Below are 226,309 nucleotides of genomic sequence, written 5' to 3'. Positions count from 1 at the left end.
CCATGCCGGGCAGCTCTACCCATGCGCTGGCCTCCATGGGGAATTACCTTTTCAATGCAGATGTGCTGCTGGACGCCCTTCACAAGGCGCATGCCGCGGGGCACAGCGATTTTGGGCGCGACATTCTTCCGCGCATGCTGCAGTCGCACCGCCTGATGGCTTATGACTTTCACACCAACAGCATCCCGGGCGTCGCCCCGTATGAGGAACATGGTTACTGGCGCGACGTGGGCACCATAGACGCCTATTACCAGGCCCACTTTGACACCCTGGGTGCTGCGCCGCGCTTTCGCATGACCAACCGGCAGTGGCCTATTTATGCCAGCCCCGACCAGGCCGAGTCGGCACAGATCGAAAACGGGGTGCTGCACCGCTCGGTGGTCGGGTCAGGCAGCATCGTGGATGGCGCATCACTGGACCACGCCATGCTGCGGCGCTCGGTACTGGTGGAGCGGGGGGCCCAGCTGGAGCACTGCATCGTGATGGAGCGGTCCCGCATCGGCGCCGGGGCACGGGTGCGCAGGGCCATCGTGGACCAGGATAACGACATTCCGGGAGACGAGCGCATCGGCTTCGACCTCATGGCCGACCGCAAGCGTTTCCACGTCACGCCCAGCGGAATCGTTGTGGTGCCGCGCGGCTATTTTCCGGCTCGCACGGCCGCAAGCCGCTTGCCCAGTGCCAGGCCGCGTCTTGCGTTGCAGGCAGGGAGTCCGGCAGAGTTGTACCCGAGCGAGTTGCAGGCCGCCGCATGAATGTTGCTGTGCAGACATCACAGGCGCCTGGCTTACCCCCCAAGCGTTCGCGTACCGTTCGCCACCGTGTGAGTGAAGGGCGGTCTCTTCCGTTGGGTGCCGTTTATGAAAACCGGGGCATCAACTTTGCAGTGCATTCACGCATTGCCGAGCGTGTGGAGGTGTGCCTTTTCGACGCCGACGGCAGGGAAACGGCGCGCATCGCCTTGCCAGGCTTTACCGACGATATCTGGCACGGCTTTGTGCATGGCCTGCGACCCGGTCAGCGTTACGGGCTCAGGGTGCATGGCCCCTACGAGCCGACTGCGGGTTTGCGTTGCAACCCGGCGCTGTTGTTGCTCGACCCCTATGCACGTGCGCTGGCTGCGCCGGTGAAGGGGGCTCCAGACCAGTTTGCCTATGTGCTGGGAGCACCCGAAGAAGACCTGCAACTCACGGACCGCGACAACGGTCACTCGGCACCACAGTGCCGGGTGGTCCGGTCGCAGTTTGACTGGGGTGACGACAAGCCACCTCGTGTGTCAGCCGCAGAGACCGTGTTTTACGAGGTCCACGTCAAGGGCTTTACCCAGGCCATGGACGCGGTACCCGAGGCGCTGCGTGGCACTTACGCAGGGCTGGCCAGCGCGCCGGCAATCGGGCACCTGTTGCGCCTGGGCGTTACCAGTGTCGAGCTGCTGCCCGTGCAGGCCTTCATGGACGACCTGCGGCTGGTGGAGCAGGGCCTGAGCAACTACTGGGGGTACAACACGATCGCCTTCTTCGCGCCAGAGCCGCGCTATGCCACCCGCGCATCCCAGGCCCAGGATGGCGGTGTGGACGAGTTCAAGGCCATGGTCAAGGCACTGCACGAAGCGGGGCTGGAAGTCATTCTGGACGTGGTCTACAACCACACCGGAGAAGGCAATCACCTCGGTCCCACCCTCAGCCTCAAGGGGATAGACCATGCCGCCTATTACCGGCTGGCCGACGACGTGCGGTATTGCAGCGACGTGACCGGGACCGGCAACACGCTCGACACCAGCAGCCCGCCCGCGTTGCGCTTGGTGCTGGACAGTCTGCGTTACTGGGTGCAGGAAATGCATGTGGATGGGTTTCGCTTTGATCTGGCATCAGCCCTGGGGCGCGATGCGGCAGGAGACTTTTCGTGGCGCTCCCCCTTTTTTGCAGCCATTGCGCAGGACCCGGTGCTCTCGCGTGTGAAGCTGATTGCCGAGCCCTGGGATCTGGGCCACAACGGTTACCAACTGGGTGGGTTCCCGGCGGGCTGGATGGAATGGAATGGCCGCTACCGGGATACCGTGCGTGACTACTGGGCCAATGCAGACGGCAGTCTGTCTGGCTTTGCCGCCAGCCTGTGTGGTTCTGCAGACCTGCTGGAGCCTCGGCGGCGCAGGCCTACAGCCAGCGTCAACCTCGTCACGGTGCATGACGGGTTCACTCTGGCGGATCTGGTCAGCTACAACCATAAGCACAACGAGGCCAACGGCGAAGACAACCGCGATGGAGAAAACCACAACCGTGGCTGGAACTGCGGCGCAGAGGGCGACACGGATGACCCGGCCATCCTGGCATTGCGCGAGCGACAGGTGTGCAACCTGCTGGCGACGCTTTTCCTTTCTCACGGTACTCCGCTGCTTTTGGGCGGGGATGAACTGGGGCGCACCCAGCGGGGCAACAACAACGGTTACTGCCAGGACAACGAGATTTCCTGGTTTGACTGGGAGCGTGCTGCCCGGCACCAGCCGTTGCAGGACTTTGTGCGAGACCTGATTGCCCTGCGCTGCCATCTGCCCGTAGTGCGCCCCATAGCCTGGCAGCGGCATCCTGCGGGCACCACTGCGCAGGTCACTGTGCACTGGTACAGCGTGTGGGGCCTGGCCATGAATGTGGACGAGTGGAACGACCCTGCTGTACGGTGCGTGGCCGCATGGATGCAAAGTGCCAGCCCCACGGATGCTTCGGTGCTGCTGCTGTTCAACAGCTCTGCGGACGAAGTAACGTTCACGCTACCTACTGACGCAACGGAAAACTGGGTGTTGCGGCTGGATACCCGCGACTGGCAGGTGTGGCTTACCGGGGACAGCCCCTTCGAGGCCACGCCAACGGATGGGGCAGCGAATGCTGAGGGCGACGACGCTGAAGGCCCACCCGCTGTGGAAGGTGAAATCGAAGGCCGGACCTACACCTTGCTTGCGCATTCCATGGCCATGTTCACTTCACAGGGGCCTCGGGCACAAGAAGGTCAGCCATGAGCACCACCCCGGTAGCAGCCCTTACGGAGCATTCATCGCCCCTGCGGGGACACTGCATGCCTTTTGGCGCCCAGTTGCTCGCGCAAGGCGGCGTGGAATTCCGGCTGTGGGCTCCCGCAGCGCAAAAGGCAGGTTTACGCCTGGTCGATGCAAGGATGGATTCCGGCGAACAAACGCTTGCAGCGCAGCAGACGCCCGGGGGCTGGTGGCAGCTGCAGGTTGCGCAGGCCACGCCAGACACTCTCTACCAGTGGGTGGTGGACGTGAAGGGTCAGCACCAGCATGTTCCCGACCCCGCAGCCCGTCATGCCCCAGAAGGCCCGCACGGGCTGTGCGCAGTGGGAGACCCGGCCCGCTACAGCTGGCATCGCAAGGACTGGCAGGGGCGGTCCTGGTGCGAGCTGGTGTTCTATGAATTGCATGTAGGCACCTTCACTTCGGCAGGCACGTACACCGCAGCGGCGGCGGAGTTGCCGCGCCTGGCAGCACTGGGCTTCACCGCCATTGAACTGATGCCGCTGGCCACCTTCGGCGGCGCGTGGGGGTGGGGCTACGACGGAGTATTGCCTTTTGCTCCGCATCCTCGCTACGGAACGCCCGAGGAACTGAAATATCTGGTGGATGCCGCGCACGCACTGGGGCTGTGCGTATTTCTGGATGTGGTCTACAACCACTTTGGGCCAGATGGCAATTACCTGCCCCTGTATGCCCCCTCGTTTTTTTCAACCCGCCACGACAGTCCCTGGGGGCCAGCCATCAACTTCGACCGAGAAGGGTGCGAGGTGGTGCGCGAGTTCTTCATACACAACGCTCTGTACTGGCTGGAGGAGTTTCACATGGATGGGCTGCGTCTGGACGCGGTGCACGCGATTGCAGACGAAAGCCAGCCGGACATATTGCAGGAGCTGCACAGCCGCGTGAGCCAATGGGCGCAGGCGGCGGGTCGGCGCGTCCATCTGGTGCTGGAGAACGAAAAGAACCAGACTACCCGGCTACTGCCCGACGAAGCTGCTGCCTCTCCTTCGCAGGTGGGGCGTTATGACGCGCAGTGGAATGATGACTTTCACCACGCCCTGCACGTGGCCCTGACGGGGGAATCACAGACCTATTACGCGAGGTTTTCTGCAGACCCTGTCGGGCTGCTGGCCCGGGTCTTTACCCACGGATTTGCGTTTCCCGAGGGCCAGGCGGCAGACATTGCACAGCGGCCGGTACCGCTGACTTCGCTGGTGCATTTTGTGGGCAACCATGACCAGATTGGCAACCGCGCACAGGGCGAGCGGCTATCGGCCCTGGTGGATGAGCCTGTGGCAGAGCTGGCCCTGCTGCTGGCTCTTTTGACACCGGCGACACCGCTTGTCTTCATGGGCGATGAGTTTGGTGCCACCACCCCATTTCTGTACTTTGCAGGCTGGGAAGGTGAACTGCGCGAAGCGGTCCGGGCCGGGCGGCAGCGGGAGTTCGGGCTCGTGGCCGCAGACGGGCAATCCCTGCCTGACCCCTGCAGTGAATCCACGCTGCTGACCAGCCGCCTCGACTGGGTACAGGCGGAGCTACCCGAAGGCCGCCGCCGCAGCGAGTTGTTGCGTCAGGCCCTGGACGTGCGCAGGCAGTGCCTGCAGCCCTATGCCCATCGGCTGCAAACCCATGGTCACATGGCAGAGCGCGTGGGAGAGCGCGGCCTGCGGGTGGGGTGGCGCTACCAGCAGGGCAGATGCTGGTGGCTGGAGATGAACCTGGGGCCTGTGCCCATCGCATTGGTGCCTCCGCAACCCGAAGGAACCACCGTCTTCCAGCACGGCTGGGCTTCTTTGCCGGACGGCGCCCCGGCGGTCTGGCAACCCTGGTCAGCCCGTTGGACATGCACAGAAGGAACTCCATGAGTGTTGGTGACGACAAGGAAGCAGGTTTGCCTGTAGATGGGCCACAGCGTGCCCGTCGCGCAGGTATTGCGGACCACTACGCAGGCTTCTGGGGCGAAAGGGTCGAGGTCAGCCCGCAGGTCATGGATATGGCCCTTCAGGCCATGGGCCAGCATGCCGACGCCTCGCAGCATGCTGCCATGCATATCGTGACCCAAGGTGAGGAGTACAGCCAGCCTTTGCTGGCGGCAGGATCTTGGGCGCTGTACGACCTGGAGCAGGCTGATGCGCCCCCTGCACTATCAGGCCACGGCGATGCGGCCTTGCTGCCGTCCACTGTGCGCGCGGGCTATTACCGGCTGCGTGCTGCATCCATGAACAGGCTGGTGCTGGTGGCACCGGCCCAGTGCTGGCTTCCTGCCGAACTGCAGCAGGGCCAGCGCTGGTGGGGCATCACCACGCAGATGTATGCGCTGCGGTCTGAACACAGCTGGGGCATTGGCGACTTTAGCGACCTGAGGCAGTGCATCGTTTTGGCCGCCGCGCAAGGCGCCGCATTTGTGGGCGTGAGCCCGCTCCATGCGCTGCGCCCGTGGCAGCCTGAGGCGGCCAGCCCCTACAGCCCCAGCAGTCGTCTGGCGCTCAATGTGCTGCATATTGATGTGACGGCCGTGCCGGAATACCTTCAATGCCCTGACACGGCACAGCTGCGTGAGGAGCCAGGCTTTCGCGCCCAGCTGCAGGCGGTCCAGGCCAGTGCTGCGGTGGATTACGCGGCGGTTGCCCACCTCAAGAAGGCGGTGCTGGAGCGGCTCTGGAAGACCTTCCGGCGCACAGCATGGCAAGGGGAAGGCCTGCGTGGCACCGCGTTTGATGCCTTTTGTGCGATGCATGAGAAAACGCTTGCGGGGCACGCACGCTTTGAAGCCATTCAGGGCGTCCTGCACGCGGCGGACCCGTCTGTGTGGGGCTGGCCAGCGTGGCCCCCCGAACTGCAGGACCCGCACGGCGCTGCCACCAAGGCCTTTGTGCGTGAACATGCCGACAGCGTGGCATTTCAGTTCTGGCTTCAGTGGATCGCGCATGAGCAGCTCGCTCAGGCTGCAGCAAAAGCCCGTGAGCTCATGCCTATCGGTCTCTACTGCGACCTGGCGGTAGGGGCTGCAGATGGTGGTGCCGACACATGGGTGGAGCCTTCGCTCTATGCCCGGGGCATGAACATCGGTGCGCCCCCGGATCCGCTCAGCCCGCAGGGGCAGGACTGGGGATTGCCTCCGCTCAACCCCGTCGCCCTGGCTGCGGCAGACTTTCTTCCGTTCCAGCAGCTGCTGTCCGCCGTGATGGCCCCGGCGGGCGCCTTGCGCATGGACCATGTGATGGCGCTCATGCGCCTGTTCTGGACGGGACCACAGGGGGGCACCTATGTGGACTACCCCCTGCAGGCCCTGCTGGCCGTCATGACCATAGAGAGCCACCGACACCAGTGCATGGTCATTGGTGAAGACCTGGGTAATGTGGCCCCTGCCATGCGCGAGGCCATGGGCGCGCGGTCCATGCTCTCTTACCGTCCCCTCATTTTTGAGCGCCAGGACGGCGGCGCCTTTCGTCCTCCAGAGCAATGGCCGCCTCTCGCACTGGCCGTGGTCAGCACGCATGACTTGCCCACCCTGACCGGCTACTGGGCTGGGGCGGACTTGGCCGTGCACGTCGCGCTGGGCTGGCTGAAGGGTGATGCCCATCTGCAGGCCCAGCTGGCGCGGGCGCACGACAGAACCCACCTGCTGGCCGCGCTGGACGCCCAAGGGCTTTTGCCGCAGGGCATGGCCCTGGATGCGCACTCCGTGCCCGAGATGACCCCTGCGCTGGCCGCCGCAGTGCACCGCTTGCTGGCCCGCACCCCCTGCATGCTGATGGGCGTGCAACTGGAAGACCTGCTGGGTCAGCGCGAGCAGGCCAACGTGCCCGGAACCACCGAAGCCATTCACCCCAACTGGCGACATCGCATGGGCTGTACGCTGGAGGTATTGGCTGCCAACCCCTTCTTTGCGGAGATCACTTCCGCCATACGCCAGGAGCGGGAGCTGGCTCCACGCCAAGGGCCCGCAGGCGGGCTGCCAGACCTTGCGACGGCCAATGTCCCGTGGGCTACCTACCGTGTGCAGTTCAACAGGCAGTTCACTTTTGATCAGGCGCGGGCTGCCGTGCCGTACCTGCATGCTTTGGGCATCAGCCATCTGTACGCATCGCCCTATCTGAAAGCCGTGCCCGGCAGCAACCATGGCTACGACGGTATTGACCCCACGAGTCTGAACCCCGAAATCGGCACAGCCGAGCAGCACGCAGCCTTGTGCGAGGCCCTGCAGCGCCATGGCATGGGCCAATTGCTGGATACCGTGCCCAACCACCTGGGCATTGACGATGCAGGAAACCGCTGGTGGTTTGACGTGCTGGAGCACGGCATGTCGTCCCCGCACGCGCAGACCTTCGATATCGAATGGCATCCCGCCAGCGCGCAGACAGGGACGCGGGTGTTGCTGCCGGTGCTGGGCGACCACTACGGCCGGGTGCTGGAATCTGGCGAACTGCAGGTGCGCTTTGCCCATGAAACCGGACGCTTTGAGGTCAATTACTGGCAGAGGGCGTTCCCGCTGGATCCGCGCAGTTATGCGCAGATGCTCAGTGCAGTGCCTTTGCCCGCGGTGGCGGCAGGTGGGGTGGAGCCTGCCGACCTCGCGGGGCTGCAGTCGCTCACCAACGCTTTTGCAAGCCTGCCCCGGCACGATGACCCTGACACGGAGGCTCGTGCCACGCGCCTCAGGGACGCCGCAGTGCACCAGCAGCGGCTGGGTGAATATGCCGCGCGGCTGGCCTGGGTGCAGGACTGGATCGCCTCTGTGCTGCGGGTGGTCAACGGCAATCCACAGGACGCGGCGAGCTTCGCGTTGCTGGACGGACTGCTGCAGTCCCAGGCGTACCGCTTGGCTGACTGGCGTGTGGCGGGGGATGACATCAACTACCGCCGTTTTTTTGATGTGAATGGCCTGGCCGCCATCCGCACCGACAGGCCTGAGGTGTTTGACGCGGTGCATGCCCTCCCGTTCCGCTGGCTGGCGGAAGGCAAGATCTCGGGTCTGCGCATCGACCACCCTGACGGGCTTGCCGACCCTGCGCAGTACTTTGAGCGGCTTCAGCAGCGCTATGCCACATTGCAGCAGGCACAGGGGATAGAACCCCGCGCCTTGTACTTGGTGGTGGAGAAGATCATGGCCGAGCATGAGCCGCTGCCTGCGGGCTGGCAGGTGCATGGCGGCACGGGCTACCGGTTTGCGCGCCTGGTGAATGCGGTGCTGATCGATTCGGAGGCCCAGGATGCATTCGATGCGGTGTACTCCGGCTTCACGGGCGATGCGTTGCCTTTTGAAGAAGCCGCCCGGGAATGCAAGCGGCTCATCATTGAAACCTCGCTGTATAGCGACCTGGCGTGGCTGGTGAATACGCTTGGCCAGATCAGTCAGGCAGATCGGCGGGTGTGCGACTTCACCCGCAACCAGTTGCGCATTGCGCTGGTGGAAATTGCCACGCAGTTCCCCGTGTACCGCACCTATGTGGTTGCCGGCAGTGCTCCCGGCGCGCTGGATGTGCAGCACATTGACTGGGCCATTGCTGCCGCGCGCAGGCGGCTGGGCAGTGCAGAGGGCGGTGTGCTGGCCTTTGTGCGCGGGGTGCTGCTGGGCGAGCCGGGGCCTGCGCCAGAACTGCGGGCGCGCTTTGTCTGCCGGTGGCAGCAGTTCACCGCACCGGTCATGGCCAAGGCCGTGGAAGACACGCTGTTCTACCGCTATGTGCGCCTGGTCTCGCTGAACGATGTGGGCGCGGAGCCGCGGCGTTTTGGCATGACGGTTGCCGCGTTTCACCATGCCAATGCCCAGCGGGCGCGCCATGCGCCCCATGGCCTGCTGGCCACTTCCACGCACGACAGCAAGCGCTCGGAAGACGTGCGAGCGCGGCTCAATGTGCTGTCTGAAATGGTGGACGATTGGGCAGCCACGGTGCAGGTGCTCGAATACACCGCCAGACCCTTTCAGCTGGTGGTGGACGACATGCCTGCGCCCAGCGCGCACGACCAGTGGGCCTTTTTCCAGGCGCTGGTGGGCATCTGGCCTGCGCAGGGTTGCGAGGGCGAGGCCTTGCAGTCCATTCGCGAGCGGGTGCTGCGCTACATGGTCAAGGCCATGCGCGAGGCCAAGCTGCAGACGCACTGGCTGTTTCCCAACGAAACCTACGAAAGCGCTGTTTTGCGTTATGTCGGGCAGTCGCTGGACAGCGACCGGTTTCGCCAGGTGCTGCACTACTGGGTGCAGCGGATTGCGCCTTATGGCTTTCGCAACAGCCTCTGTCAGGTCGCCATCAAGCTCACGGCACCTGGCGTGCCTGACATCTATCAAGGGTACGAGCAGTGGAATTTCACGCTGGTGGACCCGGACAACCGCAATCCGGTGGACTTTGAAGCACTGCATGCCGCGTTGAAACCCTTGCAGTCCTTGTACGCAGAAGGGCGATATCCCGGCGAGGAAGATTGGAAACGCGTGCTGGGCTCCACTGGGGCCATGCCCGATGCCGCCAAGCAGCTGGTGACCTGGCGGCTGTTGCAGCTCAGGGCCCAGTGTGCAGAGTGGCTGCGCGATGCCATGTACCTGCCCCTGGCGGTGGAGGGCAGCGCGGCCCGCCATGTGCTGGCCTATGCCCGTATCCAGGGAGGGCAAGCGGTGGTGCTGGTGTGTGCCAGGCTGCTGGCGGAGTGGGACGAGCGTTGCAAGGGTGAATGGGGTGATACCCAGGTGTCGTTGGCCGAAGCGCACCCGGCCTTGGCCAAGGCCGAGGGCTGGAGTGACTGGATGACAGGTGCCAGGTTGCCCAGCGCACCCCGCCTGTTGCTGGACGAAGTGCTGGGCCCGGTGGGGCTGATGGGGCCAATGGGGCAGTGCGGTGGTCGCCTGCCCTTTGCGTTGCTGGTGATGCAGTCCTCGTTATGAAAATTCTGTTTGTGACGCCCGAGTGCGCGCCCTTGGTCAAGACGGGTGGTTTGGGGGACGTGAGTGCGGCCCTGCCCGCTGCCCTTGCCTCGCTGGGGTGCGATGTGATGACCCTGATGCCTGCCTACGCAGGGATGCAGGTGCATGGGGTGCTGGAGCGCACTGTGGATGTGCCACCGCAGGGGCCTTGGCCCGCGGCGCAGTTGCTGCAGGTAAGGCGCTCTGGCGGGGTTCTGTTGCTGCTGTCCTGCCCTGCGCTGTACAGCCGGGCGACGACCCCTTACGCCCATCCTGCCGGAGCCAGCCCGCATGTCCAGGCGCAGCAGTTTGGGTTGCTGGCGCATGCGGCAGCGCTGCTAGGTTCTGCGGCATCACCGCTGGGCTGGCAGGCAGATATCGTGCACGCCAATGACTGGCCCGGCGGCCTGGCGCCGCTGTACCTCCATCAACGCCGCGAGGCTGATGCATCGTGCGCGCGAAGTGTCATCACCATTCACAACCTGGCTTTCCAGGGCGTGTTTCCCATGGATGTGGCCGATGCGGTGGATGTGTTGCCACCCCACCGGTCCATGCATGGGGCGGAGTTCTGGGGACGCATTTCCATGCTGAAGGCGGGCCTGCAGTATGCCGATGCCATCACCACCGTCAGCCCGACCTACGCCCGCGAAATCCTGGAGCCTGCGCATGGCTGCGGGCTGGAGGGGGTGCTGCATGAGCGTCGCGGCCAGTTGCTCGGCATCCTCAATGGCATCGATACGCAGGTATGGAACCCGTCCACAGACCCGTTCATTGTGGCGCATTACAGCGCAGACCATCTGACCCCCAAGGCCCTGAACAAGGCTGCGCTGCGCGAGCGCTGTGGCCTGCAGTCGGCCCCCGGGCCCCTGCTGGGGCTGGTGGGGCGATTGACCGAGCAAAAGGGCGTGGACCTGGTGCTGGCAGGCGCAGAGGGCTGTCTGAGCCGTGGTGCGCAACTGGTGGTGCTGGGGCAGGGGGATGCAGCGCTGGAGCAGGCATTGGCAGCGTTGGCGGCGGCGCATCCAGGCCAGGTGCATTGCACTGCGGGCTTTGATGAGGGCCTTGCGCACCAGATCGAGGCGGGGGCGGACTGCTTTCTCATGCCGTCCCGGTTTGAACCCTGCGGCCTGAACCAGATGTACAGCCAGACGTATGGAACCCCTCCTGTCGTCACCCGCACAGGGGGCTTGGCGGACACGGTGCAGGACGTGAATGCGCGGCTCACGGTCGGCACGGGTTTTGTCATGCCGCAGGCTACGCAGCAGGACTTTGATGCTGCGATGGACCGGGTGCTGACGGCCTGGCGCAAGCCGCTGCAGTGGGCCGCATTGCAAAAGCGCTGCATGGTGCAGGACTTTGGCTGGATGCACGCAGCGCAGCCCTATGTGCGGCTCTACGCGGATGTGCTGGCCGGGCAGTGCCGTGCGCCCGTGCGTGGGTAAGCAAATGTCTCATCGCTGCTGTCCTACCCGGTGTCCTGGACGCAGACCCTAGCTTCAAAGGGTGGCCATGTGGCCATGCCATTCAGGAGGAAACCATGCACATGAAGACACCCCCTTTCCTGCGTTCCAGAATCTGGACCGTACCTTTGCTGGCCGGGTCTTTGCTGGCGCTTGCGGCGTGTGACCGCATGGGCAACAAGCCCCCGCCGGTCGGTTCGTCACCCACGCCTTCCGTTGAAAGCGGATCGCCCAATTCCACAGGGGCTGGCAGCTCTAGCAGCGGAACGTCGTCCGGCAGCAGCACGATGGGCGGTGGCACAACGGGCAGTGGCACCGGCTCCGGAGGCACCGGGACAGGCTCGGGAATGAGCGGATCGGGAACCGGCAGCGGAAGCAGCGGTGCAGGCATGGGCTCCGGCGCTGGCGGCACGGGGAGCGGCGGCACAGGCAGCGGAACGGGTAGTGGCACAAGTAGTGGTACAGGCAGCAGTGGCTCGGGCAGCTCCACGTCGGGCAGCTCGTCTACAGGCACTGCTCCGAGCAGTGGCTCTCCCGCTGCGGGCAGTGGCAGTACTTCTGGGTCCACCAACACCACGCCCAACAGCAGCACCGGCAATGCCACCAAGTGATCACAGTGCCAGGGGCACAACCGGGCCTGAAGTGGCCGAACGCTTCGAGGCCCGAAGTGCTGCAGGGCGCGTGGTGGTGATTGAGCAATTGGCCACCCAGGCCCTGGAAGATGGCATGGGGGGCCTGCATTGGGATGGGGGCGGTGCGCGCTACCGCCTCGCATCTGGAGAGCCGGTGGAGCGACTGGGCGAATCAGTGTTCCAGCTGGCGATCACCGGCGAAACCTTTCGACGCGAGGAAGGGCACGACGGCGGGCACGGTGGGCAGCTGCCGGGGTAGCGCGGCTTACCGCCAGCATTTGCTTTTATAGTCGGCAGGCCCGCGCTTTGCGGGCGTTTTTGAATGCTGCTTTGCCGTGAACCTTCTTCCCCTGCAACCTGATGCTTTCGATGCGGTGATCGTGGACCTGGACGGAACCATGGTGGACACCATGGGTGATTTCAACGAGGCGCTGAACCGCATGCTGCAGGAGCTTGAGCTGCCTGGCATTGCCGCCGCGCAGATCGAAAACATGGTGGGCAAGGGTTCGGAGCACCTCTTGCGGTCCGTGCTCAGTTTTGTGCTGCAGCCCATGGATAAAGCGCAGGCAGCTATCAAAATAGAAGCGCTATTTCCTTCCGCATGGGAGAGCTACCAGCGCCACTATCTGGCCATCAATGGGGGTTACTCTGCCGTGTACCCCGGCGTGGTGGAAGGCTTGCAGAAATTGCAACGTGCGGGATGGCCCATGGCCTGCCTCACCAACAAACCCTTGTCGTTTGCCTTGCCGCTGCTCAAGGCCAAGGGGCTGGACGGGTACTTTGCCAAGGTGTTTGGTGGGGACAGCTTTGAGCGCAAGAAGCCCGATCCGCTTCCGTTGCTCAAGACCTGTGAGGCCCTGGGCACGGCCCCCGCGCGGACCTTGATGCTGGGTGATTCCAGCAATGACGCGCAGGCTGCACGCGCTGCAGGTTGCCCGGTGGTACTGGTCACCTACGGCTACAACCATGGGCAGCCGGTGCAGAGCGTGGACGCCAACGGTTATGTGGATTCTCTGGCTGAGCTTGTCTGACCCAGTCCGAGAGACTGACATTGCCAGGCACCGCGCCCGGTATAGACGCAGTCAGGCAGGCTTGCCCAGCAGGGCTTCCTTGAGCTTCCAATCCGCAGGCTGATTGCCCAGCCAGATGCCCATCAAGGCGTTGAAGAATTCCGGCTCCTTGAAGGGCTCGCCCTGCGGCTTGCCCTTGACGGTGATGACCGTGCCTGTGCCAGGAATCCAGTCGATGGTGAACTGATCGCCCGCCTGCAGTTTTTTGTGGTCAGAGAAGATCTGGCTCATGCGCAGCACCCCCGGGGCCACGCGGGAGAAGGCGGCGCGGTCCATGTTGTCTTCCATGCCGCGCGAGAACAGCTTGCCAAGTTCGGTGGAATCGATTTCGCGCAGCATGGTGATGCTCATGCGCTTGGGGCCCCGCAGCGCCGTCACTTCCTGGGGCGTAGCAGCCTTCTTCTCCAGGTACAGCCCAGCGGTGTAGACCTTGAACACAGCCTTGTAGCGCACGCCTGCGCCATTGAGTTGCAAGGGGGTGTCGCCCAGTGTGCTGGTGGGCTCGTACTTCACATCGGCCACCGTCACGGTCTGGCTCCATACGCTGCCTGCCAAGACGCAGGCGCACACACCCAGAGCCCATCGCTCCCACAGTTTCATGTACAGCTCCCTGAAAAAAAGAACGGTCGTTCGTTTCAAATTGTTGCCGTTTGCGCATGGCTCTGGCAACAGGGTTTTCGATGGGTTGATGCGTGTACGAAGCGGCATCCAAAAACTGCGATGGGCTTTTTGCGTCCGGGGCGTCGGCGCCTTTGCTACACTTTGGCCCATGTTCATTCACCACGTGTTCATCACAGGTTGCAGCGACCGGGGAGCCTGGCCCTGGCGCAAGCCTGCATTTCTGAACGCCTGATGGCACCGGGGCTTGCAGCCCTTGCGTGCACCCCTCTCGTGGCTTCCCTCTTCCCTTGCGGAAGCCTTTTGAATGAACCGCAGCGCACACCCCCTGGCAGAAGATTGCACAGGCCTGCAGCGCTGCCCTACGTTGGGAGCCCTCCCCCGTGATCACTGAACTTGAATTCAAGAGCCTGGCCAGCGAAGGCTACAACCGCATCCCGCTCATGGTTGAGGCCTTTGCGGACCTGGAAACCCCGCTCTCGCTCTATTTGAAGCTGGCGCACACCAAGGACGGCGGCAAGCACAGCTTCCTGCTCGAATCGGTGGTGGGTGGCGAGCGCTTCGGGCGCTACAGCTTTATCGGCCTGCCCGCGCGCACCCTGCTGCGCGCCAGTGGCTTTGGGGCCGATGCGCGCACCGAGGTCGTGACCGACGGCCAGGTGGTGGAGACCGCTGCGGGCAATCCGCTGGACTTCATCGCGGAGTACCAGAAGCGCTTCAAGGTGGCTCTGCGGCCCGGCCTGCCGCGCTTTTGCGGTGGTCTGGCGGGCTACTTTGGCTATGACGCGGTGCGCTACATCGAGAAAAAGCTCGAATCCACCTGCCCCCCCGACACCCTGGGCTGCCCTGACATCCTGCTGCTGCAGTGCGAAGAGCTGGCCGTTATCGACAACCTCTCGGGCAAGCTCTACCTCATCGTCTACGCCGACCCCGCCCAGCCCGAGGCCTACACCCGTGCCAAGAAGCGCCTGCGTGACCTGAAGGAGCAACTCAAGTACTCGGTGAGCGCGCCGGTCGTGAAGGCCACCGAGAGCCATCCAGCCCAGCGCGACTTTGCCAAGGCCGATTACTTGGCCGCCGTAGAGCGCGCCAAGGAGCTGATCGCTGCGGGCGACTTCATGCAAGTGCAGGTGGGCCAGCGCATTCACAAGCGTTACACCGAAAGTCCTCTGTCTCTGTACCGTGCACTGCGTTCGCTGAACCCGTCACCGTACATGTACTTCTACGACTTTGGCGACTTCCATGTGGTGGGCGCCAGCCCCGAAATCCTGGTGCGTCAGGAGAAGACGGAAGAGGGCACCAAGGTCACGATCCGCCCCCTGGCGGGAACCCGCCCACGCGGCGCGACGCCTGAGAAAGACAAGGCCGCCGAGGTGGAACTCATCAACGACCCCAAGGAACGTGCCGAGCACGTGATGCTGATCGACCTGGCGCGCAACGACATCGGTCGCATCGCCAAGACGGGCAGCGTGAAGGTGACGGAAGCCTTTGTGGTGGAGCGCTACAGCCATGTGATGCACATCGTGAGCAACGTGGAAGGCATCCTGCACGACGGCATGACCAGCATGGACGTGCTCAAGGCCACCTTCCCTGCGGGCACGCTGACCGGCGCGCCCAAGGTGCACGCCATGGAGTTGATTGACCAGCTGGAACCCACCAAGCGCGGCCTGTACGGCGGCGCCTGCGGGTACCTGAGCTACGCGGGCGACATGGATGTGGCCATTGCCATCCGCACGGGCATCATCAAGAACGGCACGCTGTATGTGCAGGCGGCTGCTGGTGTGGTGGCTGACTCGGTGCCCGAGCTGGAGTGGAAGGAAACCGAGCACAAGGCTCGCGCGCTGTTGCGCGCCGCCGAGCTGGTGGAGGAGGGCCTCGAATGACGACCCGCACCCCCCAGGCCATCGACAAAGTCAAACCCTGCACCACCATGCAGGACGTGCGCCGCGAAGTGAATGCGCTGGACGACGTACTCGTGCCCCTGCTGGTGGAACGCGTGGGCTACATGACCCAGGCCGCGCGCATCAAGCAAGGTGTGGAGCAGGTGCGCGACGAAGCCCGCATCGAAGCCATCGTGGCCCGCGTACGCGAACGCGCCTTGGCCGAGGGCGGCGATGCCGATGTCATGGAAACCATCTACCGCAGCCTCATGGAGGCCTGCATTGCCTATGAACACCGCGAGTTCGCCCGTCTGCGCGAACCCGCCACAGCCGGGAGCGCCGCATGAAACTCTTGATGGTCGACAACTACGACAGCTTCACCTACAACATCGTCCAGTACTTTGGTGAGCTGGGTGCTGAGGTGGAGGTGTTCCGCAACGACGAGATCACCGTGGCCGAGATCGAGGCGCGGCTGAACGCGGGCCAGCTGGATCGGCTGGTCATCTCGCCCGGCCCTTGCTCGCCGGCCGAGGCGGGCATCTCGGTGGCTGCGATCCGGCACTTTGCGGGCAAGCTGCCCATTCTGGGTGTGTGCCTGGGGCACCAGAGCATCGGCGCAGCCTTTGGCGGCAACATCATCCGCGCACAGGAGCTGATGCATGGCAAGACCAGCGTCATCACCACCACGCAAAAGGGTGTGTTTGCCGGGCTGCCCGAGAAGTTCACCGTCAACCGCTACCACTCGCTCGCCATCGAGCGCGCCACCTGCCCCGACGTGCTGGAGGTAACAGCCTGGACGGAAGATGGCGAAATCATGGGCGTGCGCCACAAGACACTGCCGATTGAAGGCGTGCAGTTCCATCCTGAAAGCATCCTCACCGAACACGGCCACGCCATGCTCAAGAACTTTCTGGAGCAACGCACATGATCATCGACAGCCACCAACTGGTGATGTTCATCGCCGCAGGCTGGCTGCTGAACCTGACCCCTGGCCCCGATGTGCTCTACATCGTGACCAACGCGCTGCGCTCAGGCACCCGCGCAGGCATCGTGGCGGGGTTGGGCATTACGGCCGGTTGCTTCGTGCACATCTTTGCGGCCGCCGTGGGCGTGGGCGCATTGCTGGCGGCATCCGCCACCGCGTTTACCGTGCTCAAGTGGATCGGTGCTGCGTATCTGATGTGGATGGGGGGGCGCATGCTGCTGGCCAAACCTTCCGCTGACGGTGGCAACAGCTCCGCTCTGGCGGCGGCGCAAGCGGCCCCTGCCCAGCACATGCCGCTCTCCAAGGTGTTCCTCGGTGGCTTCTGGACCAATGTGCTCAACCCCAAGGTGGCCATCTTCTTCCTGGCCTTTGTGCCGCAGTTCATCGCTCCAGGCACCGACAACAAGGCGCTGGCCTTTGTGCTGCTGGGTGTGCTGTTCAACGTGAATGCCATCCCGGTCAACGTAGGCTGGGCGCTGGCTGCATCGTGGATGGCGCGCCGCGCCACGGCTATCCAGCGCAGCATGCACTGGCTGGACCGCGTGGCAGGTGCCATGTTCATTGGCTTCGGGCTCAAGCTGGCCCTCACAGACCAACCCTCAGCTTAAAACGCCGGGAGATATTTCATGCCTATTACCCCCCAGGAAGCGCTGCAGCGCACCATTGAGCATCGCGAAATCTTCCACGACGAGATGCTGCACCTGATGCGGCTCATCATGAGTGGCGAGCTCTCGCCGGTCATGACAGCGGCCATCGTCACCGGCCTGCGCGTGAAGAAGGAAACCATTGGCGAGATCACTGCCGCTGCCCAGGTGATGCGGGAGTTCAGCACCAAGGTTCACGTCAAGGACACCACGCACATGGTGGACATTGTGGGCACGGGTGGTGACGGAGCCAACACCTTCAACATCTCCACCTGCTCCATGTTTGTGGCAGCAGCGGCTGGGGCCAAGGTCAGCAAGCACGGTGGGCGCAGCGTCTCCAGCAAAAGCGGCAGTGCCGATGTGATGGAAGCGCTGGGCATCCACATCAACCTCAAGCCCGAGCAGATCGCGCAGTGCATTGCTGAAGTCGGCATTGGCTTCATGTTTGCGCCCAACCACCACCCGGCCATGAAGAACGTGGCCCCGGTGCGCAAGGAACTGGGCGTGCGCACCATCTTCAACATCCTGGGTCCGCTCACCAACCCGGCAGGGGCCCCGAACATCCTCATGGGGGTGTTCCACCCGGATCTGGTCGGTATCCAGGTGCGTGCCCTGCAGCGCCTGGGGGCCGAACATGCCGTGGTGGTCTATGGTCGCGATGGCATGGATGAGGTGAGTCTGGGCGCATCCACCCTGGTGGGTGAGCTGAAAAACGGCCAGATCACCGAATACGAAATCCACCCCGAAGACTTTGGCCTGCCCATGGTGAGCAACCGCGCGCTCAAGGTGGAGACCCCAGAACAGTCACGCCAGATGCTGCTGGATGTGCTGGCAGGTACCCCGGGGCCTGCGCACGATATCGTGTGCCTGAACGCAGGTGCAGCCTTGTACGCAGGCAATGTGGTTGCGTCGATCCAGGAAGGGATTGCCCAGGCCCGGGCAGCCATCGCCAGCGGTGCCGCCAAGGCCAAGCTGGAGGCGCTGGTCACCCGCACGCACGCGCCGGCGGGCTGAGGCAGCCATGTGGCGCGACCCCGGTACCTGGATTGCCTTGGGCGTCTCGGCGCTGTTCATCGTGGCGGGCGTGGTCATGCTCCGCGTCTTCACCAAAATACTCAAACAGGGATCGGAAGACCCCGACAAGAAGGCTGCAAACCATGAGTGACATCCTGAACAAAATCGTCGCCGTCAAACACGAAGAAGTGGCGGCTGCCAAAAAGCGCCTGCCATTTGACGTGATTCGTGCCGATGCTGAGAGCCGCGTGCTCACGCGGGACTTTGAAGGCGCGCTGCGCGCCAAGATCGCCAAGGGGCAGGCGGCGGTGATTGCCGAGATCAAGAAGGCCAGCCCCAGCAAGGGCGTGTTGCGCGCCGACTTCATTCCTGCAGACATTGCCCAGAGCTATGCCGATGGGGATGGCAAGGTGAGTGCGGCCTGCCTGTCGGTGCTGACGGACAAGCAGTTCTTCCAGGGCGGTGTGGACTACCTCAAGCAGGCGCGCGCCAGCTGCCAGCTGCCCGTACTGCGCAAGGACTTTCTGGTGGACCCGTACCAGGTCTACGAAGCCCGGGCCATGGGGGCGGACGCCATCTTGCTGATTGCGGCCTGCCTGGATGATGTGCAGATGGCTGACTTTGAAGCCATTGCCCGCAGCCTGGACATGGCGGTACTGGTGGAGGTGCACGACCGCCCCGAGCTGGAGCGCGCACTGAAGCTCAAGACGCCGCTGGTCGGCATCAACAACCGCAACCTGCGCACGTTTGAAGTCACGCTGGACACGACCCTGGGCATGCTCAAAGACGTGCCGCAAGACCGCCTGCTGGTGACCGAGTCAGGCATCCTGACCCCTGCCGATGTGAAGACCATGCGCGACGCTGGCGTACATGCTTTCCTGGTGGGTGAGGCTTTCATGCGGGCTGATGACCCGGGGCTGGCGCTGGCCAAACTCTTTCGGTCCTGATTTTGCTATTTAATTGATAGCTGCTTGCGCTTGATTGAAAAGCGCTGGAGGCAGATTTGACTATGAGTTTCAACGCCCAGGGCGCAGATCCCACCCAGCTGCAGGATGCCAATCCCGCCCATTGGCCTGTCGCTGCTGGCTGGCAACCGCTGGTGGATGAATTCTTCGCCGGATCTATCGGTCAGAAGCTGCTGGCCTTTCTGCAAGCCCGCATCGATGCGGGTGCCAGCATCTTCCCTCCGCGTCCGCTGCGGGCGCTGGAGCTGACACCGCCCGAAGCCGTGCGTGTGGTGATCCTCGGGCAGGACCCGTACCACGGGCGTGGGCAGGCCGAAGGACTGGCGTTTTCAGTCGCGCCGGGCGTGCGCCTGCCGCCCTCGCTGCAAAACATCTTCAAGGAAATGCAGCGCGATCTGGGCGTGCCTTTTCCGCCCTTTCCGAACCCCGGCGGCAGCCTGGTGAAATGGGCTACGAGCGGGGTGCTGCTGCTCAACACCTGCCTCACGGTAGAAGAGGGCCAGGCCGCAAGCCATGCAGGCAAGGGATGGGAGCAACTGACCGACGCGGTCATCCGCCACGTCGCCGAGGGCGACCGCCCCGTGGTCTTCATGCTGTGGGGCAGCCATGCCCAGTCCAAGCGCGCCTTCATTCCGCAGGATCGGGGGCATCTGGTGCTGACCTCCAATCACCCCTCCCCCTTGTCCGCCCTGCGGCCACCGGTGCCTTTCATTGGCAATGGTCATTTCGGCAAGGCGCGGGAATTCAGGGATGCACAGATAGCTCGCGGTAACTAGCCCCCGCAGCCTCAGCAGAGACCAGACATCTCGTCGCCGTATTTTGGCCATTTTTGGTCACATGCAGTGACCTACATTTGCCGAAATACTGGCTGGACATGTCAGGGATCAATCAACTGCACAGAGGCTGTTGCTTGTCCGCCTTTGCCATCGCTAATGGTGTAGGTGAACGAGTCATTGAAGAAGGGGCCTCTGGGTGTGTACAGCACTTGCGTTCCCTCTATCTTTAAAGTCCCTGTGTTTTTGACCAGCGGGCTCACGCTAATGATGCTTAACGTATCTCCGTCAGGATCTGAGTCGTTGGACAAGACGGACAACAAGACAGGCTCACGCCCGCTAACCCAGAAACTATCTCCATTCGCAATCGGAGGCTTGTTGGATGAGCTTCCCCCTGTCACCGTCACAGTCACGCGGGCAGATGCCGTCAGACCTTGCAGGTCTTTCGCTGTGTACGTGAACTGATCGGTGCCGTTGAAATTGGCTGGTGCTGTATAGCTGATTTGCTGCCCATCAATCCGTACAGAGCCTTTAAGTGGCTGACCTACGGACGCAATAGCTAAAACGTCACCCGCATCTGGATCTGTGTCGTTGGCCAATACGGCCATGCTCAACGTTGAGCCTGCTGTGACTTGGTACGCGTCATCGTTAGCGACAGGAGCTCTGTTTGCCGTAGTGTTGCCAGTGACCGTGACGGAAACTTGTGCTGTCGAAGTCAAACCTTGGCGGTCGCGGATGGAGTACGTAAATCGGTCGATCCCCACAAAATTGGCAGGCGCGGCGTACACTATTCGCGCCCCTTCTAGGCGGACCCTACCTTGGGCTGGCTGTCCAACAGAAACCAAGGTCAGTTGATCGCCTTCGTCTGGATCCGTGTCGTTAGCGAGCACGGCCAGGCTGGTGCTTGTTCCTTGCGCTACTTGATACGCATCGTCGTTCGCGGTAGGTGCTCGGTTGACCCACGTACGTGTCCTGCTTTCCGTCTGTGTCTCTTCCTTTGTACGGTACACATCTACTGTGCGCTTGTGCAGCGCTGGCGTACGCAGCGCCTGACGAACCCAAGCTGGTGGTTGGTCCACCAGTTCGCGCTCGTAGGTGACTGCGGGGGGCTGAGGGGCGGCAGTAGCGGTTGTCGTGGATGCAGGGGGGGGTGCAGGGGCCACCTCTTGCTCTTCGTCCACAAAGCTGTAGAACTCCAATTCCACGCGGCGGTTCTTCTCGCGGGTGGCTGGCTCCGCAGGGTACTTGGGGTCGCGCTTGCCGCGACCTTCGGCCAGAGCCTCGGTCGCACCAAACGCACCAGCTGCAACCAGGTAGTCACGCACGGCCGTGGCGCGCTGCAAGGAAAGCTTATCGTTTGCGGCGTCGCTGCCCAGGTCGCAGGTGTGACCAATAATGAGTACGTTGCCTTCGTGCCCTTGGGTTTTGAGCTGCTGGGCCACGCGGTCCAACTCAGCTTTGGCTGAAGGGGTCAGGCGTGCGCTGTTGAACGCGAAGAACGCCTCGGCCATCATGTTGGCCTTGGTTTTCACCCACTGTTTCACGGGCTCTTGCGGTGCTTGGTGTGCCACAGCCGGCTCTGCAGAGGTGGGTATCGCTGCGGGCGTCGTAACGGGGGTGACGCGGAACAGGCGCTCTGGTTGGCTGTTGTTGCCCCCCAGGGCATAGCGGTACACCACCATCGCTCGGGTTTCATTGCGGGTGGTGTCCAGGTCTCCGCTTTTGAAGATGCGATCCACCTGCAGTGCGACGCTGTGAGGGGTTCCCGCAAACGCCTTTTCCGCCATCAGCGATACCGTGTGCTGATGGGCATTGCTGCGGCCCCATTCGTAGTCGTACCCCGCAGTGATGCGGACCTGGCGGTTGTCAAAGGTGCGACCAGCTCGAACTCCCACGCCGTAGTCATAGGCTTTTTCGTAAAACCGGGTGTTCAGCGTGCGGGTGATGCTGTCGATATAAGGGCGCCCATCCGCGACTCCTGCTTCTTCCTGTGTCGTCGTGCTCGACGTCGTACCCATAAGTCGGCGTCCTGTGGTGGCCCTGCTCAGGTTCAGATTACCAAACCAGTCGCTTTCTTCGCGGCCATATCCCAGCGTGATTTTTCGGTCGCGGGTCTGGTTCTGGTCATGGGCCAGGAAGTACTTGTGGACCGTAGCGCCTTGCAGCCGGTGATAGCTGAGCTTGAGGCCTCCTGAAGACTGGGCCACCCAGCCTTCGCCAAGCCAAGTGCTGTCTGCCTGTTCATACAACACGCTGGAAAGTTCTCCCTGGAACTTGCCACCCTTGGCGTAACCAATAGAGAAGCGGGCAGAATCGCCTGAATACAGCAAACTTCCGTCAGGCTGGAGTGTGACCGCGCCTTGGGCGTGCGCTGGTTGCACACAAAAAGGTGCAATCAATGACAGCAATAGCAAGGAAGTGCGTGATGGGCGATGCTTGCGTGGCATAGATCAGCTTTAAAAGTGTCGGGTCAACTCAGATTGACTTAGTCCCATTGGCATAGGCAGCTCAAGCCGCAAAAGGTCCGTGCGCAACAGGCAAAATGAAGCACAGCCCATTCCACGGGCTGTGCTTCTGAGTTGGTTGATGCTGGATTCTAAAAGCCTAGTGCACAAACCCTGTCCCGGGGCTTGAAGTGTTGTGAATGCACCATACCTCTGCCCCGGGCCCCGGGGGCACTGAGCCCTGCCCTACTCCGGCTCGCCTTACTCCGCGACTTGTTGCCGCGGTGCCGCAGGCGTCTCGCACCCCGCAGCCTGACCTAACCCTTTGAGGTAACTGCGCCGGATGGTGCCTGCCGTGATGGAGGCCTCGACCTCGCGGCTGTACTTTTCTGCGCCGGTGAGCTTGCGCACCCAGCTGCGCATGGGCACCACGCCTTCTGCAGCACCTCTGACGGCCCCGATGGCACCCTTCTTTGCAGCACCTGCCCCGCGCTCTATCAGGCTGGGGTTGGCATCGGTGGATGGTGTGTCCAAGTCTGCGCCCAATACGGCATCCAGCGCCTGAACCTGTTCAGCCAGTGCAGGGCAGCTGCGATCGGCGGGCAGAGCGTAGGGGGCCTGCCGGGCGGCGGCGAGCAGCGGGGGAATGTCTGCCTTGACCAGGTTCAGGTCTGACAAAGGCGATGTGATGGCACGACCGACTTCGGTTGCGGTGTCGGGCGACTGTGATGCCGTCTGGGTGCTACCTGAAGCCGCCTTGGTGTTCCTGTCGGCAGGAGCCGCGGCGCAACCGCCAAGCAGCAGAACGCAGGAGAGGGCAACGGGGTGGAGGGACAGTGCTTTTCTCATGAACTTTTCTCGAAACAAGGACATGGCAGCGCGCAGCCCTTCAGGGGGCGCGCTGCGTGCAAGCTGGGCTTGCGGTCATTTGTAACGAGTGTAGGGCGGGGTCATGCCGCGCAGACCTCTACCCTGCATCCATTGGTAAGCAGGTGTGACGTTTTGCTGCTTTTGCCGTGGATTTGCGCCCCCTTCAGGGGGCGGGGCGTGCGCGCTCTAGCAGCATGGCGTCGCCGTAGCTGAAGAAGCGGTATCCCTCGGCGATGGCGTGTCGGTACAGCCCCATGATGTGGGCATATCCCGCGAAGGCGCTCACCAGCATCATCAGCGTGCTCTTGGGCAGGTGGAAATTGGTGATGAGCACATCCACCACGGCGAACTCAAAGCCCGGGGTGATGAAGATATTGGTGTCTCCGGTGGCCTGCCCTGTGCGTGCCCAGGATTCCAGTGTGCGCACGGTGGTGGTGCCCACCGCCACCACCCGCCCGCCGCGCTGGCGGCAGCGCTCCAGTGCGGCCAAGGTGGCGAGCGGTATTTCATACCACTCGCTATGCATCTGGTGCTCTGCCAGGTTTTCGGTCTTGCAGGGCTGGAAGGTGCCCGCGCCTACGTGCAGTGTGACGTTGGCGCGCTCGATGCCCTGGGCGCTCAGGCCTTGCAGCACCGTCTCATCAAAGTGCAGGGCGGCAGTGGGAGCGGCCACGGCACCGGGCGCGCGTGCAAACACGGTTTGATAGCGCTGGCTGTCTTCGGCTTCGTCGGGGTCGTGTTCTGCGTTTTGCTGGCGCTCGATGTAGGGGGGCAGGGGCAGGTGGCCGTGCTGCTCCATCAGTTCCCACGGGGATTCGCCGCGGGGACCGTGCAGCGCAAACCGGAACAGTGGGCCATCTTCCGTGGGCCAGCGGCCCAGCAGCGTGGCATCAAAGCCGCCAGCATGGCGGCCACCGGCCATGTGCACGGTGCTGCCCGGCAGGGGCTTTTTGCTGACCTTCATATGGGCCACGACTTCGTTGCCGGGGTTCCCGGCTTCTGCGGGCAGTACCCGCTCAATCAGCAGTTCCAGCTTTCCGCCGCTGGCCTTTTCGCCAAAGATGCGGGCCTTGACCACGCGGGTGTCGTTGAAGACCAGCAGATCGCCCGCTCGCAGCAGTCCGGGTAACTCCCGGAAGATGCGGTCTATCGGTTGCATGGCCCGGCCGTCCAGCAGGCGCGATGCGCTGCGTTCTGCGGCGGGATGCTGTGCGATCAGTTCAGGGGGCAGCGCAAAGTCAAAGTCGCTGAGGGTGTAGGTGCGGCTGGCGCTGGGAGAGGGGGAGGAAACAGTCATGTGCTTGAGGGCTGAACGGGCCCGTACCAAGGGTGAAACAAGGGGCGCGATTGTGACATGCCCCTGACGAGGAAGTCTGGGTGGGGTGTTTTGCCTTCAACCTGTGCAGGGCGCGCGATTCAGCCGGCAGTGATGATGAGGGTTGGCACCGGCGCGGACGCATGCAGGCGATGGATGTCTTCGGCCTGCGCCAGCGTGGTGCCAGGGGCCAGCAGCGCAGCAGCCCCTGCGGCCACACCCCAGCGCAATGCTTCTGGCGCAGGTTGGCCAGAGTCCAGCGCCCACAGCAAAGTGGCCAGAAAGCAGTCCCCGGCTCCCGTGGTGCCTGTGCTTGCAGGCACCTGCAGCGCCGGGGCATGCCAGGCACCCAGGCGGGTGGCCAGCACGGCACCTTGCTCTCCCATCGACAGGGCCACGGTCTCAGCCTGCCCATGGAGGACCAGCGAGCGCGCTGCAGTGCAGGCGGCCGTGATGTCTTCCAGGGGTTGCTGCAGCAGTTCGCGCAACTCGCGCAGGCTGGGTTTGACCACCTGCACCCCCGTGCGGAGTGCGGCCGCAAGGGCTTTTCCCGAAGTGTCCAGTGCCATGCCCACGCCATGCTGGCGGGCGATGGTGGCGGCCTGCGCGTAGAAATCATCCGGCACCCCAGGCGGCAGGCTGCCGCTGCCTACCAGCCAGCGCAGGCCAGACCGTGCTTCGCGCAGGTGCTGACCCAGTTGGGTCAATGCCGTAGTCCATTCGTCATGTGTCCAGGTGGGGCCAGGCAGCACAAAACGGAATTCGCGACCCGTCTCAGTCTCCAGCACCGCAATGTTTTCCCGGGTGTCTCCATGCACGGGGTAGGCCTGGGTGGGAACACCCTCTGCTTGCAGTAAAGCCACCAATTGCGCACCTGCAGGGCCGCCGGTCGCTGCCCAGGCCTGCACGTCTGCACCCAGCCGGTGCAACACCCGCGCCACGTTGACCCCACCTCCACCGGGAAACCGCTGCACGGTATCGCAGCGCAGTTTGTGCGTGGGCTCCACCCGTTCGGTACGGGTGGCTATGTCGAGTGCAGGATTGGGGGTGAGCGTCAGAAATGCAGTCATGCGAGCGGCACCCCGCAGGGCACAAAGGTCAGCGGTCACCCGCCGTGGTCAACGGCTGCGGATTACCAGGGCCGCTCCGAGAGGCCGGACCAAAGTTCGTTGAGGTCTGGAAAGCGCCACTTGTCGGGGTCCTCGCGGGCCACGATTTTTTCGGTGCAGCCGGGTTCGGCCAGGTCCACAACCTCGGGCGGAATGCGCAGGTCGGACTTGGTAGAGAAGAACACCTTGACCTTGGGCGTGGTCAGCGTCTGGCCGCCTTGTTCTGTCACCACACCGATGCGTCCTGAGGTGAGGCGCACCAGCGAGCCCACCGGATAGATGCCAATGCTTTTGACGAATGCCTGAAAGAGGCGGGGATCGAAGTGGCCCTTGGTCCACTCGGCCATGCGCCGCAGCGATTCGGACGGGTCCCAGCCGCGCTTGTAGGGGCGGTCGGAGGTGATGGCGTCGTACACATCACAGATGGCAGTCATGCGGGCGATGAGGCTGATCTCTTCGCCCTTGAGCTTGTCCGGGTAGCCGGTGCCGTCCATTTTTTCGTGGTGGTGCAGGCAGGCGTCCATCACGGAGCCTTCCACGCTGCCGCCTTCCTTGAGCATGTTGTAGCCCTCTACAGGGTGGCTCTGGATCACCACAAACTCTGCGTCGGTGAGCTTGCCCGGCTTGTTCAGCACCGCCAGCGGAATGGCGGCTTTGCCCAAGTCGTGCAGCAGCCCGGCCATGCCTGCGCTGCGTGTGTGTTCTTCACTCAGCCCGATCTGCTTGGCCAAGGCCACCATCATGGCGCACACGGCGACCGAATGCATGTATGTGTAGTCGTCCGCCGTTTTCAGGCGTGCCAGGCTGATGAGGGCACCCGGATTGCGTGTGACGGAATCCGAGATCTCCTCCACCAGGCTTTGGGCGTTGGCTGAATCCACAGCCTTGCCCAGGCGCGCTTCGTTGAACATGGAGACCACGGCGCGCTTGGATTCGTTGCAGATGGAGGCCGCCACTTTCAGCTCGTTCTGGAAGCTGGCTGGTGCACGACCCCGCGGCGCAGGCGGGGGCGGCGGGGGTGGAGGAGGCATCTCGATCACCAGTGGCGGCATGTCCTCCAGCAGGGCGAAGTCGGAGTCGATCTGGGAATCCGCCTCTTCGCGGGAGACAGACGAGACCCCCACGGCCACATCCAGTCCCTTGGATGTGTCAATCCATACCTCGTGAATGGCGGTGGACTTGATCCGCTCCAGATCCTTGGGGTCTTTCAGGACGAATTTGGCCCGCCAGAAGGGATGGTCCATCCACGAGCCGCAAAATTCGTGCAGGTACATGCCCAGGGTAAGGTGTTCGGTACTGATTCGCTTGAGCATGACAACTATTCTCGACACAAGCCCACGCAAAGCGCGGACTCACAAACACTAACCATGTTAGCCTTTTTAGACCATAGTTTGCTCACGATATTTTCCCTTGCCGAAAAGCCCTGAATCTGCGAAGGCGTCTTCGCCCGCAACCCAGAGTCCTGCGCAAAAAGCGCTTCAGAAACTCGGCTTGCGCCGCGACATTGATCTGGCTTTGCATCTGCCCCTGCGTTACGAGGATGAAACGCGTATCACTCCGCTTGCAAACGCCCGGGACGGTCAGACCGTGCAGATCGAGGCCACGGTGACGGCGTGTGAGGTGCAGTTGCGCCCCCGCCGCCAGTTGCTGGTGCAGGTGGAAGATGACACGGGCAGTTGTGAGCTGCGGTTTTTCAGCTTCTACCCCTCCCACCAGAAGACCCTGGCCGTGGGCAACCGGCTGCGCATTCGCGGGGAGGTCAAAGGGGGCTTCTGGGGGCGGCAGATGATGCATCCCGCGTTTCGGCAGGCTGGTGGTGAGTTGCCCGCGGCCCTCACACCGGTTTACCCCACTACGGCGGGATTGCCCCAGCCTTACCTGCGCCGGGCCGTCGTCAGCGCCTTGGCGCGGGTGGACCTGACGGATACTCTGCCGCCGGGCGCAGCGCCGCCGTATGCCATTTACAGAGATCAAAATGGCCTGCAGCGCTCGTGGAATCTGCGCGAGGCGCTCACTTTTTTGCACCACCCCACGCCCGATGTCGCGCTGTCCACACTGGAGGACCACAGCCACCCCGCATGGCAGTGCCTGAAAGCGGAGGAGTTGCTGGCGCAGCAGCTGTCCCAATACCAGTCGCGGCGTGAACGCGACCGGTTGCGCGCCCCCGTGCTGCGCCCGCAGCGGGGCGGCGATGGGGCGCTGCCCTTGCACGAACAGCTGCTGGCGACCCTACCGTTTGACCTGACAGCGGCCCAGCGCCGGGTGGGAGAAGAAATTGCCGCCGACCTGGCCCGCCGCGTGCCCATGCACCGCCTGCTGCAGGGCGATGTGGGGTCGGGCAAAACCGTGGTGTCGGCCCTGGCTGCCTGTGTGGCCATGGATGCAGGCTGGCAGTGCGCGCTGATGGCCCCCACCGAAATCCTGGCCGAGCAGCACTTCGCCAAGATGATTGGCTGGCTGGAGCCCCTGCTGGCCCAGCGCGGCCGCAAGGTCGCCTGGCTGGTGGGCGGGCAGAAAAAGAAGGACCGCGCGGCCATGCTGGAGCTGATTGCCAGTGGCGAGGCGGCCCTGGTGGTGGGCACCCATGCAGTCATCCAGGAGCAGGTGCAGTTCAAGAACCTGGCGCTCGCCATCATCGACGAGCAGCACCGCTTTGGCGTGGCCCAGCGGCTGGAATTGCGCCGCAAGCTGGCCCATCAGGGCATGGAGCCGCACATGCTCATGATGAGCGCCACGCCCATTCCACGCACCCTGGCCATGAGCTACTACGCCGACCTCGATGTCTCGGTGATTGACGAGCTGCCGCCGGGGCGCACGCCCATCGTGACCAAGCTGATCGCCGACAGCCGCAAGGACGAGGTCATCGAACGCATTGGCGCGCAGGTGGCTGCCGGGCGGCAGGTGTACTGGGTGTGCCCGCTGATTGAGGAGAGCGAGGCACTGGACCTGAGCAACGCCACGGCCACCCACGCCGACCTGAGCGAAGCCTTGCCCGGTGTGATGGTGGGCCTGCTGCATTCGCGCATGCCAGCGGCGGAGAAAAAGGCGGTGATGCAGCTCTTCTCCAGCGGGCAGATGGGCGTGCTGGTCAGCACCACCGTCATCGAGGTGGGCGTGGATGTGCCCAACGCTTCACTCATGGTCATTGAGCACGCCGAGCGTTTTGGCCTGTCGCAGTTGCACCAGCTGCGTGGCCGCGTGGGGCGGGGGGCGGCGGCATCGGCCTGTGTGCTGCTGTACTCCACCAACGAAAGCGGCCGCGTGGGCGAGACCGCCAAGGAGCGCCTGCGCGCCATGGCCGAAACCAATGACGGCTTTGAAATTGCCCGGCGCGACCTGGAAATCCGCGGCCCGGGCGAGTTCCTGGGGGCTCGCCAGTCGGGCGATGCGCTGCTGCGCTTTGCCGATCTGGCCACCGACACCCATCTGCTGGAATGGGCCCGGGAGATGGCTCCCCTGATGCTTGACCGCCACCCTGAACTGGCCGCCCGACACATTACCCGCTGGTTGGGTGGAAAATCCGACTATCTCAAGGCGTGACGCACCATGACCCTCACCGAACTCAAATACATCGTCGCCGTGGCCCGCGAAAAGCACTTTGGCCATGCGGCCGATGCCTGCTATGTCTCGCAGCCCACTTTGTCGGTAGCCATCAAGAAGCTGGAAGAAGAACTGGATGTAAAGCTGTTCGAGCGCAGCGCGGGCGAAGTCACGGTCACGCCGCTGGGTGAGGAAATCGTGCGGCAGGCGCAGAGCGTGCTGGAGCAGGCCGCCGCCATCAAAGAGATTGCCAAGCGCGGGAAGGACCCATTGGCGGGGCCTCTCACTCTGGGTGTGATCTACACCATCGGCCCCTATCTTCTGCCCGAGCTGGTGCGCCAGTCCATCAGTCGCACGCCGCAGATGCCACTCATGCTGCAGGAGAACTTCACCGTGAAGCTGCTGGAGATGCTGCGCACCGGAGAGATCGATTGCGCCATCCTGGCAGAGCCCTTCCCCGATACCGGGCTGGCCATGGCCCCTCTGTACGACGAGCCTTTCATGGCAGCCGTGCCCAGCACCCACCCCTTGGCTGAAAGCAAATCCATCACTGCGGCAGAACTCAAAAGCGAAACCATGCTGTTGCTGGGAGCGGGCCACTGCTTCCGCGACCATGTGCTGGAGGTATGCCCCGAGTTCGCCCGCTTTGCCTCCAATGCCGAAGGCATCCGCAAGTCGTTCGAGGGCTCGTCGCTGGAGACCATCAAGCACATGGTGGCTGCAGGCATGGGCGTCACGCTGGTGCCCAGGCTTTCCGTGCCGCGCGATGCGCTGGCCGTCACGGCACGCCGTCGCAAGAGTGATGAGAGCTACATCCGCTACCTGCCCATCCAGGAAAAAGACGGCAGCCCACCGCCCATGCGCCGTGTGGTGCTGGCCTGGCGCCGCAGCTTTACGCGCTATGAAGCCATTGCTGCCTTGCGCAATGCCATCTACGCTTGCGAACTGCCCGGCGTGACGCGTCTGTCCTGAGAACCTGTTCCAAGTCTTTTTGGAGATTGAATTGGAGTGCAATCGGGATGAGTGGATGCTTCGGATGCGCTGCATGGGCTCATGCCCATGCAAGCAGCCGGGGCGTCCAATCGCCCGATTTCACTCCAACCCTTCGGGCAAGTGTCTTGCCGGGCGGTCTGCGTTGTTGCACCGCTTGCCAATAGCACGAGCTATTGGCCGCGCGCTGCGCCTAGCAGCCCATCCCGGCAAGACACTTGTGCAACTCCAAAAAGACTTGGAACAGGTTCTGACCCAGGGCAAACCAGCGCGGTCGGATACCTTTCGTTTCCTTCCGCATGTCATGCCCCACAGCTACACTGCCGCAGCGCGGGTTCTGAGCCGGGAGCAACTGATCTTGCGCCCTCTCTGCGTCCCGTCTGCGTATATCCCCCCGCTGCTGCATTGCCGGCCACATGGCAAGCACAGCCATTGAATCCATCAAGAGAGAGGTTCCCATGAAGAAGCTTTGGCTGACGGCAACGCTGGTTGCCGCCCTGACGGCCTGTTCCACCGTCCCTACCGTGCCGCAGGCCGCAGGTCCCATCAAAAAGACGGAACTGGACCGCATTGCTGCGTCGCCAGCGGCCATGTCGGCCACTGCAGCTACTGGCAGTTTTGGTCAGTTCCTGGCGCTGTCTGTGCAGATGCAGCCTGAACTGGCGCCTGCCGTGGCTGCCTACGAAAGCAAAGCCGTGCTGCAGGGCGAAGACCTGGTGAACATCAGCCGTCTGCTGGGCCTGTACAACCGCCTGAAGAACCAGGCCGCCGTGATCGATGCGACCGCCAAGATGGTGGCCATTCCTACCGTGCGCTCGGCCCAGGTGCCCCCGCATGAAGACCCCGCCATCATTGCCTTTGGCAAGCTGGTCGAGGGCATGGCCCGGGACTTTGGCCTGGAATACCGCAACGTGGACAACCGCGTTTTTGAGGTGAAGCTGCCAGGCAGCGGCACACAGGAGTTCGGCATCCTCACCCATGCCGATGTGGTGCCTGTGGTGGCGGATGAATGGGTGCTGGACGACGGCACCAAGCTCGACCCCTTCAAGCTCACGCGCGTCGGCGGCAATCTGTATGGTCGGGGCTCCATTGACGACAAGGGCTCCATCGCCACCGTGCTGTACGCCATGAAGGCCGTGAAGGAAAGCGGTCTGCCCTTGGCGCGCACCATCCGCCTCATGATCGAGACGACGGAAGAAACGGGCGGCGATGCAATGAAGTACTACCGCACCAAGACCACGCTGCCCGAATACAACGTGGTGCTGGACAGCAAGTACCCCGCCGTGGTGGCCGAGAAGGGATCGGGTGCGTTGCGCACCACCTTCGCCACCGGCACGGCTGCTGCAGGCCAGACGGCGATCGTCGCCATGGCAGGTGCAGCATCGGCCAATGCCGTGCCCCAAACCGCTACTGCCCGCCTGCGCGGTGGCAATGCTGATGCCGTGGCAAGCCAGCTCAGCGCTGCCAAGGACGCTTTTGTCGGCAAGTACGCCAGCCAGGGCGGCAAGTTCAGCGTGGATGTGACGCGTGAAGGAGCGGACGTGCTGGTCAAGGTGACAGGCGTCTCGGCCCACGGCTCGCGCCCCGAAGAGGGCGTCAACCCACTGCCGCGTCTGGCCCTGTTCCTGCAGCAGTCGGGCGTGCCACTGGCCTCCAACGGGTTTGCCCATGCCGTGCGCTATATCGCTGACCTGTATGGCGTGGACTATCTGGGGCGCACCATGGGCCTGGCCTACAGTGACGACTTCATGGGCCCGCTGACCATGTCGCCCAACCTCATCCGCGAAAAGGATGGCAAGGTGGATGTGCTGGTGAACGTGCGCATGCCCCGCGGCAACACGCCCGAGGCGCTGGCGCAGGCCACCTCCGAACGCATCAAGGACTGGGGTAGCAAGGCGGGCGTGGCGGTGGAAGTGGACCACCAGCAAGGCAACTGGATGGCGCGTGACCCCAAGGGAGCCTGGCTGTCCACCCTGCTCAACATCTTTGGCGACACCACCGGCCTGCCCGCGCAGCCCGTGCCCACGGCTGGCAGCACCACTGCCAAGCTGATGCCCAATGCCATCAACTTTGGCCCTGCCATGCCGGGCAAGAAGTACACCGCCCACAACGCTAAGGAGTTCAAGGAAGTGGTGGACTTGGACGCGGATATGCAGATGTTCACCGAAATGCTGGTGCGCATCGGCAATCTGCAGCAGATGCAGTAAGCCTGCGGGTAGCGTCCGCCCGCGTGTTTTCTTGACCCAAGTACAAGGCATCGGCTCTGACTGACAGTCACCGCCGATGCCTTGCGCTACAGTGTTTGTGGCTTCCGTAGGGTGCGCAGGCGAGGCCGGCGCCCTGCGGGTCGTTTCAAGTGTTCAGCACGGAAGGAAAATCCCATGGCCAAAGCCCCCGGTAAAGCCGCTAGCGGCAAATCCGCAGCTCCCTCCATCAACATCGGCATCAGCGAAAAAGACCGCGCAGCCATTGCCCAGGGCCTGTCGCGCCTGTTGGCCGATACGTACACGCTCTATCTCACCACCCACAACTTCCACTGGAATGTGACGGGCCCCATGTTCAACACGCTGCACACCATGTTCATGGCGCAGTACACCGAGCTGTGGAACGCGGTGGACCCGATTGCCGAGCGTATCCGCTCGCTGGGCCATGTGGCCCCCGGCTCGTATGCCGAGTTTGGGAAGCTGGCCACCGTGGCCGACGCCCCCGCCAAGCCCCCCAAGGCACTGGACATGGTGCGCGTGCTGGTGGAAGGCCACGAGGCCGTGGCCCGCACGGCCCGCAGCCTGTTCCCCCTGGCCGACAAGGCCAGCGATGAGCCTACGGCAGATCTGCTGACCCAGCGCCTCACGGTGCACGAGCAGACGGCATGGATGCTGCGTTCGCTGCTGGAAGAATAAAAAGAAAAGGCCAGTTGCACCCGCCTGCGTCGCCCGAAGTCTGACGCGGCCAACGCTGGCGCAGGGGGGGCCGGGATGCAAAAGGGCGTCTTGTCCTACAAGGCGCGGCACGGCCGCCTGCACATGATGCGGGTTTGGGCTATGTCCTCTCTTCGCTGGGTGGCATGGCGGATCAACCCCCCTCTGATGTATGCGAATCCTGTACGTTGAAGACCATCCGGAGCTGCGCGAGACGATTGGCATGCTCATGGAATGTGAAGGCCGGACGGTCATGCCCTGCGCCTCTGCCGAGGAGGCGCTGGCTTTGGATGCTGGCGATCCCTTTGACGTGCTGGTGACCGATGTCAGTCTGCCCGGCCTCTCGGGCACGGACCTGGCCCGCCAGCTGCTGGCGGACGACCCGCAGCGCTGGGTGGTGCTGTGCTCCGGCTACGAACTGGGCAGCCATCCAACCCAATGGGGTCCGAATGTGCGCGTCTTGCTTAAGCCTTTCGAGTTGGAAGAGCTCGAACAGCTCCTGACTTCCATTCATACCGCGCTGGCTGCAGCCGCCGGTTAAGAGCGGCTCACAAAACTCTTCTGGCGTCTTCTCTGTGTCTTGTCGTACTGCTCGTACTGCCTGCGGCACAGCGCCTGGCCAGAATCGCTTCGCTGAGTTTTGTTAGCCGCTATGAATCTGACGGGCGGCCACCGCTCGCGTTTCCTGCCGTCCTCTTTCCTTCTGCCCCCACCGCGCCTCCCTAGACCCTGAGGGGCTGGGGCGTGGGATGGGGCTGCGCTGTGTCAGCTGCGGGGGCTGCGTGCGGGCGCGTGGCGTGGCGTGGCAACGTTACCCGAAAGCTCGTCACATCGTTGTGTGACCGGGCCTCGATGGTTCCATGGTGGGCCCGCACGATCTGGTGCGCAATGAACAACCCTAGCCCCAGCCCCTGGTGGCGGCCCGGCTCGCGCTCACCGCCCCGGAACGGGTCAAACAGATGTGGCAGCAGCCCCGGGGGAATGGTGCCACCGTTGGACACCGTGATGCTCACCTCCTCGGGGCGGGTGCCGTCCACCGCAATGCGTACTGGGTGGTCGGCGCTGCCGTGGTGCAGGGCGTTGCCCACCAGGTTGGTGACCACCTGACACAGGCGCTCAGCGTCCCAGGTGCCGTCCAGGTCCCCGGCGAGCGTGGAATCGATGGGGCGCTCCGGGTGGCTGGTCGCCACCTCGTCCAGCGTGCGCTGCACCAGCGTTTGCATGTGGGCGGGGCCTAGTTGCAGGGCCAGCCCGCCCGCCTGGCGGATGCGGGTCACGTCCAGCAGGTCTTCGATCATGTGGCCCATGCGTTGGCTGGCGCCCAGCACCCGGTCGGCCATCAGTACGGCTTTGTCGGGGGGCGGCAGGCGCTTGAGCACGGTGGCTGCTGCGACGATGGACTGCAGGGGGGTGCGCAGGTCATGGCTCAGCACGGCCATGAACATCTCGTTGATGCGCAACGCCTCGGTGCGGGCGCGCAGCTCGTGCGCCAGCGCCTGCTTGCGCCGGTGCAGTTCAAAGAACACGCTCGCCTTGTTGGTGAGCATGTGCGGGTCAATGGGCTTGTACAGAAAGTCCACCGCCCCGCTCTCGTACCCCCGGAACTGCCAGTTCTGCTCGCGCGAGCCCGCCGTCATGAAGATGAGCGGAATGTGCCGGGTGCGTTCGCTGCCCCGGATTAGCTCCGCCAGCTCAAAGCCGTTCATCTCGGGCATCTGCACGTCCAGCAAGGCCAGGGCCACATCGTCGTGGGCCAGCAGCAGTTCCAGGGCCTCGGGGCCCGACTGGGCCTTGAGGATGTCCACCCCGTCACGCTGCAGCAGCGCCTCCAGGGCGATGAGGTTTTCCTCGACATCGTCAACGAGCAGGCATTTGGTGCGGTCGGTCTGGGGCATGGGCGGTGGGGAGGGTGGGTGGGGTTCTCAAAAAGGGACGCATGCGCCCGGATCAAAGCTGCTGGCGCTGGTGCAGGTCCGCCAGCAGCCTTGCAATGCCTTCAGGGGGCAGGACGTGGTCCACCGCCAGGGCCGCGATGGCCGCCTGCGGCATGGTGGGCATGCTGGCGCTGACAGGGTGTTGCACGATGGTGAGGCCGCCCGCTGCCTGAATGGCCTGCAGGCCGTGCACGCCGTCTTCGTTGGCGCCCGACAGCAGAATGCCCACCAGCCGGGGTCCGTAGTGGTCTGCCGCCGACTCGAACAGCACGTCGATAGACGGGCGCGAAAAATGCACGGGCGCGTCCAGCGACAGCCCTACATGCGGGCCCTGGGCCCCGGTATCGACCAGCAGGTGGTAATCCGGTGGCGCAAAGCTCACCGATCCTGGCGTGATGCCGTCCTTGTCCTGCGCCTCGCGCAGCGGCAGGGCGCAGCGGGGTTGAAAAATCTCCACCAGCAGGCTGCGCCGGTCCCGGGGCAGATGCAGCACCACCAGCACCGCCGCCTGGAGCGTGGCGGGCAGTGCTGGCAGCAGCTCCAGCAAGGCATCGATACCGCCCGAGGACCCGCCCACCACGATGGCGGCGTAGCCCCCGGGGGGAATCGGTCTGGGTGCTTGATCGGCACTGGTCACAGCCCGGCCTTCTTGCGGTAGATGCGGTCCTCCAGGACGAAGTCGTCGAACGCATCGGTGTGCGCCGAAAACCGCAGCGACTCCTTGGAGCCCAGGCCCAGAAATCCCCGGTGGCACAGCGACTCGCGGAACAGCCCCAGGGCGCGGTCCTGCAGGTCGCGCTCGAAGTAGATGAGCACATTGCGGCACGACACCAGATGGACTTCGGCGAACACGCTGTCGGTGGCCAGGCTGTGGTCGGAGAACACCATGTGCTCACGCAGCCCCTTGTCGAACACCACGCGGCCATAGGCGGCCGCGTAGTAGTCCGACAACGAGCTGCGGGCGCCGGAGCGCGCATGGTTCTCGGTAAAAGCCGCCACCCGCGACACGTCGAACACGCCCGACTCGGCGGCGCGCAGCGCGTGCGGGTTGATGTCGGTGGCGTAGATCAGCGTGCGGTCCAGCAGGCCTTCTTCCTGCAGCAGGATGGCCAGCGAATACACCTCCTCCCCCGCGCTGCACCCGGCCACCCAGACCTTGAGCGACGGGTAGGTGCGTAGCAGCGGCACCACCTCCTGGCGCAGCGCCTGGAAGTAACTCGGGTCGCGGAACATGTCGCTCACCTGCACGGTGAGGTATTCGAGCAGTGCAGGGAACACGGCGGGTTCGTGCAGCACGCGGTCCTGCAGCTGCGACAGCGTCTTGCAGTCAAACTGCACCAGCGCCGATGCCAGCCGCCGCTTGAGCGACGCCTGCGCGTAGCCCCGGAAGTCGTAGTGGTAGCGGTGGTAGATCGCGTCGATCAGCAGGCGCTGCTCGATGTCTGCGGTGCGGGCCTTGCGGTGCGGCATGGCGGGGCCTACTTGGGCATCCACACCCGCACCAGGGACAGCAGCTTCTCCACGTCCAGCGGCTTGGCGATGTAGTCGTTGGCCCCGGCGGCCAGGCATTTTTCCTGGTCGTCTTTCATGGCCTTGGCGGTCAGCGCGATGATGGGCAGGCGGCGCCATTCGGGGCGGCTGCGGATCTCGCGCATGGCGGTGTAGCCGTCCATCTCCGGCATCATGATGTCCATCAGCACCAGGTCGATGGCGGGCTGGCCGCCGCTGCCGGCGCGCTCCAGCGCCTGCAGGGCCTCCAGGCCGTTGCGCGCAATCTCCACGCGGATGCCGGTGGGCTCCAGGATGCTGGAGAGCGCAAACACGTTGCGCACATCGTCTTCCACCACCAGCACGTTGCGGCCTTCCAGGGCGGTCTCGCGGTTGCGGGCCACCTGCAGCATCTGGCGGTGCTCGGCCGACAGCTCCGACTCCACCTGGTGCAGAAACAGTGTGACTTCATCCAGCAGCCGCTCGGGGGAGCGCGCGTCCTTGATGATGATGGACTTGGAGAACCGGCGCAGTTGCTGCTCCTCGTCGCGCGACAGGGCACGGCCCGTGTACACGATGACGGGCGGGAAGGAGACGCCGTCCTGCTCGGTCATCTGCTGCAGCAGCTCGTAGCCGCTCAGGTCGGGCAGGTTCAGGTCCATCACCATGCAGTCGAAGGTGGAGCCGCGCAGGTGCGCCAGCGCCTCGGCCGCCGTGCCGGCACCCACGATCTCCACATCGTCGTTGGTGAGCAGGTGGCGCACGCTCTCGCGCTGGCGCTCGTCGTCTTCCACCACCAGCACGCGCCGCAGGTTCTGGGTGAACTTGGCCTCCAGCCGCTGCAGGGCATGCACCAGCTCGTCGCGCTTGACGGGTTTGAGGGCGTAGCCCACGGCGCCCCGGCCCAGGGCCTCTTGGGAGTAGTCGGCCACCGAGACCACGTGCACAGGGATGTGGCGCGTGGCCGGGTTGCGCTTGAGTTGGTCGAGCACGCCCAGGCCCGAGAAGTCGGGCAGGTTCACGTCCAGCACGATGGCGCTGGGCAGGCTGTGCATTGCATAGGCCAGGCCGTCGGCCGCGTTGTGGGCCAGGTGGCAGTCAAAGTCCATCTCCCGCGCCAGGTCGCTCAGGATCTGCGCAAAGCGCACGTCGTCCTCGATCACCAGGATGCTGCGCGCGCCCGCACGGCGGGGGGCTGCGGGTGCAACTGGTACAGCCACAGGCGGCAAAGCCGGGGCCGAAGGAGCCGGTGCGACGACCGGTGCCGCCGCGTGGGCTGGAGCAGGCGCCGCTTCCGGCGACGGTGGCACCAGCTTCTGGGGCAGCACCAGGGTGAAGACGCTGCCTTCGCCCGGCGTGCTGTGCACGTGGATCGATCCGCCCAGCAGCTGCGCCAGGTCGCGCGAGATCGACAGGCCTAAGCCTGTGCCCCCGTATTTGCGGTGCGTGCTGCCATCGGCCTGGTGGAAGGCCTCGAAGATCAGTTCCTGCTGGTGCGCCGGGATGCCGATGCCCGTGTCCTTCACGGCAAACGACAGGGTGTCGTCCGGGTTGTGCGACACATGCAGCGCCACCGAGCCCTTTTCGGTGAACTTGAGCGCGTTGGACAGCAGGTTCTTCAGCACCTGCCCCAGGCGCTGCGGGTCGGTGTCCAGCGTAGCGGGGGCGTCGGGCGCAACGGTGGCCGTGAGCGTCAGTCCCTTCTCCTGCGCCAGCGGGCGCAGCGGGTCGATCAGGGTTTGCAGCGCCTTGGACAGCGTCACCGTTTCCACCGACACGGTGGCCTGGCCGGCCTCGATCTTGGCCAGATCCAGAATGTCGTTGATCAGGGCCAGCAGGTCATTGCCCGCAGCGTAAATGGTCTGCGCGTACTTCACCTGCTCGGCGCTCAGGTTGCCCGGCTTGTTGTCAGACAGCAGCTTGGCGAGGATCAGGGTGGAGTTGAGCGGTGTGCGCAGCTCGTGGCTCATGTTGGCCAGGAACTCGCTCTTGTACTGGCTGGCCAGCTCCAGCTCGCGGGCCTTGTCCGTCATGGCGCTTTGGGCACGCAACAGTTGCTCGCGCTGGTATTCCAGTTGCTGTGTCTGCGCCTCCAGGTGGGCGTTGGTCTGCTCCAGCTCGGTCTGCTGCACCTCCATCTGGGCCTGCGACTCTTGCAGGATGCGGCTTTGCTGCTCCAGCTCCTCGTTGCTCACGCGCAGCTCCTCTTGCTGGGTCTGCAGCTCTTCGGACTGGCGCTGGGTTTCTTCCAGCAAGGCCTCCAGGCGGTTGCGGTCAATACCCGCGCGGATCGCCACCGCCAGGATGCCCGAGGCACGTTCCATCAGGGTGCGCTCGGGCTCCGTCAGCGGGCGATGAAAGCCCAGCTCGATCACCGCAAAGACTTCGCCGTTCTCGATGGCGGGTGCCAGCAGCAGCTCGGTGGGTGCGGACTGGCCGGTGCTGGACGACACCATCAGGTGCCCGGCGGGCACATCGCGCACATGCAGCATCTGGCGCGAGCGTGCCGCCTGGCCCACCAGACCCTCGCCGGGCAGCAGGCGCTGCTCCAGCCGCTCGCGGGGCAGGGCGTAGCCCCCAAACAGGGTGAGTGCGCCATTGCAGTCGGCCACGTAGCCCGCCCCCACGGCGGCGCGCAGGTACTGCGCCAGGTATTCGAGTGTGAGCTGGCCCAGGTCTTCCAGCCGGTGGTCGCCCTGGATGCGCTGGCTCAGTCCGTTGAGGCCGGCCGCCACCCAGGACTGCTGCGCCTTGAGACGGTACTCCCGCGCATTGGCGGCGGCCGACAGGCAGATGAGCACCAGCAGCACGAACGAGCCGCCCCAGGAGTAGTAGGTGGACATGGCCGCAGCCTCCACCCATTGCTTGCGGTCGTTCTCCAGCTGCTGGTTCAGCAGCGTGGACAGGTCCGACGCCAGGTCGCGGATGCGGTCCATCATCACCCGCCCCGAGTCGTTGCGCGTCACGGCTACTGCTGCTTCCTGGCCCTTCGAGCGGCGCAGTTCAATGGTTTCGCCCAGCTCGCGCAGCTTTTCGTGGCGCAGGTCATCGATCTGCAGTACTAGGCGGCGCTGCACGGCGTTATCGTCCGTCAGCTCTTTGAGGCGCACCATGTTGCGCTCCATGGCGCTCAGCGACAGGTTGTAGGGCTGCAGGTAGGTGTCGTCCCCCGTCAGGAGGTAGCCGCGCTGCCCGGTCTCGGCGTCCTTTAGCGAGGACAAGAACAGGTTGAGGTGGCGCATGGTCACCGTGGTTTCGTCCATGGCTTCCACAGCGTGCGCACGCACCTGGGCGGTGCGGAAATTCACCAGCGCGATCAGTACCGTGGCGAGGGCAGCAATCAGGAAGCCCGCCAGCACTCCGCGAGGGACGGTAAAGCGCGTAGAGGACTGAGAGGTCAAGGTGTGCGGCATGCATAGAGGCCGCCAGGGGCGGGCGCTGCAGAGGGAGGACGGCAGACTGTACCGGGTTTTGTGCTGGCGCAGGGGGTGTTACTTAGCCTGCGCGACACACGCCAACGATTGCGGTGCTGCTGCTACATTCGGGTCGCCCGTGGTTCGCTACTCTCCGAAGCCATCGACGGCCAAGCCAGCCCTCCGTCGTTCCATCATGTCGCCGCACACTGTCTCTACACGCAGCCGTTTTTCGCTCTACCTCGATCTGATCCGCTGGGACCGCCCCGCAGGCTGGCTGGTGTGCCTGTGGCCCACGCTCAGCGCGCTGTGGATTGCGGCCGATGGCTTTCCAGGCTGGCACCTGCTCATCGTGTTTGTGCTGGGCACCATCCTCATGCGCAGCGCGGGCTGCTGCGTGAACGACGTGGCCGACCGTGACTTTGACAAACACGTCAAGCGCACGGCGCAGCGGCCGGTGACCACCGGCGCCGTGAGCGTGAAGGAGGCGCTGGGCCTCGGCGCGGTGCTCGCGCTGGTGTCGTTTGGCCTGGTGCTCACCACCAACACGGCCGCCATCCTCTGGTCGGTGCCTGCCGTGCTGGTGGCCATTGCCTACCCGTTCACCAAGCGCATCATTGCCATGCCGCAGGCGGTGCTGGGCATTGCATTCAACTTTGGCATCGTCATCGCGTTTGCCGCCGTGCAGGGCACCGTGCCTGCCGTGGCGTGGTGGATGTGGCTGGGCAACCTGTTCTGGGTGCTGGCCTATGACACCGAATACGCCATGGTGGACCGCGACGACGACCTCAAGATCGGCATCAAGACCTCGGCCATCACCCTGGGGCGTTTTGATGTGGCAGGCATCGTGCTGTTCTACCTGCTTTTCATAGGTATTTGGGCTGTAGCGCTTGCTGATAAAGCGCTGGGTGCTATTTTTTATATAGCAATAGCTGCGGCGCTGGCCCAGGCCGCGTGGCACTTCACATTGATCCGTACCCGCACCCGTGAAGGCTGTTTCAAAGCATTCCGTATCAACCACTGGCTGGGTGCGACGGTGTTTGCCGGCATTACGGGCAGCTACCTGCTGCGCCAGTAAACTGGCAGGCCCTTCTTCGAACCTGGGACACGCATGACGACCCCATCCCCCCGGACCGTGACCGTGATTGGCGGCAGCGCTGTAGCGCCCCAATCCTTTGTCGTGGATGCGGCTGTACCGCAATCCGCACCGCAGACCCTGGCCACGGTCCCGACTGTGGCGACCTTGCCTGCGGGCTTTCCTGCCACGCTCAATGCTGAGCAACAGCAGTTGGTGCAGCAAAACCTGGCGCAGGTGGATTTTCTGACCCTGCCTACGCGCGAGATCGTCACCCTGGGTGGTGATGTGGAAACGGCCCTGCACCGCACGCTCGATGGCTTTCTCTCGCGCATCGACCAGAGCAACGACCCCAAAATTTTCAGGCTGATCGCAAACCTGAAAGAGGCGGTGGACAAGGAAGACCTGCCCGCACTGGCCCAGCGCATCCTGAACCCCGAACCCACCTTGCTCTCGCGCATTGGTGGCCTGTTCAACAAGGCGGCGGCTGCCAAGGCACTGGCGGCCGTGTGGGAGGAAACCCGCCGCATTGCCCTGGGCAAGACCAAGACGCTGGTCGATGTGGTGCAGAAGATGGATGGCGAGCTGCGCCAGGAGCAGCACAAGCTGGACACCGAAATCCGTGCGCTGGAGCAGCTCAAGGAGTCGTACCGCGACCGCTACAGCGACTTTGTGGTGGTGGTGGCCTTCCTGTCGCTGTTTCTGGCGCGGGCGCGGGAGCAGGTGGCGCAGGCCGAGTTGAGCGCCCAGCCTGGCAACCCGCAAGACACGGCCCATGTCACTGAACTCAAGGACAAGCTGCAGGCGCTGGAATCGCGTGCCCTGGCGCTCGAAGGCACGCTCAGCCGCCTGCCCGCTGATCAGCTGGTGATCCGTCAACTGCAAAACGCGGCCATTGCCACGCTGCAAGAGACTACCACCACCGCCTCCAGCCGCTTTGCCAGCATCAAGATGACGCTGCTCACGCTGCACGGCGCGCTGGTCACCCAGTCGGTGCAGCAACTGGCCGACCAGGGCGCTGCGCTGGACCAGAACCTGGCGGGCGTGCGCTCGGTGCTGATGAAAGACGTGGTGACCAAGGCCGCCAACGCGCCGGGCGACAACCGCCTGGCCCAGGCGCAGCAACTGCAGGCCATCGTGGCCGACACTGCGCAGCTGGTGGGCGTGGTGGAGCAGGCCCGCGCTGCCAATCAGCAAAAGTTTGCCCAGGCGCGTGAGATGTTTGCCCAGGCACGTCAAGACATGCTGGCCGTGGGCCAACAGTTGCGCCCCGACCAAGCCCTGAAATACTGACCCCCTTGCTGCGCCCTGCAATGGCTGTGCGTGTACGCATGGCGGCGCGGGGCGGTGCAGATATTCCCCTGACATTGCTTCGAAGGAACCTGACATGGCCCTGGAACTCAAGCTCTCCAAGCCCGGCGATGCCGCCCCCAAACTGTCGCTGAACCTGGCCAAGCCTGCGCGCTTCACGGTGGAGCTGTCCTGGGATTCGGCGCACGACCTGGACACCCACGCGCTGCTGGCCACCAACGGCGGCAGTGGTGCCAAGGTCACCAGTTTTGACCAGGTGCTGAGCACCTACAACGCCAAAAAGACCAATCCCCAAGGCGTGTTGACCACCAACGCCGACGGCTCGTTCTCGACGCCTGAGGGCGGCATCACCCACTCGGGCGATGCGCGCACTGGCGTGAACCTGGATGTGGACGAAACCCTGTCGATTGACGGCAGCAAGATCCCTGCAGGGGTGAACGAGATTCCGATCTTTGTGACCATCCACGCGGCGGGTGCGGCCAATTTTTCGTCGGTGAAAAATGCCGGAATCCGCATCAAGAACGACCAGGGCCTGGTGCTGGGCGAGTACCTGCTGTCCAACGAATTTGGTCCCTTCAATGCCGTGCAGATGGGCAGCCTGCTGCTGGATGGCAGCGGCTGGCATTACCTGGCCGCAGGCAGCGGCTTCAATGGCGATTTCAACTTCATCCTGTCGCACTTTTCCTGAGCCGCAAGGCGGGGCTCGGCACAGGTTCTGCCTTCGTGTTCTGCGCCGCCGCTTGTGAATCCCTGTCCCTTGCCGGATGAAGCCCAAAGTCATCACCCAAGCCCCTGCCAGCCCGCAGGCGGATGCTGCCCCAGCCACGGGGGCTGCCACCGCAGGTGGTGCCGGTCTGCGGGCCACCGTCATTGCGCCGGGTATGGCGCCCGCTGCTGCGCCAGCAGCCCCGCGCCCAGCACCCACCACGGTGGTCGCGCAGTCGGGGGGCGCACCCATGGCCTCGCCCAGTGCGTCTTCAGGTGGGCTCAAAGCACCGCCTTCGGTGGTACCAGGCACGATTCGCCGGGGGGTGGAGGTCAGCCTGCCTGCGCTGGCCCAGCGTTTTCCTGCCGCGATGCCCGAGGCACTGCAGCAAGCCCAGCGCCTGCTGCAGGCCACCATTGTGGACACCCTGAGCGCCTCGCAGGCCGCCCGCTGGGGCGAAGAGGCGCAGCAGCGCTATGGCGTGCTGGTCGATGCCTCGCTGCAGATCACCCAGGCCACCACCGTGCAAACCAGCCTGCGCCATGTGGCGCGGCTGCATGCGCTGCTGCAAGGCATTGCCGATGAATGGGTGGCGCCCGCCAAGTCGCCGCTGCTGTTCTGGAAGAGCAACGCCGGGCCTGCCGCACAGTTGCAGGCCAGTCAGGGCGAGCTGGCGCAGTTGCGCCAGCACCTGGCCGAGGCCTTGCCCGCCCTGCGCGGCCTGCAGGCCGATCTGCAAGGCATTGGCAGCGAGCTGGCGCCCCTGGCCGTGCAGCTGGAGGCGCTGAGCCTGGCCGCACACTACTTGGCAGATACCCTGGACTCTGCTGCCGACCCGCGTGCCCATGCCCTGATGCAGCGCGCCAGTGCGCTGGCGCAGACCGTGCTGCACATCCAGGGGGGGCTGCAGTTGCGCCAGGGCAGCCAGCACAGCCTGGACGGGTTGATCCACCGCATCCAGGACACCGTGTTGCTGGCCCTGCCCGCGTGGATGGAAAAAGTGGCCCTGGTCACCCAGGCACGGCAGCTGAACGACACCGAACGCTACGCCCTGGCGCAGCAACTGCAAGGCCTGCTGGGCCTGCTCCACCTCTCTTAACTTGACGGACAACCGAACATGGCGCTCACCCTGGACCTGAACAAATCACAACAAGCCCTGGTGCTCAACCTGACCAAGGCGGGCGTCACTGAACTGCCCAAAGTGGACGTGGCGTTTGTGATGGATGTGTCGGGATCGTTTGACGACGAGCACCGCCAAGGCGTGACCAACGACCTGCTCACGCGCTTGATTCCCTGGGCTGCGCTGTTTGACCCGGACCAGAAGATGGAGGTCTACACCTTCTCCAACGGCCCGCGCAACGTGCACCACGCCGCCGATGTGAGCGCCAAGAACTACGCGGGCTACGTGCAGCGCGAAATCATTGGCTGCCCCGGCTACATGGGCGCGACCGACTACTCCTACGTGCTGGAGCGGGTGTTGACCGACTTCGGGTGGATGACGGAAAAGCCCAAGAGCTTTCTGAGCCGCTTGTTCGGCGGCGGCGGTGAAACCCCGGCACCTGCCGCCAAGCCCCGCCAGACGCTGATTTTCTTTGTGACCGACGGCGAAAGCGCTGACGAGGCCCGAACCACCGCGCTGCTGTCTGCATCGCAGGCGCGGGGGGACGGGGTGTACTTCCACTTCCTGGGGGTGAGCAACCAGTCCGCCCAGTTCCCCTACATCCAGGGCCTGGGGGACAAGTTCAGCAACGTGGGTTTCACGGCGGTGAACAAGGTGCGCCAGTGGGTGCAGCAATCGGACGATGCCATCAACCAGTCGCTCATCAGCGATGAACTGGTGGCCTGGCTGAAGGCCGGGCGGTGAGGGGTTGGGCTTCTCTTGTTTGATTTGCTATTGAAAATATAGCTGCCTGCGCTTTATTTACGGGCGCAGGCGGCTTATTGGAAGCATATTTTTGCTGGCTTATTTGCCAAACTCGTTGCCCAGTTCGTCGGCGCGTTGGCAGGCGGCCTGCATGGCGCGCTCGAATGCGGTTGCCACGCCATCCCCCTCCATGGACTGCAGCGCCGCATAGGTGGTGCCGCCCTTGGACGTGACACGCTGGCGCAGCACGGCTGGGGGCTCGTCGGAGCGGCGGGCCAGTTCGGAGGCCCCCACGAACGTGCCCACGGCCAGTTGGTGCGCCTGCTGCTCGCTCAGGCCCAGGCCCACGCCTGCGCGGGTCATGGCTTCCAGGAAGTAAAAGACATAGGCCGGGCCGGAGCCGGAGAGGGCCGTCACTGCGTCGAGCTGTTTCTCCTCTTCCACCCACAAAAACTCGCCTGTGGACGCCATGATGGCTTCCACGCTTTGGCGCTCAGCCGGTGTGACGGCAGGGCGGGCGTAGAGCGCGCTCATGCCCTTGCCCACCAGGGCGGGCGTGTTGGGCATGGTGCGCACGATGCGCTCGGTGGCCAGCCACTGTGCGATGCTGTCAGAGCGGATGCCTGCGGCTACGCTCAGGTGCAGCGCTTGCTGCGTGTGCGCTTTGGCCTGGGCAGCAGCGTCCTTGAAGGTTTGGGGCTTGACGGCCCAGACCACGATGCCTGCGCGCTGCAGGGCGGGGCCCGCCTCGGCTTGGGCTTCAATGCCGTAGTGCTTGCGCAGCGCCTCGCGTGCTTCGGCCCAAGGCTCTACCACCTCAATCTGGCTGGCAGGCAGCCCTTGGTGGATCAGCCCACCAATGATGGCGCTGGCCATGTTGCCGCCGCCGATGAAGGCGATGACGGGCAGGGTGGATGCAGAAGCGGGTGCAGAAGCGGGTGCAGAGGTGGTGCTCATGGTCGGTCAACAGTCTGGAAGGGCCATGATGGTAGCGCGAGCGGTGCAGGCACATGCGCTGCAAACCTGGTCATGCGTGCAGCCTTCATGGCGGTGAAGCGCGGCTACTGCTACGCGCTTCCCGCCTCGCCCACGCTCAGCTTGCCGTGGTTTGTCTCACCGCGTGTTCCCAGTTCGCCATCAGTTCCTGCGCGCGGCCGTTGCTGAGGGTGGGCACAAAGCGCCGGTCGGCGCGCCACAGGTGGGAGAGTTCGCTGGTGCTGGCGTACACGCCGCTCGACAGGCCCGCCAGATAGGCCGCGCCCAGGGCGGTGGTTTCGATCACGGCGGGGCGCACCACCGGGATGCCCAGCAGGTCGGCCTGGAACTGCATCAGCAAATCGTTCACGCAGGCACCGCCGTCCACGCGCAGTTCGCTCACCGGGGCGCCACCGGCGGCCACGGCGTCGCGACTCATGGCTTGCAGCAGGGCTGCGCTTTGGTAGGCAATGCTTTCGAGTGCCGCGCGGGCAATGTGGGCAATGGTGGTGCCGCGTGTCAGGCCGGTGATGGTGCCGCGTGCGTCGGGTTTCCAGTAGGGGGCGCCCAGGCCGGTGAAGGCGGGCACCATCATCACTCCACCCGAGTCGGGCACGCTTTGCGCCAGCGACTCGACCTCGCTGCTGTTGGTGATGGCGCGCAGGCCATCGCGCAGCCACTGCACCACCGCGCCGCCCACAAACACGCTGCCTTCCATGGCGAATTCGGGTTGGGTCGATGCTTGTGCCGCGCTGGTGGTGAGCAGGCCGTTCTGGCTGGTCTGGAAGGTGTTGCCCGTGTGCATCAGCATGAAGCAACCCGTGCCATAGGTGTTCTTGGCCATGCCCGCCGTGAAGCAGGCCTGGCCGAACAGTGCGCTTTGCTGGTCGCCCGCCACGCCACCGATGCGGATGGAATGGCCCAGCAGGTCGGCGGCTGTGTCCCCAAAGTGGGCGGCTGACGGCAGCACCTCAGGCAGCAGTGCCTTGGGGATGCGCAGCAGCGCCAGCAGTTCGTCGTCCCACTGATTGGTGTGCACATTGAACAGCATGGTGCGTGCGGCATTGCTCACGTCCGTCACATGCACCTGGCCGTGGGTCAGCTTCCACATCAGCCAGCTGTCCACCGTGCCAAAGGCCAGCTCGCCGCGCTCGGCTGCTTCGCGGGCACCGGGCACGTTGTCCAGCATCCATTGCAGCTTGGTGCCGGAGAAGTAGGCGTCTACCAGCAGGCCTGTTTTGGCCTGGATGGTGGCGGCGTGGCCCTGTTCGCGCAGCTGGGCGCAGGCGGGCTCGGCGCGGCGGTCTTGCCACACGATGGCGTGGTGCACGGGCTGGCCGGTCTCGCGGTTCCACAGCACCGTGGTTTCGCGCTGGTTGGTGATGCCCACGGCGCGTACAGCATTGGCGGCAATGCCCGCCTTGGCCAGCGCATCGCGCGCGGTGGCCAGTTGGGTTCGCCAGATTTCCAGCGGGTCATGCTCCACCCAGCCGGGCTGGGGGTAGATCTGCGGCAGTTCCAGCTGCGCCTGCGCCACGATGTGGCCGCGTTCGTCAAAGACGATGCTGCGGGAGCTGGAGGTGCCTTGGTCGAGTGCGAGCAGGTAGGTCATGGTCAAAGAATCCAGAGGGTCAGGCGGCTACGGTGCAGATGACGCCAGCATCTTGCAACAGGGCAGGGAAGGGCTCAGGCGGCGGCGCATCCGTGAACAGCCGCCCGATCTGATTGAGTGTTGCCAATTGCACCATGGCCGGGCGGTTGAACTTGCTGTGGTCCGCGGCCAGCCAGACCTCACGGGCCTGTTCGATGATGGTTTGCGCCACCTTCACCTCGCGGTAGTCAAAGTCGCGCAGCGATCCATCGGGCTCGATGCCCGAGATGCCGATGAGAGCGATGTCCACCTTGAACTGGCGGATGAAGTCCACCGCCGCCTCGCCCACGATGCCCCGGTCGCGCCCACGCACCACGCCCCCGGCCACGATGACTTCGCACTCGGGGTTGCTGCTGAGGATGGCGGCCACGTTCAGGTTGTTGGTGATGACGCGCAGGCCCCGGTGGTGCAGCAGCGCCTTGGCAATGGCTTCGGTGGTGGTGCCGATGTTCAGGATGAGCGAGCAGTTGTGCGGGACCTCGGCCGCAACGGCCCGGGCAATGCGCGCCTTGCCTTCGGCGTGCAGCGTTTCGCGCTGGGTGTGGCCCAGGTTCTCCACCGTAGAGCTGGGCACGCGCACGCCCCCATGAAAGCGGGTGAGCAGGCCGGACTCCGCCAGACGCTGCACATCGCGGCGCACGGTCTGCAAGGTGACGCCCAAGGTCTCGGCGAGCTGTTCCACCGTGGCGGACTTGCGCGTGCGCACTTCTTCAAGCAGTTGGAGTTGGCGGGGATTGGTGTTCACGGTGGGGTGTTCTGCACGAGGTTTGTCACCGAATCGTAACGAATCTGAAATATTCGCTTTGACGCGCCGATGGTGCGATAAGGACTGTAAATCGAACAAAAACGAATTGTTTAAGGGTAAACCTTGATTCGAATCGAACAAAAAGGAACAAAAATGAAAAAGTTCGAAAGTTATGGGCTGCCACCTCTGTGCGCAGCCCTTTCACACAGGCCCCAGGGCCGGAAGAGGATGCTTCATGCAGCTGGCGTTGGACAGCATCAGCAAGAAAGTCGGGGCGCAAACCTGGCTGTATGACATGAGCCTGGCGCTGCAAAGCAATGCCGTGACGGTGTTGTTGGGCGCAACCCAGGCGGGCAAGACGAGCCTGATGCGCATCATGGCGGGGCTGGACGTGCCCACCCACGGGCGCGTGCTGGTGGATGGCAAGGACGTGACGGGCACCCCCGTGCGCGACCGCAATGTGGCCATGGTGTACCAGCAGTTCATCAACTACCCTTCGATGAAGGTGTTTGACAACATCGCCTCGCCCCTGAAGCTGCGCGGCGAGAAAAACATCGACGCCCGTGTGCGCGAGCTGGCCAGCCGCCTGCACATCGAGATGTTTCTGGACCGCCTGCCCGCCGAGCTGTCGGGCGGCCAGCAGCAGCGCGTGGCACTGGCCCGTGCGCTGGCCAAGGGCGCGCCGCTGATGCTGCTGGACGAACCCCTGGTGAACCTGGACTACAAGCTGCGCGAGGAACTGCGCGAAGAGCTGACCCAGCTGTTTGCCGCCGGGCAATCCACCGTGGTGTATGCCACCACCGAGCCGGGCGAGGCCCTGCTGCTGGGTGGCTACACCGCTGTGATGGATGAAGGCCGCCTGCTGCAATACGGCCCCACGGCCGAGGTGTTCCACGCGCCCAATTCGCTGAGCGTGGCACGCGCCTTCAGCGACCCGCCGATGAATCTGATGACCGCTACCCGGCAGGACGGCGGCGTGCGGCTGAGCGACGGCACGGTGCTGCCACTGCCTTTGCCCCCCACGGCCAGCGCCTCGCTCACCGTGGGCGTGCGCGCCAGTGCGCTGCGGGTGCAGGCCCGCCCGGGCGATGTGGAAGTGCAGGGCGTGGTGGAGCTGGCCGAGATTTCGGGCTCCGACACCTTTGTGCATGTGGACACGCCTTGGGGCGAACTGGTGGCCCAGCTCACCGGTGTGCATTACTTTGAACTGGGCGCACAGGTTCGCCTGCACCTGAACCCGGCCCAGGCCTATGTGTTCGGTGCGGACGAGGCTCTGGTGCTGGCCCCCCAGCGCGCGGGAGGACGCTGAACCATGGCACATATCCAGCTGGATCTGGCCCATTCCTACCGGCCCAACCCGCAGCAGGACAGCGACTACGCGCTGCTGCCGCTCAAGATGGACTTTGAAGACGGTGGTGCCTACGCGCTGCTCGGCCCCTCGGGCTGCGGCAAGACCACCATGCTCAACATCATGTCGGGCCTGCTGGTGCCTTCGCACGGCAAGGTGCTGTTCGATGGCCGCGATGTGACGCGCGCCACGCCGCAGGACCGCAACATTGCCCAGGTGTTCCAGTTCCCGGTGATCTACGACACCATGACGGTAGCCGAGAACCTGGCCTTCCCGCTCAAGAACCGCAAGGTGCCCGAGGCGCAGATCAAGCAGCGCGTGGGCCAGATTGCCGAAATGCTGGAGATGAGCCACCAGCTCGACATGCGTGCGGCGGGCCTGTCGGCCGACCAGAAGCAGAAGATCTCGCTGGGCCGTGGCCTGGTGCGCTCGGACGTGGCAGCGGTGCTGTTTGACGAGCCGCTCACCGTGATCGATCCGCACCTCAAGTGGCAGCTGCGCCGCAAGCTCAAGCAGATTCACCACGAGCTCAAGCTCACGCTGATTTACGTGACGCACGACCAGGTGGAAGCGCTGACCTTCGCCGACAAGGTGGTGGTGATGAGTCGTGGCCGCGTGATGCAGCTGGGCACGCCCGATGCGCTGTTTGAAAAGCCCGCGCACACCTTTGTGGGCCACTTCATCGGTTCACCCGGCATGAACTTTTTGCCCGCCGTGGTGGAAGGCACTGCGCTGCAGGTGGCGGGCCAGCGCATGGCATTGCCCGCCCGCAGCCTGCCCGCAGGCTCTTTGCAAGTGGGGGTGCGGCCTGAATACCTGGCGCTGGTTGCGGCGGAGGCCGCAGGCGCATTGCAGTGCCGCGTAGCGCAGGTGCAGGACATTGGCACCTACCAGATGCTCACCGCCCAGGTGGGTGATCACACCCTCAAGGCCCGCGTGGCCCCCGAAGTGGCCTTGCCCGCGGTGGGCAACAACGTCTGGCTGCAGGTGCTGGGTGAGCACACCTGCTTCTACCAAAACGAGGAGTTGTTGGCATGAGTACAACGACCAAACCCGTCAACCAGAAAGCCTGGTTCCTGATCCTTCCCGTCATCCTGTGCGTGGCCTTCTCAGCCATCCTGCCGCTGATGACGGTGGTGAACTACTCGGTGCAGGACATCATCAGCCCCGAGCGCCGCGTGTTTGTGGGCACCGAGTGGTTCGTGCAGATCATGCGCGACGAGGAGCTGCACGCTGCGCTCTTGCGGCAGATCACCTTCTCGCTGGCGGTGCTGGCGGTGGAGATTCCGCTGGGCATCCTGCTGGCGCTGTCCATGCCTGCGCAAGGCTGGAAGTCGTCCGCCGTGCTGGTGGTGGTGGCGCTGTCGCTGCTGATTCCGTGGAACGTGGTGGGCACCATCTGGCAGATCTATGGCCGTGCCGACATCGGCCTGATGGGTCGCCTGCTGCAGGAGATGGGCATTGATTACAGCTACACCGGCAACGCCACGCAGGCGTGGCTCACGGTGCTGCTGATGGACGTGTGGCATTGGACGCCGCTGGTGGCGCTGCTGGCGTTTGCCGGGCTGCGGTCCATTCCGGATGCGTACTACCAGGCCGCCCGCATTGACGGTGCCAGCAAGCTGGCGGTGTTCCGCTACATCCAGCTGCCCAAGATGCGTGGCGTGCTGATGATTGCCGTGCTGCTGCGCTTCATGGACAGCTTCATGATCTACACCGAGCCCTTCGTGCTGACGGGCGGCGGGCCGGGCAACGCCACTACGTTCCTGAGCCAATACCTCACGACCAAGGCCGTGGGCCAGTTTGACCTAGGGCCTGCGGCGGCGTTCTCGCTGATCTATTTCTTCATCATCCTGCTGCTGTGCTTCATCCTCTACAACTGGATGCAGCGCGTGGGCACCGTCAGCGACGAAGGGGCTGGCCATGAATGAAAAGCGCTTCCAGAAGCGGACGCTGTTCCTGTTCGCGTACCTGCTGTTTGCCGTGTTGCCCATCTACTGGATGGTGAACATGAGCTTCAAGACGAACGAGGAGATCCTCTCGACCTTCACGTTCTTCCCGCAGCACTTCACCTGGGCCAACTACAAGACCATCTTCACCGATGCGAGCTGGTACTCGGGTTACATCAACAGCCTGATCTACGTGAGCATCAACATGGTGATTACGCTCACCGTGGCACTGCCTGCGGCCTATGCGTTCTCGCGCTACAGCTTTCTGGGTGACAAACATGTGTTCTTCTGGCTGCTGACCAACCGCATGACGCCGCCTGCCGTGTTCCTGCTGCCGTTCTTCCAGCTCTACACCACCGTGGGGCTCATGGACACACACATTGCCGTGGCGCTGGCGCACTTGCTGTTCAGCGTGCCACTGGCGGTATGGATTCTGGAAGGCTTCATGAGCGGCATCCCGCGTGAGATTGACGAGACGGCGTACATCGACGGCTACAGCTTTCCGCGCTTCTTCCTCACCATCTTCCTGCCGCTCATCAAGGCGGGCGTGGGGGTGGCCGCGTTCTTCTGCTTCATGTTCAGTTGGGTGGAGTTGCTCCTGGCCCGCACGCTGACCAGCGTGAACGCCAAGCCCATCGTCGCCACGATGACGCGCACGGTGAGTGCCAGCGGCATGGACTGGGCCACGCTGGCCGCCGCCGGGGTGCTGACCATCGTGCCCGGCGCGATCGTGATCTGGTTTGTGCGCCACTACATCGCAAAAGGCTTTGCGATGGGCAGAGTGTGATGCTCCCCCTGAGTCGCCTGCGGCGCCTTCCCCCTCCAGGGGGACGACGCCCTCGCTGCGGGGCGGCCCTTGCTAGGCGTCCCTGGCTTGGGTCGCGCTCGTGCAGACGGGCTATGGCGGTATCTGACGCCACGCTAATGGAAAGGAATGCTTCAAATGTTTGACTGGATGGCCTGGACCACGCCCGTGGCCGTGTTCTTCACCTGCATCGTGCTCATGCTCATCGGCATGACGGTGTGGGAAATCAAGTCGCCCACCGTGATGCGCAAAGGCTTCCTGCCCATCGCCACCACGCGGGGAGACCGTCTCTTCATCGGTCTGCTCACAGCCGCCTATGTGAACCTGATTTTTGTGGGCATGAGCGGGCGCATGGTCCAGTGGTTCAGCCTGGAGAGCGAGCCCTCGGTGTGGATCAGCTTTGTGGTGTCCATGGCCCTGCTGGCGCTGATCATGCGCAAGGGGTGAGGCTGCTATGAAAAAGTGAGCTGCTTGCGCTGATCTTGCAAATGTTCTGCGGCTGAATGACTTGCAGACGCAGCCAATAAAGCGCAGGCAGCTATGGTTTTGAGAGCGAAGTTTTGAACATTCAAGTGCCGGTCTGACTCCCCCCGGACCGGTGTCGTTCTACCCAAGGGGGTTCCATCTGAGGAGACAGCAATGAAGGTGCAGTTCAAGGCGATTGCGTTCGCCGCCGCAACCCTGGTCCTGGGGCACGCAGCCTGGGCCGGCGAGGCAGAGGCCAAGAAGTGGATCGACAGTGAGTTTCAGCCATCCACGCTGAGCAAAGACCAGCAGATGGCCGAGATGAAGTGGTTCATCGAAGCCGCCAAGAAGCTGCAGGCCAAGGGCGTGAAGGAAATCTCCGTGGTGTCCGAGACCATCACCACCCACGAGTACGAATCCAAGACCCTGGCCAAGGCGTTCTCCGAAATTACCGGCATCACCGTCAAGCACGACCTGATCCAGGAAGGCGACGTGGTCGAGAAGCTGCAGACCTCCATGCAGTCCGGCAAGTCCATCTATGACGGCTGGATTTCCGACTCCGACCTGATCGGCACCCACTACCGCTACGGCAAGATCCTGAACCTGACCGACTACATGAGCGGCGCGGGCAAGGAATGGACCAACCCCGGCATCGACCTGAAGGACTACATCGGCACCAAGTTCACCACGGCGCCCGATGGCAAGCTGTACCAGCTGCCCGACCAGCAGTTCGCCAACCTGTACTGGTTCCGCGCCGACCTGTTCGAGCGCAAGGACCTGAAGGACAAGTTCAAGGCCAAATACGGCTACGACCTGGGCGTGCCACTGAACTGGTCCGCCTACGAAGACATCGCCGAGTTCTTCACCAACGACGTCAAGCAAATCGACGGCAAGCCCATCTATGGCCACATGGACTACGGCAAGAAGGACCCATCGCTGGGCTGGCGCTTCACCGACGCATGGCTGTCCATGGCCGGTTCTGCTGATATCGGTACGCCCAACGGCCTGCCCATCGATGAGTGGGGTATCCGCGTGGCTGACGACAAGTGCACCCCTGTGGGCGCCAGCGTGGCCCGTGGCGGCGCCACCAACTCGCCTGCCGCCGTCTACGCCCTGACCAAGTACGTGGACTGGATGAAGAAGTACGCGCCCAAGGAAGCCATGGGTATGACCTTCGGCGAAGCCGGCCCCGTGCCCGCGCAAGGCCAGATCGCCCAGCAGATCTTCTGGTACACCGCGTTCACCGCTGACATGACCAAGCCTGGCCTGCCTGTGGTGAATGCCGACGGCACACCCAAGTGGCGCATGGCCCCTGGCCCCAATGGCCCCTACTGGAAGCAAGGCATGCAAAACGGCTACCAGGACGTGGGCAGCTGGACCTTCTTCAAGGACCACGACGCCAACAAGACGGCTGCCGCCTGGCTGTATGCACAGTTCGTGACGGCCAAGACCACTTCGCTCAAGAAGACATTGACTGGCCTGACGCCTATCCGCGAATCGGATATCCAGAGCAAGGCCATGACCGATGCAGCGCCCAAGCTCGGTGGTCTGGTGGAGTTCTACCGCAGCCCCGCCCGCGTGGCCTGGTCGCCCACTGGTACCAACGTGCCTGACTACCCCAAGCTGGCCCAGCTGTGGTGGAAGAACGTAGCCCAGGCGGTGACGGGTGAAAAGACGCCCCAAGGCGCCATGGACACCCTGGCCGACGAAATGGACCAGGTGATGGCCCGCCTGGAGCGCGCTGGCATGGCCAAGTGCGCGCCCAAGCTCAACCCCAAGAGCGATCCCTCGAAGTGGCTGAGCGACAAGCAAGCGCCATGGGCCAAGCTGGCCAACGAGAAGCCAAAGGGTGAAACCATCGACTACAACAAGCTGCTGCAAGCTTGGAAGGATGGCAAGGTGCGCTGACACCTGCACGGTAGATCCGATGGGGTTGCACCCCTTGGGTCTGCCAACGGCTGGTGGCCCAGGGATTGGTTTCCTGGCCGCCAGCCTTTGAGATTGGAGAAGGCCGGGGTCTTTTGCTGCAAACGCGGCATGCCATCAAAAGCCCCGTCCGTGGCATCGCCAGCCGGTGTCGGAGAAAATTAAGGGTTTACCCGTATTAATGGGCCGCGCCCCATGGACAATCAGCTCCCATGACCAACGTTTCTGCACCTTTACCCACCCGGCGTTCTGAACTTCTGGATCGTCTGGCCCAGCCGCATTTGTATGACCTCGCCGTGATCGGCGGCGGCGCGACCGGGCTGGGGGTGGCTCTGGACGCCGCGGCCCGCGGGTTCAGTGTGGTGCTGGTGGATTCGCACGACTTTGCGAAGGGCACGTCCTCCCGCGCCACCAAGCTGGTGCACGGCGGCGTGCGTTATCTTGCGCAAGGCAATATTTCCCTGGTGCGCGAGGCGCTGCACGAGCGCACCACGCTGCTCAGCAATGCCCCCCATCTGGCACAGCCTCTGGCGTTTGTCATGCCCTCGTACCGGTTCTGGGAAATGCCGTTTTATGGCATGGGCCTGATGATGTACGACGCTCTTGCTGGCAAGGCTGGCCTGGGGGCTACCAAGTTTCTGGGGCGTGACCGCACCCTGGAGTGCCTGCCCACAGCGCGGCAGGAAGGGCTCAAGGGGGGCGTCAAATATTGGGACGGCCAGTTTGATGATGCGCGTCTGGCTCTGGCGCTGGCGCGCACTGCAGCCAGCCGAGGCGCGCTGCTGGTGAACTACTGCCCAGCCAAGGCCTTGATCCACGAAAACGGCAAGGTGGCTGGATTTGAATGTGAAGACACCGAAACGGGTCGCACGTTTGCCGTCAAAGCCCGCTGTGTCGTCAATGCCACAGGGGTGTGGGTGGACGGCTTGCGGCAAATGGACGGCGAGGCCATTGGCAAACCCGTCAAACCCATCGTAGCGCCCAGCCAGGGGGTGCACATCGTGGTGGACCGCGACTTTTTGCCGTCTGACCATGCCCTGATGGTGCCCAAGACGGCCGATGGCCGCGTACTTTTTGCGGTGCCGTGGCTCGGCAAGCTTATTCTGGGCACCACGGACAGCCCGCGCCAGGATGTGGTGCGCGAGCCTCTTCCTTTCAAGGAAGAGGTGGCCTTCATATTGAGTGAGTCTGCCCGCTATCTCACCCGCGCGCCCAAAGAGGAAGACATTCGCAGCATATGGGTCGGTTTGCGCCCTTTGGTCAAGCCGCAGGACGACGATGGCGATAACACCAAGAGCCTGAGCCGCGAACACACGGTGCTCGCCAGCCGCAGCGGCTTGATCACCGTGACCGGGGGCAAGTGGACCACCTACCGTGCCATGGCGGAAGATGTGCTCCAGAAGTGCTTTGATGCCGGGGTGCTTCCGGCCAAACCGGCAGGCGCGACCAACGCCCTGCCTGTCGTGGGCACACCGGTCGAAGCGGTGCGCCACAGCATCAGCGATGCCCCCGGTATGCACTCCTATGGCTGCGAAGCGGCTGTGGTGACCAGTCTGCCCGGCGCAACGCACGAACTTGGCGGCGGCCTGACGGAGGCCATGGTGCGGTTCGCTGCCCGGTACGAATACGCCCGTACGGTGGAAGACGTTCTGGCGCGCCGCAGCCGCCTGCTGTTCCTGGATGCACGCCAGGCTCTGGCTTTGGCCCCTGCGGTGGCTGCATTGCTGCAGGAAGAGCTGGGCGCAGACCCCCAACTGCCCGCTTTCTTGGCACTGGCACAACAGTATCTGCATCCAAAAGTGTGATAGGCGCTTGACGCGCCTTGTTGGATTTGCAATAATCAAAGGCTTCGCGTTCAAAGCGTGAAGTTTCTGCCCAGCGGGAAGTGCTGCAAATGGTTTGCGGTGCGGACGACGGGCCCAAGACTGACTGGCTGATTTGCAGCCCTTGAGAAGTTCTCTGGGGCTGTTGTCTTCTGGTGCAAGTTGGGAATATTGAAATGATCCAGACAGAATCTCGGTTAGAGGTTGCCGACAACACCGGCGCTAAGTCCGTCCTTTGCATTAAGGTGCTGGGTGGTTCCAAGCGCCGTTATGCAAGCGTTGGCGACATCATCAAGGTGAGCGTTAAAGAAGCCGCCCCCCGTGGCCGCGTCAAAAAAGGCGAGGTGTACAGCGCTGTGGTGGTGCGTACGGCAAAGGGTATCCGCCGTGGCGACGGTTCGCTCGTCAAATTCGATGGCAACGCAGCAGTGTTGCTCAACTCCAAGCTGGAGCCTATTGGCACCCGCATCTTCGGCCCCGTGACGCGTGAACTGCGTACCGAGCGCTTTATGAAGATCGTGTCTCTGGCTCCTGAAGTTCTCTGAGGACGCGCCATGAACAAGATTCGCAAAGGCGACGAAGTCATCGTGCTGACAGGGCGCGATAAGGGCAAGCGCGGCACTGTGACGCTGCGCAAGGATGACTCCTATCTGGTCATCGAGGGCATCAACCTGGTCAAGAAGCACGCCAAGCCAAACCCCATGAAGGGTACGACTGGCGGCATCGTTGAAAAGGCTATGCCAATCCATCAGTCCAACGTGGCCATCTTCAATGCGGCTACCGGCAAGGCTGATCGCGTGGGTATCAAGGTGCAGGCTGATGGTTCGCGCGTTCGCGTGTTCAAGTCCAGCGGCGCTGAAATCAAGGCGGCCTAAGGGGTAAACATGGCACGACTGCAAGAAATCTACCGCGACAAGATCGCACCCGAGCTGACCAAGCAGTTCGGTTACACATCGCCCATGGAAGTCCCTCGCCTGACCAAGATCACACTGAACATGGGTGTGAGCGAGGCAGTTTCGGACAAGAAGGTGATGGACAACGCCGTGGCTGACCTGACCAAGATTGCTGGTCAAAAGCCTGTGGTGACCAAGGCCAAGAAGGCTATCGCCGGGTTCAAGATCCGTGAAGGCCAAGCCATTGGCTGCATGGTGACCCTGCGTGGCGTTCAGATGTATGAATTCCTGGATCGCTTCGTGACGATCGCACTGCCCCGCGTGCGTGACTTCCGTGGTATCTCCGGTCGTGCATTTGACGGCCGTGGCAACTACAACATCGGTGTCAAAGAACAGATCATCTTCCCCGAAATCGAATACGACAAGGTGGATGCTCTGCGTGGTTTGAACATCAGCATCACAACGACTGCCAAGACCGACGAAGAAGCCAAGGCTCTTCTGGCTGGCTTCCGTTTCCCCTTCAAGAACTGAGGTGGCGCATGGCTAAAGTAGCATTGATCCAGCGCGAACTGAAGCGCGAAAAACTGGTGGCCAAGTACGCTGCAAAGTATGCAGAACTGAAGGCCATCGCTGGTGACGCCAAGCGCACCGACGAAGAGCGTGATGCGGCCCGTCTGGCGCTGCAAAAGCTGCCTCGCAACGCGAACCCCACGCGTCAGCGCAACCGTTGCGAAATCACCGGTCGCCCACGTGGCACGTTCCGTCAATTCGGTCTGGCTCGCGCCAAGATCCGTGAACTGGCTTTCAACGGCGACATCCCTGGTGTCACCAAGGCCAGCTGGTAAGCAGGCAGGAGAGATTAAACATGAGCATGAGTGATCCCATCGCTGACTTGCTGACCCGCATCCGTAATGCACAGATGGTGTCCAAGGCTACGGTTCAAGTGCCTTCTTCCAAAGTGAAGGTGGCCATTGCCCAAGTGCTGAAGGACGAGGGTTATATCGACGGCTTCCAGGTCAAGACTGAAGCTGGCAAGTCCGAACTCGAAATCGCCCTGAAGTACTACGCAGGACGTCCAGTGATTGAGCGCATTGAGCGCGTCAGCCGCCCTGGTCTGCGTGTGTACAAAGGCCGTGATTCCATTCCACAAGTCATGAACGGCCTGGGTGTGGCAATTGTCACAACTCCAAAGGGCGTGATGACCGACCGCAAGGCGCGCGCAACCGGTGTTGGTGGCGAAGTGCTGTGCTACGTGGCCTAACCGCGGCATTTGAGGAGAAACTGAAATGTCCCGAGTAGGAAAAATGCCCGTGACCATCCCCGCAGGCGTGGATGTGTCCGTCAAAGCCGACCAGATCTCTGTCAAGGGCTCTGGTGGCACATTGTCTCTGGCCCAGCATGCGCTGGTGAAGGTGTCCAGCAACGATGGCAAGCTGAGCTTCGAACCCGTGAACGACTCGCGTGAAGCCAACGCCATGAGCGGTACCCTGCGTCAGCTGGTTAACAACATGGTTGTTGGCGTGAGCAAGGGCTTCGAGAAGAAGCTGAGCCTGGTCGGCGTGGGTTACAAGGCCACTGCCTCCGGTTCCAAGCTGAACCTGGCCGTGGGTTACTCTCACCCCGTCAACTTTGAAATGCCTGCTGGCATCACCGTCGCAACCCCTACGCCCACTGAAGTGATCGTCAAGGGTGCAGACCGTCAGCGCGTGGGTCAAATTGCTGCTGAGATTCGTGCTGTTCGTCCTCCCGAGCCTTACAAGGGCAAGGGCATCCGCTATGCGGATGAGAAGATCACGATCAAAGAGACCAAGAAGAAATAAGGAGCTGCAACATGTTGACAAAGAAAGAGCAGCGTCTTCGTCGTGCACGTCAAACGCGTATCCGCATTGCCCAGCAAGGCGTGGCACGTTTGACCGTGAACCGTACGAACCTCCATATCTACGCCAGTGTGATCTCCGGCGACGGCAGCAAGGTGCTTGCAAGTGCTTCCACAGCGGAAGCCGATGTGCGCAAGTCCTTGGGTGGTGCTGGCAAGGGCGGCAACGCCGCTGCAGCCCAGCTGATCGGCAAGCGCATCGCTGAAAAGGCGAAGGCAGCAGGTGTCGAGAAGGTTGCATTTGATCGCGCAGGCTTTGCTTACCACGGTCGCGTCAAGGCATTGGCCGATGCAGCTCGCGAAGCTGGTCTGCAGTTCTAAGCGGAGCGGAATACAAAATGGCTAAATTTCAACCCAAAGTGCAAGACGAAGGTCGTGACGACGGTCTGCGCGAAAAAATGATCGCGGTGAACCGCGTGACCAAAGTCGTGAAGGGCGGCCGTATCCTCGGTTTCGCAGCACTGACTGTGGTTGGCGACGGTGATGGCCGCGTTGGCATGGGTAAGGGCAAGTCTAAGGAAGTGCCTGCAGCTGTGCAAAAGGCAATGGAAGAAGCTCGTCGCAACATGGTGAAGGTGTCGCTGAAGGATGGCACGATCCATCACAACGTGACAGGTCACCACGGTGCCGCTGTCGTGATGATGGCTCCCGCCCCCAAGGGTACGGGCATCATCGCTGGCGGTCCTATGCGTGCCGTCTTCGAAGTGTTGGGCGTGACGGACATCGTGGCCAAGAGCCATGGATCGTCCAACCCCTACAACATGGTCCGCGCTACCTTTGATGCTCTGGTGAACTCCACCACTCCATCTCAGGTTGCTGCAAAGCGTGGCAAGACAGTTGAAGACATCTTCGCCTGATTGGAAGCACGTATATGACTACGCAACAAACCGTCAAGATTCAACTGGTGCGCAGCCCGATTGGCACCAAGGAATCGCACCGCGCCACCGTTCGTGGCCTGGGTCTGCGCAAGCTGAACAGCATCAGCGAGCTGAAAGACACGCCTGAAGTGCGCGGCATGATTAACAAGATCAGCTATCTGGTCAAAATCGTCTGAGAGATCGATCATGGAACTCAATAGCATCAAGCCCGCAGACGGTGCCAAGCATGCCAAGCGCCGCGTAGGCCGTGGTATCGGCTCCGGTCTGGGCAAGACCGCTGGCCGTGGTCACAAGGGTCAGAAATCCCGTTCCGGTGGCTATCACAAGGTAGGCTTCGAAGGCGGTCAAATGCCTTTGCAACGTCGCCTGCCAAAGCGTGGCTTCAAGTCTCACCTGCTGAAGTTCAATGCAGAAGTCACACTGACTGCCTTGGATCAGCTCGGTCTGGCTGAAGTGGACGTCTTGGCATTGAAGCAAGCTGGTCTGATCAGCGAGCTGGCCAAGGTGGTCAAGGTCATCAAGAGTGGTTCGCTGAGCAAGGCAGTCAAGCTGTCGGGTATTGGCGCAACGGCTGGTGCCAAGGCAGCTATCGAAGCTGCTGGTGGCTCCGTGGCCTGATAGCCCCCAAGGAAGGCATCTGTGGCAACTAGCGCAGCTCAAATTGCAAAAACCGGCAAGTTTGGCGACTTGCGTCGTCGGCTGGTTTTTCTGTTGCTTGCGCTGGTCGTGTATCGCATTGGGGCGCATATCCCAGTGCCAGGCATCGATCCAGCCCAACTTCAGCAGTTGTTCAGCGGGCAAAAGGGCGGCATCCTGAACTTGTTCAACATGTTCTCGGGTGGTGCGCTGTCTCGGTTCACCGTGTTTGCCTTGGGAATCATGCCGTACATCTCGGCATCGATCATTTTGCAACTGATGACCTATGTCATTCCTACCTTTGAGCAATTGAAGAAGGAAGGCGAGTCTGGCCGTCGCAAGATTACCCAATACACGCGAGCTGGAACCTTGGGGTTGGCGCTTTTCCAGTCCTTTGGGATTGCAGTGGCGCTTGAAAGCTCCGCAGGTCTGGTACTGAGCCCTGGCTTTGGTTTCCGTCTCACCGCTGTTGTCAGTCTGACAGCAGGCACCATGTTCCTGATGTGGCTGGGCGAGCAGATTACTGAACGTGGACTTGGCAACGGTATTTCCATCCTGATCTTTGCAGGTATTGCTGCGGGACTTCCCAGTTCCATCGGCGGCTTGCTGGAGCTGGTGAGTACAGGTGCCATGTCACCCCCTGCAGCAATTTTTATCGTTCTGGTGGTTGCTCTGGTAACATACTTTGTTGTCTTTGTTGAGCGTGGACAGCGCAAGATTCTTGTGAACTACGCGCGGCGCCAGGTTGGCAACAAGGTGTATGGCGGCCAAGCCTCGCATTTGCCTCTGAAGCTGAATATGGCTGGTGTGATTCCGCCGATCTTTGCATCGTCGATCATTCTGCTTCCAGCAACGGTAGTGAATTGGTTCAGTGCTGGTGATTCAATGCGCTGGCTGAAGGACATCTCGGGTGCGCTGACTCCTGGTCAACCTATCTATGTGATGTTGTATGCAGCTGCCATTGTCTTCTTCTGCTTTTTCTACACGGCTCTGGTTTTCAATAGCCGCGAAACAGCAGATAACTTGAAGAAGAGCGGTGCTTTCATCCCTGGCATTCGTCCTGGTGAGCAGACGGCACGTTACATCGACAAGATTCTCGTTCGGTTGACTCTTGCTGGCGCTGCTTACATCACTTTCGTGTGTTTGCTGCCTGAGTTTTTGATCCTGAAGTACAACGTTCCGTTTTACTTTGGTGGCACGTCTCTGTTGATCATCGTAGTGGTCACCATGGACTTCATGGCCCAGGTTCAGAACTACATGATGTCGCAGCAATACGAGTCACTGCTGAAGAAGGCCAACTTCAAAGGCGGTAACGGCGGTTGAAAAGGTGCCGACGCGAGTAGCGTCGGTGTCTTGAATAGATTGAGTAGGCGCCCCACGAGTTTTCGCGGGCACAAACTGTGTTCCGTGCGAAACAGCCGGGACGGATGGAAAAGTTTTAGGAGAATGCAATGAGAGTTTCGGCTTCGGTCAAAAAAATCTGCCGCAACTGCAAGATCATCCGCCGCAAAGGTGTGGTGCGCGTGATCTGCACGGATCTGCGTCACAAGCAGCGCCAGGGTTGATTGGAAAGTATTAGAGGACGCATATGGCACGTATCGCTGGCATCAACATTCCGCCTCACAAGCATGCGGAAATCGGTTTGACCTCCATCTATGGCATTGGTCGCACCCGCGCTCGCAAGATTTGCGAAGCAACTGGCATCGAATATTCCAAGAAGATCAAGGACCTGACGGACGCTGATCTGGAAAAAATTCGCGAGCAGATCGAACAGTTCACCATTGAAGGTGACCTGCGCCGCGAAACAACCATGAACATCAAGCGCTTGATGGACATCGGTTGCTACCGTGGTTTCCGCCACCGTCGTGGTCTGCCGATGCGTGGTCAGCGTACGCGTACCAATGCCCGCACTCGCAAGGGTCCGCGCAAGGGTGCAGCTGCACTGAAGAAATAAAGAGATTGAAAGATCAATATGGCTAAATCTCCTGCCAACAACGCTGCACAACGCGTTCGCAAGAAGGTTCGCAAGAACGTTTCTGACGGCATCGCCCACGTGCACGCATCGTTCAACAACACGATCATCACCATCACCGATCGCCAAGGCAACGCTCTGTCTTGGGCATCGTCTGGTGGCCAAGGTTTCAAGGGCTCGCGTAAGTCCACTCCCTTCGCTGCTCAGGTGGCTTCGGAAGTTGCTGGTCGCGCTGCTATCGACCAAGGTATCAAGAACCTGGACGTTGAAATCAAGGGCCCCGGCCCAGGCCGTGAGTCGTCTGTGCGTGCCTTGGGTGCTCTGGGCATCCGTATCACATCGATCTCTGATGTGACACCTGTGCCGCACAATGGCTGCCGTCCTCAAAAGCGCCGTCGTATCTGATTTTTTCAAGCCCACCGCCGCCTGCAGACGTGAAAACGCTCCAGGCGGCTCCCGCAATGGTTTGCGGTAGATGACATAAAAGGAAGCTCAAGTGGCACGTTATCTCGGCCCCAAGGCCAAACTCTCCCGCCGTGAAGGCACCGATCTGTTCCTGAAGAGCGCCCGTCGCTCCATCGCGGACAAGTCCAAGTTCGATTCCAAGCCTGGTCAGCACGGCCGCACCTCCGGTGCCCGTACTTCTGATTACGGCCTGCAACTGCGCGAAAAGCAAAAAGTCAAGCGCATGTATGGCATTCTGGAAAAGCAATTCCGCCGCTACTTCGAAGCTGCTGACAGCAAGAAGGGCAACACCGGCGCGAACCTGCTGTTCCTCCTGGAGTCCCGTCTGGACAACGTGGTGTATCGCATGGGCTTCGGTTCCACCCGCGCAGAAGCACGTCAGCTGGTATCCCACAAGGCCATCACTGTGAATGGTCAATCGGTGAACATCCCCTCCTACCTCGTGAAGGCTGGTGATGTGGTTGCTGTGCGCGAAAAGTCCAAGAAGCAAGCCCGTATCACTGAAGCGCTGCAACTGGCTGCTCAAGTGGGCATGCCAGCTTGGGTTGAAGTGAATGCCGACAAGGCCGAAGGCGTCTTCAAGAAGGTGCCTGATCGTGATGAGTTCGGTGCAGACATCAACGAATCTCTGATCGTTGAGTTGTACTCGCGCTAATCACTCGATCTAGTTTTCGAGTAAACCGTTCCTAAACCGCGAGGCATCGCGGTTTAGGCGCTTCACCAGCCTTACCGGTGTAACGAGCTGGGGGTATTGAGAGGAAGTCTGAATGCAAACCAATTTGCTGAAACCCAAGGCGATCAATGTCGAGCAGCTCGGCCACAACCGTGCCAAGGTTGCTCTGGAGCCTTTTGAGCGAGGCTATGGCCATACGCTGGGCAACGCCATCCGGCGCGTTCTGCTCTCGTCCATGGTGGGTTACGCAGCGACCGAAGTGACCATCGCTGGTGTGCTTCATGAATACTCGTCGATTGACGGCGTTCAAGAAGATGTGGTGAACATTCTCCTGAACCTCAAGGGCGTGGTCTTCAAACTCCATAACCGTGACGAAGTCACCCTGAGCCTGCGCAAAGATGGCGAAGGTGTGGTGACCGCACGTGATATCCAGACACCTCACGACGTTGAAATCGTCAATCCTGATCATGTGATTGCTCACCTGTCGCAAGGCGGCAAGCTGGACATGCAGATCAAGGTGGAAAAAGGCCGTGGTTATGTGCCAGGCAGCATGCGTCGCTATGCAGATGAAGCCACCAAGTCCATTGGTCGTATCGTTCTGGATGCTTCGTTCTCTCCTGTCAAGCGCGTGAGCTACACGGTGGAAAGCGCTCGCGTGGAGCAGCGTACAGACCTGGACAAGCTGGTGGTGGAGATCGAAACCAACGGCGCGATCACTGCTGAAGATGCAGTTCGTGCATCGGCGAAGATTCTGGTCGAACAACTGGCTGTGTTTGCGCAACTGGAGGGTGGTGAGCTGACCGCCTTCGAGACGCCTTCTGGTCCACGCGGTGGCGCTACTTTTGATCCGATCCTGCTGCGTCCTGTGGACGAGCTGGAATTGACGGTGCGTTCTGCCAACTGCCTGAAGGCGGAGAACATCTACTACATCGGTGACCTCATCCAGCGCACCGAAAACGAGCTGCTCAAGACGCCAAATCTGGGCCGCAAGTCGCTCAACGAAATCAAGGAAGTTTTGGCTTCTCGCGGTCTCACTTTGGGCATGAAGCTGGAAAACTGGCCACCAGCCGGTTTGGATAAGCGTTAAGTTATAATCTCGGGTTCCGCTGAGGAACCAGTGCGCTGGGCAGTACCTGATACGGCTGCCTGGTTTAATCAAGTAAAAAGGAAAGCACCATGCGCCACGGACACGGACTCCGTAAACTGAATCGCACCAGCTCGCACCGTCTTGCGATGCTGCAAAACATGATGAACTCGCTCATCGAGCATGAGGCCATCAAGACCACCGTACCCAAGGCCAAAGAATTGCGCCGCGTGATCGAGCCCATGATCACTTTGGCCAAGGAAGACTCCGTGGCTAACCGCCGTCTGGCTTTCAACCGTCTGCGTGACCGCGACAGCGTGACCAAGCTGTTCAACGAACTGGGTCCACGTTTCAAGGCACGTCCCGGTGGTTACACACGTATCCTGAAGATGGGTTTCCGTGTGGGAGACAACGCACCTATGGCCTATGTGGAACTGGTGGATCGCGCTGCAGAAACTGAAAATTCTTCGGCAGCCGCTGAATAATAGGGTATAATTTAAATCTACCGCGCGATGGAGCAGTCTGGTAGCTCGTTGGGCTCATAACCCAAAGGTCGGAGGTTCAAATCCTTCTCGCGCAACCAAAAAATCATCAAAGCCCCGACTTGTCGGGGCTTTTTTGTTTTTGTCTCAACAAAAGCTGTTTTGGGTAGCTGCAAGCACAGAGACCTGACTGCGCTTGGAACGGCACGGTGATTGCACCGCTAGATTCGTTCAAGCATGGCTCCCAAAGACCAAAAGAGTCGCCTCGCAGTTGTCCGGGGTGTTTTTTGAGTCGCCCTCTGGGATTCCTTCCAGATCATCAGACAGTGCTGCTTTTTGCAGAAGCCGTTCCATCGGAATGAGTCCATGCCTTCAGCGTTTACTGACCAAAAAGATCGGATCGCGCTGCTTCCGTGATGGCCACTACGCAGGGGTGGCTGATGCGCCGCTCTACCGAAATGGCAAAGAACTCCTCGACCAGCTCGATCGAGCGACCGATCACCTCCACGCCAAATTGAGACTGCGTTTCTTCTTCCAGTACGGTGGGCGATGTGAAGATGCCGCGCCCTTCGCGTCCAAAGGCGTTCATCAGCGCGCTGTCATCAAACTCCCCCACGATGCGGGGCTGCAGATGGTGCTTGTTCAACCAATGATCGAGCTGCTGCCGCACGGAAGACAAAGGTCCCTGGATCAGCATGGGTGCGCCATGCAGACACTGCGGAAAGGGCCCCTGGAGTTGGCTTTTGAGCGCTGGTGAGCAAAAGAAGCTCATGCTGGAGGATCCCAACGCGTGGTTGAACGCCTTCACGCCTATCTTTTTGGAAGCAGGCTCGTCGGCCAGCAGCAGGTCCAGACGGTGGATGCTCAGTTGTGCCAGCAACTCCGGAAATTTGCCTTCGTGACAGGTCATGTGTACCTGCTGCTGCATGCCAAGAGCAGGCTCCAGCAAGTGGTACGCCACCGATTTGGCCACCGAATCTGCGACACCCACCTTGAACTCCAGCGGCTTGGACTGCCCCCGGGGCAAACGGATGGCTTTTTCCAGTTCATCGCTCAGGGCAAAGATCTGCTCCGCATAGCCCAGTGCCACACGTCCTTCATTGGTGAGTTCCAGGCCTCTACCGCTTTTGCGGAAGAGGTCATGCCCCAGCCACTCCTCCAGCTGATTGATCTGTCCGGACAGAGTCTGCGGAGTGGTGTGCAACTGCTCACCCGCCCGCATCACACCGCCCGCCTTGGCAGCTGTCCAGAAGTAACGCAGATGCTTAAAGTTCATGGCGCGGCCTTATTCATCGAGAAAATCGAAGTGTTTTGAACAATAAAACGAATATACGCGAAGTGTCAAAACTCCTACATTCTGGATTGGCAAGGCGTTTGGAGTCTTGTCAGTGGTTTCGCTCAATGCGTTCACAAGGAGGTTGCCATGCGTATTACGACCCGAGGAAAAGTCGCTGTTTCGGCCATGACGGATCTGGCTCTGCACCAGAGGATGAAGCCTGTGTCGCTCACCAGCATCAGCCAGAGGCAGGGGACTTCGCTGTCTTATCTGGAGCAGCTGTTCAGTGCCCTGCGTCGTGCCGGTCTGGTAGAGAGCACGCGCGGCCCCGGTGGGGGTTACACGTTGGCGCGTCGGCCGGAGCAGATCGCGGTGGCTGAAATCATCCTGGCGGTGGAGAACATGGAGGTGGATGATTACCAGCCTCTGACCCCTCCCCAGGTGGCGCAGCTCAAGGCCATGACGGGCGAGCTGTGGGTGTCTTTCAACGCACGGGTGCTGGAGTACCTGCAGTCGGTATCGCTGAAGGAACTGGTGACTCAGGCCCAGGCCCAAGGGGTGGAGCCAGCACCTGAGCGACAGTCTGCCAGCCCCCGCAAGGCCGTGGGCATCACCAAGCCCGCACCGCGGCCTTTGATGTCGCGTCTGCAGATACCGAACTCGGTCTTTGCACTGGGCGCGATGCCGCTGGCCCCCCGCCGTTGAGGTGTCCTGCATCACCCTTCTCAGGCGGTGATGCAGGTGGATAAAAAAAGCGCTCAACCCAAGGGCTGGGTGGAGCGCTCAACGCTGATGGCGAGCAACACCCGCTCTCAGCACAAGGAACCTGTTCAAAAGCTCATGCCACGGACGGATCCGCCGCCATGTTGTCGAATTTCTTGAAATACTGGCGCGCCATGGCCACTAGCTGCGCGTCGGTAGGGTGATCTGCGGGCATTGAATCCACCACGCTGTGGGCCACCGCGGTGGCGCTCTTGTGGCACCAGTCCCTGAACTCGTTGCGCGCCAACCCCGGCCCGCACAGCAGCACTTCATGCGTGCCTTGCAGGGCCTGAGCGATGTCTCCAAAGAAGCCGGATGCATCACCAGATTTGCCCTGGTGTTTGTGATGGCTGCGGGATTTGATGCGCTGGGCTTGCACATGCTCGCGGTCAAACATCACCACATGGGCTTCGGAATGGTCCATCCAGACAACAGCGTGAAAAGTGCTCATGGTTCAGGTCTCGTGAGTGAAAGAAAAAGTGTGGTTTGGAAAGCTCCAAGACTTGCGATGACTGCACAGGCCTTTGAGCAGACGGCTGAATAGCGCGCCGGTTGAACGCCCACAGGCGTTTCTGTGGGCAACTCGGTGAGCAGCTCTGGGCATCAGTGGTGTGGCGACGAATGGCTCTCCGCTGCCTGCTGGCAATGCACGCAGCGCGCCGCCTCGGGGGTAGCTTTGAGGCGTGCTTCGGCAATCTCCTCGCCACAGTCAATGCACTCGCCGTAGGTGCCAGCCTCCATGCGCTCCAGCGCTGCGGCAATGGCATTGAGGTGTTCATGCTCCCGGTCTTCGATGGCGAACTCCAGGACGCGCTCGGTGGCGGCCTGGGCGCGCGAGTCTTCACCGGGGTGGAAATGCTCTGCCGCCGCTTCCACGCGGCCCATCGCGCCTCCACGCTGCTCGGCCAGCTGGGCCAGGATGGCAGCCCGCTGTTCGAGCAACTGCTGTTGAAACGGTGTCATCTGTGCGGGTGTCATTCAGTCAACTCCAGGGAAGTGAGGGAACGTCTTCATGGTGCGCCGTCTGCGCCCGCTGCGGTTTGATGGATATCAAGCTCCCGATGTGCTTGCTCTGGTGGGTGACGCTGCGGTTTGTGGCGCATCAGACCGCGTGAAAAAAGCGCTGATGCCCACACCCACCAAGCACCCCGCCGCGGTGCGCGTGCTCCTACAATGGCCGGATATGCAAACCATTCGCCGCCTTCGCTGGCTCGCCCGCTGTGTGCTGGCGTGGTTTGTCATGTCTCTGGCGGTGGCTGTGGCAGCCCCGGTGGTCAGCCCGCAGTCCATGGAGCTGGTGTGTACCGGTTCTGGTGCGATCAAGTTGCTGGTGCAGACCGATGACGGCGCGCAAGAGCTGTCGTCCCACACGCTGGATTGCCCCTTGTGCGTGCACGTGGGCGCCCCTCCACCGGCCATGCAGGCCCGTTTGCCCCAACCCCACCCGCTGGCGCATGCCCTGCTGCCCATTCCGGCAGCGCATATTGCGTCGCGCACTGCTGCACCGCTGCCGCCACGCGGCCCTCCGTTGTTCTCCTGATTTGCTACTGAATTGATAGCTGTCTGCGCTTGTTGGATAAGCGCAAGCGGCCTGTTTGGCTTGTTATCAGGAGTTTCCATGCGCAAGAGCCGCATGGCGCTGGCGTTGGCCAGTGCCTTTCCGTGTGTTTTCGTTTCATCGTTGGGCGTGCTCGCCCACGCCCAGACTGCCCCGCCCGTTGTTCCTGTGGCGACCGTTGCGCAGGATGTGCCTGCGTCTGCTGCCAAAGCTACCAGCGCATCACCTGCCCAGACCACCGCGCCCGTCAAGGAACTGGGCGTGGTCACCATCAGCGGTGGTCAGCCCACCTCGCTGCCCACGCAGATCCCCACCACCATCGAGGGCGTGACGCGCGAGCAGATCGAGCATGCGATCAACGCCACCGACAGCGAAGACGCCCTCAAGTACCTGCCCAGCCTGCTGGTGCGCAAGCGCTACATCGGCGACTACAACCACGCTGTGCTGTCCACCCGCGCCTCGGGCACGGGCAACCCGGCGCGGTCCATGGTGTTTGCCGACGGGATTCTGCTGAGCAACTACCTGGGCAACGGCCCCACCAACGCGCCGCGCTGGATGCTGGTCACGCCCGAGGAGATCGAGCGCGTGGACGTGCTCTACGGCCCGTTTTCGGCCGCCTACGCCGGCAACTCAGTGGGTGCAGTGGTGGACTACGTCACGCGCATGCCCACAAAGTTTGAGGCGCACGGTAAGGTCAGTTACCAGCATCAGCCGTTTGACTTGTACGGCACCAGCACCAGCTACGCGGGCAAACAGGTCAGCGCCTCAGTGGGCAACAAGAACGGCGACTGGTCCTGGTTCCTGAACTTCAACAAGACCGATAGCGAAGGCCAGCCGCTCACCTTCCCCACGCGCCTCGTGTCTGCAGGCGCCGTGGGCAGCGCGGGCACACCCGTGACGGGCGCTGTGCTGGGCAATAACCGCAGCAACCAGCCCTGGTACCTGCTGGGCACCGCCACGCAGTACCACACGCAGCAAGACCACATCAAGGCCAAGATCGCCTACGACTTCTCGCCCACCGTGCGGGCTGCCTACACCTTTGGCTGGTGGCACAACGAGTCCGAAGGGCGACCCACCAGCTACTTGCGCGACGCCAATGGCAACGCGGTCTACAGCGGCACCGTGAACATCAACGGCCGCTCTTTTGCGCTCACGCCGACGGATTTCAACGTTTCCAACGAAGACCTCACGCATTTCATGCACGGCCTGTCGGTCAAGAGCCGCACGCAGGGCACGTTCGACTGGGAAGTGGCCGCCAGCGTGTACGACTACCAGACCGACACCTTGCGCGCCGCCACCGTGGCGCTGCCTGCGGCGCTGAACGGCGGGGCAGGGCGTATCGTCAACAGCAAGGGCACGGGCTGGAATACGCTGGCTGCCAAGGGCACTTGGCGGCCCGATGGAATGCAGGGCGCGCACATTGTGGACTTTGGTCTGCAGCGCGACAGCTACCAGTTGCGCACGGTGGAGAACGCTACGACGAACTGGGTCAGCGGTGACGCAGGCGCCCGCAACCAGGCCTTCAACGGAGACACCCAACTGCTGGGCCTGTGGGCGCAAGACACCTGGAAGATCGCACCCCAGTGGAAGGCCGTGCTGGGGGCGCGCGCCGAGCGCTGGAGCGCCAGCAATGGTCAGACGGGCAACGCCACCACGATCGTGGGCCACCCTGAGCGCAACGAAACCTATGTCTCGCCCAAGGCGGCCGTGGCCTACCAGGCCAGCGACCTGTGGGTGCTCAAGGCATCGACCGGCCGCGCCGTGCGCATGCCCACCGTAGCCGAGCTGTACCAGGGTGGCATCAGCGGCAGCGGCACGCTCATCAACAACGACCCCAACCTCAAGCCCGAAAAGAGCTGGACCACCGAGCTGACGGCCGAGCGGGACCTAGGCAACGGGCTGCTGCGCCTGACAGCATTCTTTGAGCGCACCAAGGACGCGCTGTACTCGCAGACCAATGTGCTCGTCACGCCCAACGTGACCAATGTGCAGAACGTGGACGCCATCCGTACCAAGGGCCTGGAGCTGTCGTACCAGGCCGCCAACGTCTTCGTGCGCGGGCTGGAGCTGGGCAGCAGCCTGACTTGGACAGACTCCAAGATCACGCGCAACGACAAGTTCCCCGCCAGCGTCGGCAAATGGCAACCACGCATCCCCGAGTGGCGCGCTACCGCCGTGGCCACCTACCGGCCGGACGATAAATGGTCATACACCCTGGGCGCGCGCTACAGCGGCAAACAGTACAGCACGCTCGACAACACCGACCCCAACGGCTTTGCCTACCAGGGCGCAAGCCGCTACTTCACCACCGACGTGCGCGTGCGCTACCAGGTCACCAAGCAGGTCAGCGCCGCGGTGGGCATCGACAACCTGAACAACTACAAGTTCTGGAACTTCCACCCCTACCCGCAGCGCAGCTACATGGCGGAGCTGAAAGTAGATCTGTAACCCCCTGAGTGGCTGCGCCGTATCCCAGATGGGGCGCACCAAGGCAATGAGTCGTTTCAACGTAAAGGTCGAAAGATGAAAAAAAACACTATGAAAAAGATAGCTGCTTGCGCTTGTTTAGTAAGCGCTACAGCCCTGTTTGGCACTGCATCCGCCCATGTGGTGCTGGAATACCAGGTCGCCCCGGCGGGCGCCAGCTACAAGGCCACTTTCAAGGTCGGCCACGGTTGTGGGGCATCGCCCACGCGCCAGGTGGTGGTGGATATTCCCGAGGGCTTCAAGGGCGCGCGCCCCCAGCCCAAGCCGGGCTGGACGCTGGATGTGCAGCGCAGCAAGCTCGCCACGCCCTACACCAGCCATGGCCGCAGCGTGACGGAAGACACCACACGCATCACCTGGACAGCCAAGACCCCTGAGGACGCGCTGCCCAGTGCCTACTATGATGAATTCGTGCTGGTCGGCCAGACGCCTGACAAGGCCGGAGCCCTCTACTGGCCCGTGCGCCAGGTGTGCACCGAGGGCAGCAGCGACTGGATCGAAATCCCCAAGGCGGGCCAGAAACTGCACGATCTCAAGTCGCCTGCAGCGCTGCTGGAAGTGCTGCCCCAGGCGGGTGGCGGAGGCCATCAGCACTGAGCTGCTGCCCCGCCCGTCTGGCCCAAGGGCTCGCGGGCGGTGGGGGCAGCCCGGCACCAGCCCGCGGCCCTCAGCCAGCCATTCCGTTTTTTTGCTGTTTCCGTGTTTCCGTGTTTCTGTTGTGAAGGAGTGAATCCATGTTTTTGATCCGTACGTCCGCGGCCCTGGCCTGTTTGCTGGCTGGCGCAGCCTTTGCCCAGACCGCCAACGTCAAGGTGGAAGGCGCCTGGGCCCGGGCCACAGTGCAAGGCCAAAAGGGCACCGGCGCGTTCATGAAGCTCACCGCCCCCGAGGGCGCAAAGCTGGTGGGCGCCACATCGCCCGCCGCAGGTGTGGCCGAGGTGCATGAAATGAAGATGGAGGGCGATGTGATGAAGATGCGCGCCCTGCCTGTGCTGGATCTGCCTGCAGGCAAGACCGTGGAGCTCAAGCCCGGCGGCTACCACATCATGCTGCTGGACCTGAAGGCTCCTCTGGCACCCAACACGTCGGTGCCGGTCACCCTGACCTTCAAGGACGCCAAGGGCGCTGAAGTGAAGCAGGAACTCAACCTGCCCGTGGCCACCAGCGCACCTGGCACCGCACCCGGGGCCGCCCCAGGCGCAGCCACCGATGCGGGGCACCAGCACGGCGCGCACAAGCACTGAGGTCCAGCGACCGCTGGGCTGCCCTGGAGAGGGGCCATGGCGAGGGATTGCACCCTCGCCATGGCCTGCTGCGTGGAGTAAGCTGCCTGCATCTTTCACCCACCCACAGCGGCCATGAGCGACACCTCCTCTTTCGGTTTTGGCAAATTCGTCCCCGGCTTTGATTTTCTGCAAAGCCTCGCCAAGGGCGCAGCCAGCGGCATTCCGCAAATGCCCCAGCTCTCCAGCTGGGTGGCTCCCACCCTCAGCGTGGAAGAGCTGGAAAAACGCATCGACGAACTCAAGGCCGTGCAGTTCTGGCTGGACCAGAACAGCCGCGCACTCACCGCCACCATCCAGGCGCTGGAAGTGCAGAAGATGACGCTGGCCACCCTCAAGGGCATGAACATGAGCATGGGCGACGTCGCCCAGGCGTTCAAGTTCCAGGGGGCCGAGACGGTGATGCAGAACATGCAAAAGGCCGCAGAGACCTTTGCGGGCGCTGCCCGTGGTGCGGCTGCCGCCCCCGCCGCCAGTGCGGCGTCTGCGCCCACCCCTGAGCCCTCGGCGCCCCCCGCGCCTGCTGCGGCCCCAGCGGCCAAGCCGGAAGAACCCGCGGGGCAGGAGGCCCCCCAGGCCAGCACGCAGGACGCCGCTGCACCGGGCGTGGTGGACCCTCTGCACTGGTGGAATGCCCTGACCACCCAGTTCCAGCACATTGCGTCCACCGCCCTGAAGGACGTAGCCCACCACAGCAGTGCCATGGACAGCACCCAGCACTTTGCCCAGGATGCCCTGAAAAAAGCCACCGACATGGCCAGCCACCTGGCCACCCAGGCTGCACAGGGCGTGCAACACCTGACGGAAGCAGCCCGCGCAGCACAAGCGGAAATGGCCGCCACGGCCACCGCCGCCGGTCGCAGCGCCCAGACCAAGGCCGCCAAAGCCCCTGCACGCAAGACATCCACCGCCAAGGCAGCCTCCAGCAAGGCTGCTGCGGGCAAGGCCAAGACAGCCCCCAAAACAGCCGCCAAGGCCGCATCCAAAGCCAAGCCCACCCGCAACACCGCCGCCAAGGCACCGGCGCGCAAGCCTGCCCGCTGAGGGGGCTCCAGGATTACGCTGGCAACACCCGCCGACGCACGGGGTCAAGCGATTCATGGGCCAGGGTCATCATCCACCGCGCTAAAGTTGCACCATGACCCTCTTTCCTACCGGCCACGCCACCCACCCCCAGTGGCGCATGGCAGCAGCCCTGGTGGTAGCCCAGTTGCGCGCGCAGATGGCTTTGCCCATGTATGCCGCCGCGCCCACGCTGGGCTTGCTCTACATCACCGACCATTACGCCAACGACGCCCGCGAACTGCTGGAGTACCTGGCCGCAGAACTGCCCGAGGTGACCGACTGGAGCGGCACCGTGGGGGTGGGCGTGTCGGCCCACAATGCCGAGTACTTTGACGAGCCCGCCCTCACGCTGATGCTGCTGGACCTGCCATCAGACCAGTACCGCGTGTTCTCGGGCGTGGCTCCGCTGCCTCGCCATCCGGCCAGCGGTTTTGTGGCCCACACAGCCCTGGTACATGCCGATGGGCACACCCCTGAACTGGCCGAGCTGCTGCAGGAGATGGCAGGCCGCACCGACACCGGTTACCTTTTTGGCGGCCTGAGTGCCAGCCGCACGGCCCCGGTGCAGTTTGCCGTGGGTGGCAATGGCAACATGGCCGGGCAGGGCGCCGCCAGCGGGGTGTTTGGCGGCGGGCTTTCGGGTGTGGCCTTTGGTTCCCAGGTGCCTTTGCTGTCGCGCGTGACGCAAGGATGCCAGCCCGTGGGGCCGCTGCACACCATCACCGCATCGGCTGACAACGTGGTGCTGGAGCTGGACCATGAGCCTGCACTGGATGTGCTGCTCGATACCCTGCAAGTCAGCCTGGAAGGGGACGACCCCCAGCCCGCGCTGCGCAGAGTGCGCGCCACGCTGGCCGGGCTGGTGGATGCAGGCGAGCAGCCCATGGGCCGGCAGCGCACGGGCCACTTTGGCACCGACACCCGCGTGCGCCACATCATCGGGCTGGACGGATCGCGTCGGGGCGTAGCCCTGGCTGAGCATGTGCAGTCAGGCATGCACCTGGCGTTTTGCCAGCGCAACGTGGCAGCGGCCCGCGCTGACCTGATGCGCATCTGCGCCGAAATCCGCGAAGAACTCTCGCCCGAGGAGCTGGAGCACACCCCTCTCGATGCGGCTCCCACCGCGGCAGGCGTGGCCCCCGCGCCGGGCTCTGCTGGGGGCCTGGGTACGCCTGGGCCAGCCACCGGGCGCACCATCCGTGGGGCCATTTACGTGAGCTGTTCCGGCCGCGGCGGCCCGCACTTTGGCGGCCCCAGTGCAGAGCTGCACATTGTGCGCCACGCGCTGGGCGACGTGCCGCTGGTGGGTTTTTTTGCAGGGGGCGAAATTGCCCACCACCACCTGTATGGCTACACCGGTGTGCTGACGGTCTTTACCGACTGAGGCCCCGCTTTTGCCATGGCCATGGGCGCAGTCCTCCGTGCTGGCTGACTGCGCATTTCACGCAGAGATTGTGGGGCTCAGCCGCCTTCGGTGGGCAGGCCTTCGGCGTCCCACTCCGGCAGGCCGCCGCGCAACCAGTACACGTTCGCAAAGCCTTTGTCTGCCGCCACCTTGGCGGCCTTGTAGGACTTCCAGCACTCCGCGCCGTTGCACGAAAAGATCAGGGGCTTGCTGCGGTCCAGCGTCTCCAGCGCCTTGAAGTCGTCCTGCTCGGGGTTGAACGCCACATCTTTCAGACTTTTTTCACCGTAGGCCGCCCACACCGCGCCGCGAATGCGTTTGGTGCGGTATTCCTTCTCCGTGCGGGTGTCGATCACCAGGGCCCCCTGGGTTTGCAGCTGCAACGCGTCCTTGGCAGACACGCGCTTGACTCCAGGCAGCGCGTTGGGCGTGAACAGGCCCAGCTCAGCCACCTTCTGGTATTCGTGCACGGCAGGGCGCATGGCTACGGGGGCCAGTCCTGTGTCTGCCGATGCCGTGCTCAGCCACTGCATGAGCTTGCCCCGCACCTCTGTGGGCAAATCCTTGCGCACCACGGCGCTGAAGCCACCCGGCACCGGGCGGGAGCTGGCCAGTTCCTTGGCCACCCCCGGAAAGGTGGCCGACCACTTGGCCCATTCCTCTGCGCGCACCACGGTGGCATCTGCAGTGCCCAGCGTGAGGGCGCTCAGCCCTGCCTGCGGATATTTCTCATGCCGCACGGCCTTGAGATCCTTGAAGGACAGGCCCGCCTCGTTCAACATGCCGCGGGCCATGTAGGTGTAGACCGAGTCCTGCTGCGGCAGGTACAGCCGCTTGCCTTTCATGTCCGCAACCGATGCGATCTGGCTCAGCCCCACCAGCACAAAATGGTCTGATTTCTGATTGCACCCCACCAGTTCATAGCCCCGTTGCAGGGCCGATGCCGCCACCCTGTGGCGGGCCGATGAAAATGTCGAACCCCGCGCTGCGGGTGGCGCGCATCACATCCGCCAGGTCTTCGCTGGTGGTCACCGTGACGGGCTGCCCCGCCGCTTTGGACAGGCCCGCCTCCAACGCGCTGCGCAATATGGAATGCCCGGCCTTCTTCTCGGTGGGCTCCACCGCCACGATGGCGGTGAGCTGGGCCTGCGCGGCGGTGCCCAGCAGAGTGCCCCACAGCAGGGCCCACCCTGCAACATGGTTTCGGATCCTTTGCTGCACGGTCTTCCTCCTTGACGAACACATTGCGTTCTTTGAACAGGTTCTTGTGGCTTGCTTTAGGGGGTTCCGGGTGCTGCCAGTCACGACCCGGATTCGGCGCAAATTTTGTTACGCAGGTGTTAAATATGCATCGGTGGATGGCGGTGTCAACAAGCGTTGTGCAGTGTTGCCACTGGTTACAAGCAGGTGCTGTCCGGCAGACCAAAACGGGGTGCAGCCCTCCAGAATGTGATGCCACTTTGCAGTCATGACAAAGCTTTCTGGCTTGCTGCCTTCCCGGCTCCGCACGGCTGTCCGGGTGCGGGCCGCGTCGAATTCGCCACATCTTTTTCTGAGGAGGAGTTCACCCATGAGTCAACCCGCTACATTGCCCCGCCGCCATGTGTTGGCTGCCAGTGCCGCAGCCCTGAGCGCTGCCGGCCTTGCCAGCTGGACAGGCGCTGCCCAGGCCCAGACGGCAGCCGCAGCACCCAAGGCGCTGCCCGGCTACGCAGGGTGGAAGAGCAGCAATGCCCTCATCGTGCACAGCAGCAGCACACTGGAGACCCGGCGCGCCGTGTTTGGCACCAGCGTCATCACCCCGGCCAGCCAGCTGTATGTGCGCAACAACCTGCCGGCACCCGACGCGGCCATTCTCGACAACCGTGAGAGCTGGGCCGTCAGCGTGGAAGGCGTCAAGAACCCCCGCTCGCTCACGTTGGCAGAGCTCAAGACCCTGGGCATTGAAACCGTGGCCACGGTGCTGCAGTGTTCTGGCAATGGGCGCGGTTTCTTCCCCAGCAAACCCAGCGGCACACCCTGGACGGTGGGGGCCGCAGGCTGCGTGGTGTGGAGTGGCGTGCCCGTGCGCAACGTGGTGGCTGCCCTGGGCGGGCTGGCCAGCGGGGCCGCCTATGTGACCGGGACCGGGGGCGAAAAACTGCCCGAAGGCGTAGACCCGCTGACCGTGCTGGTGGAGCGTTCGGTGCCCATCAAGGCCATGGACGATGCCATCCTGGCGTGGGAGATGAATGGCGAGCCGCTGTCTCTGGCCCATGGCGGACCGCTGCGCCTGATCGTGCCCGGCTACCAGGGGGTGAACAACATCAAATACATCAAGCGGCTGGCCTTCACCGAGGCGCAATCGCAGGCGCGCATCATGCAGCACGGCTACCGCATGACGCCGCCCGGCTCCAAGGCCAGCCCCGACCAGCCCTCGGTGTGGGAGATGTCGGTCAAATCCTGGATCAATGGCCCGCTGCCCGAGCAAGGCCAGCTCAAGGCCGGTGTGGTGCAGGTGCATGGGGTGGCTTTTGGTGGCACCCGCGGCATCAAGGGGGTGGAGGTTTCGGTGGACGGTGGCAAAACCTGGCAACCCGCACAGCTCATCGGGCCCGACCTGGGCCGCTTCGCGTGGCGGCAGTTTGTGCTGCCCGTGCGCCTGGGGGCGGGCACGCATGTGCTGGCCAGCCGCGCCACCGATACGGCGGGCAATGTGCAGCCTGCTCAGCGTGAGGAAAACGAAGGTGGCTACAACAATGCCAGCTGGGTAGACCACGCAGTCACCGTGCAGGTGGCTTGAGTGGCAGGTACCTTGCACGCACGTCCAGGCGCCGTGTCCGTCCGCAAAGCGTCTGGTGCGCTGGCCGTGTGGAGCGCGCTGGGCTGCGCGCTCTGGGGTGTGGTGCCTTTGGCACTGGCGGCAGACCCGGCGGAGCTGGCCCGGGGCAAGCAGCTGTTTGGCAGTGTGCAACCGGCCTGTGCCACCTGCCACACCTTGCAGGCTGCGGGGGCTGAGGGGCAGGTGGGCCCCGTGCTCGATGAGATCAAGCCCGATGCCCAGCGGGTGCTGCGCGCCCTGCGCAATGGCATCGGTGCCATGCCCTCGTTTGCAGAGAAAATAAGTGAGAGTGACATGCAGGCCCTGGCCCGTTTTGTGGCGGAGTCCACCGGGGCCAGTCGCTGACATTCCTGCTTTTGCAGTTTCTGTTGCAGGTTCATCGACCGGCGGAGCGTTGTGTGAGCAGCCCCGTCGGTTTTTCATTCCCCTTGCCAATCCGATATGACCATGGCCTCTGCCTTTGATCCCCTTGCCGCAGCCCAGTTGCTGACCCAATCGCGTCTGGGCCAGATTCCCCGGCCACTGGATTTGCCACCGGCCCTGTGCCCGAAGGATGCCCCCCAGGCCTATGCGGTGCAGGATGCAGTGGTGCGCTCGCGCGGCCCCGTGGCTGGCTGGAAGGTGGGCGCCTCCGGCCCCGAGGCTCTGCCCTCGCGCTCTGCCATCACTGCAGACAGCATCTGGACCAGCGATGAAGGACGGCCTTTGCCGCTGGACACGGTCCGCAATGTCGTGATCGGTGTGGAGGCCGAGCTGGTGTACGAGTTGGGGCAGGACTTGCCCGCGCGCGCCACCCCGTACACGCCCGCCGAAGTGCTTGCGGCCATGCGTTCGGTGCGGGCGGCGATTGAAGTGTGTGACACGCGCTATGCCGCCTGGGGCACGCAAAGCGCGTGGTGCCGCATGGCCGACCAGGCGTGCCATGGGGCGCTGCTGGTGGGGTCGGGGCGGCAGGATGTGTCTGCTGTGGAGCCGCTGCAGTTGCCTGTAACGCTTTCAGTCAATGGCTCGGTGGCCGTGCAGCGCAGTGCCTGGGGCAACCCTGCGGGCGATCCGCTGCGCCTGCTGGTGTGGCTGGCCAACGAGGGGGCGCGCAGCCTGGGCGGGTTGCGCGCAGGCCAGTGGGTCACCACCGGCTCCTGCACCGGCACCGTGCTGGTGGCGCGGGGCGCCACCGTGGTGGCAGAACTGGGCGGCGTGGGCCGGGTGGAGTTGCTTTGCCAATAAAGCGCTGACCGGGCAAATCCCACCGCCCCTATGCCCGGCGTTAATTCGTTGAAGGGGGGGGAGTTCACCCAAGGGGGCATCCCGCGGGCCTATCAGGGGCGCCGTGGATTGTCTGGGTGCCGGTCGTAGCGATTGGGCACTCCATCTCCGTCCCGGTCGCGGTCATACCGGTTGGGAACACCGTCCCCGTCACGGTCCCATCCACCGGGCTGCATGTACCAGCGGCCTTCGCGTTCGTGCCATTGGGCAGGACGGTAGTGGTAGCCGGGGCGCATCTTCGTCCAATAACCGCTCATCCAGACGTGCCGGTGGCCTCGCCATTCCCAGTGGCCGGGCACCCACACCATGCCGCGTCGTGGGGCGGGCACCACTTCGTAGCGAGGCGGTGGTGGGGCTTGCACATATTGCACCTGCACAGGGCCGCTTTGCACCACCACAGCCGTGGTCGGCCCTGCATGGGCTGCCGGGGTGATCGCCAGGGTGCCCACTGCCAGGAAGGCACTGCACAGCGTGGTTGAGAGTGATTTGGAAATGACGGGAAGCGTCAGACGCATCATGGTGGTCTCCTTGTGGCAGCCGGCTGGGTTCAGCCCATGTCTGCATCTTGGACCTGCCATGTCAACCGTTGTGCGTGGTTGTGCGAAGTGTTGTGACGCAATGTAGCCAGATTCCGGCGTTGGCGTTTCATGAAGAAAATGCCTCTGGCGCCCGTTGATTAAGCGCAGCAAGCTATTGATTTGATAGCGTTGAGGCTGCCTGGGGTTGCGCCATCCGCCGCATGCTGGCAAACACTTCAAACTCCCAGCTGCGCAAAGCCAGCAGCAGGGTGTAGCCCTCCAGTTCCCTGGGGGGCAGCTTCTGGTCGGCCAGGTGCTGCTGCGCAAAATCCTGTGCCACGCGCTGCATCCGTTCCATGAAGGCAGGCGCCAGTGCGCGGCTGATGGTGCCGTGCACCAGCAGCACCCCTTCGCCCGGGCCATCAAAGCCGCCCGCAAAGTAGTCGAGCAGGGCGTGATCGCGGAAGTAATGCATCACCGGCCCGTGGGGCCGCCAGCGGAAGGTCTTGGCCAGCTTGAGGCGGTAGCGGTTGAGCGGGCGCAACTCAATGATGCCAATGCGGTCAAGCTGGGCCAGGTACTTGATGCCTTCCGCCTCCGTCAGGCGGTAGGTGGCCACCACCTGCTCCAGCGTCCACTGACTGAGTACGCAGATCGCCATGAGCAGCAGCTTCTTGTCGGCCACCACGGCTTTTTCCTGCTCGTGCGTCAGTTCCTTGAGCAGCGGCTGGCTCTCTGCCACGCGGCGGGCGAGGTCGGCAAAGTCCAGCGCCAGGGCTCGGCAAATGGCGTCGATGCGCGACAGCGGCATGTCTCCCTTGGCCAGCATGCGCTTGACGCTGGACTCGGCCATGCCCAGCGCCTGCGCCAGGTCGGCGTAGGTCATCTGCGCGGTTTTCAGCTCCTTCTTCAGGGCGGTCACCAGATCTGCGGTCGTGCTCATGGGGCCTCTTGCATGGTGGCGTAGGTATCAAATAAGGATACCTGAAGTGCTTTGGGTAGCCCTGTGAGCGACTTTTTGCGGCCAAATCCGGGCACCGTTTGCACACTGCGCTCCATCTTGTGTTGCCGCCCTGGGAGGGGCTCTCGCCATGAACGCTGTGCATTCCTTGCCTACATCCACACGCCGCTGGCCCGCGCTGCAGCGCGCTGAGTGGGGGCTTCTCATCGCTGCAGTGGTGCTGCTGTGCGCTGCCGTGTGGGGGCCACACCTGCCAGCCAGCGCCCACCAGCACGACTTTGCGGACCAGCGCGGCTGGTGGGGCCTGCCCTGCGCGCTGGATGTGCTCAGCAACCTGCCGTTTGCTGTGGGGGGCGTCTGGGGGCTGGTGTGGCTGCGCCGCCTGGGGGCCGTGCGCCTGTGCATGGCCACCCGCGCCACGGCAGCGCTGTTCTTTGTGGGGCTGGTGCTGATCACCGCAGGCTCCAGCTGGTACCACTGGCAGCCCGACGATGCAGGCCTGCTGTGGGACCGCCTGGGCATGTCCGTCGCCTTTGCTGGCCTGCTGGGCCTGGCGATGGTGGGGCGCATCAGCCCCCGCGCAGGTGGGGCTACGGCGCTGGGCCTGCTGGTGGCGGCCCCCGCTGCTGTGCTGGTCTGGGCCCACACCGGCAACCTGATGCCTTGGGCCGTGGTGCAGTTTGGCGGCATGCTGGCGGTGCTGGCCCTGGCCTGCCTGCCCCACCGCCACGGCGCGTTGGTGTTGCAGCTGGGTGTCGTGATTGCCTGGTATGCCGCCGCCAAGGTCATGGAGCTGGCCGACCACGCTGTGTATGAGGCCACCGCAGGCTGGGTGTCGGGCCACACCCTCAAGCACCTGCTGGCTGCTGGCGCTGCCTTGCCCGTGCTGTTTGCCATGGCGCGTCTGCACCACAGCCGCTATATCGCCGTGCCGCTGCCACGCCGCGCCATGCAGAATGGCGGGCAACGTGGGCAGTGACGCTGCGCGCACAACTCACCACCCCACAAAAAGCCTTGAGGAGAACCGCATGAACCCCCAGCCCGGGCAGCCCGCCGCGCACCCAGCGCACCCTGCCCACGATGAGCCCAACCAGTTTGCCCTGCTACGCCAGCGGCGCTTTGCTCCGTTTTTCTGGACGCAGTTTTCCGGCGCTGCCAACGACAACCTGTTCAAGTTTGCCTTCACTGTGATGGTGACCTACCAGCTCAGCGTGTCATGGCTGCCCGCCACGATGGCGGGGTTGGTGATTGGTGCGCTGTTCATCCTGCCGTTTTTGCTGTTCTCGGCCACCTCTGGGCAGCTCACCGACAAGCATGACAAGACGAGCATGATCCGGTTCGTGAAGAACCTGGAGATCGTCATCATGGCGCTGGCGGCCTGGGGCTTTGTGGCCAACAACGTGCCGGTGCTGCTGCTGTGCACCTTCCTCATGGGGCTGCACTCCACGCTGTTTGGTCCCGTCAAGTTTGCCTATATGCCCCAGGTGCTGAGCGAGCGCGAACTGACGGGCGGCAACGGCATGGTGGAGATGGGCACCTTCGTTGCCATCTTGCTGGGCCAGGTGGCCGGTGGGCTGCTGGTAGCCATGCCCGGCATTGGCCATACGGCGGTGGCTGTGGGCTGCGTGGCTTTGGCTCTGGTCGGGCGTTTGGTGGCGCAGTTCATTCCCTCCGCCCCCGCCACCGATCCCCACCTCGTCATCAACTGGAACCCTTTCACCGAAACCTGGCGCAACCTCAAGCTGGCGCATGGCAACGTGGTGGTGTTCCGCTCGCTGCTGGGCATCAGCTGGATGTGGTTCTTCGGCGCTGTGTTCCTGTCGCAGTTTCCGGCTTTGGCCAAAGAGGTGCTGCACGGCAACGAGCAAGTGGCCTCGCTGCTGCTGGTCGTCTTCTCGGTGGGCATTGGCGTGGGCTCGCTGCTGTGCGAAGTGCTGTCGCGCCGCCATGTCGAAATCGGCCTGGTGCCCCTGGGGGCCATTGGCATGAGCGTGTTTGCGGTGGACCTGTACTTTGCCACCCGCAGCCTGCCCCCTGCCGAGATGATGGGCGCTGCAGCCTTCCTGGCGCAGCACCAGCACTGGCGTGTGCTGCTGGACCTGGCGCTGCTGAGCCTGTTTGCCGGGCTGTACAGCGTGCCCATGTACGCGCTGATCCAGATGCGCAGCCAGCCCACGCATCGGGCCCGCATCATCGCGGCCAACAACATCCTGAACGCGCTGTTCATGATCGGCAGCTCCGTCATCGCCGGGGCCTTGCTGGGCGCGGGCTTCACGGTGCCGCAGGTCTTCCTGTTCACGGGCATTGCCAATGCTGTGGTGGCGGCCTACATCTTTTTGCTGGTGCCCGAATACCTGCTGCGTTTTGTGGCCTGGGTGCTGTCGCGCTTTGTGTACCGCTTCAAGGTGCGTGGCGATGAGCACATTCCCACCACGGGTGCCGCCATCCTGGCGTGCAACCACGTGAGCTTTGTCGACGCCGTGCTGCTCATGGCTGCCAGCCCCCGGCCCATCTACTTTTTGATGGACCACCGCATCTTCCGTGTGCCCGTGCTGGGCTGGCTGTTCCGCCTGGCCAAGGCCATCCCGGTGGCGTCTCAAAAAGACGACCCAGCCACTTACCAGGCGGCTTTTGACCGTGCTGCCCAGGTGCTGCGCGAGGGCGACTTGCTCGCCATCTTCCCCGAAGGTGGCATTACCAAAGATGGCGAGTTGCAAGAGTTCAAGGGCGGCATCATGAAGATCATCGAACGCGCCCAGGCCGATGGTCTGCAGGTTCCCGTGGTGCCGATGGCGTTGACCAACCTGTGGGGCTCGTTCTTCAGCCGCATCGAACAGGGCACTGCCATGGCAAAGCCCTTCCGCCGTGGCATGTTCAACCGGGTGGGCTTGAATGTGGGCCCCGCCATGGAGCCTGCTCATGTGCAGCCTGCGGTGCTGCGTGAACATGTTGCGGGGCTGTTGCAGGCATGAGCAGCACCGAATCCATTTCTACCATGCCAGCGGCAGCGTTGGATGCGGCAGACCAACATGGTGTGACCGAGCGTATCCTGGATTTTTTGCGCGGTATCGGCTTGCCTGTATGCGAGGCCGACGTACCCGATGGCAGCTTTTTACCGGGCGTGCGCATCGAGCGCGGCGGGCTGCGCGTTGACCGGAAGCGACTGCGCTGGCCGGGGGATCTTCTGCACGAGGCGGGTCACTTGGCGGTGGTGCCTGCTGCCCTGCGATCCACGATGGACGATGCTTTGCAGGACCTGCCCGCTGTACCCCATGGCGGTGAAATCGAAGCCACCGCCTGGGCTTGGGCCGCTACGCAGCACCTGGGGCTGGACGCTGCCGTTCTTTTTCATGAGGGTGGATACCACGGGCGGTCCGCCAGTCTGCGAACCACTTTCGGGTTGGGCGTGTACTTGGGCGCGTCTGGCCTGGCGGCTGCCGGACTGGCCTTGCTGCCTTCGCAGGTACAGCCCGGTGAGCAGACAGCTTACCCGCACATGCTGGCTTGGCTCAGGGCTTGAAGGCTCGCAGCCATCCCAATCGCCGTGGGCCGCACTGCGTCACGTGGCCGTTGTCTTGCCTTCTTCTTCAGTCTGCCCGGATATTGGCCCGCTGCGCAATCGCACGCATGCGCGGCAGTTCGCCGTCAATGCGGGCGGCTACGGCGGCTGCGGGTTCGTAGGCGTGCTCCAGGCCACTGGCTACCAGTTTGCTGCGCACCTCAGGGTCTGCCAGCGTTTCAGACAGGGCTTTTTGCAGCTTCGCCTTGGCCTCGGCAGGTGTGCCGCGTGGCGCCACGATGGCCAACCATGAATCCGCCGAGAAGCCCGCGTAGCCACTTTCGGCTACGGTGGGTACGTCCGGCAATTGCGTGGCGCGCGTGGCGCCGGTCACTGCAATCGCCTTGATTTTGCCGCCCTTGAGTTGTGGCAGGGCCGCCGCCACGGTATCGACCGAGAGTGGAATCTGCCCGCCGATCAGGTCGTTCATCGCCGGGGCGCTACCCTTGTAGGGCACGTGCGTAAGCTTGATGCCCATGGCGGCCCACATCAGCTCGCCCGCAAAATGCCCGGTGGTGCCGTTGCCAAACGATCCGTAGACGTACTTGTCGGGAGCAGCCTGCACAGCTGCTGTCAGCTGCTTCAGGTTGGTCACTGGCACATCCTTGTGCGCCAGCAAGATCAAGGGCACCCGTGCCACCATGCCGATGGGCTCGTAGCTTTTGACCGGGTCGTAGGGCAACTTGGGGTTGAGGGCCGGATTCACCGTGAAGGTCGATCCCGAGCTGATCAGCAGCGTGTACCCGTCGGCTGGTGCGTTGGCCACAAAGGATGCTCCCACGATGGTGCCTGCACCGCCTTTGTTTTCGATCACGATGGGCTGACCCAGGTGGTCGCTCAGCTTCTTGCTGATGAGCCGGGCCACGATGTCCACGGCCCCGCCGGGTGGAAACGGAACGACCAGTTGAATGGGCTTGGTGGGGAATGTCTGTGCCAGTGCGGCAGGGTTCAGGGTGCAGGCGGCCCATGCTGCCATGGCGACGGCGGCGCAGGTGCGCCGGGTTGGGCGTAGATCACTCTTCATATCCATGCTCCTCTTGCGGATGACTGCCAGAGAACGCAAGCCTGCGCACCGATGCGCGGGTTCGGCAGGCATTGCGGAATGCCGGGCCGCCCAGCGACCCGAAGGAGTGGGGCTGCGATCAGCCCGCGGCAGGTTCAGCCGTTGCGGAACAGGAAGCTGTACGCGTTGAGCGCAGGCACGCCGCCCAGGTGGGCATACAGCACGCGCGAGCCCTCGGGGAACTCGCCCTTGCGCACCATGTCGATCATGCCGTGCATGGATTTGCCTTCGTACACCGGGTCGGTGAGCATGCCTTCCTGGCGGGCGCACAGGCGAATGGCTTCGAGCGTGCCTTCATTGGGCAGGCCGTATTCGGGGCCGCCGTAGCGGGTGTCCAGCACTACGTCCTCGGCCGTGATCTCCTGGCCCAGCTCCACCAGCTTGGCGGTGTTCTGCGCAATGCGCAGAATCTGCGCATGGGTCTTCTCGGGCTTGGCCGAGGCGTCAATCCCGATCACCTTGCGTGCGCGGCCATCGGCGGCAAAGCCCACCACCATGCCCGCCTGCGTGCTGCCCGTGACGGAGCACACGACGATGTAGTCAAACTTGAAGCCCAGTTCCTTCTCTTGCTGGCGCACTTCTTCGGCGAAACCCACAAAGCCCAAACCACCGTACGGGTGCTCAGAGCAACCGGCTGGAATGGGGAAGGGCTTGCCACCGGCCTTCTTCACGTCTTCCATGGCCTGCTCCCAGCTGGGGCGGATGCCGATGTCAAAGCCCGCGGCATCCAGACGCACGTCGGCCCCCATGATGCGGCTCATCTCGATGTTGCCCACGCGGTCGTACACCGCGTCGGAGTAGTTCACCCAGTTCTCCTGCACCAGCACGCACTTCATGCCCAGGTGTGCAGCCACGGCGGCCACCTGGCGTGTCTGGTTGGACTGGATGCCGCCAATCGACACCAGCGTGTCGTAGCCGCCCTTGATGGCTTCGGGAATCAGGTATTCGAGCTTGCGCGTCTTGTTGCCACCGAAGGCGAGGCCCGAGTTGCAGTCTTCGCGCTTGGCATACAGGTGCACCTTCCCGCCCAGGTGGGCTGACAGGCGCTTGAGGGGCGTGATGGGCGAGGGGCCGAAGGTCAGAGGGTGGCGTTCAAACTTTTGCAGGTTCATGGCGGTTTCCGTTCAACAAAGGGTGCAAGCCGACGGCTAGCAGTGCCTTCATCGTAGAAAAACTCCGCTGTGTGGTGGTTGTGAATTCAGTCCGGATTTCGGAGTTTTGCGTTCAGAATATTCACATTCATTTCTGAAAATTTTTCAAAAATCTGTATGTGTGCAACAAAAGTTCGTGCCAAGAGTGGCGGTGGTGCTGGCACTCCCCCGGTCGAATCTGCCTCCACGTCGCTCGACCGCACCGACAAGGCCATCCTGCGCCACCTGCAGCGGGATGCCTCGCTGTCCAACGTGGCGCTGGCCGAGAAGGTGCATCTGAGTGCCCCGGCCTGCCTGCGGCGGGTGGAGCGGCTCAAGCGGCTGGGGCTCATCGACAAGGTGGTGGCGCTGCTCAACCCGCGTGCGGTGGGGGCGGGCATGCTGGTGATGATCGGGGTGGTGCTGGACCGCTCCACCCCGGAAGCCTTTGCAGAGTTTGAAAAGGCGGCCGTCAAGATCTCCGGCTGCATGGAGTGCCATGTGGTCACCGGCGAGTTTGACTACTTCATGCTGGTACGCACCCGCGACAGCGAGAGCTTCAATCGCCTGCATGCCGAGCAGCTCATCTACCTGCCTGGCGTGCGGCAGGTGCGCTCGTTCATGGTGCTGCGCAACGTGCTCTCGACTACGGAGCTGCCGCTGGCCTTGTCCTGACGGTCCGGATGGTCCCGATACGCGTAGCGGTGGTCTTCGTGCCCAGGTCTTGGCGGGCATAACCCACTTTGCACCACCCCAGTGCGGTAGCCGCTTTCCGATTGCGGCGTGCGAGCACGCTATTTGCTTGGCATGTCAGCAGGTTCTCGCAGTTTTCCCACTCCAAGGAGCTTCCTATGCGTATCGTGGATCTGAAACTGGGTATTCGCCTCGGGGCATCGTTTGCCGCACTGCTGCTGCTCACAGCCGTGATTGCTGCGATTGGCGCCATCAACATACTGTCTCTGCGCTCCAGCAACGAGCAGGTGGCCAAGGTGGACATGCGCCGCATGGAGCTGGCGCAGGACTGGGAAACCGACATCCAGATGAACTGGCTGCGTACCGAGGCCATCCTCAAAAGCGGTGATGCCGCCTATGTGGAAAAGCAGAGCAAGGAGATTGCCGCTGTGTCGGAGGCCGCAGGCAGGCGGCTCGAGCAGATTCGCGGGTTGCTGGATTCGGACCGCAATCGCCAACTGTTTGAGCAGGCCAGCCAGATCCGCGACACCTACCGCGTCAAACGCGCCGAACTGGTCAAAGCCAAGCAGGCCGGGCAGGACGTAGGCGCTGCCGTGGATGCTGAGCTGGCGCCCCTGATCCAGAGCTACACCGGGGTGATTCACCAGCTGGTGCAATCGATCGAAACCCAGGTGGATCATGATCTGCACGCCGTCTCTACCCGCGCCAGCACGGGCCTGGTGTGGATGGCCTTGAGCGGTACCTGCGCCCTGCTGGCCGGCATTCTGCTGGGCTACCTGGCCACCCGTTCCGTCACTCAGCCCCTGCTGCAGGCTGTGCATGCCACGCACGCCATTGCGGCGGGTGATCTGGTCACGCCCGTGCACTCAGGCCGTCGTGACGAAGTGGGGCAGCTTCTGGAGGCGCTGGATGCCATGCGCCACAGGCTTGCGGACATCGTGACCACCGTACGTACCAGCTCGGAAACCGTGGCGGATGCCACCGCAGAGATCTCGCAGGGCAACCTGGACCTGTCTGCGCGCACCGAGCGGCAGGCCAGCGCGCTGGAGGAAACTGCCGCATCCATGGAAGAGCTGGACTCCACCGTGCGTCAGAACTCTGACAGCGCGCAGGCTGCTAGCAAGCTGGCAGACCAGGCCAACGTGGTGGCACTCAAGGGCGGCGAGGTTGTGGCCCAGGTGGTTGAAACCATGAAGGGCATCAACGAAAGCTCGCAGCGCATTGCCGACATCATTGGCGTCATCGACAGCATCGCCTTCCAGACCAACATCCTGGCCCTGAACGCAGCCGTGGAGGCCGCCCGTGCCGGTGAGCAGGGCCGGGGCTTTGCCGTGGTGGCCAGTGAAGTGCGGGCGCTGGCAGGGCGCTCGGCCCAAGCCGCCAAAGAGATCAAACACCTGATCTCTGCCAGCGTAGGCCGGGTGGAGCAGGGCTCCATGCAGGTGGACAAGGCGGGACACACCATGGAAGAGGTGGTGCACGCCATCCGCCGCGTGACCGACATCGTGCGCGAGATCAGCGCCGCCAGCGCCGAGCAGAGCGAGGGGCTCTCGCAAGTCAGCGAAGCCGTGATGCACATGGACCAGACTACCCAGCAGAACGCTGCCTTGGTCGAGCAAATGGCCGCCACGGCCAGCAGCATGAAGGCCCAGGCCCAGCAGCTGGTCTCTGCGGTAGCGGTGTTCCGGCTGGAAGGTGCTGACCAGCCCGCGCTGGGTTGGGCCAGCTCCCGGCAGGTTGCATTGCCAAGCCGTTATGCGCAGACCCTGCTGCCGGAGATGGCCGCTGCTGCGTAGTCGGCTTGGGGGCTCGGGTTGTTAAGGTGTGCCCGCGCTGACTGGGCGCAGCTTTTCCCAGAGTGGCTTGCCAAACAGGTTGACCAGCAGCCCGGCCATCAGCAGCCCGGCCCCCGCAAAGTGCACGGGCAGCAGTTGCTCGCCAAACACCCACCAGCCGGTGGTTAGCCCCACCACAGGCACCAGCAGGGTGAACGGTGCCACGCGGTTGACCGGGTAGCGCGACATCAGAAAGGTCCACAGCCCGAAGCCCAGCAGCGTGGAGATCCAGGCGATGTAACCCACCGCCGCCATTGATGTGATCGACAGGCCGCGCAACGCAGCCCACACCGCGGGTGCCCCATCCATCCACACCGCCAGCGCCAAAAAGGGCAGGGGTGCCACCAGGCTGGACCACACAATGAACGCGAACTGATTCATCGGCCCATAGCGCCCCACGGCCCGCGTGGCAATGTTTCCACACCCCCACAGCGCGGCAGCGGCAACCGTCAACCCAAAACCCGCCAGTGGCATGGACGCCCCGTGCGCGCTGCCGATCAGCACCAGCCCGCCCCCGGCCAATGCCAGCCCTGCCAACTGGTTGCCGTGCCACTTCTCACGCAGCCACCATGCCGCCAACAGCAGGGTAAAGAACGACTGCGACTGCAGCACCAGCGACGCCAACCCCGAAGGCATGCCGATGTGGATGGCTGTGAACAGCAACGCAAACTGGCCCACCGCCATCGTCATGCCATACAGCAGGTACAGGCGCAGCGGTACTTTGGGCGGCCGCACAAACAGCAGCGCCGGAAACGCCGCCAGCAGGTAACGCAGCGCGCCCAGCAGCATGGGCGGCACGCCGTTCAGGCCCACTTTGATCACGGCAAAGTTCAGGCCCCACACCACGATGACGAGCAGGGCCAGGCACAGGTCGCGGGGGCGCATGGGGATGTTCATGGAGCGCTGGGGGCTTACATTTGAAGTGCAGAAGTGCAACGGCCCCTTCAGTTACGAAATTGAAGAGACGGCTTTTCTCCGTAGATCGCCGCTATTTTTTCAAAGACACGATAGATGCCGGTTTTCTTGACTGCCTCGAGGTAGCCTGCCTCTTCCATGAATACGGCAGAGCTCCCGTCGCACATCACTCCGATGCCACGAAGCTCGCCCTGTTCGTCCTCACTGTCTGGGGCAATGAACCCGATGGTCACATGCCCGTAAACGTCGAGCGTGTAATCGATCGCATGGCTTGCGCAGAACTCGGCCATGTGGGTCTGCAACTCTTCAGTGAGTTTGTTCATGCCCGGTAGGTCGTCCTTGCTTTGCAGGCCGTACCGGCTGAAACCCACTTGAAAGTTGACCTCTTGCAGATCCACCCGGTCGAGCGCATCCCTCCATTCGCGAAGTGTCGTGAACGGAAGTCTTTCCTCGCCATAGTCTTCATGCTCTGCATCATAGGGGTAGCTCCACACGTCGGTTGGGTTATTGGCAGATGCCAGGCCCTCCTTTATCAGTAAATCCAGCACTTGCCTGGTTTTTTCGGGGCTTGCAAACGCTTCCTTGCTGATGGGCATCAGCAGGTAATTCGACATCGACATGGAGTTCCTTGATCGGTTCGTTGGTGGGCGTGGTGGCCACGGAATCGGCTTTGCGGATACGAAGTCCGCGCCAATATCTTAGAAGCGGAGAACAGCGCACGGCTGGACAGTTTGTCCACCGCCCCGCGTGTCGGTGCTGATGTGGGTCGCGATCAAGACGCTCGATGCTCTGACGAACTGCTCAAAACAATTGGAGGGGATGATGCAGGCAAAAAAGGCATGTAGCGTTTATGGAAAAAGCGCAGGATGCTTTATTTTTTATAGCAATTGTGTGCGTCTTCGCATCATCCATTCAACAACCCGTGCCGCTGTGGCTGGCCTGGCTTGCTGTCAACTCATCTCTTCCACCCCAAAACTCAGCCCCGCATTCGCCTGCAGTCGCGCCATCAGCGCATCCCCCATCGCGGGTGCCGTGGTCCAGATGCCGCCGGGCGTTTGGGTTGCGTCCTGCAGCAGGCAAATGGCCGATTCGGCAACCATCTTGGAGGTGGAGCCGTAGCCTGGGTCGCGGTCGCCTTTGACGCCCACGCGCAGAGCGTTTCCTGCGTCGTCGGTGCCCAAAAACAGCACGTCGTAAAAGCCGCTCTCGCGTTCCTCGCGCGAGGGGCCTTCGCCGGGTTGGGGGCCTTTGTCGGAGCCGAGTGATTTGTCGCCCGCCACGGCGTTGGCAAGGGCTTCGCCTTTTTCGCCGGGGCCGGTGATGAGCATTTCGTCATACACAAAATCAGTGCCGTAGGCGTGCCGCAGCAGCAGGTTGGAGCGGTGCACATTGCGCGTGTTGATGGCGGCCATGACGAACGGCGCCACCCACACACCATCGCCCAGAGCCTCGTCCACCATGGGCTTGTTGCCCGTGGGCTGGCGTGGTCCTTCAAAACCGGGGGTGAGCGAGAACGGGTTTTTCAGCAGGTCCAGCACGCCGGGCTGGGTTGCAGCGGCGGCCATGGTGGCCTTGAGGCTGGCGGCGGTGCCGCCCGAGAAGGTGCCCTTCATCTTGCGCACCCGGCCGCGCACGCGCGGTGCGGGATGGCCAAAGCGCTGGGCAAACTCCTTTTGCAGCAGGTACACGCCCAGGTCAAACGGAATCGAGTCAAACCCGCAGGAGAACACGATGCGCGCGCCGCTGGCTTTGGCCGTGGCTTCGTGGGCGTCGATCATCTGGCGCATCCAGGCAGGTTCGCCGCACAGGTCCACGTAATCCACGCCGTTGGCGGCGCAGGCGGCAACCAGTTCGTTGCCATAAAGCTGGTAGGGGCCCACGGTGGTCAGCACCAGGCGGGTGGCGTCCATCAGCGCCTGCAGGCTGGCGGGGTTGCTGGTATCGGTCACCACCAGCGGGGTGTTTGCGGGGGCTCCCAGCTCGTCGCGCACGGAGGCCAGCTTGTCGGCGTTGCGCCCGCCCATGGCCCAGCGCAGGCCGCTGCCTGCGGGGTAACGTTGCAGCAGGTATTCCACTACCAGGCGGCCTGTGAAGCCGGTGGCACCGTGGACGATCAGGTCATAAGGTTTGGTCATGGGGCTGAGGAGTCAGGAAAGAGGGATGGGTGCTGCGGCGCATTCTCTGGGCAGCCGCTGCGCCGGGCTGTCGCGTAGGCGTATTGGCAACATCGCAGCGGTTCGCTTACGCACTGTAAGCAGATGAATCATGAAAAAGTATCAGATAACGGTACTTTTTGGCCTGTGGGCCTGAACTGTTACGTTCCCACGCAGACAGGGCGCGGGCGAATGGGCACCATTCGGCTCCGTGTTCAACCCAGGCCTTTGCACAAGGTTCCTTCCATGCGTTTCTCTCTTCGCCCCGCTTCCGTGAGTTCTGCGCCCGCAGGGGGCTCGGCCCCTTCTGTGGCGGCTTCTGCGGCATGGCCTGTCTCTTCTTTCAACCGCTGGTGGATGGGAGCGCTGATGGCGGCTGGTGTGTGGTGTGCCGTGGTGGCCGCGCCTGCACACGCGCAGAGTGAAGCCTCTGCAGCCTTGTCAGTGTTGCCTGTGGCTTCGGTGGTGGGGCTGGCCGGGGCGACTTCGGCCGCTGGCGGCGCGGTGGCGGCGGTGCCCGCGGCCTTGTCAGTGGGTGGTGCGGTGCTGGTGGTCAAGTCGGTCGAGGCTTCGGCCACCGGCACGGTGTACTTGCTGGAGCGTGCTTCCGACGGGGCCAAGGTCAGCGTGGAGGTGGTGGGCCGCGGCGCGGGGGCCTCTGCCCATGCGGTGGGCAGCGCGGTGACGTGCAGTGTGATCGCCACGGGCGTGGTGCTTTCGGTAGCGGGTGAGGCGCTGGCCTTCATCCCCAATGCCATGGGCCGAGCCCTGCTGCACAACGAACGCCTCTGAGGACCTGCACCATGGCACAACCCAAGATGCTCAAGATGCACGCAACCGTCTCCCCTGGCCGCAATACCTGGCTGGCCATGCTGACCGTCGCCGTGGTGGCGGCCGCTGCAATGGTGGCGGTTCCGGCCCATGCAGGCCGCTCGTGCGACGAGCGCAAGCCGGTATCGGCCCAGACGGTGGAGCGCGGCATGGCCCTGGCGGCGCAGACGGCCCAGGCGCTGGACGCAGAGAACGAACGCAGCGGTGCCACCGTGGTGCTGGTGGGCCGTGCGGGGCAGGACCTGAGCAAGTACGGCCTGCGCTATTCGCACCTGGGCTGGGCTTACAAGACGCCCGAGGGCCCCTGGCGCGTGGCCCACAAGCTCAATGAGTGCGGCACGGCCGTGGGCCATGTCTACCGCCAGGGCCTGGGCGAGTTCTTTCTGGACGACCTGTGGCGCTACGACGCCGTGCTGGCGGTGCCCAGCGCCACGGTACAGGCCCAGCTGTGGCCGGTGTTGAATGACAACACCCGCGTGAAGATGCTGCATGCCCCGAGCTACAGCATGGTGAGCTACGCCTGGGGCACCAAGTACCAGCAGTCCAACCAGTGGGCGCTGGAGACCCTGGCCTATGCCATGGAGCCCACCACCGTGCGCACACGGGAGCAGGCACAGGCCTGGCTGCGGTTCAAGGGCTATGAGCCCACGGCGCTCAAGCTCGGCCCGCTCACGCGGCTGGGGGGCAGGGTGGGGTCGGCCAATATTGCGTTTGACGACCACCCCAATGAAAAGCGGTTTCACGACCGCATCGAGACCGTGACCGTGGACTCGGTGCTGGCCTGGATGCAGCGCAGCCAGCTGGCTGCGGCTCCGGCCACGGTGCAGGTGGGGCGCTGAGAGAGCCGCGCTGAGCTGCCAGCTTGATCCCTGGCAGATGAATCAAAAAGGCCTGTGGCGCAATCAATACAAGCGCTAAAAGCTACAAAAAAAATAGCAGAATGCAACTGGAGTGAGGGTTTACATGAGCAAGTCTTTGCGATTGTCAGAAAAATGGTTCCGGCGCGGGTTGTGGCTGGTGGCCGTGGTGTTTGCCAGCTTTCTGATTGGCCTGGGCGGCACCGTGGTGGGCGATCTGCCCAAGGTGGAGCAGCCGCTGCGGGTGGATGACTTTCTGGACCAGGCCCAGGCCCAGGCGCTGCGCGACAAGATCCGCTCCCAGCGCGAGGCCGAGCAAGACGCCCAGACTGCGCTGGAGCAAGCCCAGCTGCAGCACCGTAAGGCCCAGAGCGACAACCAGGCCGAGCGCGAAACCTTCAGCAACTGGCTGGCCACCCGCCGCACCACCGAGCGCGCGGACCAGGACCCCGAGGTGCTGAGCCGCACCCGCAAGCTGGACCAGCTCAAGCAGGCCGAACGCCAGGCGTTGCGTGCGGTAGAGGCCCAGCAGCAGGCAGCGCTGGATGCGCGTCAGACAGCAGCAGCCACCCAGCGGCAGCTCAGCGATTTGGAAAGCCAAGGCTATGCCCGCATGCAGGCCGAGTCCCGCAAGGTGGAGCTGCGCGTGTTCCTGTACCGCCTGGCGCTCACCCTACCTTTGCTGGCCATTGCAGGCTGGCTCTTTGTGAAGAAGCGCAAGGGCACCTACTGGCCGTTTGTGTGGGGCTTCATCTACTTTGCGCTGTTCGCGTTTTTTGTGGAGCTGGTGCCCTACCTGCCCAGCTATGGCGGCTATGTGCGCTACGTGGTGGGCATCGGCATCACGGTGCTGGTGGGGCGCTACGCCATCCTGGCCCTGAACCGCTATCTGGAGCGCCAGAAGCTGGCCGAATCCCTGCCCGATGCGCAGCGCCGCGAAGAACTGGGCTATGACGTGGTGATGGACCGCCTGGCCAAAAGCGTGTGCCCCGGCTGCGAGCGCACGGTGGATTTGAAGAACGAGGCCATCGACTACTGCCCCCACTGCGGCCTGTGCCTGTTTGACCGCTGCGGCCACTGCAGCACCCGCAAGAACGCGTTCTCGCGCTACTGCTTCTCGTGCGGCACGCCCAGCGCGGCTTCTGCTGACAAGCCAACCCACTCATCGACCACAGCAGCGCCCCAGACTGCTACCGTCACGGCCAGCTCATAAGATCATTGAGAGAGGAGAAATCCATGTCGAACCCGAACCCCGCGCAGCCTGTGCCTGCCGCCCCTGCGGCCAGCACTTTCCAGCTCACGCCGCCCGAGGTGCTGCAGCCCGTCAGCAACGAAGTGGCAGGCTCGGCCGTGCCGCTGGCGCAAGAGGTGTCGCGCGCCGTAGAAGACCAGGTGAACCGCTTTGTGGAAAGCCTGATGTCTGAAGACGTGCAAAGCGAAGGCTTTCGCGCCAAGCTCGACAGCGCTTTTGCCCTGGGGCGTGAAGAAATCTCGGTAGCGGCCAGCCTGATGCAAGGGCGCTTCATGGAGCGCAACTTTGTGGGCATGGAAGACAGCACGGCTTTTCGCGCTATCCAGGACATGCGCCGCCAGCTTGACACGCTCAACCCCGGCAAGGAGGGTGACCTGTTCCAGCCGCAAAAGCTGCTGGGCTTCATCCCGTTTGGCAACCGCCTGCAAGGCTACTTCCGCCGCTTTGAAAGCGCAGGCGGCCAGTTGCAAAAGAGCATGGAGCAGCTTTACGCCGCGCGCGACGACATGCAGCGCGACGTGGTGGAGATCGAGGCCACCCGCACCAAGCTGTGGGACGCCATGCAAAAGCTCGCCAGCGCCATCCGCTTTGCGCAACTGCTGGACGAGCGCCTGGCGGCCAAGGTCGAATCGCTCAGGGCCAGCGAGCCGCAACGCGCCAAGGCGCTGGAGCAGGAAGTGCTGTTCTACGCCCGCCAGAACCTGCAGGACATGCTGACGCAGCAGGCCGTGTGCACCAACGGCTACCTGGCGCTGGATGTGCTCAAGAAGACCGGGCGCGAGATGATGAACGGCTGCTCGCGCGTGGCCACCACGGGCATGAGCGCGCTGGCCGTGGCCCAGACCGTGGCCCGCGCCACGGGCAACCAGATCAAGGTGATGGAGATGCTCTCCGGCGTGAACAGCACCATCGAGAGCCTGATTGCCGAAACCGGCCGCCAGCTCAACACCCATGTCGAAAAGACCACCCAGTTTGCGCAGAACCCCATGGTGGGCATCGAAAAGCTCAAGGAAATGTTCGACCAGACCTTCAAGGCCATGGACGCCATGGACGACTTCCGCTCCAAGGCCATCGTGGTGATGGGGCAGAACAACGCGATGATCGCGTCCGAAATCCAGCGCGCCGAGCAGTACATCGACAAGGTGCGCATGGAGCAGGCCAAGAAGGCCACGTCGGCCCAGCTCAGCGGCCCGGTCAAGCTCTGACTTTGCTGGTTCCTCTTGCCTCTCCCGTACCTCCCTGTACCTCCCCTGTGTCCCTTACTTTCAACCTCACGAAGGAAAACTGAAATGGCAACCCGCTACATGGTTCAACGCGACACCACCGCATGGCGCCTGCAAGTGCGCATCTCTTTTGCCCTGTCGGTGCTGTGCACCGCCATCGGCGTGATCAACCTGCCAGGCCAGGAGCTGGACCGCGCCTTCCTGGCCATCGGCATGTTCTTCTGCCTCTTCACCACCTTTGCCGTTGCCAAGACCCAGCGCGACAACCGCGACGGGGCCGTGGACACATCGCAGTGGATCATCACCGTGTGGGTGGCGTTTGCGGCTGCCATCCTGCTCACTGGCTGGGGCCTGTGGCGCATGAAGATCGAGGAATGGCAGAAGTACTACATGCTGGTGAGCTGGCTGTTCCTGGTCAGCTCCACCTTCACCCTGTCCAAGACCGTGCGCGACGCGCAAGAGGCCGAGTTGCTGGAGCGCCGCGCCGCCCGCGCCCGCGAAGGCAGCGACGCTTCCTGATCCATTGGGTAGCACCCGCCTGTTCATTGGCGGGCGCTTCCTTCAGCGCGATTTCTTGGATTCGAGAAACCGCTGCTGCCTTGCAAGCACTTCGGCCGCACTGCGGCCGATTTTCTTTTCACGGGCCAGGATTTCACCGTGCAGCAAGGCCAGTTGCTGCAGCAGCGCATCGTGGGCAGAGGACTGGCCCTCGTGCAGCACTTGGCGGCGCTGCGCTGCGGGCACCCGCAGGTAGGCCTGCAGCGTGTCGGGCAGGTAGCGGCGCAGGCATTCGCGCAGAAACAGGCGGTCTTCCACGGTGAAGTGCTCGTCATGCCCGGGCCGCTCGTGGCCCATGCGCTGAAAGGCTTCCTTGATCTCCAGCACGCGCTGGGTGGCCTGCTCGCCCAGCTCGTGGGCAGCGGCCTCCAGGGCGCGGTCAAAGGCTTGCAGCGCCTCGGTATCAAACAGCGTAGCTGCGGGTGCTGCGCTGTGGGCAGCCTTGGCAGGGCGCGTGCGCCACCAGCCCACGGCCCCCAGCAATGCAATGCCCCCGCCCGCAGCCAGGGGGAGCACTGCCGCCTGAATCACCCCCAGCAAGGCAACCACGCCCCCTCCCGCTGTCACCACGCTGGTGGCAATGTGCAGGGCAGACGGCGCAGCCTGTGCAGGCACTGAGGCTGCAAGCGATTCGGCAAGCGGCGCGCCCAGCTGGCTGCGGGCATGCACCTTCTGCAGCCGCTCGGCCAAAGGCGAGTGCTCCGGGGGCTCTTCGGTGGCGCGCGCCTTGCGCTCATGCAGCAGCGCGGTGCGGCGGTTGACGGGGCCATCACCGGCCACAAAGCGGGAGTCGTCCTCGGGAGAGTTCATCACAGGAGCCAGGGGGTGAATGCAAAAAGGCGAAGCCGATTACAAAGGCGCCGGGCTGCAAACGCAAGCGCGGCGTTCTCGGGTGTGCGATTTTGGATCAAACTGGCTCGCTGCGCTTATCAATCCAGCGCAGGCTGCTATTGAAATAATAGCTTTCCAAAGGCAGAAGGAGTGGGCGAGGCAATCGCTGAGGCATGTGTTCAGCGCACACCCTTTCGCTCCGCGATGGCTGAAGTCAGTCTGGCGTTGCGCCCGATTTTTTCACCAGATCCGCCCAGCGTGGAATCTCCTTGTCCATGTGCGCGGCCAGCTCTTCGGGGGTGCTGCCCACAATGTTCATGCCCAGTTGGTCGTGTAGCTTGGCCTGCACGTCGGGCAGCTTGAGGGCCTTGACGATTTCGGCGTTGAGCTTTTGCACGATGGCCTTGGGCGTGCCCTTGGGGGCGTAGATGGCCTGCCAGGACGACATCTCGAAGCCTGGCACGCCCGACTCGATCATGGTGGGCAGCTCAGGGGCGAGGGTGATGCGTTTGCCCGTGGTCACGGCCAGCAGCTTCACGCGGCCGGCCTTGGCCAGGGGCAGGGCGGCGGTCATCTGGTCGAACATGAAGGACACCTGGCCCGCAGCCACATCGGTGAGCGCGGGGGGCGTGCCCTTGTACGGGATGTGGGTGAGCTTCACGCCAATCAGGTCGCCAAACATTTCGCCCGCCAGGTGGGTGGAGGTGCCTGCGCCCGAGGACGCGAACATGCGCTTGGTCGGGTCCTTTTTGAGCAGCGCAATCAGCTCGGCCACGTTGTTCACGCCCAGTGAGGGGTTGATGATGAGCACGTTGGGCAGCGTGGCCACCAGAGCCACGGGCTCAAAGTCTTTGACGGGGTGATACGACAGGTTTTTGTACAGGCTGGCGTTGATGGCGTGGGTGCTGATGGTGCCGCCAAACAGGGTGTAGCCATCGGGCGCAGCCTTGGCCACGAACGATGCGCCAATGCCGCCCGCCTGGCCGGGCTTGTTGTCTACCACCACCGCTTGCTTGAGCGACTCTTGCAGCTTGTTGGCGATGGTGCGGCCAATGATGTCGGTGGAGCCACCGGCGGTGAAGGGCACCACGTAGCTGATGGGCTTGGCGTTGGGCCAGTCTGCCGCCTGGGCGTGGGCTTGCGTGGCGGTCAGGGTGGCCACGGCGGGCAGCAGCGCTGCGGCACACAGGGCGAGTGCTGCGCGGCGCTGTGGTGATGTGGTGAAAGGGGCGGATGGGGGAACGGGGTGCATGGGTGTCTCCTGCAATGGATGGAAAAGCCAGGGCCTCTGCGGGCCCTTGGGTGATGTTGCGCTGTGGCCGTTTCAGCGCCCGTGCGCCTGCCGCCATGCGGCAAAGTCGGTCAGTGTTTGCGGGTTGGTGGGCGGGTACAAGCCGATGATGGTGCGGCCCTCCATCACCTTTTCGGTCACGAAGTCTTCAAACGCGGTCATCTCGGTCGCCTCGGTGGCGATTTCGTCGGCCAGGTGGGCGGGGATGACGATGACGCCTTCGCTATCGCCCACCACCACGTCGCCGGGGAACACGGCCACGTCACCGCAGCCAATGGGCACGTTGATGTCGATGGCCTGGTGCAGCGTGAGGTTGGTGGGGGCCGAGGGGCGGTGGTGGTAGGCGGGCATGTCGAGCGCCGCAATGTCGGGCGTGTCGCGGAAGCCGCCATCCGTTACCAGTCCGGCCACGCCACGCTGCATGAGGCGCGAGGCGAGGATGGAACCCGCCGATGCAGCGCGTGCGTCCTTGCGGCTGTCGATGACCAGCACGGCACCCGGGGGGCAGTCTTCCACCGCCTTGCGCTGAGGGTGGTCAGGGTTCTGGAACACGCTGATGGGGTTGAGGTCTTCACGCGCCGGGATGTAGCGCAGCGTGAAGGCCTCACCCACCATGTTGGCGCGGCCGGTGCGCAGCGGGTGCACGTCTTGCAAAAACTGGTTGCGCAGGCCGCGCTTGAAGAGGGCGGTGCACAACGTGGCGGTGCTGACTTTCATCAGCTGGGCGCGGGTGGTGGGGTTCAGTGCCATGGGTGTGGAGTTCAATGCAAAAGGGTGGGGGCCGAAGGGAGTCAGAAAATGTCTGGCTCGGGCACGGGTGCGCCAAAGCCGGTTTCCAAAAAGTCAAAGTCGCAGCCCTGGTCGGCCTGCAGGATGTGGCGGCTGAACATCCAGCCGTAGCCGCGTTCAAAGCGCGGTGGCGGCGGCACCCAGGCGGCGCGGCGGCGCTCCAGCTCGGCGTCGCTCACCTCCAGGTGAATGCGGCGCGCAGGCACGTCCACGGTGATGAGGTCGCCCGTTTGCACCAGCGCCAGCGGGCCGCCGATGTAGGCCTCGGGCGAGGCGTGCAGGATGCAGGCGCCGTAGCTGGTGCCGCTCATGCGCGCGTCGGACAGGCGCAGCATGTCGCGTACGCCTTGTTTGACCAGCTTGGTGGGGATGGGCAACATGCCCCATTCGGGCATGCCGGGGCCGCCCTGGGGGCCTGCGTTGCGCAGCACCATGATGTGCTCGGCCGTCACGTCCAGGTCGGGGTCTTCCACCGCGGCTTTCATGGTGGCGTAGTCGTCAAACACCAGCGCCGGGCCGGTGTGCTGCTGCAGGTGCGGGGCGCAGGCGCTGGGCTTGATGACCGCGCCATTGGGGGCGATGTTGCCGCGCAGCACGGCCAGCGCGCCCTCGGCGTAGATGGCGGTTTCGGTGGTGCGGATCACGTCGTCGTTGAACACCTTGGCGCCTTCGATGTTCTCGCCCAGCGGTTTGCCTGTGACGGTGGCAGCGCCCAAATGCAGGTGCTCGCGCATGCGCGACATCAGGCCCAGCAGGCCGCCCGCGTAATAAAAGTCTTCCATCAGATACGTGTCACCGCTGGGGCGCACATTGGCCAGCACGGGCACGCGGCGGCTGGCGGCGTCAAAGTCGTCCAGCGTCACGGCGCAGTGTGCACCGGCACGGCGCGACATGGCCACCAGGTGCACGATGGCGTTGGTGGAGCAGCCCACCGCCATGGCCACGTTGATGCCGTTGAGGAAGGACTCGCGGCTGAGCAGGCGGGCGGGTGTCTGGTCTTCCCACACCATCTCGACAATGCGGCGGCCGCTTTCAGCGCTCATGCGCACATGGTTGGCGTCGGGCGCGGGGATGGACGAAGCACCCGGCAGCGTCATGCCAATGGCCTCGGCAATCGCCGTCATGGTGGCGGCGGTGCCCATGGTCATGCAGGTGCCATGGCTGCGGGCAATGCCTGCTTCTACGCCCAGCCATTCGGTCTTGCTCAGGTTGCCTGCGCGGCGCTCGTCCCACAGCTTCCAGGCGTCCGAGCCTGAGCCCAGGATTTGCCCGTTGTAGTTGCCGCGCAGCATGGGGCCTGCGGGCACAAAGATGCAGGGCAGGCCTGCGCTCATCGCACCCATCAGCAGGCCGGGGCCGGTCTTGTCGCAGCCGCCCATCAGCACCGCGCCGTCCACGGGGTGACTGCGCAGCAGCTCTTCGGTCTCCATCGCCAGCATGTTGCGGTAGAGCATGGTGGTGGGCTTGACGAAGGCCTCGGCCAGCGAGATGGCGGGCAGCTCGATGGGGAAGCCCCCCGCCTGCAAGATGCCGCGCTTCACGTCTTCCACCCGTTGCTTGAAGTGGCCGTGGCAGGGGTTGATGTCAGACCATGTGTTGACGATGGCAATGATGGGCTTGCCCACCCAGTCCTCGGGCGCGTAGCCCATTTGCATGATGCGGGAGCGGTGGCCAAAAGAGCGCAGGTCGTCTGGGGCAAACCAGCGGGCGCTGCGCAGAGAGTCGTAGGTGCGGCGAGTCATGCAAAACATTAAAGCACTAATATATTAGTGCGTCAATGCGACAATCCCGCCCATGCCCGTGATTGAAAAAATGATCGAAAAAGTCCGCCTGGACCGCTCGCGCCATGCCGCGCCCCAGGTGTTTGAAAAACTGCGCGAAGCCATCGTGGCGCTGGACCTGGTGCCCGGCACCGTGCTGGCCCGCGCCGAGCTGGCTGAGCAATTCGGCATCAGCCAGACCCCCATCCGCGACGCGCTGCTCAAGCTGGGCGAGGAGGGGTTGGTCGACATCTTTCCGCAGCACGCCACGGTGGTCAGCCGCATCGACATCAGTGCCGCCAAGCAGGCGCACTACCTGCGCCGCTCTATCGAGCTGGAAGTGGTGCGCACCCTGGCCCTGCAGCCCGATGCCGCCACGCTGGCCCGCCTGCAGGCCCAGGTGGAGCGCATGCAGGCGGTGATGGGGCCTGAGCAGTACAGCGAGTTTGTGGCTGCCGACCAGGACTTTCACCGCCTGATGTACGAGGCGGCCGGGGTGGCCGGCCTGTGGGACTTGGTACGCCGCATGTCCGGCCATGTGGACCGCCTGCGCCGCCTGCACCTGCCCACCGAGGGCAAGACCGCCGCCGTGGTGCGTGACCACCGCGCCATCGTCGACGCCATTGCGGCGGGGAACCCGGCCGATGCCCAGGACCAACTGCGCGCCCACCTCTCAGGCACGCTGAGCCAGCTCGACGAGATTTGTGCCCGCCACCCGGACTACGTGGTGATGTGAGTCTTGGCTCGCGTCAGGCGCCGGGCGGGGTGTGCCCCCGCCACCACATGCGCCAGCGCGTGCCCAGCCGCCGCTTGATGGCGCGGGCCGCCCGCCAGGGCCACGATGCGCGCACACGCACCAACAGGGGTTCCTTGAAGTCCACCCAGCGCTGGTACAGCCAGGCAAACCAGTGCAGTTGCATGAGGGCCGGGCGCGTCAGCGTGAACAGGCGCGCCAGCACCGCGGTGCCCACCACCTTGGCCCCCAGAATGATGAGCATGCCCAGCCCCACATGGCCGTGCCCCATGGCCCACAGGGCCAGCAATTTGATGGGTAGCAGGGTGAGGGACGGCAGCACAAACAGCGCCAGCGCTGCCCAGGGCGGCAGAGAGCGCACAAAGCCCTCGATCCACCGGAACCCCGGCCAGCGCCCGATGCGTGCGAGCACCCGCTGCAGGGGCTCCCAGCCCCATTCCTCAAAGGCGACCAGGACGGCCAATAGCCAGGTGCCCAGTCGGGAGAGCCAGCGCAGTGGGGCCAGCAGCCACGAAGTGATGGGTTTCAAATATGCCTCTACAGCCCGTCTATTAAGCGCAGCAAGCTACGTTATTGATAGCATTTGCCGTGCGGCGGGTGTTGGCTAGACCAAGTCGCGCAGGGCTTGCTGCAGCGTAGGGTAACGGAAGGCGAAGCCTTCCGCCTGCAGTCGGGCGGGCACTACGTTTTGCCCGTCCACAAAAAGCTGCGCCATTTCACCCATCGCCCAGCGCAGCGGTGCAGCGGGCACAGGCAGCCACACGGGGCGGTGCAGCAACTGGCCTGCGGTTGCCACAAACCGTGCCTGTGTCACGGGCTCGGGGGCGGTGGCGTTGTACACCCCATGCATTTGCGGGTTGTGCAGTGCGGTGGTGATCAGGGTCAGCACATCGTGGCGGTGAATCCAGCTCATCACCTGCCGACCTGAGCCCATGCGCCCACCCACACCCAGGCGAATGGGCAGCAGCAATGGCGGCAGCGCGCCCCCGGGGCCCAGCACCACGCCCAGGCGCAGCACCACCTGGCGCACACCCCGCTGGGCTGCCTGGGCCGCAGCGGCCTCCCAGCGCACGCACAGCTCCGACATGAAGCCGCTGCCCGGAGCGCTGGTTTCGGTCAGTGTTTCTTCGGGTGGCCGCACCCCGTAATAGCCGATGGCCGAGGCCTGCACCCACACCGCAGGCTGGTGCTCTGCACCTTGCAGCCAGGCCAGAAGCGATTCGGTCACGCCTACGCGGCTGTCCAGCAGCGCTTGCCGCCGCCTGGCCGTCCAGGGCGGGCCCACTACGGGCGCGCCCGCGAGGTTCACGATGGCGTCGATCGGAGTCGTTGCCGGCAGCTCGGCCAATGAACGTATTGCCTGCACCGGGCCCTGGGTGCCTTGAGGCCGCTGAAAGCGCGCCAGTGCACGCTGCGGTTGTCGGGTCAACACCGTGATGCGGTGGCCAGCTTCCAGCAATTGCTTGACCAGCGCGGTGCCGATAAAACCCGTGCCGCCGGTGACCAGTACATGCATGGGCGGATGGACGGAGGGCGCAGAGAGCGTGGAAGAGAGGGTCACAAAGGGCTCCGTAGTGCGTCAGCTCGGCGGATTATTGCCCGCCCGCTTGCGGGCGCGCCCACTGCGGGGTTTTGCCCTTATCCATCGCGGGACGTGCTGGCTGATTTCGTGGATGGAGATGGGTTGCAGGCGCGAAGGCACAGTGCGATTTTTAAAATTGAGGGTTTTCCCTAGGCTTGGCCGCAGCTCGTGCCACTGGTGTTTACAGCACCAGCCCTTGCGGAGCCTGATCCCGAAAGGTATTGATGTCCGCTTCCCCCGCCGGCGCAGCCGATGCGCCGCAAACCCCTCCCCGCAATTCCCCCCAGAAGGTGGCTGTTGCCTCGCTGATTGGCACCGCCATCGAGTTCTACGATTACTACATCTACGCTGCTGCGGCTGTGCTGGTCTTCAACAGCCAGTTCTTCCCCAAGGGAGACCCCGCAGTGGCCACGCTGCTGTCGCTGTCCACTCTGGCGCTTGCCTTTCTGGCGCGGCCCGTGGGCTCGGCCCTGTTTGGCCACTATGGAGACCGCATCGGACGCAAGCAGACGCTGGTGGCGTCGCTGTTGACCATGGGGCTTTCCACCGTGGCCATCGGTCTGCTGCCCAGTTACGAGCAGATTGGCATCGCCGCACCGCTGCTGCTGTGCCTGTTCCGCATCGGCCAAGGCATTGGCCTGGGCGGCGAATGGGGTGGCGCAGCCCTGGTCGCCACAGAAAACGCCCCAGCAGGCAAGCGCGGCTGGTTTGGCAGCTTTCCGCAACTGGGCGCACCCATCGGCCTGTTTGCGGCCAATGGCGTGTTCTTCGTGATCACCTCCATCATCGGCCCCGATGCGATGGTGGCCTGGGGCTGGCGCATTCCGTTCGTGCTCTCCATCGTGCTAGTGGCGGTGGGGCTCTATGTGCGCCTGACGCTGCATGAAAGCCAAGTCTTCCAGGACGTGGAAAAGGCTGGCCGCAAGCTGCGTGCTCCGGTCAGCGCCGTGTTCACCCAGAATGGTGGCAAGGTGCTGCAGGGCGCACTGATCATGACCACGACCTATGTGCTGTTCTACCTGATGACCGCGTTTGTGCAGGTGTATTCCAAGAGCCCGGCGGGTGTTTCTGCCGCAGGCCACCCCACGGGGCTGGGCATTCCGGCCAACACATTCACGGGCATCCTGCTGATCGGGGCCATCGTGTTCGGCATCTTCTGCATGGTGGCGGGGCACCAGGCCGACCGCTGGGGCCGTCGCCGCTGGATGATGGCCGTCACGGTGGGCATCATGGCCTTTGGCGCGCTGATGCCTGCCCTGCTCACCCACGGCACGCCAGGCTCCGTGCTGCTGTTCATCGTGATCGGCATGGCGCTGATGGGCTGCACCTTTGGCCCCATGGCCGCGCTGTTGCCTGAACTGTTCCCGACCGAAGTGCGCTATTCGGGCGCTTCCATGGCCTACAACCTGTCGTCCATCGTGGGCGCATCGCTGCCGACGCTGATCGCGATTGACCTGAACAAGGCCTATGGCCTGGGGGGCGTGGGTCTGTACCTGGCCGCCAACGGCCTGTTCACGCTGGCTGCCTTGTGGACCAGCCGCGAGACCAGCCGCCTGGATCTGGCGGACGTGGGGCGCTGACGCTGCGCTGTTGCGCAACCTGCAGAGGCCGGAGGTTAACCCTCGCTCGCCCTGTGGGGAATGGCGGTGCTTGAGGGGGGCGGCAGGTGGTCTACAGCCACCACCCGGTTGCGGCCTTCGCGCTTGGCCTGGTAGAGGGCCTGATCGGCCGCCTGCTGCCATTGCTCCGAGCTTCCCCCGGCCTTGCGTGCACATGCCAGGCCAATGCTGACGGTAGCACGCAGCAGGCCTGCGTCGGTGGCCACCTCCAGCCGGGCTGCTGCATCGCACAGTCGCTGGGCCGTCACTCGCGCGGCCTCTGCCGTGGCATCGGGCAGGTAAACCACAAACTCTTCGCCTCCCATCCGCCCCAGCACATCCGATTCGCGCAATTGGCTGCGCAGACATTGGGCGCAGGCGGCCAGTACCTGGTCGCCCGCAGCGTGGCCGTATGTGTCGTTGGTGCGCTTGAAGTGATCGAGGTCAATCAGCATCACGGCACTGTCAGGGGGCAGATGCGCTGGCAGTCGCGATGCCAGCCAGCGGCGGTTGCCCACGCCTGTGAGCAGGTCGGTGTGCGCGAGTTGCTCCAGGCGCTCGGAAGCCCGCTCGCTGGACAAGGCTGCCACCATGAGGGCGATGCCGAAGTGGCAGAACATCTGGATATAGAAGGCCCACGCAAACCCGGCGGAGGCTGCGTTTTCGTTCACGATAAAGCCCAACCGCAGCGCATAGATGCAGGCACTGAGCAAAAGGAAGGCCGCCAGCGGTACACGGGAGGGCAGGGGCTCGGCGCGCCGGTCGCGCCAGATGTCCCAGGACGAAAGCAGCAGCGCTACGGTCGCTGTGGCATGGAACACGCCCGCACGGTGCAGGTTGTTGAGAGGAAACTGCGTGAGCAAGCCCAGGGCGAAGAGGCCGGCCGGAATGGCTGCCAGCGTTTTGACGGGAATGGCGCGTCTGCCGCTCAGCGCGCGCATGCTGGCCCAGAACAGCGGGTAGGCCACCGTACCCAGCAGCAGGCTGCCGTGCGTCCACAGCCACAAGGGCAGGGCAAGGTACTCACCCCGTGCGGCCAGTTCCGCGCCCAGGGCCAGCAGCAGATAGGCCAGCGCCAGCGGCTTCAGCCCCCGGGGGCGGCATGAGTGCCGACTGACGTGGTAGATGCCCACAGCGCCCGCCGCCAGGGCCGTCTTGTAGACCAGAAGAACAGTGGGCAGGTGGATGCTGAAGACCATAGGGTGGTCTGAAAAAAGTGGTGCGCTCTACCGTTTACCAAGGCTTTCAAGGCTTTCGCTGCTGCAATGGCGTGAACGAGAGGCCAGGTTGTATCCGATTGGTGTGTCTTCAGTGCGGCATGCCGGTTTCCCCGCAGGGATAAGAGCGGCTCACACAACCCCCCTGACGTCGTTGTCCCGTCTTGTCGTACCTGATGTACTGCCTGCGACGGAATGCCTGGCCAGGGTCGCTTCGCTGGGGTGTGTGAGCCGCTCTCAAGCGGGGAGCCGAGATGCCTGACTCAGACGCCCCGCGCCCGGTCTGCCTTGAACTGGGCGCGGAACTGGCTGAAGGTGCCTGCGTCCAGCGCCTCGCGCACTTCTCGCATCAGGTTCAGGTAGTAATGCAGGTTGTGGATGGTGGTGAGCATGGGGCCCAGCATTTCGCCGCAGCGGTCCAGGTGGTGCAGGTAGGCGCGTGAGAAGCCGCCGCGCCCGCCCTGGTCCCACGGTATGCCCTCTTTGCCTGCACAGGCGTGGCAGGTGCAGCTGGGGTCCAGCGGCTGGTGATCGGCCTTGTGACGGGCGTTGCGGATCTTCAGGTCGCCGTAGCGGGTGAAGATGGTGCCGTTGCGCGCATTGCGGGTGGGCATCACGCAGTCGAACATGTCCACACCTTCGGCCACGCCCTGTACCAGGTCTTCGGGCGTGCCCACCCCCATCAGGTAGCGCGGCTTGTGAGCGGGCAGGCGGTGGGGCGTGTGGGCCATGATGTCCAGCATCTCGTCCTTGGGTTCGCCCACACTCACGCCGCCCACGGCGTAGCCTGGGAAGTCCATCTCGACCAGCCGCTCCAGCGATTCTTGGCGCAGGTTCTTGTACATGCCGCCCTGCACAATGCCGAAGAGCGCGTTGGGGTTGTTCAGGCGGTGGAACTCGTCCTGGCTGCGCTTGGCCCAGCGCAGGCTCATCTCCATGGATTTGCGCGCCTCGGCCTCGGTGGTCTTGTGGCCTTTGGTCTCGTAGGGCGTGCATTCGTCCAGCTGCATCACGATGTCGGAGTTGAGCGTGGTCTGGATCTGCATGCTCACCTCGGGCGACATGAAGAGCTTGTCGCCGTTGACCGGGCTGGCAAAGTGCACGCCTTCTTCGGTGATCTTGCGCATGGCACCCAGGCTCCACACCTGAAAGCCGCCCGAATCGGTCAGGATCGGCTTGTCCCACTTCTCAAACCCGTGCAGCCCGCCAAAGCTCTGCATCACGTCGAGGCCAGGACGCATCCAGAGGTGAAAGGTGTTACCCAGGATGATCTGCGCGCCCATGTCGTGCAGGCTTTGGGGCATGACTCCCTTGACGGTGCCGTAGGTGCCTACGGGCATGAAGATGGGGGTCTGCACCACGCCGTGGTTGAGCGTGAGTGTGCCGCGCCGTGCGTGGCTGGAGGGGTCTGTTTTGAGAAGTTCGAACTGAAGCATGGGCGCAATTGTCCCAGAGCGCCACAAGAAACCTCCGGATACCGGAATTTGCGCCGAGTTTGCGCTGTATCTGAAAGGGCTTGTGCAGCATCACTACACTGGCATAGAACCTGTTCGCGGTCTTTTCAGGGATCGCATTGGAGTGCAATCGGGATGAGTGGATGCTTTGGATGCGCCGCATGGGCTCATGCCCATGCAAGCAGCCGAGGCGTCCAATCACCCGATTTCACTCCAACCCTGCGGACAAGTGTCTTGCCGGGCGGTCTGCGTTGTTGCAGCGCTTGCCAATAGCACGGGCTATTGGCCGCGCGCTGCGCCTAGCAGCCCATCCCGGCACGCCGCTTGTGCGCCCCTGAAAAGACCGTGAACAGGTTCTTTCAGCAACGCACAAGGAGATCAGCATGCTCAAGATTCTGGTAGCGGTGGACGGTTCCGAGTTGTCCCTTGACGGGGTGCGGCACACGCTGCAATTGCTGAAGCAAGGCCTGCAGGCCGGTGTCGTGCTGGCCCATGTGCAGGAACCGGCCACGCTGTATGAACTGGTCACCACCCGCGACCCTGACCTGATCGCTGCGGCCAGCCTGGAGGCGGGGGAGCACCTGCTCGCCCCTGCCCGTGCCCTGCTGGATGCGGCAGGCGTGGCTTACGAGACCGATATTGCTGTGGGCGACGCGGCCCACACGCTGGTGGACCTGGCCGAGAACCATGGGGCAGACATGCTGGTCATCGGCGCCAAAGGCCATGGCGCGCTCAGCGGTGCCTTGCTCGGTTCAGTATCGCAAGAAGTGTCGCGCCTGAGCTCTGTGCCTGTCACCATCGTCAAGCATCCCGAGGTGGTGTTGGCAGACGAGGTCATGGACGACGAGACGGAATGAAAAAGGCCGCCTGGGCAGGCGGCCTTTGCGAAAGGTCGGGGTTCGTCAACGGGGCAGGTGCACAGCCTGCGCAAAACTGCTTCAAGGGCTTTCAGGCTGCCTTGCGGAAGTGATCTGCAGACGACTGCTGCAGTTTGCCGTGAGGCAAAGTGGCCAGCCGCGAGAACATGCGGCGCACATAGCCGCTGACCCACAGACACTTGTTCAGTTCATCCACTGGCAGTGGGCCAGACACCACCACGATGTCGTTGGCTTCCTGTTGCGCACCAGCAGCGCGCAGACGGCGACGTGTATTGTTGGCCCATGACTGGATGCGCGTAGGGCTGCCGTGCTGGTGCACTTTGCCTGTGTGGGCGTCGAAGGCAATGGCGACGGTGTCTGTCTTGAGCTTGAACCTGCGCTCGCCGGTGACCGCACTGGGTGCTTCACGCATGTCGTACAGGTAGTAGCTGCCTGCTTTGAGCTGGTATTGCATGTCCATGGGTAGGTTCCTCTGTAGCGGCATTGTCCGAGGGGCACGGTGTCGGCAATGGCAGAGAAAACGGTGGGAAAGCCGCTCTTTTCGGCGGGGTGCTCCACCTCGGTACCTTGCTCGCAGCGTCTTTGCATGGGTTCTTGCAAGCTGAACCCGCAACGCAGGCGCCGTTTGGCCGTGCGGGGGGTATTGTGTGCGTGCCCCGGCATGGCGGCGGAAAACTTGAGCAGATTTTCGTAACGGACTGTGAGCGTACCGATGTCGTTACAGCGGTTCTTGGAGGCTGGCTCGGCGCTCTTGTTCAGCAGAGCCACCGGATGCGGCCCTGCATCCGGTGGCTGGGGTCAGAAGTCCACCAGACTCACGCCCACGCTGAACACGGTGCGCTTGCGGTTGTAGTCAATCAGGCTGTCGCCATAGCCGCTGAACAGGGCGGTGTGCAGGCGCAGGTTGCTTTTGCCGCCCCACAGGCCGCTGCCCAGGGTCTGCATCCACTCCAGGCGTGCGGAGCCCCGGTCGCTGCTGGCCAGGGAGTGGCGCAAGGTGGCACCCAGGGTGTTGTCCTTGTTCACATTCCAGAACACCGAGAGTTCACCGCGGCCGATGTAGTCGCTGATGCCGGGGTTGTCGTCGCTCGTCACACTTTCAGACAGGCGTTTCCATACCCTTGCATTCACGATCCAGCGGTTGTCCAGTTCCATGCCGGTCATCAGGTACACGCGGTTCCAGCTGCGCGACAGGGGATTGCTCTGCCCGTTGGACTGGTGCACCAGCCCGATGCCGCTGTAGCGCCATTTCCAGCCCCAGGGCAGCTGGGCCGTGGTGGGGTAGACGTACATGATTTCCGGCTCGTGGTCCGTCGCGCGGAAGGGCCGCGAAATCTGCGGCGAGAAGAGTTGCCAGTACGACTGTTGGGTGTAGCCAAACCACACCGAGTCCTTGAGCGTGGGGTGCCCTTGCGTGAGCAGCCCCTGGGCCAGCTTGGTGCGCACCGAGAGCTGGATGCGGTTCTCGGTGGTGCGGTAGGGCGTGCTCTCGGTGGCGGAATGGCCTTCCGCGGTCGATGTGGGTTGGCGGTTGACCGAGTCAGATGCCACCACCGACACCGTGATGGGTCGATAGCCGCGGAAGCTGAAGGTGCCGCAGTCGCTGCCGCTTTCCAGCTCCCAGAAGCGCGACAGGTCGCTGTACTGTGGATCGCGGCAGCCTTCCGTACGGGCTACCTCGATGATGCGGGTGGCGGGTAATGTGGTGTCCACCGGTGTCGCGGGCGCGTTGGAGGCCGCTTCTTCTCGGCCCGTGGCATTGGCCGACGCCGCTGCAGTGCTGGCACCCGAGGCCTGTGCGGAGGCTGCGGGCGCTTGCCAAGCCTGCTGCCCTGCCCATGCATCAAAGCAGGCCAGGCGTGCGGTGTTGTCACCGGACATGGCTGCGCATCGCCGCCACGCGGCGTCCTGGCTGGTATTGCCTGCGGGAGATGGGCTGGCTGCCTGCGCCATCACGGCGGCTGGGGCCAGCAGCAAGGCCAGGGCAGCAGGCCATGCCCGGGCAATGGCTTTGCTACGGTCGCCTGCTGTGGAGGTGGGGTCAGAGGTCATTGCCAGGTAGCCTGCTTGCGCATGACGAAAGGTTGCAGGGTGTTGGGGGTGCTGGCGTTGTTCCATGTTCCGCGTATTTCCTTGCCGCAACTGCCATCCACCACCCGGCCTGTCCAGGTGGCGCTGATGTTGGTGCCGTTGACCGATTCTTCCAGGGTCAGGTCGCCGTCGTCGACGTCGCCGCTGACCAGGGCCGTCTTCCCGTCGCGCTGAACAGTACCACGCACGCTTTGTGCCAACTCCGGGTGAGGGCCGAGCTGCAGCAGGGCCTGGGTGGAGGGGGCACCGGGCGCAGCGGCTTGCAGCTCGGCGGTCCAGCGGCCTTGAAGATGCTGGTGGGTCATATCCACCGCAGCAATGCAGGCCGCGCCGGATTGTGGCTTGGTTTGGCTGCTGGCGCTTGTAGGACAAGCGCTGATAGCTATCAAAATCAAAGCAACCGTGGTGGCTCCGGTGCGCAGGGCATGGGCTTTGAAATGCATGGGGAAAGCAGATGGGCGCATGGCGTTGTGGTTGGGCTGAGGGGGCTCAGGCCTCAGGGCTGGTGCCCGCAGCCTGCGCCTTCTTCGCAGCAAATTCGGCGCGCAGGGCTCTGAGCTTTTCGCGGGGGTCTTCACGGGCCGTGGTCTTGTCCAGACCCATTTCGGCGATGAAGCGGCTGGGCTGGGCGGCCACCATTTCGCGGCCCTTTTTGCGGCGCTTGGTCCAGCTCACGGCCAGGGTGCGCTGGGCGCGGGTGATGCCCACGTACATCAGGCGGCGCTCTTCCTGCAGGCGTTGCAGGGTGTCGTCGGTCACCTTTTCCTGGCGGCCTTCGTCGTCGTCCAGCTTGAAGGGCAGCATGCCTTCTGTCACGCCCACCAGCACCACATGCGGCCATTCCAGCCCCTTGCTGGCGTGCAGGGTCGAGAGCGTGACCATGTCCTGCTCTTTCTCGCGCTCGCTGATGGTGGACAACAGCGCAATCGTCTGCGACACCTCCAGCAGGCTCTTGGTCTCCTTGGCCACCACGGCCCCGGCCGTGTCGTCAATCTGACCGCCCGCGCGCTGGGCCATCCAGTCGCAGAACTCCATCACGTTGCTCCAGCGGGCGGCGGCCACCTTTTCACTGTCTTCGTTGTCGTACAGGTGCTGCTCGTAGCCGATTTCCTTGAGCCAGTCGTTCAGAAACGTGCGGGCTTCTTCTGCGCCGTGCACGCGGCGCGCGCTGTATTCCAGGTAGTTGATGTAGCGGCCAAACTCATGCAAGCCATCCAGCGCCCGCTTGGGCACCGCGGCAGGCAGCATGCCGTTGAACAGCGCGCCAAACATGCTCTGCTTGTGCTGTGTGGCAAAGGCGCCCAGCGATGCCAGCGTGGTGTGTCCAATGCCGCGCTTGGGCGTGGTGATGGCGCGCAAAAACGCCGGGTCATCGTCGTTGTTGATCCAGAGGCGAAACCACGCGCACAGGTCCTTGATTTCCGCTCGGTCGAAAAAGCTGGTGCCGCCCGACACCTTGTACGGAATGTTGGCCTTGCGCAGCGCCTTTTCAAACGGCTTGGCCTGGTGGTTTGCGCGGTACAGGATGGCGAAGCTCTTCCATTCAGGAATGGGGTTCAGCGAGGCCCGCAGGCTTTGGATGCGGGCCACGGCACGCTCTGCCTCATGCTCCTCGTTGTCGGCATCGATCACACGCACGGGTTCGCCTTCGCCCAGTTCGCTGAACAGCGTTTTGGGAAACAGCTTGGGGTTGGGGCCGATCACGTTGTTGGCCGCACGCAGGATGGCGCTGGTGGAGCGGTAGTTCTGCTCCAGCTTGATGACCTTGAGGTGGGGGAAATCCACCGGCAGCTTTTTCAGGTTGTCCAGCGTGGCGCCGCGCCAGCCGTAAATGGACTGGTCATCGTCGCCCACGGCCGTGAAGTGGCCGTTGGCTCCCACCAGCAGCTTGAGCAGCTCGTACTGCGTGGCGTTGGTGTCCTGGTATTCATCCACCAGCACATGGCCCAGCGATGCCTGCCACTTGGCGCGCACCTCGGGGAAGTCGCGCAGCAGGCGCAGCGGCATACCGATCAGGTCGTCAAAGTCCACGCTCTGGTAGGCCGTCAGGCGCTCTTCGTAGCGTGCCATCAGCGTGGCGATGATGCGCTCGTTGTCATCTGCCGCCTGGGCCAGGGCCTGCTCGGAGGTCAGGCCCATGTTCTTCCACTTGCTGATCACCCACTGCCACTGGCGCGCCGTGGCCATGTCCGTGGTGCCGCCCGAGGCGTCTTTCAGAATGCTGGTGACGTCGTCCGCATCCAGGATGCTGAACTGCGGCTTGAGGCCGAGCACATGGCCGTCCTCGCGCACCATGCGCACGCCCAGGGCGTGAAAGGTGCAGACCAGCACGTCCTTGGCGCGTTTGCCGATGAGGTGCCCCGCACGCTCGCGCATTTCTGCCGCCGCCTTGTTGGTGAAGGTAATGGCCGCAATGCGCTTGGGCTCCAGTCCCTTTTCGATCATGTGGGCGATCTTCATCGTGATCACCCGGGTCTTGCCCGAGCCAGCGCCAGCCAGCACCAGGCAAGCACCGTCGGTGTAATGAACAGCCTGAAGCTGGGCGAGATTGAGACCGGCAGACATGGAATGCAGTGGGGGGATTGAAAGCGAAGCAAAGACACCTGCCGCCCTGCAGACATGCGGGAAAACCGTGTTCAGGCACTTTGAACAGGTTCTCGGACGGGAGGGGCGCGAATGATACCCCGGGGGCCTGACGCTTCCCTGGTGCTGGGGTTAAGGCTCCTCGAGCAGGCTTCTGTCGGATGGGTGACTTTGAATTTTTCTGTAACGGTTGTTTGCACTTTGTTGCGGGAAATCCCGGTTGGGTGAAATGAGGTCACTCGGGATACTGGTTTGGATCGTTTTGATGACAAACCAGAGACATTCCCGTGCAAGCCATCCACCGTCTTTTCTCCTTCGCGCCCTCTTGTGCCCGTCGGCCCTTGATCGCCACTCTGGCGCTGTTCACTGCGGCTGCGGCGCTGTGGGTCACTCCCGTCCAGCTTGCACAGGCCCAGGCCTCTCAGACGCCGGTGCGTGTCGGGGTGATTGGGCCGTTTACCGGGCCTTCGGCCGACTTTGGTGTACCCATGCTCAATGGCATCCGTCTGGCTACTGACGAAATCAACGGCGTGGGGGGCTATTTGGGACGTCCCATTGAACTGGTGGTGAAGGACGATATGGCCGACCCGGCCAGAGGGCGCCAGATGGCGCAAGAGCTGCTGACCGAAAAAGTCACCGCCGTCATCGGCTTTTGCAATACCGGTGTGGCCCTCAAGGCGCTGGACCTGTTTCAGCAGGGCAAGACGCCACTGATCGTGCCCTGCGCCACGGGCACGGCCATCACCAGTACCTACCCCGCGCCGGAGAGCTACATCTTCCGCGTGCAAGGCCGTGATGCGCTGCAGGCTCCGATGATGGTGGATGAGATCGTCAAGCGGGGTTGGGACAAGGTGGCCATCTTTGCCGACACCACGGGCTATGGAGAAGGCGGCTACAAGGACGTGGTGGAAGCACTGGCCGCCAAGAACCTCAAGCCGGTGCATGTGGCACGCTTTCCGGTGGGAGTGAAGGACCTGACCGCCGAGCTGACGGCCGCGCGCAACGCGGGCGCCAATGTCATCTACAGCTACACCGTAGGCCCTGAAAACGCTGTCATTGCCAATGGCAAGAAGGCACTGGGCTGGAAGGTCTCACAAGTGGGGCCGTGGACGCTGTCGTTCCCCTTCTTCCTGGACGGGGCCAAGGACGCAGCCGAGGGAGCCCTGACCGTGCAGACCTTTGTGGCCGAGCCCAGCAATGAGCGCCGTGCCTCCTTCCTGTCTGGCTACAGCCGCAAGTACCAGCGCAAGCCTGCCGTGCCCATGGCAGCAGCCAACGCCTACGACGCCACCTATCTGCTCATGTATTCCTTCCTGGGCATCCGCGATGGCAACCTGAGTGGCCCGGCGATCAAGGATGCACTCGAAGGCAAGATGAAAACCTATTACGGCGTGGTCACCACCTACGACCACCCCTTCAGTGCCAGCGACAAGGATGCGATTACCCGCAACATGCTGGTGATAGGTATGGTCAAGAACGGAGCGGTCACCTTTGCCTACCCGGAAGATGCCAAGCGCAGCCTGATCGTGCAACGCAAGCAGTGACGAGGAGTTGATCTTCACAGAGATACCGCCATCGCATGTGGCGGCGCCCTCGGCCTGCCTTTGGCAGGCCTTCCACAAGCAGCTGGGGACTTCTGCCTCCACAATCGGCGCGTGCTGTCCGTCCTTTCCATCACCTTCCCCTTCTTCGCGCTGGTGCTGTGCGGCTACCTTGCCGCCCGCCGCGGAATCCTCCCTCAGCCTGCCATTCCGGGGCTGAATGCGTTTGTCCTGTACTTCGCGCTGCCCTGCATGCTGTACCGCTTTGGCGCCAGCACGCCGATTGCGCAGTTGCTGGACCCTGCGGTAGCGGGCGTTTACCTGCTGTGCGCCCTGCTCATGGTGGGGGCGACGGTAGCGCTTACTCGCAACGCGCGCATCGGCTGGAATGATGCAGCCTTTGGTGCTCTGGTCGCTGCTTTCCCCAACACAGGCTTCATGGGAGTGCCCTTGCTGGTGGCGTTGCTGGGCGCGCAAAGCGCGGGCCCGGCCATCGTCACCATCGTGGTGGACATGGTCATCACCAGTTCGCTGTGCATTGCCTTGTCGCGGCTGGACGGGGCGGGCACGCATGGCATGGCGGTCGCGCTGCGCAGTGCCTTGCGGGGCATGCTGACCAATCCCATGCCGTGGGCCATTGCTCTGGGGGCCCTGGCTTCGGCACTGCAGTGGCGCGGCCCTGGCCCGCTGGAGAAGACTGTGGCCATGCTGGCCGACGCGGCATCTCCCGTTGCCCTGTTCACCATTGGCGCGGTGCTGGCCCGCTCCCAGATGAACCAGCATGAGCAGGTGGCCGCGCGGGACTATGTGCCCGTGGCGCTGGCCAAGTTGCTGGTTCACCCGCTGCTGGTATGGGCAGCAGGCTCGGCTGCCATGGCGCTTAAGGTGCCCCTGTCGCCTTTCGCCCTGACGGTGCTGGTGTTGCTGGCTGCTCTGCCCAGCGCCAGCAATGTCTCTTTGCTGGCAGAGCGTTTTGGGGCCAACAACGGGCGCATTGCCCGCATCATTTTGGTGTCCACTGCGCTCGCCTTTCTCAGTTTTTCTGGTGCGGTGGCTTTGCTCACCTGACACCGAAATGGTGCACCCCCGGGTTTTCCCTGTGTGATGGCCGAGCGAGCGCATCGGCATGCTTATTGCGTCAAAATGTTTCCGCGGTGTGACACCGCAATCTGTTTTGACATCACAGGAGTCTGGAATGAAGAAAAGAGTCTGGCTGTGGGCGTTGACGCCCGCGGCCATCGCCGTGGCGCTGTATGGGTGTGGAAGTGGTTCCAGCTCCGACCTGATCGTGGACAGCAATGCGCAGAGCTGCTCCGTGGTCTCCAGCACCGGGTCTGCCGTCGTCGTGGGCTCCGGCCTTTCGGGCGACCCTGCTGCGCCTGAGGCTGCCTCGGGCTACCGCCTGGGCTACAAGGCCAAACAATCGAACAATTACATGGTGGTGGCCAACACCCCTCTGGCTACCAAGGCCGGCTGTGATGTGCTCAAGGCCGGTGGTACAGCGATTGACGCTGCCGTGGCGGTGCAGGCTGTGCTGGGCCTGGTGGAGCCTCAGTCCAGCACCATCGCTGGCAGTGCATTCATGATGTACTACGACGCAGCCAGCAAGAAGGTCGTGGCCTATGACGGCCGCGAAACTGCCCCGGCCGCCGCCACTGGCTACTACCTGGTTCGCCAGAACCAGGCCGATGCATCTTCACCCGCCCCTGTGCCCAACGCCCGCCGCAGCGGCCGCTCCATCGGTGTGCCTGGCGTGATGCGCATGCTGGACATGGCCCACAAGGACTACGGCAAGCTGGCCTGGAACCAGCTGTTTGACGAAGGTATCAACCTGGCCACCAATGGCTACAAGATTCCGGGCCGCCTGGGCGACGCCATCAAGAGCAATGCCACCAGCCTGGCGCTGGACGCCAATGCCATGGCCGCCTTCTTCAACGCCGACGGCACCCCCAAGGCCACCGGTGCGGTAACGACCAACCTGCCCTACGCCCAGTCGCTGCGCACGCTGGCTACCGGCGGTGCTGAAGCCATGTACTCCGGCCCCATGGCTGAAGCCATTGTGGCCAAGGCAGCCCAGTCGGTGGGCGACGATGCGGCCAAGACACCCATCACCCCCAGCCTGATGACGGTGGCAGACCTCAAGGCCTACCAGGCCAAGAAGCGCGAGCCCGTCTGCACCACCTACCGCAACGCCTACTACATCTGCACGATGTCGCCTCCGTCCTCCGGTGGTATCGCCATTGCGCAGTCCCTGGGCATCCTCGAGAACTTCGACCTGTCCAAGTACGGCCCCACCAACCCTTCCAACGAAGGTGGCGTACCCAGTGTCATGGGTGTGCATCTGGTGTCTGAGGCAGAGCGTCTGGCTTACGCCGACCGCGACAAGTACGTCGCCGACACCGACTTCATCCCCCTGCCGGGCAAGGGCGTGTCGACCATGATCGACAAGACCTACCTCAAGCAACGCGCTGCGCTGATCAACGCCGATGGCAAATCCATGGGCACAGCCACTGCGGGTAACCTGGGCGATGTGCCACTGGGCGTGGACAAGACGGTTGAAAAGGGCACCACCCACTTCTCCATCGTTGATGCCTACGGCAACGTGGTGTCTATGACCTCCACGGTGGAGTCCAGCATGGGCTCGTACCACATGGTGGGCGGCTTCCTGTTGACCAACCAGCTCACCGACTTCTCTGCACAGCCTGCAGACAGCGCGGGTGTGCCCGTGGCCAACCGCGTGGCCCCCGGCAAGCGCCCCCGCAGCACCATGGCTCCCACGCTGGTCTTCAAGGGCACCGGCCCTGGCGACTTCGTGATGGCCACAGGCTCGCCTGGCGGCGGCACCATCATCCAGTACGTGCTCAAGACCGTGGTGGGTGCTCTGGACTGGGGCCTGGATGCCCAGCAGGCCACATCGCTGGTGAACTTTGGCGCCACCAACAGCGCCACCACCAATGTGGATGGCGCCAACACAGCCCTCGACCTCACGGCCCTGATCGACGGCCTCAAGGCCAAGGGTCACACCGTGAACAACGGCGCACAGTCCAGCGGTGTCTCCACCATCATGCGCGTCAACCGCAACGGCCAGACCAAGCTCGAAGGTGGCGTGGATCCCCGTCGCGAAGGTATCGTGCTGGGTGACGGAGCCCTCTGATGAGGTAACCCGGCTATCGGCGGTGCATCCGCGCTGACCGATGGCAGCCCCGCGCAAAACGGCACACTGTGTGAGCAGTGCGCCGTTTTTCTTTGGCGTGTGTCGGGAACGTCAGAGGGGCGTTCCTCCCTGTGAATGCTCAGCTTTCTTTGCGCCCCACCAGATAAGTCACCCCTTGCGGGCCGTAGTACTCGGTGTGGGGCTCCTCGGCCTTCAGATGGAAGATGTCACCAGCCCTGTAAGTGCGCTCGCCCGCTGCGGTGACGATGCGGATGTCGCCGTGCAGGATGAGCGCCTTGGCCTCGAACGGGTGGGTGTGGTGGTCCATCATTCCGTGGGCTTCGCGTTCCACTTTGACGGCGGGGGCAAAGCCGTCCCTGGCCAGGGAATGGGCGAACTCATCTGCGGTCATGGGGTTGTCTCCGGTGGTTGTTTTGTGTGCGTTCACTCTCGTGGCAGCTCTTCAAGCTCTTTGCCAGTGAGCCATCTTCCAGAGCAAGAGCGCCAGCATACGCAGGTGGAGCTTGCTTTGCACTGACGTCCGTTTCTGTTTGCTATTGAATTGGTAGCTGCTTGCGCTCACCCTGCGGGCGCAAGTGGCAGTTTGGGTTGTATCTCCTGCCGTGCCTCTCCAAGGCTTGCCATGCCTGCAAGCAGACTGCTGGAGGGCTGCAGGAGTGCCCCGGTGGCTGGCACTCAGATGGTTTGCGGGTCTACATCCACCAGCCAGCGCACCAGGCCTCGGTGTTCGGGCTGGCTGCGGGTGGCCTGCAGCACCGGCTGCCAGGCGGCCAGAAAGCGTTGCAGGGCGGCACGGCTGCTGCTTTCCATCAGCATCTGGGCGCGCTCAACGTTGGCTACGCGCTGGACTGTGAGCGGCACGGGGGGGAACAGCGTCACCACATCCAGCCCCGGCAGGGCTGCAGCATGGGCTGCAGCCGTCGCGGCGCTCAAAAAGCCCTGGGCCACTTCCTGCGTGCGCGCATCGGCACGCACCAGAGCCTGGTACGCAAAGGGTGGCATGGCGGCATCGCGGCGTTCCTGGAGCTGTTGCGCTGCAAAGGCCTCGTAGTCGTGCCGCCGCAGTGCCTCGTACACCGCGTGCTGCGGGTGGTAGGTCTGCACCCACATCTCGCTTTCGGTGCCCTGGGCTGCCACATAAGCCGCATCGCGCCCGGCACGGCCTGCGGCCTGCATCAGCAGGGCAAACAACCGCTCTGGCGCGCGGAAGTCGCTGCTGAACAGTGCCCCATCGGGCTGCACGGCCGCCACCAGGGTGATGCGGCGAAAGTCGTGGCCCTTGGCAATCATCTGTGTACCGACCAGCACGTCCACCTCGCCGGTGTGCACCTGGGCCAGTTGGGCCTCCAGTGATCCTTTGGCTTTGGTGGTGTCCGCGTCAATCCGGGCCACGCGGGCAGGGTTGCCGTCCGGGCGCTGCACATTGCGCAGCAGGGCGGCGAGCTGTTCTTCCAGTTGCTCGGTGCCCCGGCCCATGGCGTGGATGTCTGGGCTGCCACAGGTGGGGCAGTGCGGCGGCACCCGCACCGTAAAGCCGCAGTGGTGGCAGCGCAGGGTGCGGTCGGTTTTATGGAAGACCTGGTGCGCGCTGCAGTGGGGGCAGTCGCTTTTCCAGCCGCAGTCTACGCAGTGCAGCACAGGTGCGTAGCCCCGGCGGTTGAGCAGCACCATGCTTTGCTCGCCACGGGCCACGCGCTCGGTGATGGCTTGCAGCAGGGGCGCACTGAACACGGCGCGCCGGGGCTGCTGGTTCATGTCCACCCGCCGCACCCGCGCCAGGGCACCTGCACCGATACGGCTGGGCATGTGCAGGCGCACATAGCGCCCGCCTTCGGGGTCTTCGGGCGTGGAGGGGCGGCTGGCGTGCCAGCTCTCCAGCGATGGGGTGGCCGAGCCCAGAATCACCTTGGCCCCCTGTTCGCGCCCGCGCCAGATGGCCAGGTCGCGTGCCGAGTAGCGCGCTCCCTCCTGCTGCTTGTAGCTGGGGTCGTGTTCCTCATCCACCACGATGAGCTTGAGCCCGGGCATGCTGGCAAACACGGCCATGCGTGTGCCCAGCACAATGCGCGCGGTGCCGTTGTGGGCGGCCAGCCAGCTCTTGAGGCGCTGCGGGTTGGTCATGCCGCTGTGCAGCGACACCACGGCCCCCGCGCCAAACCGGCCCGCAAACCGCTGGGTGAAGCGCTCTTCGAGCTGGGGGGTCAGGTTGATTTCCGGCACCATCACCAGGGCCTGGGTGGGGCAAGCGCCGTCGCTCTCCGCCTCCAGCGCTTCCTGCACACAGCGCAGGTACACCTCGGTCTTGCCACTGCCGGTGCTGCCAAACAGCAGGAAGGGGCCTGATTCAGCAGAAATTCGGGCTCTAGCGCTTTCCTGTTCTGCGCTAAGCGCTATGTTTTGTATAGCGAATTCGCTGCTTTCAGCACTTGGCTTGCCGGGGCGTCGCAGGCGTCGGGCCAATTGCTCGGGGCGCAGATCCCGCAACTGCGGGGGGAGGGCTGCGGTGGCCACTTCGCCCAGGGCCCGCTGGTAGTAGCGGGCGGCAAAGGCCACCAGACGACGCCACGCCGCGTCCAGCGGATCCACGCCTTCCAGCACCCCGGCAATGGCCCGCATGCTGGCCCCTTCAGGCAACTCGCCAGTGGCCTGATCGGCGTCCCACACCACGCCCAGCACCTCACGCTTGCCCAGAGGAACCCGCACCAGAGTCCCCGGGGGCAGGGGCCGCTCGCAGGTGTAGCTCAGCAGGTCACCCACTCCGCTGTGCGAGGGGGTGTGCAGGGCGACGTGGACGAGAAAAGCGGTGGTGGCAGTCAAGAGAAGAGGGGCGTGCTGGGTGGCAAAACAGCGCCATTGTCGCTGTGCTGCGGAGTGCTTCAGCTGCCCGCTGCACGGTCTGTGGGCCTGTCATTCAGACTTTCTGTGGATAACTTTGTTGAAAGCCTGTAGCCACCCGCGCCAAACCCGCGTCAGATAAGGCTTTGTACAGATTGCCTGCTAAACAGGCAGGCCTGAAAATTTCCTTATAAATCAATGATCTGAAGCATTTTGGGGCTGAAAAACTGTGCTAGACGCATAGTCTGGAGTCATCGCACAGAGGCAGGCTTGTGGTGTGTACAAGTGAATTTTTTGCACCCTGTCAATACCATGTTCTGGTCACGCAGGCCGCGCGCTTCATTGCGGTTGCTTTCGCCCCGATTCAGTGCGCTGCACTCTTCCCAATTTTCTGTGGATAACTTTGTTGAAAGCCTGTAGCCACCCGCGCTAAGTCCATGTCCCACAAGGCTTTGAACAGAATGCCTAGCAAATGGGCAGCAGAAAAAAACCTTATGAATCAATCATCTGAGCCATTTTTGTGGGATTTTTCTGTGATAGGGCCTCATCGAAAAAATTGGCGGACCGCATCGCCGTCGGTGTGCATAAGTGCAAGTGCCTTGTCCGTCAAGAGGCCTCTCCCCGATGGTCTGTCACAGCCCGAAACGTCCCTTGGAGTGGCACTTGCGCTTAGCGCGCTAAGTGCTTGATACACGGGGGTTTTTGAAGAAATCCCAATTTTCTGTGGATAACTTTGTTGATATCCATTGGGTGTCCCTCGCAAACCCTTGAAACAACGGGGTTTGGTTAGGTTGCCTATCAAATCGGCATGGGCGCAGGGGCCTTGCAAATCAATGGGTTACGGCGCATTGTTCGACTGATCGAAAAATTTTTAATCGACTGGTGCTGCGTATTTGTTAATTTTTTGTATGCACCGTTGCTGTGTACAACCAGAGAGGTACTCAATCCAATTGCCTCTCCTCGGTTTTGCCTGCCACCCATGAAAAACGCCCCGGCTGCGCAGGGGCACAGCCAGGGCGGAGGGGGATGGTTGGGGCTGTCAGGCCGCTTTGCGTTGGGCCCGTGAGTAGCTGTGCACGGTTTCCACCAGCGCTGCCACATGCTCCGGCGGAGTGAATTGGCTGATGCCGTGGCCCAGGTTGAAGATGTGTGTGGGGCCTGTAGTGGTGCGGTCAGTGTGGGGTGTGCCAAAGCTGTCCAGCACATGGCGCACCTGCTGGGCAATCTGCTCGGGCGGTGCAAACAGCACATTGGGGTCGATATTGCCTTGCAGTGCCTTGCCAGGGCCGCCGACCTGACCGCCCACCAGTGCGCGGGCCTTGCCCAGGTTGGCGGTCCAGTCCAGACCGAGTACCTCGCAGTCCAGGTCTTTCATGTCATCAAGCCAGATACCGCCGCCCTTGGTGAAGACGATGCGCGGCACGTCGGTGCCATCTGCGCCGGTGCGCTTGAGCTGCGCCAGCACGCGCCGGGTGTAGGCCAAGCTGAAATCCTGGAAGCAGCCATCGGCCAGCACGCCGCCCCAGCTGTCAAACACCATCACGGCCTGTGCACCTGCATCAATCTGGGCGTTCAGGTAAGCGGCTACGGCATCGGCGTTCACGGCCAGGATGCGGTGCATCAGATCTGGGCGGGCATACATCAGGCTTTTGACCAGCCGGTAGTCGTCGCTGCCTTTGCCCTCGACCATGTAGCAGGCCAGCGTCCAGGGGCTGCCCGAGAAGCCGATGAGCGGCACGCGACCGTTCAGCGCCTTGCGGATGCTGGTCACCGCGTCAAACACGTAGCGCAGCTTGCTCATGTCGGGCACGGCCAGTTCGGCTACGGCGGCTTCGTCGCGCACCACCTTGGCAAAGCGGGGGCCTTCACCTTCCGCAAAAGACAGGCCCAGGCCCATCGCGTCCGGCACCGTGAGGATGTCGCTGAAAAGAATGGCAGCGTCCAGCGGGAAACGGTCCAGCGGCTGCAGAGTGACTTCGGTCGCGTAGTCCACATGGGTAGCCAGCCCCATGAAGCTGCCGGCCTTGGCGCGCGTGGCCTTGTACTCGGGCAGGTAACGGCCCGCCTGGCGCATGAGCCACAGAGGGGTGTAGTCGGTAGCCTGGCGGCGGCAGGCGCGCAGGAAGGTGTCGTTGGAAAGTGGGGCGTAGCTCATGGGTGAATTGTCGCAGGCTGCATGGCCTGCTTGTCATGCCTGCGTTTGCGCCAGCGCAGAAACTGCGCGGGCGCTCTGTGATAAGAGCGGCTAACACAACCTCCCTGGCGTCGTTGTTCCGTCTTGTCGTACTGCTTGTACTGCCTTCGACGGAACGCCTAGCCAGGGCCGCTTCGCTGGGTTGTGTCAGCCGCTCCGAAGCCTGTCGCAGGAGACCGCCGTACTGACTGGTGTGTCAGCGCTCGGCGATGTAGTGCGACATGCTGGTGGTTTCTCCGGGCGCGAGGAAGGCCCTCACTTCGGTTTCCAGCGCCTGATCGGCCACTGTGGCCCGGGCGCGCTGGTGCAGGTAGTCCGCCCAGGATTCGACGATAAAGCGCTCCACGTAACGGGAGGGAACGCCCAGGTCTTTGTACACGCGCCAGAAGGTGGCTCCGTCCCGGCGGCGCGGAGCTTTGAGCTGGCTCACGCATTCCAGAAATTCAGCATCCGTTCCGGGCCGTATGCGATAGCCAATCTCCACTGCCACCGGGCCCGCTTCAGGGTGGGGCTCTGCCTCGATGAACAGGTCATCCCAGGGTGTGGCCTGTGTCACTTCGTGCAGGGCACCCATGCGCAGCGGCAGGGGGCGTGCCAGCAGCAACCCGGCACCCGTTACTGCGGCTGCAATGCACAGCGTGGGGGTCAGGCCCAGGATGTCTGAAGCCGCCCCCCAGAATGCCGAGCCGATCGCGAAAGCTCCCAGCGCCGCCACCATGTGCATGGCCACAGCTCGCGAACGCACCCATTGCGGGGCACTGGCCTGGGTGGCAGTGTTGAAGGTGGCCATGGCAGACATCCAGGCCGCCCCCGCAAACAGCATGGCGATGTACACCACCCACGGCACGTGGGTGAAAGCGGCCACCAGCATGGCTGCAGCAAACACAATACCTGCCGCGCCCACAATGCCTTCCATGCCAAAGCGCGCGCGCAGGCGGCCAAGATACAGCCCGATCACGACGGCACCAGTGCCCAGGCATCCCATCAGCAGGCCAAAACCCGGTGCGCCGGTGCCCAGTTGGCGCTGGGCAATCACCGGCAACAGCGCCCACAGGGCGGAGCCTCCGGCACCAAAGGCCATCACCCGCACCAACTGGGCCAGGACGATTCGGGAGTGCCAGGCAAATCGCAAGCCGCTGAGCATGCCGCCCCACAGCCGCTCTGCTGGCAGCCTGGACGGCGGGTGCGCACGCGGAGGCCAGCGGCGGATGGACCACCACATCACCAGCGTGGACAGTACCGAAATGGCAAAGACCCAGCCAGCGCCCAACTGGGCAAACACCAGACCGGCGAGCGTGGGGCCCACCGCACGCGCAGCGTTGTAGGCGATGCTGACGGCGGTGATGGCTTGCGGCCACTCGTCGCGCGGCACGGGGTCGATCACGGAGGAGTTCCACGCGGGCGTCAGCATGGCGGTGCAGCACCCGCCCACAAACACCAGCAGCAGCACGGTGGCAGGGCCGCCCCAGCCCGCCAACACGAGCAAGGTCAGCAGCGCGAAGGCGGCTGTCTGCGCGACCAGCGCGCCAGAGATCAGTCGCCGCCGGTCGTTGGTGTCGGCCAGAACCCCGGCGGGCAGCGCCAGCAGAAACATGGGCAGAAACACGGCCGTTTGCACGAGGGCAGCCAGAAAGGATGAGCCCGTCAACTCCACCATCAACCACGCCGCAGCCATGGCCTGCATGCCATTGCCAATGAAGAAGACGCCTCCGCACACCCAAAGCCCCCGGAAAGCGGGCTGGCGCAAAGGACTCCATAACGAGGCAGGTGAGGACATGGGTAATGGCTTGGATGGAGCAGCGAAGTCACAGGCTCAAAGGCCCGCGCATGGAAAGCGCGCCGGTACCTGGAGCCGATTTTTGGGAATGCATCACAGCATATCGCCCAAACCCTTGGCTCACGCAGTTTCTGGCGACTCTGCCTTTTCTTGGCGGGTTTTTTCACAGTTGCCCCAAATTTTTGTGGATAACTTTGTTGACAGCCTGTAGCTACCTGCGCCAAACCCGCATGGGACAAGGCTTTTGACAGATTGCCCACGGATTGGGCAGCAGCAAAAAATCCTTATGAATCAACTATCTGAACGATTTTTGGGCGCAATTTTTATGGTAAGCGGAGGGCTGACATCCAGAGCTGTCGCTGCTATTTTTGTGTGCACAAGTCAAGAGGGCTACTGAAGTGATAGCAGTCCAGATAGCGCTATTTTTTGGAGTGGAGTCTGCATTTCGGCGCGCAAGTGCTTGATTTGCTGTGACTTTTCCAAGAAATTCAAAATTTCTGTGGATAACTTTGTTGATATCCCGTGTGGACCCCTCGCCAGCCCTTGAAAATACGGGCCTCCGGTTCGTTGCCCGTCAAACAGGCAGTTCGGGTGTGTCTATATAAATCAACCACTTACGGCTGCTCCAAGAAAATGACAGTCGCGCCGCTGTCATGTTCCTTGGAAGTGAGCGGGACGGCCAGGAGTGTGTGTAACTGAGTCAAAGTCAAGCCAACTCAAGTCCAGTCAAGCCGAGGTGGCTTGCGCTTGACCCAGCAGACGCAGCAGCAGGGGGTGCATGACCTTGCGGGCGCTGTAGATGAGGTGAAAGTGCTCTTCCACTTCGGGCGTGACGCCCACTTGCACCAGCCCGTGGGTGGTTCGCAAATGCTCTCCCAGGAAGACAGGCGCGGGCATCACACCCATGCCGGTGGATGCAAAAGTGCTCAGCAATGCGCTGTCCTCAAACTCTCCGGCGATGCGCGGGCGGATCTTCTCCCGCTCCAGCCAGTGATCGATGCGTGCGCGCATCGCTGCGTGTTCGGTTGGCAAAAGCACGGGCACCTGCGCCAGGCTGCGAGGGAAGGACGCAGTGGCCGCTTCGGCCCACCCGGTGGGGGCGTACCAGGCCACGGCGCTGGTGCTGAGCAACTGGCTGGTGGTTTTAAGGGCTGGATTGGGCGGAGCAGGCCGGTCTGCCAGCACCGCGTCCAGCTTGTGCATGGCCAGTTCACCCAGCAGGGGCTGGAACTCTCCTTCATGGCACAGCAGCTTGAGGTGGGGCTCGTCCAGCACCGGGGTGAGCAGGCGGTGCACCGCCAGTTTGGCAATGCCGTCCGAAATGCCCAGGTTCAGCCGCAGCGTGGGGCCCGATGCGGCTTCGCGCACACGGTGGGGCAGCTGCTCTCCCAGGGCAAAGATGTGGTCAGCTTCGTGCAACGCTGCCACCCCGGCATCGGTCAGAACCAGGTTGCGGCCTTCCATGCGCAAAAGTGTGGCTCCGAGCGACTTCTCCAGCTCTCTCACCTGCGCGCTGATGGTTTGCACCGCCATGTCCAGCCGCTCTGCTGCGCGCGCAATGCCGCCTTCTTTGGCCACGACCCAGAAGTAATACAGATGGCGGTAATTGAAGCTCTGGCTCATGATGGGCTCGCAGTAACACTGTGGTGAGCGCAGATGGTATCGAAGTATGCAGATGGTTCGTAAAAACCGAACCAATACTACCGATATGACAGGTTTTTAAGAATGCATTCCGTCCCTACAGTGCGCTTCTGTCTCTGCCCCTGTTGAGGGAGCTTGGTGGGCAGACAAATCAAAGGAGAAGGCTTATGGAAACGATAGGAACCTGGTGGATGTGGGCGGGGTTCGCCATCTTTGTGGTGGTGGCTATTGGCATCGACTTGCTGGTCATGGAGCGCCAGGGCGCCCACAAGGTGACCATGGGTGAGGCGCTGCGGTGGAGCATTCTGTGGTTCTCGCTCGCATTTGTATTTGTTGCCATCCTCTGGTGGTATCTCGACGGTACGCAGGGGCGCACCGTGGCCAATACGGTGTCCATGCAGTTCATCACCGGGTATCTGGTCGAGAAGAGCCTCTCGGTGGACAACATCTTTGTGTTCCTGATGCTGTTCAGCTACTTTGCTGTGCCGCCCCAGTACCAGAAGCGCGCTCTCATCATTGGCATCATCGGCGCCATCGTGCTGCGCACGCTGCTCATCCTGGTCGGGGCCTGGCTGCTGGCCACGTTCCACTGGCTGCTGTATGTGTTCGGTGCTTTCCTCGTCATCACTGGCGTGAAGATGTGGTTTGCAGCCGGGCAGGAGCCTGACATTGCGACCAATCCGGTGCTCAAGCTCCTGAAGAAGCGCATCCGCATCACCGACCAGTTTGATGGCGAAAAGCTCTCCACCATGGTCAACGGCGTCAAGCACTTCACACCGCTGTTCGTGGTGCTGGTGCTGATCGGCACCACCGACATCATCTTCGCGGTGGACAGCATCCCGGCGATCTTCGCGATCACCAGCGATCCGTTCATCGTGCTGACCGCCAACATCTTTGCGATTTTGGGCTTGCGTGCGCTGTACTTCCTGCTGGCAGACCTGGCCAACCGCTTCCATCTGCTGGCTTACGGCCTGGCTCTGGTGCTGGTGTTCATTGGCGCGAAGATGCTGATGATCGACTTCTACAAGATACCGATCGGCTACGCGCTGCTGGTGACAGCATCGCTGATCGCTGGGTCCGTGATCCTGTCGCTGCGCACCTCCGGCGAGAGTGCCCATGGCCAGCCTGCTGCTTTGCCCCCCAAGGAATAAAGCGAGCCTGGAGCACACCATGGACATCATTGAATCGGTAATGGTCTGCATGCTGGTGGCCCTGGTGCTGGCCACCATCACTGCCCGGTGGGCTGGCAACGAACCCCGCGATGTGGGCTTGCTGGCAGCACTCACAGCCCTCTGGGGTGCTGGCACAGCAGCGGCTGTGCTGGCAAGTTGAGGGGGCGCACGGATGCAGGCACTGTGCTCCCTGCGCCGCTGGCTCAGAGGGCTGGAACCGCAGGTGCGTGAGCGGCTTGAGCGAAGCCCACTCGCCCGCTTCCAGCCCTGGCTGGAGCAGCGGGCGCTGTTTCGCTTTCAGCGCCAGCCCTTGGCACGGGGCGTGGCTGCCGGCATGTTCTGCGGCCTGATCCCAGGGCCGCTGCAGATACCGGGCACTTTGCTGGTCTGCGCCTGGCTGCGGGGCAACATCGTGGCGGGAGGAGTGGCCACGTTCTATACCAATCCCCTCACTACGGTGCCGCTGTATGCCCTGGCTTTCTACCTGGGGGCACTGGTGATGCCTGGCGAGCAGTCACTGCCTGCATGGCACAGCATGGCGCCGGGTGGGGACTTCTCGGTGCAGGCCTTGGCCACATGGATCCAGGCTTTGGGCACGCCGCTGCTGGTTGGTCTGCCCACCCTGGCTGCGGTGATGGCAGTGCTGGGCTATGCCGCAGTGCAACTGTTGTGGCTCACCCCCGCATTGCAACGCAAGCGGCGCTGGGCGCGTTGCCGGTAGGGACCTGTTCAAAAATTCATTCTTGCGGTGCACGCTGCTGTGCCGCAGCTTTCAGCCGCTGGTGTTCTACCAGTGTGCAGCGGTCCTGCACCACGGCCAACCCTGCGGCCTGGGCTTCGGCCAGAGCGGCATCGTGGCGCACCCCCAGTTGCAGCCACAGCGTTTTGGCTCCGATGGCGATGGCCTCATCCGCAATCGGCGGTACCGCCGCGCTGTCCCTGAAGACGTCTACCAGATCAATCGCATGGTGCTGGGCCGCCTCGGTCAGAGACGGCCAGCTCTTCTCCCCCAGCACCTCATGGACGGCAGGATTGACCGGGACGATGCGAAAGCCCTGGGTCTGCAGATACTGCGCTACATGGTGGCTGTCCCGTTCAGGTTTGGGGGACAGGCCCACGACGGCAATGGTGCGTGTGTTGCGAAAGATGTGCGCGTACAGGTCAGGGGTCATGGGCGGGTGCGTCATGTCAGATGGCGGACCTGGCGGCAAGCCAGGTGTTGGGCTGGATGTCAGGCCGGATTCTTGTATTTGATGCTGCAGCCATACGGTGCGGTCGTTGCGGCGGTCAGCGATTTGCCCGCCAATGCCTCGGCCAGACCGGTCTTGACGTAGTTCGTGGCCTTCTCAATATCGGACGGGCGGGCCGACGCAATGCTGTCAATGCCGCCCGCATAAATCAGCACCCCTTGGGGGTTGATGATGTACATGTGGGGCGTGGTGCGCGCACCGTAGCTGCGTCCTGTGGTGCCTTCCTCATCCATCAGCACCGCTGTGGGGGAGGCCTTGCGCTCCGCCAGCCAGGCTGAAAGCTTGGTCGGTTCCAGGTAGTCGCTGCTGGCCTTTTCCGTGGAGTTGATCGCAAGCCACACCACACCCTTGTCCGTCGCATCTTTCTGCGTGGCAGGCATGTTGCCGCTGTCGTAGTGCTTGCGCACAAAAGGGCAGCCGGGGTTGGTCCACTCCAGCACCACATGCTTGCCTTTGAAGTCAGACAGCCGCACCGTCTTTCCGCTGGTGTCTTTGAGCGCAAAGTCGGGCGCAGTCTGGCCCACGGCAATGGCTGCCTGAACTTGCAGCGGAGCTTGGGCCACCAGTACGGCAGCCGCCAGGATGAGTGTGCGACCAAGTGGCATGAAAGTCCTCCAGAAAGTTGTGTTAGTGACAACGAACGAAAAACAGACCTGTGCATGAGCTGCTCAGAGCCTCAAATACAAAAGTCATTGTGGCAAAGCAAATGGCAACCTCACTGGCGCAGGGGTTTGCGAAGGTGGGCAATTGCGAGCGCGGACCGATCTGCCGTTTGCTGCATACTCCCGCGCGGGCGGCACGCCTGGACACAATCTGCGTGGCCGCCTCTGTCCTGAGGAGAACCTTTCCAATGAAAAAACCTGATCTGAAAAAACACGCCATCGCACTGACGCTGGCAGCCTGCGGCCTGGTCGCGTTCACAGCCTCTGCCCAAGAGCGGGTACGCATCGGTTTCATGAGCCCTGTCACGGGTCCGCAAGCCGCAAACGGGGTGGATAACCGTGACGGTGTCTTGCTCGCCATCAAGGAAATCAACGCCAAGGGCATCAAGGTGGGCGGCAAGTCCGTGCAGTTTGAGCTGGACATCAACGACGACGGAGCTGACCCCAAGCAAGGCGTGCAGATCGCCCAGCGCCTGTCGGATCAGAAGGTGAAGTTTGTTCTGGGCCCCTACAACTCGGGCGTGACCATGCCTGCATCGCGCGTGCTGGCCGACGCGGGCATGGCGGTGTTTACCGTGGCCTCCAACCCCAAAGTGACCGAGCAAGGCTACGCCACGCTGTTCCGCATCGGTGCCAGCGACAACCAGCTGGGCGCCAAGATGGCTACCTATGCTGCACAGGACCTCAAGGTCAAGACCGTGGCCGTGATTGATGACCGTACGGCCTATGGCCAGGGCGTGGCGCGTGAGTTCACGGAGCAAGCCAAGCGCCTGGGCGTCAAGATCGTCGCTAACGAATTCACCACCGACAAAGCCACCGATTTCAGCGCCATCCTGACCAACATCCGCGCCGCCAAGCCTGATGCCGTGTTCTACGGCGGCTATTCACCCCAGGGCGGCCCGCTGCTCAAGCAGATGCGCGCACTGGGTATCCAGGCCGCGTTGCTGGGGGGCGATGGCATCTGCTCATCTGAAACCGCATTGCTGTCGCAGGTGACGGGTGACCTCAACACCTTCTGCACCCAGGGCGGCTCCATGCTCGACCGCAGCGACAAGGGGCAGAAGTTTGCGGCCACCTACCGCGCCGAATACAAGCGCGACCCGCTGACCTACGCTGCCGCTTTCTACGACGGCATGCATCTGCTGGCATCTGCCATCGAGGCCACCCAGTCGCTGGACGTGAAGAAGGTGACCGAGCACATCGCTGCAGGCAAATACGCCGGTGTGACGGGCGAGTTTGCCTACGACGCCAAGCACGACCTGCGCTCGTCCGCAGTCACCGTGTTCACCTTCAAGGGCAAGGAAGTCGTTCCGCTCAAGAGCCTGTAATTGCACAGGTAAGCGTTGCTGCGCAGGGCGTACATCTGCCTGCGCCCTGCAAAAAGGCCCGGGGCTCTGAGGAGCTGCCGGGCCTTTTTGATCGCGCTTTCGAACGTTCAGAGCTTCGCTACGGCATCGCGCAGTTCGCGCTCGCCGAGCACCTCAGAGAAAACCACCGGCGGTCTGCCCGGTGCATGCAGCACATACACCGGCACCCCGTTGCGCCCCAGCTCTGCCAGGGCGGCGGTGATGCGCGGGTCGCGGCGTGTCCAGTCGGCGCGCAGCAGGGCGACGTTCTTGGTTTGCAGATCAGCCAGTACGTCGGCGTTGGCCAGGGTGGTCTTCTTGTTGTACTGGCAGGTCACGCACCAGGCAGCGGTGAAGTCCACAAACACGGGGCGGCCGCTGGCTGTCAGTTGTGCCACAGCATCCGGGGTCCAGGGCTGCCAGCTTGGCTGGGCGTTGGCAGTGCCTGATGCCTGGCCTGCGGGGAAGGCTTCCACCTCTGCCATGCGGGTCACGTGGGGGGCAAAGGCCCACAGCAGCAGGGCCATGGACACCGTCGCCACCGAGCCCATCCAGCGCCGGGCGCGGCCCTGCAATGCCAGCGACCAGGCCAGCAGCCCCAGGCCCACCAGCAGGATCAGCAGCGCCGCCGCACCGTCAATGCCGCTTTGCTGGCCCAGCACCCACACCAGCCACACCACGGTGGCAAACATGGGGAAGGCCATGAAGCGCTTGAAGGTATCCATCCACGCGCCGGGGCGGGGCAGGGTGCGGGCCACGGCGGGCCACAGGCTGGCGGCCAGATAGGGCAGCGCCAGGCCCAGGCCCAAGGCGGCAAACACCGCCAGCGCCTGCACGGCAGGCAGCGTGGCGGTGAGGCCCATGGACGCGCCCATGAACGGAGCCGTGCACGGCGAGGCCACGGCCACTGCCAGCACGCCGGTCAAAAAGCTGTCGGCCACCGGATGCCGGGCCTGCAGGCTGGCCACGGAGGACGGCAGCATCTGCCCAAACTCGAACACGCCCGCCAGATTCAGCCCGATGAGGGTGAAAAGCCCTGCCAGCGCCGCCACCACCGCGGGCGATTGCAGCTGAAACCCCCAGCCCACCGCTTCGCCCGCCGCCCGCAGCCCCAGCATGACGGCACCCAGCGCCAGGAACGACACCACCACGCCTGCGGTGTAGGCCAGGCCGCTCACGCGGTGCGCGCGCCGGTCTTGTGCGTGGCGGGTAAAGCCCACCACTTTGATCGCCAGCACCGGAAAGACACAGGGCATGAGGTTGAGCAGGAGCCCGCCCAGCAAGGCCCCCAGCAGCGCTGCTGCGAGCGTGACGCTGGATGCGCCGTTGGCCGCGGCACCGGTCTGGCTCGCATTGGCTGCGTTGGCTTGGAGTGCCGCCTCCAGTGCGGGGGATACGCCGGCCTTGGTGGCGGCGGCAGGCCATGCGCCTGCTATCGGCAGTTCGGTGCGGTAGCCGGGGCGGGCGGTGCTTGCATCGGCCCGCTCCATCCGTTCGGCCAGCACCACGGGCAAGGTGGCCGGGCTGTTGCTGCGCTGTTCTGCCAGCGGGATGCGGGCTGTCCACACATCGCCGTCCCACTGCTGGGGCCAGGGGGCCGCGTTGTGGATGACTTCTGGTGTTTCGGGGTACAGGTCCAGCACCTTGCCTCGCAGCGCGGCGGGCAAGCCGGGCACGCGCACTTGCAGAGCATCGCCGTCAATGCGCGCTTCCCGCGCGGATCCTTGCGGTGCTGGGGGCAGCGGCTCGGGCTGGGCTTTGAGGGCCTGCTCAAAAAGGGCACCGTGCAGCGCCGTGGTGCTGCGAACCGGCAGTTGCAGGGTGAATTCACCCTCTTCAGGAATGCATTCCTTGCGGCACACCAGCCAGGATGCGCGCAGTTGAATGGTGATTTCCTTGGCCAGCGGGCCGGGGGCAAACGTGCTGGACACGGTCACCGGCACGGGCAGCAGCACCGTGCCTTCGTAGCCATAGTTGGCCAAGTTGCCAATCGCAATCTTGTGGGGAACCGGCCAGGCAATATCGCCCACATCCAGCCCCGCGGGCATTTGCCAGGTCAGCTCGGTGGGCAGGCCCGAGTCGCCGGGGTTTTTCCAGTAGGTATGCCAGTCCGGCTGGTGGGTGATCTGCAAACCCACCCACAGCGGTTGCCCTGGCACCACGCCCTGCGGGGCATGGGCCAGCAGTTCTGCCTGCACATGGGGGGTGGTGACGGTGCTGCTGCCTGTGTGGGAGGATTTGGGGCTTAATTGGGCGCTAGCGCCCGTAGATAAAGCGCAGGCAGCTACAAATACCGTAGCGGAAAAAAGGCGGGGCAGCAGGCGGGTGGTCATGATTGCAGTGTGGGAGCCTGCCCGGCACGGATGGTTCCGGCACGGCGGGCAGGGCATTGCAGGTTTGCCCCGCATTGTGCGGCTTGCGGGGAGAATCTGCTGTGCTGCTTTGCCGCCGGATGGAGGCTCACGCCACTGCATTCCCCGCCGCGTTGCCTGCGTTGGAGCGGCTCACAAAACTCAGCGCAGCGGCCTTGGCTAGGCGTTCAGTTGCAGGCAGTACGCCGGGTACGACAAGACGGAACAACGACGCCAAGGGAGTTTTGTGAGTCGCTCTTACTGCGTGGCAAGGCTCAGCTCGGCACGCGGTGGTCCTTTAGGGGCTTGGCTGCCCGTCTTGGGCGCGGCCAGGAAGAGCCGCTCCGCGGGCAGCTTCTGGGCTGCCAGATAGCTCTGGATGGCGTGGCCGCGCTGGGCTGCCAAGTCTGCCGCCATGGCTTCGGTGGCGGGCTGGTGGGCCATCAGCAGGGTTTCCATTTCGGGGGGAGACAGGTCCTTGGGCAATCCCACCAGATTGCGTGGTTTGGGAATATTGGCGCGGCCATAAACCGCTTTCAGAAGCACGGGATACTCCTCTGCCGTCACGGGCGCGGTGTTGCCGGGCTGGGCGCGCAGCTTTTCAGCACGCACCAGCTGCTGCACATGCTCGCGCTGCATGCCTTCGCGCTCCTCAGCCAGGTTGGCGGTGCCTGTCACGGTGATGCGCAGGTTGGGGCGGTCGGCCAGAGCCTTGGCCACTTTGGCCAGGTTCTGCTCTGCCTCGGCGCTCAGGGTGGCACTGCCAGGGGCAAAGTTCACGCTGCTCATTTCCTCGCCCCCGCCAAACGCGCTGGCCAGCAGGCTGAAAGGCGAGGTCAGCGCCTTTCCGATCAGGTTGACGACGATTTTTCCGATCACCGGCCCGATGCGGAACTGTGGATCGTTGAGCGAGCCGCTGATGGGCAGGTCCAGGTCAATCACGCCTTGCCGGTTGGCCAGCAGCGCCACGGCCAGCCGCACGGGCAGGCTGTTGGGTGCACCTGCCACGGGTTCGCCAAACGTGAGCTGGTTGAGCACGATGCGGTTGTTGGCGGTGAGCTGGCCATTGGGCAGCACTTTATAAGCCACATCCACGCTGAGTTTGCCGCGCTCAATGCCGTGGCCCGCGTATTTCACGGAATAGGGGGACAGCGGCGGCAGATCCAGGTCACGCACCCTGCCGGTGATATCCAGCGCCAGCGGCTTGGCCAGGGGGTTGAGCTTGCCGGTGACCTCCAGCGAGGCCGACCCTTCGGCGCGGCCCAGCAGCTCCAGCGCTGCCAGTTGGGGCTCACCGCCCGGCGCTTCGGACGAGAAAGCCCCCAGCTTGCCCGTCAACTCAGTCAGATCGGCCGAGTAGTTGGGCTTGATGAAAAAGTCAGAAAACAGCACCTTGCCGTTGACCAGGCTGATGGGGCCAAACTCCACCACGGGGGCCAGCGGGTCACGGGTGGCGACTGCCGCGGGCTGCGGCGGCTGGGGGGCGGAAGCCGAAGAAGCCGCAGATGTCGAAGATGCTGCGGAGACGGGCTGGGTTTTGGCTGCCTGGGCGGTTTGCTCTGCTGCGACGGTGGAAGTGGGGAGGGGCTCGGCGGGCGTGTCGCCCTTCACGATATCGCGCAGGTTGATGCGTCCGGCCTCATTGATGGTGATGCGGGCAAAGAAGTCCAGCAGGCTGGTTTCGTTGACGCGCACCTTGGGCGCTGAGCCGGGGGCGGTTGCCACGTTCAGGCCCCGCAGGTTCAGGCTCTTCCAGGCCAGCAATTCCTCGCCCACCTGGGCTTCGGTCAACGGTGTGGACGCAGCCGTGCTGTTGGCCTTGAGGTCTTCAATGGCCGCATCACCCACCAGTTGCAGGGTGGCACCTTTGTCAGATTGAGAAAAGCCCAGTTGGCCTTTGAAGCCCACGTCTGCGCGCAGCAGTTCGATATTGAGCTGGCTGGCCAGATACCCGTCGAGGCCATGCACCGGCAGGCGCGATGCATCGAGCTTGCCCTGGGTCGCCAAGGGCTGCAGGGCCAGTGTGCCCTGGTAGTCCAGTTTGCCTGCGGTGCTTCGATAGTCGCCCTTGCCCGCGGCAGCGCGGGCACTCAGGGCCACGGTGCCTGGCTTGGCGCTGTCCGTGGCCAGGTTCTTGGCGGTGATGTCCAGCGACGACACTTCCAGCGCTACGGGCCGGGACTGGGCATTGTCTGCAAACCCCACGGTGGCGCCCTGCACAGACAGGTCACCCACGCGCACAGCCCAGGGAGCGGGTGATTTGGGGGATGGGGGATTGGCCTGAGCTTCGGAGCTTGCTGTGGCGGCAGACCCTGCCGGTGTTTTGGCCCAGCGTTCAAACATCCAGCGCCCATCGCTGCTGCGCTCCACCGCGAGGCGGGGCTGGGTGAGCGTGATGGATTCGAGCGTGGCGGTGCGCTCATCCAGCGGCACCTTCGCTCCCTTCACCTCCAGTTTGCCCAGGCTGAGCAGCGCGGCCTTGTTGCCTGCACCGGGCTGCCGAAGCGCCGCTTGCTCCAGCGCGAGCGGGCCTGCCGTGATGGTCAGCCCGCTGGCCGATTTGCCATCCGTGCCCGCGCTGGAAGGCGTTGCCTGCCACTGCAGGCCCAGTGTGCCCGTGAACTGGCCAGACACCGTGGGCTCCAGATAGGGGGCAATGTAGGGAGTAGCCAGTTGCAGCGCTAGGCTGTCGGCAGTCAACTCGACCTGCGCCTTCTGGTCTGATGCCTCGCCCGAGAATGCCAGCTTGCCCTCAGGGGCTGCCACAGCGCCCGTGGCAGGGCCTGCCGCTACGGCAGGCAGCGTCCACCCCCCGCGGAATGTGACCGACTTGGCCAGTGGCAGCGCCAGGCCCTTGAGATCCAGCGCCAGGTTCTGCGCTTGCAATGCGGTGGCTGGGCGTGTGGAATCGTCGGTCCAATGCACAGTGCCGCGCTGCACGCTGGCATGCGCCACCGTTACCTTCCAGGGTGGGGTGGGGGCGGGTGCGGCGGCGCGGGGCTTGCCAGTTCTGGCGGCGGAGGCCGTCTTGGCAGGTGCTGTTGCACTGGCCACTTCAGCGCTTGTGAGGGGCGCAGAGGCGGCGTCTGATGCTGCGGGAGCCCGTGGCGTTGTCGTGCTTGCCGGTGCCGTGTCGCTGCTCGTGGCGGCTGGTGCGCCTGTGCCGCCCAGTTGTGCCAGGTTCAGCAACCCGGCGGCATCGCGCCGCGCATGCAGCACGGGGGCTGTCAGCTCGACCTGTGCCAGGTCCACCACCTGTTCCAGCGGGCGCACATCGGCCATGTCCACCTTCAGGTGTTCCAGCGCCAGCAGGGGGTTGCCTTCGCGGTCGGTGGTGCGCACCTTGCGGGCCTGCACGCTGCCACTGAGCTTCACGGCCATGCGGGGTGATTGCTCAAAAGCCAGCTTCACATCCACGTCCAGCGTCGCGCCTTGTACTTTGACGGGCAGGCTGGGGGGCAGATAGGCCAGGTACGGCTGCAGGTCCAGGTCGCTCCAGCGGATCTGCGCGTCTGCGTGGCCCGTCTGTGCAAACGGCGTGCTCTGCGCCGCCGAGTCGAAGTGGCTGCCATCCAGCACAAAGGCCAGCCGGGGCTCTACGCGGATGTCTTTCCTGTCCTGCAGGGTGCTGATGAAAGGGATGGTCAGCGTCACATCCCGCACCGTGTGCTTGGCTCCCACACGGCGGTCATCAAAATCCACACTTCCACCCCGCAGGGCCAGGTTGAACAGGGCCAGCCGCACGGGGTCTGTAGACGCTTCGGAATCAGGAGTGGCACTGGGGCTGCGCAGCTTGGCCAGCACGTCGTCCACGTCGTAGCTGCCATCGCCCAGGTGGGTGATGCGCAATGCTGGGGATTCCACCGTGATCGCATCCACCACCGGTGCCAGCCGCAGCAGCGATTCGATCTCCGCGTCGGCATACACCCGGGCCACGGTCAGCAAAGGGGGTTCCCCGTCGCGGCCCGCGACTGCAATGTCGCGCAGCGCCACTTCCAGAGACCAGGGGCGGAAATCCACCGCCCCGATGGTGACCTGCCGCCCCAGCGCCTGGGTGGCTGCGCGCTCCAGCGGAGCTTTTGCCAGCCAGGGCACCAAGAGCCATGCCGCCGCCCACAGCCCCAGCACGGCCCCCAGAGTCCGTGTGGCCGGGCGAAACCAGCGACGCTGGCGCAAGGCCATCAGTCGTTGCATGTGGGGATGTTGCAGCAGGGCGGGCATGGAAGGCATCAGGCAAAGGGAGGCGAATGGGGGGGCTGGTGAAGGCGGTCGTGGGTCAAAGGCCGCCTTGTGTGCGCCACGTCCAAAGTTACCAGCGCGTTACGGTCGGCAGGCGCTGTCAACGTATCAAGATGTTGATGCAGCTCAGGCCGCAAAGCCCAGCACCACACGCCGCGTGGTCGCGCTCTTTTTCTCGATCTTGGTCACGATCACGGCACCGATTTCGGACGTGTTTGCCACATGCGTGCCTCCACAGGGCTGCAGGTCGATCAGCGGCCCATCACCTTCGCCGCCGATGCGGATGGTGCGGATGCGGCCCGTTCCTCGGGGCGGCTGCACGCTCATGCTCTTGACCAGGCTGGGGTTGGCATCCAGTTCCTCGTCGCTGATGGAGGCCACGGTGATGGGATGGGCCGCCACCACCAGTGCCGCAATGCCTGCGGTGAGCTGGTCTTTGTCCAGCGGGTCAGTCATGGCGAAATCCAGACGGGCGTAGTCCGGGGTGATGGAGCAGCCGTTGACCAGCTGTGGCACCACATGGCACAGCAGGTGGCTGGTGGTGTGCAGGCGCATCATGCGGTGGCGTCGGTCCCAGTCAATGCGCGCCGTGACTGGCATGCTCACGGTCAGCGCGGCCAAAAGCGCTTCCTGGCCTGGGGCGGGAATGTGAACAATATCGCTGGTCGGGTGGCCCTCGGCGTCCTTGCCCTTGCGCGTGTCGGCAATGGCAATCGCCGTGCCATCGGCCAGCACCAGAACACCGCTGTCACCCGCCTGCCCCCCACCCAAGGGGTAAAACACTGTGCGGTCCAGCACGATGCCAGCCTCGGTGATAACGGTGAGTTGTGCGCTGCACTCGCGCAGGTAGGCGTCTTGTCGGAAGAGATCGTGGGTCATGGGCCCAATGTTAGCGGCCACTGCCAAGCCTTGGGAGGGTTATAAAGTACATCTCCAAGGCAACAGGCTCTACCATGCGGGGCATGAATCCAGCCGCCTCGCCCTTCTCATTGCCCTCCCGCCTCTGGGCCGATCTTTCCACCCGTGACTTTGCCGCGCTGCAAGCCAGTGGCCAGGCGGATCAGGTGGTTGCTGTGTTGCCGGTGGCGGCGGTGGAGCAGCATGGCCCCCACTTGCCTTTGTCGGTAGATGCCACGCTGCTGCAGGGGGTGATCGATGCGGCGCTGCCTCGCTTGCCTGCGTCACTGCCCGTGTTGTTCCTGCCACCACAGAACGTGGGCCTGAGCCCGGAGCACCTCCGGTTTCCGGGCACGCTCACCCTTTCGCCCGCCACGGTGATTGCGTTGTGGACTGAGATTGGTGAGTGCGTGGCCCGCGCGGGCGTGAAGAAGTTGCTGCTGTTCAACGGCCATGGCGGGCAGGTGAGCGTGATGGACATTGTGGCGCGCGAGTTGCGCAGCCGCTGCGACCTGCTGGTGTACAGCGCAAGCTGGTTCAGCCTGCCCTTGCCCGACGCAGTGGCTGGGCAATTCAGCGCACAGGAGCATCGCTTTGGCATTCACGCGGGGGAGATCGAGACGTCCATGATGCTGCACCTGGCACCGCACACGGTGCACATGCAGCATGCGCAGAACTTCCGGTCCACATCGCAGGACCGCTCGGAGCAGTACGCCATTCTGGGCAATGGCAAAAGTGCCAAGCTGGGCTGGCAGATGCAGGATTACCACCCCGCAGGTGCCGTAGGCCATGCCTCTGCCGCCACGGCACAGAAAGGGCAAGCCGTGGTGGATGCCGCCGCCCACGCTCTGGTGGCTTTGCTGCAGGAGCTGCACGCCTTGCCCTTGGCCACTTTGCGCAGTCATCCGCAAGTCTGAAGGTTCCTCTGGCGGAACGACGGTCAGCCTTGATGCGCTAACGTCTGCTTCATCAAAAACTCCCGTGCCGCTGCGCTGGTACACAAGCCGATGGCGCGGGCCAGTGCAGCATCGGCTTCTGTGGGGCGATCCAATCCACGCAGCAGCTGCGCTGCCAATGCCCAGTAGGGCTGATAGGTCATCACGGCATCGTCGGGCAATGCACTCAGCTGGTTCCACCCCGCTTGCGCACCGTGGACTTGGGCAATGGCTGCAGCGCGTGCGACCTGGATGCCCAAGGTGGGAGCGAGCCGGGCCAGCCCCTCGTAGAGCAAAGCGATAGCGGGCCAGTCGGTCACCCCCGTGACGGCGCGGTGGTTGTGGACGGAGTGGACGGCTGCCTCCAGCTGAAAGCGTCCCATGCGTCCCATCTGCGCTGCCTGGGCCAGCAGACTGTCGGCCTCAACCGCTGCAGATAACTGCCATTGCTGCGGGTCTTGCGCAGACAAGGGGACATAGGCGCCCTGTGCATCACGCCCCGCGGTGCGGCGTGCCTGCACATGCAGCATCAGCGCCCGCAGCCCCAGTGGTTCAGGTTCTCCGGGCATGAACTGGTGCAACAGGCTGCCCAACTCCAGTGCTTGCAGTGTCAAGTCTGCGTGAGGGTCTGTGGCCCCTGCAATGCCTTCGCACCCGCACCCGAATGCGCCGTAGATGGCTTGCAGCACGGCGTCCAGCCTGTCGGGCAAGGCATGGGCAGGTGGCACTTCGTAGGGAATGCCCGCGTCGCGAATCTTGGCCTTGGCTCTGGACAGGCGTTGCCCCATCGTGGCGGGTTTCACGACAAAGGCCGACGCGATGTCCGCCGCCGACATGCCCCACACCACCTGCAGCATGAGTGGTGTACGCGCGGCCTCGTCAATGGCCGGGTGTGCGCAAACGAACATGAGCTTGAGGCGCTCGTCTGGAAAGACGGCAGCCCCTTGCGCTTGTTCCATAGCTTCTTCTGCAGCCGACAGCAGCAACGGCGCGGCTCTGGCTTGCACCGCGGCATGCCGACGGGCATCCATCAACCGCCGTCTGGCAGTGGTGAGCAGCCAGGCTGCGGGGTTGTGAGGAACGCCCTGGGTGGGCCAGGTCAGCAGGGCTGTGTGCAATGCCTCGGCCAGGGCATCCTCGGCAGCAGCCATGTCACGGCAGCGGGCTGCCAGAAAGGCCAGCAACCGCCGGCCCGATTCGCGAACGGCCCGCTCGGCGGCGTCACCGGCGTCACCGGCGTCATCGGCTTGGAGGGCGGATTGGCCGTCTGGCATCACTCGGTGGGCAGGTTGGGGCGCACCTCCACCACCACTCCGGGCCGTTGCGGAAACCGGGCAGCCCATTCCAGGGCTGCGTCCAGGTGGGGCAGGTTCACGATGAAAAAGCCGCCCAGCTGCTCCTTGGTCTCTGCAAAGGGGCCGTCCTGCACCCAAGGCTTGCCGTCCCGGTAGCGCAGCGTGGTGGAGGTTTCTGGAGGCTGCAGCCCGGCCCCGGCCACAAACACCCCCGCGTCCTTGAGTGCCTGCAGGTAGTGCATGGTGCCGGCCCAATACGCCTGCTGCTGCGCCGGATCAGTGCGCGCTGCAAAGCCTTGGGGGTCTTCATGGATGAGGATGGTGTATTGCATAGGCGGGTCCTTGGGTTGGAACATGTACATAGGTGGCAGAGTCCGACCCATGCCGGACTCTGCCACCTATGTCGCCCCAGCAGTAGCGCTTTCGACAACGTGCGTCAAAAAATGTGGCGACGCTGCTGCAGTCTCAAACAGCCCAAAGAGTCACTCACCTCATGATTTCTAGCGGAGGCAATCGACGCCTCTGCAGGACTCCCAGAGACATCAAGAGCCTGAAAAGCCTGATAGCCTCAAAAGCTCTCCCACTCGTCCGCATCCTTGCCGTTAGGTACTGATACCAACGCCGCTCTGGGTTTGGCGGACGGGAGGGGCTTGGACTGCTGCCGCGTTGCGGGTCGGCTGGTGGGGGCCGCAGCGGCCTGAGGTGCTGTCTCTGCCGTAAGCCTCATGGCGGAAGCTCCTGCCGCAGGTGCCTTGGCCTTGGTCAGCGCAACAGAAGCCACCTGTGCCGCTGCTTTGCTGTGGTGCTTGGCCTGCTCTATCACTGCATGCGAAGCATGTTCGTCCAGCTGGAACACGCTGACCAGCTGAACAAGGCGTGCTGCCTGGTTGTTCAGGCTGTCTGCCGCCGCGGCCGATTCTTCGACCAGCGCGGCATTTTGCTGCGTGACTTGATCGAGCTGGTTGATGGCGGAACCCACCTGCGCAATTCCCTGCCCCTGCTCATGGGTGGCCGCTCCGATTTCGCCAATCAGGTCAGCCACACGCCGCGTCTGCTCCACGATATCGCCCATGGTGGTGCCTGCCTGGGACACGAGGGCGGAACCCGCTTCCACCTTGGACACGCTTTCATTGATCAGGCTCTTGATCTCCTTTGCTGCCTGGGCCGACCTTTGCGCCAGGGTGCGTACCTCGCTGGCAACCACGGCGAAGCCTCTTCCTTGCTCGCCGGCGCGTGCGGCTTCCACCGCAGCATTGAGCGCAAGGATGTTGGTCTGGAAGGCAATGGAGTCGATCACGCCGATGATGTCCCCGATCCTGCGCGAGCTGGCGGTAATGTCTTCCATGGTCTTAACCACATCACCCACCACGCTGCCTCCGCGGTCCGCCGTGGCGCTCGCTGATGAGGCCAGTTGGGTTGCGGTGCGCACCGTGTCTGCGTTTTGCTTCACGGTGGATGTCATTTGTTCCATGGATGCTGCGGTTTGCTGCAAGTTGGAGGCCTGCTCTTCCGTGCGCTGGCTCAGATCCGCATTGCCCGTGGCAATCTGGCTGGCGCCTGTGGCGATGGACTCACTGCTCTGGCGCACCTGGCTCACTACCTGGGCAAGATTGCTGCGCATGGTGCTCATGGCCGCCAAGATGCTGGACTGGTCGCTGGCGCGCAAATCGACACTCACGCTCAGGTTGCCATTGGCCACTTCGTTGGCAATCCGGGCGGCATAGGCGGGTTCTCCACCAATCTGGCCCTTGATGGTGGTGGTGATGAGGAGCGCGACCACCACACCAAGCCCACACGCCACCAATGCAAGAACCAGCAATGTGGCCGAGGCAGACTGCACGCTGCTCTTCGTCTCCTCTGCAGCCTCCTTGACCAGCTTGCGCTGCGCGTCGATGAGCTCCTGCAGGGTTGCATAAGCCGCCAGTTGTACGGTGCGCATATCGCCCATGAGCAATGCGGTGGCCGCTTCCTGCTCGTTGGCCAAGCCCAGTTTGGCGGCTTTGCGGGTCAGCTCGAAAAACGCTCCCTGGTTTTGCTCCAGCTTCATGAGCTTTTCCCTGTCAGCAGGCAAAACGATGACCTTCTTGAGCTCGATCATCGTGCTGGCAATGTCGCCGATGGCCTTTTCAAGGCGCTGGTTCTCTACCGTCATGCGCTCCATGTCGCTGAGCAGCGCCAGATTGCGCAAGGCGCGTGCCACCAGATTGACATTGTCTTTGACGTCCTGAAGCAGCTGCAGCTTGGCCATGCGGTCATCGGCAAGTGCGGTGACGTTTTTGCTGGCCTCATCCAGGTGGTAGCGGGAGAACGCGGCGATCAAGAAACCCAGCAGGATCACCACGGCAAAGCCGCAAGCGAGCAGGGCACCCAATTTCATTTTCTGAAGGAGATTCACGTTGCTTTCCCTTTTCACAGATGCGGTGGAGGGGCTCTGCTCATTCAGGCGAGGGGCCAGTGTGTGCCGAGCTTCAGTTGCGTGACCCGACGCAAAGCGCGCTCCATCAGCACGCCCGGCTCGGGCTGGCAAGCGTTAACAGATAAATGTCAAAATTTGTTAACGTCATGGTTTTTTAACGTTCTGCGGCACTTTGTGTCAACAAAAGTTTCGTTCCGTGGCTTTTCTGCATGTTTTGCTTTTTGCTTTTTCTTCTGTGCTCAGGCGCTGCTTTCTGTGGGGGCACATCTGAAATGCTTGGTGTCAGGTCGCGCCTTTCAGCGGCTGCCATGTGGGTTCGCAAGGCGCATGCGTTTGCGTTCATCGAGGTAAATCTCTTTTCTGCAAAGCCATAATCTCGCCATGCATCGCCTGCGTACCACTCCCTTCCTTGCCCGCCTGGTGCTGGCGTGGTTTTTGGGCGTGGTGGGGCTGGCGGGTGCGGCACCGCTGATTCACCCGCAATCGCTGGAGCTGGTGTGCGGTGCTTCGGGCGCTGTCAAGCTGGTGGTGGTCAGTGCGGCGGGTGAAGATGAATCCTCACCGCAACAGCTCGCATTGGGGCCGCATGGCCTGGATTGCACGCTGTGCCTGCAGCTGCAGGCACCTCCGCCCCATGTGGTGCCGGTGGTATTGCCCGGCGCTGCCCTGCAGCCTGCCCCTGTGGGCTGGGTGGACCGGATCACCGGTCTGCGCTGGCACGGGCCTCCTTTGCCTGCCCGAGGGCCCCCGGTGTTCACTGCGGTCTGATTTTCTGCCTGCCCTGGCTGTGGCTTGTATGGCTGGGTGGCGGGCGCTTTCTGATCCCTTTTCGCGCTGACCTCTGCGGCTGCTTCTGCACTGCTGTGGGGCGGGTCTGTGCCTGTGGCGTTCCTGGTGGGGCCGCGGGTGGACTGCGCTTGCACTCCCTTGCAAGCCTTATGGGGTGAGCGCGAAGTGAACACCTTGAATTCCTCATGTATTCCTTCTCCTCCACGGGGGCGCAACCTGCGCGCACCCTGGTTGCCATTGCGGTGGCAACTGTTCTTGGTTCCTTGATTTCCACGGCCCGCGCACAAGCCCCTGCTGTTGCCCCTGACGCAGTCACCGATGCTGCACTGACCCTGGGCACCATCACCGTGCAGTCCGTCCCCTCGGGGGCGCTCAATGTGCGCAACGTGTTCAGCTCTGTCGACATCCTGGGGGCCAGCGTGCTGCAAGACCAGCATGTGGACTACAGCTGGGAGCTGCTCACCCGCGCCCCCGGCGTGCAGGTCACGCAGTTCAAGCAGGGCACGGACGCTGGGCGTTTTTCCATGCGCGGCTTCAACGGCGAAGGCCGGGTCAATGCCGTCAAGCTGCTGATCGACGGCATCCCCAGCAACGACAACGCGGGCGGCATGCCGTTTCTGGATGCGGTGTTTCCGCTGGACATCGAGGCCATCGAAATCGTGCGCGGCACCAACGACCCGCGCTACGGCCTGAACAACACCGCGGGCAATGCCAACGTCATCACCCGCCAGGGCGGCAACGACGGCCAGGCCAGCGTGACGCTGGGCAGCTTTGGCACGCGCGAGCTGCAAATCGCCAAGGGCTTTGAAAGCGGCAACTGGAGCCAGAACTACTTTGTGGCCACCCGCGAATCCGATGGCTACCGCGACCATGCCGATGCCGACAAGAAGGCGCTGTCGGGCAAGTGGTTCTACACCAGCGACACCGGCCAGTGGCGTGCAGGCGTCATCGCCCGTTACTACAAAAACAAGGCGCTTGAATCGGGCTACCTCACGGCCGAGCAGGCTGCCCGTGCACCGCGCAGCTCGCCCGCCTACGCTGCGTGGGACCGCAGCGAGCGCGAGACTACGCAACTGAGCGCGCACCTGGATGGGCAACTCGCCAACGACCTGAGCTGGACCGCCAAGGCCTACACCCAGCACTATGAGAACCAGCGCTTTGTGCGCTTTTCTGAAGCCGGTGTGCAGCAAGAGCGCGGCAATGACGAAACCCACAAGGGCCTGATCACCACGCTGACCTGGCGCCCCAAGGTGGCGTGGGCCCATGCCTTCACCCTCGAAGGCGGTTTTGACGCCCAGTGGCAGGACAACGCTGCAGAGCGCTACCGCACCGTGCAGCAGGCACGCACCTCGCAGATCCGCGCTTGGGACTTTGACCTGAACACCCGGGGCGCCTACGTGCAGGCCGTTGTGCAGCCGGTGCAGGCGCTCAAGATCATTCCCGCACTGCGCGTGGACCGGATCAGCGGTAGCTTTACCGATGGGCTCACCAAAGCCACCTCGCCCGTGCACGAATACGGCACCATCACCCAGCCCAAGATCAGCGTGGTGTACGCCGTGCGGCCTGACACCAGCGTGTATGCCAACTGGGGCCGCACCTTCCAGATTGGCGCGGGCATCGACAGCTACCGCACCGCATCGCAAAGTCGCAACCTCGATCCCTCGCTCAACGACGGTTGGGAGGCAGGCGTGAAGTGGCAACCTGCCCCAGGCATCGAAACCCGCGTGGCCTATTGGGAGCAGCGCGCCAGCGGCGAAGTGGCCCGCGTGCTGGGCGTGAACGGCCTGCCCGACCCCGGTGGCCAGGGCAATGTGGGCCGCACGCTGCGCAAGGGGCTGGACCTGCAGGCCAACGCCCGCCTGAACGCGCAGTGGAGCGGCTGGGTGGCTTACTCGTCGCAAATTGCGCGCATTGTGGAGCCCGACCCCAGCGCCCCCGCCACACGCGGCAAAGAGATTGAAAACGTGCCGCACTACCTGGCCACGCTGGGCGTGGACTACCAGGCCAGCACGCAGCTCAAGCTCAGCGCCTGGGCCAATGCACAGGGCAACTATTACCTGGAGCGCACCAACACCCTGGGCCGCACCGGGGGCTACGCGCTGCTGAACCTGGGGGCCACCTGGCGCCTGTCGCCCACGCTGGATGTGGGCGTGCAGCTCAAGAACGTGACCAACCGCAAGTACGTTTATGCGTGGTACGACAGCGGCTCGTCTGGCTACTCGCCCGGCGATGGCCGCAGCGCCTACGCCAGCCTGAACTGGAAGTTCTGACCATGGCGCGCGCTCTCACTTCTGCGCCCGATGCGGTCGATGGGCCAGCAGAGCCAGGCACCGCACTCACCCGCAGCAGTCTGTACCGCGCCGTCTGGCGCTGGCACTTTTACGCCGGGCTGCTGGTGCTGCCCCTGCTCATCTGGCTGGCGGTGACGGGCGCGCTGTTTGTGTACCACGACGCCATTGATCAGCGTGTGCATGCGGACCTGCTCACGGTGCCGGTGCCCGCATCGCCAGGCGCCGAGCCCGCGCCGCACAGCGCCGTGCTGGCAGCCGCCCTGGCCGCGCAGCCGGGCGCATGGTTCAAGTACACGCCCGCCGCCGCACCGGGCCGCTCTGCCGAGGTGGGCGTGCGCACCGCCGACGGCGCCAAGGTGGCCGTGTACCTGAACCCCGCCAACGCCCAGGTGCTGGGCACCCTGAGCGACCGGGGCACCCTGGGCTGGACGATCCGCAAGCTGCACAGCCTCAAGTACTTTGGGCCGGTGCAGCGTGGCTTCATCGAGATGGCGGCGGGCTGGGCGATTCTGCTGGTGCTCACTGGTCTCTATCTGTGGTGGCCGCGTGGGCAAGGTGCAGCAGCGCGGGGCGGCGTGGTCAGCGTGCGCGGAACCCCGCGTCAGCGGATGTACTGGCGCGATCTGCACGCCGTCACCGGGCTGGTGGTGGGCTTGGGCCTGCTGTTCCTCGCCATCACCGGCATGCCGTGGTCGGTGCTGTGGGGCGCGCAGGCTAACCAATGGGCCAACGGCCACAACTTTGGCTACCCGGCTGGCGTGCGTGTGCAGTTGCCCATGTCCGGCCAGCCCCTGGCGGATGCGGCGCACCTGCCGTGGACGCTGCAGCAAACGCAGCAGCCGGGCGGTGCGGGCCATGAAAATCACTTAGCGCATGCCCAGGCCAAGGCAGAAGACAACCCACACGCTCTGCATGGCGAGGGTGCGATTGCGCAGCCCGCAGCCACAACGTCTGGCACTGCACGCACTGCGCTGGACATCGACACCGTGATGGTCCAGGTGCAGCGCCTGCAACTGGCCCCCGGCTACACCGTCAACCCGCCCCAGGGCGCGCAGGGCGTGTTCACCGCCTCCGTCTACCCGCACGACCTGGCCCGTCAGCGCGTGGTGCATCTGGACCAGTACACAGGCCAGTCGTTGCTCGATATGTCTTATGCCGACTATGGCCCGCTGGGGCGTTGGCTGGAGTGGGGTATCAACATCCACCTGGGGCAGGAATGGGGCGTGGCCAATCAGTTGCTGCTGGTGGTGGTGTGCGCGGGCATTGTCTTGTTGTGTGTGTCGGGCGCGGTGATGTGGTTCAAGCGTCGGCCTGCGGGTGGTGTGGGCGTGCCGCCGTTGCCTGCGCAGCGGCGTGCTTTGTGGGCTGTGACGGCTGTGCTGGTGGTGGGTGGGGTGGTGTTTCCGTTGGTGGGGGTGTCGATGCTGGTGTTGACGGTGGTGGATGTTTTTCTGGTGTGGTGGGGGCGAAGAGCTTGAGGGGTTTTGGGGCTCTAGCGCTTATGGAATAAGCGTGGGAAGCTATGGAATTTGTAGTGTTTTCCTGTGCTTGCGTTAACCGTTCGGGCTGAGCTTGTCGGAGTCGGGGCTTGCTGGCTGATCTTGCCGCATGCCTGTGCCCGGGGCGGGAGCCGGGGAGTGCGCCCGGCGGCGCAGTAACTTTCTTTTGCTTCGCCAAAAGATAGTCACCAAAGAAAAGGCGACCCCCAGTCTGCGACCCCTTCGCTTTGCGAAGGGGCAAACCTGCGGCGGTGCGGTTGCGGGGTGCGCCGTGGAACTCGCTGCGCGCCGTGGGCGCTCCGCTTGGACAACCCCGGCGAGCTAGAGGACGAGGCATGGGCGCTTCGACGCCCATGCTCACCCCGCAACCGCACCGCCGCAGGCGCAGCCAGCAGGGGGGGGAGCCGAACAGCCGAACAGCCAAACAGCCAAACAGCCAAACAGCCAAACAGCCAAACAGCCAAACAGCCAAACAGCCAAACAGCCGCTCGGGTCGTCGCTGCGCTCGACCCTGTCAGTGCTGCGTCCAGCGCGAGGCGCTTGCGCCCGCGAATTCGGGCCGAGCGAAGCAATGGCCCGAATGGATGTCCGCTCCCCATCCCCTCTGTATGCGCCGAGGAGCGCAGCGGGCGGGGTGGCACGTGTGCCGAAGGACACACGTGCATCGTGAACTGACTCGCCGCAGTTGTTTGAGCGGAGCGCGTCAGCGCGTAGCGAGTTCTGCGGCGCACCCCGCCCGCGAGCACCGCAGGTTGCCCCGGAGCGAAGCGCAGGGGACGCAGACAGCGGGGTCGCTTTCTCTTTGGTGACTTTCTCTTGGCGAGACAAGAGAAAGTTACTGCGCCGCCGGGCGCACTCCCCGGCTCCTGCCCTGGGCACAGGCATGCGGCAAGACCAGCCAGCAAGCCCCGCAACCACACCTTGAAGCGAAGCCCGATAATCCCAGCGCCCCTGCGTATGAGCCTCGTTTTGCGGAAGCACCTGCGCAGCAAGTCTCGCCCCTCATGCCCTCCCTCGCCCCCATCCACCGCCACACCCTCGAAGCCCCCACCGACCGGGCCGAGTTCCGCATGCCTGCGCACCGGACGGGGGTGGAGCTGTTCCAGGCCCGCATCGTGCACCATGCGTTTGAGCCGCACACGCACCAGGCCTTTGGCTTTGGCGTGATCGAGGAAGGTGTGGAGCGCTTTCGCTACCGGGGCGCAGACCACCTGGCGGCACCGGGCTCCATCGTGCTGATGAACCCGGATGTGCTGCACACCGGCCAGGCGGAGTGCCCCGAAGGCTGGGGCTACCGCATGCTGTACCTGGACCCCGATGCGCTCACGGAGATCGCTGGCGAGAGCGGATGGTGGTTTGACCGCGCCGTGGTGGATGGTGACCCGAAGCGCTCCCGCGCCTTGTCTGGGCTGCTCGGGGCGCTGTGGCAGTCGGACGATGCGCTGGAGATGGATGGGCTGCTGGTGCAGCTGGTGGCGGCCTTGCGCCCTTATGCCCGAGGCGTGGGCTCTGGCACCGAGGCGGCGGCAGGCCGCTTTGACCGGGTGCTGGACTGCATGCGCGCCGCGTTGGCCGAGCCTTGGGGGCTGGATGATCTGGCCGCCGTGGCGGGCTTGAGCCGCTTCCACTTTTTGCGGCAGTTTCAGGCGCAGTACCACGTCACGCCACACAAGATGCTGATGGCGCTGCGCCTGCATGCCGCCAAGCGCTGGCTGGCCCAGGGCGTGCCAGCGGCTGAAGTGGCCGCCATGGCGGGGCTGGCCGATCAGGCCCACCTCAGCCGTGCGTTTGTGCAGCGTTATGGGGTATCTCCCGCACGCTACCAGCGGCAGGTCCACCGCCCTCGCAGTACATCTTTGCGCCCTGCAGCCTGAACCACAGCAATCTCGTACAAGACAGCCGCACCGGTGTGCGTGACACTTCCCAGAATCTTGGGGGTGTGCATGGCAATCGGTGTGTTGTTTGCGTTGGTGGCGGGCCTGATGTGGGGCTTGGCGTTTGTGGGCCCCTTGCTGTTGCCCGACTATCCAGCCGCCTTGCTGGTGGCGGGGCGCTACTTGGCGTTTGGTCTGGTGGCGCTGCCGCTGGCGTGGTGGGACCGGGCCGGGCTGCGGGCGCTGTCCCGAGCCGACTGGTGGGAGGCGCTCAAGCTCTCTGCCGTGGGCAACCTGCTGTACTACCTGCTGCTGGCCAGCGCCATCCAGCGCGCAGGCGGGCCGGTGCCCACCATGGTGATTGGCACCCTGCCGGTAGTGATTGCGATCAGCGCCAATGTGCTGCACCGCCAGCGCGACGGGCTCTTGCCCTGGCACCGCTTGCTGCCCTGCCTGGCATTGATTTTGGCGGGTATCGCCTGCGTCAACCACGTGGAAATGCAGGCCCTGGCCCAGCAGCCGCAGACCGACCTGGCGCGCTATGCCAGCGGCGTGGCCCTGGCGGTGGCGGCCGTGGTGTGCTGGACCTGGTACCCGCTGCGCAACGCGCAGTGGTTGCGGCAGCACCCCGACCGTTCTCCCCGCGCATGGGCCACAGCCCAAGGGCTGGCCACGCTGCCCATGGCCTGGCTGGGCTACGTCGCCTTCTGGGCCTGGAATGCCACGGCCAGCCAGCCAACCCCCATGCCCCTGGGGCCGCGCCCGCTGGTGTTCGCGGGCCTAATGCTGGCCATGGGCCTGCTCACCTCCTGGCTTGCCACTCATTGCTGGAACGAGGCCAGCCAGCGCCTGCCCACCGCGCTGGCGGGCCAGTTCATCGTATTTGAAACCCTGGCCGCGCTGCTCTATGCCTACCTGTTGCGGGGCGAGGCACCGGCATACCTCACGCTCGCAGGCGTGGCGCTGCTGGTGGGTGGCGTGGTGCTGGCATTGCGCATTCGGCCCCGTGCTGTGGCGGGCTAGGCAATTTTTGTGAGAAACCTTTCGCCAACATGCAATTTCACGACCTTCTCCTCACTTCCATCCAGCTGCCCCAGGCTTGGCAATCCACCATCCTTGGCCAGGCCGCCGGTGCCCACATCAAGGTGCTGCGCATGGACGCTCAGGCTTACCCTGACGAAGTGCACACCTATGACGAAGCCTTGCTGGTGCTGGACGGGGTCATGCACCTGACGGTGGGTGGTGACACGGTATCGGTGTACAGCGGCCAGATGGTCATCGTGCCTGCGGGCACGGCGCATGGGGTAGCCCCGGGCAGCCAGGGCACGCTGGTGATTGTGGATCGGCCTTGATGAGGGGGCTGCAGGGGCAAGCCCCTGCTCGCCACGCAGCCCGTTACCGCTGCGGCATGTCCTTGACTCCATAACCCAGGCTCACCGTAGCATCGGCCGGGATAGGCGGCATGGTGGCTTCCCACGCCTCCCACGCCTGCACCATGGCCGCCAGCCGCTCGGGGGCGATGGGGGCCAGATTGGCGCGTTCGCGTTCGTCGTCTTCCAGGTTGAAGAGGTAGTCGTGGCCGTCCACGCGCAGGTACTTCCAGGGGCCGTGGCGCATGGCGCGCTGGCCCCGGTGGTTCATGCGCCAGAACAGGGGCTGGTCGTCGTGCCAGGTGGCATCGCGCAGCAGCGGCATGAGCGAGCGGCCATCCAGCGGATGGCTGGCGGAGGCAGGGGCGCCTGCGGCGTCGAGCATCGTGGCGCTCCAGTCCATGGTCATGCAGGTTTGCGTGCTGGTGCTGCCGGGCGCGATCACGGCGGGCCAGTGCGCAATCCATGGCACGCGGATGCCGCCTTCGGTCAGGTCCATCTTGCCGCCCACCAGGGGCCAGTTGTCGGAGAAGCGCTCGCCGCCGTTGTCGCTGGTGAACACGACCAGCGTGTCGCGCTCCAGCCCCTCGGCGCGCAACAGGTCCATCAGGCGGCCAATGCCTTCGTCCATGTGGTGGATCATGCGGCGGTAGGTGTCGATGTTGCCGCCGTGCAGGTGGAACAGGTTGCCCTTCACCTCCTGCGCCAGCGCCTCGTCGTCGCGGGTTTCCCACGGCCAGTGGGGCGCGGTGTAGTGCAGGCTCAGAAAGAACGGCGTGCCGCTGCGTGCGCCACTGGCCATGCGGCGCACAAAGTCCAGGCCGTGGTCGGTGATCAGGTCGGTGAGGTAGCCGTCTTCCTGCTGCTCGGCGTCGCCCAGGTACAGGTCGTGCTGGCCGGTAGAGCTGCAGTGGGTGAAGTAGTCCACCCCGCCCGACATGGGGCCGAAGAACTCGTCATAGCCCGAGCGCAGCGGGCTGAACGCGGGCGGGTAGCCCAGGTGCCACTTGCCCATCAGCGCCGTGCGGTAGCCCGCATCGCGCAGCAGTGAGGGCAGCGTGGGGTGCTCGGGCGGCAGGCCCAGCGTGGTGCTGCCCCGGCTCTTGCTGTTGATGGGCTCCTCGGCTGCGCCGCGCAGGCGGTACTGGTAGCGGCCAGTCATCAGCGCAAAGCGGGTGGGCGAGCACACGGGCGAGTTGGAGTAGCCCTGCGTGAGCTTGAGGCCGCGCGCGGCCAGGCCATCGAGCACGGGCGAGACGGGGCCAAAGCTTGCGTTGCGGCCGCCGTAGCAGCCCAGGTCGGCGTAGCCCAGGTCATCGGCCACGATGAAGATGATGTTGGGGCGGGAGGCTGGTGTCATCTCGTTCCCTCCTCAAGGCTTGAAGCCTGAGCGTTGCACCACGGGCGCCCACTGCGCCTTGTAGGCCTTGAGCATCGCCTCGGTCTGCACGCGGCTGGCGGCTACCGGTTCCATGTTGGCGGCCTCAAACTTGCGGCGCGTGTCGGGGTCTTTCATCACGTCCTGGATGAGCTGCGACAGACGCTCCACCTGCGCGGCAGGCATGCTGGCGGGGGCGAAGAAGGTGTTCCAGCCCGTGGCCACCAGGTCCAGACCCGCCTCCTTGAAGGTGGGAACATTGGGGGCCAGCGGGCTGCGTTTGGCGCTCGATACGGCCAGCACGCGTACCTTGCCCGCCTCGTGCTGGGGCAGCAGGCTGTCCAACGTGTCGAACGCCACGGGCACTTGGCCGCCGATCAGATCGGTGGTCAGCGGGGCGGAGCCGCGGTAGCCGACGATTTCGGCGCGCACCTTGGCGACATCGCCCACCATCAGACCAAAGAAGTGCGGCAGGCTGCCGGTGGCCGGCACACCAAAGTTGGCCTGGGCAGGGTTGGCGCGCAACCAGGCCAGCAGGTGGGGCAGCTCCTTCACCGGCACGGCGCTGGCCACGGCTACGCCAAACTCGTAGCTGTTCACATGGCTCACGGCGCGGAAGTCGCGCTCGGCGTCGTACCCCGCGTCCGGAAACACCAGCGGGGCCACCACCATCACGGCGGGGTTGGCCAGCAGCAGCGCAGGCTGGTTGGCCGGGGCTGCCTTCACATATTGGGCCGAAAGTCGGCCACCCGCGCCTGTTTTGTTCTCCACGATGACCGGGCTGCCCAGCTTGGCCTGCAGCTTGTCGGCCACGATGCGGGCCACGCGGTCGCTGGAGCCACCGGGCGGGTAGCCGACCACGATGCGCAGCGTCGTATCCGCATGGGTTTGGGCGTGCGCCGTGGTGGTGGAGAGACCAGTGAGCGCGGTAGACAGGCACAGACCGCTGGCGATGGTGGCCAGCCAGGTGCGACGGCGAAGTTTTTGCATGAGAAGGACTCCACAGGATTACCAGACGGAGCAACTCTAGGAGCGCGACAATCAATTGTTCAAATCAACTGTTGCTGGGCCGAGCCGTGTCAACCTCATCGCATTCCCTGATTGATCCCCAATCTGCGAACGAATTGCTGCTGTACCGCTTGAGCAAGGTGACGGCGTCGGCGGGCAGCCTGGTGGTGCGGCTGTGCGAGGGCGGCCATGGCATTACCCGGCGCGAATGGGCGGTGCTGATGTGGCTGCAGCGGCATCCCCACCTGCCTCCGTCAGAGCTGGCGCAGCGCCTGGCGCTGGACCGGGCGCGTACCTCGCGTGCGATTTCATCGCTGCTGGACAAAAAGCTGATCACCCGCGAGCCGTTGCCCGGCGACAAACGCCAGGCGCGGCTGTGCCTGACAGACCAGGGGCATGCGCTGTATGAGGCACTTTTTCCGCCCGTGCGGCGCATCAACCAGGCCCTGCTGCGTGGCATGGATGCCGAAGCCCTGGAGGCATTGGATCGGGCGCTCGATCAGTTGCAGCGCAACGCCGACTGGCTGGTGGCGGACCATGAACACCTGCCGCGCACCTACCGCATGCGTGGCGGTGCACGGCGTGGGCGGCGCAGCGGGCCGGTGTAGCGAATCGTGGAGGCCGCGGGTTTTGTCGTTTGTGACTTGTCCGCAGCGACTCAGGCGTGGGTGATCAGCGCCGCGTGCTCTGGTTCATTGAGGTGGGGCAGGGTATTGAACGTCTGCAGCATCAGCCGCTTGGGCGCAATCGAAAACTCCGTCACCGCGCTGTTGCGGATACGCATGTTCAGCGCAATCGTCACCTCGGGGGCCGTGCCCAGCACCTCGCCCACGGCGGTGGAGATGGGGCCGCCGCTGCTGACCAGCAGCACGTTCTGGCCTGCATGGTGGTGGCGCACATGGTCCAGCGCCGCACGCACACCGGCTGAAAATGCATTCCAGCTCGGCATGCCCTGCGGGCTGATGACGCCCGCCATCCACTGCGCCAGGGCGTCGCACAGGATGCGAAAGTGCGCACGGTAGCGCTCAGGGGTATCCGCCGGGCCCAGGGGCTGCGGGTGTATCGCGCTGATCAGCGCATGGCTATCGTATTCGTTGAGGCCCGGCAGTTGCAGCACATCGGGTTGTGTTTGCAGGCCCTCGGCAATGCCTGCCAGGGTTTGCGTGTGGCGGCGCAGCGTGCCCGTCAGCACGGCATCAAACCGCATGCCCCGCGCGCGCCAGTACTGACCCAGGCGCACCGCCTGCTCATGCCCCAGGGGGCTGAGCACGTCGTAATCATCAGCGCCAAACGAGGCCTGGCCGTGGCGCACGAGGTAGAGGGTTCCCATGGGGGGATTTTGAAAACAAACCCCTGCGCTGCTTGTCACTGGAGCGACTGAAAACACTGATGACTGGCTGACGCCTGCGTACATGGGCGGCGTTGCAACGTGCGTGCGGTCATTACAATTTTTCGGCCAAGGCCGGGAGGCGGCAGGGTGAGCACCTTGCCAGTGGCCTTGGAGATCCAAATTACTTCACTACACCATGAAAAAATCAATTTACGTCGCGCTGGCCGTTTCCGTTTTGATGACTGGCTGCGCTTCGGTCAATATGGCTTCCAAAGAGCAGTCCGCCAAGGCCAAAGAGTTTCAGCTGCCTCCCGAAGGCAAATCGGGCGTTTACCTGTATCGCAACAGCGTGCTCGGCAAGGCTCTGAGCAAGGATTTGCGGATTGACGGCAATTGCGTGGGCGCCAGCGCACCCGATGTGTTTTTCTACACGCAGGTCGATGGCGGCAAGACGCACACCGTGGAGACCGAGTCCGAGTTCTCTCCCAACAAGCTCGAACTCTTTTTTGAGTCAGGCAAGAATTACTTCATTCGCCAGTTCATCAAAGTAGGTTTGATGGTGGGTGGCGCCGACCTGGAGCAGGTGACTGAAGCGCAAGGCAAGGCGGACGTAGCCAAGCTGGAGATGGCGGAGGGCGGTCAGTGCCGCCCGCCAGTCAAGTGACTGCCATGCTGCTGCGATGACGGCGCAAACCAAATTAAAAGGGGGCTCTGCCCCCTTTTTTGTTGCCAGCTCTTCGTGACTTGCTCAATGGCCCGTTCGCAGGGTCTGCGCGAAAACCGACGCATCCACGTTGCCCCCCGTCAACGCAAGTCCTACGGTTTTGCCTTGGAGCTGCTCACGTTCCTGCAAGGCTGCCGCCAGCGCAGCAGCACCCGCCCCTTCGGCCACGTTGTGGGTGTCGGTGAACAAGGCGTGCATGGCGGCGGCCACCTCGGCATCGCTCACCTGCACGATGTGGTCGATATGTGGGGCCAGCACAGCCAGGGCTTCCGGGTCAGCCACTCGGCAGGCCATGCCGTCGGCCAGCTGGGTGCTGACCGGTGCTTCCACCACGCGGCCTGCGGCCAGCGAATCGGCATAGGTGGTGGCGTGGCTGCTGACCACGCCCACCACTCGCACGGGGTGCTGCAGTGCCAGTTTGGCTGCGATGGCCGAGCAGGCGCCTGAGCCCTGGCCGATGGGCACGTACACCACATCGAGCTGCGGCACGGCGCGCAGAAATTCCCACCAGTAGGTACTCACGCCGCGCAGCAGGTCGGGGTGAAAGCTCGGCACCATGTGGGCGTTGCGCTCCGTCGCAAGCTGCATGGCGTGTTCACGGGCTTCCTGAAAGTCCTCGCCATGTTCAACGAGCGTGACGCCCAAGGCGCGCATGGCCGCGTTCTTTTCCACTGAGTTGCCCCGTGGAACGACGATGGTGCAGGCCACGCCGTGGCGGCGTGCGGCCCAGCCCATGCTTTGGCCGTGGTTGCCGCGTGTGGCGCTGATGACCTCCTTGGGCAGCGCGCCCCGTTGGGCGAGCTGGTCAAAGTAGGTGAGGCCGCCGCGGATCTTGAAAGCGCCCACGGGCGTGTGGTTCTCGTGCTTGAGCCAGCAGTCGGTACCCAGGCGCTGGCTCAGCAGCCCCCAGCGGTACTGGGGCGTGGCGGCAAAGTCGCGGTACACCACGTCTGCCGCGGCTTCGATGTCGGCCAGGGTGGGCAGCAGGGCGGTGGGGTCGAGGCGGGTGTTCATGAATGGCCTTTCGCAAGAGGGAGAGATGACAGGGTCACGATGCCGTTGGGGGTGCTGAGCTGTACCGAGAGGTGAGGTTCGCCGCTAGGCGCAATGGCAATGCAGTGTGCAAGCCCCACGGCATCGCAGGCTGCATGCAGCGTGGCTGCTTGCGGATGGTGCAGGCCCAACTGCTGCAGCTGCACGCCGCTGGCGGGCAGGCTGTCGCAAGGGTGCACGTTGCCCCACTGGATGAGCGTGGGCAGGCAGCCGTCCATCAGGCGCAGGCCGTCGTCGCGCACGGTGATCTGCCATTGCAGCAAGCCGTTGGGTGTGGGGCGGCTGGCGGTGAGAATGGGCCCCCGGTCGATGTGAAGCGCCGACAGTGCTGCGCATCGCTCGGCCACATCGGGCACGCTGGCCACCCAGTGGATGAGTTGTGGACCGTGCGCAGCCACCTGGGCTTGCAGGCTGGCGTCATCCATGTCAAACCAGCGTCTAGCGCCCGCGGGTCGTGCGCTGGCAGCGCCTGGATTGATAGCAATGATCTCCAGATAGGCGCGCGGGTGCACGGGGCTGCTGATGTTGAGGATACGGTTGTGGGTGCCCATCAACGGGTGTTCTCCACCAGCGGTGGGGGTGATGCCCAGCGTGCGCTCGCACCATGCCACGCCACTGGCCAGGTCGGTAGCCAGCACCACCAGGTGGTCGATGCAGGGGCCCTGTGCCGTGGCCGTCATAGCAGCACCTCGCCTTGCATGCAGGTGACGCTGCTGCCGCCCACCCAGATGGTGTCACCATCCTGTTCCACGTACACGCGCCCGGCGCGGGTCAGGCAGGTGCCCTGGCTGGCCACGTACTGCGTGGGGGCCAGGCCCGCGCCGATCAGCCATTGAGCCAGCGCGGCGTTCAGGCTGCCGGTCACGGGGTCTTCGGCCAGCCCGTTGTTGCCGGGGAAGAAGGCGCGCACTTCAAAGGCGATGCCTGCGGCGTCCGTGCTGCCCACCACGCCCACTTTGCCACGCGGTCCCACCACGCCCACATCCAGCTGGCCCAGGATGCTGGCGTCGGGCTTGAGCGCCAGCACCTGCTCGCTGCTGCGCAGCATCACGCCGCGCCAGTTGGGGCCGTTGTCGCACCAGGCGTGGTGCAGGATGTCGCTGCGTGCCACGCCCAGGCCTTTGGCAATCAGCACCACATCCTCTTCGGCCAGAGGCCCACTTTGGATCAGGGGCGGCGCTGCAAACGCCAGGCGTTGGCCATCTTGCCGGAGTGTGACCAGGCCGACACCGCATTCCTGAACCACCTTGCCTGCCACCTGGGGCTGGCCACCAGCCTTCAGCCAGGCGTGGCAAGACCCCAGGGTGGGGTGCCCGGCAAACGGCAGTTCGCGCCCGGGGCAGAAGATGCGCACGCGGTAGTCCGCCCCGGCGGCGCGGCCTTGCGAACTGGGCGGCAGCAGGAACGTAGCTTCCGACAGGTTGGTCCAGTTGGTGAACTGTTGCATTTCCTCCGTGGTCAGGCCCGTACCGTCCAGCACTACCGCCAGGGGGTTGCCACGGTAGGGCGTGTCGGTGAAGACATCGACTTGCTGAAAAGGACGGTGGTGCATGGGCGTTCTCCTTGAAGTGAATGGTGAAACGGGGCACACCGGCGGCTGACCCGCATAGGCAGGGGCCACCGGAATGGTTGAACTGTGGGGGTCAGCCGCTGGCCGGTGCCAGCAGCAATGCCTGCAGAGGCCGCAAAGACGACAGTAACGGGACCGGATGCTTCATAGCAGGGCAGTTCCTTCAATGCAGGTCACGGTGTGGCCGCCTACCCAGACCTGTCCGTGCATATCCTGGCGTATGTGAACGCGCCCGGCACGTCCCAGGCATTCGCCCTGAGCGACCACGTAGCCGGAGGGGGCCAGCCCTTCAGAGATCAGCCATTGGGCCAGACTGGCGTTCAGACTGCCGGTGACCGGGTCTTCGGGGTTGCCCATGGGGGCGGCAAAAGCGCGCACTATGGCTGCAGGGTGCTGGCTGCCCTGCACGTCCGGGTTGAGGTGGATGACACCCACGTCTTGCCCCAGGTCTTTGAGGCGGGCATGGTCGGGTGCTAGGCTCAGTACAGTCTCTGCGCTGTCAAGCAGCAGGCCCAGCCACACCGGGCCGTTGTCGAGCAACTGCGCATCACGTATCTGTGGAGGGCGCAGGCCCAAGGCGCTGGCGATGAGGGGTACCAGGGCCGGGCTGGGCTGGCTGCGCTTGAGGGGGGGCGCGGCAAAGGCCAGCATCTCGCCCCGGTGCTCGATCTGCACCAGGCCTTGTGCGGATTCCTGCACCACCAGCCCTGGGACACGAGGCGTGTTGCCTTGCTGCAGCCAGGCCCTGCAAGTGCCCAGTGTGGGGTGTCCCGCAAAAGGCAGCTCTCCACGGGGCGAAAAAATGCGAAGCCGGTAGTCTGCTCCAGCCGTGTGCCCTGCCTCGGTAGGGGGGAGCAGAAAGGTGGTCTCAGAAAGATTGGTCCACGCGGCAAAGCGCCGCATGTCCGAATCGCTCAGCCCCTGCGCATCAAGCACCACTGCCACGGGGTTGCCAAACCCGGGCTGGTGGCTGAATACATCAATTTGCTTGAAATGGCGCTGGCGCATGGGCTCTTCCGTCAGGGGCTGTTCCGTGCTGTCGTGTGGGCAAGGGGGTTATGCCAATGGCTGGTCCAGCACGCCCCGTGCGCCGGGGCGGGTGCTGACTTCGCGGTACCAGCGCTCCAGCGCCGGGCGTGGGGGCTTGTCCTGCGGCAGGCTCCACCAGCGGTGCAGTTCGCAACCTACCGGAATATCGGCCATTGTGAAGCGCTCGCCCGCCATGTAGGGCTGCCGCGACAGGTGCTGCTCCAGCAGGTCGAGCAAAGGCTCGGTGGCTGCGACCGAGGCGGCAATCACGCTGCTGTTGCGCTGGGCTGCAGGGGTGCGTATCCACTGAATGAAGGCATCGCGCCCGGCGGGGTTCAGCGTGGTCTGTTGCCAGTCCATCCACTGCTCTGCCACAAAGCGGGCGGGCAGGTCATCGGGGTAGAGCTTGCCAGGGGCGTGCCGGGCGCACAGGTAGCGCACGATGACATTCGATTCCCACAGCACCACGCCGGTGTCGCCGTCTTCCATCAGCGGCACCAGCCCGTTGGGGTTGCGCTGCAGGTAGCCGGCCTCGCGCACGATGCCGAACTGCCCGCCTGCATCGGTGCGTTGCAGCGGCAGCCCCAGCTCTTGCGCGGCCCACACCACCTTGCGCACGTTGATGGACGACAACCGTCCCCACAGCCTCAGCATGCGGATCAGCCCTTGTGTTCGCGGATTGCTGCGGCCAGTGCAGCGATGCCGGTGGCAATCTGCTCGGCCGTGGAGGTGACGAACGACAGGCGCAGCGTGCGTGGGTCCGCGTTGTCGGCGTAGAAGGCGGCACCGGGCACAAAGGCCACGTTGCGCTCCACCGCCTTGGGCAGCAGGTCGATGGCGCTCATGCCTTCTGGCAGGCGCACCCACAGGAACATGCCGCCGTCGGGGCGGTTCCAGTGCACATCCAGGCCCGCCATTTCTTGGGTCAATGCGGCCAGCATGGCCTCGCACTGCTGCTTGTACAGCGCGCGGATGGTGGGCACATGGCGGTCCAGGAAGTTGCCCTTCATCACCTCGGCCACCAGGCGCTGGTTGTAGCCAGGGGTGTGCAGGTCGGCGGCCTGCTTGGCCTGCAGCAGCTTGGGGTACACCGCCTTGGGTGCCACGATGAAGCCCAGGCGCAGACCGGGAGCCAGCACCTTGGAGAACGAACCCATGTAGATGCAGCCCTCAGGGTTGCGGGCCGTGAGCGGTGCGGGCGGTGGGTTGTCAAACCACAGGTCGCCGTAGGGGTTGTCTTCCACCAGGGGCAGGTTCAGCTCGGCGGCCGCCTGCACCAGTGCGGCGCGACGCGCATCGCTCATGGTGCGGCCCGTGGGATTCTGGAAGTTGGGCAGCACATACAGGAATCGCGCCTTGTCGGCACCCGTGCCCACCTTGGCTTTCAGGTCGTCGATGAGCACGCCTTCATCATCGCTGGCCACGGACACCACGGCGGGCTCCATGGGGGTGAAGGCCTGCAGCGCGCCCAGGTAGGTGGGGGTCTCCACCAGCACGCGGCTGTTTTCGTCGATCAGCACCTTGGCAATCAGGTCCAGCGCCTGCTGCGAGCCGGTGGTGATGAGGATCTGGTCGGGGTTCACATCCCAGGGCAAAAAGTCGGCAATCGCCTGGCGCAGCGGGCCGTAGCCCTCGCTGGCGGCGTATTGCAGCGCGGCCGCGCCATCGTTGGCCAGCACGGCGGCCGAGGCTTCGGCAAAGGCAGAGACCGGGAAAGTCTTGGGCGAGGGCAGGCCACCGGCCAGACTGATGATGCCGGGCTTTTCCGTGACCTTCAGGATTTCGCGGATGACCGAAGGGTTCATACGCTCGGCGCGGCGGGCCAGGGTCCAGGTGCTGGTCTGTGGAAGGTCGTTCAGTTTCACTCTCGTTCTCCTCGGGCGGTCTCGTTGCAGGGCCACCCAGCGTTGCAAAGTCGTCAGAAAAAATCAAAACCCGTGCGCAAAGCGGTGCCGGGGCTCAGTCCACCACGAACAAGGTGGCTCCTTGTGGTGCGGTGGACCGGTGTGGTTCCGCATTGTCCGCCACCTGATAACTCATACCAGGCTTGAGGGTGAACTGCCGACCGTCCTGCAGCTCGGTATGCAGCTCGCCACTTAGGCACAGCAGGATGTGTCCTTTGGTGCACCAATGGTCCGATACATAGCCCGGCGTGTACTCCACCATGCGCACCCGCACGTCGCCCAACTGCTGCGTGCGCCAGAAGGCCTGGCCTGCCTGCGCGCTTTTCTCTTCGCGGGGCACGGTGGCCCAGTCGGTCGTGCCAAAGGGGATGTGGCTGAGTTTCATGCGGGCTTTCCGTCAGTGGGTGTGGTGTTGGGGGCGGGGTGGGATGCGATGGGCATCTTTTTGCCCACGTACACCGTGGCGATCACGGCCAGTGCAAACACCAGCGTGGTGGCGTCCAGCCGTTCACCGGCCAGCGGCACGGCAAACAGCAGGCTCAAAAACGGCTGCATCAGCTGAATCTGGCTGACCCGCACGGCACCCAGCGCCAGGGCGCGGTACCAGGCAAAAAAGCCGATCCACATTGAAAACAGGGCGACGTAGGCAAAGCCCATCCAGGCGGGGGCGCGGATTTGCGACGGATCTGCGGGGGCAAACCAGGCGGCCACCGGCAGGGTGAGCGGCAGGCTGCACACCAGCACCCAGCAAATCACCTGCTCGGCCCCCAGTCGGGGTGTCAGGCGAGCACCGCCGATGTAGCCCAGCGCCCCGGTGGTCATGGCAATCAAGAGGTAGATGTTGGCTGCCCCCAGATAGATGCCGCCCGCGCGCCACACCATGAAGCCCAGCACCAGGCCGCTGCCCGCCACCGCACAGGCCCAGAAGCCACCGGAAGGGCGCTGCCGGTACCACAGGGCTCCAAGCACTGCGGTAGAAAGAGGCAGCAGGGCAGTGACCACTGCACCGTGCGTGCTGGGCACATGGCGCAATGCCAGCGCCAAAAACAGCGGAAACCCCACGATGACGCCAAAGGCCGTGACCGCCAGCAATGGCCATTCGCTGCGCCGGGGCACATTCAACGCGCCCTGGCTGTGCTGCCACAGCAGGTAGCCGATGGACAGCACGCCCGCCACGGCAGCGCGGCCGAAGGTGACAAACCACGGCGAGAGCTGGGGCAGCTCTGCACTGCCCACGGCCAATCGCGTCATGGGCAGGGTGGCGGCAAACAGCGTGATGCCCACCATGCCCCACAGCAGGGCCTCTTTCTCTTGTGCAGCGTTCATGGTCATAGCGTGAGCATCCAGGTCGCGGTGAGCACCAGCACCAGGGCCAGCGCACGGTTGAACCACAGCAGGCGCGAGCCCTGCGCCATCCACTGGCGCAGCAACGAGCCCACCAGCGCATACACAAAGTTGCTGCTGAAGGCGAACAGCATCATCACGCCGCAGATGATGGCTAGCCGCTCGCCGGGGTTGGTCGCAGGCTGCCCGGCCGCGTTGACCACCCAGCCTGCCGAGAGCGTCAGCGCCAGCATCCACGCCTTGATGTTGAGGAACTGCAGGCCCACGCCCTGCCAGAAGGTGACTTGCAGGCGTGAAGCGTCCACCGTGCTCATCTGCCCGGCCCGCGCCAGCTTGGCTGCCAGCCACAGCATGTACGCCACACCCAGCAGGGTCACCGCCCAACGCAAGGCAGGCACCCCGGTGATGAGGGCCCCCAGCCCCAGGCCGCTGCACAGCATGAGCAGCGTCCAGCCCGTGGGCACCGCCAGGCAAAAGCGCAGCGCGCGCCTGAGGCCCAGGTTGGCCGCCAGGGCGGTAGACAGCGTGGTGTTCGGCCCCGGCGAAAAGCTCATGGCGGTGCAAAACAGCAGCAGGGCGGTGAGTTCGGCAGCGCTCATTGGGGCAGTGGGAGGGAAGGTCTTGTTGTGGGGAATGGACATTCAATGTAATCTTCAAGACCAGTACACGACCAATACAGACAGACAGCGCAGTGGCGGATCTGTATTGCTTGGCAGGACAGTACAGAAAACCGCGCCTCCGGGATAACCCTATGCTGATGAAATCGTCCACCCAGTCCCTCACCGAGCAGCTCTCCGCCCGGTTTGCAGAGCGCATCCGCAACCGCTTGCTGGCACCCGGGGCGCGCTTGCCTTCGGTGCGCCAGTGTGCACAGCAGCACGGTGTAAGCCCGTCTACGGTGGTGGCGGCGTATGACCAGTTGCTGGCGCAAGGGCTGGTGGAGGCGCGCAAGAACCGCGGCTTTTTTGTGCGGGAGAACGGGCGTGGCGCCGCTGGAGCGCCCCTGGGAGACGCGCAGCCTGAGGGCCTGATCGAAGACGCGGCGGTGGACCGCATGGCGGCGCGCTGGAGCACGGCCCACTGGTTTGCCGCCCGTGCGGCGGGCCGCGTGCCGGGGGTGTCACCCGTCAACGCCACGGCGCTTATCCGCGGCATGTTCCACAAGATCAGCGACAAGCCACAGCCGGGCATGGGCGTGTTTCCGCCCAGCTGGCTGGAGTCCACCTTCATGCCTGCTGCCGTGCGCAAGGTGACCCATTCACGCCATCTGCAGGAGTTTTCGCTGCAGTACGGCGAGCCGCTGGGTGACGCCCATCTGCGCCGCGTGCTGGCCAAAAAGCTCTCCACCCTCAACGTGCACACCTCGCCGGAGCACATCATCACCACCGTGGGGGCCACGCATGCGCTGGACATTGTGAGCCGCACCCTGCTGCGCCCCGGCGATCCGGTGATGGTGGAAGAACCGGGCTGGGCCGTGGAGTTTGCGCGGCTGGCAGCGCTGGGCATGCACATCCTGCCCGTGCCGCGCAAGCCCGATGGGCCTGACCTGGAGGTGATGGCGCGCTACTGCGAGGTACACAAGCCCAAGCTCTACGTGAGCGTGAGCGTGTTCCACAACCCTACGGGCTATTGCCTCACGCCCGGCAGCGCCCACCGCGTGCTGCAGCTGGCCAACCAGCACAACTTCCATGTGGTTGAAGACGACACCTACAGCCACATTGCGCCCGAGCACGCCACGCGCCTCACGGCGCTCGACGGGCTGCAGCGCACCATCTACGTCAGCGGGTTCGCCAAGATATTGGCGCCCAACTGGCGCATCGGTTTCATGGCGGTGCCCCCTTTGTTGATTGAGCCCTTGCTCGACACCAAGCTGCTGGCCACGCTGACCACCCCGGCTTTGCTGGAGAAGGCGCTGGCCCTGTGCATAGAGCAGGGCCAGCTGCGCCGCCATGCTGAGCGCATCCGTACCCGGCTTGATGCGGCCCGCTCTCGCAGCGTCAAGCTGGCCCTGCAGGCCGGGTGCACCTTTGCCGCCGAGCCGACAGGTCTGTTCGGATGGGTGGAGACGGGCGTGGACACCGATGCCCTGGCCCAGCGCATGCTGGACGAGGGCTACCTGCTGGCCCCAGGGGCGCTGTTCCATGCCGAGCGCAAACCCAGCACGCTCATGCGCATCAACTTTGCGACCACGCAGGAGGCGGCGTTTTGGCAAACCTTCCAGCAGGTGGTGGCGGCGATGAAGTAAGAGTCTGTTGATGATCCCCAAAAAGATCTTGAACAGGTTCTTAGCGCGCTGGCGGTTGCCCCTCGGGCTTCTTGAAGCCCTTGGCGGTCATGCAGGCGTCAAATGCTGCATCCCCAGGTTTGCCTTGCGACATGCAGGCCTCAAAAGCCGCCTTCATTTCTGCGCTGATGGGCGGGCGTTCGCCGGAAGGTGGTGGGCCCGAAGGTTGCGCTTGCGCCGCAGCGGCCAGCAAAGCCAGGGGCATCCACAGGGTCTTGGCGAGGTTCATGGCAGGAGTTCCTTTGTGCAAAACACCGATGTTCTGCCGCTGCCGTGAACCGCGTATCAAGCCCTGTATGGGCTGCGTAAAGTGCTGCAAAGGGCGGGTAATGCATGACCCTCCCACACCGCTGATCTCAGAGATTCGGTGGACTGGTCCAGTCCAGGCTTTCTGGCAGATCAGTGGAGGGTGAAGGTCAAATGGGCTTGTAGTGCTTGATGGATAAGCGCAAAAAGCTATCAAAAACGTAGCGATCTGAGTTCAGTAAGCTACCGTGAAGCGCTGCTGCAGGTGGCGTGGAGCCTCCAGCTCGTCCACGATGGCCACTGCCAGGTCGGCCACGCTGATCTTGCCGGGCTGATCGCCGTTCATCAAGGGGGACTCGGTGCCCAGGCGGTAGTGGCCCGTGCGCTCGCCCGGCTCCAGCAGGATGGCGGGCGAGAGGAAGGTCCATTGCAGCGTGGATTCTTGGCGCAGCAGGTTCAGCGCTTCACGGGCGGCCAGTGCGCCGTTTTTCCATTCGGCCGGGAACTGGGGGGTGTCCACCAGCTGCACGCCAGGGGCCACGTACAGGCTGCCTGCACCGCCCACCACCAGCAGGCGCTGAACGCCAGCGGCCTTGACGCCTGCCGTGATGGCCCGGCTGCCCCGCAGAAACTCATCGTGCAGGTCGGGATGCGTCCAGCCAGGGTTGTAGGCACTGGCCACGGCGTCCACCCCTTGAATGGCCTGGGCTACCTGCGCGGCGTCTGTCGCGTCGGCCTGCACCACGGTGAGGCCTTCACGCGAGCGGATCTTGGCCGGGTCGCGGGCCAGGGCCGTCACGCGGTGGCCGCGTTGCAGCAGTTCATTCAACAAGGCGGTGCCCACAAAACCGGTAGCGCCAATCAGTGCGATGTGCATGGTGTGTTCCTGCAAACAGTGAAGATGCTGCAAGCTTATTTTTTATGTACGCATTGCGGTAGAGGCTGGAAAATGCTTTGTCTTTGAAGCACTGCTTCAAAATGAGGCCTTTGAACAGCGTCTTTGCCACAGGAGAATGCGTTGGACGACCTCAAGCGGATGGCCGTGTTTGCCAGCGTGGTGCAGCACGGTTCGATGACGGGCGCAGGCCGTGCCCTGGGTTTGAGTCCGTCAGCAGTCAGCCAGCAGGTGCGCCAGCTGGAGCGGGAGGAGGGCGTGACGCTGCTGCACCGCTCCACCCGCAAACTGGCCTTGACCGAAGCAGGCCAGCGTTATCACGCCCAGTGCGCAGCCATGTGCGCCGCGGCGGAGCAGGCGCGGGCCGAGCTGGCGGCCGCGCGCGATGCGCCCAGTGGCGAGTTGCGCATGTCTGCCACCGTGGGCTTTGCTCGGCATGTGGCTCCTGCCCTCGGGACCATGCTGGCGCAACACCCCTCGCTGCGGCTGCGGTTGCTGGTGGACGATGCCCCCATTGACCTCATCAGCGCCCGGGTTGACCTGGCGGTGCGCTTTGGCCGCCTGGCCGACTCGACCTGGGCGGCACGCAGGCTGGGGGCGCTGGAGTGGTGGCTCTGCGCCTCGCCTGAGTATCTGCACCGGCATGGCAGCCCGGAAACGCCAGACGCCCTGCTGGCCCACGGCTGGCTGGGCTTTGCGCGCGAAGGGGCGGGCCTGCTGCTGGACCTGAGAGGCCCGGAGGGCGCGACCCGCGGCCTGCGGGTGGAGCCGCGGATTGTGAGCAACAACCAGTTGTCCATTCAGCAAATGTGCGAGGCGGGCCTGGGTGTGGCGCTGATGGGCAGCCTGGATGTGCAGGACGCGCTGGCCTCGGGCCGTCTGGTCAGGTTGCTGCCGCAGTGGACGATGGGCACGCTCGATATCTGGGCGGTGACACCCCAGCGGGATGCACAGCCCGCCAAGGTGCGGCAGGCCATTGCAGCCTTGCAGCGCTATCTGGTGACCCAGCCAGGGGTGCTGGAGTAAGAGCCGCCAACACAACCCCCCCAGGGTCGTTGTTCCGTCTTGTCGTACTGCGGGCACTGCCTGCGACGAACGCCTGGCCAGGGCAGCTCAGCGCTTGGTGACGGGGCGCTCTACTTCGAGTTCGCTCAGCACGCGCAACAGGGCGCGGTTCACCTCTTCCAGCTCCATCTCGTTTTCTTCGCACAGGTGGCGGATGGCGCTGACGTCGTCGCTTTCCAGCGCACAGGCCATTTGCAGGCTAGGCGCATAGGGGCCGGTGTGCAGCACGGTGGCGTCATAGATGCGCTCAGACAGCGGGATGCGGCGCAGGATGGTGCCCAGGGGCTCGCGCAACAGTTCATCCATCTGCGACAGCAGGGCGCACAGATAAATTTCGCGCCTCAGTTCTTTTTCCATGCCCGGATTGAGCAGCTGGGTGGTGAGCAAAGCGCGCATCACCATCGCCTGCCGGATGGGGTGCATGTTGGGTTCGGTGCTGGAGTGCGGCAGCTGGTCCGACAGCCAGCGCTGGATGGAGCTGTAGCCCATCATCACCAGCCCGCGCCGCAGCGAATCGATGCCCGTGCGCAGGCCCAGCGCCGCCGAGTTCGTGTAAATCATGAACCGGTAGGCCAGGATGGGGTCTTCGCTCAGGATGTCTTCAAAGGTTTCCAGCGACTGCTCTGAGTCGATGGCCCGCATGAGCTTGTGGATGACATCGTGCGAGGCCTGCTGGGGCGTGTGCCGCATGCTGTAGAGCACATCCTCTGCAGGCCACCCCGCAATTGCCAGGGCATTGTGGTCCAGGCAATGTTCCATCAGTGCGCGGCTGGCCACGTTTTCGTACATCTGCCCGGCAAGAATCGGGCTGATATTGCGCGCAGGTGCCTTGCCACCACCCGCTGGTTGTGGCCCACGCTGAAGTGCCGCAATGGCGTCTTCCGGGCGCAGCGTGAGCAGGCTGTTGTCAAAGCAGCGGGCGATCTCGGCCGGGGGCAGGTTGGCCATCTCGCCGCGCCATACCAGCTTGAGGCCGCGGCGGTGCGCAGCCCGCACCTGGTGGAAGATGGTGGAGTCGCCCAGCCAGTCGTTGCGCACCTCAATCCACGGGGAGCCGCGCGGTGCGCTCTGCAGCAGGGATGACAGCAACTGGTGTGACTGGGGTGACAGCAGCAGGGGCGGAGAGCTGGCGGACCACAGCTCCTGCAAGGTGCGCAGCAGGTGGCCTGCATCCACGACCTGCGAAGACTCGTTGTGTACGTACAGCTGCACACCTGCGAGTTGGCGCGCACGGTTCCACAGGGGGCGATAGCCCAGGATCAGACTGCCAAGAACGGATTGGACCATGTGCTCTCAGGCGATGTGGGTCGTCCGCCCGACCCGCGTGCTATGCGGATCGAAGCGCTAGCCGAGGTAATTGAAAAGGGACAGCTTCTGAACCATCGCGTACGACTTGAGTGCTGCCTCATAGCCTGTTTGCTGGTTCTGAAAATCCGAAATGCCTTTGATCATATCCAGATCCTCGGCCCGTGAACGGTCGCCTTCCAGCTGGACGGAGCGTTTGTCCTGGTCACCGGTGATGCGGTCTGCACGGTTGAGCAGTTCACCCGCATAACTGCGGATGTTGCTCATGCGTTCGAGCCCGATATCCACGTTGGCCAGGGCCTGGCTGGCGGCCTGGGCCGCCATGTTGGAGTTGGGGGCCGCCTTCAGTTCGGCAATGGCCTTGTCCAGCACACTGAACATGCTGGCATTGGGCGAGATGTTGATGGTGTCCCCATCTGCCGGTGCCAGCGTGACGGTGCCGTCCACCGCCTTGGTGGGGTTGGCCGTGATTTTCATCGACATGCCTGCAGGCAGGCCGTTGATGCTGAACTCGTTTTTCTCACCAATCTTGATGGGGCTGAGGGTTTGCGCCGCTGGAGGGGTGAAGGCCGGGTCGGTGCTGGTGATGTTGTAGGTGGCCGTCAGGGTGTTGGTGGCCGGGTTCAGCGTCAGGTTGGAAAAGCTCACGCTGTAGGTGTAGGCCTGCCCGGTGGCGGGGTCCTTGTTGAACGTGGTGCCGGGGGCAATGCTGATGGCCGACGTGGTGAGCGCACGGTTGGGTTGTGAACCCGTGGGCACCGAGCTGGTTGTGGCGCCCGGCAGGATGACGGTGCTGGTGCCCTGGGTGATGGCTGCGTGGAAGCTGCCGTCGCGGTTGGCATCGAACATGAAAGCAGCATCACCATCGAGCGTGTTGGGGATGGCGACCCCGCTGCCTGCCGCCTGGCCTGCCTGGCCCGAGAAGAGATAGTCAGGGGTGCTGCTGAGCGGGCCCAGAAAGGGAGACTGGGCGCTGCCCAGCGCGCCCAGCAGCGGAATGCCATTGGTGTCTGTGCGGTTGGCGACGGCGGTCAGCTCTTCACGAATGCTTTGCAGCTGATTGGCAATGGTGGTGCGCTCGCTGCTGCTCAAGGCGGCATTGCTGGCTTTGACCATCAGCTCCCGTGCTTCTTGCACCAGGTTGACGGCGTCGCCCATGGAGGATTCCGCCTGGGCAATGGCGTTGCGCTGGGTCTCCAGGGCACGCTGTTCGGTCTGGATACGGGTCAACCGGGTGAGCGCGCGCTCAGCCTGTGCGGCAGATACAGGATCGTCACTGGGGCGGACCACGCGTTTGCCAGAGGTCAGGTTCTCCTGCAGGTTCGCCAGCGAGCTTTGCCGTGACGACACATTGCGAATGGAGTTGTCATACATGTTGGCTGTGCCAACGCGATAGAAGTTCGTCATGTCAGACTCCTCGGGAGGACTTGCAAGCTTTTATTAGTCATCGGCCCAGGTTCTGGATCAGGGTGTCAAAAATGGTCTGTGCGGTCTGCAGCATTTTTGCGGAGGCCTGGTAGGCCTGCTGGAACTGCAACAGCTTGGCGGCTTCTTCGTCCAGGTTGACGCCTGAGACGGCCGTGCGGTCTTTCTCAAGATTGGACGCAATGGTGTCCGAGAGCTGCGCCGCATATTGGGCGCTCTGCGTGCGCGTTCCGATCTGCGCCATGGCGCTGGCGTAGCCATCGCTCATGGTGGAGTTGTCAAACATCTTCACATCACGCAGGTTCATCATGGCGGTGGCATTGCCTGCATTGCGCGTGTAGTTGTCTCCGTATTGCGGGTCCAGCGCATTGCCAACCTTGAGCGTGTCGCCCGTCTTGGGTGTGCCTTTGAGCGTGACTTCCCATCCATCAATCACGATGGGTGTGCCCGCTGTGTAAGGTAAGCCCGTGGTGCCTGACGGAGGGGTGGTAGACCCTGTCACGCTGTAGGTGGTGGGTGGCCCTGCGGTAAAGGTCAGGGTCACGCCGTTGGGAATGGGCGGGGCCGTGAAGCCGCTCTTGGCCGTCAGGCTGGAGAGCTGCAGCGTGCCTGCATTGGATGTTCCCATCGCCGTATTGACCGGGTTGGCTGCCGCCAGATCGCGAGGCGAATACACCAGGGCCTGCATGTTGGCCGCGGCCGTGCTGAAAGGCTTGAACAGCATGCGCTCGCCCGCTGCCCCTGCCGCCGTGAGGTTGAACGTCAGCCCGTCAATCTGCTGGCTGGCGAGGTTGGCCAGACTGGTAAACGCAGTGGACTTGCCATCTGTCAGTCGCACCACCTGGCCTGCGGGTGGGGTGGTGAAGCGAATCTCGTAGTCGGACGCAGCGAACTTGGTCGGATCTGTGAAGTTGACGTTGCCGACCGCTGTACCGTTGGTCAGGCCGGGCATGCTGGTGGGCAGGGCAAACAGGTCCTTGCCCAGCTGGCCGTCCAGCGTGAGGCCCTGGTTCTGCTGCTTGTTCAGCGTCATGCCGATGGCCATCGCCATGCGGCCCAGCAGGTTGCGGCCCTCGGAAAGGTCGGAGTTGTTGAACTTCAGCAAGCCCGTTACGCTGCCGCCACCCAGGGTGTTCTCGTCCAGTTCGATGGTGGGTGAGCCGGGGCGGTTGAAGAACAGCTTGAGCTGCCCGCTGGCCGGGAAGGTGGTGGAGTCGCCAATCGTGACTTCGGTGGCAGTGGTGCCCAGCACCAGCGGCTGGCTGCCGCCTACGAACAGGCCCACTGTGCCGTCGTCCGCTGGGATCTGCGTGGTCTGCACGTACTGGTTGATCTCGCGGATGACCTGGTCACGCTGGTCCAACAGGTCGTTCGGAGTCTGTCCGTTGCCCGTGGCGCGGGCGATTTGCTCGTTGATGGCCGCCATCTGCTTGGCCAGGTCATTGATGGTTCTGGCGCTGTTCTGCAGCTGTTCGTTGACGGTGTACTGTATTTCGTTGATCCGGTCTGCGGAGGAGCGCATGCGTGCGGCGGTCTCGTCCATCCGGGTCAGCAGCAGCGTGCGGGCAGAAAGGTCTGTCGGGGCGCTCACCACGTCCGAGAACGCATTCATCATGTCGGTGATGGCTGCCCCCAGCCCGGTAGAGCCGCCGCTGAAGATGTCCTGCAGCTGGGTCAGTCGCTCTGCTCGCACGGTATCTGCGGCGCTGGCCGAGCTGGCTGCCGCTGACTGGCGCGTGAGCAATTCGCTCTGGTTGCGCAAGATGGTGCGCACATCCACACCCTGGCCAATGTAGCCCGCGCCCGAGAACTGGCCTTGCACGGTCTGCAGTACCACCGACTGGCGGGAATAGCCGGGGGTGTTGACGTTGGCAATGTTGTTGCCGGCCGTTTGCAGTGCCAGTTGGTTGGCCATGAGGGCGCGAGCGCCGACGTTGAGCAGTCCCATGATTTATGCCGCTTTCATCACGCTGTTCAGGCCTGGGCCTTCTGGGCGCGCAATGCGCTCTGAATGGCACCACTGAGCTTTTTGGCGTAGGCCGGGTCGGTGGCGTAGCCTGCCTTTTGCAGCTCTGCTGCATAGGCCACGGCGGAGCCGGTTTTTGCTGTGGCCTGCGCTTTTTCGTAGCGTGGGTTGTCGTTGATGAGGCGGGCGTAGTCGCGGAACGATTCCTCGTAAGAGTCGTATGCCCGGAACTTGGCCACCACCTTGCGCGGAACGCCGTCCACATATTCGGTGGTAGTGACTTCGGCTACCTTGCCAGTCCAGCCCTTGCCTGCCTTGATGCCGAACAGATTGAAGGAGGTGGAGCCGTCCTTGTTGCGGATCTCGCTTTTGCCCCAGCCTGTTTCGTGCCCCGCCTGGCCCAACATGAAGCTGGCCGGAATGCCGCTTTCCTTGGCCACGGTTTCGGCGGTGCTACTCAGGTGCTGCACAAATTCGTCGCGTCCCTTGGGGGCCGGTGTGGTGTTGACTGCGGAGGTGGCGGACTTGGTGGCTGCGCCCACGCGACCTGTGACCTGCGGCAGGCTCAGAGTGGAGGGTACCGAGAAACTGGGTTCAGGGGCACCCATCTGGCGTGACAGCTGGCGTGCAATGGCTTCAGAAAGCCCCCCCGGTTGCCCCGACATCTGCACGGACAGCTGCTGGTCGAGCATGTCGGTGCCCAGGTCGCCTTGTGCGTTTTCCAGCAGGCCGGATTTCATGGTCGCTTCGCGCATGCTCTTGATCAGCTCGCGCATGAAGAGCGACTCAAACTGCTTGGCGGCTTCCTTGGTGGCTTCGGGGCTGTTTTGCGACGCGTCGTACTTCAGCGCGTTGAGCGAGCGCGTGTCTACCGCCAGAGCCTGCGATGCGCCGGTGGTGCGGGCAGGGGGCAGTGTCATTGTCATGTCAGATGACCTCCAGCTCTGCATTCAGCGCGCCAGCAGCCTTGATGGCCTGCAGGATGGCGAGCAGGTCCTGCGGTGTGGCTCCCAGCTGATTGAGTGCGCGCACCACATCTGCCAGTTGGGCCGAAGGAGGCATCTGGATGATGTTGCCGGGCTCCTGGTTGATGGTGATGTCGCTCTTTTGCGTGACCACCGTCTGCCCCTGTGACAGCGGGTTGGGCTGGCTGATGACAGGGGTGGTGTTGATGGTGATGGACAGGTTGCCGTGCGCGATGGCACACGAGCCGAGCGTGACCGCCTGATTCAGCACGATGGAGCCGGTGCGTGCGTTGATGACCACCTTGGCCGAAGGCGCCGTGTTTTCCAGGGGCAGCTCTTCCAGGTCGGCAATGAAATTGACGCGCGCGCCGGGATCCAGTGGTGCACGCACCTGCACCGTGCGCCCGTCAACAGCAGTGGCCAGGCCATTGCCCAGCTTGGCGTTGATGGCCTGCGCTACCTTGCGGGCGGTCTGGAAATCCGAGGCGTTCAGCCCGAGGTTGATGGTGTCACCGTCATGCAGCGGGGTGGGCACGGCGCGCTCCACCTGCGCGCCTTGCGGGATGCGCCCGGCAGAGAGGTGATTGATCTGCACCTTGCTGCCGCCGGCGGCAGCCCCTGCGCCCCCCACCACCAGGTTGCCTTGGGCCAGGGCATAGATTTCTCCGTCTGCCCCGCGCAGCGGAGTGGCAATCAAGGTGCCGCCCTTGAGTGACTTGGCATTGCCCATGGACGAAACGTTCACGTCCAGCATTTGCCCGGGTTGGGCAAACGCGGGCAGCTGTGCCGTCACGATGACGGTGGCCACATTCTTGAGCTGCAGCTGCGAGGAGGTGCCTGGGGGCAGCGTGATGCCCATCTGCTGCAGGTAGTTGGACAACGCCTGCGTGGTGTAGGGCATCTGCGTGGTCTGGTCGCCAGTACCGTCCAGCCCCACCACCAGACCGTAGCCTGTGAGCTGGTTGCTGCGCACGCCCTGCACGGCGGCCACTTCCTTGATGCGCACGGCGTGCGCGCTGGGCGCAACTGCAGCCAGCACTGCGGCCAGCAGGAGCCAGAGTGCGCGCAGATTGCGCGGCCAGAGGGCGTGGGACGAGGCTTTCATGACTGCCATTGTGGGCGGCCATGGCAAAAACTAAAACCCGAAAAGAAGCGGGTTCACCTGTTATTTGCAGTGCGTCGGCTGGGCGGATGGAGGGGCAGAAATGCCCTGCTCAACGCGGGATTTCAGTGCCAAATCGCACGTTAGCGCAGATGGAAAAAGCGCAAGCTGCTATGAAAAGAGAAGTGAAAATGGCTGCACGTCAAAGTGCAGCCATTGCCGATTTTGATGCCCGAGTGTTGAGAGTCGGGCGGAGGCGGAGACGCTCAGAATGGCGTGACCTTGTTGAAGAACCGGCTGAGCCAGCCCTGGGCCTGCACTTCACCCTGCGAGCCACGCCCACGCGACTCGATGCGCACATTGGCCACCTGGGTGGAGTTGATGATGCTGCCTGGCTGCATGGCCCGTGGGTCAATGGTGCCGGAAAAGCGCAGCACGTCCACGTTCTGGTTGACGCCAATCTGCTTTTCTCCCGTCACCACCAGATGCCCGTTGGGCAGCACGTCCACCACCGTAGCGGTGATGGAGCCTGAGAAGGTGTTGGCGCTTTCCGTGCCACCTTTGCCCGAAAAGGCGTTACCCGACTTGGCACCCAGGCCCAGGTTGCCCGCATCGGCAGCGCTCAGGAAGGGCAGGGCCGTCACGGCATTCGATACGTTGGAGCTGCGGTCCAGCGTGGAGGAAGACTCTTGCTTGGCCGTGATGTTCTCCACGATCTGGATCGTCACCAGATCGCCTACCAGACGGGCACGGCGATCTTCAAACGATGGCCGGTAGGTGGCTGCGTTGAACAGGCTGCCTGTGGCGGCTTGCGGCGCCGGACGGGGCGCGATGGCGATGGGCGGTGGTGTGGTGGGCAAGATGTCCACAGGAGGCGGTGGCGACATGCTGGCGCACCCTGATGCCAGCAGGCAAGCGGCCAGCGCTGCGGTGCAGACTCCCCTGCCGCCCTGGGCGGCGCGGGGGGCATGGGTTCTGGATGCGGGATATGTGGGTGCGTTCATGGTGGCCCTCCTGGGGTCGCGAGGCTGTGAGTGGCGTTGCCCGGCTGCGGGTTACAGCTGGCTCAGCTTGGCCAACATCTGGTCGGTGGTGGAGATGGCCTTGGAGTTCATTTCGTAGGCACGCTGGGTTTGGATCATGTTGACCAGCTCTTCCACGACATTGACGTTGGAAGACTCCAGAAAGCCCTGCTTGATGATGCCCAGACCGTTGGTGCCGGGTGTGCCTTGCTGCGGCTGGCCGGACGCTGCCGATTCCTTGAACAGGTTCTGGCCAATGGGCTCCAGCCCCGCGGGGTTGACGAAACCGGCCATGGCCAGGGTGCCCAGCGGCTGTGGTTGGGTGTTGCCAGGCACGGTGGCAGTGACGTTGCCATCGTTGCTGATGCTGATGTTGATGGCATTGGGTGGCACGGTAATGCCGTTGGCCACGGGCAGCCCACCCGAGGTGACGAGGCGGCCCTGGGCGTCGACCTTGAACGATCCGTCGCGGGTGTAGCCGATGGTGCCGTCGGGCATGGTGACTTCAAAAAAGCCGTTGCCGTTGATGGCCGCATCCAGCTGGTTCTTAGACTCTTGCAGGCTGCCCTGCTCAAAGTTGCGCCCAATGGAAACCGTGCGTGCGCCCAGGCCCATGTGCAGACCTGTGGGAAGCTGGTTCTGCTCTGTGGCGGCAGCCCCTACCTGACGGTAGTTCTGGTAAGCCAAGTCTTCAATATTGGCGTAGTTGCGCTTGAAGCCGGTGGTCGAGACGTTGGACAGGTTGTGCGAGTGCAGATCAATATTGGTCTGCTGCACGGTCATGCCTGACTTGGCGGTGTAAAGGGCTGTGAACATGGCGGTTTCCTTGGGGGCAGTTCAGCGTAGGGCGTAGCGGGCGGGTGATCAGCCGTTGATGCTGAGCAGCTGGGCCGCAGTCTTGTCATTGGTTTCGGCCGTCTGCAGCAGCTTCATCTGCTGCTCAAACTGCCGGGAGGCGGCGATCATGCCCACCATGCTTTCCACGGGGTTCACGTTCGAGCCTTCCACTGCGCCGCTGAGCATGCGGGCGGCCGCATCGTTGGGCATGGGGTCGCCCGAAGCGGTGCGAAACAGGCCATCGTCGCCGCGCTTGAGCGGGTCTTCCGCAGTGGGGGTGGCCAGCTTCAACCGGCCCACGGGCGTAGGGCGTTGTCCACCGGTGCGAGCAGTGATGGTCCCGTCTGAGCCGAGGGTGACTTCCGCACCGGGCGGGATGTCGATGGGCGCACCGCCATCCGACAGCACGGGCAGGCCCGAGGGCGTAACCAGCTGGCCTGCGGCAGAGACATCGAAAGAGCCAGCCCGGGTGTAGGCCTCCAGGCCGTCCAGCCCCTGCACGGCAAACCACGCGTTGCCCATGGCCATGGCGTCGAGGCTGCGGCCTGTGGTTTTGGCGGGGCCTGCGGTGTTGAGGTAGCCAGAGGTGGCTTCCAGCGCAAACACGCGGGTGGTGGAACCGTCGCCCTGCATGGGCACCGAGCGGAAGGTGGACATTTCTGCCCGAAAGCCGTTGGTGGACGCATTGGCCAGGTTGTTGGCCAGCACCGACTGCCGGTGGGCCGCGGCGTTGGCCCCTGTCATGGTGGTGTAGATGATGCGGTCCATGGAGGATCTCCGTCTTCAGCTCAGTGACTCGCCAGCATCAGCGCAGGTTCACCAGGGTGGACATCACCTGGTCCTGCGTCTTGATGGTCTGCGCATTGGCCTGGTAGGCGCGCTGGGCGGTCATCATGTTGACCAGCTCGGCGGTGAGGTCGACGTTGGAGTCTTCCAGTGCGCCAGAGCGCAGCGCACCAAAGTTGCCATCCGTGGCAATGCCCACCACGGGCTGGCCGGACTCAAATGTGGACACCCATTTGTTGCCGCCCACAGAAGCCAGCCCCTGCGTGTTGCGGAAGCTGGAGAGGGCGAGCTGGCCTTCCGAGCGGGTGACACCGTTGGAGTAACGGGTCATGATCATCCCGTTGTTCTCGATGTTGATGCCCGTCAGCTCGCCCGTGGTGTAACCGTCCTGACTCAGGTCGGACACCGCAAATTTGGTGCCGCTTTGGGTGACGCCGTCCAGCTTGATCGTCACGGGGAACGTGGGCAGGCTGTTCGGGTTGGGTGGCGAGGGCGTCACGGTGAGCGGCAGCTGAAACCCCGTAGCTGGTGGTGTGGCTGCCGGGGACACGATGGCGCCCGTGTTGTCAAACGCGATCGTGCCGATCTTGGTCGCCACGACTGGTGGGCTGGCTGAAGGGTCATCCAGCTTGTCATACACATCCCATGTATTGGCCGTAGCGGTCTTCTGGAAGTAGAGGTTGATAGGCTTTGCCACGCCCTGGCTGTCGTACACGTTGATGGATGTGCCGTAGGTTGCACGTGGCGTGGCTGGCACTGGGGGGGTGGCTGTGGGGTCGCCTGCCGCGTCTTTGGCGGTGGCTGGCAGATTGAACTCCGCCGTAATGGTCGTAGTTTGCTTCGCGGGAATCGGTTGCGCGGTGGGGAACACCATGGGAATGGGGTCGGTACCCGTGCGAAGGCCCGTTACGGGGTCCACGGGGTAGCCCATCACCTTGTCGCTGTCGTTGGTGACCAAGTTGCCCACCTTGTCCAGCTTGAAGTTGCCTGCGCGCGTGTAGGCTGTGGAGCCATCGGGCTGGGTCAAAGTGAAAAAGCCGTTGCCGTTGATGGCGACGTCCAGGCTGTTGCCTGTGATGGTCAGATTGCCTTGCGTGAACTGCTGTGCAATGTTGGCGGTTTCCACGCCAATGCCCGCATTGGAGCCACCTGCAGAGCCGATGGCAGAGGCCACCATTTCCGCAAACTCCGCGCGCGACGCTTTGAAGCCTGTGGTGTTGGCGTTGGCAATGTTGTGGCCGATGACGTCCAGATTCTTGCTGGCGGCGTTCAGGCCGGAGAGGCCTTGCTGGAAACTCATGGTGTTCTCCTGGTTGGGCGTTGCGTGCGGTGTGTGGGGGCGGCGCTTTACAGCATGGCCTTGATCTGGCTGTAGTTGATGGTCTTGCCGTTGGACAGGCTCAGCACCAGCTGCCCGTCTTCAGCCCCCGCAGCGGTGACTTTGGCGACGCTCAGGGCGGTGGAGTCGAGCTTGGTGGAGCCGTTTACTGCAGTGACGCGGAACTGCAGGCCGCTGGTATTGCCGGTGTATTTGCTGGCGTCCCAGTCAAACGTGTGGCGACCTGCGGTTTGTGCGCCCAGGTCAACGGTGTCTACCAGTTGACCCCCTGCGGTCAGGATCTCGACCTTGACGCCTGTCGCGGCAGAGGGCAGTTCGAAACCGCCCTTGCCGGTGCTCTCGGTGACGGAAACGCTGTTGCCCTCCGTCATCACACTGCGTCCCACCAGCGCTGTGCCTTGCATGACCTGCAAGGAGTTGAACTGTGCAGCCATGCTGGCCATGGTCTGGTTCAGTTGCTGGATGCCCGTTACGGTGTTGATCTGAGCCATCTGCGATGTCATCTGGGCGTTGTCCAGAGGGTTCATCGGATCCTGGTTGTTCAGCTGCGCGACCAGGAGTTTGAGGAAACGGTCTTGGGCTGCCGCCGGATCAGTGTTCGGGTTGGCTGTGCTGGTCGTGGTCGAGGTGCTGGCCGTACTGGAGGTCGCACTGGTGGAGCTGAAAATCATGGCTTATCTCCAGACAATTACTGGCCCATCTGCAGGGTCTTGAGGAGCAATGTCTTGGCCGTGTTCATGACCTCGACGTTGTTCTGGTAGGAGCGCGAGGCGGAAATCATGTTGACCATTTCTTCCACGGCGTTCACGTTGGAATGGGTGACGTAGCCCTGCTCATCGGCGGAGGGGTGAGACGGGTCATGCACCTTGCGGCCGGGGGCGTCGCTTTCCTTGATGGTGGTGACGCGCACACCGGTGGCGCTGTCGGAGCCCATGGGAGCCGCCTGGAACACCAGCTGCCGGGCTTTGTAGGCCTTGCCATCCGGGCCAGCCACGGCATCGACGTTGGCCAGGTTGCTGGCCACCACGTTCAGCCGCTGGGACTGGGCGCTGATGGCGCTGCCAGAGACATTGAAGATGGAAAACATGGACATGGGGGGTCTCGCTTTCTGTGCAGTGCGCCGCTTTACTGGCCTTGTATGGCGCTCAGCATCGTCTTGGCGTTGCCGTTGATGAAGCGCAGCGTGGCTTCGTAACGCACGGCGTTGTCCACAAAGGCAGCGCGCTCGCGGTCCAGATCCACCGAGTTGTTGTCCAGCGCGGGTTGTGTCTGCACGGCATAGCCCAGCTTGCCCGGGCCACCAATCGTGGACGCAGAGCCTGAACCCATGGTCGTCGCCTTGATGTGCCTAGGGTCTGATGTGGCTGTGCTCACAGCGGGGCCTTGATCAGCGCTGGCAAAGGTTTTTGCGACGTTGCTGCCTGGGGTTTCCGTGGCCTCGCGCAGCGTCTTTGCAAAATCAAAATCACGCGCGATGTAGCCAGGGGTGTCGGCATTGGCAATATTGCTGGCGATGACGCGCTGACGCTCGGCGCGCAGGATCAGCGCGTTGCCTTGAAAGCCCAGCTGGGCGGTCATCTTGTCAAGCATGATTGCCTCACATCCTCTGCATCGGCACCAGCGCCCGGGACGGGTTTTGGCGTGGTTCGATTATGGAAACGGGCGCATTTTTCTAAAGCCCGAAGAGCCCAGGATTCCGGATGTTGTTCGGCCATTTGGAGGGGGTTGGGCTGTCCTACAGTGAGGGCGTTGTAATGGCCCGTACTGCCTCTCTTGTTGACCAGGGGGCAGATGTGCAGGCCCCTTTTGCGGAGAGCGCACATGCCATCCTTGCCCACCCTTTCATCTTTGGCTCGCAGTGCTTGCGTGGCCGTAGCGGTCCTCTTGTCGACGGGAGTTCACGCCCAGGCTGTCGCCGATCCTGCCGCTGAGCTGGGCCATCTCACCCAGCAGTTTCTGAACGAAGCCCTGGCCCGCAACCAGGCATCGGGTGCGTCTTTGCGCATGGAGGTCAGCGTTGGCGCGCTGGACAGCCGCCTCAAACTGGCCCCCTGTGCGCGCGTGGAACCCTACCTGCCTGCAGGCTCACGGCTGTGGGGACGTACCCGCCTGGGATTGCGGTGTGTGGAAGGCCCATCGCCCTGGAATGTGTTTCTACCTGTTACCATCAAAGCGTGGGGGCCGGCCTGGGTGCTGACGGCCAATGTCGCACCAGGGGCTGTCCTGACTGCCAACGACGCGACGCAGGCGGAGGTCGACTGGGCTGCTGACACCGCAGCGGTGGTCGCCAACGCGGATGCGTGGGTGGGGCAGACAGCATCACGCCAACTGATGGCAGGCCAGGCTTTGCGCCAGACCATGATCAAGGCCCCCAGTTTGTTCAAGGCGGGGGCTCAGGTGAGGGTGATGGCGCAGGGGCCAGGTTATGCGGTGACTTCCGCCGGTGAGGCCCTCACTGCTGGGTCTGCCGGGCAGACTGTGCGAGTCCGTATGGATAATGGTCGTGTGATTACGGGCATTGTGGAGGAAGATGGAACAGTAGCCATCCGTCTTTGAAGATTTATCTGCACAAAAGGCTAAAGTCCGCTAAAAACAGGTCGAAGACATTGCTACTGAGCCCCACATCACAGGGGTGGTGGAGAGAGCGATGAAAATAGGTCAATCACCGGAACTCCCGGGCGCACTGGCGCAGACGACGCTTGCCAAGCAGGCCAAAAGTCCAGCCCCTGCTGCTGAAGGGGTGGCAAAAGGCGCAGCCTCTGCGTCGGCCGCCGGTGTGCCTGTCACCGTATCCAGCTCAGCCCGAGCCCTGGAGCAGCCTGGCCGCAGCAGCAGTGACTTTGACGCCAAGCGTGTGAGCGAAGTTCGTGCAGCCATCAGCAACGGCACGTTTTCAGTAGATGCTGAGGCCATTGCGGACAAATTGCTCTCCAACGCTCAGGAACTCTTCACCCGCTCGCGCTGACGAGACCTCTTCCCAGGCTGAATCTGGCGCAACCCCACCATGTCGTTAGAAGAAGCCCTCGTTTTCGTTGAAACCAAGATTGAGAAGGTGTCAGCCGCCCTGCTGACCATGGATGCTGCGGCACTGGAGACTGCCAGCACCGAACTGCGTGATGCAGCGGCCCGTTTCACATGGGCACTCGAACAGGCGCCGCAAGCTTCGGCCCTGCCTTCCAAATTGCAGGAACGCTTGACCACCATTGGAAACCAGTTGGCCCTGCAGCGCGAGGGCCTTGCCCGGGTTGCTGCGCTGACAGACCGTCAGGTGGCCGCTGTGGTTCCTCAAGCATCTTCTGCCGGGTCTGCCACCTACGGCAACCCGCAAGCGGGCTCTGGTGTTGCGGGCAATGTTGCACGCATCTACCGGTCAGCCGGCTGACACATCCGCACCCCAGATTTCGTTGAAAATTGGATTTGCTATCAAATAGATAGCTGCCTGCGCTTGTGGATCAAGCGCTAGAGCCGGTTTTTATCGCTGCTGCTGATGGGCCGGTGCAGGGTACGATGATCAAGAGTCGGATCAGTGGCTGCGCATCTTCGCGCGCAGGCGGGCGATGGACTGGCTGTGCAGCTGACACACCCGTGACTCGGTGACCCCCAGCACGGCAGCGATTTCCTTGAGATTCATGTCGTGCTCGTAATACATGCCCATGATGTGCTGTTCGCGTTCGGGCAGGCTCTTGATGGCATTGACCAGGGAGCTGCGAAGACGCTGGTCGCGCAGCAGCTCAACGGGGTCCGCTGCGGCGTCGGCAACGTGTCGGTCCAGAAAACCGTCTTCATCGTCCCCGCCGTTGGTCATGTCCTCCAGGTACACCAGTTGCGTGCCGCGCACCTTGCTCAGCAGGCTTTGGTAATCCGCCAGGCTCAGTTCCATCTCGGCTGCAATTTCTGACTCGAGCGGGCTGCGGCCCAGACGCTGCTCCAGCCGGTGCACTGCGTGTTCGATGTCTTTCTGGCTCTTGCGCGAACTGCGCGACATCCAGTCACCCTCGCGCAACTCATCCAGCATGGCACCGCGGATGCGCTGGGTGGCAAAGGTCTCAAACTGCACACCCTGAGCGGTCTCGTAACGCGAAAGTGCCTCTGCCAAGCCCATCATGCCGACCTGGATCAGGTCGTCAAGCTCCACATTGGGCGGCAGCTTGGCAATCATGTGGTGCGCAATCCTCCTGACCAGCGGTACGTGCTGGCGGATCATGGCATCACGATCGAGCTGGCCTTTGGCGGTGTACATCAGATCAGTGGCTCCGTGCAAAATGCGCAGACGTTTCTGTCAAACCCGCGGTGCTGGTGGGCAGGGTCCCCAGCGTTGCGCTGATGGTGCCTGCGTTTTCCAGCAGTTGCAAGGCCAGACGTTGCACATCATGGGGATTATGGGCCGATATCGTGGTGGTGCGTACCAGGCCGCCCAGGTGACGCTCGGCGCAGTCCTGCAGGGTGCGCAACGCGCCTTGGGTACGTTTGCGCTCGCCAGCGGTATCCGTCTGCAGGACTGACGCCACCGTGCAGGGCAGGCCCGAATGCGTGACGATCTGCTTGAGACTTTTGTAGCAGGCCAGCACGCCGGCCGAGCCGCTTTCCATCACTGCCAGCGGCACCGTGCGGGTGTGGGTCAACAAAGGACCGAGCAGACTGGCAGGGGCGTGCAGCACCACGAGCCCGTAGGCGCGAAAGTAGGGCAGCAGACCCGGCAGCGGTGGCTCGCCCCGCGCATAGGCCTGACGCTGCAGTTGAAGCAACCCGCGCGCAGCAGGGATGACGGCCAGCGAAGTCAGTGAGGCACTGGCTCCAAAGCCCAACCCATCGCTCCATGGCGCCTGCAGCAGATGGTGCAGGCCAGGGGCTTCGTCGGATTCGCGCGCAGTGCCATCCAGCACCACGGTGGGATAGCCCAGGCGTTGCAGATTGGCGCAGATTTGCCAGAGCATCTCCAGCCCGCTGGAAGCACGTTCCTGGCTGGCCACGGCCAGCACACGCAACTGTGCCTCGGGGGTGAAGCTGTTCAGGCCCGCAGCCTGGTGAAGACCGGTGTCAAGCATCCACAAGTCCTTTCTCGGTCAGGGCCTCGGGCGCGTTCGAGAAGTAGTAGTTCAGGTCGGACGACTTGGGGTCAAACGCCGACTTCACAGGTGCGCGCATCGAGGCAGCAATGAGCTTGTGGGCTTCTGCCTGTTCCCAGTCTTCTGGCACGCGCTGGCCGTTCGTGATGCCGCGCAGCACCATCTGGTGGCGGATCAGCGCATCGAGCGATGGGCCCAGTTTCACGGCCTCATCCACCTTGGAAAGAATGGCCTGTTGTGAGCCTGCGGTCTTGAAGGATGTGAGCACATCGTCCAGCGTGTCGCCATGGCAACCGGCATTGAGCACCAGCAGGCGGTTGACGCGGGGCAGATCCAGCACGTCCAGCATGCTGCGCTTGCGAGGGTCCCGAGGTGCAACGCCCGTGGTGTCGATGAGCACCATCTTCTTGCCACTGAGCAGGCCCAGCAGGTCCTGCAGGGCAGCGCGGTCATGGGCCAGGTGCGCCACGATGCCCAGCATGCGGCCGTAGGTGCGCAGTTGCTCGTGCGCGCCAATGCGGTAGGTGTCCAGTGTAATCAGGCCCACACTGCCAGGGCCGTGGATGCGGGCGCACAGCGCTGCCAGCTTGGCTGTGGTGGTGGTCTTGCCCACACCGGTGGCGCCAACCAGTGCAAAGATGCCGCCTTGCTCGTACAAAGGAGCTTCATGCTCGTCAGTCTTGAGGTTGCGTTCCAGCACCTCCATCAGCCAGCGCACGGCGTCTGCAGCAGACATGTCTTCGGGCATGCGCTCCAGCACGGCACGCGCCAGTGCTGGCGAGTAGCCTGCGCGAATCATCTTCAGCATCAGGTTGGACTGAATGGGGTTCTGCTTGGCTTGCCCCAGCCACGCCATGGTGTTGAAGCGGTCTTCAATCATCTCCTTCATGGCCTGCAGCTCGTTCATCAGGGTTTGCTGCTGTGCCACGGTCACCGTGGCTGCTGCCTCCGGCTTGCGGCGGGGTGGTTCGGGCGGCAGGTCCATGGGGATGGAGCGCAGCGGGTTGTGCCGCACCACGGCGGGTGCAGGGCGTTGACGGGGAAAGTCGCGGTCCTGGTCACGGCTGCGTTCTGCAAAAGTGGGGGGCTCCGCCGGGCCGTTCATGGCTTCGTGGCGGCGGCGCAGCATGCGTTCGCGCACGTAGTCTTGGAACGACAGCGTGCTCATGGCCAGCTGCTCGGTATCTTCCTCTACCGGGTTATGGCGGCTTACGGGCGCTGCAGCCATCTGCGTGGAGCGCACGGGAGCACGGCTGCTCTTGCTGCCCAGCAGGTCTTCCTTGCCGTGGCGCGACTCCTGGAAGTCGCGATGACCCTGTTGCGACAGGTTGCCCGAGCCCAGGCTGCCGCTTCCAGAGCTGGAGCCCTGCGCTGCGCTGTCCAGCGCAGACAGTGTGTCTTCTGCCGTGGCCACGACTTCCACGCCATTGGCTGTGGGGCGATTGGACAGGATGAGGGTGCCCTCGCCAAAGGCCATGCGCGCCTTGGCCAGTGCCTCGCGGGAGGTGGGGGCGGTAAAGCGTTTGATGTTCATGCTGATGCACCTTTGAGAATGGGCCCAATCCGGATGGTGTGGGTCTCGGGAATTTCACTGTGCGCAAGCACCTGCAGGCGGGGTGCAACACGGCGCACCAGGCGAGAGATGGCATTGCGGATCTGATCTGGCACCAGCAGACAGGCGGGCAGGCCCATCTCTTCTTGCTTGAGTGCCACTTCTGCGGCCTTCTGGGTCAGGATGTCGGCGACGCCTGGGTCCAGCGCGGGGCCGGCTGTGTTGCCCAAGGCCTGCACCAAAAGGCGCTCCAGTCCAGGCTCGATGGCGATGACGTTGAGTTCGCGGGTAGGGCCGTAGATCTGCTGGACGATGGCAGGCGACAGGGCAATGCGCACCCGCCGTGCCAGTTCCACAGGGTCCGACACCGCACCTGCATGCTCTGCCAGGGTTTCGATGATGGTGCGAATATCGCGAATGTGCACAGACTCTTCCAGCAGCAGCTGGAGGACTTTCTGGAACGTTGCGATCGAGACCATTTTCGGAACCACCTCTTCGATGAGCTTGGGAGCCAGCTTGGCCACGTGTTCCACCAGTTGCTGGGTTTCCGTGCGACTGAGGAGCTTGGCTGCCTGGACTTGCATCAAGTGTGACAAATGCGTCGCCATCACGGTTTCTGAATCAACGACGGTAAAACCCGCCATTTGTGCCGCTTCCTTTTGCCGGTCATCAATCCAGTGGGCAGGCAGGCCAAATGCAGGGTCGGTGGTGGGGGTACCGATCAGGGGAGTGCTGATGCCACCGGGGTTGATGGCCAGGAACATACCGGGGAAAGCCTCGCCTTCGCCGACCACCACACCGCGCAGCGTGATGCGGTAGGCACTGGGCTTGAGCTCCAGGTTGTCGCGCACATGCACGGCAGGTGGCAGGAACCCCACCTCTTGCGCAAACTTGCGGCGTACCCCCTTGATGCGGGTCAGCAGGTCGCCCTGACGGTTCTTGTCCACCAGAGAAATGAGCCGATAGCCCAGCTCCAGGCCCAGCAGGTCGATAGGTTGCAGGTCGTCCCAGGTGGCCTCGCCATCGTTGGTGGTGGGGGCGGGCGGAGCCTCGGGCTCGGGCGGGATCTGCTGGCGCTGGTAGAGCATCCATGCGGCATAGCCCAGCGAGCTGCCAATAACGAGAAAGACCACGTGAGGCATGCCAGGAATGAGGCCCAGCAGAACCAGAATGCCAGCCGTCACGCCCAGCACGCGGGGCGACATGAACAACTGCTGCACGATCTGGCGGCCCATGTCCTGCTCTTTGCCCACACGCGACACCACCATGGCAGCCGCCACAGAGATCAGCAGGCCGGGAATCTGGGCGACCAGCGCATCACCAATGGCCAGCAGGATGTAGCTGTCAGCGGCCTGCTTTGCCGACAGGCCGTGCTGTAGCACGCCCACCGTGAAGCCACCCACGATGTTGATCAGCAAAATCAGAATGCCCGCTACAGCGTCGCCGCGCACGAACTTGGAGGCACCGTCCATGGAGCCGAAGAAGTTGGCTTCCTCGCCCACCTCAGCGCGGCGGCGCTTGGCTTCTTTCTCGTCGATCAGACCTGCGTTCAGATCGGCATCGACGGCCATCTGCTTGCCGGGCATGGCGTCCAGGGTAAAGCGGGCCGATACCTCGGCAATGCGCTCTGCACCCTTGGTCACCACGATGAAGTTGATGACCACCAGGATCGCAAAAACGATCAGGCCGACAGCAAAGTTTCCGCCGATCAGGAAGTGACCGAAGGCCTCGATCACGGCACCTGCCGCGCCGGGACCGGTATGGCCTTCCAGCAGCACCACGCGGGTAGAAGCCACGTTGAGCGACAGGCGCATCAGCGTGGTGAGCAGCAGCACTGCAGGGAATGCCGCGAAATCCAGCGGGCGCACCATGTAGGCCGCCACCATCATCACCATCAGCGCCACGGCGATGTTGAGGGTGAAGAAGGTGTCCAGCAGCCATGCGGGAATGGGCAGCACCATCAGCGCCAGGATGGCCACCACCAGCAGCGGTGCCGACATGCCTTGCAGGACCGAGGTGTTCTTACCCGCCCACAGTTTCAGGGAGTTGACGGAGGTGTTCATGCAGCATCACCTTGGGCTTGAACCGTGAGCTTGTGGTGTGGATCAAGCTCCGGTGGAACATACGGCTGAACCAGTTCGCCGGGCATGCGGCCTTCGCCGCGCATCGCCGCCTTGAGGCGGTAGACATAGGCCAGCACCTGCGCCACCGCGGTGTACAGCGTGGCGGGAATGGGCTGGTCGAGTTCGGCGTGGGCGTAAAGCGCACGTGCCAGCATGGGCGACTGCAGCACAGGAATTTCGTGGCCCTTGGCCAAGTCGCGGATGCGCATGGCCACCAGGTCGGTGCCGCGTGCAATCACCTGGGGGGCCGCCATCGTGGCGTCGTCGTATTTCAGTGCCACCGCATAGTGGGTGGGGTTCATCACCACAAAGTCAGCCTTGGGAACGGCGCTCACGCTGGCACGGTCCGCCAGTTCGCGTTGCTTCTGGCGAATGCGGCCTTTGGTGTGTGGGTCACCTTCAGATTCCTTGTGCTCCTGTTTCACTTCTTCGTGAGACATCTTGAGTCCGGACTTGAAGAAGTAAGCCTGCAGCGGCACATCGATGGCAGCCGCCAGAAACACCACGAGCAGCAGCATGCTCACACCAGTGGTAAGCCAGTCACCCACGTAACGGATGGCGCTGGTAGAGGGCTGGGCCACCAGCATGGCCACGTCCTCAATGCTGTTGCCCATGTATTTCCACGCGACGAACGACAGCACGCAGGTCATGAGCACCATCTTGGCGACGTTGGCCAACTGCTGTTTTGAAAACAGGTTGCCAAAGCCAGTGAGGGGGTTGAGCCGGCTGAACTGGGGGGTGATGGGCTTGGTGCTGAAGATCCAGCCGCCCGCACCCACTGCGCTGATCAACGCGGCTGCGCTGGTCAGGACAGCGAAAACAATGCTGGCTATCAGCCCCACGCCCACCACGCTCTGCATGCGCTCCAGCATGGCAGCAGGGGTCATGACAGCCTTGGAGTCAAAAGTGAGCTGTTGGGTCAGCGCCTTTTGCATGTAGTCCATCAGCGTAGGCGCCAGCGTCATCACGCTTGCGGCACCAGCCCCCAGGATGGCCAGATGCGACAGGTCGCGCGAGCGCGCACCTTGCCCGTCCTTGCGCGCTTGTTGAAGCTTGCGCTCGGTGGCGGGTAGTTCCTTGTCTTGGCTGGAGTCCATGATGGCATGACGTCTGGTGTCATGCCATTGTCGTGAGCAGCCCGGAAATCTAAAGGCGAAAAAGGGGCCGCAGGGGCCCCTTATTCAAGGATGCGGCAAAGACGCAAAGTTCAAAATCCCAAACTGGCGAGAAGATCGTCCACCTGGGATTGATCGGTAACGATGTCAGGCGTGTTTTCGGGATCAACGACGGGGCCGTTGAGGCGTTCGCGCGGAGGCTCCACCGCTGGCACGTGCACATTGGCTGGCGCAGTCTGAATCAGCAGTTGCACCAGTTGTTCTTCAATCGTGGCTGCAAGGTTCACCACACGAGCGATCACCTGGCCCGTCAGATCGTGGAAGTCCTGCGCCATCATGATTTCCGTCAGGTGCACATCGGCTTCCTTGGTGACGCGCTCCACATCGGTCAGGAAGTTGAAGATCTCACCCTTGGCCACCGCAGCGACGGGATCCTTCACCAGGGAATCCACAACGCGGCGTGTTTCTGAGGCAATGAAATCGTGCTGGGCTTTTGCCAGTTCTACCCGGCTGAGCACCTTCTCTGCCGCTTCACCCGTCAGGCGGGCAATGTAGGACAAGCGGCTTTGGGCATCGGGCAGCTCACCCATCGAGCCTCGCAATTTCTCGGCAAAGCCCAATTCGTTCAGCGAATCGTGAAGCTGCCGCGTCAGCAGACCAATCTTTTGATGGACGTCTGCGGCGGGCTCTCCGTGGGTGTTTTCTGGCGTGTCCATGGCGTCACATTCCCATCTTTTTGAGAATCAGCAGAACTTTCTCTTCCAGGGTGGCCTTGGTGAAGGGTTTGACGATGTAGCCAGCGGCGCCGCCTTGGGCTGCTGCCACGATGTCTTCCTTGCGGGCCTCGGCAGTCACCATGAGCACGGGAAGGTGTTTGAGCTTGTCGTCCTTCTTGATTTCGGCCAGCAGCTGAAACCCGTTCATGTTGGGCATGTTGATGTCGGACACCACGAAATCGAACTTGCCGTTGCGGAGTTTATTCAGTGCGGCGACTCCGTCTTCTGCCTCGTCAGCGTCCGAGAACCCGCTTTCCTTGAGCAGGTTGCGGACGATACGGCGCATGGTGGAAAAGTCGTCAACGATGAGGAAGCGAAGGGCTGTGGTCACTTGGGACCCTTTCGGTCGAAATTGGCTAGAGATATTGTCAAGTGTGGCAGGCGTTGTGACAAGGCGTAACTTTGACCTGCCTCATTCGGGATTTTCCCGCTTTTCCACCTTCAGTTCAGTGGATGTTACGGTGGGAACCCCTTTCCCCATGAGTCTTTCTTCGGCCTCACGGGTTAATACCGTGATGGTAATGCGACGGTTGGCAGGGGAGCGGGGGTTGTTTGGTTCCAACAGATCGCTCGCAGCCAGCCCCACCACGCGGCCCAGCTTGCTGTCTGGCATGCCTGCTGCAACCAGTTCACGGCGTGAGGCGTTGGCTCGATCGGACGAGAGTTCCCAATTGCTGTAGCCCCTGTCGCTGTTTCCGTAGGGCACGGCATCGGTATGGCCCGCCAGGCTGACGCGGTTTTCCACGCCGTTGAGGGCAGCACCGATCTCGCGCAGGATGTCGCGCATGTAGGGTTTGACCATGGCACTGCCACTGTCAAACATCGGGCGGTTCTGGTCGTCCACGATCTGGATCTGCAAGCCGTCCGGGGTGACATCAATGCGGATCTGGGATTTGTATTCGTTCAACCGCGGGTTTTCGGTGATCAGTGCATCGATCTTGGCTTGCAGCGTCTTGATGCGTTGTGCATCTTGTCGTGCCTGTTCGGCCTTGGCGGTTTCCAGGCTCTGCTTGCGCGATTTTTCGGCATCAGATTCGGAGCGGCGCACCTGACCGTGCACTTTCGACAGATCGTTGCCCCCCCCAGGGATGACGCTGGAGCTGTTGCCCGATCCATCCCCGCCCGTCATCGCAACCTTGAGCGGAGAGCTGAAATAGTCCGAAATACCTTGCAGTTCCCCTTTGGCCGTAGAGCCCAGCAGCCACATGAGCAGAAAGAAAGCCATCATCGCCGTCACAAAGTCGGCATAGGCAATCTTCCACGCGCCACCATGAGCGGCATGGCCACCCTTCTTGACGCGCTTGATGATGATGGGCTGGAGTTTCTTTTCTGCCACAGTGGAATCCGGTTACTTCTTGCCCTTCACGTGGCCTTCCAGTTCGGAGAACGTGGGGCGGTCCGTAGAAAACAACACTTTGCGGCCAAACTCGATGGCTGTGGCGGGGTTGTAGCCCTGCATGCTGGCCAGCAAGGTCGCCTTGATGCACTGGAATTCCTTGGCTGCGTCTTCGGTCTTTTGTTCCAGCAGGCCGCCCAGGGGCTCCACAAAGCCATAGGCGAGCAAGATCCCTAGGAATGTTCCCACCAGCGCAGAGGCGATCATGCCGCCCAGCACGGAAGGCGGTTGCCCCACCGAGCCCATGGTGTTCACCACACCCAGCACCGCTGCCACGATCCCGAACGCCGGCAGTGCCCCTGCCAGCCGCGCAATCGCAGCCACTGGGGCGTGGGCTTCGGCGTGGTGGGTGTCGATTTCGGCATCCATCAGTGCTTCGATCTCATGCGAGTTGAGGTTGCCCGACACCATCATGCGCAGGTAGTCGGTGGTGAACTCGATGACGTGGTGGTCATGCCCTACCACCGGGTATTTTTTGAAGATCTCGGACTCGTGGGGGCTTTCCACGTCCTTTTCGATCGCCATCAGGCCTTCCTTGCGGGCCTTCTGAAGGATGTCAAACAACATGGCCAGCAGCTCCATGTAGCGGGCCTTGGTGTATTTGTTGCCCTTGAGTGCCTCTGGAATGGCCTTGAGCGTGGCCTTGAGCACCTTGGGCTGGTTGTTCACCACGAAGGCGCCCAAGGCGCTGCCCCCAATGGTGATCATCTCGAAGGGGAGGGCCGTCAAAATGACCTTGATGTTCCCGCCGTGAAAGATGTACACGCCGAAGATACAGACCATGCTGACGACGTAGCCGATGATGACAAACATGCTGGTTCGGTGGTTGCGGTGGCCTGAGCCTTCAATAGAAAAAGGGGATGAAGCTCCTGTCCATCGAGGATTACTTCATTTTGTAAAGCACTTTATCTGATTGTGCTTGAACCAAACAAGCGAGGAAGCCGTAAAGCGCCGTTCTATTTGGTCCATGTCGAAGGGGGTGTCGTTTTTGGATGCTACAAGTGATGAACACCACCGTGCTACCCCCGGGTGTCCTCAATTACTGTGCTTTTTCAGCTTTCTTGCCCCACGGTCCTGTTTATCCTTTCCACTTATTACCCTTGTTCAAAGGCTGGCTACAGCGTAAAGCAAGCTGGAATCCAGGTAAATCAGAAGGACGCCCGTGACAGACCCCTCAGATGTAGTTGAGCCTTCCGCGATATCGTCGACTGGCGCTGAGCCAAGCGCTGGCGAAGATGCAGACTTCGATCCGGTTCAATCTTTGGTGGCGCGCACTATGGCCTTGGCTCTGGAGTGTCACCGTGCGGGAAACTTGCAGCAGGCTGAAGAGCTGTATCGGGCCGTGCTCAGCATTGCGGCTGAGCACCCGGATGCCAATCACAACCTCGGAGTGATTGCGGTGGAATGCAGTCAGTTTTTGGCGGCTATTCCCTTCTTTCAAAAGGCCTTACAGGCACAGCCCAAAAACTACCAGTATTGGGTGAGTCTGGTGGATGCCTTGATCCACGCGGACGAATGCGCTTTGGCAGAGGACATTCTGGAGGACGCTCGCCGTGCCGGATTGTCGGGCGATGCGGTGGGGGAGCTGGTCGAGCGTTTGGTCGATGTGGCCTTGCGGCGTGCTCGCAACGCGGCCCCGTATCCAGGCCGTACAGTGCCCGCAGCCCAGCGCGACCAGGTCAACCGCTTGTTCGATACGGGGCAATTTGAAGAAGTCCTGCGCTGGGGCCGCAAACTGGCGCGCCAATATCCCCAGTGTCCTCTGGGTTTGAAGTCCTTGGGGGCGGCGCAGTTGCAGTTGGGCCAGGTAGCTGCCGCCATCGAATCCATGCGCGGAGCCCTTCAGCTGTATCCCAAGGATGTGGATGTCCTCAGTAACTATGGGTACGCACGCAGTCTGCAGGGTGATCTCGTGCAGGCAGAGGTACTGCTGCGTCAGGCGGTGGGTCACGCGCCGGGTTTCAAACAGGGCTGGTTCAATCTGGGCATCGTGATGCGAGGTCAGGCGCGCATGCAGGCTGCGGAGACTGCCTACCGGACCGCCCTGAAGTGCGGCGGGGATGATCCACCGGTATTGCTCAATCTGGCTATTCTGTTGGGCGAAATGAACCGCTTCAAGGAGGCGGAGGCCTGCATGCGCAGAGCCCTTGTGGTCAGTCCCGGGATGGCGCATGGATACGTCGCATTGGGCATGCTGCTCAAAGACCAAGGCCGTTTGCCCGAGGCCTTGGAAGCGTTGAACAAGGCTCTGGAACTGGATCCACAAGACCGGGCAATCCACAGCAGTTACTTGTTTGTTGCCAACTGTGCGCCTGAGATGGACCCGTTGGAGAGATTGGCGGCTTACCAGCGCTTCAACGAACTCTTTTGTGAGCCCTACCGCGCTGCTTGGCGGCCGCACACCAACAACCGTGATCCTGCCCGCCGTTTGCGGGTGGGCTACGTGGCTCCGGTGTTTCGCACCCATGCCTGTCGCCCTTTCCTGCAGCCCTTGCTGGAGAATCATGACCATTCACGGGTAGAACTGTTTGCGTACTCAGGCCCTTTTGAGCTGGAGGACGATGTCACTGACCACTACCGGACGTTGTTTGAGCATTGGATCGACACCCGCCAGTTGAGTGACGATGAGCTGGCGGCACGCATTCGTGCCGACGGCATTGACATCCTGGTAGACATTGCCGGGCAGACCAAGGGCCACCGGCTGGGCGCCTTTGCTCGCAAACCCGCGCCTGTTTCTTTGCACTGGCTGGACTCTGGTTACACCACGGGCCTCAAAGCGATCGACTATTACCTGACCGATGCGGTTACGGTTCCTGAGGGCGCGGAGCACCTGTTTTCCGAGACACCCTGGCGCTTGCCTCGCACGCCCTTTGTCTATCGTTCCAACCCGAACGCAGGGGCCGTGAATGAACTTCCTGCGTTGAGTAACGGACACATCACCTTCTGCACATTGACGCGTGCAGTGCGGCTCAACGATCGCGTGGTGAACGCTTGGGCTCGGTTGCTGAAACGCATGCCGAACGCGAAGCTGGAGATCAACAGCGGCAATTTCAGCCAGGCTGATGTGCGTGAGCAATGGTGGCAGCGCTTCGAGGCCCTCGGCGTTCCGCGCGAGCGTGTTCTCATGGGCTTCGAGAGCCCTCCGTGGAACGTACTGCGGCGTGCGGATATCGCACTGGACTGCTTCCCGCAAAATTCAGGCACTACGTTGATCGAGTCCCTTTACATGGGCTTGCCGTTTGTGTCCTTGGCGGGGGTTCCCAGCATGGGGACTCTGGGCGCATCGGTGCTGTCTGCCATTGGGCATCCCGAATGGATTGCCCATACCGAGTCAGAGTATGTGGACAAGCTGGTGGCTTTGGCGAGCGATCTGCCTGAGCTGGCACGCATTCGCAGCAATCTTCGTTCGCAAATGCAGGCTTCTGCTCTGATGGATGAGGAGGGCTTTGCGCGCGACGTGGAAGACGCTTATGCGCAGATGTTTGCTCGTTGGTGCGCAGAGCAGGCGGCGAAAGCCTGAGATGGGCACTTTTTTGCCCTCGACATTGGCTTTGCGCTCATACCCAGCATCACTATCCTCTGGCATATGAAAGCCGTACTGCTCGCTGGCGGGCTCGGAACCCGCATCTCCGAAGAGTCACACCTCAAGCCCAAGCCCATGATCGAAATCGGAGGGCGGCCCATCCTGTGGCACATCATGAAGATGTATGCCACCCATGGCGTCAATGACTTCATCGTCTGCCTGGGCTACAAGGGCTATGTGATCAAGGAGTATTTCGCCAACTACTTCCTGCACATGTCCGACGTGACCTTTGACATGGCCAACAACCGCATGGAAGTGCACCACCGCCACGCCGAGCCCTGGCGCGTGACGCTGGTGGACACCGGCGAGAGCACCATGACCGGCGGGCGCCTGCGCCGGGTGCAGGAGTACCTGGAGCCCGGACAGCCGTTTTGCTTTACCTATGGCGATGGCGTGGCCGACCTCGACATGACCGCGCAATTTGCATTTCACCGTGCCCATGGCCTCCAGGCGACCGTCACGGCAGTGCAACCCCCTGGCCGTTATGGCGCGCTGGTGCGCAACGGCGACGCAGTGCAGGGCTTTGAAGAAAAGCCACGGGGTGATGGCGGTTGGATCAACGGCGGCTTTTTTGTGCTGCAGCCAGAAGTGATTGGCCTGATTGAAGACGACGCTACCAGCTGGGAACTGGAGCCCATGCAGCGCCTGGCCCAAAGCGGCCAGTTGCAGGCGTTTGAGCACACGGGCTTTTGGCAACCCATGGACACGCTGCGCGAGAAAAACCTGCTCGAAGACCTATGGCAAAGCGGCCAGGCCCCCTGGAAGACCTGGTAATGCCCCAAAGCGTGCAACCCACCCCTGATTTTTGGCGCGGCAAGCGCGTGCTGCTGACCGGGCACACCGGCTTCAAAGGCAGCTGGCTGGCCCTGTGGCTGGCGCGCATGGGGGCGGAAGTGACGGGCTTGGCCCTCGCGCCCGCCACTGAGCCCAATCTCTTTACCCTGGCACGTGTGGCAGGCGACATGCACGCCAGCCACGCATGCGATGTGCGCGACGCCCAAGCCGTGGCTGCCCAGGTGCAGGCCGCCCGCCCGCAGGTCGTGCTGCACCTGGCCGCGCAGGCGCTGGTGCGCGCAGGCTACGCCGACCCGCTGGGCACCCACGCCACCAACGTCATGGGCACGGCCCATGTGCTGGATGCGCTGCGGGGCCAGGCCGATGTGCGCGCCGTGGTGGTAGTGACCACCGACAAGGTCTACCGCAACCGCGAGTGGGTCTACCCCTACCGTGAGGACGACCCGCTGGGTGGCCACGACCCCTACAGCGCCAGCAAGGCGGCGGCCGAGATCGTCACCGCCAGCTACCGCGATGCCTTTTTGGCCGCGCAGGGCGTGGCCGTGGCCACGGCGCGGGCGGGCAATGTGATTGGTGGGGGCGACTGGGCGGCCGATCGCTTGCTGCCCGACGCCGTGCGCGCCTGGAGCGCCGGGCAGACCTTGCACATTCGCCACCCCGAGGCCACGCGCCCCTGGCAGCATGTGATCGAGCCGCTGGCCGCCTACCTGTGCCTGGCCGAGCGGCTGTGGGCCGACCCCACCCGCGCCGGGGCCTACAACTTTGGCCCGCTGCCGCACGAGGCTGCTACGGTGGGGTATGTGGTCAAAATGGCCTCTAGCGCTTATCCATCCAGCGCAACCAGCTATGAAAATCATAGTAAAGGACCGCACGAAGCGGGCTGGCTGGCGCTGGAAACTGCCCACGCCCGCCAGGCCCTGGGCGTGGCCCCCCGCTGGGGGCTGGACACCGCCGTGGCCCGCACCATGGCCTGGTACCGCGCCCAGCAGGGCGGGGCCGATGCCCGGGCCCTGTGCATGGCCGACCTGGATGCCTGGGAGGCCACGCAGTGAGCTCACGTTTTGTCTGCACCCCTTTGCCCCTGCACGGGTTGGTGCGCGTGCAGCGCCAACCCCTGCAGGATGCGCGTGGCCTGTTCGAGCGCCTGTTCTGCGCCGACGAGCTGGCCGCTGCACGATGGACTCAGCCCATCGCCCAGATCAATCACAGCCTCACGCGCCAGCGCGGCAGCGTGCGCGGCCTGCACTACCAGCGCCCGCCCCATGCCGAGATGAAGCTGGTGAGCTGCCTGCGCGGCGAGGTGTGGGACGTGGCCGTGGACCTGCGCGCAGGCTCGCCCACCTTTTTGCAATGGCACGCCGAGCGCTTGTCCCCCGACAACGCCTGCGCGCTGCTCATCCCGCCCGGCTTTGCGCATGGCTTTCAGGCGCTGACCGGCGACGCAGAACTGCTGTATCTGCACTCTGCCGCCTACGCGCCCGGCGCAGAAGCGGGCCTGAACCCGCTGGACCCACGCTTGGCGCTGCCTTGGCCGCTGCCCGTGGGCGAAATGTCCGAGCGCGACCGCAGCCATGCGCTGCTGACTGCATCGTTTGAAGGATTGCACCTGTGAAGTGCCGACACTGCGGCCAGCCGCTGCACCTGCCGTTTTTAGACCTGGGCAGCGCGCCGCCGTCCAACGCTTACCTGAGTGAGGCCGCCCTGCGCGCGCCCGAGGTCTGGTTCCCGCTGCGCTTGCTGGTGTGCACGCACTGCTGGCTGGTGCAGACCGAAGACCACGCCGGGCGTGAGGCCCTGTTCACGCACGACTACGCTTACTTCAGCTCGTTCTCCACCTCCTGGCTCGCCCACGCCAAGGCTTACGTGCAGGCCATGCAGCAGCGCCTGGGGTTGGGTGCGGGCAGTTGCGTGGTCGAGGTCGCATCGAACGACGGCTACCTGCTGCAGTACGTGCATAAGGCGGGCATCCCTTGCTACGGCATTGAGCCCACAGCCAGCACGGCCAAGGCGGCGCGGGCGCTGGGCCTGGAGGTGGTGGAGCGCTTTTTTGGCGTGGCCCTGGCCGATGAGCTGGCCCGCGCTGGCCGCCAGGCCGACCTGATCGCCGCCAACAATGTGCTAGCCCATGTGCCGGACATCAACGACTTTGTGGGCGGCTTCACCCGCCTGCTCAAGCCCCATGGCGTGGCCACCTTCGAGTTTCCGCACCTGCTGCGCATGGTGCAGGGCTGCCAGTTCGACACGGCCTACCACGAGCATTACTCGTATTTGTCGCTCACCGCCGTGCAGCGCATCTTTGCCGCCAACGGGCTGGCGGTGGTAGATGTGCAAGAGCTGCCCACCCACGGCGGCAGCCTGCGCGTGTTCGCCGCCCGGGCCGATGCCGCCGCCCACCCACAGGCCACGCCCGAAGGCACTGAGCGCGTGGCGCAACTGCTGGCCACGGAAGCCGCTGCAGGCTTGCTGAGCGAGGGTTTTTACAGCGATTTTCAGCCCCAGACCTTGCGTATCAAGCGCGAGCTGCTATCGTTTTTATTGCAATGCCAGGCCGCGGGCCTCACCGTCGGTGCCTACGGCGCAGCCGCCAAGGGCAACACGCTGCTCAACTTTGCGGGCGTGCGGCCCGACCTGCTGCCCTACGTGGTGGATAAAAACCCCGCCAAGCAGGGCCAGTATTTGCCGGGCAGCCGCATCCCCATCGTCGATGAAGCCCACCTGCGCGCGCAACGGCCCGACCGGGTGCTGATCCTGCCCTGGAACCTGCGCGATGAAGTGGCCGCGCAGCTGGACTATGTGCGCAGCTGGGGCGGCCAATTTGCCGTGGCCGTGCCGCGGCTGGAAGTGTTTTGAATTGCCTTATTGCCTGAATTTTGAGGAGCCCGCGCCATGACAGCCACCCCCGCCATGACCAGCAACGACCCGCGTGACCTGGATGGCAAGCGCCTGCAGCTTGCCATGCAAACCCTGGGGCGTGACCCGGCGCTGCGCGCCCGCATGATCGCCCTGCTGCGCGAGTGCGAAGGGCAGATTGCTTGCGCTGGCTCGGTGCGTGACGAGGTGGTGGGCCCCATCATCGACGCCCTGCACCTGGACACCGATCAGTACGACAAGATACTGGCCGATGGCACGCGCTTTCAGTTTCTGTACCGCACCAAGATCGCCCGCGACTTTTTGCTATCCGAGGCGGAGCACCCCACCCATGTATGGGAGCCGCAGACCACCAAGCTGCTGCTGGAGCTGGGCCGTGACCTGCAAGGGGATGTGTTGGTGGGTGGTGCGTACTTTGGCGACCAGGCTGTGCTGGTGGCCCGCCAGCTTGCCGGGCGCGATCTGAAGGTGCACTGCTTCGAGCCCAACCCCCAGCAGGCCGCGATGCTGCAGCGCAATATCGACCTGAACCATTTGACCAACGTGGTGGTGAATGTGGCGGGCCTGTGGAGCCGCAGCGGCGAGCGCATGCGGCTCGACGGATTTGACTCGTTTGCCAACATGGTCAGCGTGCAGGATGGCAGCGGCTTTGACACCGTGGCCATGGACGACTACGCCCAGCGTCAGGGCCGCCGTATCGGCTTGATCCAGCTGGACATTGAAGGGGCCGAGCTGGCGGCGCTGCAAGGCGCGCAGCAAGTGCTGGCCCGGGACAAGCCCCACGTGGTGTTTGAACTGCACCGCACGTATGTGGACTGGTCGCAGGGCCTGCGTGCCACCCCCCTGTGCCGCCTGCTGCTGGACCTGGGCTACGCCGTGTACGCGGTGCGCGACATCAACTCCCACCGCGAGATGCCCGGCCAGCCCGTGGAGCTGGTGCCGCTCGATTCGGTGTACCTGGACGGCCCGCCCCATGGCTTCAACATGCTGGCCGTGCCCGATGCGGCGCGTGTGCAGGGCAGTGCCTTCCGCATCGTGGAAGGTGTCAGCCCCAAGCTGCTGCCGCACAAGGACCCGCACCTGCACCACCCCGTGGGCGGGTTCTGAAAAGGCGGCGCGTTGATCTCCCGGACGGATCACCACGCTCTGCAAGGCCAGCACTTCACGGTGGTGGGCGCGGCCGGCTTTGTGGGGCAGCGGCTGTGCACCACCTTGCGGGCGCGTGGCGCGCAGGTCTGGGTACCGGGCCGCCATGAGGTATGGCCCTGGCAGCCGCCACCCGGCCATTTGCTGGGCCATGTCATGTATTGCGCCGGGCTCACGGCAGACTACCTGGCCCGCCCTTTCGACACCGTGCAAGCCCATGTCAGCCACTTGGCGCAGGTGCTGCAGCACGGGCTGGCACAGGGCACGCTGCAGTCACTGGTCTATTTGTCGTCCACCCGGCTGTACGACGGTTTGGGGGATTCAGGGGGCGAGGGCGAAGCCCGCGAAGATGCCGTTCTACCCATGGACCCGGCCAACCCCCGCCATCTCTATGACCTCTCCAAGGGGCTGGGGGAATCCCTGTGCCATGTGGCGGGGCAGGGGAGAGCCCGCATAGCGCGGCTGGCCTGTGTGTACGAGGGGCCGCAGGATGCCGATGGCTTTTTGCCCACCCTGCTGCGGCAGGTGCTCCAGGCCCGTGCCGCAGGGGCCGGGCAGGTCACCGTGCAGTCATCCCCCCATTTCACCCGCGACTACGTGCACCTGGACGACGTGGTCGATGCACTGATCCGCATTGCCGTGCAAGGGCAGGCACCGGTGTACAACGTGGCCTCCGGGGTCAATGTGTCCAATGCCGAACTGTTTGATTACCTGAAGCAGCGCTGGGGCTGTGCCGTGCAGCCCTTGCTGGATACCCGGCCAGCCCCCACGCCTCGCATCAGCACTGAGCGCCTGCGCACCGAGCTGCAATGGCAACCCCGTGGGCTGCTTGCGGCGCTGGATTCACTGTGGGCCACTGGCCCAGGAGCCTGAGCATGCTCAAGCCGCTGCATTTGTCGCGCAACGAACTCTCCACTTACGTGGCTCGCCAATTGGCGACGTTCTACCCCGATGGGCTTGATGCCGATGCCCCGGTGGTGCTGGCGGCCCATATGGATGCCGCCCTGGCGCGGCTGGGCCGGTGCATCAACGAGGTGCGGTGGTGGACGCCCAATGAGTTCGACCATCTGCATTCCACCCAGTACACGCTGTTTCTCTATTACCTGGCCAATACGATTTGGAAGGCCACCGGCAACCGCACGCTGTGCACCAAGCTGTTTGGCCTGAACAAGGCGCTCAACGGGATTGATCTGTTCTACGAGATCGAGATGCCGGAGGTGATGTTCATTGGCCACTCGGTGGGCATCGTCTTTGCCAAGGCCACTTACGGCAATTACCTGGTCGTTTACCAGAACTCCACCGTGGGCAAGAACCACGGCGTAGCCCCGGTGTTGGGCGAGGGGGTGGTGATGTATGCAGGCACCGCCATCATCGGTGGCTGCCAGGTGGGCGATGGCACCGTGTTGTCGCAGGGCACCAGCCTGGTCAATACCGACACGCCCGGCCACTGCACGGTGTACCCGGGCCAAGGGGGGCAGGTGGTCTTCAAGCCTACGCGGCGCGACGCGCTGCAGGATATCTTCCGCCGCTGAACCAGCTGCTTGCTGAGGAGGCTGATCCCTGCTTGCATCAGTGAGTGACTGCAAAAAACTGGCTTTTGCGCTTATCTATCAAGCGCTGGTAGCTATCATTTTTGATGTATCGCGATGGGGGTCTCGCTGTCGCCATTGATCAACAAAAAACCCCGGAGCCTGTGATGGCTGCCGGGGATGAGGGCAGGGTAAGGCGCAGGTCCACCAACCTGCAGCCCAGAGGCAATGGCGCTTTTTTACTTGAGCAGCGACAGCACGCCCTGCGGGATTTGGTTGGCCTGAGCCACCATGGCGGTTCCAGCCTGCTGCAGGATCTGGGCGCGGGAAAGATTGGCCGTTTCTGCGGCAAAGTCGGCGTCCTGAATGCGCGAGCGGGAGGCAGAGAGGTTCTCCGACGTGATGTTCAAGCTGGCGATACTGGTTTCAAAGCGTGCCTGCAAGGCGCCTAGTTTCGCTCGCTCGCTGCTGATGAACGCCAGGGCTGAGTCCACGGTCTTGAGCGCCTCGGTGGCTTTTCCGAACGTGGTGATGTCCAAGTCCGACACTTTTTGCAGTGTGGAGGCAGAGTCCGCGAACGCGTCCGTGGTTGCTGCAGTGGAGTTGTCGATGGCAAACGACTTTTCCGAGTCCAGGGTGATGTAGCCGCTGGTAATGGAGCTGTCAGCCGTGGAGTCTGCCGCCAAGGTAACCGCGGCTCCGGAGTTGGTTCCGTCAGCTGCCAGTTTCTGAACAGTGACAGCCCCGGCATTGACCACGGTGGTATCGGCAATGCGAATGTCGTTACCTGTCGCGTTGGTCAAAATGATGGCAGTACCAGTGGTATCCAGAGCCGCAGTGACGCCAGTTTTAGACGACTGATCGTTGATTGCCGAAATGGCGGACGACAAGCCATCGGCAGTGTTGTTGGCACTCAGCGTGAAGGAAATGGCCTGATCGGCGCCATTGTCGGAGCGCAAAGCCAGTGCATAGGCACCTGCCCCAGCAAATGACAGCTTCACTTCCGTACGTGCTGTAGCGGTCACGCCGGTATCTGACTTTACAAAGTTCACGTTGTCAGCAATGGTCTTGGCCGTCTGGTTGGCTCCCACGTTGACGACCTTGCTGCCAATCGATCCGTTGATGGTCACGGCTGCGCTGGTCACGCCGTTAGCACCCCATGCGCCTGTGCCTGCTGCGACGCCAGGCGCCTGGACTTGGTTGTTGCCATACACCGTGGTGCGTAAGTTAGCGGTTGCTGCGGTGATGGTCTGGTTGGCGTTTGCGCCCACCTGGAACTGCTGGGTGCCAAAGGTCCCGTCCAGCAGCTTTTGACCGTTGAACTCGGTAGTTTGCGAAATCCGGTCCAGTTCTGCCACCAGTTGCGAGACTTCCTGCTGCAGGGCCTTGCGGTCGCCGGAACTGTTGGAAGCGTTGGCGGACTGCACTGCCAGCTCACGCACACGCTGCAGGATGTCTCCTGCAGACTTCATGGCACCTTCCGTGACCTGCGCCAGGGAAATACCATCGTTGGCGTTGCGTGCAGCCTGGTTCAGCCCGCGAATCTGGCTGGTGAAGCGCTCAGAGATCGCCAGACCGGCGGCGTCGTCCTTGGCGCTGTTGATGCGCAGACCCGAGGACAGGCGCTGAATGGAAGTGTTCAGCGAACTCTGGCTCGTGCTGAGGTTACGTTGCGCGGTCAACGATGCAACGTTGGTATTGATAGTGGATGCCATTGCGTTACTCCTGCAGAGCTGAAGACAAACATTTCTGCCGGTTTAAGCGTTGCCCCTCCGGCGGACTTTTTGGGAACGATGGAGGAATTGTGAGGAGCTGCTGTTTTTGTGTTAGGGCGATAAGACGCAGAAAAACCGTCTTATCCGTGCGTTTGCCCCTAAAGTTTTCTGCCGAGCACCCGAAAACCTACTCAACGGGACGCATGAAACAAGAGTGAGGCCCGCCGTTCACCCGACAGCCCCAAGGCAACTGGTGAGCACTGAGGCCAGGTAGACCTGGCGCCCAGTTGGCGGAAACGCCATATTCAGTCAGTTCTTTTCAGGAGATTTGCCATGGCATCCACCATCAATACCAACGTTGCATCGTTGACCGCACAGCGCAATCTGGGTGCAAGCCAGAGTTCGCTCAACACCTCCATCCAGCGCCTGTCTTCCGGTTTGCGCATCAACAGCGCCAAGGACGACGCCGCCGGTCTGGCGATTTCTGAGCGCTTCACCAGCCAGATCAAGGGCTTGAATCAAGCTGTGCGTAACGCCAATGACGGTATTTCGCTTGCTCAGACGGCTGAAGGTGCGCTCAAGGCCTCCGGTGACATCCTGCAGCGTGTGCGTGAACTGGCTGTGCAGTCGGCCAACGCTTCCAACAGCGCAGGTGACCGCAAGGCGCTGCAGCAGGAAGTCTCGCAACTGGTATCTGAATTGGATCGGATCTCGCAAACTACCGAGTTCAACGGTCAAAAGCTGCTCGATGGCAGCTTCGGTACCCAGCAATTCCAAGTGGGTGCCAACGCCAACCAGACCATTACTGCCGCTACCGCCAACCTGCGCACTTCCGTTTACGGAAACAACCAAGTCGCTGCTGCTGGCGCTTCGGCAGCCACAGGCGCCTGGGGTGCCAACGGTGTTACCAGCTCAGCTGTCACCATCAATGGTTCGGTGGGCAGCAAGGTCGTCAACGTGGCAGCCAACGAAACTGCAAAAACCATAGCCGATAACGTGAATGCGGTGAAGGGCGATACGGGCGTTACCGCTACAGCCCGTACGGACGTGCAGATGACTTTTGGCGCCGCAGGCTCCTACTCCCTCAACCTGCGTTCGGACAATAGCTCGGATCAGGCTATTTCCTTCACACTGAGTGCAAGCAACACTGCTGACGGTTTGTCGGCCGCAGTGTCTGCCATCAATGATCAAAGCTCCAAGACGGGGGTGACCGCATCGCTCAACTCGGCTGGAACAGGCGTGATCCTGACCAACGCCACAGGCAATGACATCCGCGTGGCAGATACTGCAGTGCAAAACAGCGGTACTGTTTCGCTGCAAAAGCTGGCTGCCGACGGCACTACTTCGGGCGGTGCTGTCACACTGGCTGCCGATACCACTGCAGACAACTCCGTGACCAGTGGCTACATCACCCTGGATTCGGACAAGTCCTTCTCGGTGGATGCCTCTACAGCCGCAGCAACCGATGCGTTTGCGGATGCATCTTCCACCCTGAAGAAGGTGTCTGATCTGGATGTGACAACCTTCTCCAAGGCGACGGATGCATTGAAGACTGTGGATTCGGCTTTGTCCTTCATCAACGGTGAACGAGCCAAGCTGGGTGCCTTGCAGTCTCGCTTTGAAACCAGCATTTCGAACCTGCAGGTGACGTCTGAAAACCTGTCTGCATCTCGCAGCCGCATTCAGGATGCTGACTTCGCCTCGGAAACAGCCAACCTGTCTCGTTCTCAGATCCTGCAACAGGCTGGTACCGCGATGGTGGCCCAGGCTAACCAGTTGCCACAGGGCGTGTTGTCCCTGCTGCGTGGCTAAGCATGGTTTGATGGGTAGTCCATAGTGAAATGGCGGTGGCAGGTTTCTGTCATCGCCATTTCGCATTTAGCTCTTCTGGGCTACGGGCTGCACTTAAATTTCTTGGCGGGTGTGCACTGTTGGTGGGGTGCCCCAGAGCGTTGGATATGAAGGGTTTCTTGGCAGGTTTACTGGCGTTCTTAATTTTCAAGTCGCGCCATAATTTCCGCTGAAACGGCTCAGGAGGTTGATGTGGCTACTTTTTCTTCGGTTGGCGTGGGCACCGGTGGCTTGGATTCTGCGGCACTCATTAAAAAGATGGTGGACCTCGAGCGTGAGCCTTTGGCCAAGCTGGAGACACAGAAAGCCATTGTCACCACCAAAATATCGGCTTTTGGGCAAATGAAGTCACTTGTGTCTGCTCTGTCGGATGCGGCTTCCAAGCTAACCAGTGTGACGGGCTGGAATGCTGTTTCCACGAACTCTTCAGACAGTAAGTACGTTTCTGCTACTGCGGTGGGGGGGACTCTTCCTACGACCTTTTCTGTGGCAGTCCAGAGTCTTGCCAAGGCTCAGTCCACAGCGTCTGCAGCACTCATGCCGTTAGGTGCTGCGGTGGGTGCAGGGACCGTGAGGCTTGAGGTGGGGCGGTGGAGTGGTACCCCAGAAAGCTTCACTCCCGGCGCTGGTAAAGCGCCTGTGGATATTGAAGTGTCTGCGTCTGACAAGCTCAGCGATATCGCCAGCAAGATCAATGGCTCCGGTGCCGGGGTGACGGCCAGTATCCTTTCTGATGCCTCGGGTGAGCGACTGCTGCTGCGCAGCAAGGTCACTGGCGAAGAGGCCGGTTTTCGCCTGAGTGTCATGGAAGGAGGCGATACGGACATTGGCAGCGCAGCCAATACTGATGCGTCAGGATTGTCGCGCTTGGTAAATGGCAGCACCGTGACGCAATCGGCCGCCGACGCGAAGGCCACGGTGAATGGCATTGCGGTCTCTTCAGGTACAAATTCTTTTGCCAATACGGTTTCGGGAGTGACCTTCACGGCCGTCCAAGTGACTGCATCGCCAGTTGAAATCTCTGTGGCAAAAGATACCTCTGCTGTTTCGTCCAACATTGATGCTTTTGTTTCTGCATACAACGCTATCAATCAGCTGATCAACGAGGCAACCAAGTTTGATACCACCACCGGTAAGGGGGCGTTGCTGCAGGGTGATTCAACCACCATTGCCTTGCAGAGTGCATTGCGTTCGGCGGTTCAGTCTGTCACTACAGGCTCTTCGGTGTTTCAGCGTTTGGCAGATGTGGGGATCACTCAGCAGCGCGGAGGTGATTTGGCCGTTGACAAGACCAAGCTGGCTAAGGCAATGAATGACAACATGGAAGAGCTGAAGAACATGTTCCGTAGCACGGAGGGTGGTTCTGCAGAGGGCATTGCTGTCAAGATCAAAGCCACCACTACCAGTCTTTTGAGTGGTGACGGATTCTTCAAGAGCAAGGACAACTCTTTGCAGTTGGCGCTGAAGCGTAATGAAGCGGATCGGGTGCGTGGAGAGGCTCGGGTTGATGCTTTTGAAAAACGTCTGAATGCCAGATATTCCGCTCTTGATACCCAAATGTCGAAACTGACGGCATTGAATGCCTACGTCGCTCAGCAAGTGACCACTTGGAACAAGTCGTCGGGTTGATGTGGTGTGGAGTCTTTAGTTTGGGCAGCGAATGCCGATAACTAAATCATCACCCCTTGAAGGATTGTCAGCATGTTTACCGCCCACAACCCTAGAGCCGTCAACGCTTATCAACGAATCAACGTAGAGACCAGCATGCACACGATTGATCAACACCAGTTGGTCAGCTTGCTGTACGAAGGTGTGCTGGGCGCAGTAGCCACTGCGCGTGGTGCCATCGCTCGCGGTGATATCCAGACCAAATGCAACAGTATTGCCAAGGCCATCCGGATTCTTGAGGAGGGCTTAGGTACTGCCTTGGACCGTGTGGACGGCGGTGAGCTCGCAGAAAATCTGGGAGCCCTGTACGACTACTGTGTTCGCAGGCTCATATCAGCCAACGCACAAAACAGCGATGAGATGCTGCAGGAAGTCATGCGCCTGATCGAGCCTATTGCCACGGGGTGGAACGAAATCAAGAAAACCACCCCTGTTCCCCAAGCCTCCGCTGCTGCCTATGCCGGCAAGCCTATGTTGATGGAGGCCTGAGCCATGTCCAGTATGTTGATTGACTATTACAAAGCGATTGAAGACAGCAGTGCAAAGATGCTGGAAGCTGCCAAGCTCAAGGATTGGGATGGCGTGGTGCGCTACGAGGGGGCCTGCGCTGTGCTGATTGAACAGTTGCGTTTCAAGTCGCAACAGCACGAGTTGCAACCTGAAGATCGTCGTGAAAAAACGCGGATCATGCAGCGCATCCTGCGCAATGATGCTCAGATCCGCTGCCTGGCTGAGCCGTGGCTTGCACAGTTTGAGCACCTGTTTGACGGGCAGCCTGTGATCATGCACTGATCAAATCTCTGTCCTTCATCCAACAAAAAAGCGCTTGGTTTACCAAGCGCTTTTTTGTTTTTGCGGGCGGTTTTCAGTATTAAGGGTGTTGGCTGCCCTTGCCTCAGACCTGCATATTCATGATGTCTGTATAGGCTTGCACCATACGGTTGCGTACGTGAAGGGTAGCCTGGAATCCCACCTGCGCCTTTTGAATGGCCACCATCGTTTCCTCAAGGCTCACGGAGGGGTTCTCCATCTGGACTTCGCGCTGCAGTTCCGTAGAGCGGTTTTGCGCTGCGCTTACAGATTTGAGTGCGCCCTTCAGAGCGCTCGAGAATCCAACATCGCTGTTATCGGTTTGCGGACTTGCTGCGCGGCGAGCCAGGCCGGTACCCGTCAAGGGAGCTGTGGAGCTGGAAATACGAAGGTCCATGGCGGTGTCCTCGGGGGCTGTGGGGAATGGGGGTATGCTGTGATCCTATCTATCCAGCGGGCGTCAAACCTGCGAAATAGATGGTCAAAGGCGCGGCTTATCCAGCCAACGTCCTGGGGGCTTCGCCGAATAATCGCTCCAACGCTAGGTCTTTTGTCAGGCCTGTCTTATTGGAAAGCAAGATGTCTGCTGTTGCTGAAGTCCCTGTCGTCACACCGCCTGCCAGCGCCAGCCCCACCCCTAACTGGCTGCAGCGGTTGTCTTTGCTGGATCGTGGTCAGCGCATACGCCTTGGGCTGGGTGTTGCGTTGCTGGTAGGTGCTGCCGTTGCAGCCGCTGTGCTTGGACGCCAGCCGGACTACAAAGTCCTCTTCTCCAATCTCACCGACAAAGACGGCGGGGCCATCATCGCCCAGTTGTCCCAAATGAATGTTCCGTACAAGTATGCGGATGGTGGTGGGGCGATCATGATCCCCGCAGAGCGGGTGCATGATGTGCGACTGCGCCTTGCCACCCAAGGGTTGCCACGCGGCTCCGTCACGGGTTTTGAGTTGATGGAGACCAACCGTTTTGGAATGACCCAGTTCCAGGAGCGGCTGAACTTCCAGCGTGGGCTGGAGGGTGAGTTGACGCGCTCCATTCAGGCGCTCTCTTCAGTGCAGTCTGCCCGCGTGCATCTGGCGCTGCCCAACCAGAACGGCTTTTTCCGTGAGCAGCAAAAGCCCTCTGCTTCCGTATTGGTGAGCCTGCATCCCGGTCGCATCCTGGACCGAGCACAGCTTGCTGGCATTGTTCATCTGGTGGCGTCCAGCGTGCCCGAGCTTGCACCTTCTGCAGTCAGTGTGCTGGATGACACTGGCAAGCTCCTCTCCCAATCCCCTGACGCCGCCAACAACGGCGTGGATGCTCAACAGCTGTTGTACGTGCAGCAGATTGAGCAGCAGTACACACGTCGCATCATGGACATTCTGGAGCCAGTGGTGGGGCGCAACAACGTCAAGGCGCAAGTGAGCGCGGAGCTGGACTTTTCGCAGACCGACCTGACCTCCGAACAGTTCCGGCCCAACCAGACCGCTGATTCAGGCGCTATCCGCAGTCAGCAGGTGCTGGAGAGCCGGGGCAGCTCCAACAAGACAGCCAGTGGTGTGCCGGGTGCGGTATCCAACCAGCCACCTACACCCTCCACCGCTCCCGTCAATGGTGCCAATCCGGCCCCATCGGCAGGTGGTCAGCAGGGGGCTGAGGAGTCGACGAGCAAACGCGAATCCACGACCAACTACGAGGTGGACAAGACGGTGCGTGTGACGCGCGGCAACAACTGGGCCATCAAGCGCCTGAGTGCTGCCGTGGTGGTGAATTACCAGCCTGCAACCGAAGAAAAGGGCAAGCCTACGGCCAAGGCGCTGACGCCGGAACAGGTCGAGCAGATGACGGGCTTGGTGCGCGAAACCATTGGCTTCAACAAGGATCGGGGCGATTCGGTCAATCTCATGAATACGCCTTTCCTGGTGGAAGATGCCCAAACTGCCCAACTGCCTTTGTGGAAGCAGCCCGAAGTGCAGGAGCTGGCCAAGACATTTGCATGGCCTTTGGGTGCGGTGCTGTTCGCTGCACTGGTACTGCTGGGTCTGGTACGCCCTGCCTTGAAGGGCACAGTGGTCAAACCGACGGAAGTGACACCGATTGCGGGAGGTCAGCTTGATGCGATTGAGGCCGATCAGCCGGATCGCCCAGCCTTGCCCTCACCTGCCAAGAAAGATGAGGTCGCGGAAGTTACGCCTGAGCAGTTGCGCCTGGAGGAAGCCCGTGTACTGGCCAAGAGCAACCCTGTGGCTGTGGCCAACATCCTCAAAACCTGGGTGCACGGCGAGAATGCCTGATGTCATGAGCTACGGGATGATTTGCCATGGATGAACAAGGTCTGAATGATGCCGCGATCCTTTTGATGTCTCTGGGAGAGGAGGAGGCAGCGGAGGTCTTCAAGCATCTGTCTCCCAAAGAGGTGCAGAAGCTGGGCGAGACGATTGCCCGCATGAAGTCTGTCTCCAAAGAGAAGGTGGACAGCGTCATCAACCGGTTTGCAGATGACGCCTCCGCCCAGAGCCTGTTGGTCTCGGATACCGGTGACTATGTGCGCTCGGTGCTCAAGCGGGCCCTGGGGGATGACAAGGCTTCCTTGCTGATTGACCGGATTCTGCAGGGCGGAGATGTATCGGGCATTGAAAGCCTGAAGTGGATGGATCCACTTTCCGTTGCCGAACTGTTGCGCAACGAGCACCCTCAGATCGTGGCTGCCATCCTGGTGCATCTGGACTCAGAGCAGGCTGCTGGCATCCTGCAGCAGCTGACGGATCGGCAACGCAGCGAAGTACTGCTGCGTGTTGCGACTCTGGAGGGCATACAGCCCACTGCGTTGAAAGACCTGAACGAGGTGCTGTTCAAGGTTCTGGCAGGCGGCGACAAGATTCGCAAGAGTTCTTTGGGGGGTGTCAAGGCTGCCGCCGAAATCATCAACCTGCTGGGTGGCAACATGGATGCGGTGGTGCTCGAATCCATCCGTGGCTATGACCCTGATCTGGCCCAGAAGATCATGGACAAGATGTTCGTCTTTGAGGACATCCTCAAGCTCGACGACAAGTCCATTCAGATCGTGCTCAAAGAAGTGGCGTCTGAAACACTCATCGTTGCGCTCAAGGGAGCCGTGCCAGAACTGCGTGAGAAGTTTCTCTCCAACATGTCTTCGCGTGCAGCGGAGGCCCTGCGGGACGATCTGGAGTCCCGTGGACCCATGCGACTGTCGGAGGTGGAAGCGCAGCAGAAGGAAATTCTCAAGACGGTACGGCGCCTTTCCGACGAAGGCCAGATCGTGATCGGTGGTGGTGGCGACGATGCCTTCGTTTAATCGTCATTACTCACGGTTCATCCCCAGTGAAGAGGTGGGGGTTGTTACCCAGTGGAAATTCGGTGCCGTGGATGGCTCGGATCTGGTGGAGCCTGCGCCAGAACCTGAGGCATTGCCAGAGCCCGCCGCTCCTGTCGTTGACGAGGCCGTGCATCTTGCAATGATCCAGCAGACCTGGGATGACGCATTTGCCCAAGGCTTGGCTCAAGGTCAATCGGAGACTGCGCTGGAATGGCAGCACCGCATGGACGAGTACATCGCCCAGCAGGGGAACGATCTGGCGCAGCGTCTCCACGCCGTGACGCAATCGCTGGAAGCTTCGCTGGCGGGGTTTCAGCAAAACATGGCACAAGAGGTGCTGGCTCTGGCCTGTGAGATTGCAAAGCAGGTGGTACGCAAGGAGTTGTCCTGTAACTCCCAGACATTGCTTCCTGTGGTTCAGGAGGCGGTGGGCATGTTGCTGGCAGAGGGACGGCCTGCGGTCGTCCGGATGAATCCTTCAGACATGGAAACACTCCAGGATGCCTTGCTTGCTCTCAGCGAAGGCGGTCGTGTGCAATGGCTGGCAGACGCATCGGTTTCCGCTGGAGATTGTTTTGTGGAGTCGGGCGGCACCGTGGTGGATGGGTCAGTGGCCAAGCGCTGGGAGCGTGCGGTGGCGGCGCTGGGTCTGCAGTCGCCTTGGGACGAACAAGCAGGCCAGCAAGAGGCAGCAGATGCCCATTGAACCTGTCACCTCATGGGAACGTTTCATGGCCGATGCGCGGGACCGTGCGTCGGTAGATGTACCCCTGGAAACGCGAGGAACATTGACCCGATTGACGGGGCTTGTTTTGGAGGCTGCGGGAATTCGTGTTCCTGTGGGTTCCCAGTGCATGGTTCAAATGCCGGGGCACGAACCCGTGCTGGCAGAAGTGGTGGGCTTTTCTGCAGACAAGGCGTTTTTGATGCCCGCAGGAGACATCCATGGATTGTCCAGCGGTGCCAGTGTGGTGCCCGCAGCGCCCTACGTGCCTCCTCCTCGCCTGGGTGAGTTGGGAAAACCCGTTGCTCGCGCGGGTGTCCTGCGCTTGCCCATGGGTGATGGCTTGCTGGGACGGGTGGTGGATGCCCAAGGTGTACCACTGGACCATGGTGGCGCATTGGTAGACGTTGCAGCCGAGCCTATGGATCGCCGTCAGATCAATGCCATGGACCGAGACCCGGTGCGGGAATCCCTCGACACAGGTGTCAGGGCCATCAATGCGCTGCTGACGGTGGGTCGGGGGCAGCGGTTGGGATTGTTTGCAGGCTCGGGTGTAGGAAAGAGTGTGCTGCTGGGAATGATGGCTCGCTACACCCAGGCAGATGTCATCGTGGTCGGGCTGATTGGTGAGCGTGGCCGAGAGGTCAAGGAGTTTGTCGAAGACATCCTGGGCGAGGATGGCCGTGCCCGTTCGGTGGTAGTTGCTGCGCCTGCGGATGCCCCTCCGTTGCTGCGCATGCAGGGGGCGGCATACGCCACAGCGGTGGCGGAGCATTTCAGAGACAAGGGCAAGCACGTGCTGTTGTTGATGGATTCGCTCACTCGATATGCCATGGCCCAGCGCGAGATTGCTTTGGCCATTGGCGAGCCGCCTGCCACTAAAGGCTACCCCCCCTCGTGTTTTGCGAAGCTTCCGCAGTTGGTTGAGCGCAGCGGCAATGGGTTGCATGGGGTCGGCTCGATCACGGCTTTTTATACCGTGCTCTCAGAAGGAGACGACCAGCAAGATCCGATTGCTGACTCTGCGCGTGCCATTCTGGATGGCCACATTGTTTTGTCCCGTGCGCTGGCCGAGTCCGGGCATTTTCCCGCCATTGATATCGAGCAATCGGCTTCGCGAGTGATGCACAACGTAGTGTCCCGCGAGCATTTCGAACTCGCCCGCCGCTTTCGTGCTGTGTACTCGCGATACCAGAAGAGCAGGGATCTGGTGCAGGTGGGCGCTTATATGAGTGGGTCCGATCCTGCGCTGGACGAAGCCATTCGGCTGCAGCCGCAGATGGCGGCTTGTTTGCAGCAGGGCATGTTTGATGCCTCCTCCATGGAGCAGAGCGTTTCTGCCATGGCAGAGGTACTTAACGGCTAGTGCGGAGTGGCGAAACCATGTCAGCTTTCAGCGCATTGATGGTTGCCGTGAGTGTGGCAGAGCGCAAGCGCGATGAGGCACGCCAGGCATTGCAGAACGCTCAGGCCGCTCAGCGAGGCGCCCAGAGTCAGCTCGATCAGCTGGAGAGTTACGCGCAGGAAACCAGCGAGCGATGGGGCGCGCGCGAGGGAGTCACCCTCAAGCCCGAAGTGATGTACCACCACCACCAGTTTTTAGGGCGTCTGGGGGCTGCGGCTTCCATGCAGACGGGCGTAGTGGATGGGCATGTGCAAAGAGTTGAGGCTGCGAGCAAGCATTTGCTGGATGCAGAGCTTCGGCTGGCCAGTCTGCGCAAGGTGCTGGAAGCGCGCCAGAGGGAAATTGCCCTGCAGCAAATGCGCCGTGAACAAAAGCAGACCGATGAGCGTGCAGCAATTCAGTATCACAGTGGTGCCAGAGGCCGGGAAGGCCAGGAGAATTGAAATGGAACAGTCACGTATATCCCCCCAACAGCCTTCCCAAACCACACATGCCTCCCGTCCAAAGAAGGCGGATAAGCCTGCAGCAGATGCGGCGCAGGATGCGACTGCGGGTGGCTTCGTTGCATTGATGGCGGCTTTGGGTGACGGTTTGGCTGCGGACGGAACCGCAGACCTTTCAGATGCAGATCCTTTGGCACTGTCTGCCAAGGATGCCTCTGATCTGGTGGATCCGTACGCAGGGAACGGACAGCAGAGCTTGCTGACCGCCAACATGTTGGCCGCTGGTTTCGATAAAACGATGCTGAAAGGAGCGCCTGCTTCAGGTTCGACCGATGTCCAGGTCGGTAGCTCCAATCTCATGTGGGCTCATGACCCTGTGGGGGGAGGGCTGGTGACTCAGACCGCAGCCTTGGATGGTATGGGTGACGTCAAGGATGGAGATGCCGCCGCCGCGCTGCTCACGCAAGGACGACCTCCGCATTCACGATTTGGCTCCGCGATGGGGCAGCGCGGCGAGACTTTGGCCCAAGCGACTGCCGGACTGGTCAAAGGAGTTGCTGGGGATGTCAGCAAGGCTGGTGTTCCGGCGGCTGACATATCAGGTATATCAGGCGCTCTGACTTCGCTGCAGACCAGCTCTGTGCGTGAGTCCATGCAGTTTCAATCCACCTTTGCGCGTGAGCAATCTGGGCGTGCAGAGTTTGCAGGAGCACTTCCATCTGGAATGCCCTCGGAAGCGCTGGGCGCTATGGGAGAGATTGCTCCGGTTCGTGGCGGATCTGCTGCCGATTTGGGAAGCGATGCATCTGGAGTTGGATACTCTGGCGAGGGAGCCTGGGGGGCATCCATTCATGAAGCGCCTGGCGGGGGCTTGCATGACGTCGGGCTGCAGGATGCTTCTGTGTTTGCCAGTGCCGATGAGGCTCTGGCGGAACAGGTCACTTATTGGGTGAATCAAAAAACTCAGAATGCAGAAGTCACCTTGTCGCACGATGGCAAGCCCGTCGAGGTGTCTGTGAGTCTGTCAGGCAACGTAGCCCATGTGTCCTTCCGCAGTGACCAGGCGCACACCCGCCAGATGCTGGATGGGAATATGGCTCAGTTGAGCGACATGTTGCGTGACCAAGGTTTGATGCTCTCGGGCAGCAGTGTGGGTACTTCTGGCCAAGAGGGAGGGGGCTCCTCTAAAGAACAGACCTCTTCGGAACGCAATCCGTCCATGCGCCAAGCCAAGGTTGAGGTTGCCAATACCACTGCTGTACGCCACCCCTCGGCTTCTGCAGGTAATCGCTCACTGGATATCTTTGTTTGATTTGCGGATGGGCTCGTTGAGGCTGGTACACAAATCGAGTGCGGCCTAGGGTATTTGCTGCCCGGACTGCGCGTGGTCATCAAAGCCCAGACTGTGCCCTATCGATGACCATCACGCCGACTGAGTGAGCAAAGGGCTACAGTTCGGCATCCCTTTGGTTCACGGCATTCCTCTTTGTAGTTTGCTCTCGTACTGGCAGAGGGAGGACTGCCATGGTTTTGGGCTTTTATTCTGGCTATTATTGAATTGCCCCTCGGCTGACAATTCCAGTCAGCGTCTGGTTCATGCCCTCGTGCATGGCAAGCCGAATCCATACCGCAAGGAACCCGCCCCGTGTCTGACAATGCTGCCGCTCCGGCCAAGGAGAAGACCAAAAGCAAAAAATTGCTGGTAATCATCATCGGCGTAGTTTTGTTGCTGGTGCTGGGAGGTGGCGCAGCGGCCTGGTTGCTCTCCAGTCGGGCTCACCCCAAAGAAGAAGAAGCCGCGGAGGAGCCTGCGCCAGCAAAAGAGTCTGCGGCGAAGGGGCCTCCTACCTTCCTGCCGATGGAGAACATGGTGGTCAACCTGGCAGATCCGGGCGGAGAGCGCTTTGCTCAGATCGGAATCACTTTGGAGGTGGCGGACGCCAAGACTGCTGATCAAGTCAAGCAGTATCTTCCTTCCATTCGCAGCGGTATCCTGATGGTGGTCTCGCAGCGTACCTCTACCGAGTTATTGCAGCGTGAAGGCAAGGAAAAGCTTTCCAACGACATCCTTCGCGAAGTCTCCAAGCCATTGGGCTTTCCTGTCTACACGCCCAAGAAGCGCGCCTCCCAGGATTCTGAGGATGAGGAGGAAGAGCGCGCTGCACGCCGCCGAGCCGAAAAGAACCCCGTGAAGCGGGTGCTCTTCTCCAGCTTCATCATTCAGTGACCCGTAAAGGAGTGCTCCATGAGTGATTCATTCCTGTCGCAAGAAGAAGTTGATGCCCTTCTGGAGGGTGTCACGGGTGAAAGCCAGAAATCGGTCGAAGAGGTTGCTGAGGCGGGGTCGGTTCGAAACTATGACATTTCGAGCCAAGAGCGCATCGTCCGCGGGCGTATGCCGACGATGGAAATCGTCAACGAGCGGTTTGCGCGTAACTTCCGCATTGGGCTTTTCAATTTCATCCGTCGTAGCCCTGAGATATCGGTGGGTACGGTCGCGGTGCAGCGTTACAGCGCTTTTCTGCGTGAACTGGCCGTTCCTACCAACTTCAATATCGTCGCCATCAGGCCTTTGCGCGGCAGTGGGTTGATTGTGTGTGAACCTTCTCTTGTGTTCGGAATTATTGACACCTTGTATGGTGGTGTCGGCAAATTCCAGACCCGTATTGAAGGTCGGGATTTTTCTCCTACTGAACAGCGAGTGATCAATCGACTGGTCGATGTGATCTGTGCTGAATACAAGAAGGCTTGGCACGGTATCTACCCATTGGAACTGGAGTACCAACGCTCGGAAATGCAGCCCCAGTTCGCCAACATCGCGACCCCGAGTGAAATTGTGGTTTCTACAGCGTTTCAGCTGGAAATTGGTGATCTCTCGGGGGCGATCCATGTTTGCATGCCGTATGCAACCCTGGAGCCTATTCGAGATGTGCTTTATTCCTCTACGCAGGGGGACTCGATTGAAGTAGACCGCCGTTGGGTGCGGGTGCTTACGCGGGAAATACAGGCTGCTGAGGTTGTTTTGGTTGCTGAGCTTGCCAAGGCGGATGCCACCGTAGAGCAGTTGCTCGCCATGAAGCCGGGCGACTTCATTGAGTTGGATCGCGAGCCGCGTATCAAGGCCTCCATTGGTGGAGTTCCCATTTTTGAATGCCAGTACGGAACGCACAACTCCAAATACGCCATACGTATTGAGGAGTGCCTGCGCACATCGGACATGAGCTGGCTTGGAGAAAAAGATGTCAACTGAAGAAAATGACAACAAAGAAGCCGCGGATGATCCGTTTGCTGGCTGGGCTGAGGCTCTAGAAGAGCAAAAGCGCGACGACAGCAAATCTGCTCAGGCAGAGCAGGGCGGGCCTCTGGCAGGTGAACCCGTCCGCCCCTTTGCTGGCGGAGGGGAAACTGTCAACGACATCAACATGGTGCTGGATATTCCTGTCCAGCTCTCGGTGGAGTTGGGGCGTACCAAGGTTCCGATCAAGTACATCCTGCAGTTGGCGCAAGGGTCTGTGGTTGAGTTGGATGCGTTGGCCGGTGAACCCATGGATGTGTTGGTCAACGGCTACCTGATTGCTCAAGGCGAAGTGGTGGTTGTGAATGACAAGTTCGGTATCCGTTTGACCGATGTGGTGACTCCATCGGAGCGTCTCAGGCGTGTGAGCCGTGGATAACGCAGGTATGGGCCAGACCCTGACCGTTGTCATCTTGTTCATTGCCGGGATGGCTTGTTTGCCTTGGCTGGTGCGAAAGATTCAGCAAAAGCATGCGCTGGGTCTGCGGGAGGGAAGTGCTTCGGTTTCGCGTGTGCTGAGCTCGGTCGCTGTAGGGCCCCAGCAGCGTGTAGTTACCATTGAAGTGGGACCAGAACATGCGCGTTCTGTTTTGGTATTGGGTGTGACTGCCCAGCAGATCACCTGCCTGCACACTATCCCCATGGTTCGATCCAGCGAAGTTGGCGGGCAGAACTCCTTTGCCAGGCAAATGGAGATTGCTCAGTCGGTGAAAGATGCCGATGCCTGATTGTCGTTCTGTGCGCTGTCTGTGGCACCGTGGCGGTATGGTGAGACAGATCGCTGTGTTAGGTGCAGTGGCTTTGTTGGCAGCTTTGCCGGGTGATCCTGCACTCGCCCAAAGTGCGGGTGGCTCTCTTCCTGTGTTGGTGGGAACAGGGGCAGGTGGCAACAGCTATTCCGTTCCCATTCAGACATTGCTGTTCTTTACAGCGCTGTCATTTTTGCCCGCCATCTTGTTGATGATGACGGGGTTCACTCGCATCGTCATTGTGCTGTCCTTGCTACGCCAGGCTTTGGGCACACAGTCTGCACCACCCAATCAGGTGATCGTGGGACTCTCTTTGTTTCTCACCATGTTTGTGATGGGGCCAACGCTGGATCGTGTCTATCAAGACGCATATGTGCCGTACACCAGCAATGCCATAGGATTTGAGCAGGCCTTGGAAAGAGCAGAGGCCCCCATGCGGGAGTTCATGCTGAAGCAGACACGTCAGTCTGATTTCGCCTTGTTTGCCCGCCTGGGACGTCTGGCTCCTGAGGTCAAGGCAGAGCAGGCTCCTCTGCGCGTGTTGGTTCCCGCCTTTGTGACCAGTGAGCTGAAGTCAGCCTTTCAAATTGGCTTCATGATCTTCATTCCGTTTCTGGTGATCGACATGGTTGTATCAAGCATATTGATGTCGTTGGGGATGATGATGCTCTCGCCAGTGCTGGTAGCACTTCCCTTCAAGCTGATGCTTTTTGTCTTGGCTGATGGCTGGAATCTGTTGCTGGGCTCACTCGCCGCCAGTTTTGTGACCTGAGAGGAGATTTCAAGAATGACTTCTCAATTGGTACTGACGATTGCACGAGATGCGTTGACTTTGCTTCTCATGATCTCCATGCCTGTCTTGGGCGTGGTAATGGCTGTGGGCTTGGTGGTCAGCATCTTTCAGGCTGTGACGCAGATTCATGAGGCTACCTTGGCCTTTGTTCCCAAACTGATTGCTGCCATTGTGGTGTTTGCAATCGGTGGCCCGTGGATGATCAGTACCTTGGTGGATTACATCCGCAGAACCATTGAGTCCATTCCGTCCATCATTGGGTAGGTCTGGATAGGTCGTGATCACGTTCAGTGAAGCACAGTTGATGGCCTGGTTATCGCCGGTGCTTTGGCCATTTCTCAGGGTGCTGGCAGTTTTCTCGGTGGCCCCAATCTTCTCCATGCGCGTGATCCCCATGCGAGCAAAGGTGGGGTTGGCATTCCTGGTTGCGGTTTGCGCCCAGGCTGTAATGCCTGATCAGCCAGTGATTGATCTCAATGGACGCGAGGCTTTGGGCGTTGTCGCACAGCAAGTGGTGGTCGGCCTTTCCATTGGATTCGCTGTGCGTCTGGTGTTTTCGTCAGTCGAACTGGCGGGGGAGGTGATCGGGCTGCAGATGGGGCTCAACTTTGCTTCCTTTTTTGACCCGACCAGCAATGCCCAGGTCAGTGCCGTTGCTCGCTTCTTTGGCAATATCACGATGCTCCTCTTTATCGTCATCAATGGTCATTTGATGGTGTTGATGGCGGTAGTGAAGAGCTTTGACCGTTTTCCTGTCAATGGAAACTTTCTTGCAGCATTGAACCAAATGCGCTTGTTTGAGTTGGGGGCATCACTGTTCTCTAGTGCCTTGTGGATTGCGTTGCCCATGATTGCGCTACTTCTGTTCGTCAACCTGGCGTTGGGCGTAATTTCCCGTGTAGCCCCGCAGATGAACATTTACGCCGTGGGATTTCCTGTTACCCTGACTGTGGGCATGCTTGGTATCACAGCCACGTTGCCTCTTCTGGAGCAGCCCATGCTGACCTTGATGCAGCGCGCTGTAGATATCTTTGTGTCGCAGCGATGAAGAGGTGGACCCGTCAGACCAATTGGTTGCGGATTGCGTAAACCGTCAGCTCTGCATTGTTGGTGAGCTGAAGTTTTTCCAGCACTCTGGACCGATACACACTCACTGTTTTGGGACTCAGCATCAATTCTTCTGCAATGTCCGATAGGCGCCTGCCTGAAGCAATTTTGATCAGCGTCTGGAGTTCCCGCTCTGAAAGCGCAGCATGGGGTGTCTCAGGCGTGGGTTGGGACAAGCTGTCCGCAAGCATTTGAGCCACCTCTGGAGTCAGATATTTGCGGCCCTGCATTACTGTTCTGACTGCGGTGATGAGCTCCACAGGATCACCTGCTTTGTTGGCATAGCCTTGGGCACCTGCTTTCAGGCATCGTAGAGCGTACTGATCCTCTGGGTACATTGAAACCATGAGGACTTTGATGTCCGGGTGTGATTCCCGCAAGCTTGCCAATACCTCAAGACCATTGCGTCCAGGCATATTGATGTCTAGCAGCAATACGTGACAGGGTGCTGAGCGCAGTAGTTCCTTGAGCTCAGAGTATCCGTTTGCTTCCCCCGTTACCCGAATGTCTGCTGCCTCGACCAATGTGTCGCGAATACCTCGGCGTAAAACAGCATGGTCATCGCATAAAACCACATTAATCATCTATGACCTCGTCCCTGTCTGTTGGTCGTGATGATATTAGGGGGACTGTCAGCGTAATGCATGTCCCCTTACCCACTTGGCTGCCAATGTCTAGCCACCCTCCGGCAATTCGCGCTCGCTCTTGCAAGCCTTTCAGTCCAAATGCCTTTGGTTTGTTTCGGTCTTCGGAGGGAATGCCACAGCCATTGTCCGCAATCTCCAGGGTGAGTACGTTTTCCTGATCTGATAGATCGATAGCCACTTGGGTGGCGTTCGCGTACTTTGTGATGTTGGTGAGGGCTTCTTGGGTTGTGCGATAGGCCACCACTTGAATGTCTTGGGGGACTGACATGTCCTCGCTGCTCACGCTGAGCCGAACGGGAACGCCTGTTCTGCGCTCAAAGGATGAGACTAGCCATCGGATTGCTGCAACAAGTCCCTGTTCCAGCACTGGCGGGCGTAAGTCCATCATGATGCGCTGGCTTGCGCCAATTGCATGCTGCAGCATCTCTACCGCAGCATTGGCGTGCCGTTGAATCTCAATATCGGGTGCATGGCGGCTGATCCAGGAGACATCAAACCTAACAGCTGTCAGTGCTCCTCCGATGTCATCGTGAATCTCGCGTGCAATAGATGCACGCTCGTTTTCTATCGAGCTCTGTAAATGTGCCGTCAGCTCCACCAGTCTTTTTTGAGACTCTGCCAGTTCTGCTACCGCCGCTTCCTTTTCCTGTTTAGCTTGATGCACCTCCATAGCCCTAGCTACGACATGCGGCAGTCGAGTGATGTCGTCCTTGAGCAGGTAGTCTGAGATGCCGAGCCTCATGGCGTCTACCGCCGCCGCCTCACCAATGGCGCCAGAGACCAAAATGAAAGGTAGAGGGTGACGCGACCGCGCAACACATTGCCACGCATCAAGGGCAGTGAACCCGTTGAGCCTGTAGTCCGCTAGGATGATGTCAAAACGTTTCTTTGCTATGAGCTCTTCAAACAACTCCAGCGAGTCGACAGGAATAACGTTGGATAAAGGGTACGCTTTGTGAAGAATACGTTGCACTAGGTCTTGGTCGGCCAGCGAATCTTCAAGGTGAAGTATTTGAAGGTGTTGCTCTGGTGCTATCGTGACCATAGGGGCGTTATCATAGGATACATTTTGGAACAAACAAGGGTGTTTGTCCGGTTGAGAGGGCTCACTAGGCCGGCGTCCAATGGCTCGTGTGAAATGAGCAGTGGGTTCAGCAAAATCGACTCTGCGACTTCGTCTTTGATGATCGAGCGTGCTTTGCTGCTTTTTGCAATGGAGAAACGATGCAATCTACGCTAACAACGCCTGGAGGGCCTGCGGTCCATGTTCCTGTCATGGTGGCAGCTGAGCTTCAAGACTCATTGCTGGTCGTTATGCATGATTTGCACCGGTTGGAAGGCCTGCTGAGTCATGCTACAGACAATTTGCTTGAGCGTTTTGGCGAGGCAAATGCTGCACTGACAGACTCCCGTGTCGCCCAATCTCCTGAGTTGGCCGCCGCACGTGATGCTTTGCGAAGTGCTGTGACTGAGCTTCAGTTTCAGGACATGGCGTCTCAGCTCATTTGGCACACTACTAAGGTATTGCAGGGGTGTGCCTTTCGTTTGGCTTCTGAAGCCATGGGGCAAGAAGAAGGGGAAGAAGCAGCCCCCTTCGCCGAGATGGCGCCAGATCGTCCCAATCCTGTTACCCAGAGTGAAATGGATGCTGGTTCTGTCGACCTGTTTTAAGCACCACGGTACCACCCCATACATATATTCAAGTCAGCTGGAGTCTTAAATGCAATCAATACTTGCCGTAGACGATTCACCTTCCATGCGAAAAATGGTTTCCTTCACCCTGACCGGTGCTGGATACCACGTCGTGGAGGCGGTGGATGGGCAAGATGCCCTCGAAAAAGCGGAGAGTCATGAAATCCATTTGGTTCTGGCTGATCAAAACATGCCCAGGCTGGACGGAATTGGCCTCACCCGCAAACTCCGCGAGCATCCTAAATTCAAGACGATTCCTATCCTGATATTGACTACGGAGTCCAGCGATCAGATGAAGCAAGCGGGACGCTCTGCGGGGGCGACCGGTTGGCTTGTGAAGCCTTTTGATCCGAATCGTTTGATTGAAGTTATTCAGAAGGTGATCCGCTAGTAATGCAGATCGTCAATTCACTGAGATAGGAGCCAACCATGGCAGAAATCCACCAAGAAGGATCTGGGTCAGGTGCTGATTTTGATCTGAGTCAGTTTTATCAGATCTTCTTTGAAGAAGCTGGGGAAAACCTGGACCAGATGGAGCAGATGTTGCTGGATCTGGACCTGAGCCAAGCGAACGATGAGGAGCTGAACGGTATTTTCCGTTGCGCACATTCCATCAAGGGTGGTGCTGCCACATTTGGTTTTTCTGATGTTGCAGAGTTGACGCATCAGATGGAGTCTCTGTTGGACAAGCTGCGCCGGCACGAACTCCAACCCATTCCCCAAATGGTGGATGTGTTGTTGGAGTCTGCAGATGCCTCGCGCAGCTTGCTTGCGAGGCACCAAGCTGGCGGAGCTGGTGAAGCTGTTTCTACAACCGCATTGGTCCAACGTATCAGTGATCTCGCGGCTGGCTTGGCGCCAGAGGAGGCGTCGGCTCCAGTGCCAGCGCCCACCCCTGCGGTTGCTGCTCCAGTCGCAACTCCTGCGCCCTCACCAAGCGTTGCGACTACGCATGTGCCTGGTCAGTTACGTCAACTGGAAATCCACATTGGTCCTTTGGAGCGAATGGAGCAGGCAGATGCCATTAAAGAGCTGTTTAAAGATATCGCAGGGTTAGGAACCATTCAGGATATCTCAGGGGCTAGCCCGAACATGAGAGTATTCGCAGTGGAGACCACGTCTTCGACTGACGACCTGCTTGATCTGTTTGCTTTCCATGTGTCGAAGGATCAAGTGCGCTTCGTGGACACCGCTGCTGGTTCAGCAGGTGGGGCATCACCCGGTTCCGAAGCTGCGGGCGGAGACGCTGCCTATGGATTCTTCAGTGATGCCCCTGGAGCTCCTTCGACGACTGCTCAAGCTGCACCGCCTGTGGGAGTGGTGTCTGAAGATGCACCTCGTAAATCCGTCGTAACGGCAAAACCTGTTGCTGAGCAAAAAGTGCCTAGCCAGGCGCAGATGGAGTCCACTACGATCCGCGTTGCCGTCAACAAGGTTGATCAGCTCATCAACTTGGTGGGTGAACTGGTGATCACCCAGGCAATGCTTGCTCAGAACAGCAGGGGATTGGATGCGGGTGCTTACCAGCAATTGCTTGCAGGTTTGGCGGATTTGGACCGAAACACCAGAGATCTGCAAGAGTCCGTGATGTCGATACGGATGATTCCCATGTCCATCGTCTTCAGCAGGTTCCCTCGAATGCTGAGAGATTTGGCAAACAAGTTGGGCAAGAAGGTAGATTTGGTCACTTTGGGTGAGGCCACTGAACTGGATAAAGGGTTGGTAGAAAAAATTACCGACCCATTAACTCACTTGGTTCGAAATAGCTGTGATCACGGAATTGAGTTGCCTGCTGATCGACTGGCTAAAGGTAAATCAGAGCACGGAACAATCACCTTGTCCGCATCGCACCAAGGTGGCTCTATTGTGATTGACGTGAGAGATGATGGCCGGGGACTCTCGAGAGAGAAGATCCTTCGCAAGGCTCAGGAGCGTGGCTTGGATGTTTCTGAGCAGATGACTGATGCTGAGGTTTGGCAGCTTATCTTTGCCCCGGGCTTTTCTACAGCCGATGAAGTCACTGACGTTTCTGGACGCGGCGTGGGCATGGACGTGGTAAAAAGAAATATTGCTGCGCTGAATGGGACTGTGGAGATCGATTCTGCCGAGGGTTACGGCATGAAGGTCTCTGTTCGTTTGCCGCTCACTCTTGCGATCATGGACGGTATGTCCGTTGGGGTAGGAGACGAGGTTTACATTCTTCCTTTGTCCTCTGTTGTGGAGTCGTTCCAAGTCAACGCAGACGATGTCAGTACCGTAGCTCAAGGTTCCCAGTTGGTGAAGGTGCGTGATGAATACATGCCTGTCATCGCCCTGGAGAAAATATTCCAAGTCCCTCGCTTTGACTTGAATAAATCCAGCAACATCATGGTCGTTGTCGAGGCAGATGGCAGCCGAGTGGCACTTCTCGTGGACGAGTTGCTTGGGCAGCATCAGGTCGTCGTGAAGAACTTGGAAACCAACTATAAAAAGGTACCTAACGTTTCCGGAGCGACGATTTTGGGTGATGGAACTGTCGCGCTGATTCTGGATACAGGTGGCTTGGTTCGCAGAGCGCGCCATTGAAAACCATCACTAAAAGAACACATTTGAAGGAGTTTGTATGAGTGTCGTGGGTAAACCAGCTGACTCAGCACCTTCCGGAGCACGGGAATATCTTACCTTCCGGCTGGATCAGGAAGAGTATGGTATCGATATCTTGAAGGTGCAAGAAATACGCGGATATGAGCAACCTACTCGTATTGCTAATGCGCCCTCTTTTATAAAGGGTGTTGTTAATCTGCGAGGAACCATTGTTCCCATCGTAGATATGCGGTTGAAATTCAACTGTGCCCAAGCAGATTACAGTAGCTTTACTGTGGTGATTATTCTGAATCTGAGAAATCGTGTTGTTGGGGTTGTTGTTGACTCCGTCAGTGACGTGATGGAGTTAACTGCAGAAAATATTCGAAATGCTCCGGATATCGAAAGTGCTATTGATAACAGCTGTATCTTGGGCTTGGGTTCTGTTGGGGACCGAATGCTGATTCTGCTAGATATCGAGAAGCTAATGTCTAGTGTTGATATGGGGTTGGTGACTGCAGACGAATAGTTTTTGAACTTTGGAGTGCGGGTTGGTTATGTAACTTTCTGGGGATGGTCATGTCGCAAGTTTCCCAAGCAATAAAAAATACCCGCTCTCAGATTCCAATGAGTGATGTAGGTGGTGCCGGATCCAATCCTTCTGGCCCTCTAGCTCAGGGGCGTGAGTTTGTGTGGACCAATGCGGACTTTGCCCGCGTGCAGTCTCTTATTTATCAAAGAGCTGGCATTAGCCTGCACGATGGCAAGCATGCGATGGTTTACAGTCGTCTCTCTAGACGGTTGAGAGAAACTGGTCATTCAAGTTTTCATGAATATTTGACTTGGTTGGAACACAATGATGGTCCCGAATGGCAAGAATTTGTCAATGCCCTTACAACAAATTTGACTGCATTTTTCAGAGAGCAGCATCACTTCGAAATTTTTGCCAACCACTTGCAGAGTAAATCCGCTGGAACAGCATGGCGAGTTTGGTGCAACGCAGCATCAACGGGTGAGGAACCTTATTCAATAGTGATGACAGCAATAGAGTCACTCGGAAGCAATCCCTCTTTCAAGTTAACTGCTAGTGATATTGACTCAAAGGTTTTGACTACCGCAGGTAATGGAATTTATCGTTTGGAAAGTCTTAAAGGAGTTGGACCCGAAAGGATGCAGAAGTTCTTCCTCAGGGGCAAGGGCGCAAACTCGGGTATGGCCAGAGTGAAGCCTGAACTCAGAAAATTGATTGACTTTATGAGTGTCAATCTCATCCGGGATGACTGGCCTTTTAAAGAGCCTTTCGACGTCGTTTTTTGCAGGAATGTCATGATTTACTTTGATGCTCCAACCCAGCGGCGCGTTCTGGAAAAAATCCATCGTGTGCTGAAACCGGGTGGACTTCTTTTTGTTGGTCATGCCGAAAATTTCAGCGAATCCAAAGACCTATTTACGCTGCGTGGTAAAACGGTTTATGAGAGACGCTGATCTCTTTGATTAAAAGCTACTACCTCATGAGCAACATAAGACCTAGCCAACCCTCTGCAGCTGGAGGCAGTATGCAAGCCCAAGGAGGAATAGAGCGTCGCCGTGCCCCCCGCATTGCGCCGCTGAGTGCCGATGTATATTCTTCCACCGGCTCGGCCAAAGACTCTTCCTTGGAGGAGTTGAAGGCGCGTGTAAGACGTCCTGGCGAGGCGTCTTTTTTTTATCTGGACCATCACTTTCAACACAACGCTGTAAAGGTGTTACCGGGAGAGTATTTCGTCGCCAACGAAAACATGGTGATCATGACAGTTCTGGGCTCGTGTATTGCAGCTTGTCTGTGGGATAGCCGTGCGCATGTTGGCGGTATGAATCACTTTATGCTTCCTGATGGTGAAGTTGGAGACTCGTCTGGAAGGTATGGTTCATATGCAATGGAAGTGCTGATCAACGAAATGTTGAAGCTTGGTGCCCGGCGTGAAACTATGCAGGCCAAAATATTCGGCGGCGCACAAGTTATGCACAATTTCACCACGATGAACGTTGGTGAACGTAATACGAATTTTGTTCTGAATTACCTTCATACTGAGCGTATACCCATTGTTTCTGAGGATGTGCTGGATATTTATCCGAGGAAGGTTGTCTTTTTCCCTGTGACGGGTAAAGCAATGGTGAAGCGTTTGGCGCATGCGCATCCTGATGTTGCCCAAGAGGTTCGTGGGAATGCAGCAACCGTCGCTAAGAGTAATGCTGGCGGTTCTGTGGATCTGTTTTGAGTGAGGTCGTGGTTGATGAATAAGAAAATTAGAGTCATCGTTGTAGACGACTCTGCTTTGGTCCGTAGCTTGCTCGCTGAGATCATTAACCGTCAGCGCGATATGGAATGTGTAGGTACTGCCAATGATCCCCTTATCGCTCGTGAAATGATCAGGGAGCTGAATCCCGACGTAATCACACTTGATGTAGAGATGCCTCGAATGGATGGCATTGATTTCCTTGGAAGACTCATGCGCCTTCGACCAATGCCGGTCGTCATGATTTCTACCCTGACGGAACGTGGGGCGGAAGTGACCATGAAGGCTCTGGAACTTGGTGCGATTGATTTTGTTGCCAAGCCTCGCGTTGGGTTAACAAGCGGGCTCAATGAATTAGCTGAGCAAATCGTCGACAAAATTCGCGTTGCGGCAGTGGCGCAGGTCCGCAAAGGTACCGTTCGCGAAGGTAAGCCTCAGGCTCCCCAGCTGCTCCATGCGCCAGGCTCCGCGGTACCTGCAGCTCCCTCCGGTTTAATGGGGCGAATATCCACCGAAAAGTTGATTTGTATCGGTGCTTCCACCGGAGGGACCGAGGCGATCAAGGAGGTGCTGGTGCAGATGCCCGCGGACTCTCCTGCTATCGTAATTACGCAGCATATGCCTCCGGGTTTTACGACAAGTTTTGCAGCTCGTCTCAATGGTCTATGCCAAATTACGGTGAAGGAAGCTGTGAATGGCGAGCGCATTCTGCCAGGGCATGCATACATTGCGCCAGGAGGGCGACAGTTTCATGTGGCGCGCAGTGGCGCGAACTATGTCGCGGTTGTTGATGATGGGCCTCCCGTCAATCGTCACAAGCCTTCTGTTGAAGTGCTGTTCAAGTCGGCTGCAGCTGTCGTTGGGCGAAACGCTTACGGCATCATGTTGACTGGCATGGGCAATGATGGGGCTGCTGCCATGCGTGAAATGAAAGATGCTGGCAGCTATAACTATGTTCAGGATGAAGCTAGTTGTATCGTTTTTGGAATGCCGCGCGAGGCTATTGCTCACGGGGCTGCTGACGAGGTGCTCCCGCTTGGACAGATCGCTGGTGCCTTGCTAGCTCGACTTCGTGGAGCTCCGGATAGAGTTTTGCACCGTATCTGATGCTTTCATGATTTCGTGGGTGGTTCGTTTGCTTTCAGATGCGCCCCCTCGCAGTCTCGCCTATCGCGATCAGACGGGGTGCGACGTTCCTCGTCTGTATATAGAAGCACTGGAGGAGGCGATCGCCCAGGCGTGAGAAAAGAATCGTGCATCTTCCAGATGAGGTGGAAATTCTTGTTATACT

Annotated in this window: 215 protein-coding genes and 1 tRNA gene (1 of these 216 only partly in view); 126 read left to right on the top strand and 90 right to left on the bottom strand. The window is 62.5% G+C overall.

Going from position 1 to position 226,309, the window contains the following annotated elements; genetic code table 11:
• From AACH87_RS19670 to glgA, 5 genes are all read left to right on the top strand, one after another.
• Nucleotides 1-755: the 3' portion of a glucose-1-phosphate adenylyltransferase gene (locus AACH87_RS19670; RefSeq protein WP_338796252.1), read on the top strand. 559 nt of this gene lie to the left of the window's left edge; 755 of the gene's 1,314 nt are visible here — the last part of the coding sequence; the start codon falls outside the window, past its left edge; it ends in the stop codon at nt 753-755.
• Between the two features lie 68 nt (nt 756-823).
• Entirely contained in the window at nt 824-3,010 is a 2,187-nt protein-coding gene (gene glgX, locus AACH87_RS19665) for a glycogen debranching protein GlgX (RefSeq protein WP_338796251.1), read from the top strand.
• Entirely contained in the window at nt 3,007-4,893 is a 1,887-nt protein-coding gene (gene treZ, locus AACH87_RS19660; protein WP_338796250.1) for a malto-oligosyltrehalose trehalohydrolase, read from the top strand. The genes glgX and treZ overlap by 4 nt, the downstream gene beginning before the upstream one ends.
• Nucleotides 4,890-9,905 carry a malto-oligosyltrehalose synthase gene (gene treY / locus AACH87_RS19655; RefSeq protein ID WP_338796249.1) on the top strand — a complete coding sequence of 1,672 codons (5,016 nt, stop codon included), beginning with the start codon at nt 4,890-4,892 and terminating at the stop codon, nt 9,903-9,905. The genes treZ and treY overlap by 4 nt, the downstream gene beginning before the upstream one ends.
• Nucleotides 9,902-11,365: a glycogen synthase GlgA gene (gene glgA / locus AACH87_RS19650; protein WP_338796248.1), complete on the top strand. Its 1,464-nt coding sequence runs from the start codon at nt 9,902-9,904 to the stop codon at nt 11,363-11,365. The genes treY and glgA overlap by 4 nt, the downstream gene beginning before the upstream one ends.
• 82 nt (nt 11,366-11,447) lie before the next feature.
• On the opposite strand, the gene AACH87_RS19645 is transcribed toward glgA, so the two are convergent.
• A complete protein-coding gene (locus AACH87_RS19645; RefSeq protein WP_338796247.1) occupies nt 11,448-11,990 on the bottom strand; it encodes a hypothetical protein in 543 nt (180 codons plus the stop codon).
• 35 nt (nt 11,991-12,025) lie between these two features.
• Between AACH87_RS19645 and AACH87_RS19640 the strand changes: the two genes are divergently transcribed.
• Both AACH87_RS19640 and gph read left to right on the top strand, forming a co-directional pair.
• On the top strand, nt 12,026-12,274 hold the full coding sequence (locus AACH87_RS19640; RefSeq protein ID WP_338796246.1) for a hypothetical protein: 249 nt from the start codon (nt 12,026-12,028) through the stop codon (nt 12,272-12,274).
• A 76-nt stretch (nt 12,275-12,350) separates the two neighbouring features.
• Nucleotides 12,351-13,046 carry a phosphoglycolate phosphatase gene (gene gph / locus AACH87_RS19635; protein ID WP_338796245.1) on the top strand — a complete coding sequence of 232 codons (696 nt, stop codon included), beginning with the start codon at nt 12,351-12,353 and terminating at the stop codon, nt 13,044-13,046.
• Between the two features lie 51 nt (nt 13,047-13,097).
• Here gph and AACH87_RS19630 read toward each other — a convergent pair whose 3' ends face one another.
• Nucleotides 13,098-13,685: a chalcone isomerase family protein gene (locus tag AACH87_RS19630; protein ID WP_338796244.1), complete on the bottom strand. Its 588-nt coding sequence runs from the start codon at nt 13,683-13,685 to the stop codon at nt 13,098-13,100.
• Between the two features lie 401 nt (nt 13,686-14,086).
• Between AACH87_RS19630 and trpE the strand changes: the two genes are divergently transcribed.
• From trpE to AACH87_RS19590, 8 genes are all read left to right on the top strand, one after another.
• Complete coding sequence (trpE, locus tag AACH87_RS19625) at nt 14,087-15,586, top strand: anthranilate synthase component I (RefSeq protein ID WP_338796243.1); 1,500 nt, start codon at nt 14,087-14,089, stop codon at nt 15,584-15,586.
• Complete coding sequence (locus tag AACH87_RS19620) at nt 15,583-15,930, top strand: chorismate mutase (RefSeq protein WP_338796242.1); 348 nt, start codon at nt 15,583-15,585, stop codon at nt 15,928-15,930. The genes trpE and AACH87_RS19620 overlap by 4 nt, the downstream gene beginning before the upstream one ends.
• The gene (locus tag AACH87_RS19615; protein WP_338796241.1) at nt 15,927-16,511 is read left to right on the top strand and encodes an aminodeoxychorismate/anthranilate synthase component II; all 585 of its coding nucleotides are present in this window, start codon (nt 15,927-15,929) and stop codon (nt 16,509-16,511) included. The genes AACH87_RS19620 and AACH87_RS19615 overlap by 4 nt, the downstream gene beginning before the upstream one ends.
• Nucleotides 16,508-17,176, top strand: a complete 669-nt coding sequence (locus AACH87_RS19610) for a LysE family translocator (RefSeq protein ID WP_338796240.1) — start codon at nt 16,508-16,510, stop codon at nt 17,174-17,176. Before AACH87_RS19615 ends, AACH87_RS19610 begins: the two co-directional genes overlap by 4 nt.
• Nucleotides 17,177-17,194: 18 nt before the next feature.
• Nucleotides 17,195-18,226, top strand: a complete 1,032-nt coding sequence (gene trpD / locus AACH87_RS19605) for an anthranilate phosphoribosyltransferase (protein ID WP_338796238.1) — start codon at nt 17,195-17,197, stop codon at nt 18,224-18,226.
• 7 nt (nt 18,227-18,233) lie between these two features.
• Nucleotides 18,234-18,377, top strand: coding sequence for a hypothetical protein (locus AACH87_RS19600; protein WP_338796237.1), 144 nt, complete (start codon nt 18,234-18,236; stop codon nt 18,375-18,377).
• Entirely contained in the window at nt 18,370-19,173 is an 804-nt protein-coding gene (trpC, locus tag AACH87_RS19595; protein WP_338796235.1) for an indole-3-glycerol phosphate synthase TrpC, read from the top strand. Before AACH87_RS19600 ends, trpC begins: the two co-directional genes overlap by 8 nt.
• A gap of 62 nt (nt 19,174-19,235) precedes the next feature.
• Complete coding sequence (locus tag AACH87_RS19590) at nt 19,236-19,967, top strand: uracil-DNA glycosylase (protein WP_338796234.1); 732 nt, start codon at nt 19,236-19,238, stop codon at nt 19,965-19,967.
• Between the two features lie 101 nt (nt 19,968-20,068).
• Here AACH87_RS19590 and AACH87_RS19585 read toward each other — a convergent pair whose 3' ends face one another.
• From AACH87_RS19585 to AACH87_RS19565, 5 genes are all read right to left on the bottom strand, one after another.
• Complete coding sequence (locus tag AACH87_RS19585) at nt 20,069-22,411, bottom strand: Ig-like domain-containing protein (protein ID WP_338796233.1); 2,343 nt, start codon at nt 22,409-22,411, stop codon at nt 20,069-20,071.
• Nucleotides 22,412-22,669: 258 nt separating this feature from the next.
• The gene (locus tag AACH87_RS19580; RefSeq protein ID WP_338796232.1) at nt 22,670-23,257 is read right to left on the bottom strand and encodes a hypothetical protein; all 588 of its coding nucleotides are present in this window, start codon (nt 23,255-23,257) and stop codon (nt 22,670-22,672) included.
• 184 nt (nt 23,258-23,441) lie between these two features.
• Nucleotides 23,442-24,575 carry a tRNA preQ1(34) S-adenosylmethionine ribosyltransferase-isomerase QueA gene (gene queA, locus AACH87_RS19575; RefSeq protein WP_338796231.1) on the bottom strand — a complete coding sequence of 378 codons (1,134 nt, stop codon included), beginning with the start codon at nt 24,573-24,575 and terminating at the stop codon, nt 23,442-23,444.
• Between the two features lie 119 nt (nt 24,576-24,694).
• Nucleotides 24,695-25,663 (bottom strand): 1-phosphofructokinase family hexose kinase, encoded by a 969-nt coding sequence (locus AACH87_RS19570; protein ID WP_338796230.1) that lies wholly within the window; start codon nt 25,661-25,663, stop codon nt 24,695-24,697.
• Between the two features lie 62 nt (nt 25,664-25,725).
• A complete protein-coding gene (locus tag AACH87_RS19565) occupies nt 25,726-27,015 on the bottom strand; it encodes an HD-GYP domain-containing protein (protein WP_338796229.1) in 1,290 nt (429 codons plus the stop codon).
• A 97-nt stretch (nt 27,016-27,112) separates the two neighbouring features.
• Here AACH87_RS19565 and recG point away from each other — a divergent pair, with 97 nt between their 5' ends.
• From recG to AACH87_RS19540, 5 genes are all read left to right on the top strand, one after another.
• Nucleotides 27,113-29,242 (top strand): ATP-dependent DNA helicase RecG, encoded by a 2,130-nt coding sequence (recG, locus tag AACH87_RS19560; protein WP_338796226.1) that lies wholly within the window; start codon nt 27,113-27,115, stop codon nt 29,240-29,242.
• Nucleotides 29,243-29,248: 6 nt separating this feature from the next.
• Nucleotides 29,249-30,214 (top strand): LysR substrate-binding domain-containing protein, encoded by a 966-nt coding sequence (locus AACH87_RS19555; protein WP_338796225.1) that lies wholly within the window; start codon nt 29,249-29,251, stop codon nt 30,212-30,214.
• Nucleotides 30,215-30,690: 476 nt separating this feature from the next.
• A complete protein-coding gene (locus AACH87_RS19550; protein ID WP_338796224.1) occupies nt 30,691-32,439 on the top strand; it encodes a dipeptidase in 1,749 nt (582 codons plus the stop codon).
• A gap of 174 nt (nt 32,440-32,613) precedes the next feature.
• Nucleotides 32,614-33,132: a Dps family protein gene (locus AACH87_RS19545; protein ID WP_338796222.1), complete on the top strand. Its 519-nt coding sequence runs from the start codon at nt 32,614-32,616 to the stop codon at nt 33,130-33,132.
• Between the two features lie 190 nt (nt 33,133-33,322).
• On the top strand, nt 33,323-33,691 hold the full coding sequence (locus tag AACH87_RS19540) for a response regulator (protein WP_338796220.1): 369 nt from the start codon (nt 33,323-33,325) through the stop codon (nt 33,689-33,691).
• Between the two features lie 181 nt (nt 33,692-33,872).
• On the opposite strand, the gene AACH87_RS19535 is transcribed toward AACH87_RS19540, so the two are convergent.
• Genes AACH87_RS19535 through AACH87_RS19520 form a run of 4 tightly spaced genes read right to left on the bottom strand, consistent with a single transcriptional unit; the run spans nt 33,873 to nt 39,985 of the window.
• The gene (locus tag AACH87_RS19535; RefSeq protein ID WP_338796219.1) at nt 33,873-35,045 is read right to left on the bottom strand and encodes a response regulator; all 1,173 of its coding nucleotides are present in this window, start codon (nt 35,043-35,045) and stop codon (nt 33,873-33,875) included.
• Between the two features lie 52 nt (nt 35,046-35,097).
• Entirely contained in the window at nt 35,098-35,721 is a 624-nt protein-coding gene (locus tag AACH87_RS19530; protein WP_338796218.1) for a chemotaxis protein CheB, read from the bottom strand.
• Nucleotides 35,718-36,554, bottom strand: coding sequence for a CheR family methyltransferase (locus AACH87_RS19525; protein WP_338799025.1), 837 nt, complete (start codon nt 36,552-36,554; stop codon nt 35,718-35,720). Before AACH87_RS19525 ends, AACH87_RS19530 begins: the two co-directional genes overlap by 4 nt.
• 8 nt (nt 36,555-36,562) lie before the next feature.
• Nucleotides 36,563-39,985 (bottom strand): response regulator, encoded by a 3,423-nt coding sequence (locus tag AACH87_RS19520; RefSeq protein WP_338796217.1) that lies wholly within the window; start codon nt 39,983-39,985, stop codon nt 36,563-36,565.
• Between the two features lie 196 nt (nt 39,986-40,181).
• Between AACH87_RS19520 and ubiA the strand changes: the two genes are divergently transcribed.
• The 5 genes from ubiA to AACH87_RS19495 all read left to right on the top strand — a co-directional run bounded on the left by ubiA (nt 40,182) and on the right by AACH87_RS19495 (nt 44,941).
• On the top strand, nt 40,182-41,063 hold the full coding sequence (ubiA, locus tag AACH87_RS19515; protein ID WP_338796216.1) for a 4-hydroxybenzoate octaprenyltransferase: 882 nt from the start codon (nt 40,182-40,184) through the stop codon (nt 41,061-41,063).
• Nucleotides 41,064-41,096: 33 nt separating this feature from the next.
• Entirely contained in the window at nt 41,097-42,353 is a 1,257-nt protein-coding gene (locus AACH87_RS19510) for a hypothetical protein (protein ID WP_338796215.1), read from the top strand.
• A 94-nt stretch (nt 42,354-42,447) separates the two neighbouring features.
• Nucleotides 42,448-43,059: a TerD family protein gene (locus AACH87_RS19505; RefSeq protein ID WP_338796213.1), complete on the top strand. Its 612-nt coding sequence runs from the start codon at nt 42,448-42,450 to the stop codon at nt 43,057-43,059.
• Between the two features lie 76 nt (nt 43,060-43,135).
• Nucleotides 43,136-44,176, top strand: coding sequence for a hypothetical protein (locus tag AACH87_RS19500; RefSeq protein WP_338796212.1), 1,041 nt, complete (start codon nt 43,136-43,138; stop codon nt 44,174-44,176).
• Between the two features lie 18 nt (nt 44,177-44,194).
• Nucleotides 44,195-44,941: a VWA domain-containing protein gene (locus AACH87_RS19495; RefSeq protein ID WP_338796211.1), complete on the top strand. Its 747-nt coding sequence runs from the start codon at nt 44,195-44,197 to the stop codon at nt 44,939-44,941.
• A gap of 99 nt (nt 44,942-45,040) precedes the next feature.
• Here the strand turns inward: AACH87_RS19495 and proC are convergent, their stop codons facing one another.
• From proC to AACH87_RS19480, 3 genes are all read right to left on the bottom strand, one after another.
• The gene (proC, locus tag AACH87_RS19490) at nt 45,041-45,898 is read right to left on the bottom strand and encodes a pyrroline-5-carboxylate reductase (RefSeq protein ID WP_338796210.1); all 858 of its coding nucleotides are present in this window, start codon (nt 45,896-45,898) and stop codon (nt 45,041-45,043) included.
• A gap of 136 nt (nt 45,899-46,034) precedes the next feature.
• Nucleotides 46,035-47,528, bottom strand: coding sequence for a glycerol kinase GlpK (glpK, locus tag AACH87_RS19485; protein WP_338796208.1), 1,494 nt, complete (start codon nt 47,526-47,528; stop codon nt 46,035-46,037).
• Nucleotides 47,529-47,547: 19 nt separating this feature from the next.
• Nucleotides 47,548-48,312: a DeoR/GlpR family DNA-binding transcription regulator gene (locus tag AACH87_RS19480; RefSeq protein WP_338796207.1), complete on the bottom strand. Its 765-nt coding sequence runs from the start codon at nt 48,310-48,312 to the stop codon at nt 47,548-47,550.
• Nucleotides 48,313-48,547: 235 nt separating this feature from the next.
• Here AACH87_RS19480 and AACH87_RS19475 point away from each other — a divergent pair, with 235 nt between their 5' ends.
• From AACH87_RS19475 to AACH87_RS19355, 25 genes are all read left to right on the top strand, one after another.
• Nucleotides 48,548-49,621, top strand: a complete 1,074-nt coding sequence (locus AACH87_RS19475; RefSeq protein WP_338796206.1) for an ABC transporter ATP-binding protein — start codon at nt 48,548-48,550, stop codon at nt 49,619-49,621.
• 3 nt (nt 49,622-49,624) lie between these two features.
• Nucleotides 49,625-50,698: an ABC transporter ATP-binding protein gene (locus AACH87_RS19470; RefSeq protein ID WP_338796205.1), complete on the top strand. Its 1,074-nt coding sequence runs from the start codon at nt 49,625-49,627 to the stop codon at nt 50,696-50,698.
• The gene (locus AACH87_RS19465) at nt 50,695-51,591 is read left to right on the top strand and encodes a sugar ABC transporter permease (RefSeq protein WP_338796203.1); all 897 of its coding nucleotides are present in this window, start codon (nt 50,695-50,697) and stop codon (nt 51,589-51,591) included. The genes AACH87_RS19470 and AACH87_RS19465 overlap by 4 nt, the downstream gene beginning before the upstream one ends.
• Nucleotides 51,584-52,396: a carbohydrate ABC transporter permease gene (locus AACH87_RS19460; RefSeq protein WP_338796202.1), complete on the top strand. Its 813-nt coding sequence runs from the start codon at nt 51,584-51,586 to the stop codon at nt 52,394-52,396. Before AACH87_RS19465 ends, AACH87_RS19460 begins: the two co-directional genes overlap by 8 nt.
• A gap of 156 nt (nt 52,397-52,552) precedes the next feature.
• Nucleotides 52,553-52,861, top strand: a complete 309-nt coding sequence (locus AACH87_RS19455) for a DUF2160 domain-containing protein (RefSeq protein ID WP_338796201.1) — start codon at nt 52,553-52,555, stop codon at nt 52,859-52,861.
• A gap of 192 nt (nt 52,862-53,053) precedes the next feature.
• A complete protein-coding gene (locus AACH87_RS19450; RefSeq protein WP_338796200.1) occupies nt 53,054-54,787 on the top strand; it encodes an ABC transporter substrate-binding protein in 1,734 nt (577 codons plus the stop codon).
• Nucleotides 54,788-55,017: 230 nt separating this feature from the next.
• A complete protein-coding gene (locus AACH87_RS19445; protein ID WP_338796199.1) occupies nt 55,018-56,610 on the top strand; it encodes a glycerol-3-phosphate dehydrogenase/oxidase in 1,593 nt (530 codons plus the stop codon).
• 194 nt (nt 56,611-56,804) lie between these two features.
• A complete protein-coding gene (gene rplN / locus AACH87_RS19440; protein WP_338796198.1) occupies nt 56,805-57,173 on the top strand; it encodes a 50S ribosomal protein L14 in 369 nt (122 codons plus the stop codon).
• 9 nt (nt 57,174-57,182) lie between these two features.
• Complete coding sequence (gene rplX, locus AACH87_RS19435) at nt 57,183-57,503, top strand: 50S ribosomal protein L24 (protein WP_338796197.1); 321 nt, start codon at nt 57,183-57,185, stop codon at nt 57,501-57,503.
• A 9-nt stretch (nt 57,504-57,512) separates the two neighbouring features.
• Nucleotides 57,513-58,052 carry a 50S ribosomal protein L5 gene (rplE, locus tag AACH87_RS19430; RefSeq protein WP_338796196.1) on the top strand — a complete coding sequence of 180 codons (540 nt, stop codon included), beginning with the start codon at nt 57,513-57,515 and terminating at the stop codon, nt 58,050-58,052.
• Nucleotides 58,053-58,060: 8 nt separating this feature from the next.
• Entirely contained in the window at nt 58,061-58,366 is a 306-nt protein-coding gene (rpsN, locus tag AACH87_RS19425; protein ID WP_338796195.1) for a 30S ribosomal protein S14, read from the top strand.
• A gap of 20 nt (nt 58,367-58,386) precedes the next feature.
• The gene (gene rpsH, locus AACH87_RS19420) at nt 58,387-58,782 is read left to right on the top strand and encodes a 30S ribosomal protein S8 (protein ID WP_044399270.1); all 396 of its coding nucleotides are present in this window, start codon (nt 58,387-58,389) and stop codon (nt 58,780-58,782) included.
• A gap of 25 nt (nt 58,783-58,807) precedes the next feature.
• Complete coding sequence (gene rplF / locus AACH87_RS19415) at nt 58,808-59,341, top strand: 50S ribosomal protein L6 (protein ID WP_338796194.1); 534 nt, start codon at nt 58,808-58,810, stop codon at nt 59,339-59,341.
• A gap of 11 nt (nt 59,342-59,352) precedes the next feature.
• Nucleotides 59,353-59,718 carry a 50S ribosomal protein L18 gene (gene rplR, locus AACH87_RS19410; protein ID WP_338796193.1) on the top strand — a complete coding sequence of 122 codons (366 nt, stop codon included), beginning with the start codon at nt 59,353-59,355 and terminating at the stop codon, nt 59,716-59,718.
• 17 nt (nt 59,719-59,735) lie between these two features.
• Nucleotides 59,736-60,254: a 30S ribosomal protein S5 gene (gene rpsE, locus AACH87_RS19405; RefSeq protein WP_338796192.1), complete on the top strand. Its 519-nt coding sequence runs from the start codon at nt 59,736-59,738 to the stop codon at nt 60,252-60,254.
• A gap of 14 nt (nt 60,255-60,268) precedes the next feature.
• Nucleotides 60,269-60,451: a 50S ribosomal protein L30 gene (gene rpmD, locus AACH87_RS19400; protein ID WP_338796191.1), complete on the top strand. Its 183-nt coding sequence runs from the start codon at nt 60,269-60,271 to the stop codon at nt 60,449-60,451.
• Between the two features lie 10 nt (nt 60,452-60,461).
• A complete protein-coding gene (rplO, locus tag AACH87_RS19395; RefSeq protein ID WP_338796190.1) occupies nt 60,462-60,893 on the top strand; it encodes a 50S ribosomal protein L15 in 432 nt (143 codons plus the stop codon).
• Nucleotides 60,894-60,914: 21 nt separating this feature from the next.
• Entirely contained in the window at nt 60,915-62,234 is a 1,320-nt protein-coding gene (gene secY, locus AACH87_RS19390) for a preprotein translocase subunit SecY (RefSeq protein ID WP_338796188.1), read from the top strand.
• A gap of 128 nt (nt 62,235-62,362) precedes the next feature.
• On the top strand, nt 62,363-62,476 hold the full coding sequence (gene rpmJ, locus AACH87_RS19385) for a 50S ribosomal protein L36 (RefSeq protein WP_005793651.1): 114 nt from the start codon (nt 62,363-62,365) through the stop codon (nt 62,474-62,476).
• 23 nt (nt 62,477-62,499) lie between these two features.
• The gene (gene rpsM / locus AACH87_RS19380) at nt 62,500-62,865 is read left to right on the top strand and encodes a 30S ribosomal protein S13 (protein ID WP_338796185.1); all 366 of its coding nucleotides are present in this window, start codon (nt 62,500-62,502) and stop codon (nt 62,863-62,865) included.
• Nucleotides 62,866-62,883: 18 nt separating this feature from the next.
• Complete coding sequence (gene rpsK, locus AACH87_RS19375) at nt 62,884-63,288, top strand: 30S ribosomal protein S11 (protein WP_005793662.1); 405 nt, start codon at nt 62,884-62,886, stop codon at nt 63,286-63,288.
• Nucleotides 63,289-63,379: 91 nt separating this feature from the next.
• On the top strand, nt 63,380-64,003 hold the full coding sequence (rpsD, locus tag AACH87_RS19370; protein WP_338796176.1) for a 30S ribosomal protein S4: 624 nt from the start codon (nt 63,380-63,382) through the stop codon (nt 64,001-64,003).
• A gap of 112 nt (nt 64,004-64,115) precedes the next feature.
• Nucleotides 64,116-65,108, top strand: coding sequence for a DNA-directed RNA polymerase subunit alpha (rpoA, locus tag AACH87_RS19365; protein ID WP_099656877.1), 993 nt, complete (start codon nt 64,116-64,118; stop codon nt 65,106-65,108).
• A gap of 89 nt (nt 65,109-65,197) precedes the next feature.
• Nucleotides 65,198-65,590: a 50S ribosomal protein L17 gene (gene rplQ, locus AACH87_RS19360; protein ID WP_066698045.1), complete on the top strand. Its 393-nt coding sequence runs from the start codon at nt 65,198-65,200 to the stop codon at nt 65,588-65,590.
• 21 nt (nt 65,591-65,611) lie between these two features.
• Nucleotides 65,612-65,688: transfer RNA gene (locus tag AACH87_RS19355), tRNA-Met, on the top strand.
• Nucleotides 65,689-65,966: 278 nt separating this feature from the next.
• Here the strand turns inward: AACH87_RS19355 and nhaR are convergent.
• Nucleotides 65,967-66,863, bottom strand: a complete 897-nt coding sequence (gene nhaR / locus AACH87_RS19350; protein WP_338796174.1) for a transcriptional activator NhaR — start codon at nt 66,861-66,863, stop codon at nt 65,967-65,969.
• Between the two features lie 147 nt (nt 66,864-67,010).
• Between nhaR and AACH87_RS19345 the strand changes: the two genes are divergently transcribed.
• On the top strand, nt 67,011-67,568 hold the full coding sequence (locus AACH87_RS19345) for an Rrf2 family transcriptional regulator (protein ID WP_338796173.1): 558 nt from the start codon (nt 67,011-67,013) through the stop codon (nt 67,566-67,568).
• Between the two features lie 133 nt (nt 67,569-67,701).
• Here the strand turns inward: AACH87_RS19345 and AACH87_RS19340 are convergent, their stop codons facing one another.
• Nucleotides 67,702-68,076, bottom strand: coding sequence for a hypothetical protein (locus tag AACH87_RS19340; protein WP_338796171.1), 375 nt, complete (start codon nt 68,074-68,076; stop codon nt 67,702-67,704).
• 152 nt (nt 68,077-68,228) lie between these two features.
• Entirely contained in the window at nt 68,229-68,603 is a 375-nt protein-coding gene (locus AACH87_RS19335) for a TraR/DksA family transcriptional regulator (protein ID WP_338796170.1), read from the bottom strand.
• Nucleotides 68,604-68,808: 205 nt separating this feature from the next.
• Here AACH87_RS19335 and AACH87_RS19330 point away from each other — a divergent pair, with 205 nt between their 5' ends.
• From AACH87_RS19330 to AACH87_RS19305, 6 genes are all read left to right on the top strand, one after another.
• A complete protein-coding gene (locus tag AACH87_RS19330) occupies nt 68,809-69,165 on the top strand; it encodes a DUF2946 family protein (protein WP_338799024.1) in 357 nt (118 codons plus the stop codon).
• A 78-nt stretch (nt 69,166-69,243) separates the two neighbouring features.
• Nucleotides 69,244-71,631 (top strand): TonB-dependent receptor, encoded by a 2,388-nt coding sequence (locus tag AACH87_RS19325; protein WP_338796169.1) that lies wholly within the window; start codon nt 69,244-69,246, stop codon nt 71,629-71,631.
• 75 nt (nt 71,632-71,706) lie between these two features.
• The gene (locus AACH87_RS19320) at nt 71,707-72,267 is read left to right on the top strand and encodes a YcnI family protein (protein WP_338796168.1); all 561 of its coding nucleotides are present in this window, start codon (nt 71,707-71,709) and stop codon (nt 72,265-72,267) included.
• A gap of 137 nt (nt 72,268-72,404) precedes the next feature.
• Entirely contained in the window at nt 72,405-72,914 is a 510-nt protein-coding gene (locus AACH87_RS19315; RefSeq protein WP_338796166.1) for a copper chaperone PCu(A)C, read from the top strand.
• A 114-nt stretch (nt 72,915-73,028) separates the two neighbouring features.
• Complete coding sequence (locus tag AACH87_RS19310) at nt 73,029-73,997, top strand: PhaM family polyhydroxyalkanoate granule multifunctional regulatory protein (RefSeq protein ID WP_338796164.1); 969 nt, start codon at nt 73,029-73,031, stop codon at nt 73,995-73,997.
• 94 nt (nt 73,998-74,091) lie between these two features.
• Nucleotides 74,092-75,402 carry an FIST N-terminal domain-containing protein gene (locus AACH87_RS19305; RefSeq protein ID WP_338796162.1) on the top strand — a complete coding sequence of 437 codons (1,311 nt, stop codon included), beginning with the start codon at nt 74,092-74,094 and terminating at the stop codon, nt 75,400-75,402.
• Nucleotides 75,403-75,479: 77 nt separating this feature from the next.
• On the opposite strand, the gene AACH87_RS19300 is transcribed toward AACH87_RS19305, so the two are convergent.
• Nucleotides 75,480-76,373, bottom strand: coding sequence for a rhodanese-like domain-containing protein (locus tag AACH87_RS19300; protein ID WP_338796161.1), 894 nt, complete (start codon nt 76,371-76,373; stop codon nt 75,480-75,482).
• A complete protein-coding gene (locus AACH87_RS19295) occupies nt 76,342-76,644 on the bottom strand; it encodes a hypothetical protein (RefSeq protein WP_338796159.1) in 303 nt (100 codons plus the stop codon). The genes AACH87_RS19300 and AACH87_RS19295 overlap by 32 nt, the downstream gene beginning before the upstream one ends.
• Nucleotides 76,645-76,993: 349 nt before the next feature.
• Between AACH87_RS19295 and AACH87_RS19290 the strand changes: the two genes are divergently transcribed.
• The 3 genes from AACH87_RS19290 (at nt 76,994) to AACH87_RS19280 (ending at nt 79,471) form a co-directional block, all read left to right on the top strand.
• Nucleotides 76,994-78,205 carry a sulfite oxidase gene (locus AACH87_RS19290; RefSeq protein WP_338796158.1) on the top strand — a complete coding sequence of 404 codons (1,212 nt, stop codon included), beginning with the start codon at nt 76,994-76,996 and terminating at the stop codon, nt 78,203-78,205.
• A gap of 33 nt (nt 78,206-78,238) precedes the next feature.
• Nucleotides 78,239-78,589, top strand: coding sequence for a cytochrome c (locus AACH87_RS19285; protein ID WP_338796157.1), 351 nt, complete (start codon nt 78,239-78,241; stop codon nt 78,587-78,589).
• A gap of 96 nt (nt 78,590-78,685) precedes the next feature.
• Entirely contained in the window at nt 78,686-79,471 is a 786-nt protein-coding gene (locus tag AACH87_RS19280; RefSeq protein WP_338796156.1) for a fumarylacetoacetate hydrolase family protein, read from the top strand.
• 92 nt (nt 79,472-79,563) lie between these two features.
• Here the strand turns inward: AACH87_RS19280 and AACH87_RS19275 are convergent, their stop codons facing one another.
• Together AACH87_RS19275 and AACH87_RS19270 are read right to left on the bottom strand one after the other, a co-directional pair.
• A complete protein-coding gene (locus AACH87_RS19275) occupies nt 79,564-80,028 on the bottom strand; it encodes a hypothetical protein (protein WP_338796155.1) in 465 nt (154 codons plus the stop codon).
• 172 nt (nt 80,029-80,200) lie between these two features.
• Complete coding sequence (locus AACH87_RS19270; RefSeq protein ID WP_338796154.1) at nt 80,201-80,971, bottom strand: helix-turn-helix transcriptional regulator; 771 nt, start codon at nt 80,969-80,971, stop codon at nt 80,201-80,203.
• Nucleotides 80,972-81,119: 148 nt separating this feature from the next.
• On the opposite strand from AACH87_RS19270, the gene AACH87_RS19265 reads away from it, so the two are divergent.
• Genes AACH87_RS19265 through AACH87_RS19255 form a run of 3 tightly spaced genes read left to right on the top strand, consistent with a single transcriptional unit; the run spans nt 81,120 to nt 84,509 of the window.
• The gene (locus AACH87_RS19265; protein WP_338796152.1) at nt 81,120-81,968 is read left to right on the top strand and encodes a hypothetical protein; all 849 of its coding nucleotides are present in this window, start codon (nt 81,120-81,122) and stop codon (nt 81,966-81,968) included.
• Nucleotides 81,969-82,017: 49 nt separating this feature from the next.
• Nucleotides 82,018-83,961 (top strand): MFS transporter, encoded by a 1,944-nt coding sequence (locus tag AACH87_RS19260; protein ID WP_338796150.1) that lies wholly within the window; start codon nt 82,018-82,020, stop codon nt 83,959-83,961.
• The gene (locus tag AACH87_RS19255) at nt 83,958-84,509 is read left to right on the top strand and encodes a hypothetical protein (RefSeq protein ID WP_338796149.1); all 552 of its coding nucleotides are present in this window, start codon (nt 83,958-83,960) and stop codon (nt 84,507-84,509) included. Before AACH87_RS19260 ends, AACH87_RS19255 begins: the two co-directional genes overlap by 4 nt.
• Nucleotides 84,510-84,576: 67 nt before the next feature.
• Here AACH87_RS19255 and AACH87_RS19250 read toward each other — a convergent pair whose 3' ends face one another.
• Both AACH87_RS19250 and AACH87_RS19245 read right to left on the bottom strand, forming a co-directional pair.
• Nucleotides 84,577-85,524, bottom strand: a complete 948-nt coding sequence (locus tag AACH87_RS19250; RefSeq protein WP_338799023.1) for a tripartite tricarboxylate transporter substrate binding protein — start codon at nt 85,522-85,524, stop codon at nt 84,577-84,579.
• Between the two features lie 182 nt (nt 85,525-85,706).
• Nucleotides 85,707-86,723: a 1-aminocyclopropane-1-carboxylate deaminase gene (locus AACH87_RS19245; protein ID WP_338796148.1), complete on the bottom strand. Its 1,017-nt coding sequence runs from the start codon at nt 86,721-86,723 to the stop codon at nt 85,707-85,709.
• 156 nt (nt 86,724-86,879) lie between these two features.
• Here AACH87_RS19245 and AACH87_RS19240 point away from each other — a divergent pair, with 156 nt between their 5' ends.
• Together AACH87_RS19240 and AACH87_RS19235 are read left to right on the top strand one after the other, a co-directional pair.
• The gene (locus tag AACH87_RS19240) at nt 86,880-87,416 is read left to right on the top strand and encodes an Lrp/AsnC family transcriptional regulator (RefSeq protein ID WP_338796147.1); all 537 of its coding nucleotides are present in this window, start codon (nt 86,880-86,882) and stop codon (nt 87,414-87,416) included.
• A gap of 176 nt (nt 87,417-87,592) precedes the next feature.
• On the top strand, nt 87,593-89,230 hold the full coding sequence (locus AACH87_RS19235; RefSeq protein WP_338796146.1) for a methyl-accepting chemotaxis protein: 1,638 nt from the start codon (nt 87,593-87,595) through the stop codon (nt 89,228-89,230).
• Nucleotides 89,231-89,251: 21 nt separating this feature from the next.
• Here the strand turns inward: AACH87_RS19235 and AACH87_RS19230 are convergent, their stop codons facing one another.
• The 3 genes from AACH87_RS19230 to AACH87_RS19220 all read right to left on the bottom strand — a co-directional run bounded on the left by AACH87_RS19230 (nt 89,252) and on the right by AACH87_RS19220 (nt 92,319).
• Nucleotides 89,252-90,166, bottom strand: a complete 915-nt coding sequence (locus tag AACH87_RS19230) for an EamA family transporter (protein WP_338796145.1) — start codon at nt 90,164-90,166, stop codon at nt 89,252-89,254.
• Nucleotides 90,167-90,213: 47 nt separating this feature from the next.
• Nucleotides 90,214-90,804 (bottom strand): hypothetical protein, encoded by a 591-nt coding sequence (locus AACH87_RS19225; protein ID WP_338796144.1) that lies wholly within the window; start codon nt 90,802-90,804, stop codon nt 90,214-90,216.
• 330 nt (nt 90,805-91,134) lie between these two features.
• Entirely contained in the window at nt 91,135-92,319 is a 1,185-nt protein-coding gene (locus tag AACH87_RS19220; RefSeq protein ID WP_338796143.1) for a saccharopine dehydrogenase NADP-binding domain-containing protein, read from the bottom strand.
• Between the two features lie 375 nt (nt 92,320-92,694).
• Here AACH87_RS19220 and AACH87_RS19215 point away from each other — a divergent pair, with 375 nt between their 5' ends.
• The 5 genes from AACH87_RS19215 to AACH87_RS19195 all read left to right on the top strand — a co-directional run bounded on the left by AACH87_RS19215 (nt 92,695) and on the right by AACH87_RS19195 (nt 97,019).
• Complete coding sequence (locus tag AACH87_RS19215) at nt 92,695-93,129, top strand: hypothetical protein (protein ID WP_338799022.1); 435 nt, start codon at nt 92,695-92,697, stop codon at nt 93,127-93,129.
• A 77-nt stretch (nt 93,130-93,206) separates the two neighbouring features.
• Complete coding sequence (locus tag AACH87_RS19210) at nt 93,207-94,007, top strand: DUF2145 domain-containing protein (protein WP_338799021.1); 801 nt, start codon at nt 93,207-93,209, stop codon at nt 94,005-94,007.
• 124 nt (nt 94,008-94,131) lie between these two features.
• The gene (locus AACH87_RS19205) at nt 94,132-95,238 is read left to right on the top strand and encodes a serine endopeptidase (RefSeq protein ID WP_338796142.1); all 1,107 of its coding nucleotides are present in this window, start codon (nt 94,132-94,134) and stop codon (nt 95,236-95,238) included.
• 23 nt (nt 95,239-95,261) lie between these two features.
• Nucleotides 95,262-96,482: a toxic anion resistance protein gene (locus AACH87_RS19200; RefSeq protein ID WP_338796141.1), complete on the top strand. Its 1,221-nt coding sequence runs from the start codon at nt 95,262-95,264 to the stop codon at nt 96,480-96,482.
• An 84-nt stretch (nt 96,483-96,566) separates the two neighbouring features.
• Nucleotides 96,567-97,019 carry a YiaA/YiaB family inner membrane protein gene (locus AACH87_RS19195; protein WP_338796140.1) on the top strand — a complete coding sequence of 151 codons (453 nt, stop codon included), beginning with the start codon at nt 96,567-96,569 and terminating at the stop codon, nt 97,017-97,019.
• A gap of 42 nt (nt 97,020-97,061) precedes the next feature.
• On the opposite strand, the gene AACH87_RS19190 is transcribed toward AACH87_RS19195, so the two are convergent.
• The 4 genes from AACH87_RS19190 to araD form a co-directional block, all read right to left on the bottom strand.
• A complete protein-coding gene (locus AACH87_RS19190) occupies nt 97,062-97,868 on the bottom strand; it encodes a hypothetical protein (RefSeq protein ID WP_338796139.1) in 807 nt (268 codons plus the stop codon).
• Nucleotides 97,869-98,103: 235 nt separating this feature from the next.
• Nucleotides 98,104-99,141 carry a tripartite tricarboxylate transporter substrate binding protein gene (locus AACH87_RS19185; protein WP_338796138.1) on the bottom strand — a complete coding sequence of 346 codons (1,038 nt, stop codon included), beginning with the start codon at nt 99,139-99,141 and terminating at the stop codon, nt 98,104-98,106.
• A 72-nt stretch (nt 99,142-99,213) separates the two neighbouring features.
• Nucleotides 99,214-99,930 carry a ribonuclease activity regulator RraA gene (locus AACH87_RS19180; RefSeq protein ID WP_338799020.1) on the bottom strand — a complete coding sequence of 239 codons (717 nt, stop codon included), beginning with the start codon at nt 99,928-99,930 and terminating at the stop codon, nt 99,214-99,216.
• A gap of 41 nt (nt 99,931-99,971) precedes the next feature.
• Nucleotides 99,972-101,711: an L-arabinonate dehydratase gene (gene araD / locus AACH87_RS19175; RefSeq protein ID WP_338796137.1), complete on the bottom strand. Its 1,740-nt coding sequence runs from the start codon at nt 101,709-101,711 to the stop codon at nt 99,972-99,974.
• 52 nt (nt 101,712-101,763) lie between these two features.
• Between araD and AACH87_RS19170 the strand changes: the two genes are divergently transcribed.
• Nucleotides 101,764-102,465, top strand: coding sequence for a GntR family transcriptional regulator (locus AACH87_RS19170; protein ID WP_338796136.1), 702 nt, complete (start codon nt 101,764-101,766; stop codon nt 102,463-102,465).
• Nucleotides 102,466-102,478: 13 nt separating this feature from the next.
• On the opposite strand, the gene AACH87_RS19165 is transcribed toward AACH87_RS19170, so the two are convergent.
• Together AACH87_RS19165 and AACH87_RS19160 are read right to left on the bottom strand one after the other, a co-directional pair.
• Nucleotides 102,479-103,012 carry a hypothetical protein gene (locus AACH87_RS19165; RefSeq protein ID WP_338796135.1) on the bottom strand — a complete coding sequence of 178 codons (534 nt, stop codon included), beginning with the start codon at nt 103,010-103,012 and terminating at the stop codon, nt 102,479-102,481.
• 75 nt (nt 103,013-103,087) lie between these two features.
• Nucleotides 103,088-104,044, bottom strand: a complete 957-nt coding sequence (locus AACH87_RS19160; protein ID WP_338796134.1) for a TIGR01777 family oxidoreductase — start codon at nt 104,042-104,044, stop codon at nt 103,088-103,090.
• A gap of 245 nt (nt 104,045-104,289) precedes the next feature.
• Between AACH87_RS19160 and AACH87_RS19155 the strand changes: the two genes are divergently transcribed.
• Nucleotides 104,290-105,645, top strand: a complete 1,356-nt coding sequence (locus AACH87_RS19155; RefSeq protein ID WP_338796132.1) for an MFS transporter — start codon at nt 104,290-104,292, stop codon at nt 105,643-105,645.
• 35 nt (nt 105,646-105,680) lie between these two features.
• Here AACH87_RS19155 and AACH87_RS19150 read toward each other — a convergent pair whose 3' ends face one another.
• Nucleotides 105,681-106,862, bottom strand: a complete 1,182-nt coding sequence (locus tag AACH87_RS19150; RefSeq protein ID WP_338796131.1) for a GGDEF domain-containing protein — start codon at nt 106,860-106,862, stop codon at nt 105,681-105,683.
• A gap of 281 nt (nt 106,863-107,143) precedes the next feature.
• On the bottom strand, nt 107,144-108,316 hold the full coding sequence (gene tgt / locus AACH87_RS19145; RefSeq protein ID WP_338796130.1) for a tRNA guanosine(34) transglycosylase Tgt: 1,173 nt from the start codon (nt 108,314-108,316) through the stop codon (nt 107,144-107,146).
• A 401-nt stretch (nt 108,317-108,717) separates the two neighbouring features.
• Here tgt and AACH87_RS19140 point away from each other — a divergent pair, with 401 nt between their 5' ends.
• Nucleotides 108,718-109,191 carry a universal stress protein gene (locus tag AACH87_RS19140; protein WP_338796129.1) on the top strand — a complete coding sequence of 158 codons (474 nt, stop codon included), beginning with the start codon at nt 108,718-108,720 and terminating at the stop codon, nt 109,189-109,191.
• 91 nt (nt 109,192-109,282) lie between these two features.
• Here AACH87_RS19140 and AACH87_RS19135 read toward each other — a convergent pair whose 3' ends face one another.
• From AACH87_RS19135 to AACH87_RS19120, 4 genes are all read right to left on the bottom strand, one after another.
• Nucleotides 109,283-109,672 (bottom strand): hypothetical protein, encoded by a 390-nt coding sequence (locus AACH87_RS19135; protein ID WP_338796128.1) that lies wholly within the window; start codon nt 109,670-109,672, stop codon nt 109,283-109,285.
• Between the two features lie 338 nt (nt 109,673-110,010).
• Nucleotides 110,011-111,165, bottom strand: a complete 1,155-nt coding sequence (locus AACH87_RS19130; RefSeq protein WP_338799019.1) for a phospholipase A — start codon at nt 111,163-111,165, stop codon at nt 110,011-110,013.
• Between the two features lie 95 nt (nt 111,166-111,260).
• Complete coding sequence (locus AACH87_RS19125; RefSeq protein WP_338796127.1) at nt 111,261-111,767, bottom strand: hypothetical protein; 507 nt, start codon at nt 111,765-111,767, stop codon at nt 111,261-111,263.
• Nucleotides 111,768-111,792: 25 nt separating this feature from the next.
• Nucleotides 111,793-113,868: a UvrD-helicase domain-containing protein gene (locus tag AACH87_RS19120; RefSeq protein WP_338796125.1), complete on the bottom strand. Its 2,076-nt coding sequence runs from the start codon at nt 113,866-113,868 to the stop codon at nt 111,793-111,795.
• Between the two features lie 398 nt (nt 113,869-114,266).
• On the opposite strand from AACH87_RS19120, the gene AACH87_RS19115 reads away from it, so the two are divergent.
• From AACH87_RS19115 to AACH87_RS19105, 3 genes are all read left to right on the top strand, one after another.
• Nucleotides 114,267-115,430, top strand: a complete 1,164-nt coding sequence (locus tag AACH87_RS19115) for an ABC transporter substrate-binding protein (RefSeq protein ID WP_338799018.1) — start codon at nt 114,267-114,269, stop codon at nt 115,428-115,430.
• A 111-nt stretch (nt 115,431-115,541) separates the two neighbouring features.
• Nucleotides 115,542-116,495, top strand: coding sequence for an AEC family transporter (locus AACH87_RS19110; RefSeq protein WP_338796124.1), 954 nt, complete (start codon nt 115,542-115,544; stop codon nt 116,493-116,495).
• A 127-nt stretch (nt 116,496-116,622) separates the two neighbouring features.
• Nucleotides 116,623-118,581 carry a gamma-glutamyltransferase family protein gene (locus AACH87_RS19105; RefSeq protein WP_338796123.1) on the top strand — a complete coding sequence of 653 codons (1,959 nt, stop codon included), beginning with the start codon at nt 116,623-116,625 and terminating at the stop codon, nt 118,579-118,581.
• 139 nt (nt 118,582-118,720) lie between these two features.
• Here the strand turns inward: AACH87_RS19105 and AACH87_RS19100 are convergent, their stop codons facing one another.
• The 5 genes from AACH87_RS19100 to AACH87_RS19080 form a co-directional block, all read right to left on the bottom strand.
• On the bottom strand, nt 118,721-118,993 hold the full coding sequence (locus AACH87_RS19100; protein ID WP_338796122.1) for a cupin: 273 nt from the start codon (nt 118,991-118,993) through the stop codon (nt 118,721-118,723).
• 284 nt (nt 118,994-119,277) lie between these two features.
• Nucleotides 119,278-121,419 (bottom strand): primosomal protein N', encoded by a 2,142-nt coding sequence (gene priA / locus AACH87_RS19095; protein WP_338796120.1) that lies wholly within the window; start codon nt 121,417-121,419, stop codon nt 119,278-119,280.
• A 1,057-nt stretch (nt 121,420-122,476) separates the two neighbouring features.
• Nucleotides 122,477-123,592, bottom strand: coding sequence for a uroporphyrinogen decarboxylase (hemE, locus tag AACH87_RS19090; RefSeq protein ID WP_338796119.1), 1,116 nt, complete (start codon nt 123,590-123,592; stop codon nt 122,477-122,479).
• 235 nt (nt 123,593-123,827) lie between these two features.
• Nucleotides 123,828-125,408, bottom strand: a complete 1,581-nt coding sequence (locus AACH87_RS19085) for an MFS transporter (protein ID WP_338796118.1) — start codon at nt 125,406-125,408, stop codon at nt 123,828-123,830.
• A gap of 726 nt (nt 125,409-126,134) precedes the next feature.
• Complete coding sequence (locus AACH87_RS19080) at nt 126,135-127,031, bottom strand: LysR family transcriptional regulator (RefSeq protein WP_338796117.1); 897 nt, start codon at nt 127,029-127,031, stop codon at nt 126,135-126,137.
• A gap of 185 nt (nt 127,032-127,216) precedes the next feature.
• Here AACH87_RS19080 and AACH87_RS19075 point away from each other — a divergent pair, with 185 nt between their 5' ends.
• From AACH87_RS19075 to AACH87_RS19065, 3 genes are read left to right on the top strand one after another with little or no spacing between them, the layout of a single operon-like run.
• Complete coding sequence (locus AACH87_RS19075; protein ID WP_338796116.1) at nt 127,217-128,200, top strand: TerC family protein; 984 nt, start codon at nt 127,217-127,219, stop codon at nt 128,198-128,200.
• A 19-nt stretch (nt 128,201-128,219) separates the two neighbouring features.
• Nucleotides 128,220-128,381 (top strand): hypothetical protein, encoded by a 162-nt coding sequence (locus AACH87_RS19070; protein ID WP_338796114.1) that lies wholly within the window; start codon nt 128,220-128,222, stop codon nt 128,379-128,381.
• Nucleotides 128,382-128,393: 12 nt separating this feature from the next.
• Complete coding sequence (locus AACH87_RS19065) at nt 128,394-128,942, top strand: DUF2062 domain-containing protein (protein ID WP_338796113.1); 549 nt, start codon at nt 128,394-128,396, stop codon at nt 128,940-128,942.
• Nucleotides 128,943-128,958: 16 nt separating this feature from the next.
• On the opposite strand, the gene AACH87_RS19060 is transcribed toward AACH87_RS19065, so the two are convergent.
• Together AACH87_RS19060 and AACH87_RS19055 are read right to left on the bottom strand one after the other, a co-directional pair.
• Nucleotides 128,959-129,408, bottom strand: coding sequence for a CoA-binding protein (locus tag AACH87_RS19060; RefSeq protein ID WP_338796112.1), 450 nt, complete (start codon nt 129,406-129,408; stop codon nt 128,959-128,961).
• Between the two features lie 44 nt (nt 129,409-129,452).
• Nucleotides 129,453-130,076, bottom strand: a complete 624-nt coding sequence (locus AACH87_RS19055; protein WP_338796110.1) for a thioredoxin family protein — start codon at nt 130,074-130,076, stop codon at nt 129,453-129,455.
• A gap of 245 nt (nt 130,077-130,321) precedes the next feature.
• Between AACH87_RS19055 and AACH87_RS19050 the strand changes: the two genes are divergently transcribed.
• Nucleotides 130,322-131,461 carry a branched-chain amino acid ABC transporter substrate-binding protein gene (locus tag AACH87_RS19050; RefSeq protein ID WP_338796109.1) on the top strand — a complete coding sequence of 380 codons (1,140 nt, stop codon included), beginning with the start codon at nt 130,322-130,324 and terminating at the stop codon, nt 131,459-131,461.
• A gap of 107 nt (nt 131,462-131,568) precedes the next feature.
• Here AACH87_RS19050 and AACH87_RS19045 read toward each other — a convergent pair whose 3' ends face one another.
• From AACH87_RS19045 to AACH87_RS19035, 3 genes are all read right to left on the bottom strand, one after another.
• The gene (locus tag AACH87_RS19045) at nt 131,569-133,812 is read right to left on the bottom strand and encodes a thioredoxin family protein (protein ID WP_338796108.1); all 2,244 of its coding nucleotides are present in this window, start codon (nt 133,810-133,812) and stop codon (nt 131,569-131,571) included.
• A gap of 276 nt (nt 133,813-134,088) precedes the next feature.
• On the bottom strand, nt 134,089-138,060 hold the full coding sequence (locus AACH87_RS19040) for a DUF748 domain-containing protein (protein WP_338796107.1): 3,972 nt from the start codon (nt 138,058-138,060) through the stop codon (nt 134,089-134,091).
• 135 nt (nt 138,061-138,195) lie between these two features.
• Entirely contained in the window at nt 138,196-138,948 is a 753-nt protein-coding gene (locus AACH87_RS19035) for an alanyl-tRNA editing protein (protein WP_338796106.1), read from the bottom strand.
• A gap of 83 nt (nt 138,949-139,031) precedes the next feature.
• Between AACH87_RS19035 and AACH87_RS19030 the strand changes: the two genes are divergently transcribed.
• Entirely contained in the window at nt 139,032-139,883 is an 852-nt protein-coding gene (locus AACH87_RS19030) for a creatininase family protein (protein WP_338796105.1), read from the top strand.
• A 23-nt stretch (nt 139,884-139,906) separates the two neighbouring features.
• Here the strand turns inward: AACH87_RS19030 and AACH87_RS19025 are convergent, their stop codons facing one another.
• From AACH87_RS19025 to AACH87_RS19015, 3 genes are all read right to left on the bottom strand, one after another.
• Complete coding sequence (locus tag AACH87_RS19025; RefSeq protein ID WP_338796103.1) at nt 139,907-141,175, bottom strand: DUF6596 domain-containing protein; 1,269 nt, start codon at nt 141,173-141,175, stop codon at nt 139,907-139,909.
• On the bottom strand, nt 141,175-141,528 hold the full coding sequence (locus AACH87_RS19020; RefSeq protein ID WP_338796102.1) for a YciI family protein: 354 nt from the start codon (nt 141,526-141,528) through the stop codon (nt 141,175-141,177). The genes AACH87_RS19025 and AACH87_RS19020 overlap by 1 nt, the downstream gene beginning before the upstream one ends.
• 236 nt (nt 141,529-141,764) lie before the next feature.
• Complete coding sequence (locus AACH87_RS19015; protein ID WP_338796101.1) at nt 141,765-143,573, bottom strand: methyl-accepting chemotaxis protein; 1,809 nt, start codon at nt 143,571-143,573, stop codon at nt 141,765-141,767.
• A gap of 420 nt (nt 143,574-143,993) precedes the next feature.
• Here AACH87_RS19015 and AACH87_RS19010 point away from each other — a divergent pair, with 420 nt between their 5' ends.
• The 6 genes from AACH87_RS19010 to AACH87_RS18985 all read left to right on the top strand — a co-directional run bounded on the left by AACH87_RS19010 (nt 143,994) and on the right by AACH87_RS18985 (nt 151,417).
• Nucleotides 143,994-144,380, top strand: coding sequence for a DUF2946 family protein (locus tag AACH87_RS19010; RefSeq protein WP_338796100.1), 387 nt, complete (start codon nt 143,994-143,996; stop codon nt 144,378-144,380).
• A gap of 206 nt (nt 144,381-144,586) precedes the next feature.
• Nucleotides 144,587-146,671 carry a TonB-dependent receptor gene (locus AACH87_RS19005; protein WP_338796099.1) on the top strand — a complete coding sequence of 695 codons (2,085 nt, stop codon included), beginning with the start codon at nt 144,587-144,589 and terminating at the stop codon, nt 146,669-146,671.
• A 2-nt stretch (nt 146,672-146,673) separates the two neighbouring features.
• Nucleotides 146,674-148,170: a PepSY domain-containing protein gene (locus AACH87_RS19000; protein WP_338796098.1), complete on the top strand. Its 1,497-nt coding sequence runs from the start codon at nt 146,674-146,676 to the stop codon at nt 148,168-148,170.
• Between the two features lie 1,025 nt (nt 148,171-149,195).
• A complete protein-coding gene (locus tag AACH87_RS18995; protein WP_338796097.1) occupies nt 149,196-150,065 on the top strand; it encodes an AraC family transcriptional regulator in 870 nt (289 codons plus the stop codon).
• Nucleotides 150,066-150,134: 69 nt separating this feature from the next.
• Nucleotides 150,135-151,088, top strand: coding sequence for a DMT family transporter (locus AACH87_RS18990; protein WP_338796096.1), 954 nt, complete (start codon nt 150,135-150,137; stop codon nt 151,086-151,088).
• A 29-nt stretch (nt 151,089-151,117) separates the two neighbouring features.
• A complete protein-coding gene (locus AACH87_RS18985) occupies nt 151,118-151,417 on the top strand; it encodes a cupin domain-containing protein (protein WP_338796095.1) in 300 nt (99 codons plus the stop codon).
• A 43-nt stretch (nt 151,418-151,460) separates the two neighbouring features.
• Here the strand turns inward: AACH87_RS18985 and AACH87_RS18980 are convergent, their stop codons facing one another.
• Together AACH87_RS18980 and AACH87_RS18975 are read right to left on the bottom strand one after the other, a co-directional pair.
• Nucleotides 151,461-152,795, bottom strand: coding sequence for a sulfatase-like hydrolase/transferase (locus tag AACH87_RS18980; RefSeq protein WP_338796094.1), 1,335 nt, complete (start codon nt 152,793-152,795; stop codon nt 151,461-151,463).
• A 12-nt stretch (nt 152,796-152,807) separates the two neighbouring features.
• The gene (locus AACH87_RS18975) at nt 152,808-153,803 is read right to left on the bottom strand and encodes a Bug family tripartite tricarboxylate transporter substrate binding protein (RefSeq protein WP_338796093.1); all 996 of its coding nucleotides are present in this window, start codon (nt 153,801-153,803) and stop codon (nt 152,808-152,810) included.
• 86 nt (nt 153,804-153,889) lie between these two features.
• On the opposite strand from AACH87_RS18975, the gene AACH87_RS18970 reads away from it, so the two are divergent.
• Entirely contained in the window at nt 153,890-154,429 is a 540-nt protein-coding gene (locus AACH87_RS18970; RefSeq protein ID WP_338796092.1) for a MarR family transcriptional regulator, read from the top strand.
• 50 nt (nt 154,430-154,479) lie between these two features.
• On the opposite strand, the gene AACH87_RS18965 is transcribed toward AACH87_RS18970, so the two are convergent.
• Entirely contained in the window at nt 154,480-155,151 is a 672-nt protein-coding gene (locus AACH87_RS18965; protein ID WP_338796091.1) for a histidine phosphatase family protein, read from the bottom strand.
• Nucleotides 155,152-155,347: 196 nt separating this feature from the next.
• Here AACH87_RS18965 and AACH87_RS18960 point away from each other — a divergent pair, with 196 nt between their 5' ends.
• A complete protein-coding gene (locus tag AACH87_RS18960) occupies nt 155,348-155,815 on the top strand; it encodes a DUF2846 domain-containing protein (protein WP_338796090.1) in 468 nt (155 codons plus the stop codon).
• An 84-nt stretch (nt 155,816-155,899) separates the two neighbouring features.
• Here AACH87_RS18960 and AACH87_RS18955 read toward each other — a convergent pair whose 3' ends face one another.
• The 9 genes from AACH87_RS18955 to AACH87_RS18915 form a co-directional block, all read right to left on the bottom strand.
• Complete coding sequence (locus AACH87_RS18955; RefSeq protein ID WP_338796089.1) at nt 155,900-156,889, bottom strand: threonine dehydratase; 990 nt, start codon at nt 156,887-156,889, stop codon at nt 155,900-155,902.
• Nucleotides 156,886-157,608, bottom strand: a complete 723-nt coding sequence (locus AACH87_RS18950) for a VOC family protein (protein WP_338796088.1) — start codon at nt 157,606-157,608, stop codon at nt 156,886-156,888. The genes AACH87_RS18955 and AACH87_RS18950 overlap by 4 nt, the downstream gene beginning before the upstream one ends.
• Nucleotides 157,605-158,480 carry a PhzF family phenazine biosynthesis protein gene (locus AACH87_RS18945; protein ID WP_338796087.1) on the bottom strand — a complete coding sequence of 292 codons (876 nt, stop codon included), beginning with the start codon at nt 158,478-158,480 and terminating at the stop codon, nt 157,605-157,607. Before AACH87_RS18945 ends, AACH87_RS18950 begins: the two co-directional genes overlap by 4 nt.
• A gap of 162 nt (nt 158,481-158,642) precedes the next feature.
• Complete coding sequence (locus AACH87_RS18940) at nt 158,643-159,506, bottom strand: PhzF family phenazine biosynthesis protein (protein WP_338796085.1); 864 nt, start codon at nt 159,504-159,506, stop codon at nt 158,643-158,645.
• Between the two features lie 48 nt (nt 159,507-159,554).
• Nucleotides 159,555-160,181, bottom strand: a complete 627-nt coding sequence (locus AACH87_RS18935; RefSeq protein WP_338796084.1) for a glutathione S-transferase — start codon at nt 160,179-160,181, stop codon at nt 159,555-159,557.
• Nucleotides 160,182-160,186: 5 nt separating this feature from the next.
• Nucleotides 160,187-161,392, bottom strand: a complete 1,206-nt coding sequence (locus AACH87_RS18930) for a PLP-dependent aminotransferase family protein (RefSeq protein WP_338796083.1) — start codon at nt 161,390-161,392, stop codon at nt 160,187-160,189.
• Nucleotides 161,393-161,486: 94 nt separating this feature from the next.
• Complete coding sequence (locus AACH87_RS18925) at nt 161,487-161,816, bottom strand: DHCW motif cupin fold protein (protein WP_338796082.1); 330 nt, start codon at nt 161,814-161,816, stop codon at nt 161,487-161,489.
• Entirely contained in the window at nt 161,813-162,757 is a 945-nt protein-coding gene (locus AACH87_RS18920) for a DMT family transporter (protein ID WP_338796081.1), read from the bottom strand. The genes AACH87_RS18925 and AACH87_RS18920 overlap by 4 nt, the downstream gene beginning before the upstream one ends.
• A gap of 2 nt (nt 162,758-162,759) precedes the next feature.
• The gene (locus AACH87_RS18915; protein WP_338799017.1) at nt 162,760-163,374 is read right to left on the bottom strand and encodes a LysE family translocator; all 615 of its coding nucleotides are present in this window, start codon (nt 163,372-163,374) and stop codon (nt 162,760-162,762) included.
• 152 nt (nt 163,375-163,526) lie between these two features.
• Between AACH87_RS18915 and AACH87_RS18910 the strand changes: the two genes are divergently transcribed.
• Entirely contained in the window at nt 163,527-165,020 is a 1,494-nt protein-coding gene (locus tag AACH87_RS18910) for a PLP-dependent aminotransferase family protein (protein WP_338796080.1), read from the top strand.
• A 40-nt stretch (nt 165,021-165,060) separates the two neighbouring features.
• On the opposite strand, the gene AACH87_RS18905 is transcribed toward AACH87_RS18910, so the two are convergent.
• Together AACH87_RS18905 and AACH87_RS18900 are read right to left on the bottom strand one after the other, a co-directional pair.
• Nucleotides 165,061-165,288: a hypothetical protein gene (locus AACH87_RS18905; protein WP_338796078.1), complete on the bottom strand. Its 228-nt coding sequence runs from the start codon at nt 165,286-165,288 to the stop codon at nt 165,061-165,063.
• A 252-nt stretch (nt 165,289-165,540) separates the two neighbouring features.
• On the bottom strand, nt 165,541-166,182 hold the full coding sequence (locus AACH87_RS18900; RefSeq protein ID WP_338796077.1) for an NAD(P)-dependent oxidoreductase: 642 nt from the start codon (nt 166,180-166,182) through the stop codon (nt 165,541-165,543).
• 141 nt (nt 166,183-166,323) lie between these two features.
• On the opposite strand from AACH87_RS18900, the gene AACH87_RS18895 reads away from it, so the two are divergent.
• Nucleotides 166,324-167,226, top strand: coding sequence for a LysR family transcriptional regulator (locus tag AACH87_RS18895; protein WP_338796076.1), 903 nt, complete (start codon nt 166,324-166,326; stop codon nt 167,224-167,226).
• Nucleotides 167,227-167,313: 87 nt separating this feature from the next.
• Here AACH87_RS18895 and AACH87_RS18890 read toward each other — a convergent pair whose 3' ends face one another.
• The 12 genes from AACH87_RS18890 to flgB form a co-directional block, all read right to left on the bottom strand.
• Nucleotides 167,314-168,552: an HDOD domain-containing protein gene (locus AACH87_RS18890; RefSeq protein ID WP_338796075.1), complete on the bottom strand. Its 1,239-nt coding sequence runs from the start codon at nt 168,550-168,552 to the stop codon at nt 167,314-167,316.
• A 57-nt stretch (nt 168,553-168,609) separates the two neighbouring features.
• Nucleotides 168,610-169,977 carry a flagellar hook-associated protein FlgL gene (gene flgL / locus AACH87_RS18885; RefSeq protein ID WP_338796074.1) on the bottom strand — a complete coding sequence of 456 codons (1,368 nt, stop codon included), beginning with the start codon at nt 169,975-169,977 and terminating at the stop codon, nt 168,610-168,612.
• 37 nt (nt 169,978-170,014) lie between these two features.
• Complete coding sequence (gene flgK, locus AACH87_RS18880) at nt 170,015-171,943, bottom strand: flagellar hook-associated protein FlgK (RefSeq protein ID WP_338796073.1); 1,929 nt, start codon at nt 171,941-171,943, stop codon at nt 170,015-170,017.
• Nucleotides 171,944-171,969: 26 nt separating this feature from the next.
• Nucleotides 171,970-172,887, bottom strand: coding sequence for a flagellar assembly peptidoglycan hydrolase FlgJ (gene flgJ / locus AACH87_RS18875; RefSeq protein ID WP_338796072.1), 918 nt, complete (start codon nt 172,885-172,887; stop codon nt 171,970-171,972).
• A 1-nt stretch (nt 172,888) separates the two neighbouring features.
• Nucleotides 172,889-174,040, bottom strand: a complete 1,152-nt coding sequence (locus tag AACH87_RS18870; protein ID WP_338796071.1) for a flagellar basal body P-ring protein FlgI — start codon at nt 174,038-174,040, stop codon at nt 172,889-172,891.
• A gap of 254 nt (nt 174,041-174,294) precedes the next feature.
• A complete protein-coding gene (locus AACH87_RS18865; RefSeq protein WP_338796069.1) occupies nt 174,295-175,032 on the bottom strand; it encodes a flagellar basal body L-ring protein FlgH in 738 nt (245 codons plus the stop codon).
• Between the two features lie 51 nt (nt 175,033-175,083).
• Nucleotides 175,084-175,866, bottom strand: a complete 783-nt coding sequence (gene flgG / locus AACH87_RS18860) for a flagellar basal-body rod protein FlgG (protein WP_338796067.1) — start codon at nt 175,864-175,866, stop codon at nt 175,084-175,086.
• A gap of 48 nt (nt 175,867-175,914) precedes the next feature.
• The gene (flgF, locus tag AACH87_RS18855; protein WP_338796066.1) at nt 175,915-176,655 is read right to left on the bottom strand and encodes a flagellar basal-body rod protein FlgF; all 741 of its coding nucleotides are present in this window, start codon (nt 176,653-176,655) and stop codon (nt 175,915-175,917) included.
• A gap of 37 nt (nt 176,656-176,692) precedes the next feature.
• The gene (flgE, locus tag AACH87_RS18850; RefSeq protein WP_338796065.1) at nt 176,693-177,973 is read right to left on the bottom strand and encodes a flagellar hook protein FlgE; all 1,281 of its coding nucleotides are present in this window, start codon (nt 177,971-177,973) and stop codon (nt 176,693-176,695) included.
• 47 nt (nt 177,974-178,020) lie between these two features.
• Nucleotides 178,021-178,683 (bottom strand): flagellar hook capping FlgD N-terminal domain-containing protein, encoded by a 663-nt coding sequence (locus AACH87_RS18845; protein WP_338796064.1) that lies wholly within the window; start codon nt 178,681-178,683, stop codon nt 178,021-178,023.
• Nucleotides 178,684-178,700: 17 nt separating this feature from the next.
• Nucleotides 178,701-179,105 (bottom strand): flagellar basal body rod protein FlgC, encoded by a 405-nt coding sequence (gene flgC, locus AACH87_RS18840; RefSeq protein WP_338796062.1) that lies wholly within the window; start codon nt 179,103-179,105, stop codon nt 178,701-178,703.
• Nucleotides 179,106-179,137: 32 nt separating this feature from the next.
• Entirely contained in the window at nt 179,138-179,602 is a 465-nt protein-coding gene (gene flgB, locus AACH87_RS18835) for a flagellar basal body rod protein FlgB (RefSeq protein ID WP_338796061.1), read from the bottom strand.
• A 231-nt stretch (nt 179,603-179,833) separates the two neighbouring features.
• Here flgB and flgA point away from each other — a divergent pair, with 231 nt between their 5' ends.
• From flgA to AACH87_RS18820, 3 genes are all read left to right on the top strand, one after another.
• Nucleotides 179,834-180,568 carry a flagellar basal body P-ring formation chaperone FlgA gene (gene flgA / locus AACH87_RS18830; protein WP_338796060.1) on the top strand — a complete coding sequence of 245 codons (735 nt, stop codon included), beginning with the start codon at nt 179,834-179,836 and terminating at the stop codon, nt 180,566-180,568.
• A gap of 91 nt (nt 180,569-180,659) precedes the next feature.
• On the top strand, nt 180,660-180,977 hold the full coding sequence (flgM, locus tag AACH87_RS18825; RefSeq protein ID WP_338796059.1) for a flagellar biosynthesis anti-sigma factor FlgM: 318 nt from the start codon (nt 180,660-180,662) through the stop codon (nt 180,975-180,977).
• Nucleotides 180,978-181,016: 39 nt separating this feature from the next.
• Nucleotides 181,017-181,394, top strand: coding sequence for a hypothetical protein (locus AACH87_RS18820; protein ID WP_338796058.1), 378 nt, complete (start codon nt 181,017-181,019; stop codon nt 181,392-181,394).
• 141 nt (nt 181,395-181,535) lie between these two features.
• Here AACH87_RS18820 and AACH87_RS18815 read toward each other — a convergent pair whose 3' ends face one another.
• The 9 genes from AACH87_RS18815 to motA form a co-directional block, all read right to left on the bottom strand.
• On the bottom strand, nt 181,536-182,252 hold the full coding sequence (locus AACH87_RS18815; protein ID WP_338796057.1) for an RNA polymerase sigma factor FliA: 717 nt from the start codon (nt 182,250-182,252) through the stop codon (nt 181,536-181,538).
• Nucleotides 182,253-182,256: 4 nt separating this feature from the next.
• Nucleotides 182,257-183,057, bottom strand: coding sequence for a hypothetical protein (locus tag AACH87_RS18810; protein WP_338796056.1), 801 nt, complete (start codon nt 183,055-183,057; stop codon nt 182,257-182,259).
• A complete protein-coding gene (gene flhF, locus AACH87_RS18805; RefSeq protein ID WP_338796055.1) occupies nt 183,050-184,612 on the bottom strand; it encodes a flagellar biosynthesis protein FlhF in 1,563 nt (520 codons plus the stop codon). Before flhF ends, AACH87_RS18810 begins: the two co-directional genes overlap by 8 nt.
• Nucleotides 184,609-186,693 carry a flagellar biosynthesis protein FlhA gene (flhA, locus tag AACH87_RS18800; RefSeq protein WP_338796053.1) on the bottom strand — a complete coding sequence of 695 codons (2,085 nt, stop codon included), beginning with the start codon at nt 186,691-186,693 and terminating at the stop codon, nt 184,609-184,611. Before flhA ends, flhF begins: the two co-directional genes overlap by 4 nt.
• Entirely contained in the window at nt 186,690-187,850 is a 1,161-nt protein-coding gene (gene flhB / locus AACH87_RS18795) for a flagellar biosynthesis protein FlhB (protein ID WP_338796052.1), read from the bottom strand. The genes flhA and flhB overlap by 4 nt, the downstream gene beginning before the upstream one ends.
• A 110-nt stretch (nt 187,851-187,960) precedes the next feature.
• Nucleotides 187,961-188,584 carry a protein phosphatase CheZ gene (locus tag AACH87_RS18790; RefSeq protein WP_338796051.1) on the bottom strand — a complete coding sequence of 208 codons (624 nt, stop codon included), beginning with the start codon at nt 188,582-188,584 and terminating at the stop codon, nt 187,961-187,963.
• 4 nt (nt 188,585-188,588) lie between these two features.
• Nucleotides 188,589-188,975, bottom strand: a complete 387-nt coding sequence (cheY, locus tag AACH87_RS18785; protein WP_338796050.1) for a chemotaxis response regulator CheY — start codon at nt 188,973-188,975, stop codon at nt 188,589-188,591.
• A gap of 81 nt (nt 188,976-189,056) precedes the next feature.
• On the bottom strand, nt 189,057-189,980 hold the full coding sequence (motB, locus tag AACH87_RS18780; protein WP_338796048.1) for a flagellar motor protein MotB: 924 nt from the start codon (nt 189,978-189,980) through the stop codon (nt 189,057-189,059).
• Nucleotides 189,981-189,992: 12 nt separating this feature from the next.
• Entirely contained in the window at nt 189,993-190,853 is an 861-nt protein-coding gene (gene motA / locus AACH87_RS18775; RefSeq protein WP_338796047.1) for a flagellar motor stator protein MotA, read from the bottom strand.
• 463 nt (nt 190,854-191,316) lie between these two features.
• Between motA and AACH87_RS18770 the strand changes: the two genes are divergently transcribed.
• The 8 genes from AACH87_RS18770 (at nt 191,317) to AACH87_RS18735 (ending at nt 199,964) form a co-directional block, all read left to right on the top strand.
• The gene (locus AACH87_RS18770) at nt 191,317-193,560 is read left to right on the top strand and encodes a tetratricopeptide repeat protein (RefSeq protein WP_338796045.1); all 2,244 of its coding nucleotides are present in this window, start codon (nt 191,317-191,319) and stop codon (nt 193,558-193,560) included.
• 66 nt (nt 193,561-193,626) lie between these two features.
• A complete protein-coding gene (gene rfbF, locus AACH87_RS18765) occupies nt 193,627-194,397 on the top strand; it encodes a glucose-1-phosphate cytidylyltransferase (RefSeq protein WP_338796044.1) in 771 nt (256 codons plus the stop codon).
• Entirely contained in the window at nt 194,397-195,470 is a 1,074-nt protein-coding gene (gene rfbG, locus AACH87_RS18760; RefSeq protein WP_338796043.1) for a CDP-glucose 4,6-dehydratase, read from the top strand. The genes rfbF and rfbG overlap by 1 nt, the downstream gene beginning before the upstream one ends.
• Nucleotides 195,467-196,030 (top strand): dTDP-4-dehydrorhamnose 3,5-epimerase, encoded by a 564-nt coding sequence (gene rfbC, locus AACH87_RS18755; protein WP_338796041.1) that lies wholly within the window; start codon nt 195,467-195,469, stop codon nt 196,028-196,030. The genes rfbG and rfbC overlap by 4 nt, the downstream gene beginning before the upstream one ends.
• Nucleotides 196,027-197,268, top strand: a complete 1,242-nt coding sequence (locus AACH87_RS18750) for a class I SAM-dependent methyltransferase (RefSeq protein ID WP_338796040.1) — start codon at nt 196,027-196,029, stop codon at nt 197,266-197,268. Before rfbC ends, AACH87_RS18750 begins: the two co-directional genes overlap by 4 nt.
• 36 nt (nt 197,269-197,304) lie before the next feature.
• Complete coding sequence (locus tag AACH87_RS18745) at nt 197,305-198,393, top strand: FkbM family methyltransferase (RefSeq protein WP_338796039.1); 1,089 nt, start codon at nt 197,305-197,307, stop codon at nt 198,391-198,393.
• Between the two features lie 12 nt (nt 198,394-198,405).
• Complete coding sequence (locus tag AACH87_RS18740) at nt 198,406-199,305, top strand: NAD(P)-dependent oxidoreductase (RefSeq protein ID WP_338796038.1); 900 nt, start codon at nt 198,406-198,408, stop codon at nt 199,303-199,305.
• Nucleotides 199,306-199,307: 2 nt separating this feature from the next.
• Complete coding sequence (locus tag AACH87_RS18735; protein WP_338796037.1) at nt 199,308-199,964, top strand: hypothetical protein; 657 nt, start codon at nt 199,308-199,310, stop codon at nt 199,962-199,964.
• A 236-nt stretch (nt 199,965-200,200) separates the two neighbouring features.
• Here the strand turns inward: AACH87_RS18735 and AACH87_RS18730 are convergent, their stop codons facing one another.
• Nucleotides 200,201-201,676 (bottom strand): flagellin, encoded by a 1,476-nt coding sequence (locus tag AACH87_RS18730; RefSeq protein WP_338796036.1) that lies wholly within the window; start codon nt 201,674-201,676, stop codon nt 200,201-200,203.
• Between the two features lie 333 nt (nt 201,677-202,009).
• Here AACH87_RS18730 and AACH87_RS18725 point away from each other — a divergent pair, with 333 nt between their 5' ends.
• The 4 genes from AACH87_RS18725 to AACH87_RS18710 all read left to right on the top strand — a co-directional run bounded on the left by AACH87_RS18725 (nt 202,010) and on the right by AACH87_RS18710 (nt 205,987).
• Complete coding sequence (locus tag AACH87_RS18725; protein WP_338796035.1) at nt 202,010-203,488, top strand: flagellin; 1,479 nt, start codon at nt 202,010-202,012, stop codon at nt 203,486-203,488.
• 231 nt (nt 203,489-203,719) lie between these two features.
• Nucleotides 203,720-205,156, top strand: coding sequence for a flagellar filament capping protein FliD (gene fliD / locus AACH87_RS18720; protein WP_338796034.1), 1,437 nt, complete (start codon nt 203,720-203,722; stop codon nt 205,154-205,156).
• 72 nt (nt 205,157-205,228) lie between these two features.
• Complete coding sequence (gene fliS, locus AACH87_RS18715; protein WP_338796033.1) at nt 205,229-205,684, top strand: flagellar export chaperone FliS; 456 nt, start codon at nt 205,229-205,231, stop codon at nt 205,682-205,684.
• A gap of 3 nt (nt 205,685-205,687) precedes the next feature.
• Nucleotides 205,688-205,987 carry a flagellar protein FliT gene (locus tag AACH87_RS18710; RefSeq protein WP_338796032.1) on the top strand — a complete coding sequence of 100 codons (300 nt, stop codon included), beginning with the start codon at nt 205,688-205,690 and terminating at the stop codon, nt 205,985-205,987.
• Between the two features lie 103 nt (nt 205,988-206,090).
• Here the strand turns inward: AACH87_RS18710 and fliE are convergent, their stop codons facing one another.
• A complete protein-coding gene (gene fliE, locus AACH87_RS18705; protein ID WP_338796031.1) occupies nt 206,091-206,402 on the bottom strand; it encodes a flagellar hook-basal body complex protein FliE in 312 nt (103 codons plus the stop codon).
• A gap of 182 nt (nt 206,403-206,584) precedes the next feature.
• Between fliE and fliF the strand changes: the two genes are divergently transcribed.
• The 13 genes from fliF (at nt 206,585) to fliR (ending at nt 217,782) form a co-directional block, all read left to right on the top strand.
• The gene (fliF, locus tag AACH87_RS18700; RefSeq protein WP_338796030.1) at nt 206,585-208,282 is read left to right on the top strand and encodes a flagellar basal-body MS-ring/collar protein FliF; all 1,698 of its coding nucleotides are present in this window, start codon (nt 206,585-206,587) and stop codon (nt 208,280-208,282) included.
• A 26-nt stretch (nt 208,283-208,308) separates the two neighbouring features.
• Nucleotides 208,309-209,304, top strand: a complete 996-nt coding sequence (gene fliG / locus AACH87_RS18695) for a flagellar motor switch protein FliG (protein WP_338796029.1) — start codon at nt 208,309-208,311, stop codon at nt 209,302-209,304.
• A complete protein-coding gene (locus tag AACH87_RS18690; protein WP_338796028.1) occupies nt 209,291-210,031 on the top strand; it encodes a flagellar assembly protein FliH in 741 nt (246 codons plus the stop codon). The genes fliG and AACH87_RS18690 overlap by 14 nt, the downstream gene beginning before the upstream one ends.
• Nucleotides 210,021-211,415, top strand: a complete 1,395-nt coding sequence (fliI, locus tag AACH87_RS18685) for a flagellar protein export ATPase FliI (protein WP_338796027.1) — start codon at nt 210,021-210,023, stop codon at nt 211,413-211,415. The genes AACH87_RS18690 and fliI overlap by 11 nt, the downstream gene beginning before the upstream one ends.
• A gap of 17 nt (nt 211,416-211,432) precedes the next feature.
• Entirely contained in the window at nt 211,433-211,897 is a 465-nt protein-coding gene (gene fliJ / locus AACH87_RS18680; protein ID WP_338796026.1) for a flagellar export protein FliJ, read from the top strand.
• Nucleotides 211,836-213,209, top strand: coding sequence for a flagellar hook-length control protein FliK (locus AACH87_RS18675; protein ID WP_338796025.1), 1,374 nt, complete (start codon nt 211,836-211,838; stop codon nt 213,207-213,209). Before fliJ ends, AACH87_RS18675 begins: the two co-directional genes overlap by 62 nt.
• Before the next feature lie 333 nt (nt 213,210-213,542).
• Nucleotides 213,543-214,124, top strand: a complete 582-nt coding sequence (locus AACH87_RS18670; protein WP_338796024.1) for a flagellar basal body-associated FliL family protein — start codon at nt 213,543-213,545, stop codon at nt 214,122-214,124.
• Nucleotides 214,125-214,142: 18 nt separating this feature from the next.
• Nucleotides 214,143-215,147, top strand: coding sequence for a flagellar motor switch protein FliM (fliM, locus tag AACH87_RS18665; protein ID WP_338796023.1), 1,005 nt, complete (start codon nt 214,143-214,145; stop codon nt 215,145-215,147).
• On the top strand, nt 215,137-215,571 hold the full coding sequence (gene fliN / locus AACH87_RS18660; RefSeq protein WP_338799016.1) for a flagellar motor switch protein FliN: 435 nt from the start codon (nt 215,137-215,139) through the stop codon (nt 215,569-215,571). The genes fliM and fliN overlap by 11 nt, the downstream gene beginning before the upstream one ends.
• 7 nt (nt 215,572-215,578) lie before the next feature.
• Complete coding sequence (locus AACH87_RS18655) at nt 215,579-215,920, top strand: flagellar biosynthetic protein FliO (RefSeq protein ID WP_338796022.1); 342 nt, start codon at nt 215,579-215,581, stop codon at nt 215,918-215,920.
• A 37-nt stretch (nt 215,921-215,957) separates the two neighbouring features.
• On the top strand, nt 215,958-216,713 hold the full coding sequence (fliP, locus tag AACH87_RS18650) for a flagellar type III secretion system pore protein FliP (RefSeq protein ID WP_338796020.1): 756 nt from the start codon (nt 215,958-215,960) through the stop codon (nt 216,711-216,713).
• A 15-nt stretch (nt 216,714-216,728) separates the two neighbouring features.
• Nucleotides 216,729-216,998 (top strand): flagellar biosynthesis protein FliQ, encoded by a 270-nt coding sequence (fliQ, locus tag AACH87_RS18645; protein WP_338796018.1) that lies wholly within the window; start codon nt 216,729-216,731, stop codon nt 216,996-216,998.
• 13 nt (nt 216,999-217,011) lie between these two features.
• The gene (fliR, locus tag AACH87_RS18640; protein ID WP_338796017.1) at nt 217,012-217,782 is read left to right on the top strand and encodes a flagellar biosynthetic protein FliR; all 771 of its coding nucleotides are present in this window, start codon (nt 217,012-217,014) and stop codon (nt 217,780-217,782) included.
• 13 nt (nt 217,783-217,795) lie between these two features.
• Here fliR and AACH87_RS18635 read toward each other — a convergent pair whose 3' ends face one another.
• Entirely contained in the window at nt 217,796-218,425 is a 630-nt protein-coding gene (locus AACH87_RS18635; protein ID WP_338796015.1) for a response regulator transcription factor, read from the bottom strand.
• On the bottom strand, nt 218,418-219,533 hold the full coding sequence (locus tag AACH87_RS18630) for an ATP-binding protein (protein ID WP_338796014.1): 1,116 nt from the start codon (nt 219,531-219,533) through the stop codon (nt 218,418-218,420). Before AACH87_RS18630 ends, AACH87_RS18635 begins: the two co-directional genes overlap by 8 nt.
• Nucleotides 219,534-219,712: 179 nt before the next feature.
• Here AACH87_RS18630 and AACH87_RS18625 point away from each other — a divergent pair, with 179 nt between their 5' ends.
• The 7 genes from AACH87_RS18625 to AACH87_RS18595 all read left to right on the top strand — a co-directional run bounded on the left by AACH87_RS18625 (nt 219,713) and on the right by AACH87_RS18595 (nt 226,125).
• A complete protein-coding gene (locus tag AACH87_RS18625) occupies nt 219,713-220,159 on the top strand; it encodes a hypothetical protein (RefSeq protein ID WP_338796013.1) in 447 nt (148 codons plus the stop codon).
• Nucleotides 220,160-220,208: 49 nt separating this feature from the next.
• Nucleotides 220,209-220,571: a response regulator gene (locus AACH87_RS18620; RefSeq protein WP_338796012.1), complete on the top strand. Its 363-nt coding sequence runs from the start codon at nt 220,209-220,211 to the stop codon at nt 220,569-220,571.
• A gap of 38 nt (nt 220,572-220,609) precedes the next feature.
• The gene (locus AACH87_RS18615; RefSeq protein WP_338796011.1) at nt 220,610-222,745 is read left to right on the top strand and encodes a chemotaxis protein CheW; all 2,136 of its coding nucleotides are present in this window, start codon (nt 220,610-220,612) and stop codon (nt 222,743-222,745) included.
• A gap of 37 nt (nt 222,746-222,782) precedes the next feature.
• A complete protein-coding gene (locus tag AACH87_RS18610; protein WP_338796010.1) occupies nt 222,783-223,271 on the top strand; it encodes a chemotaxis protein CheW in 489 nt (162 codons plus the stop codon).
• Nucleotides 223,272-223,369: 98 nt separating this feature from the next.
• Nucleotides 223,370-224,227 carry a CheR family methyltransferase gene (locus AACH87_RS18605; RefSeq protein WP_338799015.1) on the top strand — a complete coding sequence of 286 codons (858 nt, stop codon included), beginning with the start codon at nt 223,370-223,372 and terminating at the stop codon, nt 224,225-224,227.
• A gap of 71 nt (nt 224,228-224,298) precedes the next feature.
• Nucleotides 224,299-225,000: a chemoreceptor glutamine deamidase CheD gene (gene cheD / locus AACH87_RS18600; protein WP_338796009.1), complete on the top strand. Its 702-nt coding sequence runs from the start codon at nt 224,299-224,301 to the stop codon at nt 224,998-225,000.
• Nucleotides 225,001-225,015: 15 nt separating this feature from the next.
• Nucleotides 225,016-226,125 (top strand): chemotaxis response regulator protein-glutamate methylesterase, encoded by a 1,110-nt coding sequence (locus AACH87_RS18595; RefSeq protein WP_338799014.1) that lies wholly within the window; start codon nt 225,016-225,018, stop codon nt 226,123-226,125.
• Nucleotides 226,126-226,309 lie beyond the last annotated feature (184 nt).

Source organism: Acidovorax sp. DW039, from assembly GCF_037101375.1.
GTDB lineage: Bacteria > Pseudomonadota > Gammaproteobacteria > Burkholderiales > Burkholderiaceae_C > Acidovorax.
The sequence above is the reverse complement of the archived record's forward strand: the minus strand, read 5'-3'. Positions and strand labels throughout refer to the sequence as shown.

Coding starts and splice junctions, on each gene's coding strand:
- AACH87_RS19055 (WP_338796110.1), bottom strand. CDS start 130,076: ATGCCACTTGGTCGCACACTCATCCTGGCGGCTGCCGTACTGGTGGCC.
- AACH87_RS19060 (WP_338796112.1), bottom strand. CDS start 129,408: ATGACGCACCCGCCCATGACCCCTGACCTGTACGCGCACATCTTTCGC.
- AACH87_RS18980 (WP_338796094.1), bottom strand. CDS start 152,795: ATGACACCAGCCTCCCGCCCCAACATCATCTTCATCGTGGCCGATGAC.
- AACH87_RS19040 (WP_338796107.1), bottom strand. CDS start 138,060: ATGCCTTCCATGCCCGCCCTGCTGCAACATCCCCACATGCAACGACTG.
- AACH87_RS18710 (WP_338796032.1), top strand. CDS start 205,688: ATGTCCAGTATGTTGATTGACTATTACAAAGCGATTGAAGACAGCAGT.
- AACH87_RS18965 (WP_338796091.1), bottom strand. CDS start 155,151: ATGGGAACCCTCTACCTCGTGCGCCACGGCCAGGCCTCGTTTGGCGCT.
- rpsE (WP_338796192.1), top strand. CDS start 59,736: ATGGCTAAATTTCAACCCAAAGTGCAAGACGAAGGTCGTGACGACGGT.
- AACH87_RS18950 (WP_338796088.1), bottom strand. CDS start 157,608: ATGACGGCCACGGCACAGGGCCCCTGCATCGACCACCTGGTGGTGCTG.
- AACH87_RS18945 (WP_338796087.1), bottom strand. CDS start 158,480: ATGCACCACCGTCCTTTTCAGCAAGTCGATGTCTTCACCGACACGCCC.
- AACH87_RS19570 (WP_338796230.1), bottom strand. CDS start 25,663: ATGACTGCATTTCTGACGCTCACCCCCAATCCTGCACTCGACATAGCC.
- fliE (WP_338796031.1), bottom strand. CDS start 206,402: ATGGACCTTCGTATTTCCAGCTCCACAGCTCCCTTGACGGGTACCGGC.
- rpsN (WP_338796195.1), top strand. CDS start 58,061: ATGGCTAAAGTAGCATTGATCCAGCGCGAACTGAAGCGCGAAAAACTG.
- AACH87_RS18960 (WP_338796090.1), top strand. CDS start 155,348: ATGAAAAAATCAATTTACGTCGCGCTGGCCGTTTCCGTTTTGATGACT.
- flgL (WP_338796074.1), bottom strand. CDS start 169,977: ATGACGAACTTCTATCGCGTTGGCACAGCCAACATGTATGACAACTCC.
- AACH87_RS19585 (WP_338796233.1), bottom strand. CDS start 22,411: ATGCCACGCAAGCATCGCCCATCACGCACTTCCTTGCTATTGCTGTCA.
- flgF (WP_338796066.1), bottom strand. CDS start 176,655: ATGGACCGCATCATCTACACCACCATGACAGGGGCCAACGCCGCGGCC.
- AACH87_RS19260 (WP_338796150.1), top strand. CDS start 82,018: ATGAACCCCCAGCCCGGGCAGCCCGCCGCGCACCCAGCGCACCCTGCC.
- AACH87_RS18725 (WP_338796035.1), top strand. CDS start 202,010: ATGGCATCCACCATCAATACCAACGTTGCATCGTTGACCGCACAGCGC.
- AACH87_RS19630 (WP_338796244.1), bottom strand. CDS start 13,685: ATGAAACTGTGGGAGCGATGGGCTCTGGGTGTGTGCGCCTGCGTCTTG.
- AACH87_RS18655 (WP_338796022.1), top strand. CDS start 215,579: ATGGGCCAGACCCTGACCGTTGTCATCTTGTTCATTGCCGGGATGGCT.
- rplX (WP_338796197.1), top strand. CDS start 57,183: ATGAACAAGATTCGCAAAGGCGACGAAGTCATCGTGCTGACAGGGCGC.
- rpsK (WP_005793662.1), top strand. CDS start 62,884: ATGGCTAAATCTCCTGCCAACAACGCTGCACAACGCGTTCGCAAGAAG.
- flgK (WP_338796073.1), bottom strand. CDS start 171,943: ATGGGACTGCTCAACGTCGGCGCTCGCGCCCTCATGGCCAACCAACTG.
- AACH87_RS19615 (WP_338796241.1), top strand. CDS start 15,927: ATGAAACTCTTGATGGTCGACAACTACGACAGCTTCACCTACAACATC.
- AACH87_RS18815 (WP_338796057.1), bottom strand. CDS start 182,252: ATGTACACCGCCAAAGGCCAGCTCGATCGTGATGCCATGATCCGCCAG.
- AACH87_RS18995 (WP_338796097.1), top strand. CDS start 149,196: ATGCCCTCCCTCGCCCCCATCCACCGCCACACCCTCGAAGCCCCCACC.
- AACH87_RS18890 (WP_338796075.1), bottom strand. CDS start 168,552: ATGGTCCAATCCGTTCTTGGCAGTCTGATCCTGGGCTATCGCCCCCTG.
- rplF (WP_338796194.1), top strand. CDS start 58,808: ATGTCCCGAGTAGGAAAAATGCCCGTGACCATCCCCGCAGGCGTGGAT.
- AACH87_RS19275 (WP_338796155.1), bottom strand. CDS start 80,028: ATGATGCGTCTGACGCTTCCCGTCATTTCCAAATCACTCTCAACCACG.
- AACH87_RS19455 (WP_338796201.1), top strand. CDS start 52,553: ATGTTTGACTGGATGGCCTGGACCACGCCCGTGGCCGTGTTCTTCACC.
- AACH87_RS19505 (WP_338796213.1), top strand. CDS start 42,448: ATGGCCCTGGAACTCAAGCTCTCCAAGCCCGGCGATGCCGCCCCCAAA.
- AACH87_RS19065 (WP_338796113.1), top strand. CDS start 128,394: ATGCAGGCACTGTGCTCCCTGCGCCGCTGGCTCAGAGGGCTGGAACCG.
- AACH87_RS18990 (WP_338796096.1), top strand. CDS start 150,135: ATGGCAATCGGTGTGTTGTTTGCGTTGGTGGCGGGCCTGATGTGGGGC.
- AACH87_RS19255 (WP_338796149.1), top strand. CDS start 83,958: ATGAGCAGCACCGAATCCATTTCTACCATGCCAGCGGCAGCGTTGGAT.
- AACH87_RS19555 (WP_338796225.1), top strand. CDS start 29,249: ATGACCCTCACCGAACTCAAATACATCGTCGCCGTGGCCCGCGAAAAG.
- AACH87_RS19325 (WP_338796169.1), top strand. CDS start 69,244: ATGCGCAAGAGCCGCATGGCGCTGGCGTTGGCCAGTGCCTTTCCGTGT.
- AACH87_RS18625 (WP_338796013.1), top strand. CDS start 219,713: ATGCAATCTACGCTAACAACGCCTGGAGGGCCTGCGGTCCATGTTCCT.
- trpD (WP_338796238.1), top strand. CDS start 17,195: ATGCCTATTACCCCCCAGGAAGCGCTGCAGCGCACCATTGAGCATCGC.
- AACH87_RS18940 (WP_338796085.1), bottom strand. CDS start 159,506: ATGCGCCAGCGCCATTTCAAGCAAATTGATGTATTCAGCCACCAGCCC.
- AACH87_RS19190 (WP_338796139.1), bottom strand. CDS start 97,868: ATGAACTCTCCCGAGGACGACTCCCGCTTTGTGGCCGGTGATGGCCCC.
- rpsH (WP_044399270.1), top strand. CDS start 58,387: ATGAGCATGAGTGATCCCATCGCTGACTTGCTGACCCGCATCCGTAAT.
- AACH87_RS19235 (WP_338796146.1), top strand. CDS start 87,593: ATGCGTATCGTGGATCTGAAACTGGGTATTCGCCTCGGGGCATCGTTT.
- AACH87_RS19230 (WP_338796145.1), bottom strand. CDS start 90,166: ATGAACATCCCCATGCGCCCCCGCGACCTGTGCCTGGCCCTGCTCGTC.
- AACH87_RS19195 (WP_338796140.1), top strand. CDS start 96,567: ATGGCAACCCGCTACATGGTTCAACGCGACACCACCGCATGGCGCCTG.
- AACH87_RS19085 (WP_338796118.1), bottom strand. CDS start 125,408: ATGTCCTCACCTGCCTCGTTATGGAGTCCTTTGCGCCAGCCCGCTTTC.
- AACH87_RS18985 (WP_338796095.1), top strand. CDS start 151,118: ATGCAATTTCACGACCTTCTCCTCACTTCCATCCAGCTGCCCCAGGCT.
- AACH87_RS19000 (WP_338796098.1), top strand. CDS start 146,674: ATGGCGCGCGCTCTCACTTCTGCGCCCGATGCGGTCGATGGGCCAGCA.
- AACH87_RS18915 (WP_338799017.1), bottom strand. CDS start 163,374: ATGAGCGCTGCCGAACTCACCGCCCTGCTGCTGTTTTGCACCGCCATG.
- flgA (WP_338796060.1), top strand. CDS start 179,834: ATGCCATCCTTGCCCACCCTTTCATCTTTGGCTCGCAGTGCTTGCGTG.
- AACH87_RS19310 (WP_338796164.1), top strand. CDS start 73,029: ATGAGCGACACCTCCTCTTTCGGTTTTGGCAAATTCGTCCCCGGCTTT.
- AACH87_RS19330 (WP_338799024.1), top strand. CDS start 68,809: ATGCAAACCATTCGCCGCCTTCGCTGGCTCGCCCGCTGTGTGCTGGCG.
- cheD (WP_338796009.1), top strand. CDS start 224,299: ATGCAAGCCCAAGGAGGAATAGAGCGTCGCCGTGCCCCCCGCATTGCG.
- AACH87_RS18910 (WP_338796080.1), top strand. CDS start 163,527: ATGCTGATGAAATCGTCCACCCAGTCCCTCACCGAGCAGCTCTCCGCC.
- flhB (WP_338796052.1), bottom strand. CDS start 187,850: ATGGACTCCAGCCAAGACAAGGAACTACCCGCCACCGAGCGCAAGCTT.
- AACH87_RS18935 (WP_338796084.1), bottom strand. CDS start 160,181: ATGCTGAGGCTGTGGGGACGGTTGTCGTCCATCAACGTGCGCAAGGTG.
- AACH87_RS18610 (WP_338796010.1), top strand. CDS start 222,783: ATGAGTGTCGTGGGTAAACCAGCTGACTCAGCACCTTCCGGAGCACGG.
- AACH87_RS19540 (WP_338796220.1), top strand. CDS start 33,323: ATGCGAATCCTGTACGTTGAAGACCATCCGGAGCTGCGCGAGACGATT.
- queA (WP_338796231.1), bottom strand. CDS start 24,575: ATGACTGTTTCCTCCCCCTCTCCCAGCGCCAGCCGCACCTACACCCTC.
- AACH87_RS19185 (WP_338796138.1), bottom strand. CDS start 99,141: ATGCACCCCGTTCCCCCATCCGCCCCTTTCACCACATCACCACAGCGC.
- fliM (WP_338796023.1), top strand. CDS start 214,143: ATGAGTGATTCATTCCTGTCGCAAGAAGAAGTTGATGCCCTTCTGGAG.
- AACH87_RS19520 (WP_338796217.1), bottom strand. CDS start 39,985: ATGCCGCACACCTTGACCTCTCAGTCCTCTACGCGCTTTACCGTCCCT.
- AACH87_RS18790 (WP_338796051.1), bottom strand. CDS start 188,584: ATGGACACGCCAGAAAACACCCACGGAGAGCCCGCCGCAGACGTCCAT.
- rplQ (WP_066698045.1), top strand. CDS start 65,198: ATGCGCCACGGACACGGACTCCGTAAACTGAATCGCACCAGCTCGCAC.
- glgA (WP_338796248.1), top strand. CDS start 9,902: ATGAAAATTCTGTTTGTGACGCCCGAGTGCGCGCCCTTGGTCAAGACG.
- fliQ (WP_338796018.1), top strand. CDS start 216,729: ATGACTTCTCAATTGGTACTGACGATTGCACGAGATGCGTTGACTTTG.
- AACH87_RS18925 (WP_338796082.1), bottom strand. CDS start 161,816: ATGAAACTCAGCCACATCCCCTTTGGCACGACCGACTGGGCCACCGTG.
- AACH87_RS18905 (WP_338796078.1), bottom strand. CDS start 165,288: ATGAACCTCGCCAAGACCCTGTGGATGCCCCTGGCTTTGCTGGCCGCT.
- AACH87_RS19070 (WP_338796114.1), top strand. CDS start 128,220: ATGGACATCATTGAATCGGTAATGGTCTGCATGCTGGTGGCCCTGGTG.
- AACH87_RS18845 (WP_338796064.1), bottom strand. CDS start 178,683: ATGATTTTCAGCTCCACCAGTGCGACCTCCAGTACGGCCAGCACCTCG.
- AACH87_RS19620 (WP_338796242.1), top strand. CDS start 15,583: ATGACGACCCGCACCCCCCAGGCCATCGACAAAGTCAAACCCTGCACC.
- flgM (WP_338796059.1), top strand. CDS start 180,660: ATGAAAATAGGTCAATCACCGGAACTCCCGGGCGCACTGGCGCAGACG.
- AACH87_RS18620 (WP_338796012.1), top strand. CDS start 220,209: ATGCAATCAATACTTGCCGTAGACGATTCACCTTCCATGCGAAAAATG.
- AACH87_RS19460 (WP_338796202.1), top strand. CDS start 51,584: ATGAATGAAAAGCGCTTCCAGAAGCGGACGCTGTTCCTGTTCGCGTAC.
- AACH87_RS18900 (WP_338796077.1), bottom strand. CDS start 166,182: ATGCACATCGCACTGATTGGCGCTACCGGTTTTGTGGGCACCGCCTTG.
- AACH87_RS18615 (WP_338796011.1), top strand. CDS start 220,610: ATGGCAGAAATCCACCAAGAAGGATCTGGGTCAGGTGCTGATTTTGAT.
- rplO (WP_338796190.1), top strand. CDS start 60,462: ATGGAACTCAATAGCATCAAGCCCGCAGACGGTGCCAAGCATGCCAAG.
- AACH87_RS19290 (WP_338796158.1), top strand. CDS start 76,994: ATGAGTCAACCCGCTACATTGCCCCGCCGCCATGTGTTGGCTGCCAGT.
- rfbF (WP_338796044.1), top strand. CDS start 193,627: ATGAAAGCCGTACTGCTCGCTGGCGGGCTCGGAACCCGCATCTCCGAA.
- AACH87_RS19170 (WP_338796136.1), top strand. CDS start 101,764: ATGCCCGTGATTGAAAAAATGATCGAAAAAGTCCGCCTGGACCGCTCG.
- glpK (WP_338796208.1), bottom strand. CDS start 47,528: ATGACCTACCTGCTCGCACTCGACCAAGGCACCTCCAGCTCCCGCAGC.
- AACH87_RS18770 (WP_338796045.1), top strand. CDS start 191,317: ATGGCCTTGGCTCTGGAGTGTCACCGTGCGGGAAACTTGCAGCAGGCT.
- AACH87_RS18745 (WP_338796039.1), top strand. CDS start 197,305: ATGACAGCCACCCCCGCCATGACCAGCAACGACCCGCGTGACCTGGAT.
- AACH87_RS19075 (WP_338796116.1), top strand. CDS start 127,217: ATGGAAACGATAGGAACCTGGTGGATGTGGGCGGGGTTCGCCATCTTT.
- AACH87_RS19550 (WP_338796224.1), top strand. CDS start 30,691: ATGAAGAAGCTTTGGCTGACGGCAACGCTGGTTGCCGCCCTGACGGCC.
- AACH87_RS19335 (WP_338796170.1), bottom strand. CDS start 68,603: ATGACACCCGCACAGATGACACCGTTTCAACAGCAGTTGCTCGAACAG.
- AACH87_RS19525 (WP_338799025.1), bottom strand. CDS start 36,554: ATGCCGCACCGCAAGGCCCGCACCGCAGACATCGAGCAGCGCCTGCTG.
- AACH87_RS19340 (WP_338796171.1), bottom strand. CDS start 68,076: ATGAGCACTTTTCACGCTGTTGTCTGGATGGACCATTCCGAAGCCCAT.
- AACH87_RS18595 (WP_338799014.1), top strand. CDS start 225,016: ATGAATAAGAAAATTAGAGTCATCGTTGTAGACGACTCTGCTTTGGTC.
- AACH87_RS19205 (WP_338796142.1), top strand. CDS start 94,132: ATGAGCAAGTCTTTGCGATTGTCAGAAAAATGGTTCCGGCGCGGGTTG.
- AACH87_RS18810 (WP_338796056.1), bottom strand. CDS start 183,057: ATGCTTGACACCGGTCTTCACCAGGCTGCGGGCCTGAACAGCTTCACC.
- AACH87_RS19280 (WP_338796156.1), top strand. CDS start 78,686: ATGACCATGGCCTCTGCCTTTGATCCCCTTGCCGCAGCCCAGTTGCTG.
- AACH87_RS19035 (WP_338796106.1), bottom strand. CDS start 138,948: ATGACCCACGATCTCTTCCGACAAGACGCCTACCTGCGCGAGTGCAGC.
- AACH87_RS19100 (WP_338796122.1), bottom strand. CDS start 118,993: ATGACCGCAGATGAGTTCGCCCATTCCCTGGCCAGGGACGGCTTTGCC.
- AACH87_RS19010 (WP_338796100.1), top strand. CDS start 143,994: ATGCATCGCCTGCGTACCACTCCCTTCCTTGCCCGCCTGGTGCTGGCG.
- AACH87_RS19445 (WP_338796199.1), top strand. CDS start 55,018: ATGACCAACGTTTCTGCACCTTTACCCACCCGGCGTTCTGAACTTCTG.
- AACH87_RS19305 (WP_338796162.1), top strand. CDS start 74,092: ATGACCCTCTTTCCTACCGGCCACGCCACCCACCCCCAGTGGCGCATG.
- flgJ (WP_338796072.1), bottom strand. CDS start 172,887: ATGACAATGACACTGCCCCCTGCCCGCACCACCGGCGCATCGCAGGCT.
- nhaR (WP_338796174.1), bottom strand. CDS start 66,863: ATGAACTTTAAGCATCTGCGTTACTTCTGGACAGCTGCCAAGGCGGGC.
- AACH87_RS18630 (WP_338796014.1), bottom strand. CDS start 219,533: ATGGTCACGATAGCACCAGAGCAACACCTTCAAATACTTCACCTTGAA.
- rplE (WP_338796196.1), top strand. CDS start 57,513: ATGGCACGACTGCAAGAAATCTACCGCGACAAGATCGCACCCGAGCTG.
- AACH87_RS19495 (WP_338796211.1), top strand. CDS start 44,195: ATGGCGCTCACCCTGGACCTGAACAAATCACAACAAGCCCTGGTGCTC.
- AACH87_RS19590 (WP_338796234.1), top strand. CDS start 19,236: ATGAGTTTCAACGCCCAGGGCGCAGATCCCACCCAGCTGCAGGATGCC.
- AACH87_RS19030 (WP_338796105.1), top strand. CDS start 139,032: ATGAATCCAGCCGCCTCGCCCTTCTCATTGCCCTCCCGCCTCTGGGCC.
- AACH87_RS19450 (WP_338796200.1), top strand. CDS start 53,054: ATGAAGGTGCAGTTCAAGGCGATTGCGTTCGCCGCCGCAACCCTGGTC.
- flgG (WP_338796067.1), bottom strand. CDS start 175,866: ATGTTCACAGCCCTTTACACCGCCAAGTCAGGCATGACCGTGCAGCAG.
- fliJ (WP_338796026.1), top strand. CDS start 211,433: ATGTCAGCTTTCAGCGCATTGATGGTTGCCGTGAGTGTGGCAGAGCGC.
- AACH87_RS19125 (WP_338796127.1), bottom strand. CDS start 111,767: ATGCGCCCATCTGCTTTCCCCATGCATTTCAAAGCCCATGCCCTGCGC.
- AACH87_RS18920 (WP_338796081.1), bottom strand. CDS start 162,757: ATGAACGCTGCACAAGAGAAAGAGGCCCTGCTGTGGGGCATGGTGGGC.
- rplN (WP_338796198.1), top strand. CDS start 56,805: ATGATCCAGACAGAATCTCGGTTAGAGGTTGCCGACAACACCGGCGCT.
- AACH87_RS19005 (WP_338796099.1), top strand. CDS start 144,587: ATGTATTCCTTCTCCTCCACGGGGGCGCAACCTGCGCGCACCCTGGTT.
- AACH87_RS19215 (WP_338799022.1), top strand. CDS start 92,695: ATGGGAGCGCTGATGGCGGCTGGTGTGTGGTGTGCCGTGGTGGCCGCG.
- fliG (WP_338796029.1), top strand. CDS start 208,309: ATGGATGAACAAGGTCTGAATGATGCCGCGATCCTTTTGATGTCTCTG.
- AACH87_RS19545 (WP_338796222.1), top strand. CDS start 32,614: ATGGCCAAAGCCCCCGGTAAAGCCGCTAGCGGCAAATCCGCAGCTCCC.
- AACH87_RS18605 (WP_338799015.1), top strand. CDS start 223,370: ATGAGTGATGTAGGTGGTGCCGGATCCAATCCTTCTGGCCCTCTAGCT.
- AACH87_RS19155 (WP_338796132.1), top strand. CDS start 104,290: ATGTCCGCTTCCCCCGCCGGCGCAGCCGATGCGCCGCAAACCCCTCCC.
- AACH87_RS18975 (WP_338796093.1), bottom strand. CDS start 153,803: ATGCAAAAACTTCGCCGTCGCACCTGGCTGGCCACCATCGCCAGCGGT.
- rpsM (WP_338796185.1), top strand. CDS start 62,500: ATGGCACGTATCGCTGGCATCAACATTCCGCCTCACAAGCATGCGGAA.
- flgC (WP_338796062.1), bottom strand. CDS start 179,105: ATGTCCATGTTTTCCATCTTCAATGTCTCTGGCAGCGCCATCAGCGCC.
- fliN (WP_338799016.1), top strand. CDS start 215,137: ATGTCAACTGAAGAAAATGACAACAAAGAAGCCGCGGATGATCCGTTT.
- fliI (WP_338796027.1), top strand. CDS start 210,021: ATGCCCATTGAACCTGTCACCTCATGGGAACGTTTCATGGCCGATGCG.
- AACH87_RS19320 (WP_338796168.1), top strand. CDS start 71,707: ATGAAAAAAAACACTATGAAAAAGATAGCTGCTTGCGCTTGTTTAGTA.
- AACH87_RS19220 (WP_338796143.1), bottom strand. CDS start 92,319: ATGACCAAACCTTATGACCTGATCGTCCACGGTGCCACCGGCTTCACA.
- AACH87_RS18820 (WP_338796058.1), top strand. CDS start 181,017: ATGTCGTTAGAAGAAGCCCTCGTTTTCGTTGAAACCAAGATTGAGAAG.
- AACH87_RS19465 (WP_338796203.1), top strand. CDS start 50,695: ATGAGTACAACGACCAAACCCGTCAACCAGAAAGCCTGGTTCCTGATC.
- ubiA (WP_338796216.1), top strand. CDS start 40,182: ATGTCGCCGCACACTGTCTCTACACGCAGCCGTTTTTCGCTCTACCTC.
- AACH87_RS19500 (WP_338796212.1), top strand. CDS start 43,136: ATGAAGCCCAAAGTCATCACCCAAGCCCCTGCCAGCCCGCAGGCGGAT.
- tgt (WP_338796130.1), bottom strand. CDS start 108,316: ATGCTTCAGTTCGAACTTCTCAAAACAGACCCCTCCAGCCACGCACGG.
- AACH87_RS18865 (WP_338796069.1), bottom strand. CDS start 175,032: ATGAACGCACCCACATATCCCGCATCCAGAACCCATGCCCCCCGCGCC.
- AACH87_RS19150 (WP_338796131.1), bottom strand. CDS start 106,862: ATGGTCTTCAGCATCCACCTGCCCACTGTTCTTCTGGTCTACAAGACG.
- AACH87_RS19080 (WP_338796117.1), bottom strand. CDS start 127,031: ATGAGCCAGAGCTTCAATTACCGCCATCTGTATTACTTCTGGGTCGTG.
- AACH87_RS19025 (WP_338796103.1), bottom strand. CDS start 141,175: ATGCCAGACGGCCAATCCGCCCTCCAAGCCGATGACGCCGGTGACGCC.
- treZ (WP_338796250.1), top strand. CDS start 3,007: ATGAGCACCACCCCGGTAGCAGCCCTTACGGAGCATTCATCGCCCCTG.
- AACH87_RS19315 (WP_338796166.1), top strand. CDS start 72,405: ATGTTTTTGATCCGTACGTCCGCGGCCCTGGCCTGTTTGCTGGCTGGC.
- AACH87_RS19245 (WP_338796148.1), bottom strand. CDS start 86,723: ATGAACCTGCAAAAGTTTGAACGCCACCCTCTGACCTTCGGCCCCTCG.
- AACH87_RS19135 (WP_338796128.1), bottom strand. CDS start 109,672: ATGGACATGCAATACCAGCTCAAAGCAGGCAGCTACTACCTGTACGAC.
- AACH87_RS19020 (WP_338796102.1), bottom strand. CDS start 141,528: ATGCAATACACCATCCTCATCCATGAAGACCCCCAAGGCTTTGCAGCG.
- AACH87_RS18730 (WP_338796036.1), bottom strand. CDS start 201,676: ATGGCATCCACTATCAATACCAACGTTGCATCGTTGACCGCGCAACGT.
- trpC (WP_338796235.1), top strand. CDS start 18,370: ATGAGTGACATCCTGAACAAAATCGTCGCCGTCAAACACGAAGAAGTG.
- AACH87_RS18735 (WP_338796037.1), top strand. CDS start 199,308: ATGCTCAAGCCGCTGCATTTGTCGCGCAACGAACTCTCCACTTACGTG.
- flgB (WP_338796061.1), bottom strand. CDS start 179,602: ATGCTTGACAAGATGACCGCCCAGCTGGGCTTTCAAGGCAACGCGCTG.
- AACH87_RS19265 (WP_338796152.1), top strand. CDS start 81,120: ATGAACGCTGTGCATTCCTTGCCTACATCCACACGCCGCTGGCCCGCG.
- AACH87_RS19180 (WP_338799020.1), bottom strand. CDS start 99,930: ATGGCACTGAACCCCACCACCCGCGCCCAGCTGATGAAAGTCAGCACC.
- AACH87_RS19470 (WP_338796205.1), top strand. CDS start 49,625: ATGGCACATATCCAGCTGGATCTGGCCCATTCCTACCGGCCCAACCCG.
- AACH87_RS19140 (WP_338796129.1), top strand. CDS start 108,718: ATGCTCAAGATTCTGGTAGCGGTGGACGGTTCCGAGTTGTCCCTTGAC.
- fliP (WP_338796020.1), top strand. CDS start 215,958: ATGGTGAGACAGATCGCTGTGTTAGGTGCAGTGGCTTTGTTGGCAGCT.
- rfbG (WP_338796043.1), top strand. CDS start 194,397: ATGCCCCAAAGCGTGCAACCCACCCCTGATTTTTGGCGCGGCAAGCGC.
- AACH87_RS19565 (WP_338796229.1), bottom strand. CDS start 27,015: ATGCTCAAGCGAATCAGTACCGAACACCTTACCCTGGGCATGTACCTG.
- hemE (WP_338796119.1), bottom strand. CDS start 123,592: ATGAGCTACGCCCCACTTTCCAACGACACCTTCCTGCGCGCCTGCCGC.
- araD (WP_338796137.1), bottom strand. CDS start 101,711: ATGACTCGCCGCACCTACGACTCTCTGCGCAGCGCCCGCTGGTTTGCC.
- motA (WP_338796047.1), bottom strand. CDS start 190,853: ATGTTTGTCATCATCGGCTACGTCGTCAGCATGGTCTGTATCTTCGGC.
- AACH87_RS18870 (WP_338796071.1), bottom strand. CDS start 174,040: ATGGCAGTCATGAAAGCCTCGTCCCACGCCCTCTGGCCGCGCAATCTG.
- AACH87_RS19210 (WP_338799021.1), top strand. CDS start 93,207: ATGCTGACCGTCGCCGTGGTGGCGGCCGCTGCAATGGTGGCGGTTCCG.
- AACH87_RS19610 (WP_338796240.1), top strand. CDS start 16,508: ATGATCATCGACAGCCACCAACTGGTGATGTTCATCGCCGCAGGCTGG.
- AACH87_RS18690 (WP_338796028.1), top strand. CDS start 209,291: ATGCCTTCGTTTAATCGTCATTACTCACGGTTCATCCCCAGTGAAGAG.
- rpmJ (WP_005793651.1), top strand. CDS start 62,363: ATGAGAGTTTCGGCTTCGGTCAAAAAAATCTGCCGCAACTGCAAGATC.
- fliS (WP_338796033.1), top strand. CDS start 205,229: ATGTTTACCGCCCACAACCCTAGAGCCGTCAACGCTTATCAACGAATC.
- AACH87_RS18675 (WP_338796025.1), top strand. CDS start 211,836: ATGAGCGTGCAGCAATTCAGTATCACAGTGGTGCCAGAGGCCGGGAAG.
- flgE (WP_338796065.1), bottom strand. CDS start 177,973: ATGAGTTTCCAGCAAGGCCTCTCCGGCCTGAACGCCGCCAGCAAGAAT.
- AACH87_RS19200 (WP_338796141.1), top strand. CDS start 95,262: ATGTCGAACCCGAACCCCGCGCAGCCTGTGCCTGCCGCCCCTGCGGCC.
- rpmD (WP_338796191.1), top strand. CDS start 60,269: ATGACTACGCAACAAACCGTCAAGATTCAACTGGTGCGCAGCCCGATT.
- AACH87_RS19120 (WP_338796125.1), bottom strand. CDS start 113,868: ATGTCTGCCGGTCTCAATCTCGCCCAGCTTCAGGCTGTTCATTACACC.
- AACH87_RS19015 (WP_338796101.1), bottom strand. CDS start 143,573: ATGAAATTGGGTGCCCTGCTCGCTTGCGGCTTTGCCGTGGTGATCCTG.
- AACH87_RS19535 (WP_338796219.1), bottom strand. CDS start 35,045: ATGCCCCAGACCGACCGCACCAAATGCCTGCTCGTTGACGATGTCGAG.
- AACH87_RS19130 (WP_338799019.1), bottom strand. CDS start 111,165: ATGGCGCAGGCAGCCAGCCCATCTCCCGCAGGCAATACCAGCCAGGAC.
- AACH87_RS19270 (WP_338796154.1), bottom strand. CDS start 80,971: ATGAGCACGACCGCAGATCTGGTGACCGCCCTGAAGAAGGAGCTGAAA.
- AACH87_RS18635 (WP_338796015.1), bottom strand. CDS start 218,425: ATGATTAATGTGGTTTTATGCGATGACCATGCTGTTTTACGCCGAGGT.
- rplR (WP_338796193.1), top strand. CDS start 59,353: ATGTTGACAAAGAAAGAGCAGCGTCTTCGTCGTGCACGTCAAACGCGT.
- AACH87_RS19045 (WP_338796108.1), bottom strand. CDS start 133,812: ATGACCACCCGCCTGCTGCCCCGCCTTTTTTCCGCTACGGTATTTGTA.
- flhF (WP_338796055.1), bottom strand. CDS start 184,612: ATGAACATCAAACGCTTTACCGCCCCCACCTCCCGCGAGGCACTGGCC.
- AACH87_RS19600 (WP_338796237.1), top strand. CDS start 18,234: ATGTGGCGCGACCCCGGTACCTGGATTGCCTTGGGCGTCTCGGCGCTG.
- AACH87_RS19105 (WP_338796123.1), top strand. CDS start 116,623: ATGAAGAAAAGAGTCTGGCTGTGGGCGTTGACGCCCGCGGCCATCGCC.
- fliF (WP_338796030.1), top strand. CDS start 206,585: ATGTCTGCTGTTGCTGAAGTCCCTGTCGTCACACCGCCTGCCAGCGCC.
- AACH87_RS19225 (WP_338796144.1), bottom strand. CDS start 90,804: ATGTCGATGTCGAATTACCTGCTGATGCCCATCAGCAAGGAAGCGTTT.
- rpoA (WP_099656877.1), top strand. CDS start 64,116: ATGCAAACCAATTTGCTGAAACCCAAGGCGATCAATGTCGAGCAGCTC.
- AACH87_RS19345 (WP_338796173.1), top strand. CDS start 67,011: ATGCGTATTACGACCCGAGGAAAAGTCGCTGTTTCGGCCATGACGGAT.
- AACH87_RS19250 (WP_338799023.1), bottom strand. CDS start 85,524: ATGGCAGCATGGGCCGCCTGCACCCTGAACCCTGCCGCACTGGCACAG.
- AACH87_RS19510 (WP_338796215.1), top strand. CDS start 41,097: ATGACGACCCCATCCCCCCGGACCGTGACCGTGATTGGCGGCAGCGCT.
- AACH87_RS18955 (WP_338796089.1), bottom strand. CDS start 156,889: ATGAACACCCGCCTCGACCCCACCGCCCTGCTGCCCACCCTGGCCGAC.
- treY (WP_338796249.1), top strand. CDS start 4,890: ATGAGTGTTGGTGACGACAAGGAAGCAGGTTTGCCTGTAGATGGGCCA.
- flhA (WP_338796053.1), bottom strand. CDS start 186,693: ATGAACACCTCCGTCAACTCCCTGAAACTGTGGGCGGGTAAGAACACC.
- AACH87_RS19475 (WP_338796206.1), top strand. CDS start 48,548: ATGCAGCTGGCGTTGGACAGCATCAGCAAGAAAGTCGGGGCGCAAACC.
- AACH87_RS19580 (WP_338796232.1), bottom strand. CDS start 23,257: ATGAGAAAAGCACTGTCCCTCCACCCCGTTGCCCTCTCCTGCGTTCTG.
- AACH87_RS19050 (WP_338796109.1), top strand. CDS start 130,322: ATGAAAAAACCTGATCTGAAAAAACACGCCATCGCACTGACGCTGGCA.
- AACH87_RS19240 (WP_338796147.1), top strand. CDS start 86,880: ATGTGTGCAACAAAAGTTCGTGCCAAGAGTGGCGGTGGTGCTGGCACT.
- proC (WP_338796210.1), bottom strand. CDS start 45,898: ATGAGCACCACCTCTGCACCCGCTTCTGCACCCGCTTCTGCATCCACC.